General features: G+C 58.8%; 187 protein-coding genes, 4 tRNA genes and 2 pseudogenes (1 of these 193 only partly in view). 120 read left to right on the top strand and 73 right to left on the bottom strand.

Annotated features, from left to right (window positions below; translation table 11 throughout):
* Positions 1 to 91: 91 nt before the first annotated feature.
* The 3 genes from ACW5W7_RS06060 to dinG all read right to left on the bottom strand — a co-directional run bounded on the left by ACW5W7_RS06060 (position 92) and on the right by dinG (position 3,956).
* Positions 92 to 988, bottom strand: a complete 897-nt coding sequence (locus ACW5W7_RS06060; RefSeq protein WP_456501107.1) for a histone deacetylase family protein — start codon at positions 986 to 988, stop codon at positions 92 to 94.
* A gap of 79 nt (positions 989 to 1,067) precedes the next feature.
* Positions 1,068 to 1,727: a YccT family protein gene (locus tag ACW5W7_RS06055; protein WP_349918435.1), complete on the bottom strand. Its 660-nt coding sequence runs from the start codon at positions 1,725 to 1,727 to the stop codon at positions 1,068 to 1,070.
* 156 nt (positions 1,728 to 1,883) lie between these two features.
* Positions 1,884 to 3,956 carry an ATP-dependent DNA helicase DinG gene (gene dinG, locus ACW5W7_RS06050; protein WP_456501106.1) on the bottom strand — a complete coding sequence of 691 codons (2,073 nt, stop codon included), beginning with the start codon at positions 3,954 to 3,956 and terminating at the stop codon, positions 1,884 to 1,886.
* A gap of 385 nt (positions 3,957 to 4,341) precedes the next feature.
* On the opposite strand from dinG, the gene ACW5W7_RS06045 reads away from it, so the two are divergent.
* The 3 genes from ACW5W7_RS06045 to ACW5W7_RS06035 all read left to right on the top strand — a co-directional run bounded on the left by ACW5W7_RS06045 (position 4,342) and on the right by ACW5W7_RS06035 (position 7,967).
* The gene (locus ACW5W7_RS06045) at positions 4,342 to 5,463 is read left to right on the top strand and encodes a porin (RefSeq protein ID WP_456501105.1); all 1,122 of its coding nucleotides are present in this window, start codon (positions 4,342 to 4,344) and stop codon (positions 5,461 to 5,463) included.
* Between the two features lie 200 nt (positions 5,464 to 5,663).
* Complete coding sequence (locus ACW5W7_RS06040; protein WP_456501104.1) at positions 5,664 to 6,638, top strand: hypothetical protein; 975 nt, start codon at positions 5,664 to 5,666, stop codon at positions 6,636 to 6,638.
* Between the two features lie 138 nt (positions 6,639 to 6,776).
* Positions 6,777 to 7,967, top strand: a complete 1,191-nt coding sequence (locus ACW5W7_RS06035; protein WP_456501103.1) for an amino acid aminotransferase — start codon at positions 6,777 to 6,779, stop codon at positions 7,965 to 7,967.
* A 91-nt stretch (positions 7,968 to 8,058) separates the two neighbouring features.
* Here the strand turns inward: ACW5W7_RS06035 and ACW5W7_RS06030 are convergent, their stop codons facing one another.
* From ACW5W7_RS06030 to ACW5W7_RS06020, 3 genes are all read right to left on the bottom strand, one after another.
* Entirely contained in the window at positions 8,059 to 9,585 is a 1,527-nt protein-coding gene (locus tag ACW5W7_RS06030) for a helicase HerA-like domain-containing protein (RefSeq protein ID WP_456501102.1), read from the bottom strand.
* Between the two features lie 133 nt (positions 9,586 to 9,718).
* Positions 9,719 to 10,225: a DUF2062 domain-containing protein gene (locus tag ACW5W7_RS06025; RefSeq protein ID WP_456501101.1), complete on the bottom strand. Its 507-nt coding sequence runs from the start codon at positions 10,223 to 10,225 to the stop codon at positions 9,719 to 9,721.
* Positions 10,219 to 10,737, bottom strand: a complete 519-nt coding sequence (locus tag ACW5W7_RS06020; protein WP_349918426.1) for a DUF2062 domain-containing protein — start codon at positions 10,735 to 10,737, stop codon at positions 10,219 to 10,221. Before ACW5W7_RS06020 ends, ACW5W7_RS06025 begins: the two co-directional genes overlap by 7 nt.
* A gap of 28 nt (positions 10,738 to 10,765) precedes the next feature.
* Here ACW5W7_RS06020 and ACW5W7_RS06015 point away from each other — a divergent pair, with 28 nt between their 5' ends.
* The 11 genes from ACW5W7_RS06015 to ACW5W7_RS05965 all read left to right on the top strand — a co-directional run bounded on the left by ACW5W7_RS06015 (position 10,766) and on the right by ACW5W7_RS05965 (position 21,188).
* On the top strand, positions 10,766 to 12,991 hold the full coding sequence (locus ACW5W7_RS06015) for a DNA internalization-related competence protein ComEC/Rec2 (protein ID WP_456501100.1): 2,226 nt from the start codon (positions 10,766 to 10,768) through the stop codon (positions 12,989 to 12,991).
* Between the two features lie 112 nt (positions 12,992 to 13,103).
* Positions 13,104 to 14,879 carry a lipid A ABC transporter ATP-binding protein/permease MsbA gene (msbA, locus tag ACW5W7_RS06010; protein WP_349918423.1) on the top strand — a complete coding sequence of 592 codons (1,776 nt, stop codon included), beginning with the start codon at positions 13,104 to 13,106 and terminating at the stop codon, positions 14,877 to 14,879.
* Positions 14,879 to 15,880, top strand: a complete 1,002-nt coding sequence (gene lpxK / locus ACW5W7_RS06005) for a tetraacyldisaccharide 4'-kinase (RefSeq protein WP_456501099.1) — start codon at positions 14,879 to 14,881, stop codon at positions 15,878 to 15,880. Before msbA ends, lpxK begins: the two co-directional genes overlap by 1 nt.
* Before the next feature lie 206 nt (positions 15,881 to 16,086).
* Positions 16,087 to 16,275 carry a Trm112 family protein gene (locus ACW5W7_RS06000; RefSeq protein ID WP_100861139.1) on the top strand — a complete coding sequence of 63 codons (189 nt, stop codon included), beginning with the start codon at positions 16,087 to 16,089 and terminating at the stop codon, positions 16,273 to 16,275.
* Positions 16,272 to 17,033: a 3-deoxy-manno-octulosonate cytidylyltransferase gene (kdsB, locus tag ACW5W7_RS05995; RefSeq protein ID WP_456501098.1), complete on the top strand. Its 762-nt coding sequence runs from the start codon at positions 16,272 to 16,274 to the stop codon at positions 17,031 to 17,033. The genes ACW5W7_RS06000 and kdsB overlap by 4 nt, the downstream gene beginning before the upstream one ends.
* 209 nt (positions 17,034 to 17,242) lie before the next feature.
* Positions 17,243 to 17,887: a UvrY/SirA/GacA family response regulator transcription factor gene (uvrY, locus tag ACW5W7_RS05990; protein WP_349918418.1), complete on the top strand. Its 645-nt coding sequence runs from the start codon at positions 17,243 to 17,245 to the stop codon at positions 17,885 to 17,887.
* A gap of 143 nt (positions 17,888 to 18,030) precedes the next feature.
* Positions 18,031 to 19,884 (top strand): excinuclease ABC subunit UvrC, encoded by a 1,854-nt coding sequence (uvrC, locus tag ACW5W7_RS05985; RefSeq protein ID WP_434662970.1) that lies wholly within the window; start codon positions 18,031 to 18,033, stop codon positions 19,882 to 19,884.
* A 256-nt stretch (positions 19,885 to 20,140) separates the two neighbouring features.
* Complete coding sequence (gene pgsA, locus ACW5W7_RS05980; RefSeq protein ID WP_100861136.1) at positions 20,141 to 20,695, top strand: CDP-diacylglycerol--glycerol-3-phosphate 3-phosphatidyltransferase; 555 nt, start codon at positions 20,141 to 20,143, stop codon at positions 20,693 to 20,695.
* Positions 20,696 to 20,875: 180 nt separating this feature from the next.
* A tRNA-Gly gene (locus ACW5W7_RS05975) sits at positions 20,876 to 20,951 on the top strand.
* Positions 20,952 to 20,986: 35 nt separating this feature from the next.
* Positions 20,987 to 21,060: transfer RNA gene (locus ACW5W7_RS05970), tRNA-Cys, on the top strand.
* 41 nt (positions 21,061 to 21,101) lie between these two features.
* Positions 21,102 to 21,188: transfer RNA gene (locus ACW5W7_RS05965), tRNA-Leu, on the top strand.
* 324 nt (positions 21,189 to 21,512) lie between these two features.
* Here the strand turns inward: ACW5W7_RS05965 and ACW5W7_RS05960 are convergent.
* The 4 genes from ACW5W7_RS05960 to ACW5W7_RS05945 all read right to left on the bottom strand — a co-directional run bounded on the left by ACW5W7_RS05960 (position 21,513) and on the right by ACW5W7_RS05945 (position 23,792).
* Positions 21,513 to 21,761, bottom strand: coding sequence for a GlsB/YeaQ/YmgE family stress response membrane protein (locus ACW5W7_RS05960; protein WP_349918414.1), 249 nt, complete (start codon positions 21,759 to 21,761; stop codon positions 21,513 to 21,515).
* 124 nt (positions 21,762 to 21,885) lie between these two features.
* Positions 21,886 to 22,611, bottom strand: coding sequence for a UDP-2,3-diacylglucosamine diphosphatase (gene lpxH, locus ACW5W7_RS05955; protein ID WP_456501097.1), 726 nt, complete (start codon positions 22,609 to 22,611; stop codon positions 21,886 to 21,888).
* Positions 22,612 to 22,624: 13 nt separating this feature from the next.
* Entirely contained in the window at positions 22,625 to 23,305 is a 681-nt protein-coding gene (locus tag ACW5W7_RS05950; protein WP_456501096.1) for a DUF4269 domain-containing protein, read from the bottom strand.
* Complete coding sequence (locus tag ACW5W7_RS05945; RefSeq protein WP_456501095.1) at positions 23,295 to 23,792, bottom strand: peptidylprolyl isomerase; 498 nt, start codon at positions 23,790 to 23,792, stop codon at positions 23,295 to 23,297. Before ACW5W7_RS05945 ends, ACW5W7_RS05950 begins: the two co-directional genes overlap by 11 nt.
* Before the next feature lie 224 nt (positions 23,793 to 24,016).
* Between ACW5W7_RS05945 and cysS the strand changes: the two genes are divergently transcribed.
* The gene (gene cysS / locus ACW5W7_RS05940; protein WP_456501094.1) at positions 24,017 to 25,393 is read left to right on the top strand and encodes a cysteine--tRNA ligase; all 1,377 of its coding nucleotides are present in this window, start codon (positions 24,017 to 24,019) and stop codon (positions 25,391 to 25,393) included.
* Between the two features lie 801 nt (positions 25,394 to 26,194).
* Here cysS and drt4 read toward each other — a convergent pair.
* A complete protein-coding gene (gene drt4 / locus ACW5W7_RS05935; RefSeq protein ID WP_456501093.1) occupies positions 26,195 to 27,823 on the bottom strand; it encodes an antiviral reverse transcriptase Drt4 in 1,629 nt (542 codons plus the stop codon).
* 463 nt (positions 27,824 to 28,286) lie between these two features.
* Positions 28,287 to 28,817 carry a hypothetical protein gene (locus tag ACW5W7_RS05930; protein WP_456501092.1) on the bottom strand — a complete coding sequence of 177 codons (531 nt, stop codon included), beginning with the start codon at positions 28,815 to 28,817 and terminating at the stop codon, positions 28,287 to 28,289.
* Between the two features lie 922 nt (positions 28,818 to 29,739).
* Between ACW5W7_RS05930 and ACW5W7_RS05925 the strand changes: the two genes are divergently transcribed.
* Both ACW5W7_RS05925 and ACW5W7_RS05920 read left to right on the top strand, forming a co-directional pair.
* Positions 29,740 to 30,753 carry a diguanylate cyclase gene (locus tag ACW5W7_RS05925; RefSeq protein ID WP_349918400.1) on the top strand — a complete coding sequence of 338 codons (1,014 nt, stop codon included), beginning with the start codon at positions 29,740 to 29,742 and terminating at the stop codon, positions 30,751 to 30,753.
* Positions 30,754 to 30,872: 119 nt separating this feature from the next.
* Positions 30,873 to 31,148: a hypothetical protein gene (locus ACW5W7_RS05920; RefSeq protein ID WP_456501091.1), complete on the top strand. Its 276-nt coding sequence runs from the start codon at positions 30,873 to 30,875 to the stop codon at positions 31,146 to 31,148.
* 675 nt (positions 31,149 to 31,823) lie between these two features.
* Here the strand turns inward: ACW5W7_RS05920 and ACW5W7_RS05915 are convergent.
* The 6 genes from ACW5W7_RS05915 to ACW5W7_RS05890 all read right to left on the bottom strand — a co-directional run bounded on the left by ACW5W7_RS05915 (position 31,824) and on the right by ACW5W7_RS05890 (position 36,777).
* The gene (locus ACW5W7_RS05915) at positions 31,824 to 32,582 is read right to left on the bottom strand and encodes a substrate-binding periplasmic protein (protein ID WP_349922484.1); all 759 of its coding nucleotides are present in this window, start codon (positions 32,580 to 32,582) and stop codon (positions 31,824 to 31,826) included.
* Positions 32,583 to 32,821: 239 nt separating this feature from the next.
* Positions 32,822 to 33,322 carry a GDYXXLXY domain-containing protein gene (locus ACW5W7_RS05910; RefSeq protein WP_349918395.1) on the bottom strand — a complete coding sequence of 167 codons (501 nt, stop codon included), beginning with the start codon at positions 33,320 to 33,322 and terminating at the stop codon, positions 32,822 to 32,824.
* Between the two features lie 52 nt (positions 33,323 to 33,374).
* Positions 33,375 to 34,394: a DUF4401 domain-containing protein gene (locus ACW5W7_RS05905; protein ID WP_456501090.1), complete on the bottom strand. Its 1,020-nt coding sequence runs from the start codon at positions 34,392 to 34,394 to the stop codon at positions 33,375 to 33,377.
* A gap of 72 nt (positions 34,395 to 34,466) precedes the next feature.
* Positions 34,467 to 35,405: a DUF2157 domain-containing protein gene (locus tag ACW5W7_RS05900; protein ID WP_456501089.1), complete on the bottom strand. Its 939-nt coding sequence runs from the start codon at positions 35,403 to 35,405 to the stop codon at positions 34,467 to 34,469.
* A 218-nt stretch (positions 35,406 to 35,623) separates the two neighbouring features.
* The gene (locus tag ACW5W7_RS05895; RefSeq protein ID WP_349918390.1) at positions 35,624 to 36,181 is read right to left on the bottom strand and encodes a TMEM165/GDT1 family protein; all 558 of its coding nucleotides are present in this window, start codon (positions 36,179 to 36,181) and stop codon (positions 35,624 to 35,626) included.
* 266 nt (positions 36,182 to 36,447) lie between these two features.
* Complete coding sequence (locus ACW5W7_RS05890; protein ID WP_456501088.1) at positions 36,448 to 36,777, bottom strand: stress response translation initiation inhibitor YciH; 330 nt, start codon at positions 36,775 to 36,777, stop codon at positions 36,448 to 36,450.
* A 118-nt stretch (positions 36,778 to 36,895) separates the two neighbouring features.
* Here ACW5W7_RS05890 and ACW5W7_RS05885 point away from each other — a divergent pair, with 118 nt between their 5' ends.
* The 3 genes from ACW5W7_RS05885 to ACW5W7_RS05875 are packed head-to-tail and all read left to right on the top strand — an operon-like array spanning position 36,896 to position 39,652.
* A complete protein-coding gene (locus tag ACW5W7_RS05885) occupies positions 36,896 to 37,123 on the top strand; it encodes a FeoA family protein (protein WP_349918387.1) in 228 nt (75 codons plus the stop codon).
* On the top strand, positions 37,120 to 39,390 hold the full coding sequence (feoB, locus tag ACW5W7_RS05880) for a Fe(2+) transporter permease subunit FeoB (RefSeq protein ID WP_456501087.1): 2,271 nt from the start codon (positions 37,120 to 37,122) through the stop codon (positions 39,388 to 39,390). Before ACW5W7_RS05885 ends, feoB begins: the two co-directional genes overlap by 4 nt.
* Positions 39,391 to 39,409: 19 nt before the next feature.
* The gene (locus ACW5W7_RS05875) at positions 39,410 to 39,652 is read left to right on the top strand and encodes a FeoC-like transcriptional regulator (RefSeq protein ID WP_456501086.1); all 243 of its coding nucleotides are present in this window, start codon (positions 39,410 to 39,412) and stop codon (positions 39,650 to 39,652) included.
* Between the two features lie 108 nt (positions 39,653 to 39,760).
* On the opposite strand, the gene tapW is transcribed toward ACW5W7_RS05875, so the two are convergent.
* Both tapW and ACW5W7_RS05865 read right to left on the bottom strand, forming a co-directional pair.
* Positions 39,761 to 40,900, bottom strand: a complete 1,140-nt coding sequence (gene tapW / locus ACW5W7_RS05870; protein WP_434662944.1) for a type IVa pilus ATPase TapW — start codon at positions 40,898 to 40,900, stop codon at positions 39,761 to 39,763.
* Between the two features lie 53 nt (positions 40,901 to 40,953).
* Positions 40,954 to 41,310 carry a DMT family protein gene (locus ACW5W7_RS05865; RefSeq protein ID WP_349918382.1) on the bottom strand — a complete coding sequence of 119 codons (357 nt, stop codon included), beginning with the start codon at positions 41,308 to 41,310 and terminating at the stop codon, positions 40,954 to 40,956.
* A 113-nt stretch (positions 41,311 to 41,423) separates the two neighbouring features.
* On the opposite strand from ACW5W7_RS05865, the gene ACW5W7_RS05860 reads away from it, so the two are divergent.
* The 3 genes from ACW5W7_RS05860 (at position 41,424) to ACW5W7_RS05850 (ending at position 44,034) form a co-directional block, all read left to right on the top strand.
* Positions 41,424 to 42,173: a substrate-binding periplasmic protein gene (locus ACW5W7_RS05860; RefSeq protein ID WP_456501085.1), complete on the top strand. Its 750-nt coding sequence runs from the start codon at positions 41,424 to 41,426 to the stop codon at positions 42,171 to 42,173.
* Positions 42,174 to 42,254: 81 nt separating this feature from the next.
* On the top strand, positions 42,255 to 43,262 hold the full coding sequence (gene btuC / locus ACW5W7_RS05855) for a vitamin B12 ABC transporter permease BtuC (RefSeq protein ID WP_456501084.1): 1,008 nt from the start codon (positions 42,255 to 42,257) through the stop codon (positions 43,260 to 43,262).
* Positions 43,249 to 44,034 carry an ATP-binding cassette domain-containing protein gene (locus ACW5W7_RS05850; protein WP_456501083.1) on the top strand — a complete coding sequence of 262 codons (786 nt, stop codon included), beginning with the start codon at positions 43,249 to 43,251 and terminating at the stop codon, positions 44,032 to 44,034. Before btuC ends, ACW5W7_RS05850 begins: the two co-directional genes overlap by 14 nt.
* A 150-nt stretch (positions 44,035 to 44,184) precedes the next feature.
* On the opposite strand, the gene ACW5W7_RS05845 is transcribed toward ACW5W7_RS05850, so the two are convergent.
* Positions 44,185 to 45,249 carry a 3-deoxy-7-phosphoheptulonate synthase gene (locus ACW5W7_RS05845; protein ID WP_456501082.1) on the bottom strand — a complete coding sequence of 355 codons (1,065 nt, stop codon included), beginning with the start codon at positions 45,247 to 45,249 and terminating at the stop codon, positions 44,185 to 44,187.
* A 164-nt stretch (positions 45,250 to 45,413) separates the two neighbouring features.
* Between ACW5W7_RS05845 and ACW5W7_RS05840 the strand changes: the two genes are divergently transcribed.
* Positions 45,414 to 45,794 carry a diacylglycerol kinase gene (locus ACW5W7_RS05840; RefSeq protein WP_349918373.1) on the top strand — a complete coding sequence of 127 codons (381 nt, stop codon included), beginning with the start codon at positions 45,414 to 45,416 and terminating at the stop codon, positions 45,792 to 45,794.
* A gap of 194 nt (positions 45,795 to 45,988) precedes the next feature.
* On the opposite strand, the gene serA is transcribed toward ACW5W7_RS05840, so the two are convergent.
* The 4 genes from serA to ACW5W7_RS05820 all read right to left on the bottom strand — a co-directional run bounded on the left by serA (position 45,989) and on the right by ACW5W7_RS05820 (position 50,461).
* Complete coding sequence (gene serA / locus ACW5W7_RS05835) at positions 45,989 to 47,221, bottom strand: phosphoglycerate dehydrogenase (RefSeq protein WP_349918371.1); 1,233 nt, start codon at positions 47,219 to 47,221, stop codon at positions 45,989 to 45,991.
* Positions 47,222 to 47,512: 291 nt separating this feature from the next.
* Entirely contained in the window at positions 47,513 to 48,166 is a 654-nt protein-coding gene (rpiA, locus tag ACW5W7_RS05830; protein ID WP_434662929.1) for a ribose-5-phosphate isomerase RpiA, read from the bottom strand.
* A 181-nt stretch (positions 48,167 to 48,347) separates the two neighbouring features.
* The gene (locus tag ACW5W7_RS05825; protein WP_456501081.1) at positions 48,348 to 48,971 is read right to left on the bottom strand and encodes a 5-formyltetrahydrofolate cyclo-ligase; all 624 of its coding nucleotides are present in this window, start codon (positions 48,969 to 48,971) and stop codon (positions 48,348 to 48,350) included.
* 143 nt (positions 48,972 to 49,114) lie between these two features.
* Positions 49,115 to 50,461: a Na+/H+ antiporter NhaC family protein gene (locus ACW5W7_RS05820; protein WP_349918365.1), complete on the bottom strand. Its 1,347-nt coding sequence runs from the start codon at positions 50,459 to 50,461 to the stop codon at positions 49,115 to 49,117.
* A 321-nt stretch (positions 50,462 to 50,782) separates the two neighbouring features.
* Between ACW5W7_RS05820 and dapB the strand changes: the two genes are divergently transcribed.
* A complete protein-coding gene (dapB, locus tag ACW5W7_RS05815) occupies positions 50,783 to 51,595 on the top strand; it encodes a 4-hydroxy-tetrahydrodipicolinate reductase (RefSeq protein ID WP_349918364.1) in 813 nt (270 codons plus the stop codon).
* A 158-nt stretch (positions 51,596 to 51,753) separates the two neighbouring features.
* Here dapB and ACW5W7_RS05810 read toward each other — a convergent pair whose 3' ends face one another.
* Positions 51,754 to 51,900, bottom strand: coding sequence for a hypothetical protein (locus ACW5W7_RS05810; protein ID WP_456501080.1), 147 nt, complete (start codon positions 51,898 to 51,900; stop codon positions 51,754 to 51,756).
* A gap of 343 nt (positions 51,901 to 52,243) precedes the next feature.
* On the opposite strand from ACW5W7_RS05810, the gene carA reads away from it, so the two are divergent.
* The 5 genes from carA to ACW5W7_RS05785 all read left to right on the top strand — a co-directional run bounded on the left by carA (position 52,244) and on the right by ACW5W7_RS05785 (position 61,194).
* Positions 52,244 to 53,380, top strand: a complete 1,137-nt coding sequence (gene carA, locus ACW5W7_RS05805) for a glutamine-hydrolyzing carbamoyl-phosphate synthase small subunit (RefSeq protein WP_456501079.1) — start codon at positions 52,244 to 52,246, stop codon at positions 53,378 to 53,380.
* 16 nt (positions 53,381 to 53,396) lie between these two features.
* Complete coding sequence (gene carB, locus ACW5W7_RS05800; protein WP_456501078.1) at positions 53,397 to 56,621, top strand: carbamoyl-phosphate synthase large subunit; 3,225 nt, start codon at positions 53,397 to 53,399, stop codon at positions 56,619 to 56,621.
* Between the two features lie 486 nt (positions 56,622 to 57,107).
* Entirely contained in the window at positions 57,108 to 58,766 is a 1,659-nt protein-coding gene (gene leuA / locus ACW5W7_RS05795) for a 2-isopropylmalate synthase (protein ID WP_456501077.1), read from the top strand.
* Positions 58,767 to 58,967: 201 nt separating this feature from the next.
* Positions 58,968 to 59,873 carry a GGDEF domain-containing protein gene (locus tag ACW5W7_RS05790; RefSeq protein WP_456501076.1) on the top strand — a complete coding sequence of 302 codons (906 nt, stop codon included), beginning with the start codon at positions 58,968 to 58,970 and terminating at the stop codon, positions 59,871 to 59,873.
* A gap of 154 nt (positions 59,874 to 60,027) precedes the next feature.
* The gene (locus tag ACW5W7_RS05785) at positions 60,028 to 61,194 is read left to right on the top strand and encodes a DUF1615 domain-containing protein (protein ID WP_456501075.1); all 1,167 of its coding nucleotides are present in this window, start codon (positions 60,028 to 60,030) and stop codon (positions 61,192 to 61,194) included.
* 220 nt (positions 61,195 to 61,414) lie between these two features.
* Here ACW5W7_RS05785 and ACW5W7_RS05780 read toward each other — a convergent pair whose 3' ends face one another.
* The gene (locus tag ACW5W7_RS05780) at positions 61,415 to 61,930 is read right to left on the bottom strand and encodes a hypothetical protein (protein ID WP_434662909.1); all 516 of its coding nucleotides are present in this window, start codon (positions 61,928 to 61,930) and stop codon (positions 61,415 to 61,417) included.
* A gap of 454 nt (positions 61,931 to 62,384) precedes the next feature.
* Positions 62,385 to 63,344 (bottom strand): hypothetical protein, encoded by a 960-nt coding sequence (locus tag ACW5W7_RS05775; RefSeq protein WP_349918354.1) that lies wholly within the window; start codon positions 63,342 to 63,344, stop codon positions 62,385 to 62,387.
* A 337-nt stretch (positions 63,345 to 63,681) separates the two neighbouring features.
* Here ACW5W7_RS05775 and ACW5W7_RS05770 point away from each other — a divergent pair, with 337 nt between their 5' ends.
* The 5 genes from ACW5W7_RS05770 (at position 63,682) to ACW5W7_RS05750 (ending at position 68,456) form a co-directional block, all read left to right on the top strand.
* A complete protein-coding gene (locus tag ACW5W7_RS05770; protein ID WP_456501074.1) occupies positions 63,682 to 64,332 on the top strand; it encodes a DedA family protein in 651 nt (216 codons plus the stop codon).
* Between the two features lie 263 nt (positions 64,333 to 64,595).
* Complete coding sequence (locus tag ACW5W7_RS05765; protein ID WP_456501073.1) at positions 64,596 to 65,891, top strand: DEAD/DEAH box helicase; 1,296 nt, start codon at positions 64,596 to 64,598, stop codon at positions 65,889 to 65,891.
* Between the two features lie 113 nt (positions 65,892 to 66,004).
* The gene (locus ACW5W7_RS05760; RefSeq protein WP_456501072.1) at positions 66,005 to 66,649 is read left to right on the top strand and encodes a DUF2913 family protein; all 645 of its coding nucleotides are present in this window, start codon (positions 66,005 to 66,007) and stop codon (positions 66,647 to 66,649) included.
* A 287-nt stretch (positions 66,650 to 66,936) separates the two neighbouring features.
* Positions 66,937 to 67,977: a M35 family metallo-endopeptidase gene (locus ACW5W7_RS05755; RefSeq protein ID WP_456501071.1), complete on the top strand. Its 1,041-nt coding sequence runs from the start codon at positions 66,937 to 66,939 to the stop codon at positions 67,975 to 67,977.
* Positions 67,978 to 68,018: 41 nt separating this feature from the next.
* A complete protein-coding gene (locus ACW5W7_RS05750) occupies positions 68,019 to 68,456 on the top strand; it encodes a protease (protein ID WP_456501070.1) in 438 nt (145 codons plus the stop codon).
* Here the strand turns inward: ACW5W7_RS05750 and ACW5W7_RS05745 are convergent.
* The gene (locus ACW5W7_RS05745; RefSeq protein WP_456501069.1) at positions 68,453 to 69,439 is read right to left on the bottom strand and encodes a questin oxidase family protein; all 987 of its coding nucleotides are present in this window, start codon (positions 69,437 to 69,439) and stop codon (positions 68,453 to 68,455) included. The genes ACW5W7_RS05750 and ACW5W7_RS05745 overlap by 4 nt on opposite strands.
* Positions 69,440 to 69,511: 72 nt before the next feature.
* On the opposite strand from ACW5W7_RS05745, the gene soxR reads away from it, so the two are divergent.
* The gene (gene soxR, locus ACW5W7_RS05740; protein WP_456501068.1) at positions 69,512 to 69,970 is read left to right on the top strand and encodes a redox-sensitive transcriptional activator SoxR; all 459 of its coding nucleotides are present in this window, start codon (positions 69,512 to 69,514) and stop codon (positions 69,968 to 69,970) included.
* A gap of 140 nt (positions 69,971 to 70,110) precedes the next feature.
* Here the strand turns inward: soxR and ACW5W7_RS05735 are convergent, their stop codons facing one another.
* Positions 70,111 to 71,526, bottom strand: a complete 1,416-nt coding sequence (locus tag ACW5W7_RS05735) for an FAD-dependent oxidoreductase (RefSeq protein ID WP_456501067.1) — start codon at positions 71,524 to 71,526, stop codon at positions 70,111 to 70,113.
* Between the two features lie 12 nt (positions 71,527 to 71,538).
* Positions 71,539 to 75,996, bottom strand: coding sequence for a glutamate synthase large subunit (gltB, locus tag ACW5W7_RS05730; RefSeq protein WP_456501066.1), 4,458 nt, complete (start codon positions 75,994 to 75,996; stop codon positions 71,539 to 71,541).
* Between the two features lie 612 nt (positions 75,997 to 76,608).
* Here gltB and ACW5W7_RS05725 point away from each other — a divergent pair.
* From ACW5W7_RS05725 to ACW5W7_RS05685, 9 genes are all read left to right on the top strand, one after another.
* Positions 76,609 to 77,553 (top strand): TIGR01212 family radical SAM protein, encoded by a 945-nt coding sequence (locus tag ACW5W7_RS05725; RefSeq protein ID WP_456501065.1) that lies wholly within the window; start codon positions 76,609 to 76,611, stop codon positions 77,551 to 77,553.
* 351 nt (positions 77,554 to 77,904) lie between these two features.
* Positions 77,905 to 80,049 (top strand): type I secretion system permease/ATPase, encoded by a 2,145-nt coding sequence (locus ACW5W7_RS05720; RefSeq protein WP_349918338.1) that lies wholly within the window; start codon positions 77,905 to 77,907, stop codon positions 80,047 to 80,049.
* Complete coding sequence (locus ACW5W7_RS05715) at positions 80,042 to 81,457, top strand: HlyD family type I secretion periplasmic adaptor subunit (protein ID WP_456501064.1); 1,416 nt, start codon at positions 80,042 to 80,044, stop codon at positions 81,455 to 81,457. The genes ACW5W7_RS05720 and ACW5W7_RS05715 overlap by 8 nt, the downstream gene beginning before the upstream one ends.
* 35 nt (positions 81,458 to 81,492) lie before the next feature.
* Complete coding sequence (locus ACW5W7_RS05710) at positions 81,493 to 82,824, top strand: TolC family outer membrane protein (RefSeq protein ID WP_349918334.1); 1,332 nt, start codon at positions 81,493 to 81,495, stop codon at positions 82,822 to 82,824.
* A gap of 167 nt (positions 82,825 to 82,991) precedes the next feature.
* On the top strand, positions 82,992 to 83,690 hold the full coding sequence (locus ACW5W7_RS05705) for a transglutaminase-like cysteine peptidase (protein WP_349918333.1): 699 nt from the start codon (positions 82,992 to 82,994) through the stop codon (positions 83,688 to 83,690).
* A gap of 3 nt (positions 83,691 to 83,693) precedes the next feature.
* Positions 83,694 to 85,619 (top strand): EAL domain-containing protein, encoded by a 1,926-nt coding sequence (locus ACW5W7_RS05700; protein WP_456501063.1) that lies wholly within the window; start codon positions 83,694 to 83,696, stop codon positions 85,617 to 85,619.
* 266 nt (positions 85,620 to 85,885) lie between these two features.
* Positions 85,886 to 97,567, top strand: a complete 11,682-nt coding sequence (locus tag ACW5W7_RS05695; protein ID WP_456501062.1) for a retention module-containing protein — start codon at positions 85,886 to 85,888, stop codon at positions 97,565 to 97,567.
* A gap of 87 nt (positions 97,568 to 97,654) precedes the next feature.
* Positions 97,655 to 98,209, top strand: coding sequence for a hypothetical protein (locus ACW5W7_RS05690; protein WP_456501061.1), 555 nt, complete (start codon positions 97,655 to 97,657; stop codon positions 98,207 to 98,209).
* Positions 98,210 to 98,265: 56 nt separating this feature from the next.
* The gene (locus ACW5W7_RS05685) at positions 98,266 to 98,967 is read left to right on the top strand and encodes an SIMPL domain-containing protein (protein ID WP_349918328.1); all 702 of its coding nucleotides are present in this window, start codon (positions 98,266 to 98,268) and stop codon (positions 98,965 to 98,967) included.
* Between the two features lie 158 nt (positions 98,968 to 99,125).
* Here ACW5W7_RS05685 and ACW5W7_RS05680 read toward each other — a convergent pair whose 3' ends face one another.
* Positions 99,126 to 100,025, bottom strand: coding sequence for a LysR family transcriptional regulator (locus ACW5W7_RS05680; RefSeq protein WP_456501060.1), 900 nt, complete (start codon positions 100,023 to 100,025; stop codon positions 99,126 to 99,128).
* Between the two features lie 130 nt (positions 100,026 to 100,155).
* On the opposite strand from ACW5W7_RS05680, the gene ACW5W7_RS05675 reads away from it, so the two are divergent.
* On the top strand, positions 100,156 to 100,830 hold the full coding sequence (locus tag ACW5W7_RS05675; RefSeq protein WP_456501059.1) for a carboxymuconolactone decarboxylase family protein: 675 nt from the start codon (positions 100,156 to 100,158) through the stop codon (positions 100,828 to 100,830).
* On the top strand, positions 100,827 to 101,237 hold the full coding sequence (locus ACW5W7_RS05670) for a cupin domain-containing protein (protein ID WP_456501058.1): 411 nt from the start codon (positions 100,827 to 100,829) through the stop codon (positions 101,235 to 101,237). The genes ACW5W7_RS05675 and ACW5W7_RS05670 overlap by 4 nt, the downstream gene beginning before the upstream one ends.
* Before the next feature lie 69 nt (positions 101,238 to 101,306).
* Here the strand turns inward: ACW5W7_RS05670 and ACW5W7_RS05665 are convergent, their stop codons facing one another.
* On the bottom strand, positions 101,307 to 102,683 hold the full coding sequence (locus ACW5W7_RS05665) for an amino acid permease (protein WP_456501057.1): 1,377 nt from the start codon (positions 102,681 to 102,683) through the stop codon (positions 101,307 to 101,309).
* A gap of 358 nt (positions 102,684 to 103,041) precedes the next feature.
* Between ACW5W7_RS05665 and ACW5W7_RS05660 the strand changes: the two genes are divergently transcribed.
* Complete coding sequence (locus ACW5W7_RS05660) at positions 103,042 to 103,335, top strand: hypothetical protein (protein ID WP_456501056.1); 294 nt, start codon at positions 103,042 to 103,044, stop codon at positions 103,333 to 103,335.
* 124 nt (positions 103,336 to 103,459) lie between these two features.
* Here the strand turns inward: ACW5W7_RS05660 and ppsR are convergent, their stop codons facing one another.
* On the bottom strand, positions 103,460 to 104,272 hold the full coding sequence (gene ppsR / locus ACW5W7_RS05655; RefSeq protein WP_349918321.1) for a posphoenolpyruvate synthetase regulatory kinase/phosphorylase PpsR: 813 nt from the start codon (positions 104,270 to 104,272) through the stop codon (positions 103,460 to 103,462).
* A gap of 307 nt (positions 104,273 to 104,579) precedes the next feature.
* Between ppsR and ppsA the strand changes: the two genes are divergently transcribed.
* Positions 104,580 to 106,952, top strand: coding sequence for a phosphoenolpyruvate synthase (gene ppsA, locus ACW5W7_RS05650; RefSeq protein ID WP_456501055.1), 2,373 nt, complete (start codon positions 104,580 to 104,582; stop codon positions 106,950 to 106,952).
* A gap of 243 nt (positions 106,953 to 107,195) precedes the next feature.
* Here the strand turns inward: ppsA and ACW5W7_RS05645 are convergent, their stop codons facing one another.
* On the bottom strand, positions 107,196 to 107,651 hold the full coding sequence (locus ACW5W7_RS05645) for a serine protease chaperone (protein WP_456501054.1): 456 nt from the start codon (positions 107,649 to 107,651) through the stop codon (positions 107,196 to 107,198).
* Positions 107,652 to 107,669: 18 nt separating this feature from the next.
* Positions 107,670 to 109,544 (bottom strand): serine protease Asp, encoded by a 1,875-nt coding sequence (gene asp / locus ACW5W7_RS05640; RefSeq protein ID WP_456501053.1) that lies wholly within the window; start codon positions 109,542 to 109,544, stop codon positions 107,670 to 107,672.
* 317 nt (positions 109,545 to 109,861) lie between these two features.
* Here asp and modF point away from each other — a divergent pair.
* Positions 109,862 to 111,292, top strand: a pseudogene (gene modF, locus ACW5W7_RS05635) (molybdate ABC transporter ATP-binding protein ModF); the annotation flags it as partial.
* Between the two features lie 21 nt (positions 111,293 to 111,313).
* Here the strand turns inward: modF and ACW5W7_RS05630 are convergent.
* A complete protein-coding gene (locus ACW5W7_RS05630; RefSeq protein ID WP_456501111.1) occupies positions 111,314 to 111,853 on the bottom strand; it encodes a hydrolase in 540 nt (179 codons plus the stop codon).
* Between the two features lie 555 nt (positions 111,854 to 112,408).
* On the opposite strand from ACW5W7_RS05630, the gene ACW5W7_RS05625 reads away from it, so the two are divergent.
* The 3 genes from ACW5W7_RS05625 (at position 112,409) to ACW5W7_RS05615 (ending at position 115,937) form a co-directional block, all read left to right on the top strand.
* Positions 112,409 to 114,454, top strand: a complete 2,046-nt coding sequence (locus ACW5W7_RS05625; RefSeq protein ID WP_456501052.1) for an EAL domain-containing protein — start codon at positions 112,409 to 112,411, stop codon at positions 114,452 to 114,454.
* A gap of 114 nt (positions 114,455 to 114,568) precedes the next feature.
* The gene (locus ACW5W7_RS05620) at positions 114,569 to 114,766 is read left to right on the top strand and encodes a hypothetical protein (protein WP_456501051.1); all 198 of its coding nucleotides are present in this window, start codon (positions 114,569 to 114,571) and stop codon (positions 114,764 to 114,766) included.
* 349 nt (positions 114,767 to 115,115) lie between these two features.
* Complete coding sequence (locus ACW5W7_RS05615) at positions 115,116 to 115,937, top strand: MetQ/NlpA family ABC transporter substrate-binding protein (RefSeq protein ID WP_456501050.1); 822 nt, start codon at positions 115,116 to 115,118, stop codon at positions 115,935 to 115,937.
* A gap of 76 nt (positions 115,938 to 116,013) precedes the next feature.
* Here the strand turns inward: ACW5W7_RS05615 and ACW5W7_RS05610 are convergent, their stop codons facing one another.
* On the bottom strand, positions 116,014 to 116,736 hold the full coding sequence (locus ACW5W7_RS05610; protein ID WP_456501110.1) for a phosphatase PAP2 family protein: 723 nt from the start codon (positions 116,734 to 116,736) through the stop codon (positions 116,014 to 116,016).
* 300 nt (positions 116,737 to 117,036) lie between these two features.
* Here ACW5W7_RS05610 and ACW5W7_RS05605 point away from each other — a divergent pair, with 300 nt between their 5' ends.
* The 7 genes from ACW5W7_RS05605 to dedD all read left to right on the top strand — a co-directional run bounded on the left by ACW5W7_RS05605 (position 117,037) and on the right by dedD (position 125,931).
* Positions 117,037 to 118,167 (top strand): 4-phosphoerythronate dehydrogenase, encoded by a 1,131-nt coding sequence (locus ACW5W7_RS05605; protein ID WP_456501049.1) that lies wholly within the window; start codon positions 117,037 to 117,039, stop codon positions 118,165 to 118,167.
* A gap of 145 nt (positions 118,168 to 118,312) precedes the next feature.
* The gene (locus ACW5W7_RS05600) at positions 118,313 to 119,329 is read left to right on the top strand and encodes an aspartate-semialdehyde dehydrogenase (RefSeq protein WP_438548558.1); all 1,017 of its coding nucleotides are present in this window, start codon (positions 118,313 to 118,315) and stop codon (positions 119,327 to 119,329) included.
* A 284-nt stretch (positions 119,330 to 119,613) separates the two neighbouring features.
* Positions 119,614 to 121,746, top strand: a complete 2,133-nt coding sequence (locus ACW5W7_RS05595) for a FimV/HubP family polar landmark protein (RefSeq protein ID WP_456501048.1) — start codon at positions 119,614 to 119,616, stop codon at positions 121,744 to 121,746.
* A gap of 207 nt (positions 121,747 to 121,953) precedes the next feature.
* Positions 121,954 to 122,763, top strand: coding sequence for a tRNA pseudouridine(38-40) synthase TruA (gene truA / locus ACW5W7_RS05590; RefSeq protein WP_349918300.1), 810 nt, complete (start codon positions 121,954 to 121,956; stop codon positions 122,761 to 122,763).
* A gap of 119 nt (positions 122,764 to 122,882) precedes the next feature.
* Positions 122,883 to 123,746, top strand: a complete 864-nt coding sequence (gene accD / locus ACW5W7_RS05585; protein WP_349918298.1) for an acetyl-CoA carboxylase, carboxyltransferase subunit beta — start codon at positions 122,883 to 122,885, stop codon at positions 123,744 to 123,746.
* Between the two features lie 13 nt (positions 123,747 to 123,759).
* Complete coding sequence (gene folC, locus ACW5W7_RS05580; protein WP_456501047.1) at positions 123,760 to 125,013, top strand: bifunctional tetrahydrofolate synthase/dihydrofolate synthase; 1,254 nt, start codon at positions 123,760 to 123,762, stop codon at positions 125,011 to 125,013.
* Between the two features lie 153 nt (positions 125,014 to 125,166).
* The gene (gene dedD / locus ACW5W7_RS05575) at positions 125,167 to 125,931 is read left to right on the top strand and encodes a cell division protein DedD (RefSeq protein WP_456501046.1); all 765 of its coding nucleotides are present in this window, start codon (positions 125,167 to 125,169) and stop codon (positions 125,929 to 125,931) included.
* Positions 125,932 to 125,982: 51 nt separating this feature from the next.
* Here the strand turns inward: dedD and ACW5W7_RS05570 are convergent, their stop codons facing one another.
* The 3 genes from ACW5W7_RS05570 to ACW5W7_RS05560 form a co-directional block, all read right to left on the bottom strand.
* Positions 125,983 to 126,327 (bottom strand): TusE/DsrC/DsvC family sulfur relay protein, encoded by a 345-nt coding sequence (locus tag ACW5W7_RS05570; protein ID WP_349918295.1) that lies wholly within the window; start codon positions 126,325 to 126,327, stop codon positions 125,983 to 125,985.
* 24 nt (positions 126,328 to 126,351) lie between these two features.
* Positions 126,352 to 128,517, bottom strand: coding sequence for a YccS family putative transporter (gene yccS, locus ACW5W7_RS05565; RefSeq protein ID WP_456501045.1), 2,166 nt, complete (start codon positions 128,515 to 128,517; stop codon positions 126,352 to 126,354).
* Between the two features lie 267 nt (positions 128,518 to 128,784).
* Complete coding sequence (locus ACW5W7_RS05560) at positions 128,785 to 129,441, bottom strand: Bax inhibitor-1/YccA family protein (protein WP_349918291.1); 657 nt, start codon at positions 129,439 to 129,441, stop codon at positions 128,785 to 128,787.
* Between the two features lie 184 nt (positions 129,442 to 129,625).
* Between ACW5W7_RS05560 and ACW5W7_RS05555 the strand changes: the two genes are divergently transcribed.
* Both ACW5W7_RS05555 and ACW5W7_RS05550 read left to right on the top strand, forming a co-directional pair.
* A tRNA-Ser gene (locus ACW5W7_RS05555) sits at positions 129,626 to 129,713 on the top strand.
* A 167-nt stretch (positions 129,714 to 129,880) separates the two neighbouring features.
* Positions 129,881 to 130,135, top strand: coding sequence for a DUF6719 family protein (locus ACW5W7_RS05550; RefSeq protein WP_349918290.1), 255 nt, complete (start codon positions 129,881 to 129,883; stop codon positions 130,133 to 130,135).
* A gap of 91 nt (positions 130,136 to 130,226) precedes the next feature.
* On the opposite strand, the gene prpF is transcribed toward ACW5W7_RS05550, so the two are convergent.
* The 4 genes from prpF to prpB form a co-directional block, all read right to left on the bottom strand.
* Positions 130,227 to 131,414, bottom strand: a complete 1,188-nt coding sequence (prpF, locus tag ACW5W7_RS05545; RefSeq protein WP_456501044.1) for a 2-methylaconitate cis-trans isomerase PrpF — start codon at positions 131,412 to 131,414, stop codon at positions 130,227 to 130,229.
* 130 nt (positions 131,415 to 131,544) lie between these two features.
* Positions 131,545 to 134,169: a Fe/S-dependent 2-methylisocitrate dehydratase AcnD gene (gene acnD, locus ACW5W7_RS05540; protein WP_456501043.1), complete on the bottom strand. Its 2,625-nt coding sequence runs from the start codon at positions 134,167 to 134,169 to the stop codon at positions 131,545 to 131,547.
* On the bottom strand, positions 134,166 to 135,326 hold the full coding sequence (gene prpC, locus ACW5W7_RS05535; protein WP_349918285.1) for a bifunctional 2-methylcitrate synthase/citrate synthase: 1,161 nt from the start codon (positions 135,324 to 135,326) through the stop codon (positions 134,166 to 134,168). Before prpC ends, acnD begins: the two co-directional genes overlap by 4 nt.
* 63 nt (positions 135,327 to 135,389) lie before the next feature.
* Positions 135,390 to 136,274 (bottom strand): methylisocitrate lyase, encoded by an 885-nt coding sequence (gene prpB, locus ACW5W7_RS05530; RefSeq protein WP_456501042.1) that lies wholly within the window; start codon positions 136,272 to 136,274, stop codon positions 135,390 to 135,392.
* A 365-nt stretch (positions 136,275 to 136,639) separates the two neighbouring features.
* Between prpB and ACW5W7_RS05525 the strand changes: the two genes are divergently transcribed.
* The 12 genes from ACW5W7_RS05525 to ACW5W7_RS05470 all read left to right on the top strand — a co-directional run bounded on the left by ACW5W7_RS05525 (position 136,640) and on the right by ACW5W7_RS05470 (position 152,282).
* A complete protein-coding gene (locus ACW5W7_RS05525; protein ID WP_456501041.1) occupies positions 136,640 to 137,620 on the top strand; it encodes a quinone oxidoreductase family protein in 981 nt (326 codons plus the stop codon).
* A 71-nt stretch (positions 137,621 to 137,691) separates the two neighbouring features.
* Positions 137,692 to 138,540, top strand: a complete 849-nt coding sequence (locus ACW5W7_RS05520; protein WP_349918280.1) for a TauD/TfdA dioxygenase family protein — start codon at positions 137,692 to 137,694, stop codon at positions 138,538 to 138,540.
* A gap of 83 nt (positions 138,541 to 138,623) precedes the next feature.
* Positions 138,624 to 139,676: a 3-keto-5-aminohexanoate cleavage protein gene (locus ACW5W7_RS05515; protein ID WP_456501040.1), complete on the top strand. Its 1,053-nt coding sequence runs from the start codon at positions 138,624 to 138,626 to the stop codon at positions 139,674 to 139,676.
* Positions 139,677 to 139,864: 188 nt separating this feature from the next.
* Positions 139,865 to 141,199 carry an MFS transporter gene (locus ACW5W7_RS05510; protein WP_456501039.1) on the top strand — a complete coding sequence of 445 codons (1,335 nt, stop codon included), beginning with the start codon at positions 139,865 to 139,867 and terminating at the stop codon, positions 141,197 to 141,199.
* Positions 141,196 to 142,200, top strand: coding sequence for a DsbA family protein (locus ACW5W7_RS05505; RefSeq protein WP_456501038.1), 1,005 nt, complete (start codon positions 141,196 to 141,198; stop codon positions 142,198 to 142,200). The genes ACW5W7_RS05510 and ACW5W7_RS05505 overlap by 4 nt, the downstream gene beginning before the upstream one ends.
* The gene (locus ACW5W7_RS05500; protein ID WP_456501037.1) at positions 142,188 to 143,207 is read left to right on the top strand and encodes a YeiH family protein; all 1,020 of its coding nucleotides are present in this window, start codon (positions 142,188 to 142,190) and stop codon (positions 143,205 to 143,207) included. The genes ACW5W7_RS05505 and ACW5W7_RS05500 overlap by 13 nt, the downstream gene beginning before the upstream one ends.
* Before the next feature lie 75 nt (positions 143,208 to 143,282).
* A complete protein-coding gene (locus tag ACW5W7_RS05495) occupies positions 143,283 to 143,984 on the top strand; it encodes a CoA transferase subunit A (RefSeq protein WP_456501036.1) in 702 nt (233 codons plus the stop codon).
* Between the two features lies 1 nt (position 143,985).
* Positions 143,986 to 144,615, top strand: coding sequence for a CoA transferase subunit B (locus ACW5W7_RS05490; protein ID WP_456501035.1), 630 nt, complete (start codon positions 143,986 to 143,988; stop codon positions 144,613 to 144,615).
* 549 nt (positions 144,616 to 145,164) lie between these two features.
* The gene (locus ACW5W7_RS05485; RefSeq protein WP_456501034.1) at positions 145,165 to 147,087 is read left to right on the top strand and encodes a DUF1302 domain-containing protein; all 1,923 of its coding nucleotides are present in this window, start codon (positions 145,165 to 145,167) and stop codon (positions 147,085 to 147,087) included.
* 28 nt (positions 147,088 to 147,115) lie between these two features.
* Positions 147,116 to 148,474 (top strand): DUF1329 domain-containing protein, encoded by a 1,359-nt coding sequence (locus ACW5W7_RS05480; protein ID WP_456501033.1) that lies wholly within the window; start codon positions 147,116 to 147,118, stop codon positions 148,472 to 148,474.
* 147 nt (positions 148,475 to 148,621) lie between these two features.
* Positions 148,622 to 149,698 carry a WD40/YVTN/BNR-like repeat-containing protein gene (locus tag ACW5W7_RS05475; RefSeq protein ID WP_456501032.1) on the top strand — a complete coding sequence of 359 codons (1,077 nt, stop codon included), beginning with the start codon at positions 148,622 to 148,624 and terminating at the stop codon, positions 149,696 to 149,698.
* A gap of 52 nt (positions 149,699 to 149,750) precedes the next feature.
* A complete protein-coding gene (locus tag ACW5W7_RS05470) occupies positions 149,751 to 152,282 on the top strand; it encodes an efflux RND transporter permease subunit (RefSeq protein WP_456501031.1) in 2,532 nt (843 codons plus the stop codon).
* 245 nt (positions 152,283 to 152,527) lie between these two features.
* On the opposite strand, the gene ACW5W7_RS05465 is transcribed toward ACW5W7_RS05470, so the two are convergent.
* Positions 152,528 to 153,580, bottom strand: coding sequence for an AraC family transcriptional regulator (locus tag ACW5W7_RS05465; protein ID WP_456501030.1), 1,053 nt, complete (start codon positions 153,578 to 153,580; stop codon positions 152,528 to 152,530).
* A gap of 276 nt (positions 153,581 to 153,856) precedes the next feature.
* Between ACW5W7_RS05465 and ACW5W7_RS05460 the strand changes: the two genes are divergently transcribed.
* The 3 genes from ACW5W7_RS05460 to ACW5W7_RS05450 all read left to right on the top strand — a co-directional run bounded on the left by ACW5W7_RS05460 (position 153,857) and on the right by ACW5W7_RS05450 (position 157,837).
* Positions 153,857 to 154,432: an RBBP9/YdeN family alpha/beta hydrolase gene (locus ACW5W7_RS05460; protein ID WP_456501029.1), complete on the top strand. Its 576-nt coding sequence runs from the start codon at positions 153,857 to 153,859 to the stop codon at positions 154,430 to 154,432.
* Positions 154,433 to 154,483: 51 nt separating this feature from the next.
* Positions 154,484 to 156,163: a fatty acid--CoA ligase gene (locus tag ACW5W7_RS05455; RefSeq protein ID WP_456501028.1), complete on the top strand. Its 1,680-nt coding sequence runs from the start codon at positions 154,484 to 154,486 to the stop codon at positions 156,161 to 156,163.
* Positions 156,164 to 156,283: 120 nt separating this feature from the next.
* A complete protein-coding gene (locus ACW5W7_RS05450; protein WP_456501027.1) occupies positions 156,284 to 157,837 on the top strand; it encodes a methyl-accepting chemotaxis protein in 1,554 nt (517 codons plus the stop codon).
* A 69-nt stretch (positions 157,838 to 157,906) separates the two neighbouring features.
* On the opposite strand, the gene ACW5W7_RS05445 is transcribed toward ACW5W7_RS05450, so the two are convergent.
* Positions 157,907 to 159,493 carry an ABC transporter substrate-binding protein gene (locus ACW5W7_RS05445; RefSeq protein WP_456501026.1) on the bottom strand — a complete coding sequence of 529 codons (1,587 nt, stop codon included), beginning with the start codon at positions 159,491 to 159,493 and terminating at the stop codon, positions 157,907 to 157,909.
* Between the two features lie 87 nt (positions 159,494 to 159,580).
* Here ACW5W7_RS05445 and ACW5W7_RS05440 point away from each other — a divergent pair, with 87 nt between their 5' ends.
* The 6 genes from ACW5W7_RS05440 to maiA all read left to right on the top strand — a co-directional run bounded on the left by ACW5W7_RS05440 (position 159,581) and on the right by maiA (position 165,209).
* Complete coding sequence (locus ACW5W7_RS05440; protein WP_456501025.1) at positions 159,581 to 160,240, top strand: TIGR01621 family pseudouridine synthase; 660 nt, start codon at positions 159,581 to 159,583, stop codon at positions 160,238 to 160,240.
* A complete protein-coding gene (locus tag ACW5W7_RS05435) occupies positions 160,237 to 160,917 on the top strand; it encodes a haloacid dehalogenase-like hydrolase (RefSeq protein WP_456501024.1) in 681 nt (226 codons plus the stop codon). Before ACW5W7_RS05440 ends, ACW5W7_RS05435 begins: the two co-directional genes overlap by 4 nt.
* Before the next feature lie 264 nt (positions 160,918 to 161,181).
* Positions 161,182 to 162,300, top strand: coding sequence for a 4-hydroxyphenylpyruvate dioxygenase (hppD, locus tag ACW5W7_RS05430; protein ID WP_456501023.1), 1,119 nt, complete (start codon positions 161,182 to 161,184; stop codon positions 162,298 to 162,300).
* 35 nt (positions 162,301 to 162,335) lie between these two features.
* The gene (locus ACW5W7_RS05425; RefSeq protein ID WP_456501022.1) at positions 162,336 to 163,490 is read left to right on the top strand and encodes a homogentisate 1,2-dioxygenase; all 1,155 of its coding nucleotides are present in this window, start codon (positions 162,336 to 162,338) and stop codon (positions 163,488 to 163,490) included.
* A 9-nt stretch (positions 163,491 to 163,499) separates the two neighbouring features.
* Positions 163,500 to 164,498, top strand: a complete 999-nt coding sequence (locus tag ACW5W7_RS05420; protein WP_456501021.1) for a fumarylacetoacetate hydrolase family protein — start codon at positions 163,500 to 163,502, stop codon at positions 164,496 to 164,498.
* A 72-nt stretch (positions 164,499 to 164,570) separates the two neighbouring features.
* Entirely contained in the window at positions 164,571 to 165,209 is a 639-nt protein-coding gene (maiA, locus tag ACW5W7_RS05415) for a maleylacetoacetate isomerase (RefSeq protein ID WP_434662832.1), read from the top strand.
* Between the two features lie 465 nt (positions 165,210 to 165,674).
* Here the strand turns inward: maiA and ACW5W7_RS05410 are convergent.
* The 14 genes and pseudogenes from ACW5W7_RS05410 to ACW5W7_RS05345 all read right to left on the bottom strand — a co-directional run.
* Positions 165,675 to 165,896, bottom strand: a pseudogene (locus tag ACW5W7_RS05410) (glutathione S-transferase N-terminal domain-containing protein); the annotation flags it as partial.
* A 128-nt stretch (positions 165,897 to 166,024) separates the two neighbouring features.
* Positions 166,025 to 166,540 carry a thioredoxin family protein gene (locus tag ACW5W7_RS05405; RefSeq protein ID WP_456501020.1) on the bottom strand — a complete coding sequence of 172 codons (516 nt, stop codon included), beginning with the start codon at positions 166,538 to 166,540 and terminating at the stop codon, positions 166,025 to 166,027.
* Between the two features lie 185 nt (positions 166,541 to 166,725).
* Positions 166,726 to 168,390 carry an asparagine synthase B gene (asnB, locus tag ACW5W7_RS05400; RefSeq protein WP_456501019.1) on the bottom strand — a complete coding sequence of 555 codons (1,665 nt, stop codon included), beginning with the start codon at positions 168,388 to 168,390 and terminating at the stop codon, positions 166,726 to 166,728.
* Between the two features lie 194 nt (positions 168,391 to 168,584).
* Positions 168,585 to 168,953 (bottom strand): cupin domain-containing protein, encoded by a 369-nt coding sequence (locus ACW5W7_RS05395; RefSeq protein ID WP_456501018.1) that lies wholly within the window; start codon positions 168,951 to 168,953, stop codon positions 168,585 to 168,587.
* Positions 168,954 to 169,094: 141 nt separating this feature from the next.
* Positions 169,095 to 169,844 carry an HAD-IIA family hydrolase gene (locus tag ACW5W7_RS05390; RefSeq protein ID WP_456501017.1) on the bottom strand — a complete coding sequence of 250 codons (750 nt, stop codon included), beginning with the start codon at positions 169,842 to 169,844 and terminating at the stop codon, positions 169,095 to 169,097.
* A 420-nt stretch (positions 169,845 to 170,264) separates the two neighbouring features.
* The gene (locus ACW5W7_RS05385; protein ID WP_456501016.1) at positions 170,265 to 172,349 is read right to left on the bottom strand and encodes a heavy metal translocating P-type ATPase; all 2,085 of its coding nucleotides are present in this window, start codon (positions 172,347 to 172,349) and stop codon (positions 170,265 to 170,267) included.
* Complete coding sequence (locus ACW5W7_RS05380; RefSeq protein WP_456501015.1) at positions 172,342 to 172,662, bottom strand: hypothetical protein; 321 nt, start codon at positions 172,660 to 172,662, stop codon at positions 172,342 to 172,344. The genes ACW5W7_RS05385 and ACW5W7_RS05380 overlap by 8 nt, the downstream gene beginning before the upstream one ends.
* 47 nt (positions 172,663 to 172,709) lie before the next feature.
* Positions 172,710 to 172,982 carry a hypothetical protein gene (locus ACW5W7_RS05375; RefSeq protein WP_456501014.1) on the bottom strand — a complete coding sequence of 91 codons (273 nt, stop codon included), beginning with the start codon at positions 172,980 to 172,982 and terminating at the stop codon, positions 172,710 to 172,712.
* Positions 172,979 to 173,221 carry a hypothetical protein gene (locus ACW5W7_RS05370; RefSeq protein ID WP_456501013.1) on the bottom strand — a complete coding sequence of 81 codons (243 nt, stop codon included), beginning with the start codon at positions 173,219 to 173,221 and terminating at the stop codon, positions 172,979 to 172,981. Before ACW5W7_RS05370 ends, ACW5W7_RS05375 begins: the two co-directional genes overlap by 4 nt.
* A 42-nt stretch (positions 173,222 to 173,263) precedes the next feature.
* Complete coding sequence (locus ACW5W7_RS05365) at positions 173,264 to 173,602, bottom strand: hypothetical protein (protein ID WP_456501012.1); 339 nt, start codon at positions 173,600 to 173,602, stop codon at positions 173,264 to 173,266.
* Positions 173,603 to 173,620: 18 nt separating this feature from the next.
* Positions 173,621 to 174,106: a hypothetical protein gene (locus ACW5W7_RS05360; RefSeq protein WP_456501011.1), complete on the bottom strand. Its 486-nt coding sequence runs from the start codon at positions 174,104 to 174,106 to the stop codon at positions 173,621 to 173,623.
* Between the two features lie 215 nt (positions 174,107 to 174,321).
* The gene (locus ACW5W7_RS05355; RefSeq protein ID WP_456501010.1) at positions 174,322 to 175,443 is read right to left on the bottom strand and encodes an alkene reductase; all 1,122 of its coding nucleotides are present in this window, start codon (positions 175,441 to 175,443) and stop codon (positions 174,322 to 174,324) included.
* A 186-nt stretch (positions 175,444 to 175,629) separates the two neighbouring features.
* Positions 175,630 to 177,171, bottom strand: coding sequence for a TerC family protein (locus ACW5W7_RS05350; protein WP_456501009.1), 1,542 nt, complete (start codon positions 177,169 to 177,171; stop codon positions 175,630 to 175,632).
* A 315-nt stretch (positions 177,172 to 177,486) separates the two neighbouring features.
* Entirely contained in the window at positions 177,487 to 178,413 is a 927-nt protein-coding gene (locus ACW5W7_RS05345) for a cation diffusion facilitator family transporter (protein WP_349918237.1), read from the bottom strand.
* A gap of 168 nt (positions 178,414 to 178,581) precedes the next feature.
* On the opposite strand from ACW5W7_RS05345, the gene ydiJ reads away from it, so the two are divergent.
* The 6 genes from ydiJ to ACW5W7_RS05315 all read left to right on the top strand — a co-directional run bounded on the left by ydiJ (position 178,582) and on the right by ACW5W7_RS05315 (position 187,241).
* Positions 178,582 to 181,644 (top strand): D-2-hydroxyglutarate dehydrogenase YdiJ, encoded by a 3,063-nt coding sequence (gene ydiJ / locus ACW5W7_RS05340; RefSeq protein ID WP_456501008.1) that lies wholly within the window; start codon positions 178,582 to 178,584, stop codon positions 181,642 to 181,644.
* On the top strand, positions 181,644 to 182,132 hold the full coding sequence (locus ACW5W7_RS05335) for a hypothetical protein (protein WP_456501007.1): 489 nt from the start codon (positions 181,644 to 181,646) through the stop codon (positions 182,130 to 182,132). Before ydiJ ends, ACW5W7_RS05335 begins: the two co-directional genes overlap by 1 nt.
* Before the next feature lie 154 nt (positions 182,133 to 182,286).
* A complete protein-coding gene (locus ACW5W7_RS05330) occupies positions 182,287 to 182,748 on the top strand; it encodes a hotdog fold thioesterase (protein WP_456501006.1) in 462 nt (153 codons plus the stop codon).
* 179 nt (positions 182,749 to 182,927) lie between these two features.
* On the top strand, positions 182,928 to 184,823 hold the full coding sequence (locus ACW5W7_RS05325; RefSeq protein WP_349918230.1) for a DEAD/DEAH box helicase: 1,896 nt from the start codon (positions 182,928 to 182,930) through the stop codon (positions 184,821 to 184,823).
* 195 nt (positions 184,824 to 185,018) lie between these two features.
* Positions 185,019 to 185,936 carry a LysR family transcriptional regulator gene (locus ACW5W7_RS05320; protein ID WP_349918229.1) on the top strand — a complete coding sequence of 306 codons (918 nt, stop codon included), beginning with the start codon at positions 185,019 to 185,021 and terminating at the stop codon, positions 185,934 to 185,936.
* A 102-nt stretch (positions 185,937 to 186,038) separates the two neighbouring features.
* Entirely contained in the window at positions 186,039 to 187,241 is a 1,203-nt protein-coding gene (locus ACW5W7_RS05315; protein ID WP_456501005.1) for an MFS transporter, read from the top strand.
* Between the two features lie 75 nt (positions 187,242 to 187,316).
* Here the strand turns inward: ACW5W7_RS05315 and ACW5W7_RS05310 are convergent, their stop codons facing one another.
* Together ACW5W7_RS05310 and rnt are read right to left on the bottom strand one after the other, a co-directional pair.
* A complete protein-coding gene (locus ACW5W7_RS05310) occupies positions 187,317 to 188,639 on the bottom strand; it encodes a Na+/H+ antiporter family protein (protein WP_456501004.1) in 1,323 nt (440 codons plus the stop codon).
* Positions 188,640 to 188,907: 268 nt separating this feature from the next.
* A complete protein-coding gene (gene rnt / locus ACW5W7_RS05305; RefSeq protein ID WP_456501003.1) occupies positions 188,908 to 189,564 on the bottom strand; it encodes a ribonuclease T in 657 nt (218 codons plus the stop codon).
* A gap of 201 nt (positions 189,565 to 189,765) precedes the next feature.
* On the opposite strand from rnt, the gene ACW5W7_RS05300 reads away from it, so the two are divergent.
* Positions 189,766 to 190,641: a flagellar protein MotY gene (locus ACW5W7_RS05300; RefSeq protein WP_456501002.1), complete on the top strand. Its 876-nt coding sequence runs from the start codon at positions 189,766 to 189,768 to the stop codon at positions 190,639 to 190,641.
* 206 nt (positions 190,642 to 190,847) lie between these two features.
* Here ACW5W7_RS05300 and suhB read toward each other — a convergent pair whose 3' ends face one another.
* Positions 190,848 to 191,651 carry an inositol-1-monophosphatase gene (gene suhB / locus ACW5W7_RS05295; RefSeq protein ID WP_349918224.1) on the bottom strand — a complete coding sequence of 268 codons (804 nt, stop codon included), beginning with the start codon at positions 191,649 to 191,651 and terminating at the stop codon, positions 190,848 to 190,850.
* A gap of 199 nt (positions 191,652 to 191,850) precedes the next feature.
* On the opposite strand from suhB, the gene ACW5W7_RS05290 reads away from it, so the two are divergent.
* Both ACW5W7_RS05290 and ACW5W7_RS05285 read left to right on the top strand, forming a co-directional pair.
* Positions 191,851 to 192,312, top strand: coding sequence for a hypothetical protein (locus tag ACW5W7_RS05290; RefSeq protein WP_456501001.1), 462 nt, complete (start codon positions 191,851 to 191,853; stop codon positions 192,310 to 192,312).
* A 186-nt stretch (positions 192,313 to 192,498) separates the two neighbouring features.
* A complete protein-coding gene (locus tag ACW5W7_RS05285) occupies positions 192,499 to 192,759 on the top strand; it encodes a hypothetical protein (RefSeq protein WP_349918221.1) in 261 nt (86 codons plus the stop codon).
* Between the two features lie 25 nt (positions 192,760 to 192,784).
* Here ACW5W7_RS05285 and ACW5W7_RS05280 read toward each other — a convergent pair whose 3' ends face one another.
* From ACW5W7_RS05280 to ACW5W7_RS05260, 5 genes are all read right to left on the bottom strand, one after another.
* Positions 192,785 to 193,096, bottom strand: a complete 312-nt coding sequence (locus ACW5W7_RS05280; protein WP_456501000.1) for a hypothetical protein — start codon at positions 193,094 to 193,096, stop codon at positions 192,785 to 192,787.
* Positions 193,097 to 193,101: 5 nt separating this feature from the next.
* Positions 193,102 to 193,377, bottom strand: coding sequence for a hypothetical protein (locus ACW5W7_RS05275; protein WP_349918218.1), 276 nt, complete (start codon positions 193,375 to 193,377; stop codon positions 193,102 to 193,104).
* Positions 193,378 to 193,925: 548 nt separating this feature from the next.
* The gene (locus ACW5W7_RS05270) at positions 193,926 to 196,604 is read right to left on the bottom strand and encodes a tail fiber domain-containing protein (RefSeq protein ID WP_456500999.1); all 2,679 of its coding nucleotides are present in this window, start codon (positions 196,602 to 196,604) and stop codon (positions 193,926 to 193,928) included.
* Between the two features lie 169 nt (positions 196,605 to 196,773).
* Positions 196,774 to 196,908, bottom strand: a complete 135-nt coding sequence (locus ACW5W7_RS05265) for a hypothetical protein (protein WP_349918214.1) — start codon at positions 196,906 to 196,908, stop codon at positions 196,774 to 196,776.
* 37 nt (positions 196,909 to 196,945) lie between these two features.
* Positions 196,946 to 197,455, bottom strand: a complete 510-nt coding sequence (locus ACW5W7_RS05260) for a glycoside hydrolase family protein (protein WP_456500998.1) — start codon at positions 197,453 to 197,455, stop codon at positions 196,946 to 196,948.
* A 49-nt stretch (positions 197,456 to 197,504) separates the two neighbouring features.
* Here ACW5W7_RS05260 and ACW5W7_RS05255 point away from each other — a divergent pair, with 49 nt between their 5' ends.
* Positions 197,505 to 197,906 carry a hypothetical protein gene (locus tag ACW5W7_RS05255; RefSeq protein WP_456500997.1) on the top strand — a complete coding sequence of 134 codons (402 nt, stop codon included), beginning with the start codon at positions 197,505 to 197,507 and terminating at the stop codon, positions 197,904 to 197,906.
* On the opposite strand, the gene ACW5W7_RS05250 is transcribed toward ACW5W7_RS05255, so the two are convergent.
* On the bottom strand, positions 197,903 to 198,238 hold the full coding sequence (locus tag ACW5W7_RS05250) for a hypothetical protein (protein ID WP_456500996.1): 336 nt from the start codon (positions 198,236 to 198,238) through the stop codon (positions 197,903 to 197,905). The two genes, ACW5W7_RS05255 and ACW5W7_RS05250, sit on opposite strands and share 4 nt — an antisense overlap.
* A gap of 159 nt (positions 198,239 to 198,397) precedes the next feature.
* Here ACW5W7_RS05250 and ACW5W7_RS05245 point away from each other — a divergent pair, with 159 nt between their 5' ends.
* From ACW5W7_RS05245 to ACW5W7_RS05165, 17 genes are all read left to right on the top strand, one after another.
* On the top strand, positions 198,398 to 199,702 hold the full coding sequence (locus ACW5W7_RS05245) for a HEPN/Toprim-associated domain-containing protein (protein ID WP_456500995.1): 1,305 nt from the start codon (positions 198,398 to 198,400) through the stop codon (positions 199,700 to 199,702).
* A gap of 15 nt (positions 199,703 to 199,717) precedes the next feature.
* Positions 199,718 to 200,548 carry a hypothetical protein gene (locus tag ACW5W7_RS05240; RefSeq protein ID WP_456500994.1) on the top strand — a complete coding sequence of 277 codons (831 nt, stop codon included), beginning with the start codon at positions 199,718 to 199,720 and terminating at the stop codon, positions 200,546 to 200,548.
* Between the two features lie 975 nt (positions 200,549 to 201,523).
* Positions 201,524 to 201,922, top strand: coding sequence for a P27 family phage terminase small subunit (locus ACW5W7_RS05235; RefSeq protein ID WP_456500993.1), 399 nt, complete (start codon positions 201,524 to 201,526; stop codon positions 201,920 to 201,922).
* A 32-nt stretch (positions 201,923 to 201,954) separates the two neighbouring features.
* Positions 201,955 to 203,703 (top strand): terminase large subunit, encoded by a 1,749-nt coding sequence (locus ACW5W7_RS05230; RefSeq protein WP_456500992.1) that lies wholly within the window; start codon positions 201,955 to 201,957, stop codon positions 203,701 to 203,703.
* A 40-nt stretch (positions 203,704 to 203,743) separates the two neighbouring features.
* Positions 203,744 to 204,898 (top strand): phage portal protein, encoded by a 1,155-nt coding sequence (locus tag ACW5W7_RS05225; RefSeq protein ID WP_456500991.1) that lies wholly within the window; start codon positions 203,744 to 203,746, stop codon positions 204,896 to 204,898.
* A 23-nt stretch (positions 204,899 to 204,921) separates the two neighbouring features.
* Positions 204,922 to 205,518 (top strand): HK97 family phage prohead protease, encoded by a 597-nt coding sequence (locus ACW5W7_RS05220; RefSeq protein WP_456500990.1) that lies wholly within the window; start codon positions 204,922 to 204,924, stop codon positions 205,516 to 205,518.
* 40 nt (positions 205,519 to 205,558) lie between these two features.
* Positions 205,559 to 206,797, top strand: a complete 1,239-nt coding sequence (locus ACW5W7_RS05215) for a phage major capsid protein (protein ID WP_456500989.1) — start codon at positions 205,559 to 205,561, stop codon at positions 206,795 to 206,797.
* Positions 206,798 to 207,010: 213 nt separating this feature from the next.
* Positions 207,011 to 207,547, top strand: coding sequence for a hypothetical protein (locus tag ACW5W7_RS05210; protein WP_456500988.1), 537 nt, complete (start codon positions 207,011 to 207,013; stop codon positions 207,545 to 207,547).
* The gene (locus ACW5W7_RS05205) at positions 207,547 to 207,879 is read left to right on the top strand and encodes a phage head completion protein (RefSeq protein WP_349918198.1); all 333 of its coding nucleotides are present in this window, start codon (positions 207,547 to 207,549) and stop codon (positions 207,877 to 207,879) included. Before ACW5W7_RS05210 ends, ACW5W7_RS05205 begins: the two co-directional genes overlap by 1 nt.
* A gap of 2 nt (positions 207,880 to 207,881) precedes the next feature.
* The gene (locus ACW5W7_RS05200; RefSeq protein ID WP_456500987.1) at positions 207,882 to 208,448 is read left to right on the top strand and encodes a hypothetical protein; all 567 of its coding nucleotides are present in this window, start codon (positions 207,882 to 207,884) and stop codon (positions 208,446 to 208,448) included.
* Positions 208,445 to 208,816, top strand: a complete 372-nt coding sequence (locus ACW5W7_RS05195; RefSeq protein WP_456500986.1) for a hypothetical protein — start codon at positions 208,445 to 208,447, stop codon at positions 208,814 to 208,816. The genes ACW5W7_RS05200 and ACW5W7_RS05195 overlap by 4 nt, the downstream gene beginning before the upstream one ends.
* A 42-nt stretch (positions 208,817 to 208,858) precedes the next feature.
* Positions 208,859 to 209,287, top strand: coding sequence for a hypothetical protein (locus tag ACW5W7_RS05190; protein ID WP_349918193.1), 429 nt, complete (start codon positions 208,859 to 208,861; stop codon positions 209,285 to 209,287).
* A 96-nt stretch (positions 209,288 to 209,383) separates the two neighbouring features.
* Positions 209,384 to 209,713, top strand: a complete 330-nt coding sequence (locus ACW5W7_RS05185; protein WP_349918192.1) for a hypothetical protein — start codon at positions 209,384 to 209,386, stop codon at positions 209,711 to 209,713.
* A gap of 17 nt (positions 209,714 to 209,730) precedes the next feature.
* On the top strand, positions 209,731 to 210,168 hold the full coding sequence (locus ACW5W7_RS05180) for a hypothetical protein (RefSeq protein WP_456500985.1): 438 nt from the start codon (positions 209,731 to 209,733) through the stop codon (positions 210,166 to 210,168).
* Complete coding sequence (locus ACW5W7_RS05175; RefSeq protein ID WP_456500984.1) at positions 210,168 to 212,726, top strand: hypothetical protein; 2,559 nt, start codon at positions 210,168 to 210,170, stop codon at positions 212,724 to 212,726. The genes ACW5W7_RS05180 and ACW5W7_RS05175 overlap by 1 nt, the downstream gene beginning before the upstream one ends.
* A 67-nt stretch (positions 212,727 to 212,793) precedes the next feature.
* Positions 212,794 to 213,597, top strand: coding sequence for a DUF2971 domain-containing protein (locus ACW5W7_RS05170; protein ID WP_456500983.1), 804 nt, complete (start codon positions 212,794 to 212,796; stop codon positions 213,595 to 213,597).
* A gap of 49 nt (positions 213,598 to 213,646) precedes the next feature.
* Positions 213,647 to 214,036, top strand: coding sequence for a hypothetical protein (locus tag ACW5W7_RS05165; RefSeq protein ID WP_456500982.1), 390 nt, complete (start codon positions 213,647 to 213,649; stop codon positions 214,034 to 214,036).
* Positions 214,037 to 214,132: 96 nt separating this feature from the next.
* Here the strand turns inward: ACW5W7_RS05165 and ACW5W7_RS05160 are convergent, their stop codons facing one another.
* The gene (locus ACW5W7_RS05160; RefSeq protein ID WP_456500981.1) at positions 214,133 to 214,396 is read right to left on the bottom strand and encodes a hypothetical protein; all 264 of its coding nucleotides are present in this window, start codon (positions 214,394 to 214,396) and stop codon (positions 214,133 to 214,135) included.
* A 12-nt stretch (positions 214,397 to 214,408) separates the two neighbouring features.
* Positions 214,409 to 214,900, bottom strand: a complete 492-nt coding sequence (locus ACW5W7_RS05155; protein WP_456500980.1) for a hypothetical protein — start codon at positions 214,898 to 214,900, stop codon at positions 214,409 to 214,411.
* A 718-nt stretch (positions 214,901 to 215,618) separates the two neighbouring features.
* On the opposite strand from ACW5W7_RS05155, the gene ACW5W7_RS05150 reads away from it, so the two are divergent.
* Together ACW5W7_RS05150 and ACW5W7_RS05145 are read left to right on the top strand one after the other, a co-directional pair.
* Complete coding sequence (locus ACW5W7_RS05150; RefSeq protein WP_456500979.1) at positions 215,619 to 215,762, top strand: hypothetical protein; 144 nt, start codon at positions 215,619 to 215,621, stop codon at positions 215,760 to 215,762.
* A 178-nt stretch (positions 215,763 to 215,940) separates the two neighbouring features.
* Positions 215,941 to 218,286, top strand: a complete 2,346-nt coding sequence (locus ACW5W7_RS05145; RefSeq protein WP_456500978.1) for a hypothetical protein — start codon at positions 215,941 to 215,943, stop codon at positions 218,284 to 218,286.
* A gap of 180 nt (positions 218,287 to 218,466) precedes the next feature.
* Here the strand turns inward: ACW5W7_RS05145 and ACW5W7_RS05140 are convergent, their stop codons facing one another.
* Entirely contained in the window at positions 218,467 to 218,853 is a 387-nt protein-coding gene (locus ACW5W7_RS05140) for a hypothetical protein (protein ID WP_456500977.1), read from the bottom strand.
* Positions 218,854 to 219,072: 219 nt separating this feature from the next.
* On the opposite strand from ACW5W7_RS05140, the gene ACW5W7_RS05135 reads away from it, so the two are divergent.
* The 8 genes from ACW5W7_RS05135 to ACW5W7_RS05100 all read left to right on the top strand — a co-directional run.
* The gene (locus ACW5W7_RS05135; RefSeq protein ID WP_456500976.1) at positions 219,073 to 219,543 is read left to right on the top strand and encodes an HNH endonuclease signature motif containing protein; all 471 of its coding nucleotides are present in this window, start codon (positions 219,073 to 219,075) and stop codon (positions 219,541 to 219,543) included.
* A 22-nt stretch (positions 219,544 to 219,565) separates the two neighbouring features.
* Positions 219,566 to 219,772 (top strand): hypothetical protein, encoded by a 207-nt coding sequence (locus ACW5W7_RS05130; protein ID WP_456500975.1) that lies wholly within the window; start codon positions 219,566 to 219,568, stop codon positions 219,770 to 219,772.
* Entirely contained in the window at positions 219,769 to 220,146 is a 378-nt protein-coding gene (locus ACW5W7_RS05125) for a hypothetical protein (RefSeq protein ID WP_456500974.1), read from the top strand. The genes ACW5W7_RS05130 and ACW5W7_RS05125 overlap by 4 nt, the downstream gene beginning before the upstream one ends.
* A 193-nt stretch (positions 220,147 to 220,339) precedes the next feature.
* On the top strand, positions 220,340 to 220,606 hold the full coding sequence (locus tag ACW5W7_RS05120) for a hypothetical protein (RefSeq protein WP_456500973.1): 267 nt from the start codon (positions 220,340 to 220,342) through the stop codon (positions 220,604 to 220,606).
* Positions 220,607 to 220,716: 110 nt separating this feature from the next.
* Positions 220,717 to 221,289: a hypothetical protein gene (locus ACW5W7_RS05115; RefSeq protein ID WP_456500972.1), complete on the top strand. Its 573-nt coding sequence runs from the start codon at positions 220,717 to 220,719 to the stop codon at positions 221,287 to 221,289.
* 2 nt (positions 221,290 to 221,291) lie between these two features.
* Entirely contained in the window at positions 221,292 to 221,831 is a 540-nt protein-coding gene (locus ACW5W7_RS05110; RefSeq protein WP_456500971.1) for a hypothetical protein, read from the top strand.
* Between the two features lie 2 nt (positions 221,832 to 221,833).
* Positions 221,834 to 222,262: a DUF6950 family protein gene (locus ACW5W7_RS05105; protein WP_456500970.1), complete on the top strand. Its 429-nt coding sequence runs from the start codon at positions 221,834 to 221,836 to the stop codon at positions 222,260 to 222,262.
* Between the two features lie 27 nt (positions 222,263 to 222,289).
* Positions 222,290 to 223,529, top strand: partial view of a phage tail tip fiber protein gene (locus ACW5W7_RS05100; protein ID WP_456500969.1) — the 5' end (the start) only. The gene runs 2,378 nt beyond the window's last position; only the first 1,240 of its 3,618 coding nucleotides appear in the window; it begins with the start codon at positions 222,290 to 222,292; its stop codon lies beyond the right edge, outside the window.

Below are 223,529 nucleotides of genomic sequence, written 5' to 3'. Positions count from 1 at the left end.
CCACGCGGGGGGTCTTGGTTCGCCGTATGTGTTGTTATTAAAAAACATAGCCGGCGCCCCGGGGGCCGCCTCTTCGTTTGGGGTGAGCGGGCTAGCCGAAGCGGCGCCGCGCCTCCTCAAACAGGGAGAGATGCAGGGGGATCAGGGCCTGCCAGTCACGCCGGTAGCCACCTCCCGGCACGGCGGCGATGGCCAGCCCATGTTGCCGCGCGCAGTCAAAGACCATGGCGTCCCGCTGGCGCACCCCTGCATCGCTCAGGGAGAGAAACCCCAGCTCGTCGGCATGGTGCACATCCACCCCGGCCTGATAGAGGATGAGATCCGGCTGATAGAGGCGCAGCGCCAGGGCGAGGGCCTGCTCCAGGGTGGTGAGATAGGCATCATCCCCCATGGCCTCTGGCAGCGGGAAATCCAGATGGGAAGCGGGCTTGTTGAAGGGGAAGTTGCGCTCCCCATGGAGGGAGAGGGTGATGATCTCCCGGCTTTCCGTGCACAGGGCCGCACTGCCATCCCCCTGATGGACATCGAGATCCACGATCAGCACCTGCTCGCAGCGCCCCTCGTCGAGACAGGTCTGGGCCGCGATCACCAGATCGTTGAACAGGCAAAAACCGCTACCATGGTCCCGGTGGGCATGGTGGTAGCCACCGGAGATCTGCAGGCCGCACCCTTCGGCCAGGGCATGGCGGCTGGCGGCAATGGTTGCCCCGACCGAGTGCAGGGTACGCTCGATGAGCAGGGGAGACCAGGGAAAGCCGAGCCGGCGGATGGCGTCCCGGCTCAGGGCCCCGGTGAGGGCGGCCTCCACATAGTGCTCGTCATGAACACGGGTGAGCTGCTCCCGGCTGGCGGGGGCCGTCAGTGCCAGGGGATAACCCCGGGCCGACAGGGTTTGGTGCAGCGCCTGGTACTTGGCGAGGGGAAAGCGGTGGCGTGCCGGCAGGTCGAGGGCGGAATAGCTGTCGTGATGGAAGATGCGAAGCGTCATGAAGCGGCCAGCCCAAGGTCTGAGAAGGGCGTGAAAAAGGGGAGCATGGCTCCCCTTTGGCATCGATATGGCGTGGCCATTACTGTTGCTGGATCACCCAGATCTGGAAGGCCTTGCGGGTCTCGGCATCGGCCTTGTTGTACCAGCTCTGCAGCTGGGTCAGGGCTTCCGGGTTGCTCATGGCCTTGCTCGGCGCCACTTCGACCGGCGCGCTGGCGGCAGCCATCACGGCGGCGGTGGAGACGGCAACGGTTTTGGGCTGATTGAATGCCTTGCCCATCTTGATGAGCTCTTGCTGGTAGTCACGGGTCAGCTGGAAGCCACCCACGGTCGGCATGATGAATTGCTCGGTCTTCAGAGCCTGGCCGGTGGCTTTGTCTTTCAGGACCACGTTCTGATCCTTGATGAAACGACGAGCTTCCTCTTCCTTGCGGGGTTTCTTGAAGTCGAGGAACAGCTGCTGGTTGTCGGCGGCGTTGAAGTTGATCACCAGGGGCTCGGCGGTCACCAGCTTGGTTTCGCTGCGGCTGGAGTAGTTGCCTTCGAAGGCGACGACGACCTGGTGCCGGCCAGGCTCGATGGAGAAGACGGTGGCTTTGTCGAGCAGTTGCGGGTTGACGGGTTCACCGTCGAGCAGCTGGATGACGTAGGGATTGTTTATTTCCAGTTGGCTAGCGGCCAGGGCGCTACCTGCCCACAACAGACCAGCCAGGGCCGGTACCAGAACAGTCAGTTTCATTTCATCTCCTTGAACAGTCAGGCGAGTGCCCACTGAAAAATAGGGGCTCATTTTTACAGGTTTGCCGCACAGCGGCAATAGGTGTTTAGGGCGTCTCTGACCGGGTTTGCAGCGTATTTTCTCGCAGGAGAAGGGGCGGGCAGTCGATCCTGTGGCCTACTCCACCCGCCGGGTGAAGGGCGGCAGGGCATCCAGCAGCCCCTTGCCGTAACGCTTGGTCAGCAGGCGCCGGTCGAGAATGGTGACCCGCCCCCTGTCGGCCTCCTTGCGAATGAGGCGACCGCAGGCCTGGATGAGTTTGCGGGACGCCTCCGGCACCGTCAGCTGCAGGAAGGGATTGCCGCCGCGCTGCTCAATCCACTCGGCGGTAGCCTCTTCCACCGGAGAGTTGGGCACCGCGAAGGGGAGCTTGGTGATCACCAGGTTGGTGAGGTAGTGGCCGGGCAGGTCCAGCCCCTCGGAGAAACTGCCGGTGCCAAACAAGATACTGGCCTGGCCGCCGTCGCACTTCTGTTTGTGCAGGGTCAAGAGGGCGCTGCGAGATGCCTCCCCCTGTACCAGCAGGGAGAGCCCCTTGGCCCGCACTCCCGCCGCCACTTCGTTCATCTGCCGGTAGGAGGAGAAGAGCACCAGGCTCGCCTCCTTGCCCGCCACCAGGCGGGGCAGGGTCTCTATCAGTTCCTGGGTGAAGGCCGGGGCGCTGGGCTCATGGACCATCTTGGGCAGATAGAGCTCCGCCTTGTGGTAGTCGAAGGGGGAACGCAATCGCAGATAGCGGGTGCCATCGTGCTCCTTGAGCCCCACCTGATGGCGGAAGTAACTGAAGGAGGAGAGGGCGGTGAGGGTGGCCGACACCAGCACGGCGCCAAGGCATTTTGACCAGAGCCACTCCTCCAGCAGATAGCCCACCTCGATGGGGGAGGCGTGCAGCCAGATATCGCCATCCTCCCCCTTGGCCATCCAGCGGGCCAGCGGCGTCTTGCCGGTGGGCACATGGCGACTCAGCATCTCCCACAGGGCGCAGAAGCTCTCGAGTCGTTGCAGGTGAAAACCGCTCTCCGCCAGCAGGGGCTCGGCCTCCTTGCGGCGGATCTCCCCATCCTTGAGGGCCTCGCCGATGGCCCCCTGCATCCTGTCCAGCGCCCGCAGCGCCTTCTTGCTCGCCTCTTTCAGATTCTCCGCCAGCATGGGCAGGGGATCCGGCAGCACCCCGTCGGCGAAGCGATGGTGCTGCTCCCCCCCAAACAGGTGATCGTTGCCGGCGAGCCACTGCTCCAGCGCCTTGAGATCCGGCTGCAGGGAGGCCAGCGCATCCTGCAACTTGAGCTGAGGGTCCAGCAGGCTCTCCTTGTTCAGCGCCCGGGCCAGCTTGCCGGCACTTTGCACCAGCTTCTCCAGCCAGCGGCGCGAACCCTTGACGCTGGCGGAAGCTGCCCCGTGATCCCGGGCGATGGTCGGCAGGTGATGGGCTTCGTCCAGCACATAGATGCACTCATCCGGCGGCGGCAGAATGATGCCGCCCCCCATGGTGAGATCCGAGAGCAGCAGGGCGTGGTTGACCACCAGTACGTCGGCGGCATCCATGTCGTTGCGGGCACGGTGGAAGGGGCAGTGCTGGTGATGGCTCAGGGCCTTGTTGCAGCTGTGGCGGTCGGCGGCAATCCGATCCCAGCAGAGATCCGGGATGGGTTTGGGCCAGTTGTCCCGATCGCCGTCCCATTTGCCCTCGGTATAGGCCTGCCACAGCGCCTGATAGCGCTCTTTGTCGGCATCGGAAGGCTTGTGTTTGCTCAAAGCCCCGAAATCGAGCTCGAAGTTGGCCATCTCGCCGCCGCTCGCCGCCTGCTCCAGCAAGTGTTCGCAGCAGTAACGCTGGCGTCCCTTGACCAGCATGAAGCGAAACGGCAACTCGCTGTGCTTGTGGTAGAAGGGCAAGTCCTTGTGGATGAGCTGCTCTTGCAGGGCGACGGTGGCGGTAGAGATCACCAGCTTCTTCTGGGTGAGGCGTGCCACCGGGATGGCGCCCTGGGCGTAGGAGAGGGATTTGCCGATACCGGTGCCCGCCTCGGCTACCAGGATCCGGCGGGCCCTGTCGTATTCACCGGTCAGGGTCTTGGCTATCTCGGCCACCAGAAAGTTCTGCTCTTTACGGGGCACAAAGCCGGGTAAACCATCGGCAATCTGTCGATAAGTATTGCGAATGGTGGCTTTGAGGCGGGTCGATAGCATAAATGAAGTCTGGCCGATGCGGGGGAGGTGCAGACAGGATACCCGCAACAAGGCGGTGGGGTCGAGGCAGGGAGTGACAGGGGAAGGGATCCCAAGCGCCGCATTTATAGTATGAGGACTCAAATCGGTGCAATAAACCACCAGGCCGGGTTATTAATGCAGCGATAATCGCTGTAAACGTTTTCCCTTTCAGGGGTTGTCAATGTGAGAGTCAGCTCACAAAATTTTTGCTTTGACTAAGCATTTCGCAAAAAGTTCCAAGTTTTTTCGTTGCGGATAGGAAAACCCGGTGATAGTCTCGGCGGCATAGTGATGCAAAGAACATCGCTAACACAGGGAATAACAAGGACTTAGTGTTTAATTACAGTAGGCATTGGAAACAACTATGAAAAAGACAATTCTGGCTATCGCAATCCCGGCTCTGTTCGCTTCTGCCGCTAACGCCGCAGTCGTTTATGACAAAGACGGTGTAACTTTTGATATCTACGGCCGTGTTCAGGCAAACTACTACGCTGACCATAATCAATCCGTTGGTGCAACTGACGGCTCTTGGGGCTTCAGTGATAGTGGTACCCCGGAGTTTACTCCTGGTACTCCTGCCCACTATTCTGATGTTGATGGTGAGATCGTTGGTTCTTCCCGTCTGGGCTGGTCCGGAAAAGTTGCGCTGAACAACACCTGGTCCGGTATCGCCAAGACCGAGTGGCAAGTTTCTGCTGAAAACTCCGACAACAAGTTCAACTCCCGTCACATCTATGTTGGCTTGGATGGTTCCCAGTACGGCCGAATCATCTTCGGCCAGACCGACACCGCGTTCTACGACGTGCTGGAGCCGACCGATATCTTCAACGAATGGGGTGACGTAGGTAACTTCTACGACGGCCGTCAAGAAGGTCAGGTTATCTACTCCAACAGCTTCGGCGGTTTCAGCGGCAAGCTCTCCTACCAGACCAACGATGACGTAGCCGTCAAGGTTACCGACATCGGCCAAGGCATCAAAGAAAATGCCGTATATGGCAAGAATGTGAAACGTAACTACGGCTACGCTGCCGCTGCTGGTTACGATTTCGACTTCGGTCTGGGCTTCGACGCCGGTTACGCTTACTCCGACCTGGAAAGCACCACCACTTCCGCTTCTGGCGACAAGAAAGAGTGGGCCCTGGGCGCACACTACGCCATCAACGGTTTCTACTTCGCCGGTGTCTACACCCAGGGTGACCTGAGCTATGACAACGCTGCAGGCGGCAACAAGGACAAGGGCCGTGGCTACGAGCTGGCTGCTTCCTACAACGTTGATGCCTGGACCTTCCTGGCCGGTTACAACTTCAAGGAAGGCAAGGTTGCCTCCAACTCCGCCAATGCTTCTTATGAAGATATGGTTGATGAGACCCTGCTGGGCGTGCAGTACAACTTCACTTCCAAGCTGAAAGCCTACACCGAGTACAAGATCCAGGGTATCGACAACCTGGATGACGAGTTCACTGTTGCTCTGCAATACAACTTCTAATTCAGTCTTGAGACTGAGTTAATGAGTAAACGGCCAAGCCTCGCTTGGCCGTTTTATTTTTTGGATCTCTTTCTGCGACCTCTCCCCACTCATTCCCGCGCAGCATCACGTTGCCACGCTTTTTCCCTTGGCTCTCTCTGGTAGGATCGCTAGATTATTCAACTCGTTGAAGGAAAGTTGACCGACAGGGAAGCACAGGCTTGATCGATTTCACCCACCCCGAGTGGCGGGCGCTGGCGCAGCAGTTGCTGGCCGATGCTGCCCCGGTGTTGCGTGCGCGCCAATGGCAGCCGCTCATCGGCATGCTCAGAGACAATCAGCTGTTGCTGGCCCTTGGCAATCATCGCTATGAGCTGACGCCGGCGGGCCGCCGCTATCTGACCCGTGAGCTGACCCTGGCCGAGATGGCCTGCGCCCCGCCCGAGCCGGAGGAGTGGCTGCATGGGCAGGGTTGGTTGCTGGGGGATCGGGTCAACGAGCGGGTACTGGCGGCGCTCTATCGCAAAGGGCAGGGCAGCTTCAGCCCCGTCGAGCAGATCAACTTCGAAGACAAGGGAATTGGGCTGTGCCGGGATCAATCCCTGCGGCTGCGGGCCGCGCATCCGTTCAGCCTGTTTTTCAGCGGGGGGCGCCTGCTGGATGCGGGGCCCTGGCTGGAGAGTCTCGGCGAGGTGGCGCTGCCCGTTCGCACCCTGGGGGGCCTTGGCAAGATCCTGTGGGGGGAGGGGCATATGCAGCGAGTGATCAGCACCGATTCTCTCGGCGCCTTCGCGGAGCTGGCATTGCCCGAGGATGCCCTGCTGGTCTGGCTGCCCCCCGATGAACCCGGTGCCCTGCGGTCCCTGATTGCCGCGCTGCCGCCTCAGGTGATCTGGAGTCACCTGGGGGCGCTGGAGCCCGCAGCCATCGATCGGGTACTGATGCTGGCCGAGCGGCTCGGGCGGCCGGCGAACTGGTGGCTGCCACGGGCCTTGGCCCCCATCAAGGAGGCCTATGCCGCGCCCCTGGTGGATTCCCGCCCCTGGGAACCGAGCCGGATCCCGCGGCCACTGGTGGCACTTTGTAGCGATTTGATCGAGTCAAACAGCGGTTTGTCCGCCGAAGTCTGCGTCCTGGCGCATGAGTGGCATGCCGTCGGTGACCAGGGCAGTGGAAGCGGTCAAAGATGCCTGTGAAAAAGCGGTTTTCCCATATTGAGCAGGGTGGTATAAAGAGCTGACAATGCGCTCGCCTGCGGGCGCTTTTGTTTGCCACTTTTTTGTTTCAAAAACGCGCCTGCCACCCAACACATTCAATGGAATACAGGGACTACCATGTTTGAAAAGGTTGTTGCCGCCCCAGCGGATCCTATTCTGGGCCTGACCGAAGCCTTCCGTGCCGATACTCGTAGCCACAAGATCAATCTGGGGGTCGGTATCTACAAGGATGAGTCCGGTGCCACCCCCATACTGCACTGCGTCAAGAAGGCCGAACAAAAGCTGCTCGGTGACGAGAAGACCAAGAATTATCTCGGCATCGAGGGCAACCCCGAGTACGCCCGCATCGTGCAACAACTGCTGTTCGGGCAGGACTCCGCCCTGATCGCCAGCGGCCGCGCCAAGACGGCGCAGGCACCGGGTGGCACAGGGGCGCTGCGCATCGCCGCCGAGTTTGTGGTGCGCAACGGGCTCGCCAAGACCATCTGGATCTCCGATCCCACCTGGGCCAACCATGTCAGCGTGTTCCAGGCCGCCGGTCTCTCCGTGAAATGGTACAAGTACTACGATGCCGCCACCAAGGGCCTCGACTTCGCCGCCATGCAGGCCTCGCTGGCCGAAGCGCAGGCCGGCGATCTGGTGTTGCTGCACGGCTGCTGCCACAACCCGACCGGTATCGACCCGACCACCGAGCAGTGGCAGGCCCTGGCCAAGCAGAGCGCCGCCGCCGGTTGGCTGCCGCTGTTTGACTTCGCCTATCAAGGGTTTGCCCGTGGCATCGAAGAGGATGCGCAAGGGCTGCGGATCTTCGCCGCGTGCCACGATGAGCTGCTGGTGGCGAGCTCCTTCTCCAAGAACTTCGGCCTCTACAACGAGCGGGTCGGCGCCTTCACCCTGGTGAGTGTGAGCAAGGCTGTGGCCGATGTGGCCTTCACCCAGGTGAAGACCGTCATCCGTGCCAACTACTCCAACCCGCCGTCACATGGCGCCGCCGTGGTGACGGCCATCGTCAGCGATCCGGCGCTCTATGCCGAGTGGGTGGAAGAGGTGACCGCCATGCGCGTGCGGATCCGCGAGATGCGCGAGCTGCTGGTGGAGAAGCTCGCCGAGCGCGGTGTCGCCCAGGACTTTGGCTTCATCCGCGAGCAGAACGGCATGTTCTCCTTCTCTGGTCTCTCGAAAGATCAGGTGGAGCGCCTCAAGAGCGAGTTTGCCATCTATATCGTCGGTTCTGGCCGGATCAGCGTGGCCGGGATCACCCGTGCCAACATCGATCCCCTGTGTGATGCCATCGCCAAGGTGCTGTAAGGCGACTCGTTCTAAACCAAACGCCTGCCCGCCAGGGCGCACGAAAAGCCCGCCAATTCGGCGGGCTTTTTTATGCCGGGTTATCGTGGGGCTAGCGCCGCCCCTTGCCTCCCAGCAGGGATCCCAGCACGCCGCGGATCAGCTGACGTCCCACCTCGTTGCCGAGGGTGCGGGCCACGCTCTTGGCGGCGGTCTGCACCACCCCGTCGTGCTGGCCGCCACGGGGGCCGGCGCGGCCAAACAGCATGCCATTCAGGGCATCGAGCAGCCCCCCCTGCTCAGGCTGGCTCTTCGGGGTCGGGGAAGGGCTTGATTTCTCATCCCCGGCCGTTTTTTCCTCATTCTCATTGCCCTTGAGTCGCTCGAAGGCGGACTCCCTGTCCTCGCTCTGCTCATAGCTGCCGTGCAGCAATGAGCCCTGGACAAGAGTCTGACGCTCGGCCGCCGTCAGTGGCCCGATGCGGCTGGCGGGGGGGGCGATGAAGGCGCGCTCCACCACGCTGGGGCGTCCCTTCTCATCGAGCAGGGAGACGAGCGCCTCACCGACACCGAGCTCGGTGATGACCCCGGCGGCATCGAAGGCGGGGTTGGCCCGCAGGGTGTTGGCGGCAATGCGCACCGCCTTCTGATCGCTCGGGGTGAAGGCGCGCAGGGCGTGCTGGACGCGGTTGCCGAGCTGCCCCAGCACCGAGTCCGGGATGTCGGCCGGGCTCTGGGTGACGAAATAGACGCCGACCCCTTTGGAACGGATGAGACGCACCACCAGCTCTATTTTCTCGAGCAATGCCTTGGGCGCGTCGTTGAACAGGAGGTGCGCCTCGTCGAAGAAGAACACTAGTGTAGGGCGTTCGGGATCCCCCACCTCGGGCAACTGTTCGAACAGCTCGGAGAGCAGCCAGAGCAGAAAACAAGCATAGAGCCGGCTGGACTGGGTCAGTCTGGCGGCGGCCAGCACATTGATGTGCCCCTTGCCGGCGCCGTCGGTTTGCAGCAGATCCTGTATATCCAGCATGGGCTCGCCGAAGAAGTGATCCCCCCCGGCGCTCTCCAGGGTGAGCAGGTTGCGCAGGATGGCCCCGACGGAGGCGGTAGAGACATTGCCATAACGGGTGGTGAGGAACTTGGCGTTCTCCCCGACAAACTGCACCATGGCCCGCAAGTCTTTCAGGTCGAGCAGCAGCAGCCCCTCGTCGTCCGCCACCTTGAACACCAGTTCCAGCACCCCGCTCTGGGTGTCGTTCAGCCCGAGCAGTCGGGCCAGCAGCAGGGGGCCCATGTCGGAGACGGTGGCCCGCACCGGGTGACCCTGCTCGGCAAAAAGATCCCAGAAGATGGCCGGGCTGGCGGCAAATTCAGGAGCAGGGATGCCGAGCTGCGCCAGGCGGGCATCGAACTTGGTGGAGGGGGCACCTGGGGCACCCAGTCCGGCGAGATCCCCTTTGACGTCCGCCAGGAATACCGGTACCCCGATGCGGGAGAAGCCTTCCGCCATCACCTGCAAGGTGACGGTTTTGCCGGTCCCGGTGGCGCCGGTGATGAGGCCGTGACGGTTGGCCAGTGCGGGCAGCAGGGTGATGGGCTGGCCATTGGCGTAGGCGAGGGTCAGTGGTTCGGCCATGGAGGGCTCCTTATCGCAGTCGACCAAAGAGGAAACAGGCTGATAGGAGTGTGGTGGCAGAGCCAGATGATGGCAAGGGACACCCTCGCGCTGGCCTCCCGTATGTCATTCATTCGCCTCGAAAGTTATGCGGTCAGGGGCGCCGGGGTTGACCCTTGCCGAGGCGAGCCAGTTGCAGCAGCAACAAGGTGAGCAGGGCCCCGGTGGCGGCCGTGATCAGCGCGAGCAGCAGGCTGCCGAGCAGGAAGGGGGGCACCAGGGTGGCCGCCTCGTGTTCCAGCCAGTGCAAAGACCAGATGAGGTGGAAGGGGTCGGGGGGCTGCCCCAACATCAGACAGCCGGTGCGATAGGCCCACAGGTACATGAAGGGCAGGGTCAGGGGGTTGTTGAACCAGACCGCCAGCAGGGCCAGCGGCAGGTTGAAACTGAAGACGAGGGCCAGGGCCACCGCGACCAGGGAGTGCATGGGCATGGGCACCCAGCTTGCGAAGATGCCGGAGGCGATGGCGCCGCAGAGGGCGCGGCGCCCACCCTGCCACAGGGCCGGAGCGAGCAGCCGCTCGCCGAACAGGGCAAACCATTTCTGTTGGCGCAGGGTTTCGGGATCCAGCTTCAGGCGGGCGATCCACTGCTTCAGCATGCCCGTGCCACCTTGCGTTTCTGCCATTGACGCACCGTGTTGATGCGCCAGAAGGTGCGGATCAGGGCATAGCCGAGCAGGGAGCTCAGCAGGGCGAGCACCAGGGAGCCCAGCAACAGGGGCGGAGCCAGGGTTTCGAATACCGAGACCAGCCAGGCCCAGGTGAACTCTATCTCGATATGTTGATGGGGCTGGCCCAGCAGCTGGCATCCCACCAGATAGGCACCGTAGAACAGCGGCGGCATGGTGAAGGGGTTGGAGAGCCAGACCAGGGCGACGGAGAGGGGCAGGTTGACCCGGCAGGCGATGGCGCCGCCGGCGGCCAGCAGCATCTGGCAGGGGAGCGGGATCCAGGCCATGAAGAGGCCCACCGCGAAGGCACCGGCGGCGGAGCGCCGGTTGAGGTGCCAGAGGTTGGCATCGAGCAGCAGCTTGCCAAACAGGCGTAAATGCTTGTGCTCCTTGAGCTTCTCCTGATCGGGCAGCCAGCGTTTGATGAGTCGTTTGGGCATGTTTGAAACCTTGCTAAATACTTGCTCAATGGATCTGCGTCTGTTGTCGTTTGCCCTGGGGGCAAGCTCCTCACTGCTCTGGCCCTGGCTCCCCTCGATGGCATGGGGGGCCGTGCTGCTGATGCTCGCTCTCTGGCTGGCCCATGGCCGTCATTGGCCCTGGCTGTTCCTGCTGCTCGGCATGCTCTGGATGCAGGTCAGTCTGCAATATCGGCTGGCCTGGCTTGGGAGTCTGGAGGAGCAGACTGCCCACATGATAACCGCAGAGGTGCAAAGTACGGAGTCCTCCGGAGGGAAAGAGGGGGATAAATTTGCTCGCCTGCTGCTGCGTCTCGGCACCCTGGATGAGAAAACCATCCGTCCTTCGCCCCTGATCCGCGTCAACGCCTACCAGGGGTTGCCCCCTCTGCCCGCCGGCAGTCAGATTACCCTGGTGAGCACGCTCAAGCCGGCCCATGGGCTCGCCAACGAGGCGGGCATGGACGGGCGACGACTGCTGCTGGGCAAGGGGATCACCGCCACCGGCAACCTGCGCCGGGTGGTGGCGCTGGCGGCTGTCGCCCCCGGCTGGCGTGAACGCTGGCTGGCCGAGGCTCGTCTCGCCTGGGCTGGACTGTCTCAGGCACCGTTGCTGGCGGCGCTGACCTTTGGCGAGCAGGGCGGGATCTCGGATGCCCAGTGGGATCTGTTTCGTGGCAGCGGCCTGACTCATATCATCGCCATCTCGGGCCAGCACATCGCCCTGGTGGCGGTGCTCGGTTGGTGGCTCGGGCGGCTGTTCGGCTTGCGCTCCGCCATTGTTGTGTCGCTGCTGTTTGCCGCTGTCTACAGCGCCCTGGCAGGATTTGCGGTGGCCACCGAGCGGGCCCTCATCATGGTGGCGGTCTGGAGCCTGCTGCGTTGGCGACGGCGAGACTGGCCGAGTCATCGCATCTGGTTGTGGGCCTTCGTCGTGCTCACGCTCTGGGATCCCTTCGCCCTCTACTCGGCGGGTTTCTGGCTCTCCTTCCTCGCGGTGGCGCTCCTGCTGCTGGCGAGCCATCTCATGGCCAGACCTGGCCTGATGCGTCTGCAAGTTCTGCTGCTAGTCGGTCTGCTGCCCTTGCAACTGCTGCTGTTCGAGGGGATGGCGCCCCTGGCGCTGCTGTTCAATCTGCTGGCTCTGCCGCTGTTTTGCCTCGGCATCATCCCGCTGGCACTCATCGGCGTGCTGGTGGTGCCCATTTCCACCACGCTCGCCCACGGTCTGTTCTGGCTCTCGGCATGCGGACTGGAGTGGGTGCTCTGGGGCGTGAACCTGCTGGCGAGCCATCTTCAGCTCTGGTGGCCGGTGCCGGGCTGGCTGATGCCGGCGAGTCTGCTGCTCATCCTGTTGTGGGCTGGCTGGCGTTTGCCTGGGGGGCGCTACCTGGCGCTGCCGGTGGGCACGGCCCTGCTGCTGGCAGCATGGCCTGCGCCCAGCCCCTGGCAACTGCGGGTGTTGGACGTGGGACAGGGGCTTGCCGTGCTCATCAGTCGGGGGGAGAGGGGCATCCTCTACGATACCGGCGATCGCTACCCCGGCGGCTACAACATGGCCGATGCCGCCATCCTGCCTGTGCTGAACCGGCTCGGCATCCGGGTGCTGGATGCCCTCATCATCAGCCACAAGGACAAGGATCACGCGGGCAATCGCCTCGCCGTGCTGCAGGCGTTGCCGGTGCGTCGGGAGATCTCCTCCTTTGCTTTCAGCCCAGACACCCAGCTGTGCCAGCGTGGTCAGCGCTGGCGCTGGCAGGGGCTCGAGTTTGCGGTGCTCTGGCCTGTGCGGCCGGGGGCGGGGCACAACAACGATGGCTGTGTGGTGCAGATAAGCGACGGCCCTCGCCGCATGCTGCTCAGTGCCGATATCGAGAAGGAAGCGGAGCGTCGCCTGCTGGTATTGGAAAACGCTGAGGGGCATGCAGGGAGGCTTGCCAGCACCTTGCTGATCAGCCCGCACCACGGCAGCCGCACCTCCTCGACACCGGGCTTCGTGGCGGCGGTCAGCCCGGCCTTCGTCGTTCATAGCGCGGGTTTCATGAATCAGTGGCAATTTCCCAGGCCCGAAGTGGTGGCCAGATACGCGGGGGCGCATCAATGGGTGACGGGGCAGGATGGTGCCATCCTGGTCGAAGCCGAGGGGGCGGGGCTCAAGATCCGGGCCGAGCGGGACGAGGGGCCATGGTATCGGCGAAACGGCGACTGGTGGCGGCCCAGACTCTGGGGTTGGTAGGGCATGCCTTCGCCATTTTCCATGTCGTCAGCGCGCGGCGTGATGGCGGTGCTTGGTGTAAGCCTGCGCTTTGGCTAGAATAGCCCGTCATTTCCTTCAATTACGGCTATTCATGCAACAAGAAACCTCACAAGAGAGCTGGCCCGTCTTCAAGCGCCTGCTCGGTTATGTCCGGGATCGCAAACTGGGACTGGTTGGCGGCATCATCGGCATGCTGGGCTATGCAGCCGTGGATACCACCTTCGTCTATTCCATCAAGCCGCTCATCGATCAGGGGCTCAACGGCAACGACAGCAGCGTGCTCAAGTGGATGCCCTTCTTCGTGCTGGGTATCGTCGCCTTGCGCGGCTGCGCCGCCTTCCTCTCCAACTACTGCATGGCCTGGGTCGGCAACCATGTGGTGATGCGGCTGCAACAGCAGGTGTTCAGCCACCTGATGGCCATGCCCATGAGTTTCTTCGACCGCCAGAATACCGGCAACCTGCTCTCCAAGGTGACCTATGACGCCGGCCAGGTCTCCTCCGCCGCGAGCTCGACCCTGGTCTCCCTGGTGCGGGAAGGGGCCACCGTCATCGGCCTGCTGGGCCTGATGTTCTACCACTCCTGGCAACTGTCGGTGATCTTCCTGGTGGTGGGCCCGGTAGTGGGCGTCCTCATCGGTCTCATCAGCCGTCGTTTTCGCAAGATCAGCCGCCAGATCCAGCAGGCGGTGGGGGATATCACCACCTCCACCGAGCAGATGCTCAAGGGTCACAAGGAGGTGCTGATGTTCGGTGGCCAGGAGGTGGAGGACAAGCGCTTCTTCTCCGTCAGCAACCGCATGCGCCAGCAGACCATGAAGATGGTGGCGGCGGATGCCATCGGCAGCCCCATCGTGCAGATGGTGGCCTCGGTGGCCCTGGCGGTCTTCCTCTATGTGGCGACCATCGACAGCGTCAAGGCGACCCTGACCGCGGGGACCTTCACCGTCATGGTCACCTCCATGATGATGCTGCTCAAGCCGCTGAAAAGCCTGACCGACGTGAACAACCAGTTCCAGCGCGGCATCACCGCCTGTCAGAGCCTGTTCGGCCTGCTCGACTCCACCCCGGAAGAAGACACCGGCACCCGCACCCTGGAGCGGGCCCGTGGTGAAATCGAGTTTCGCAATGTCACCTTCACCTACCCGACCAAGGAGACCCCGGCGCTGCACAATGTCAGCTTCAAGGTCGAGGCGGGCAAGTCCGTGGCCCTGGTGGGGCGTTCCGGCTCCGGCAAGAGCACCATCGCGAGCCTCCTGACCCGTTTCTACGACATCGAGCAGGGGGAGATCCTGCTGGACGGGGTCAACATCCGCGAATACAAGTTGAGCGAGCTGCGCAAGCAGTACGCCCTGGTCTCCCAGCACGTACACCTGTTCAACGACTCCGTGGCCAACAACATCGCCTACGCGGCGGAAGATCGCTACAGCCGGGAACAGATCCAGCACGCGGCCAGCATCGCCCACGCCGACGAGTTCGTGCGCAAGATGCCGGAAGGCTACGACACCGTCATCGGTGAGAACGGCGCCTCCCTGTCCGGCGGTCAACGCCAGCGCATCGCCATCGCCCGCGCCCTGCTGCGCGACGCCCCCGTGCTGCTGCTGGATGAAGCCACCTCGGCCCTGGATACCGAGTCCGAGCGTCACATCCAGGCGGCCATCGACGAGCTGTGCAAGGCGCGCACCTCCCTGGTCATCGCCCACCGCCTCTCCACCATCGAGAAGGCGGACGAGATCCTGGTGATCGACGAGGGTCACATCGTCGAACGCGGCAACCACAGCGAATTGATGAGCCAGCAGGGCACCTATGCCCAGCTGCGCGCCATCCAGTTCGGTGCCAGCCAGCCCGCCGCGAGCCAGCAGGCCTGATGCTGGAGCGGCTCTGGTACGAGAAGAGTGGCTGGCGCTGGGCGCTGGCCCCCTTCGCCCTCTTGTTCGCCCTCATCAGCGGCGTGCGCCGCTATGCCTATCGCCGCGGCTGGCTCAAAGCCTATCGCGCCAGTCTGCCGGTCATCGTCGTCGGCAATCTCTCGGTCGGTGGCAACGGCAAGACCCCGGTCGTGGTCTGGCTGGTGGAGCAGTTGCAGGCTCGCGGCTTCAAACCCGGGGTGGTGAGCCGCGGCTACGGCGGCAAGGCGCCCCATTATCCGTATCGACTGGATGAGAACAGCACCACGGCCGAAGCGGGGGATGAGCCCGTGCTCATCGCCAGGCGCTGTGGCTGCCCTGTGGTGGTGGCGCCCAAGCGCGCCGATGCGGTGCAGCGATTGGAGCCTGAGGTGGACATCATAATCACCGACGACGGCCTGCAGCACTACGCCCTGGCCCGGGATCTGGAACTGGTGGTGGTGGACGGCATGCGCCGCTTCGGCAATGGCTGCCTGCTGCCCATGGGGCCCCTGCGCGAGCCCATGACCCGCTTGCAGCGGGTGGATGCCATCATCTGCAATGGCGGCACCCCGGCGAGGGGGGAATACCCCATGCAACTGGTGGCGGATACGCCGCGCCGGGTGCGCGGCGACACGCCGGCCACCGAGCCTTTGCCGCGCGAAATCGATGCCCTGGCGGGAATAGGCCATCCTCCCCGTTTCTTCGCGACCCTCACCAGCCTTGGCTATGAACTCAAGCAGAGCGTCGGCTACGCGGATCACCAGGCGTTCGACCGCGCCGAGCTCTTGGCCCGCTTCGGCGAACGTCCCTTGCTGATGACGGAAAAGGACGCGGTCAAGTGCCGGGAGTTCGCGCCGGACCACTGGTGGTATCTGCCGGTGAGTGCCACGCTGCCGACCTCCTTGCTCGATGCCCTGCTGGCCTCCTTGGCCACGACCCGTGGGGATGTGGCAGCACCTCGTGCTAGTGTGAATAAATAAACATCGTATTTATGCTGCTGGTGCGAGATTTACCTTGGGTAATGACTGCCACAGCGGCCCAATCAGTTGAAAATATGGCGATGTCCGGCGTGAATACCAGGCCTGTGCCCGCAGGGGTACTCGTCATCGGCGCCGGACATGTCCACTGGATTGCCCGGCATTACTGACCGGGATCGCCTGTCCGAAATCGTCAAAGGAGTTTCGTTGTGGCACTGGATATCAAATTGCTCGACATCATCGCCTGCCCGGTTTGCAAGGGGAAGCTGCACTACAACAAGGCCGCCCATGAGCTGGTCTGCCGCTTCGACAAGCTGGCCTATCCGCTGGAGGAGGGGATACCTGTGTTGCTGGAGAACCGCGCCCGCGCCCTGGCACTCGAAGAGCTGAACCCATGAGCTTCGTCGTCGTCATTCCGGCCCGCTACGCCTCGACCCGGCTGCCGGGCAAGCCGCTGGCGGACATCCATGGCAAGCCCATGGTGCAGCACGTGGTGGAAAAGGCCCTGCAGTCCGGTGCGGATCGGGTGATCGTCGCCACCGACGACGTGCGGGTACAAAGCGCACTGGCTGCGGTCGCCAGCGAGACGGGGGCCGAGGTGTGCATGACCTCCCCGGATCACCAGTCCGGCACCGAGCGTCTGGCGGAGGTGTGCCGTCACTATGGTTTTGCCGCCGATACCATCATCGTCAACGTGCAGGGGGATGAGCCCCTCATTCCCCCCGTCATCATCCGCCAGGTGGCGGACAACCTGGCCAGTGCCAGCGCCCCCATGGCGACCCTCTCCGTGCCCATCCAGGATGCCGAAGAGGCGTTCAATCCCAATGCGGTGAAGGTGGTGACCGACAGCCAAGGCTATGCCCTCTACTTCAGTCGCGCCTCCATTCCGTGGGATCGGGATCGCTTTGCCCAGAGCCACGCAGAGATCGGGGCGCATTATCAGCGCCATATCGGCATCTACGCCTATCGCGCCGGTTTCATCCAGCGTTACGTGGACTGGGCGCCGAGCGCCCTCGAGCAGATCGAGGCGCTGGAGCAACTGCGGGTACTCTGGTACGGGGAGAAGATCCACGTGGCCCAGGCGCTGGAGGCCCCCCCCGTGGGCGTGGATACCCAGCGGGATCTGGACAAGGTGCGTGCCCTGCTGGCCCCCTGAGAAAGATCACGGCAATCAGACCCGAAACGGCGCCTCAAGGCGCCGTTTTTGGTTGAAACTTTACATAATTAGTTGATTTAAAACGGCATTAATGGAGAGTTTCAAACTTTTACCGGCCATGGTTTGCCAAATCACCGAGTTTGGTTATGATGCAAGACGCCGTGTTAACCCTAACTGGCATATAACGACATAAGAAACGGGGTGTATGGGTGATTAATGTATTCCTGGTCGATGATCATGAGTTGGTGCGTACAGGGATAAGACGCATTTTGGAAGATGTCCGCGGGATCAAGGTGGTGGGCGAGGCACAGAGCGGCGAGACGGCCGTGGCCTTCTGCCGGCAACATCACCCCGACGTGATCCTGATGGACATGAACATGCCGGGGATCGGCGGTCTGGAAGCGACCCGCAAGATCCTGCGGATCCGGCCCGATGTGCGCATCATAGTGCTGACCATTCATTCAGAAAACCCGTTCCCGACCAAGGTGATGCAGGCGGGTGCCGCCGGTTATCTGACCAAGGGGGCTGCGCCTGACGAGATGATCCACGCCATCCGGCTGGTGCATTCCGGCCAGCGTTACATCTCCCCGGAGATTGCCCAGCAGATGGCCCTGAGCCAGTTCGCCTCGGCGGACGAGAACCCCTTCAAGTCCCTCTCCGAGCGCGAGCTGCAGATCATGATGATGATCACCAAGGGGCAGAAGGTGACCGACATCTCCGAGCAGCTCAACCTGAGCCCGAAGACGGTCAACAGCTACCGCTACCGGTTGTTCAGCAAGCTCGACATCAACGGGGATGTGGAGCTGACCCATCTGGCCATTCGCTACGGCATGCTGGATGCCGATACCCTCTGATCGGGTTGAGTGTGTTGAAAAAGGCGGCCCGGGCCGCCTTTTTGCTTGATGGCCCTGGCTGCTTCTGTCGCCGCTCGGTTTTGCTTTCCGGTGGCGGGGCGCAGTATGATCCCCCGAGAATCTTGTCCTGAATCGAGTCGCCGATGATCCCTTCTCCTGAACCCCATTTCGACAGCAAGGCCTTCCTGAGTGCGGTCACCAACCAGAGCGGTGTCTACCGCATGTATGATGCTGGCGGCACCGTCATCTACGTGGGCAAGGCCAAGGATCTCAAGAAGCGGCTCGCCTCCTACTTTCGCACCCATGTCGACAGCATCAAGACCCGCACCCTGGTGCGCCAGATAGCCGACATCCAGGTGACGGTGACCCACACCGAGACCGAGGCGCTGATCCTCGAGCACAACCTCATCAAGCAGTACCAGCCGCGCTACAACGTGTTGCTGCGGGACGACAAGTCCTACCCCTGGATCATCATCACCAGCCATCGTCATCCTCGCATCGGCGTCCACCGTGGCGCCCGCAAGGTGAAAGGGGACTACTTCGGCCCGTATCCGTCCGGTGGCGCCGTGCGCGAGAGCCTGCACCTGATGCAGAAGATCTTCCCGGTGCGCCAGTGCGAGGACGCCGTCTATGCCAACCGCACCCGTCCCTGCCTGCTCTATCAGCTCAAGCGTTGCGCCGGCCCCTGTGTGGCGGGTTTGGTGAGCGAGGCGGAGTACGCCCAGCAGGTGGAGCTGGCCAAGCTGTTCCTCGCGGGCAAGAACCAGCAGGTGATAGGGGAGCTGGTGGGCAAGATGGAGTCCGCCAGCGGCGATCTGCGCTTCGAGGAAGCGGCCCGCTACCGGGATCAGATCCAGGCTTTGCGCCGGGTCACCGAGCAGCAATCGGTGAGCGGCAACGTGCTGGACGAGCTGGATGTGGTGGGGGTGGCCTTCGAACAGGGTACCGCCTGCATCCATGTGCTCTTCATCCGTCAGGGCAAGGTGCTGGGTTCGCGCAGCTACTTCCCCAAGGTGCCGGCGGATACGCCGCTCGACGAGGTGGTGCAATCCTTCCTGCTGCAGTTCTACCTGTCGGGGCAGGGGGGCAGGCAGATCCCGAGCGAAGTACTGCTGGACGTGGCGCTGGAGGATGAAAGCGTCATTGCCGAGACCCTGAGCCAGACCGCCGGCTACAAGGTGCGGGTGCAGAGCCGCACTCGCTCCGAGCGGGCCCGTTTCATCAAGCTGGCCGCCATCAACGCCGAGACGGCGCTGCGCTCGCGCCTCGCCCACAAGAGTACCATCACGGCCCGCTTCACCCAGCTGGAGGAGCTGCTGGAACTGGAGGCTCCCATCGCCCGCATGGAGTGTTTCGATATCTCCCACACCATGGGGGAGCGCACCGTGGCGTCTTGTGTGGTGTTCAACCGGGAGGGGCCGCTCAGCTCCGAATACCGCCGTTTCAATATCGACGGCATCACCGGCGGGGATGACTACGCCGCCATGGAGCAGGCGCTGGAGCGGCGCTTTGGCAAGCAGCAGGAGCCGGACAAGGTGCCGGATGTGCTGTTTATCGACGGCGGCCTCGGCCAGTTGCGCCGGGCCGAAGAGATCCTGGCGCGACAGCTCGAGTTCCTCGGCGGCAAACACCCGCTGCTGGTGGGGATCGCCAAGGGGGTGACCCGCAAGGCGGGGCTGGAGACCCTCATCATGGGGGATAGCCACGAAGAGCTGCACTTGCCGGCGGATATGCCCGCCTTGCACCTCATCCAGCACATTCGCGACGAATCCCACCGATTTGCCATCACCGGCCACCGGGCACGGCGCGCCAAGGCCCGCACCACCAGTACCCTGGAGGATATTCCCGGGGTCGGGCCCAAACGCCGGCAGGCCCTGCTCAAATACCTGGGGGGCCTGCAGGAGGTGAAGAAGGCGGGGGTGGACGAGCTCGCCAAGGTGCCCGGCATCAGCCAGGAACTGGCCCAGTCCATCCACGATGCCCTGCACTCGCTGTGATAGAAACAGGGTCATATCGGCGTGGGGATCATCCTGGGCGATCAGGGTATTGCACAGGGGCGCCGGGCCCGGTGGGATCTGGCAAAGCCCCGTTTCGGCATACAAGAGCCGTGACGTCGGGGGGCTGCCAATGCCATAATAACCGGCATCCTGAGGTTATTGACGGATCCATAGACCAAGACGGGCACCGCCCGGTTGCATCGGCAATCGGCTTGGGGCTACCCTGTAGCGGCATACAAGAAGTGGCTGAAAAATAATGACAAATATTCCTAACCTGCTGACGTTTTTTCGGATTTTGCTCATCCCCGTCTTCGTCATCCTGTTCTACCTTCCCTATCAGTGGGCCTATGTGGCGGCGGCCATCGTCTTCATCCTGGCGGCGGCGACCGACTGGTTTGATGGCTATCTCGCCCGCAAGCTGAACCAGTCCACCGCGTTTGGTGCCTTCCTCGATCCCGTTGCCGACAAGATCATGGTGGCGGCGGCCCTGGTGGTCATCGTCGAGCACTACAACACCATCTGGGTGACCATCCCGGCCATGACCATGATAGGCCGCGAGATCATCATCTCCGCCCTGCGGGAATGGATGGCCGAGCTTGGCAAGCGCTCCTCGGTGGCGGTCAGCTGGATTGGCAAGTGGAAGACCATGATCCAGATGGTGTCGCTCACCGGCCTCATCTGGCAGTACGACATCTGGATGGTATGGCTCGCCTACGTGCTGCTCTATGTGGCGACCGTGCTCACCTTCTGGTCCATGTTCCAGTACATGAAGGCCGCGTGGGGCGATCTGAGCTATCACTCCCGCTTCTAGTTTTTCTCCTCACAAACCCTCGTTTCCCGGCCCTTGGTGCCAGGAAACGGTCATGAGGGGCAAAAGTGCGGGAAAGGGCAAAAAATGCCCGAACGATCAGCGTATTAAATGTTTTTGGTTGACTGGGCGAGGAACATCGCTAGAATGCGTCCTCGTAGTCAGGCAATCAGCCAGACCGATGCGGGAATAGCTCAGTTGGTAGAGCACGACCTTGCCAAGGTCGGGGTCGCGAGTTCGAGTCTCGTTTCCCGCTCCAAATTCAGACAATCGAGAGTTCACTCTCCTTTGCATGGCGCGTTAGCAAAGCGGTTATGCAGCGGATTGCAAATCCGTTTAGTCCGGTTCGACTCCGGAACGTGCCTCCATATTGACAAGCCCGCCGCGCGGACTTGATACCGATTACGGTGCCCGAGTGGTGAAATCGGTAGACACAAGGGATTTAAAATCCCTCGCCGTTCGCGGCGTGCCGGTTCGATTCCGGCCTCGGGCACCATTAAGATCAAAGACTTACTAAGGCCGCTAGCAATAGCGGCCTTTTTGTTTTTGGTTAAATGGCGCCAAAGTGGCGACAGCGTTTTTTGCTGGGACTACCCCGTACTCGTGCTGGGTAGTGATTCACCCATCTTGCAAGTTTGCCGGCTCCATTACTTGCGTCGGTTCTGTCCCATCGTCTGGAATGGATACGGTCTGTTCCTACCAGTCATCCCCTTGCCTGATGTACGTCACTTCTTGGATCGCGCCCATAAAAAATCCGAAACACTGGGTTTCGGATCTTTGCCCGTGAGGGCGCGCACTATGCCAAGGGAAAGCGGGTCTGTCAGCTGCGTACCTTGTTGTAGATAAACAGCACGATCAGGGCACCGACGGTGGCGATGATGATGCTCGGCAGGTTGAAGCCGGTAACGTCACCCATGCCGAGCAGGGTACTGACATAGCCCCCCACCATGGCACCGATCACGCCCAGGATCACCGTCATGAAGAAACCACCACCATCCTTGCCCGGCATGATCCATTTGGCCAGAATGCCGACGATCAGTCCCAATACAATCCAGGTAATAAATCCCATCACTCTATCCTCGCTATGTGAGAGACCTAGAGTATACGCAGTGGATTGGAATGTATCCCGCTAGGGACTCGGGTTGGTCAGAAATGGTCATATGAGAACCATCCACCCGGCGGGTTTGCATCGTTTACGCCAGTGAACGGGTCTCGAGTCGCTGCCCGGCGGGGGAGCACACCAGAATGGACCCCTGTTCGAACCAGTCTCCCAGCACGATACGCCGCGCCCGTTTGCCATCCAGCTTGAACTCGTGGATGGCGGGCCTGTGGGTGTGGCCGTGGATCATCAGGGCGCAGTCATGGGCGCGCAACATGGCGTCCACCGCCGCCGGGGTGACGTCCATGATGGTCTGCTGCTTGCCGGCATTCTCCATCTGGCTCTGACCTCTCAGTCTGTAGGCGATGGACTGGCGGCGAGGGAGGGGCAGGCGCAGAAACAGCCAGCGCAGCCACTTCTGCTGGGTGATGCGACGAAACTTCTGGTAATCCACATCCAGGGTGCAGAGCAGATCCCCGTGGCTCAGCAGTACCCGCTCCCCGTAGAGGTCGATGACGCAAGGGTCCCCGAGCAGCGTCATGCCGGCGCGTTTGGCAAACTGCCTGCCCAGCAGGAAGTCACGGTTACCGTGGATGAAGTACAGGGGTACCCCTTGCTGGCTCAGGGCGAAGAAGGCATCCGCCACCTGGCGATGGAGTGGATTGGGGTCGTCATCTCCCACCCAGAATTCGAACAGATCCCCGAGTACATAGAGAGCATCGGCGCCGGGAGCGTCCTGTTCGAGAAAGCGCACCAGGGCGGCCGTCATATCGGGGCGGGTATCGCTGAGGTGAATATCGCTGATAAAGAGGGTGTTCATGGGGTCCTGAGCGTCATGGTAAGGGAAGGTCGCCGGTGCGAGGCGAGCAGGATGCTGCTGACCAGACAATCCGGTCAAGATCCTCGCCCTCCAGGGCCAGCAAGGCCAGATAAGGGTCACCGGGGAGATCGAGCAACCGGCAGATGGCCGCTTCGCCCTTGAGATCCGCATGATGGCGAAGGGCGAGCACGGCGAGATAGAAGTCGTGACCGAAGCGCTCGAGCAGGGCCGCCATCAGGCTGAGGTGGCGCCAGCCGTGGCGCGTCTCGATGGGCGCTTGGGTGATATAGAGCTCGACGGGCCATGCCTGGCCATCCGGGCCGTCATGGGTCTGCTCGGCGAGCCACACCTGCTGACCCTTGTCGCTGACCTGCCAGCCGTGCCGGGCAAGGTGCTTCGCGAAGGCGGTGGGTGAGGCGTGCTGGCAGATAATATCGAGATCGCTGCCGGGCCGATCCAGCCCGATGGCGACCGTGCTGACCAGCGCGAGATCCTGGCACTGAGCTGCCAGCTCATCCCAGACTCCCGACATAAGCAGGGCGTGGGCCGAGCGCTGGCGCGGGTTGCCCTGGGCCAGGTAGTCGAGGCGGCGCCAGTTCGGGCCGCCGTCTGCACCGGATGCCAGCGCAGATGGAAAAACTGCGGCCGGGGCCGCAGTTGTGTCAGTGCCGAGATGGCAGCAATCAGTCAGCAAGGGTCACCTTGGTGATGACGACGTCTTCGGTCGGCACGTCCTGGTGCATGCGGCCGTAGTTGCCGGTTTTCACGCCCTTGATCTTGTTGACCACGTCCATGCCAGCGGTCACTTCACCGAATACGCAGTAGCCGAAGCCCTGGGTGGTCGGGGACTTGAAGTCCAGGAAGTCGTTGTTGTTCACGTTGATGAAGAACTGGGCGCTGGCAGAGTGCGGCTCGGAGGTGCGGGCCATGGCGATGGTGCCAATCTTGTTGGACAGGCCGTTGGCCGCCTCGTTCTTGATGGAGGCGCGGGTCTCTTTCTCTTCGAAGCCAGGGGCATAGCCGCCGCCCTGGATCATGAAGCCGTCGATGACGCGGTGGAAGATGGTGTTGTCGTAGTGACCGTCACGGCAGTATTGCAGGAAGTTGGCCACGGTTTCCGGGGCTTTCTCGGCGTTCAGGGTGAGGGTGATGTCGCCGTGGTTGGTGTGCAGAGTAACCATGAGGTTGTCCTTGTCTGTGAGGTGAGCCGCGCCGGGCTCACGGGTGTATGGCATAAAGTGGTGGCAATTCTAGCCCAACAAGGGCGCCCGGCATAGCGCTGGCGTGATACCAATGTGGCGTGCGAAGGGCAGCGGTGCAGGATCCGGCCCGTTTTGCGCCTCGTTTTCTCCCCCGGATGCGGTTAGAATGTCAGACCATTTTACTCACAGGCAGTGGTCTAAAGATGCTGAAGATCTACAACACACTCACTCGTCAAAAAGAAGAATTCAAACCTATCCACCCGGGCAAGGTGGGCATGTATGTGTGTGGGGTCACCATCTACGATCACTGTCATATCGGCCACGGTCGCACCTTCGTCGCCTTCGACGTGGTGGCCCGTTACCTGCGCTACAGCGGCTATGAGCTGAACTATGTGCGCAACGTCACAGACGTGGACGACAAGATCATCAAGCGTGCCGCCGAGACCCACGTCACCTGCGACGAGCTGACCGAGCGTCTGATCGGCGACATGCACCAGGATTTCGATGCCCTCGGCATGGTGCGCCCTGACGTCGAACCCCGTGCCACCCAGCACATTCACGAGATTATCGAACTGGTGCAATCCCTGCTGGCCAAAGAGCACGCCTACGTGGCGGACAACGGCGATGTGATGTTCATCGTCGAGTCCTTCGCCGATTACGGCAAGCTCTCCGGCCAGGATCTGGAACAGCTGCAGGCCGGCGCCCGGGTCGACGTGGTGGATGCCAAGCGCAATCCGCTGGACTTCGTGCTGTGGAAGATGTCCAAGCCTGGCGAGCCGACCTGGGACAGCCCCTGGGGCCCGGGTCGTCCCGGCTGGCACATCGAGTGCTCCGCCATGAACTCCAAGCACCTTGGCAACCACTTCGACATCCACGGCGGCGGCTCGGATCTGCAGTTCCCGCACCACGAGAACGAGATCGCCCAGTCCTGCTGCGCCCACGGTGGCGACTACGTCAACACCTGGATGCACAGCGGCATGGTGATGGTGGACAAAGAGAAGATGTCCAAGTCCCTCGGCAACTTCTTCACCATTCGCGACGTGCTGGCCCACTATGACGCCGAGACCGTGCGCTACTTCCTGATGTCCGGCCACTATCGCAGCCAGCTCAACTACTCGGAAGACAACCTGAAGCAGGCCCGCGCCGCCCTGGAGCGCATGTACACCGCCCTGCGCGATCTGCCTGTGGCCGTGGCTGCCGGTGGGGAGGAGCAGGTGGCCCGCTTCAAGGAGGCGATGGATGACGACTTCAACACCCCGGAAGCCTACTCCGCCCTGTTCGACCTGGTGCGCGAGATCAACCGCCAGAAAGCCGAAGACATGGCTGTCGCCGCTGGCCTCGGTGCCCGTCTGCGCGAGCTCGGCGCCGTGCTCGGCATTCTGCAGCAGGATCCGGATGCCTTCTTGAAGGGTGACGAGGCCGACGACGAAGTGGCCGAGATCGAGCGCCTGATTGTGGAGCGCAACCAGGCTCGCGCCGACAAGAACTGGGCCGCGGCGGATGCCGCTAGAGCCCGTCTCACCGAGATGGGCATAGTGCTGGAAGACAGCGCCGGCAAAACCAGTTGGCGCCGTGCCTAAGGCCGGTGGCTCTGCTCGCGCCAACCGGTTGACCCAATAAAAAACCGCAGCCCAAGGGCTGCGGTTTTTGTTTGTGCCTTTTCCCTCGACACCTTTTAAGCCTCTGCGCTCTGCTTAAGCCCCGGTGGTCTGCGCTCTGATCCCCTCTCCCCTTGTGGGAGAGGGCCAGGGTGAGGGGAGCTAACCTCATTCCTTGGTTCGGTTGCATGTCGTCCAACGCCTTAATGGCATGGCTTCGCCATCCAGGACGCGAGGGGCTGCCCTCGAAGAGGTTTCGCCGCCGCTGCGCGGCTTGGCGAGTGACTTTTGAAAGACCAAAAGTCACCAAAAGTCTTCTCCCCCGGCAAACCGCCCGCTTCGCGGGTTCCCTCGTCTCGTCCAACGGGTCGGACGGAGCGCCGCAGACGGCACATCCCTGTGCCGGCTGCGGCTGCGCCATCATCCCTGATGGCGCTCCTGACCCGTTGAACTCGACTCGGCGGTTTGCAGGGGGAACCAATACCGTGCCCGCCCGTGGCTTTAGTGTTCATGCTGACCGCCTTTTCCGCTGAAAGGGGAGAGCAGTGCAAGAGGGGAAATAGAAATACAAACCGCAGCTCAAGGCTGCGGTTTTTTTGTTTGAGTGAAAATACCATTCTCGATGGTGTTTTACTGCTGCAGCGCTGTTTGGCAAGTGACTTTTGGAGACCAAACAGAATTAGCCAACGGAAAATATTTTTTTGGTTTCCGTTCTAATCTTTAGTGCCTATCACACTGTAGGTACCGAATAGATAAATGTGAAATCTATGATTGAGGGGGGGATTAAAACTCAACAGGTGTGTTTGAAAAAATATCTTTAAGCTGCTCAGCTTGTATCGCTCTGAGAATTTCATCACATTTCTCTTCATGTTTAGTTTTAGAGTTTCTAGGTATGAAGTTTACGTTATGTTGTTTTAAAGTCTTAAAGACAGCATTTTCCTCTATTTCTTGGCACGGTGCATTAATTATTCCCTTGAAATACAATTGATATAGCAGTAGCCAATAGTTGTCTTTAGTATATAGATCTGATGATATTATTTTGTTTGTAAAATTAATAATTTTATCGTTGTATTCATTTTGCTCTAACAATAGAGATAATGCGGCACAATCTTGGCTTTTTATAATTTTATCTGCAGTTTCTTCATCGCATATTAAATTATGTTTCAACATTATGTGTAATGGCCAGCACATACCATCTGACCGTCTTGAAAGTGCATTAACATCGATTATCCTATTCAGTTGCTCTAGTATCTGTTCAGCAGGATAGTTTGTTAGATCAAGGATTCTATCAATTAAGGGAACTAAAACGGGGTAGTGCCAAGATAAATTTATAACAGAATCTAGTAAGTTGATTGCAGCATAATCATCAATGTGATTAAGAATGATGCTTATGGCATATTTCAACACGCTACCATCAGGCGTCGTTTTATTTAAACGAATCGCTTGATTTATGAATGTCAACGTTTCTGATGTTGTTAATTTATTTTCACCGTCGTGTTCATTGGCCAATCTGCTAGGGAGGAATGAAATTAATGTTAATATCCATTCATCTTCTGTTGGCGCTGGTAATGTCTCAATCCATGTTTTTTTTAAGTTTAGGGTGAGTTTGTAGATAGATAAGTAATTTTCTAGATCCAATATGAAGTCATTAGCATGTTCATTTGTATCACAATAGCATGTGTAGTCATCGATATACCTTATGAAGTGATATCCTTTTCGATTTAGCGCTTCATCTACAGATTGTAAAATAACCTCTACCAAGATACTTGATGTAGCAGGGCCAATTGGTATACCTTGAGTTTCATTTCTTTTGGTTCTTCTTTGATGAAAATCTAGATCTTCAGGCCAAGATTTTTTCTCGTTGTCTTTAAGTCGTCTTTTAGATTCTTCAACACCAACAATGGCCCATGGAATTGCATGTGTGTATATACTGTGAAAACAGTTGCTAATATCTGCATGTACTCTAAAACGCTTTGTAAACTCAGCACATAGGGCTCGTCTAATTTTTTCTGATGGATCGTCGTAATTCATGACGAGTAGGCGCTTTTCATTGTGATGAAAAGTTGGCTTTATTTGGCTGCAATGGTTTTTGGTTATTTTTCTTATTTCATCCCAATTCTCGTGAATACAGTTTGCAAGATGTGAGTAAGCTTTTGGATGAATAATTCCAAGTAATCTAGGAATGTTATTGAATCTTGTTGAGCGATACTCTGTAAGACTATACCCTAAAGTTTTTCTTACTTTTGCTGCTGGTAATTTAACGAGAGAAGTCAGGACTTCTGGAGTAAACTGTCTAGAGTCAAATGATGGAGGTAGTTCACTTAACCCTAATCGTTGATTGGGGAAATAATTGTATCTAGAAAGAGCCTCAATAAGTAATCTTTTTTCTTCTTGGCCACCTTCAATAAACATATTGAGTTTCCTGTATAAATAGGGGACGTAGGTTAGATTAGCGAAGCGTAATCGTGAGTTCGAGAAGTATTTGTGAACGTGGCTGATACTCACTGTCCGGAATTTAATATAACGCCCAATCCCCGATAGGAAGGTACAGTCGCTTGCTACTGTACTTGTTTTAAGTTTTTAGCCGATAAAATTATGTCAATTGTACTTGTTATCTAGGTGCGACAATTTGGTTTAGCCATACGGTGGGCGAGAGGCTGAATCAGAGATAACAGTTCTCCTGATCATTGTCCCGAATAGACAGTGGCTGTTAACTGCTTTCGGGGCTGAAGGTTCGGGCTGCCCCTGTTGTTCGCCGAGATGAGAGCACAAAGTCAGGACGAAGGCCATTGCTTTTTCAATGCTAGCAGCAACAAGCCTTAGCTATCATAAATAGCATTGAATTAATGATTATGAATACGTGCAGTCTGATAGACTATTTATTAAGTTTTCTGTTTTTCCTTTCAGCTAGTTCATTAAGTTCGTGTTCGATTAACTGAAACCAGGTTTTATCTACGCGCTCGAAAGTATTCTCTTCATGCAAATATTTTACCAGTCGGCCCTCTTCATTATAACAATAGACATTGGCATCAGCCCAAACTTTGAGAGCTGGAATTACATTGTGCCCCAACTCTTTGAATTGTTCTGCTGCTATATGTATATTCATCCATTCAGGAGCGTCTTCGCTATAAGCGTAAGAATAAACACCTCGTAAAAACTCCCAAAATGGTGCCACAGCCAATACTTCTGCATATGGCCACAACTCTTCTTTAACCTCTATAAAAAATCCACCTAGCGCTCCCATTGCATGAGAGATATAGTCATCTGGAAATTTAATTCCATATTTCTCTCCAAGTGTTATTACCTCATTTTTTGTCGGAGCCTGATCTCCTGCCGCAACAATGTAATAATCATCATCCCAGATCCCCAGTATCAGTTCTCTCGTTTTGTCTGTTACGTTAACCATTGTTTATTGTCATCCTGTTAATATTGTCTTTAGAGGCATGGTTAAATTAGTGAAGCGTAATTGGGCATTGTGGAAATAAGGTTATGCGTCGTTTGTTGTATTCAAATTTATTTTTCACCCACGTAATCATGTAGATTTCACTTGTTGCATAAGTGCGACCATTTGACCTTGGGGCTGATGGGGTAGGTTTTCCCCCTGTTGTTCGCCGAGGTGAGCCTGTTTGTCCAGGCTGCGAGGCTGGACGCCGAGCGAGCGGCGCTGGGCCAGGGATGGCCCATCGGCGCGTGCCGTGGGACAAACGGGTGAGCCGAGGGAACCCGACGCAGGAGGGCGAACAAGTGGGGGAGTAGACCTTTGGTGACTTTGGGTCTTTCCAAAGTCACTCGCCAAGCCGTGCAGTGGTGGCGAAACCCCGTCGAGGACGGCGTCCTCGCGTCCTGCATGGCGCATCTGCATGGTGCAGCCATGCTGACACCGTTGTCGCACCCGTGTAATCGGATAATGACGTTACCGACCCCTCACCCTGACCCTCTCCCGCAGGGGGAGAGGGGATTGCCCCTCGCCGAGGCACGGGATGCCGGGCTGGCATCCGTCAGGGACGCTGCCGCCTGACTGTGGCTGCCAGCGTGCGTCGTGAACCGTCGCCAATCGTATGCTCGCGTCAGGTTCAGACTCATCTTACGGAGCCATCTTGGTCTGATCTATGGCTTTGATGGGTTAAACGTCAGAAATGAATGAATATTTGCGCTGGCTCAACATTATGGCTGCATCCGGGTCGGGGGCCGAAGCAAAGCCCGGGCGGCGCGCCGTCAAAGTGTGAAAAGGGTGGAATTTTGCCGGGCTGAGGCCCGCTCTCGCTTGTCGGGTCATGCCCGGCTTGGGTAAGGTTATCCATGGATAACATGCAAGCTTGGAGATCGGCATGGACAAGATATTGCAGGCCCTGTCTGTACAGGTCACCCGGGCGCGGGATCTGGAGAGCCTGACCCGGCCGCTGCTGGAGATGCTGGAAGCGGTGACCGGACTGGAGTCGACCTACCTCACCGAGATAGACCTCGGGGAGGAGAGGCAGCACATCCGCTTCGCCCGCAACGTGGCGGAGTTGCAGATCCCGGAGGGGCTCTCGGTGGACTGGAGCGATACCCTGTGCCGGCGCGCCATGAACGAGGGGCGCCTCTATACGGGCAATGTGGCCGACTGCTGGGGGGATTCCGATGCCGCCCAAGAGCTCGGCATTCGCACCTATCTGAGCAGCCCGGTGCGCACGCCTTCGGGGTCGCTCTACGGCACACTTTGCGCCGCCAGTGCCAAACAGAAACCCTGCGTGCCGGGCTCCGAGCAGCTGATCGCCTTCTTCGCGATGCTCATCGCCGAGCACGTGGAGCGGGAGCAACTGCTGGTGCAGTTGCAGCAGGCGAATCTGGAGTTGTCGCGCCAGGCGCTGAGCGATCCCCTGACCGGGCAGCTCAACCGCCGCGCCCTCATGCTGGAGCTGCCGCTGCTGTTCTCCCTGTCGGCGCGGGCCGGCCACCCCGTGCTGGTCGCCTTCATCGATCTCGACGGCTTCAAGCAGATCAACGACACCCATGGCCACGAGGCGGGGGATCTGCTGCTCACCACGGTGGCGCAGCGGCTGGGCTCGGCCCTTCGCAGCGGCGATCTGCTGGCGCGGGTCGGCGGGGACGAGTTCGTGGTGGTGGGCATGGGTCCGCTGCCAGAGGAGGAGGCGCAGGAGCTGGCGGTGCTGCGCTTCCAGCGTCGTTTGTTCGAGCAGAGCGTGCTGCAGTTGCCGCTGCCCGCCCAGACGTTGCACTACCCCGGGGCCAGCGTGGGGGTGGTGGCGGTCAATCCCGCCGAGACCAGCATCGAGGAAGCCCTGCGTCTGGCAGATGCCAGCATGTATGCGGTCAAGCGGATGCGCCGCACGCAGGGCTGAGCCAGCGGGTGAACAGGCTGGACGGTGAAGGCCGATCGCCCCGACTTGATGCCGCGCATTGTTGCCCCGACGACGGCGATGCTAGGATGCAACTCTTCTCATCACAGGCAGCCTCGACCATGGCCAACCGGTTTATCAGCACAGTGCGCACCCTGGCGGCAAAGGCCGCCGATCTGATGGAGTTTCAGCAGCGGATCTGGGTGGTCAGCATACTGCACGACACCCACACCGACACCTTCGTCGTCAATGAGGGGAGCTTCGAGGAGCCCATGCAGTGGATGGTGCGCATGGGCTATGACGGGGCCATGCTGCGCCAGGTGGACGAGATGGTGCGCTCCCAGGCCATCGAGCTCCCGGTGGGAGCGGTGAGCCACCGGTTGATGCGGGTCAAATAGGATCACGCAGACAGGTTGTGGCAGATAGGGCTGTGGCAGATAGGGTCGTGACATGGCGCGACGCCCTGTCTGCAGGGGCATCTGCTGGCCGGGAAGACGCTGAAAGGCACCCTGCGGGCCCTGGTGGCGTGGGAGGCACGGCCTCTGGCTGGAAACAAGCCACTTTATAAAGTTTCTTGTACTGCCTTGATGTGAATTGTTAGGTGGTTTGCGCTTCGTTTTTTATTCTTGCCTCGTAGTTTAACTGCTCCGAATTGCCTAGGTAGCCATAAATAGCGGTCGTCATGCCGCGATGGGCATCCTGTTGTCGCCGTCGCCGTCGCCGTCGCCATCGCTACGCTCGACGCCGCCTGTATCCTCGCCTATCGACGAGATCCGTCAACAAGCCTGCCGCGCTCTGCCAGCCCCTTGTCGCTCAAAGAGCTGCGTCCATTCCCCATCACAGGGATCACCCGGGTCCTCCTCTTTTCACCCCCCCCATCCCGTGAGTGCAGCCAGAGGGGGGAAAGTCATTGCCGTGTTCATGGCCCGTGCCGGAGCCGGTGTGCTGGGCACCAGGCATGATGGCCCGGACAGTCGACTCTGGCGTGCCTCCGCCATCGCCGCAGGAAAAGGCGCTGGCGCATGGCGGCGCCAGCGGGGTTGAAAACTATCGGGGGGGCCCGCGAAGGCCGGTCAGGGGAGGGGGAAGTACTTGGCCTGCAGCAGCCGGAAGTCGCTGCTTGCCAGCACCTGGGTCAGGCCGTGCTGGAACTCCTTGACCAGGGCATCGTCCACCGGATGGCTGAAGGCGTAGCAGAACTGCTCGGAGCTCAACACCCAGCTCACGGTGAACAGGGCGGGATCCAGCTGCTGGGCCTTGATGAGATCCTGCAGGGTGGTCTTGTTGGTGGAGATCAGATCGACCCGGCCCGAGGTGAGCATGCGCAGGGCCTGGGAGAGGCGGTTGGCACTCATGATCTTCTGCTCATCGAAGCCGTTGTTGAGCAAAAGCTGCTCCCCGACGTCGGTGCGCACCGCCCCGATGTTGTAGTTCAGGGCATCTTCCAGCTTGCGGATCTTGAGGTTTCGCTTGGCGAGCCCCATCAGCACTATCTCGGCGTAGCCGATGGGACAGGCCCACTTGAAGAGCGGGTTGCGGGCCTCGGTGCGGGCGGTGGAGAAGAGCACGGCGTTGGGTTTTTGGGTCAGCAGGTAGTAACCCCTGGCCCAGGGCAGCATGGTGATGGGCTGGGGCGGGGTATTGGTCTTCTGCCACACCAGTTGCAGCAGCTCGACGGCGAGCCCGGTGGGGGCCCCCCTCTCATCGCTGAAGTTGTAGGGTCTGTATTCTTCGGTGAGATATTGCAATTGGCCGAGAGCCGGGCTGGCCCGGGCCTCGCCCGCCAGCCCCGGCAAGAGCGCCAGGGGGAGCAAGAGCGCCGCGGCGCCCATGACAACTGATGTGACTCTGCTCATCCAGACCCTCCTGATGCAGGTTATCCCCATCAAGTGTTGCCAAGTCCCGGGCTTTCGCCACCCGCCATGGAGGGGGAGGTCGGATTGCAGCCCCGGCACATGGTTATCGCGATGGCGGGGGAGGCGGGATTGCGGTCATGGCACTGGGCAGCCAAAGCTGGTCGGGCCAACCGCAGTACCGCCAGTCCATGGCGATACTGGTGGGCGCAAGGGGATTACCAGCGCGCCCGGCTGGGGCCGATGGGCTTGAAGGCCGCGTCTCGCAGCCCCACCAGCAGGGTGGAGCCGTCACCTTGCAACCTGAACTCCCCGTAGCGGGCCGCCTCGAACTGCTCCCCCGTTCCTTCCTCGAAGAAGTAGGCGTCAGGCCCGATGCGCCACTGGTTGCCTTGTCTGCGCACCTGCAACAGGCGCTCATCGGCCGCCAGTGCGTCCGGCTTGCCGTCTGCCACCCAGTGAGCCACCTGATGCTCGTCCAGGCGGACAACCAGGGTCTCGAGGGCGGCGAGCTTGTCCTGCCCCAACCCCGCGATCTCACGGGCCAGCGCATAGTTCAGGCGCATGTAATCCCCCTGCATCAGGGAGCGGGGATCGACCGGCGCCAGGGGCAGCAGCACCACGTCGCCGCTCGCCATGGCGTGTTCGAAGCGCCAGACAGTGGCATTGATACCCACCAGGATGGCGAGGCCAGTCAGCAGCAGTGCAAGACGCTTCATGTTGGGCCTCCTGTGGTCAAGATATGAGGTGGGGTGGATTGTGGCAGTGGTTTCATGAGGTTTTCCTTGCACCAAGCAGTTTCAACCACTGGCGAGCGCCGAGCAGCAGGGCCCCCGAGCCCAGCAGCAACCAGGATTTGGTCATCAGGCTGAGCCCCAGATCGTAGTAATAGAGGGAGCCAAAGCCCAGCAACAGCAGGCCCGCCAGGGTCATGAGGCTGAGGCTCCCGCCGTAGAAGCCGAGCACCAGCACCAGGGCACCGGCCCCCATGCCGGGGATGATGGCGCTAATGAGCACCAGCGGCAGGGCGCAGAGCAGGGGTAGTTTGAGGCGCACCATGACCCCGAGCAGCAGGGCGGCGCAGAGCAGGGGGTTGAGCCAGAGGGGAAGGCGGGAGCCGCCGAGCTCGTCAAGCACGCTGGCGCCCCCCTCCCAGAGCGGGTGATGCAGGCGGCCCAGTACCAGCAGGGAGAGGGCCAGCCCCAGGGTCAGGGACTCGTAGAGTTGATGGCGCCTGGGATCGCGCTCGGCCTGCAGCCAGCAGGCGGCGAGGGCGGCCATCACCAGCGGCAGGGCCAGCAGCTGCAGGCCGAGGCAGGCGAGACCGAGGGCCAGCAGGATGGCGGCGGCGAAGCTGTGGAACAGCCGCACCAGCCAGTGCTCGAACAGGGCGGCGATGGCCAGCGCCAGCAGGGTGAGCCCGAACCAGAGGGGGGCCGAGTCCAGATCCAGCCGATCCAGCAGGCCGTAGAGCAACCAGGCGTCCGCCGCCAGCGCCAGGGCCAGCACGAACTGATCCCGCAGATCGCTGGCCTGGGGGCCCCTCGATGCGCTGCGGTTGAGACCGAGGGCCGCTACCATCAGCACGGCGCCGGTGGCGAGGGCGTGGTTCGCCTCCTGGATCCAGGATTCCAGCGCCATGAAGAGGAAGAACAGCAGGAAGAGGGCGGCCAGCCAGCCCACCACGCCGAGCAGGAAGCGGCTCGACCAGTGGGGTTGCTCATCCCTCGGGGCGTCCCCCTCGACGAGCTGGGCGGCTTGCAGCCGCTGCCAGGGGGTCAGTTCGGACATGGGATTGCCTCCGTGATGAGGGCCGGTGACGTGCCCACCAGGGGCGCGCGCCGGGACTGCCAGCCAGTGAAATCAGCCATGACGCCTCCGTTGTTGTTGCAGCCAGCGGCTCGCGGCCACCGAGAGGCCGATGGCGATGAGGCTGAGCAGCAGGAAGCCGTTGATGTCGGGCTCCATCCACTTGCCGAGCGCCGCCAGGATGACGGCGATGAGGCTCAGGCACCCCATGGCGAGACCGGCGATGAAGCGACCATGCCAGCGCAGGTAGGCGGCGGCGAGCCAGCCGAGCCAGAGGGGCCAGACCCAGGGAGAGGCCGCGTCAAACAGCGCCAGCAGGGTCAGCAGGGTGATGCCAAGGCCGGCGGCCAGGCCCGCCAGCCAGGAGGGCATCAGCCCCCATCGGGCGGGCGCCGGGATGAGGGCACCCCAGAGGGCGAGGTTGAACAGGGAGAGGCTCCAGCCGAGGGCCTCCTCGTCGAAGGCGAAGAAAAAGTCAAACAGGCCGAGGCGCCAATAGAGCACCAGGGCCAGTTGGCCGAGCAGCCAGCAGAGGGTCCAGAGCAGGGGGCTGGTGCCGAGCGCCGCCAGGGGGGCGAGCAACAGGGCCCAGGTGGCGAACAGCTGCCAGGGATCGGCACCGCTCTGGTAGGTCTGGCCCACCAGGGCCAGCAGGGCCCCGATGTTGAGGGCGACGGCCAGCAGCAGGGCCTGGCGCGCGCCCCCCGTCATGGGTCGCTTCCACAGCAGCACCAGCATGGCGAGCAGGGGCAGTTCCAGCAGGGCGAGGCGGGAGAGGCGGCCCAGCTCCTGCCAGTTGAAGGCGACGAAGAACACCAGCCCGGCGCCGAGGCAGAGGCTGCCGAGCCAGAGCAGCAGCCGGTCGAACAACCACTGCCAGCGCTGGGCACTGGGGGGGAGATCCAGCAGCGCGAGGGCCGCCGGCAGTCGCTCGGGGGCCAGGCTGCCACGCCTGACCCAGTCGAGCAGGGTCTGTCTTGAGGTGAAGTGCATGGCAAGGCTCCCAAGTGCCTGTCTGTCCTTGTATTTGTCGCATTATGGCACGGCAACGTGATGGGGGGCAGACCTTGTCGGAGGGGTTGCGACAGGGGGGCGCGAGGTTCAGGGAATGCCTACAAAAAGCCCCGCGGTGTGCGGGGCTGATGAGGGTGGGGCCTCTGGTGCCATCGGTCAGTGCTCACGCTGACCCCGGCAGCCTATGGCGGCCCGTCTCAGACGAAGATGAGGGTGCTGATGCCCAGTCCCACGAAGAGGATGGCGCAGGCGATGCGGATCCCCTTGAGGGGCAGCTTGTCGGCACCGAGCTTGCCGAGCAGCACCACGGGCACGTTGGCCAGCATCATGCCGAGGGTGGTTCCGGCGATCACCTGGGTGAGGGAGTCGTACTTGGCGGCCAGCAGCACGGTGGCTATCTGGGTCTTGTCCCCAATCTCGGCGATGAAGAAGAGCACGAAGGTCGCCATGAAGGGACCGTATTTGTCCAGCGAGCTCTCTTCGTCGTCCATCTTGTCCGGCACCAGGATCCAGATCGCCATGGCGATGAAGGCGGCGGCCACCAGCCAGGTCATGAGATGGGGATCCAGCCAGCGGCTGATGAAGCCCCCAATCCAGGCGGCCCCCGCGTGGTTGAGCAGGGTCGCCACCAGCATGCCGGCGATGATGGGCCAGGGTTTTCGAAAACGACAGATAAGCAGCAACGCCAGGAGCTGGGTCTTGTCGCCGATTTCGGCGATGGCCACGCTCAGGGTTGAGGTCAACAAGGCTTCCATAAAAAAGTAACCGGGGGACGGAATTGTTATACCTGAGACAAGCCTGCGCCATCCGTCCCCGGTATTGGCACTGGCCCGTCAAAGGTCTTGTCAAATCCGGCGCTCCCCGGATCACCCTGACCATGGTGAGTTGGCACCAAGTGTGTTGATCAGGATCGCGGGTCGGACTGGGCAAAAGCCGACCGGCCGCGAGACTACTCCCCCTCGATGGGAGCGGGCATTCTAGGGAAAAAGGAGGAGGGAAACAAGGATGAAAAAGCCGGGGGCTAGCCGCCAACCAGCTTGACGCTGAAACCCGCCTTCTCCAGTTCGGCCTTGATGAGTTCCCGTTTGTCACCCTGGATCTCGATGATCCCCTCCTTCAGGCCCCCGCCGGTGCCGCATTTTTTCTTGAGCAGGGTGGCGATGCTCTTCTGCTGATCCTGCGGCACGCCGTGGATGGTGATGACGCCGGCGCCCTTGCGTCCCTTGGTCTCACGTCGAATGCGAACGAGCCCGTCGGTGGGGAAGGGGGAGGCGTTTTGGGGGGCGGTTTGCTCTTTGAGCATGCCGCCATCCGTGCTGTAAACCAGGTGGCTGTTGTTGTCTGGGGTCATGGCAGTTCTTGTGGATTAGCTGAACGGAGTTTGATTTTACGCAAATAAATCTTGGGGGCACAGCTTATAATTCCCGGACTAAAAGCGAATTATTCTTGTTTATCATCAGGAGTCCGTCATGGTACTCACGCAGTTGTCGCCGGGGCAGAGTGCTCGCATCAAGAACATGAATCAGTTGACGCGCCCGTTGCGACGCAAGTTGATGGTGATGGGCCTCTTGCCCCAGACCGAGGTCATTTTCCTGCGGGCGGCCCCGCTCGGGGATCCGCTTCAGATCCAGTGCCAGGGCATCTGTCTCTCCATGCAAAAGAGCCTGGCACGGCAAATCGAGGTGGAACCGGTATGAGTTACAACCTGGTCACCGTCGGCAATCCCAACAGCGGCAAGACGTCTTTATTCAACGCCCTGACCGGTGCCCGCCAGCAGGTGGGCAACTGGAGCGGGGTCACCGTCGACAAGAAGATGGGCGAGTTCTCCGCAGGGGATCACGACTATCAGCTGATGGACTTGCCCGGCATCTACGCCCTCGCCAATCAGGAGGCGAGCCTGGACGAGCAGATCGCCAGCCGCTTCGTCGAGGGTCAGCAGCCGGATCTGCTGCTCAACGTCATCGACGCCGCCAATCTGGAGCGCTCTCTCTACCTCACCCTGCAACTGCGTGAACTGGGCCTGCCCATGGTGGTGGTGCTCAACAAGATGGATCTGCTGCAAAAGCGCCGCGTCACCATAGACGAATCCCTGCTGAGCGAGGCCCTGGGTTGCCCCGTGGTGTCGCTCTCCGCCCACAACCGCCAGCAGGTGGCGGCCTTCAAGGCACAGATCCAGGGCTTCGTCGGCAAGGTTGCTCCGGCCCTGGTGCTCGACTACGGCCAGCCGCTGGAGGCGGACATCGCCGAGCTTGAGACCCTGCTCGCCCCCCATCACCTCAACGCCCGCGGCCGCGCCCTGCGCCTGCTGGAAGAGGACGATGCCATGCAGGAGACGGTGCAGGCCGGTCAACAGGCCGCCGTCAACAATCTGGTAAGCCGGGCCCATCGCGCCCAAGACATCGATCTGCAGCTGGCCGACCTGCGTTACGGCCACATCCATCACTGGTGCCAGCAGGCATGCAAGCAGCAGGGCAAGCTCACCATCGCCCAGAGCGAATGGCTGGACAAGGCGCTGCTCAACCGCTGGGTGGGCATCCCCTTCTTCCTGCTGGTGATGTATCTGATGTTCATGTTCGCCATCAACGTGGGCAGCGCCTTCATCGACTTCTTCGACATCATGGGGGCGGCCCTGTTCGTGGACGGGGTGCACCACCTGCTCGGCCTGGTCGGCGCTCCCGACTGGCTGGATGCGGTACTGGCGGACGGCGTCGGCGCCGGTCTGCAGACGGTGGCGACCTTCATCCCCGTGGTGGGCTGCCTGTTCCTCTTCCTCGCCGTGCTGGAGAGCTCGGGCTATCTGGCCCGCGCCGCCTTCGTGGTGGACGCCCTGATGCGCCGTCTCGGCCTGCCTGGCAAGGCCTTCGTGCCCATGCTGATGGGCTTTGGCTGCACGGTGCCGGCGGTGATGGCGACCCGCACCCTCAACTCCGAGCGTGAGCGGCTGATGACCTCGGCCATGGCGCCCTTCATGTCCTGCGGCGCCCGCTTGCCGGTCTATGCCCTGTTTGCGGTGGCCTTCTTCCCGGAATCGGGCCAGAACCTGGTGTTCGGTCTCTACCTCATCGGCATCCTGGCGGCGGTGCTCACCGGCCTCTTCCTGCGCAGCACCCTGCTGCCGGGCAAGAGCGATTCCATGGTGATGGAGATGCCGGACTACGAGTGGCCCCGTCCGGTGGATGTGTGCCTGCGTACCTGGCAAAAGCTCAAGGCCTTCATCTTCGGCGCGGGCAAGACCATCGTGCTGATGGTGGCGGTGCTGAGCGTGCTCAACTCCCTGGGTACCGACGGCAGCTTCGGCAACCAGGATCAGGAAAACTCGGTGCTGAGCAAACTGAGCCAGACGGTGACCCCTGTGCTGCACCCCATCGGCGTGCGGGAAGAGAACTGGCAGGCGACGGTGGGTATCCTCACCGGCATCTTCGCCAAGGAGGCCGTGGTGGCCACCCTCAACAGCCTCTATGCGGGCAAGGACGGCGGTGACGAGGAGAGTGAATACTCCCTGCTCGGCAGCCTGCAGGAGGCGCTCGCCACCATCCCCGCCAACCTCGCCGGCATCGATCCGACCGATCCCATGGGGATCAAGGTCGGGGATCTGGCGGATCAGCAGGCCGCGGCCGAGGAGCAGGAGGTGGACACCTCCACCTACGGCAACATGCAGACCCACTTCGACGGGGTGGCCGGCGCCTTCGCCTACCTGCTGTTCGTGTTGCTCTACATGCCGTGCGCCGCCGCCATGGGCGCCCTGGTGCGGGAGACCGGCCGTCAGTGGGCCCTGTTCACCGCTGCCTGGTGCAACTACCTGGCCTTCATGTGCGCCACCGTCTTCTATCAGCTGGCGACCTTTGCCGTTCATCCAGAGCAGAGCCTGCTGTGGCTGGCCTTCTACGGCCTCTCCCTGGCGCTGCTCTGGTGGCTGGGCCGCCGTCACGGCGACATCGCGGGCCGCAAGGTGATGGCCCTGTGAGGCGAGAGGAGGTCAACGAATGATCCTGCGAGAGTTGGGTGATTACCTGGCTGCCCAGCAGAAGGTGAGCCGGGCCGATCTGGCCCGTCACTTCCACACCTCGGAAGATGCGGTGGAGGCCATGCTCGGGGTCTGGATGCGCAAGGGCCGTGTCGCCAAGCGCGAGAGCCGGGTCTGCGGCGGCAGCTGCTGCGGCAAGCACCAGGAGGTGATGTTCGAGTGGTGTGAGCCGGGCCAGATAGGCCTGGTGCAAAAGAGCTGACGAGGCCAGTCTCGTCACCCTGTTTATCACTGCCTGAACACGAAAAAGGGAACCATGTCGGTTCCCTTTTTATATTCTGCAGATCTCTTCATCTGCCATCGGCACGGGCTACAAGAGATCCTGCTGCCCGTCCTTGGTGGGTTCCAGGCTCCAACTGCTGGCATCGGCGCTGCCGAGGATCTGCCCCTTCTCCCGCCACAGCTTGATCTTGAGTCGCAGGTTGTTGGCGGAGTCGGCGTTCTTCACCGCCTCCTCTTCATCGATGGCCCCTTCCACCACCAGATCGAACAGGGCGGTGTCGAAGGTGACCATGCCAAGGGCCCGGGATTTCTCCATGATCTCCTTGAGGCTGGCAAACTCGCCGCGCTTGATGAGATCCCGAATGGTATGGGTGCCGAGCATGATCTCCACCGCCGCCCGCCGTCCGCCATCCAGCGTCTTCACCAGCCGCTGGGAGACGAACGCCTGCAGGTTGTTGCCCAGATCGTTGAGCAACTGGGCCCTGCGCTCCTCGGGGAAGAAGTTGATGATGCGATCCAGCGCCTGGTTGGCGTTGTTGGCGTGCAGGGTGGAGATGGCCAGGTGCCCGGTCTCGGAGAAGGCGAGGGCATGTTCCATGGTCTCGCGGTCACGAATTTCCCCGATGAGGATGACATCCGGCGCCTGGCGCAGGGTGTTCTTCAGGGCGGCGTGGAAGCTGCGGGTGTCCACGCCCACCTCCCGCTGGTTGATGATGCTCTTGCGGTGGCGATGGACGAACTCCACCGGATCCTCGATGGTGATGATGTGGCCGCTGTGGTTGCGGTTGCGATGGTCGATGAGGGCCGCCAGCGAGGTCGACTTGCCCGAGCCCGTGCCACCGACGAACAGCACCAGGCCGCGCTTTTCCATGATGGTGTCGAGCAGCACGGGGGGGAGCTTGAGATCCTCGAAGCGGGGGATCTCGGTCTTGATGTTGCGCGCCACCAGCGAGACTTCGTTGCGCTGCTTGAAGATGTTGATGCGAAAGCGGCCGACCTGGGGCAGGGAGATGGCGAGGTTCATCTCCAGCTCCTTCTCGAACTGCTGCTTTTGCTCCGCATCCATGATGTCGTCGGCAATCTTCGCCACATCCCCGGGCCCGAGGGGGGTCTCGCTCAAGGGGCGCAGGGCGCCGTTGAACTTGGCACACGGGGGAGCGCCGGTGGAGAGATAGAGGTCGGAGCCATCCTGCTTGGCCAGCGTCTGTAACATGTCTCGCAATTCCATGGGGGCCTCTTGCTCAAAGGGATGCGGTGGGGACTGTGGTTGAGTGTACAGGCTCAGATGCCGGTGAGTTTCTCGCGAAACACAAAAAATACCGCGCCGAGGATGCAGAGGCCGGCCCAGAGGTAGTCCCATTTCAGGTCTTCTTTCAGATAGAAGATGGAGAAGGGAACGAACACGGTGAGGGTGATCACCTCCTGCAGGATCTTGAGCTGACCGACCGACAACACGGTGTGGCCGATGCGGTTGGCGGGCACCTGCAACAGATACTCAAACAGGGCGATGCCCCAGCTGACCAGCGCAGCGATGATCCAGGGCTTGTGGTTCATGCTCTTGAGATGGGCATACCAGGCGAAGGTCATGAAGACGTTGCTGCAGATGAGCAGGCCTATGCTGGTGATGATAGGGTTCATTAGGTTCTCCTTTGAAATCAAGCGCATTTTATCTCGACTCCATGGGTTTCCATAAGTGGGGCTTGAGGGTATTTTTAGCGCACAAGGATGAATACAACAGAAGGCTGAGATGGATGGGCAAGACAAGCTGGGGAGTGCTTGGTCTGCTGGTTGCCTGCATGGCGCCAGTGGCCATGGCGGCCAGCGGCGCGCCGACCCTGACGGTGGCGACGGATGTGTGGCCCCCTTTTCGCATGCTGGCGCAGGATGGGCACTTTTATGGGCTGGATATCGATATCCTGCGCCGGCTGCAGGCCCGCAGCGGTGTCAGCCTCACGCTCAAGCGGGTGCCCTGGGGGCGCGCCCTCAAGCAGATGCAGACCGGCCAGACGGACCTGATGATAGGGCTGGCCCACACCCCTGAGCGGGCGGCCTTCATCGATTACCTGCAACCGGCCTACTATCAGTGCCGCCCCGCCTTCTACGGCAAGACCGGGGCCGTGGCCGGCATCCGGCAGTACGAGGATCTGCGTGGGCGCGAGGTGGGCTATGTCCTCAATTCTGCCTACTTTGATCCCTTCGATGACGACCCCGAGATCGACAAGCACGGCGTACCGACCGAATCCCAGTTGCAACGCATGGTGGAACGCGGCCACCTGCCGCTGATGATAGGTACCGACTGCCAGGTGGATTACGCCCTGAGCAAGCGCAACGCCGGCGCCCTCCTCAAGGCGGACTATCAGCCGCCGTCCCCGGTGGTGCTTTACCTCGGGATCAGCAAGCGTTCACCCCATCATGATCTGGCCCCGGCCCTGGTGAAGGCCCTCAAGGAGATGGTGACCAGCGGCGAGATAGAGACCCTGGCCAAGCCTTACCACCCTTGACCTCGGGTGGTCAGGCGCTGGTATCATGCACCCTTGCTGGCGGCCCGCTTTGGGTCGCATCTCTCTCATCGGGGATCCCGCTTGTATCTCGCTCTCATCCATCGCCAGCAGCGCTGGCAGCGTTATTGGCTGCTTGCCCTGCTGCTGCTCACCTTGCTGCTGTTCGTGTTCTCCCTCGCCTGGGGGGAGTTTGTGCTGCTGCCCTGGCACCCCATGAGCGAGCTGGAGCAGCGCATCCTGCTGGACTTGCGCCTGCCGCGCGCCCTGCTTGCCCTGCTGGCGGGGGCGGCGCTCGCCTGTGGCGGCGCCGTGCTGCAGGTGATGCTGCACAACCCGGTGGCGGAGCCCGGCCTGCTCGGCGTCTCGAGCGGGGCAGGGCTTGCCGCCATGACAGCCATGGCGGTGGCCCGCTCCCTCGGGGTCTATCTGCCGGGTTGGGGCTTGTCCCTTGCCGCCTTCGGTGGCGCCCTGCTGGTGACCATGATGCTGATCCGGCTAGCCCGCCGCGCCCGCCTCGGCCACACCCGCTTGCTGTTGTTCGGGGTCGCCATCGGGATCCTCACCAATGCCGCCATAACCTGGCTGATGTATTTCGCCGATGACGCCTCCTTGCGGGAATTCATGTTCTGGATGATGGGCAGCCTCTCCTATGGCAGCCAGCAGCTCGGCTGGTGGTGGCTGGTGCTGCCGCTGACCCTCGGCTGGCTCTGCCTGCAGGGGCGGGCCTTGCAACAGTTGTTGCTGGGGGAGACCCAGGCTCGCCTGATGGGGCTGGACGTGGACAGGGTGCGGGTGCAACTGGTGCTGGCGGTCTGCCTGCTCACCGGCCTCGCGGTGGCCCTGTGCGGGGTCATCGGTTTCGTCGGCCTGGTGGTGCCCCATCTGCTGCGGCTGTGTGGCGGCAGCGATCAGCGCTTTCTGCTGCCAGCCTCGGCCCTCGGTGGCGGGGCCCTGCTGCTCGGGGCCGATCTCATCGCCCGCTCCGCCCTCGATGCCGGCGAGCTGCCCATCGGGGTCATCACCGCCTCGGTGGGGGCGCCGCTCTTTATCTACCTGCTGTTGAGGCAAGATGCCGATGTCGCCCGTTAACGCTTTTGCTGCGTCCTCACCCGTGCTGGCGGCCCGCGCCGTGGCCATTCCCGCGCGGCTGGCCCCGCTGGAGCTGGCGTGGCAGGGGGGGCAACTGGTGGCCCTGCTCGGCCCCAATGGCAGCGGCAAGTCGACCCTGCTCGGCGCCCTGGCCGGGCTCCTGCCTTCGCAGGGGAATGTGCTGCTCGAGGGACAGTCCATCTTGGACATGAGCTGGCCGGAGCTGGCCAGGCAGCGCGCCATGCTGCCACAGCGTCAACCCCAGCTGTTTCATATTCCGGTGTTTCAGGTGCTGAGCCTGGGGCTGGATGAGGCGACCGAGCCCGATGCCCGCAACCAGGCGGTGCTCGCCCTGTGCCGCGAACTCGAACTCGATGCCCTGCTGGCGCGGGATTTCAGCCGCCTCTCCGGCGGTGAGCAACAGCGAGTGCTGATCGCCCGTACCCTGCTGCAGATCTGGCCCGGGCTCAACCCGGCAGGCAGGGTGCTGTTGCTGGACGAGCCCCTGGCGGGACTGGATCTGCATCACCAGCTGGCCCTGTTGCGGCTGCTCCAGCGCCTCTCCCGGCAGGGGCTGCTGGTGGTGATCGCCATTCATGACATCAACCTGGCCATCGACTGGGCGGATCGGATCCTCTGCCTGCAGCAGGGGGCGCTGGTGGCCGAGGGGGGCGTCGATATTATCGATGAGGCACTGCTGGCACGGGTGTTCCAGATAAAGACGGATCGCATCGAGGCAGATGGCCGGGTCTGGTTCAGACCGAGCCTGTAAACACCTCGCCCCTTATCCCCTTTCTTTAAATAAGCGGGAAAAGGGCGCCGTTACGTCGGCCGAATGAGCGCTCCTGTTGATCACTCGCCACAAGACGAAAGGGCCAGACACCTGCGGTGTCTGGCCCTTTGCATGGCGTGTTTCGGCGAGTTAGCCCGCTTGCTTGTCCAGCCGTACCTGGGCGGCCTCGGCCAGCATGGCCAGCAGGGTCTCGGTATCGTTCCACGACAGGCAGGCATCGGTGATGCTCTGGCCGAAGGTGGCGGCGCAGCCGTTCTCCACGTCCTGACGCCCTTCCACCAGGAAGCTCTCGGCCATGATGCCGGCGATGCCGGTACGGCCGCGGCGCAGTTGATCGCAGATGTCCTGGGCCACCAGCAGTTGGCGGCGGTGATCCTTCATGCTGTTGCCGTGGCTGAAATCCACCACCAGCCGCTCGGGCAGGCCCACGTCGGCCAGCGCCTCGCACGCCTCATCGACACTGGCGGTGTCGTAGTTCGGCCGATGGCCGCCGCGCAGGATCACGTGACCGAAGGGGTTGCCGGCGGTGCGGTAGATGGTCATCTTGCCGTCCTTGTCCGGGGAGTAGAAGATGTGGCTGTGGCGGGCGGCGCGCACCGCATCGATGGCGATGCGGGTGTTGCCGTCGGTGCCGTTCTTGAAGCCGACCGGACAGGAGAGGGCGGAGGCCATCTCGCGGTGAACCTGAGATTCTGTGGTGCGCGCGCCGATGGCGCCCCAGGTGATGAGATCGCTGATGTACTGGCCGGTCACCATGTCGAGGAACTCGGTGGCGGTGGGCATGCCGAGGGCGTTGATGTCCACCAGCAGTTTGCGAGCGAGTTTCAGCCCCTCGTTGACGTCGAAGCTGCCATCCAGGCGCGGATCGTTGATGAGCCCCTTCCAGCCGACGATGGTGCGCGGCTTCTCGAAGTAGGTGCGCATGACGATGCACAGGCTCTGCTTGTATTGCTCGCGCAAGGCGTTGAGGCGCTGGGCATATTCGTGGGCGGCGACGGGATCGTGGATGGAGCAGGGGCCGACGATGACCAGCAGGCGCTGATCCTCACCGGCGAGAATGGCTTCCACCTCCCGGCGGGCGTCCAGCAGGTTCTGGGCGATCTGGTCGTTGATGGGGAAGGCGTGCGCCAGCTCGCTCGGAGTGATCAGGGACTCCAGGCGGCGGGTGCGCAATTCATCGGTGTGAATGGACATACGACTCAATTCTCGAATAGGTGGTGTGGACCGCCATGGGCAGGCCCTGATAAATGCAGTGCCGAAAAGGCAGAGGGATAAAATAAAGCAAAAACCCCCTGATGGAAACCATCGCGCCTCTGCTAGGATGTGAGCCCAAAAGCCATTTCAATGAGGTAGTTATCGTGGCAAAGCCAGGCGCGACCGGGTTAACCCGTATCATCAACGCAACCGGTTACAGCATGAAGGGGCTCAAATCAGCCTGGATCAACGAGGCCGCCTTCCGTCAGGAGCTGGTGCTGGTGCTGCTGTTGATGCCGCTGGCCTGCTGGCTCGGGGACTCCCTCAATCAGGTGCTGCTGCTCATCGTCATCAGCTGGCTGGTGGTGATCGTCGAGGTGCTCAACTCCGCCATCGAAGCGGTGGTGGACCGCGTCGGCTCCGAGCATCACGAGCTCTCCGGCCGCGCCAAGGATCTCGGCTCCGCCGCCGTTTTTATCGCGCTGGCCCTCAACGCCCTGGTCTGGGGCGCGCTGATTGGCCGCAACCTGCTCGGCTGGTGGTAGTTAAGGCCCGATTTTCTATTACGTTTTCACCTCTCACGCCAGGAATAGAGCAGGGTGAGGGGCGTCCCTTTTTCCCCTCATCCCCAACCCTTCTCCCGCGAGGGGAGAAGGGAGCTAACAGGGATTAGGCCCTGCGGCATAAAAAAAGCCCGTCATCAGACGGGCTTTTTTGCTTTGGGAAAGAGAGCAAGGCATCAGTGCAGGATCCGGGCACGGATGGTGCCGCCGATCTCCTTGAGCTTGGTCAGTGCCTTCTCGCTGTGCTCCGTCTCCACGTCGATCACCACATAGCCAATCTCGCTGCTGGTCTGCAGGTATTGACCGGCGATGTTGATCCCTTCGTCGGCGAAGATCTGGTTGATCTGGTTCATGACGCCGGGCTGGTTGCGGTGGATGTGCAGCAGGCGGCTGGAGCCCTTGTGGCCGGGCAGGGAGACCTCCGGGAAGTTGACGGCGGAGAGGGTGGATCCGTTGTCGGAGTATTTCACCAGCTTGTTCGCCACTTCCAGCCCGATGTTCTCCTGCGCCTCTTGGGTGGAGCCGCCGATGTGGGGGGTCAGGATGACGTTGTCCAGACCGCGCAGCGGCGTCAGGAACTCCTCGTCGTTGGACTTGGGCTCGACGGGGAAGACGTCGATGGCGGCGCCACTGAGGTGGCCGCTCTTGATGGCTTCCGCCAGGGCCTCGATGTCCACGACGGTCCCGCGGGAGGCGTTGATGAAGACGGCGCCCGGTTTCATCATGCGCAGCTGCTCGGCACCGATGAGATCCTTGGTGGAGGCGGTTTCCGGCACGTGCAGGCTGATGACGTCAGACATGTTGAGCAGTTCCACCAGGTTCGGCACCTGGATGGCGTTGCCGAGGGAGAGCTTGTTCTCGATGTCGTAGTAGTAGACCTTCATGCCGATCATCTCGGCGATGATGCCAAGCTGGGTGCCGATGTGGCCGTAGCCGATGATGCCGAGCTTCTTGCCACGGGCTTCGACGGAGCGGTTGGCGAGCTTCTCCCAGACGCCGCGATGGCACTTGGCATTCTTCTCGGGAATGCCGCGCAGCAGCAGCAGGATCTCCCCCAGCACCAGCTCGGCGACGGAGCGGGTATTGGAGAAGGGGGCGTTGAACACCGGAATGCCGCGGACATGGGCGGCGTCGAGGGCGACCTGGTTGGTACCGATGCAGAAGCAGCCGATGGCCACCAGCTTGTTGGCGGCGTCCAGCACCTTCTCGGTGAGCTGGGTGCGTGAGCGCAGGCCCACGAAATGCACGTCGCGAATGCGCTCGATCAGATCCTCTTCCGACAGCGAGGTCTTGAGGTACTCCACGTTGCTATAACCGGCAGCCCGGAAGGTCTCCACCGTGTTGGGATGGACTCCCTCCAGCAGCAACACCTTGATTTTATCCTTGTCCAGCGAATACTTGGCTGTCATGACGATCCCTCTGTTTTATATATGTGTGCGAAAAACGGTGCAGGTACGCGATGTGAAGAAAACCGTAAATTAGCAAAAACAGCGAGGAGAGGGAATATTTGTGACGAAAGTCAAATTCTTTGAAGTTTTCAACGATAGTTGTAGCTGAGACTATGTCGTTTGTCGAGCCAGAAACAGCAACGGCGCCCGAGGAGGCGCCGTTGCTGTTTCTGCGGCAGAGGGGCCTTGGACGGGCCGCTCACCGCTGGCAGGGCGGCTTGGTTGGTGACCACGCCGACCATGGCAGATGCCTTATTGGGTAACGACCCCATCGGGAGTGCCGATCAGCACGACGTCTGCACCACGGTGGGCGAACAGACCATTGGTGACCACGCCCACGATGGCGTTGAGCTGCACTTCCAGCCCCTTGGCATCGGTGATGGCCATGCCCTTGACGTCGAGGATGTGGTTGCCGTTGTCGGTCACCACCCCTTCACGCCACACCGGGTTGCCACCGAGCTTCTTGATCTCGCGGGCCACGTATTCGCGGGCCATGGGGATCACTTCCACCGGCAGCGGGAAGGTGCCGAGCACCGGGACCGTCTTGGTGTTGTCGATGATGCAGATGAACTTGTCGGCCACGGCGGCGACGATCTTCTCGCGGGTCAGAGCGGCGCCACCGCCCTTGATCATGTCGCGGCTGGCGTTGATCTCGTCGGCGCCATCCACGTAGACGGAGAGGGCATCGATCTCGTTGAGATCAAACACGGGGATACCGAAGCCCTTGAGGCGCTCGGTGGAGGCGACGGAGCTGGAGACCGCGCCCTTGATCTCATCCTTCATGGTCGCCAGTGCGTCGATGAAGTGATTGACGGTAGAGCCGGTGCCGACCCCGACGATGGTGCCGGGAACCACGTACTTGAGCGCAGCCCAACCGGCCGCCTTCTTCATTTCATCTTGAGTCATGATGGATCCTTATGGAAAAAGCGGCGGCATTATATCCAAGCAATCCCTCGAGAGCGACCGCAGGGCGCATGTTTTGGCCCAAAAAGCCCCAAGATGTAAATCGTTTGCCTGTTTATTGGTCATGAGGCCAGGTGGCAGTCAAACATGTCGTCATTCAATCCGTTGGCAGCGTACTTGACTGTCAGGCTGGATGGGATTGGGAGAAGTGCCATAGGCGGGCCGGGGTGAGGATCTGCGGCAGGGGCACGTCCCACTGCTCCTGCGGCACGCTGTCTACCTGCTGGCAGTCGTGGGCGAGGCCGAGCGGCAGGGGGCCAAGCCTGTGTTCATGCCAGCTGGCGAGGGTGCGATCGTAATACCCCCCTCCCATGCCGAGCCGGTTGCCTGTGGCATCGAAGGCCACCAAGGGGGTGCAGATGATGTCCAGCATGCTGTGGGGCACCACCTGCGACATGTCGAGCTCGGGCTCGGGGATGCCGAAGCGGTTGCGGATCATGGGGCTGGTGGCGGTGTAGCGCTGGAACAGTAGATGCCCCGGAGTGAAGGGGTGCAGTACCGGCAGGTAGACCTCTTTTTGTTGGGCCCAGAGCCAGTGAATGGCGGGCAGGGGATTGAGCTCCCCGTCGTTGGCCAGGTAGAGAGCGATACGCCTGGCTGCCAGGATCTCGGGGTGCTCCTTGAAGCGGACCACCAGTTGCTCTGCCGCCGCCTGCTGCTCGTCCTGACTCAGGTTCTTTCTGCGCTGGCGGATGAGCTGGCGCAGGGAGTGACGTGCATCGGGGTGTTCAGGCTGACGATCCGGCATGGGGGCTCCTTAAGGATGAAGAGGGTGGGCAGAAGGGCGGGATTACCATAACAAGGGCATGGAGGGATGAAAAGCGGCCCGACCCCGCGTCAGGATTGGTGAAGGGCGCAGACCAAAGGTCTGGCCCTTCACGCGGAGGGGGCTTAGGCGACCTGGCGGTTGCCGGCGGCGCTGCTCGTCTGATGCTTGATAAACACTGCAACGATGGCCGCCAGCGCCAGGGCCATCGGGTAGAAGCTCATGCTCACGACCGCGAGTGGCGACAGCGCGAAGATGGAGCCGAGCAGCAGGGCCTGGGCACCCCAGGGGATCAGCCCCTGCACCACGCAGGAGAAGATATCCAGCATGGAGGCGGCGCGGCGCGGGGTGACCCCGTGCTGCTCGGCCAGATCCCGTGCCACCTTGCTGGCGACGATGATGGCGACCGTGTTGTTGGCGGTGCACAGGTTGGTGAGACCTACCACCCCGGCGATGCCAAGCTCGGCCGCCTTCTCGTTCTGCTCCCCCTCATGGGCCCGGGTGAAGCGGGCGATGAGGGCGGCGATGCGGGCGCTGATCCAGGCAAGGCCCCCCTGGCGCTCCATCAGGGCGCCGAGGCCGCCGATGAGCATGGAGAGCAGGAAGATCTCCTGCATGCTGGTGAAGCCCTGATAGATGTCCTTGCTGAACTGGCCGATGGGGTAACCCCCTACCAGACCCACGCCGCCGGCGGCCAGGATGCCGATCCCCAGCACCACGAACACATTCACCCCGGCCAGTGCCAGCCCCAGGATCAGCAGATAGGGCATCACCTTGAGCAGGTCGGCGCTGGCGGCGGAGGCGGGGACATCCCCGGTGGAACCCAGCAGCAGATAGAGCAGGATCACCAGCACGGCGGCGGGGGCGGCAATCTTGACGTTCTCGCGGAACTTGTCCTTCATCTCGCAGCCCTGGCTGCGGGTCGCGGCTATGGTGGTGTCGGAGATGATGGAGAGGTTGTCCCCAAACATGGCGCCGGAGAGTATGGTGCCTGCCATCAGCACGGGGCTGATGCCGGTGGCATGGGCCACGCCGAGGGCCACCGGCGCCACGGCGCCTATGGTGCCCATGGAGGTGCCCATGGCAGTGGCAATAAAGGCAGAGATAAGGAAGAGGCCCGGCAGCAGACACCAGCCCGGGATGAGGGAGAGGCCGAGCGCGACCGTGGCATCGACTCCGCCGGTGGCCTTGGCCACGGTGGCGAAGGCGCCCGCCAGCAGATAGATGAGGCACATGGCCATGATGTTGCTGTCACCGACCCCCTTGAAGAAGGTCTCGAGGTTTTTGTTGAATCCCTCCCGGCCCAGCATCAGCGCCAGCATGACGGCGGGCAGGGCGGCGACGGGGGCGGGCAGCTGATAGAAGGCAAACTCGACCCCCTGCAGGGTCAGCCAGGTGCCGGTACCGATGAAGAGAGCAAGAAAGACCAGCAGGGGCAGCAAGGCCCTGGCACTGGGTTGGGTCTGGATCATGTGTTCCTCGAAACTTGAACAATGACCTCCTGTCGCGGCCTGCGTGAGTCCGAAGCATGTCGGGCACAGGGTGGGCATCCTGCCGCTATGGGGGGCCTACAGTAGTGGGAGCGGGAGGCGGGGTCAAGATAGACGTCCAGATGGATAATATTTTCTATCTTGTGATTTCGAATGGATGATTAATTCCACTTAAAATTCGGTGATTTGTTTTGTTTGTTGTTTTTATGTCGGGCGCTGACTGGCGTCCACGGCGAGCTTTTCAAAGCGGACGCAGGCTGGTAAAACGGTCATCTTTCCATAAAAACAGATGAGAGGGTGGAGATGGACAATCCGATCCGTGTGGCCGTGATGGGCTGTAATGGTCGTATGGGCAAGGTGCTGCTGGAGGCCATTACCAATGCCGAGGGCGTGGTGGTCGGAGCGGCGCTGGAGCGACCGGGCTCTGCCGTGATAGGTCTGGATGCCGGCGAGTTGAACGGCCTTGGCAAACTGGGAGTGCTGATCAGCGACAGCCTGGACAAGGTACGTGATGAGTTCGATCTCATCATCGACTTCACCCGTCCCGAGGTGACCCTGGCCAACCTGGCATTCGCCAAGGCCCACGGCAAACAGATGGTTATCGGCACCACCGGTTTTGATGAGGCGGGCAAGGCTGCCTTGCACCAGGCCGCCAGCCAGATAGGCATCGTCTTCGCCTCCAACTACTCGGTGGGGGTCAACCTGGTGTTCAAGCTGCTGGAGCAGGCCGCCAAGGTGATGGGGGATTACACCGACATCGAGATCATCGAGGGGCACCACAGACACAAGGTGGATGCGCCGTCAGGCACCGCGCTCTCCATGGGGGAGGTAGTGGCCAGGACGCTCGGACGTGACTTGAAAGAGTGCGCCGTCTACGGTCGCGAGGGGATCACCGGTGAGCGGGATCGCAACACCATCGGCTTTGCCACCATACGTGCCGGCGATCTGGTGGGGGAGCACACCGTCATGTTTGCCGACATCGGCGAGCGGGTGGAGATCAGCCACAAGGCGTCCAGCCGCTTGACCTTCGCCAATGGTGCCGTGCGGGCAGGCAAGTGGCTGAAAGATCAGGGCGCCGGTCTCTACGACATGCAGGATGTCCTCAATCTGAAATAAGGCTGTCCAGACTTGCCATCCGTCAGAAGAGAAACCCCGGTACGCCGGGGTTTTTTACATTAGTTGCCTAAACAAGGCTTAGTCATCATTTTTTGTCTGAACTGCCATAAAATCAACACCTCCCCGAATTCCCCCCGCTCTGCATTGCGAAAATGTCATCAAAGGGTAACGGGAATGAGCCTCAATGATCCCGCTTGCCCCATTTTCTTAACCGTCATCAAAGAGACTAAAAATTCAATCACATAAAAACGTTTTCCTTTGTTGGTTGAAAGTTTTTTATCAGAAAATGGCATTGATTGGCTCATGTTTGTTTTTTTGTAAAATCATAACCATATGTAATTAATGAAATAAATATCAATTTGTGTATGAGTGGTGGCTTTCTTCCTGCCTTTTGCGTCAGCTTTTTGATTTTCTTTTGGGGGAGGGGGTTGCAAAGCGGGTTAGTGCATAGATAATGGGTAATATTGCTTTTTTATTGAATTTAGATGCATTTCAGGTGAGAAAAGACGTTGAAATGCGATCGTTTTTAAGTAGAATGCGCCCAATTTGCCAGAAATCTGCCGGGTCAGAGCCCTGTTTCAAACAGCGTAAAGACCCGCAACACCCAGGTAAATTGCTGAATTTAAAGCTAAATAACTGGAGGTTGTCTTGAATCACACTGCATTGCTAGTGCTGGAAGATGGAACTGTGTTCAAAGGCGTGTCGATAGGCGCCGAGGGATGTTCCGTTGGTGAAGTGGTTTTCAATACGTCGATGACGGGCTATCAGGAAATCCTCACCGATCCCTCTTACTCCCGTCAGATAGTCACCCTCACTTACCCCCATATAGGCAACACCGGCACCAACAGCGAAGATGAAGAGTCCAGTCAAATCCACGCACAAGGATTGATCATCCGGGACCTTCCGATACTTGCCTCCAATTTCCGCAATCAGCAATCCCTCTCCGATTACCTCAAGTCTCAAAACATCGTTGGCATCGCCGACATCGACACCCGCAAACTGACCCGCATCCTGCGCGAGAAAGGCGCCCAGGCCGGTTGCATCCTGGCGGGCAAGCAGGTGGATGAGGCGTATGCACTCGAACAGGCCCGCGCCTTCCCCGGTTTGAAGGGGATGGATCTGGCAAAAGAAGTGACCGTCAGCGAGTCCTACAGCTGGACTGAAGGGAGCTGGGAACTTGGCAAGGGCCATGTCATCCCGGCTGCCGATGAGCTCAAGTACCACGTGGTGGCCTATGACTTTGGCGTCAAGCGCAACATCCTGCGCATGCTGGTGGATCGTGGCTGCCGTCTGACCGTGGTGCCGGCCAAGACCCCGGCCGCCGAGGTGCTGGCGCTCAACCCCGATGGCATCTTCCTCTCCAACGGCCCCGGTGACCCCGAGCCGTGCGACTACGCCATCGAGGCCATCAAGGCGTTTCTCAATACCAACACCCCGGTGTTCGGCATCTGCCTCGGTCACCAGTTGCTGGGGCTGGCCTCCGGCGCCAAGACCCTGAAGATGAAGTTCGGTCATCACGGTGCCAACCACCCGGTGAAGAGCCTCGATGACAACACCGTCATGATCACCGCCCAGAACCATGGTTTTGCGGTGGACGAGGAGAGCCTGCCGGATTGCCTGCGCGCGACCCACGTCTCCCTGTTCGACGGCTCCCTGCAAGGCATCCACCGCACCGACCGTCCAGCCTTCAGCTTCCAGGGTCACCCGGAGGCGAGCCCGGGCCCCCACGATTGTGCCGGTCTCTTTGACCACTTTATTGAATTGATCAAGCAGTATCGCGCTTAAGAGGAAAAGAGAAGCCATGCCAAAACGTAACGACCTACAGAGCATCCTGATCCTCGGCGCCGGCCCCATCGTCATCGGTCAGGCCTGCGAATTCGACTACTCCGGCGCCCAGGCCTGCAAGGCCCTGCGCGAGGAGGGGTACCGTGTCATCCTGGTGAACTCCAACCCGGCCACCATCATGACCGACCCGGAGATGGCCGATGCCACTTATATAGAGCCCATCACCTGGGAAGTGGTACGCGAGATCATCAAGAAAGAGCGCCCGGACGCCATCCTGCCCACCATGGGCGGCCAGACTGCGCTGAACTGCGCCCTGGCGCTGGAGAAGCACGGGGTGCTGGCGGAGTTCGGCGTCGAAATGATCGGTGCCACGGCGGACGCCATCGACAAGGCCGAGGATCGCTCCCGCTTTGACAAGGCCATGCGCAGCATCGGCCTCGAGTGCCCGCGCGCCGGCATCGCCCACAACATGGAAGAGGCCTGGGGTGTGCAGCAGATGGTGGGCTTCCCCTGCATCATCCGTCCCTCCTTCACCATGGGCGGCTCCGGTGGCGGTATCGCCTACAACACCGAAGAGTTCGTCGAGATTTGTGAACGCGGCCTGGATCTCTCCCCCACCAAGGAGCTGCTCATCGATGAGTCGCTGATTGGCTGGAAAGAGTATGAGATGGAGGTGGTGCGGGACCGCAACGACAACTGTATCATCGTCTGCGCCATCGAAAACTTCGACCCCATGGGCATCCACACCGGTGACTCCATCACGGTGGCGCCTGCCCAGACGCTGACCGACAAGGAATACCAGATCATGCGCAACGCCTCCATGGCGGTACTGCGCGAGATCGGTGTCGAGACCGGTGGCTCCAACGTCCAGTTCGGCATCAACCCGAAAGATGGCCGCATGGTCATCATCGAGATGAACCCGCGGGTCTCTCGCTCCTCCGCGCTCGCCTCCAAGGCGACCGGTTTCCCCATCGCCAAGATCGCCGCCAAGCTTGCCATCGGTTACACCCTGGACGAGCTGATGAACGACATCACCGGCGGTCGCACCCCGGCCTCCTTCGAACCGGCCATCGACTACGTGGTCACCAAGGTGCCGCGCTTCAACTTCGAGAAATTTGCCGGCGCCAACGACCGTCTCACCACCCAGATGAAGTCGGTGGGTGAAGTGATGGCCATCGGCCGCAACTTCCAGGAGTCCCTGCACAAGGCCCTGCGCAGCCTCGAAACCGGCAAGACCGGCTTCGACCCCATGGTGGACTTGAACGCCCCCGATTCCCTGACCCGTATCCGTCACGAGCTGCAAGACGCGGGTTGTGACCGGATCTGGTACATCGCCGATGCGTTCCGCGCCGGTCTCTCCATGGAAGGGGTGTTCAAGCTGACCAAGATTGACCCCTGGTTCCTGGTGCAGATTGAAGAGCTCATCAAGCTGGAAGAGCAGGTCAAAGAACGTGGCATGGCTGGCCTCGACGCCGACTTCCTGCGTACCTTGAAGCGCAAGGGCTTCGCCGACGCGCGTCTGGCCAAGATCCTCGGCGTGGCCGAGGGCGAGCTGCGCAAGCTGCGCGCCCGCCACAATATCTTCCCGGTCTACAAGCGGGTCGACACCTGCGCCGCCGAGTTCGCCACCAACACTGCCTACATGTACTCCAGCTATGACGAGGAGTGCGAGGCGGCCCCGAGCAATCGCGACAAGATCATGATCATCGGCGGCGGCCCGAACCGCATCGGTCAGGGTATCGAGTTCGACTACTGCTGTGTGCACGCGGCCCTGGCCCTGCGCGAAGACGGTTACGAGACCATCATGGTCAACTGCAACCCGGAGACCGTCTCCACCGATTACGACACCTCTGATCGCCTCTACTTCGAGCCGGTGACCCTGGAAGACGTGCTGGAAATCGTGCGGGTCGAAAACCCCAAGGGCGTCATCGTCCAGTACGGCGGCCAGACTCCGCTCAAACTGGCCCGCGCCCTGGAGGCAAACGGTGTGCCGGTCATCGGTACCAGCCCGGATGCCATCGACCGCGCCGAAGACCGCGAGCGCTTCCAGTCCGCCGTCGAGCGTCTGGCGCTCAAGCAGCCGGAAAACGGCACGGTTACTGCGCTGGAGCAGGCGGTGCAGGTTGCGGCCCGCATCACCTATCCCCTGGTGGTTCGCCCCTCCTACGTGCTGGGTGGCCGCGCCATGGAGATCGTCTATGACGAGCAGGACCTGCGCCGCTACTTCGCCGAGGCCGTGAGCGTTTCCAACGAATCGCCGGTACTGCTGGACAGATTCCTGGACGACGCCACCGAAGTGGACGTTGACGCCATCTGCGACGGCGTGGATGTGGTCATCGGTGGCATCATGGAGCACATCGAGCAGGCCGGTATCCACTCCGGTGACTCCGCCTGCTCCCTGCCGCCCTACACCCTGTCCAAGGCCATCCAGGACGAGATGCGCGAGCAGGTTCGCAAACTGGCGCTGGAACTCGGCGTGGTGGGTCTGATGAACGTGCAGTTTGCGGTCAAGGACAACGAGATCTACCTCATCGAGGTGAACCCCCGCGCCGCCCGGACCGTGCCCTTCGTCTCCAAGGCGACCGGCGCGCCGCTGGCCAAGATTGCCGCCCGGGTGATGGCCGGTCAGAGCCTGAAAGAACAGGGCTTCACCTCCGAAATCATTCCGCCCTATTACTCGGTGAAGGAAGTGGTACTGCCGTTCGCCAAGTTCCCGGGTGTGGATCCGCTGCTGGGGCCGGAGATGCGCTCCACCGGTGAGGTCATGGGGGTGGGCAGCAGCTTCGCCGAAGCCTACGCCAAGGCCCAGCTGGGTGCCGGTCACCAGGTGCCGAGCGAAGGGCGCGCCCTGCTCTCCGTGCGCCACGGCGACAAGGAGCGGGTGGTGAACCTGGCGGCCAAGTTGCTGGAGCTGGGCTATGAGCTGGACGCCACCCACGGCACCGCCGTGACCCTGGGGGAGGCGAGCATCAACCCGCGTCTGGTGAACAAGGTGCATGAAGGGCGCCCGCACATTCTGGATCGCATCAAGAATGGCGAGTACACCTACATCGTCAACACCGCCGAGGGGCGCCAGGCCATCGAGGATTCCAAGCAGCTGCGCCGCGGCGCCCTGCAGCACAAGGTGGCTTACACCACCACGCTGCACGCGGCCTTCGCCACCTGCATGGCCATCAGCGTCGATGCCACCGCCAATGTGAACTCGGTGCAGGAGCTGCACCACAAGGTGAACAACCGCTAAGGCACCCATGGCAAGGGCCGGGGACCTCGGCTCCTGTACTATTCAAAACCCCGCCAGCGATGGCGGGGTTTTTGTTTACCCAATCCTGTGTGAAGAGATCGGCGCTGGCTGAGGTGAAACAAGCTCATAAATCTTCATATTTAGAGGAGTTGTTGCGCTCATCCAGTCTCTAATCGCCATCTTCGCAATCTTTCACCGCGTCTGCTTCCCTATACTGGTTTCTCATCACCAAGGTCATCCGCGTCTGCAGGTGCCGCTGTCGCAAGACAACGCATAGGCAGTGCGAGAGGATCAGGGTCAGCGGCTTACCCAGCCACGCTGGCCGGCTCCTCCTTATCAGGCGGGGCCCATGGAAACCGGTGGTGGGGTCATCGTCCCACCCCCTGTCAGGGCCAGCGTTACCGCGCCAACCCGCTCCCCCTGCTTGCACTGCCCCTCAGCCGCTTCCCGTGACCCCTTTATGGCCCCAGCCAAGGAAAGACGAATATGAGCTTCGATCACCGTAAATACCGCCGCTCCCCCGTGATCAATCTGGCGGATCGCCAATGGCCCAACCGGGTGATGGAACGGGCGCCGCTCTGGTGCGCGGTGGACTTGCGTGATGGCAACCAGGCGCTGGTCGAGCCCATGACGGTGGCCCAGAAGCTGCAGATGTGGGCCCTGATGGTGCACATCGGCTTCAAGCATATCGAGGTGGGCTTCCCCGCCGCCTCCCAGCCGGATTTTGACTTCGTGCGCGAGCTTATCGAGCGGGATCTCATCCCCGAGGATGTGACCATCCAGGTGTTGGTGCAGGCCCGGGAAGATCTCATCGCCCGCACCTTCGAATCCCTCAAGGGGGCCAAGCGGGCCATTGTTCACGTCTACAACTCGGTCAATCCGACCCAGCGCAACTATGTGTTCAACTCGGGCCGGGAAGGGGTCAAGGCCATCGCCGTCCAGGGGGCGCGCTGGGTGCGCGACTATGCGGCGAAGAACCCAGGTACCGAGTGGAGTTTTCAATACTCCCCCGAGAGTTTCAGCAGCACCGAGGTGGAGTTCGCGGTGGAGGTGTGTGACGCCGTCATCGACGAGTGGCGCCCAGCCGCCCGCCCCATGATCCTCAACCTGCCGGCGACGGTGGAGGTGAGCACTCCCAACGTGTTTGCGGATCAGGTGGAGTGGTTCTGCCGCCACCTGAAGGCACGCCCCGAGGTGAGCATCTCCATCCATACCCACAACGATCGGGGCTGCGGGGTGGCCGCCGCCGAGCTGGCGGTACTGGCAGGGGCGGATCGCATCGAAGGCACCCTGCTTGGCAACGGCGAGCGCACCGGCAACATGGACATCGTCACCATGGCCATGAACCTCTACAGCCAGGGCATAGACCCGGAGCTGGACTTGTCTGACATGGACGCCATCGTCGCTACCGTCGGGGCCTGCACCCAGATTGCACTGCACCCGCGCCACCCCTATGCGGGGGAGCTGGTCTACACCGCGTTTTCCGGCAGCCATCAGGACGCCATCCGCAAGTCCCTGGCGGCGCCCAAACCCGACGCTTACTGGGACGTGGCCTATCTGCCCATCGATCCTGCCGATCTCGGCCGCAGCTACGAGGCGGTGATCCGCATCAACAGCCAGTCCGGCAAGGGCGGGGTGACCTATCTGCTGGAGCGGGATCTCGGTCTGCAACTGCCGCGCTGGCTGCAGATCGACTTCAGCCGCCGGGTCCAGGCGCAGGCCGAAGCGAGCAGCAGCGAAATCAGCCCTGAGCAGATCCGCGCCCTGTTCGAGCAGCACTATCTCGACCCCGTCCATGGCTATCGCATCGGTCGCTTCCAGCTGGGGCACGACAATCAGGAGAACCTGCGCCTCGAACTGCAGACGCCGGATGGCAGCGTGCAGCTGAGTGGCGAGGGGGAGGGGGCCATCACGGCACTGGTCAACGGCTGGGAGCGTCATACCGGGATGCACATCGACGTGCTCGATTACTCGGAGCATGCCCTCAGTGCCGGTACCGAGTCCCGCGCTGCCGCCTATGTGCTGCTCAGCATCGATGGCGTGCGCCACTGTGGTGTCGCCGTGGGGCGCGACGTGGTCAACGCCTCCCTGCAGGCGGTGATCAACGGTGCGGCGCAGCATCAGGCTCTGCGCCAGAGCGCCTGACCGTTCATTGCGGGCCAGTGCGGCCCGTATTTGTTCCTCGGCAATCCCCTGACCTTTGTGGTGAGGGGATTGTTTTTTATGGAAAATCTGGTTCACAATACGAGCATTGAACGGCCTGGACTGCACCATGGCGGCCTGTTGCCCGCCCGTGCTGGCAAACACCCGGCTGTCGCGGGCTAGCGATGCCTTGGAGCCAGAGAGATGCTAAAGACTCCCCTTAAATTATCCATACACCCAAGCCGCTTTTCGTCTCTCTCCCGTGGCCGCCGCATCGCTCTCATGCTGCTGCCCTGCCTGCTGCTGTTGACGGCGGGATGGGATGGACTCTCTTTTGCTCTGCTGCCCCAGCACCACCTCTATACCATCGGGGGCATGGCCGAGATCATCAATGTCTTGACCTTGCTATTCATGTTCTGGGTCGTGCAATGTGCCACCCTCTCCCGACGCTCCTATCTCTACCTCTCCAGCGGCCTCTATCTGTGGCTCGTCTCGGGCGCCATCGACGTGATGGACGAGGTCTACTTCCAGCCCTGGTGGCTCTCGCGGGTGGAGGATTGCCTGCGCTCTCTGGGGATGCTGGCGACGGCATGGGGAGTCTTGCTGATGGTCAAACAGATGTACGACACCCAGGTGCGGCTGGCTTCGCTCGCCATGTCCGACGAGCTGACCGGTCTGTCCAATCGCCGTTCTTTCAGTGCCGTGCTCGACTCCCAGATGGAGACGGGCACCCCGCTGCTGTTGCTGGATCTGGATCATTTCAAGCAGGTCAATGACCGCCATGGTCACGGCACGGGTGACAATGTGCTGCGGGAGTTCAGCGCCTTGCTGCGTCAGCACTGTCCGGCGGAAGGGATCGTCGCGCGGCTCGGGGGAGAGGAGTTTGCCATCTGGTTGCCGGGGCTCGCCATCGGCAAGGGAGGCGAGCTCGCCGAGCAGATCCGGGCCGCAACGGAGCGTCTGGTCATGACGGACGGGATCAGGGTGACGGTGAGCGTGGCGGTCGGCATTTGCCTCGAAGGGGAGAACGCGGAAGCCCTGGTCAAGCGGACCGATCTCGCCCTCTATCGGGCCAAGCATCTGGGTCGCAACCGGGTTGAACTGGCCTGAACAAGCGGCGTTCTGCGGTGCTCATCCCCACGGGGTCGCATGAATGCGCGCCTTCTGATCCTTTTCCCAATCCACTACAATGACCGCCTGTTTGCGTTCGGGGCCCCTCATCCGGGATGAGGGACCCGACCCCTTCTGCTCACCGGAAGCCTTCATGATACTTTCTCCCCGACCGCTGGGCTCGGCCCACCCGCTTGTTGCCTTGCCCCTCTTGTTGGCTGCCCTGCTGGCAGGCTGTGCCAGCGAACCTGGCGTCCCCGCGAAAGAGGCCGCCGCCATTGCCAAACAACCCAAGGCCATGCAGCCCCGTCAGCCTGCAGACATGAAAAACCGCATCGTGCGCTTCCTGCCGCGCCAGGTGCCGGACAAGCAGGGCTGGGCCAACGACGTGGTGACGGCCCTCTCGACCCAGAACATCACGGTGAGCGATCACAATGTCTGCAGCGTGCTGGCGGTGGCGGAGCAGGAGGCGACCTATCAGGCCGACCCCGTGGTCCCCGGTCTTGGCAAGATTGCCTGGAAGGAGATCAACCGACGGGCCGGCAAGCTGCTCATCCCGGAGTTCGTGGTGCGCTCGGCCCTCAGCATCAAGTCCCCCACGGGCAAGTCCTATGCCGAGCGCATCGACAAGTTGCGCACCGAGCGGGAGATGAGCGAGATCTTCGAGGACATGATAGGCACAGTGCCCATGGGCAAGACCCTGTTTGGCAACCTCAACCCTGTGCACACCGGCGGCCCCATGCAGGTCAGCATCGCGTTTGCCGAGGCCAATGCCCGTGGTTATCCCTATCCGGTCAAGGAGTCCATCCGTCACGAGGTGTTCAGCCGTCGTGGGGGCATCTGGTTTGGCACCAGGCATATCTTCGGTTATCCCGCCGACTACCCGGACACCCTCTATCGCTTCGCCGACTTCAATGCTGGCTGGTACGCGAGTCGCAATGCCGCCTTCCAGGCCGCCGTCAGCCGGGTGAGTGGCAAGACCCTGGCGCTGGATGGGGATCTCATCCGCTATGACTCCGACAAGCCTGGCAACACGGAGCTCGCGGTCTACAGCATCGCGAGCCGCCTCAGCATGAGCCAGAACGCCATTCGTCAGAGCCTGCGATTGGGGGACAGCGAGAAGTTTGCCAAGACGGATCTCTACAGCAGGGTTTTCACCCTGGCGGACAAGCAGGCCGGCACCCGTCTGCCGAGGGCCATATTGCCCGGGATCCAGCTAAAGAGCCCCAAGATCACCCGCAACCTCACCACCGCCTGGTTTGCCAAGCGGGTGGATGACAGGGAACAAGCCTGCGTGCGCAAGCTGGCGACTATCCAGTGATCATATGGAGTCATTCAGTCAGTGATATCGCAAGGGCGCCAGTGGTCGCCCTTGCCAGTTAAGGTCAGGCCCGGCTGGGATCATGGAAGGGGCAGAAGAGGTTCTGCAGGCGGGCAATGGGGGAGAGTCGCCTTCGGTAAAAAAAAGCCCCTGGGCGGGGCTTCGAAGTATGAAGTCTTACGTCATGTTTGACGGCGTGGTGCCAGGCTGGTGACTGAGCTCAGCCCTGGCTCAGGCCCTGAACATGCCCCTTGCTGTCGCTGACGCAGCGCCACAGTTTGGCATCATTGGGGGCTTTGATATCGACGCCGGTAGCGGCCTGGGAGAAGGAGACGTAATCGACGATCAGCTTGCTCTGGGCGACGCCGCTTTTCTTGGCGACGGCCTTGAGGCAGGCGGCTTCCGCTGGCTTACTTTCTGCTTTGCTACCGTTGTAAACCGCAGGCGTTGCGTTGGTGGCCTCGGCCTGGCAGATGCCATTGGGGCCGTGCGCGATGGCGTAACTGATGGCCAGTTCCCCCTCGGTGGTGATAGATAGGGTGGTTTTGCCGGATTTCGCCTCGTAGTAGCTGGGGCTGAATTTGGTCAGGGCGGCTTTTTTGCCGTTGATGGTGACGACGCCTGCATTGGCTGCCGCCTGGATATTGCCGGGGCAGCTGGCATTGAAATCTGGGACCTGAGCCTGGACAACGCCAGCCATGGCCAAAACGGACAAGGCGATGAGAGCATTTTTCATGAATTAACCTCAATAAAGCGACAAGGGACAACAGGGCTCGGTGCATTGACTCGGCAATCAATGTGTTGAGTTCAAGGGAGTGGCTCGATAAGCGTTGAATGTGCCCCGTTGAGGGCGAAATCTAGCAGAGCTGTGGCATAAAGAGAATAAAGGAAAGGAGAGGGGTAAATATATATTCCATACGGTTGTTTGTTGGTTTTTTAGTATTTATTGATTTTTAATCAATCGCTTTAATTGATATTCATTGCCGTTTGGTGAGATGGTTTCGTGAATGTGAACAACACTGTCGCACCGAGCTGAAATATAATCGGCGGCGATAAGAAATATTACCGTTTTATTCTGAGTGATGATTTAGATGAGTATATTTCAATACTTATATGTTACATGCATCAATGACGTGGCAAATAAACATCACTACATGTTGATTAATTAATGTGGCGTTTTTTGGGATACATCAGAAGCTCATCGCCAAGCCAACGGAGTAACCGTGGGTGTTGTTGCTGAACATATAGCGAGCCACCAGGCGGGTGCGAGTCACGAAGATATCGTATTTGCTGCTATCGAGTTCGAGCCCAAGCCCCAAGGAGTTGAGGCTGTTGAAGCCGAGCAGTCCCCGCTGCTCTCCCAGGTATTCGGTGCGAGCCCCTTCCAGCACGTAGCGCAGGGGGCGGTCAAGCAGGGTCCAGTCCCACATGGGGGCGCGGCGGCGCAGATAGAGTCCCAGGTTTTCCGCCTCGGCCTGCCCTTTGACGCTGGGACTGGTGCCGGAAAAACTCTGCAGATGCTGGTAGGAGTAGCGCAGCTCCACGTCGATGTCCTGCGGCTTGGAGAAGAGCTCATAGTCCAGCATCAGGGCCCCCCCGAGGCCATAGACGTTGAGTCGGCCACCATCGAGAAAGTCCAGGCTCTTGCCGGTCTTGTGCCGGATGAAGAGGGCGCCGAGGCGCAGATCGCTCGCCAAGGTACCCAGGGTAAAGTTGCCGATGGGGCGCAGCACCAGGTTGCCGCCCCATTTGTCCTTGTGCAGGGTGAAGTCCCACCCTATGCCACCGGTGGCGGTCAGGCTGTTCCACTTGGTGGGAATGGTGCGGGTCTCGTTACCATCGCTGAACACGAACTGGGGATCGTAGCGACTGTAGCCCAGGGTGCCTTCCAGATAGATGGGCACCTCCGCACTCATGGTGGCGCCGCCCCCGAACTGGGTGATGGTCAGCGCCGATTTTTCCCCCGTGCCGCCCCCTATGTCCAGGTTGCTGGCGGTGATGTCGGGCACCACTGTGTAGCTCATCAGGGAGACCACGGCATTGGCACGGCGCTGTACCAGGGATTCATCATCGGCATGGGCCGCGAGACTGAGCAGCCCCAGGCTGGTCAGAGAGAGGGCTTTGCTGTCAAAAAATGGGGTCAACGCCATACCTTGCTCCGTGGAGATCCTCATCCGATGAGGCGTCCTTACACTGTAATGGTTTTTGGTCGCCTTGGCAGCGGGCTGCAGTGCCAACTGACTATATTCTTTGCCAAATCTCACGCTGGATCAGCGGCATGCGTCCCCTTGTGTGCTGGCCCGGCATGTCTGTGCGGGGATGCCAAAAGCCCACATAAATCGCAGACATTAATTTATTGTTCAGTTCTGCGGGTGTATAACGGGCCTCCCACTGGGATAGATGGGGTTGCTATCAGGGAAGAATGGCCAGCTGGAGACCTTGGGTCTCCATGACGGATGTGCAGTGCGTAGATGGGAGTCACACCGGATGCAGGACATGCTGCTTGCCATATGGCATCAGGATTTTGAACAGCTTATACACATGCAAGCCATCGGCTTGCTCGTCACCTGTCTGGTGGTGATCCTCTTTCTCGAATCGGCCTTCGTCTTTCTGCCCCTGCCGGGTGACAGCCTGGTACTGCTGGCCGGTGGCCTGGTGGGGATGGGGGTGCTCGGCCCCGAGGTGACCTTCCTCTATATGCCCCTCGCCGCCGGGCTCGGCAGTCTGGTGGCCTATCTGCAGGGGCATGCCCTGCATGGCACCTCCTTCATGAGCCACGTGGAGCGGATGATCCCGGAGGGGAGCCTGCCAAGAGCCTCCCGCCTGCTGGACAGATACGGCTTCTGGGCCATGTTCGTCTCCCGCTTCATCCCCTTCGTCAGGGTGCTGACGCCCATGCTGATGGGGGTCTCCCGTCTGCATCTGCCCAAGGTGATGGTGGCCAGCTTTGCCAGCGCCTTCCTCTGGGCCCTGGTGTTGAGCCTCATCGGCAAGTTCGTGATGGCGACCCCGGTCCTGGCCAATCACCATGAGCTGCTGACCAAATGCCTGCTGGTGACGTCGCTGGCCCTCTTCGTCATCGCCGTCGCCGCCATCGGTTTTCGTCTGCTCAAGCGCCCGACCAACCGCATTCGCTGACCCGCCGATGCAAGCAGAGGGGGCCGGGCGCCCTCTTTGCATTGCTGGCGCCAGCTTCCCCGCACGCGGGAGGCATCTGGTAAAAATAGCGGCCATTTGAGGCGGCATTTGCTTCGCCTATCTGTTACACTTCGCGCCCGCGATTTCCGGCTCACACTCTGACTTGATGTCAGGCCCAGCCGTCCGTGGCCACTTGCCTCGCGATGCCGAGCCATCCATCCACTCAAGCCAATCACAGCCCAGCTGGAACACAGGAACCCAATATGAGATTTGAATCGTTCGATTTTGCCCCCGAGATTTTGCGCGCCATCTCAGATTGCGGTTATCAGGAGATGACCCCTGTGCAGAGCCAGGCGATCCCGACCATACGCCGTGGCCGCGACGTGCTGGCCAGCGCCCAGACCGGCACTGGCAAGACCGCCGCCTTCGCGCTGCCCATCCTGCAGCGCCTGCTGGACAACCCGGCGCCGGTGCAGCCCTCCAACACCCGGGTGCTGATCCTGACCCCGACCCGTGAACTGGCGGCTCAGGTGGCGAGCAACATCAATGACTTCGCCAAGTACCTGGATATCAGCGTGCTGACCATCTATGGCGGCGGCAAGCAGGACGTGCAGGCCAAGAAGCTCAAGGCGGGGGCACACATCATCGTTGCGACCCCGGGCCGCCTGCTCGAGCACCTCACCGCCTGCAACCTGAGCCTCTCCGGGGTGGAGTGTCTGGTGCTGGACGAAGCGGATCGCATCCTCGACATGGGGTTCAGCGCCGATGTGCAGCAGATCCTGCAAGCCACCAACAAGGCGCGCCAGAACCTGCTGTTCTCCGCCACCTTCTCCGATGCGGTGCGCAAGCTCGCCAACCTGATGCTGGACAGACCGCAGATCGTCAGCGTCAACAAGCAGAACTCCACCGCCGACACCGTCAGCCACACCGTCTATCCGGTGGAGCAGAAGCGCAAGCGCGAGCTGCTCTCCGAGCTCATCGGCAAGCAGAACTGGCCCCAGGTGCTGGTGTTCGCCAGTACCCGCGAAAGCTGCGATGAACTGGTGACCGAACTGAACCTGGATGGCATCAAGTCCGCCGTGGTGCACGGGGACAAGGCCCAGGGCAGCCGTCGCCGCGCCCTGCGCGAATTCACCGCAGGCAAGCTGCGGGTGCTGGTGGCCACCGAAGTGGCCGCTCGCGGTCTGGATATTCCGAATCTCGAGTACGTGGTCAACTACGATCTTCCTTTCCTCGCCGAGGATTATGTGCACCGTATCGGTCGTACCGGCCGTGCCGGCAAGAGCGGCATGGCCATCTCCTTCGTCAGTCGCGAGGAGGAGCGTACCCTGCTGGAGATCGAGGCGCTGATCGGCCAGAAGATCCGCCGTATCATGGTGCCGGGCTACGAGGTGAGCAGCCGTGACGATCTGATCAAGCAGTTGCAGGAGCGCCGTCGCTTCGGCAAGCGTCCCCAGCGGGAAGACAACGCCGCCGCCCAGGCCATGGCCGAGAGCAAGCTGCAGGGTCAGCGTCTCAAGCGCCTGGCCGCCGCCAAGAAGCCGCGCCAGCCGAAATAAGGCGCGCATATAGCCCCTTGCCTCGCGGGGGCCTGGTATTCAAAGGCGCCACTGGCGCCTTTGTGCTGTCGATGACTCAGCGGTTGGCCCGCACTCTGTTTGAAGGACTCGTGATGACCACTCCTACCTACAATCAGGCCCTGTTCGACATGGCCAGCCAGAGCCTGGCCGAACTGGCCCGCACCGGCGAGCAGAAAGCCGGTCAGCGCACCCCGGCCCAGGAGAGCCACTTTCTCTGCACCTGGATGGCGGATTCGCTCAAGGAGAAGCGCTTCTCCCGGCTGGTGATGGAAGATTTGAAGACCTGGATCCAGCAGGGGCGCACCCTGGGGGCGGGGGCCGATCTGAAAGGATTGCTGGAGCGCATCGTCTGCCAGTACGGCCGCGCCATGAGGGCTCCGACCGGTCTCGGCACCAGGCTCGCGGCTTTGCTGGCCGAGCTGGGGGAAGCGGGTTGGTTAGTGTTTACCGACGTGGAGGTGGACGCCAAGCTGCGCCTGCAGGGGCAGGGTCAATCCAGCCTGGTGATCTCACGTCGCGAATACGAGGAACACATCGAGGGCGGTGAGCTGATCAAGCCCCTGACCCTCTACGTGCGCGGGGATGAGGCGCGTCTCGCCGCCGCGGCGTTTGCCCAGGGCCTGCTGCTGAGCCAGGGCAACAAGAAGACCACCCTGGTCAAGCATCACAAGGCCTATCGACTGGTGCCTGACAACGCCCAGAGCGCGCTGGCGCTGCTGGCCCGGGTCAGTGACTGATCACTCGAGGTTTTTCCCTTGCATCGACCCCGGCCCGCGCCGGGGTTTTTTATGGGCGGCAAGTGGGCAAGGGGCTAACGAGTTGGGGCCATGACGCCCCCGCGAAGGCCCGTTTTTGTCGCAGCATGAGGGCGATGGCGAGGTTCACCCTTAGATGGGCGTCGTCCCCCATATGGAGGGATGGTGGCGCAAAATTTCTGCTCTAGGGTGAACAGGCCCCAAAGAGGGCCGAATGAAGTAAGGAAGCAAACCGCCTGATGGCGCAACTCAATGAATGAGGAAATCCGATGAAAGCAACTCCCATCGCCCTGCTGCTGGCCGGTATTCTGGCCTCGCCACTCTGCGCTGCCGCCCTCGATGCCCGCCTCTCCCTGGTGGAGGGCAACGCCGAGGACGTGCGAGTCAACCTGACGCTGACCAACACCGGCGACAAACCCGTCCGCCTGCTCAAATGGCAACTGCCGGGCAGCGACGATGCCCCCCTGTTCGTGGTGGAGCGTGACGGCCAGCGGGTTGGCTATGAGGGGGCCCTGATCAAGCGGGCTGCCCCGACCGACAAGGACTACCAACTGCTCAAGGCTGGCCAGAGCCTGACGCTGCAGGCGGAGATCTCCGGTCTCTACGACATGAGCGTCCAGGGCCAGTACCACATCCGTTATCAACTGCCGACCCTGGCACAGGGCAGTGGCGTCGCCAAGGCCAAGCAGGCCCAGGGGAGTGAATCGAATACCGTCAGCCTCTGGGTGGAAGGGGTGAGCGACGAGCGGCTGCAAGCCAGGGTCGCACCGTTGGCCGAGCCCCAGGCGGTGACCGCCTCGGTGAGCTTCACCGGACGCTGTACCAATACCCAGAAGAGCAACATTCTGACGGCTCTGGATGCGGCCAGCAGCATTACCAATAACTCAAACAGCTATCTGGCAGTGGATAAACCCAGCGGGCAGCGCTATCGCAGCTGGTTCGGTGCCTATGATGCCTCCCGCTGGAACCAGGCCGAGGCGAATTTTAGCAAGATCAAAGATGCCATCGACAACAAGCCGCTCACCTTCGACTGCGGCTGCCAGCAGAGCTACTTCGCCTACGTCTACCCGGATCAGCCCTACAAGGTCTATCTGTGCAAGAGCTTCTGGACGGCCCCGGTCAACGGGACCGACTCCCGTGCCGGCACCATCGTTCATGAGCTGAGTCACTTCACGGCGGTGGCGGGCACCGACGATCTGGGTTACGGTCAAGGCAACGCCCGCAACCTGGCGAGCACGGATCCGCAAAAGGCGCTCAACAACGCCGACAACCACGAGTATTTCGCCGAGAACACCCCGAGCGAAAATTGATGGATGATGGGGCCGCAAGGCCCCTTTTTGATGGAGGCACCATGATGACACTCTTGATCACCACCCTCGCCCTGGCGACCCCCCTGCAGTGCGAGCTGTCGGTCAAGGCCGAGAGCCCGGTGAACGAACCCCTGCCCCTGATGATGACCTTGACCAACCTGGGGGAGGGACCCATCGAGGTATTGAGCTGGTTCACCCCCTTCGAGGGCTGGTTTGCCGATGCCATCGACCTGCGCCTCGAGCAGAACCCCATTGCCTACAAGGGGCCGCTGGCCAAGCGCGGCGCCCCGGGTCCCGACGACTTCTTCATCCTGGGAGCCGGTCAGCGCAACAGGGCGGATGCGGATCTGACCCAGGTCTACGATCTGTCGCTCCCGGGCCAATACCATCTGAGCTATCGCCCCCAGTCGCTGACCCTGACCCAGGGATTTGCTCCCAGTTGCCCCGCCATCAGCTTCACCCGGGTGGCGGCGCCCTAACCGGCCACCCGCTCACCCTCAGCTGCCAGCAGTCCCACCGCGCGGGCGGCCACGGCCAGGTAACGGGACGGGTGGGCTGGATCCGCCTGCTCCCGCCAGCAGCAGTGCACCAGCTTGATCACGTGATCGTCCCGGCTCGCGATCGCCAGCGGCAACACCTGCTCCCATGTCAGCTCTGCAACGTCCGGCCAGCGTTGGATTCCCGGCGCCGGTGCCCCGACCGTGATATAGGCTGCGGCCACCGCCTGCCACATCAGAGTCTGCCAGCGGCCTTTTAGCTCATCGGGCAGATGGCGAGCGACGATGGAGGCGGCCCGGCTGCCGGTCACCAGGTGAAGCACGGTGAAATTGAGGGTCTGCCAATAGAGGGAGAGGGCTGCCTCGGCCAGTTGCGTCAGCATATCGCCATTGTCATCCAGCGTGCGCGGCAGTGAGCCCGGCCAACGCGGATCCGTGGCTACCTGACGCAAACGGGCGGTGATCCACTCGCCGGGCCAATGCGACCCCTCCCATTGCGCAGACAGGCTCCCCAGCAGAGTGGAGATATCTCGGCAAGCCACTCCCACACCCTCCGGCAATATCAACGGCTTGCAGCGCCAGGCGGCCAGCGCCGCGGCCTGCTCGCCAAGATGGCCGTTCTCCAGGGCGCAGGCGAGTCGAATAAGTGGATGAAAGGCGCCGCCGGCGGGGGAGAGACCTTCTTCCAGCAGGGTTTCGAAGGGGGGCAACCAGCCTTTCCCGGCCATTCGAATGGCTAGCCGCTGGCGTTGCTGCACGAAGTGCTGTTCCTCTTCCCCCAGTGCAGGCGAGCCAGCGGGCAGGGCATGGGTGCGCTGCCAGTGGTTGAAAAATTGCCCCAGCTGCAGCGGGGTCGCGCCCATCTCGTGCAGGGCGTGCAGCGCCATGGGGCAGTGATTGGTGGTACCACGGCCGTTGAGGGCGAAGGCCTGGTTGGCATCGAGCAAGGCATGGAGATTATCCATAATCGTTTGACTCCTTTTGTCGGGGGAGACAGGATTATGCAAGTTAAAGTTAACTTGAGATCAAGGGTGAGGATGGATCGCAAATGGCTGGCCATCGGCCAGATAGCCAAACGAGCAGGGGTCAACGCCAGCGCCCTGCGTTTCTACGAGGAAAAAGGCTTGCTTGGCAGCGTGCGCAGCGAGGGAGGGCGGCGGCTCTACCCTCAGGATGCCCTGCGCCGCATCGCCTTCATTCGGGTGGCGCAGAGCGTGGGGCTGAGCCTTGGGGAGATTGCCGAGGCCCTGGCCGGGCTGCCCGATGGGCGTACACCGGATCGCCACGATTGGAATGGGATCGCCGGCCAGTGGCAGGCGTTGCTCGATCGGCGTATCGAGACCCTGCAACTGATAAAACGCAAGCTCGGCGCCTGCATCGGTTGCGGCTGTCTGTCGCTGGAACATTGCGCCCTCTACAACCCGGAGGATAGGGCAGCCCACCAGGGCAGCGGCCCTCGCTATCTGCTGGGGGATCAAGCACCCGCCGAGGACTGACCATGCAAGAAGCGGATTGGCTAGGCCACGGTGCACTGGAAGCAGATTGTTGCGCTTTATCCTTCCTCTGAGGCGCATATAAAAAACAGCCCCGCAATGCGGGGCTGTTTGCTTGGAGCATTTCTCGTCTGGACGGCAGCTTACACGGCTAGGTAGTCCATGATCCCTTCGGCGGCCTTGCGTCCCTCGTAGATGGCGGTGACCACCAGATCCGAGCCGCGCACCGCGTCGCCACCGGCGAACACCTTGGGGTTGCTGGTCTGGAAGGGGTAATCCGCCTGCTCGGGAGCCTTGATGCGATCCCGGTTGTCGAGGGCGATGCCATATTCCGCCATCCAGGGTTGGGGGTTGGGCTGGAAGCCAAACGCCATCACCACCGCATCGGCGGCCAGCACCTGCTCGGAGCCTTCGATCACCACAGGGTTGCGACGACCGTTGGCATCGGGGGCGCCGAGGGCCGTGCTCACCACCTTGATGCCGCAGGTGCGGCCATGGGCGTCCAGTTCGACCCCGATGGGTTGCAGGTTGAACATGAACTCCACCCCTTCTTCCTGGGCGTTTTTCACCTCCCGCTTGGAGCCCGGCATGTTCTCGGCGTCACGGCGGTAGGCGCAGATGACCTTGTCGGCCCCCTGGCGGATGGCGGTGCGCACGCAGTCCATGGCGGTATCGCCGCCGCCGAGTACCACCACCTGCTTGCCGGCGAAGTCGATGTAATCGGCCTGAGCCTTCTCGAAGCCGAGCAGGCGGTTGGCGTTGGAGATGAGGTAGGGCAGGGCGTCATAGACACCCGGCGCAGTTTCGTTCTCGAACCCGCCCTTCATGTACTTGTAGGTGCCGACCCCGAGGAAGACCGCATCGAACTCGCCAAGCAGATCTGCGAAGGTGACATCCTTGCCCACTTCGGTCTCGAGACGAAACTCGACGCCCATGCCCTCGAAGATCTCGCGCCGGCGCTGCATCACCTCCTTTTCCAGCTTGAAGGAGGGGATGCCGAAGGTGAGCAGACCACCGATCTCGGGGTACTTGTCAAACACCACAGGGTTGACGCCGTTGCGGGCCAGTACGTCGGCACAGGCGAGGCCGGCGGGGCCGGCTCCGATGACGGCGACCCGCTTGTCGGTCTTCACCACCTTGGAGAGATCCGGGCGCCAGCCCATCTCGAACGCCTTGTCGGTGATGTACTTTTCGATGTTGCCGATGGTGACGGCACCGAAGCGATCGTTGAGGGTGCAGGCACCCTCGCACAGGCGGTCTTGTGGGCAGACACGGCCGCACACTTCCGGCAGGCTGTTGGTCTGGTGGGAGAGCTCCACCGCCTCCAGAATGCGCCCCTCGTTGGCCAGTTTCAGCCAGTTGGGGATGTAGTTGTGGACCGGGCACTTCCATTCGCAATAGGGGTTGCCGCAGTCGAGGCAGCGATCCGCCTGCATGCCGACCTGGGCCTGGTTGAAGGGCTCGTAGATCTCCACAAACTGGATCTTGCGGATCTTGAGCGGCTTCTTGGGCGGGTCGACCCGCTGGACATCGATAAACTGGAATACGTTCTGGCTCATAGGGTTCCCTCCTTATTGCGCCTGGATTCTGAGTTCTGCACTGGAACGGCTGGTGTGACCGAGCAGGGACTTGACGTCGCTGGACTTGGGTTTGATCAGCCTGAACTTGGGCACATAGGAGTCGAAGTTGGCCAGGATCTCCTCGGCGCGCGAGCTGCCTGTCTCGTTGAGGTGCGCCGTGATGATGCCGCGCAGGTGCTCCTGGTGGATGGCGAGGTCCGCCACGTCCAGCAGTTCCACCAGCTCGGGGTTGGTGCGTTTGGCAAAGTTGCCGCACTCGTCCAGCACATAGGCGAAACCGCCCGTCATGCCGGCCGCGAAGTTGACGCCGGTGGTGCCCAAAATGGTCACGATACCGCCGGTCATGTACTCACAACCGTTGTCACCGATGCCCTCGACTACCGCCAGGGCGCCTGAGTTGCGCACTGCGAAACGCTCCCCTGCGGTTCCCGCCGCATAGAGTTTGCCGCCGGTGGCCCCATAGAGACAGGTGTTGCCGATGATGGCGGCCTCGTGGGATTTGAACGCCACGCCGAGGTGGGGTTTGACCACCAGCTTGCCGCCGGTCATGCCCTTGCCCACGTAGTCGTTGGCATCCCCGGTGAGTATGAGTTCGAGGCCGCCCGCGTTCCAGACGCCGAAGCTCTGGCCGGCGGTGCCGTTGAAGTGCACCCGCACCGGATCCGCCGCCATGCCCTGATTGCCGTGACGCTTGACGATTTCCCCTGACAGGCGCGCCCCCACGGAGCGGTCGGTGTTGCGGATGTTGTAGCGGAACTCGCCGCCGCTCATGTTCTCCACCGCATCCAGCAGATCCTCAACCATCTGGAGGTTGAGCGGCCCCTTGTCGAAGGTGGGGTTGTGCTGCTGGCTGAACAGGCTGGAACCCGCCGGTGCCACCGGGCTTGCCAGCACGCCGGACAGATCCAGCTTGGACTGGCGGGCGGTGAGGCCGGGCAGGGCTTCGAGCAGGTCGGTGCGACCGATGAGGTCGGTGAGCTGGGCGACGCCAAGCTCTGCCATCAGCTCGCGGGTCTCCTCGGCGATGAACTTGAAGTAGTTCATCACCATCTCCGGCAGGCCGGTGAAGTGCTCCCGGCGCAGCTTCTCATCCTGGGTCGCGACGCCGGTGGCGCAGTTGTTCAGGTGACAGATCCGCAGGTATTTGCAACCGAGCGCCACCATGGGGCCGGTACCGAAACCGAAGCTCTCGGCGCCGAGGATGGCCGCCTTGATGATGTCCAGACCCGTCTTGAGGCCACCGTCCACCTGCAGGCGCACCTTGTGGCGCAGACCGTTGGCGACCAGCGCCTGCTGGGTCTCGGCCAGACCCAGCTCCCAGGGGGAGCCGGCGTATTTGACCGAGGTGAGCGGGCTCGCGCCGGTGCCGCCGTCGTAGCCGGAGACGGTGATGAAGTCCGCATAGGCCTTGGCCACGCCGCAGGCGATGGTGCCGACGCCGGGCTCGGACACCAGCTTGACCGACACCAGACAATCCGGGTTGATCTGCTTGATGTCGAAGATGAGCTGGGCCAGGTCTTCGATGGAGTAGATGTCGTGGTGCGGCGGCGGGGAGATGAGGGTCACGCCGGGCACGGAATAACGCAGCTTGGCGATCTGCGCCGTCACTTTGTCACCGGGCAGCTGGCCCCCTTCGCCGGGCTTGGCGCCCTGGGCGACTTTGATCTGCACCACGTCCGCGTTCATCAGGTAGTGGGGAGTGACGCCAAAGCGCCCCGACGCCACCTGCTTGATGCGGGAGTTCTTCTCGGTGCCGAAGCGCTTGGGATCTTCGCCGCCTTCACCGGAGTTGCTCTGACCGCCGAGGCGGTTCATGGCGATGGCGAGCGCCTCATGGGCCTCGGGGCCCAGGGCACCGATGGACATGGCGGCGGAGTCGAAGCGCGGGAACATCCTGGCCGCGGGTTCCACCTCTTCCAGAGCGATGGGCGTCGTGCCCTTTTTCAGGGACAAGAGGTCGCGCAGGGTCGCCACCGGGCGCTCGTTGACCAGACGGGCGTACTCCTTGTAGTCGGCGTAGTTGCCGGAGCGCACCGCCACTTGCAGGGTCTGCACCACGTCCGGGTTGTAGGTGTGGTACTCGCCACCGTGGACGAATTTGAGCAGGCCGCCCTGAGTGAGCGGCTTGCGGCCGAGCCAGGCCTGGCGGGCCAGATTGACCTGATCCTGCTGGATATCGGCAAAATCGGCGCCCTGGATGCGGCTCGATACGCCGCGGAAGCAGAGCTCCACCACGGCCTTGGAGAGGCCGATGGCTTCGAACAGCTGGGAGCAGCGGTAGCTTGCCACCGTGCTGATGCCCATCTTGGACATCACCTTGTAGAGGCCCTTGTTGATGCCGTTGCGGTAGTTGAGCATGGCCTGGCGCAGGCTCATCTTGAGCACGCCTTCCTCGACCTGTTTGGCCAGGGTCTCGTAAGCCAGATAAGGATAAATGGCGGTTGCACCGAAGCCCAGTAGCACGGCGAACTGGTGCGGGTCGCGCACGCTGGCGGTTTCCACCAAAATGTTCGCATCGCAGCGCAGATTGTTGTCCACCAGGGTGCGCTGTACCGCCCCCACCGCCATGGCGGCCGGGATGGGCAGGGTGTCCTGGCTGATGTCTCTGTCCGACAGCACGATGAGCACGGTGCCGGCGCGGGCCGCGTCGGCGGCTTCACGGCAGAGGCGCTCGAGGGCCGCCTGCAGCCCCTCTTCGGGCTGGTAGTTGAGTCTCAGTACCGCGTGACGATAGTGCTCCCCTTCCAGGGCCAGCAGCTGGTGGAAGTCGGAGTAGAGCAGGATCGGCGACTGGAACAGCACCCGGTGGGCGTGGCCGAAGGTCTCGTTGAACACGTTCTGCTCGCGGCCGATACAGGTGGCCAGCGACATGACGTGGTTTTCCCGCAGGGGATCGATGGGCGGGTTGGTCACCTGGGCGAACATCTGGCGGAAGTAGTCGTACAGTGTGCGCTGGCTGGAGGAGAGCACCGCCATGGGGGTGTCATCCCCCATGGAGCCCACCGCCTCCTGGCCATTCTCGCCGAGCACGCGGATCACCTGATCCAGCTCCTCGTAGGAGTAGCCGAACAGCTTCTGGTAGGTCTTGAGGCGATCGTCCGGGAACTCGCGGGCACCGGTGCTGGCGTCGTCCATCTGCTCGAACGGCACCAGGCGCTTGCAGTGCTTGTCCATCCACTGCTTGTAGGTGTGACGGCTCTTGAGATCGTCATCGATCTCGAAGCTGGTCCAGATCTTGCCGTTGCTGGTATCCACCACGAACAGCTCGCCCGGGCCGACCCGGCCCTTCTCCAGCACCTCGTCCGGGGTGTAGTCCCAGGTGCCCACTTCGGAGGCCAGGGTGATGAACTTGTCCTTGGTGATGACGTAGCGGGCCGGGCGCAGGCCGTTGCGGTCGAGGGCACAGGTGGCGTAGCGGCCATCGGTCATGACGATGCCGGCCGGGCCATCCCAGGGCTCCATGTGCATGGAGTTGAAGTCATAGAAGGCGCGAAGGTCGTCATCCATGTTCGGGTGCTTCTGCCACGCAGGCGGGATCAGCAGACGCATGGCGCGGAACAAGTCCATGCCGCCGGCGAGGAAGAGATCCAGCATGTTGTCGAGGCTCGAGGAGTCCGAGCCCGTGGTGTTGACGAAGGGGGCGGCTTCCTGCAAGTCCGGAATGAGCGGGGTGGCAAACTTGTAGCTGCGGGCCTTGGCCCACTGGCGGTTGCCGGCGATGGTGTTGATCTCGCCGTTGTGGGCCAGGTAGCGGAACGGCTGCGCCAACGGCCAGCGCGGGCTGGTATTGGTGGAGAAACGCTGGTGGAACACGCAGATGGCGGCCTGCATGCGGATGTCGGCGAGATCCAGATAGAAGCGCGGCAGGTCCACCGGCATGCACAGCCCTTTATAGACGGTGACCAGGTTGGAGAGGCTGACCACGTAGAAGTAGTCGTCGCTGATGCGCTTCTCGATGCGGCGGCGCACGATATAGAGGCGGCGCTCGAGATCCTTGTCGACCCAGCCCGGGGGGGCGTTGACAAAGACCTGTTCGATGCTGGGCAGTGAGGCCTTGGCGATGGGACCGAGTACATTGGTATCGATGGGCACCTTGCGCCAACCGACCAGACTCAGTGTCTCTTTCTCCAGCTCCTCGTCGATGATGTCGCGAGTGGCCTGGGCCAGGACGGGATCCGGGTTCAGGAACAGCATGCCGACCGCATAGTTGCGGCCAAGGTGCCATCCCTTCTCCTCGGCGACAGCGCGATAGAAGCTGTCCGGTTTTTGCAGCAGCAGGCCGCAGCCGTCGCCAGTCTTGCCATCGGCGGAGATACCGCCGCGGTGCTGCATGCGAGCCAAGGCTGACATCGCGAGACGGACAAGCTTGTGGCTGGCTTCCCCTTCCATGTGGGCCAACAGGCCGAAGCCACAGTTATCCCTCTCCAGCTTTGGATCATATAGTGACATTGCATTTCTCCCTTGCTCGGCCTTCCATCGCACTGTCATCGACAGACTGCATAAATTGCGATTGGCTCTTGTGGTTCCGTCCGCCTGAGGTGGCGAATCTCCAAACTAATGGGAATTTTCGGCAAGGTCAATTGGACATCCCTGCTGTTTGCAATGTTACATCGGCATAACAAAATGCGGGATTGGGGGGGGGATTCTGCTGAAACCTACATATGAATCTGACAATTCTTTAAATAGTAGATTTTTACTCTGCTAATGATGAGTTTGGTGGTTGACTGCATCGTGCCCGTTTCCTGTAGTAATCTTACCAATTCATCTCGTCGGGGGCGGGCGGGGATCACATTTCAGGATCCTGTGTCTTGCATTTACAGATTGCCGGGCTATATGGAAATTATTCATGATTAACAGTTGTTTATAGTCACTCCCGGTTTACCGCTGGCAACCTTGTCGGGAGAGAGAAGGTTTCCAAAAGTACCCTGAACAGCATGCTTGTGTATATTTATTCGTGAATTGATGAATATTTATATGCTTTCTGGCCAAAGAGAGGCTTGATCCAGCTCACTCCCTCCCAAGGACCGAGCCCTTACAATGTCGCCTCATCACGGAGGCGTCATGCAGTTACACGAACTCATCAATACATTCGGTCAGGATCTCAAGCAGCGTCATGGCCAGAAGATCCACAAACTCTCCATTCACGGTGCCTTTACCTGCCCGAATCGGGACGGCACCCTTGGTCGTGGCGGCTGCACCTTCTGTAACGTCTCCTCTTTTGCCGACGAGTCGGCCCAGCAGCTCTCAGTCGTGCAGCAACTGCTGGCGAGGCGGGATGAGGTGACCCGCGCCAAGCGCTATCTCGCCTATTTTCAGGCTTACACCAGTACCTACGCCGAGGTGGAGTACCTGCAGCGCATGTATGAAGAGGCGTTGTCGGTGAGCGACATGGTGGGGCTCTGTGTCGGCACCCGCCCGGACTGTGTGCCGGATGCGGTGCTGGATCTGTTGGCCGGCTATCAGGCGAGAGGCTACGAGGTGTGGCTGGAGTTGGGGCTGCAGAGCGCCAATGACAAGACGTTGCAGCGGATCAACCGGGGTCATGGCTATGGCGCCTATGAAGATGCGGTGCGCCGCGCCCATGCCAGAGGTATTAAGGTGTGTGCCCACCTCATCGTCGGTCTGCCGGGGGAGGAGGCCATGGACAGCCTGGGGACTCTGCACCGCATCGTCGAGACCGGGGTGGAGGGGATCAAACTGCATCCGCTGCACGTGGTGGAGGGAAGCACCCTTGGCAAGGCCTGGCAGGCAGGGCGTCTCGTGGTTCCGACCCTGGAGGAGTATGTTGCGGCAGCGGTGGCCATGATCCAGCACACTCCTCCCGAGGTGGTGTACCACCGCATCTCGGCATCGGCCCGCCGCCCGACCCTGCTGGCGCCAGCCTGGTGCGAGAATCGCTGGACGGCCATGGCCGATATCGCGGCGGAGCTGAGTCGCATGGGGCCCCAGGGGGCCAGCCTGGGTCGACCCTTCTCCCTGCCAGGCACTAATGAGCAGTCACTCTAATTTCATCAAAAAAACAGGGGCTTATTAGAAGAAATTCAGTCTTTGCGGTATAGTTTCATTCAAGTCGCCTTGTTATCATGGTCGGCTTGAAAAATACATTGTTATCAATAAGCTTGTAGTGTTTACGAATCGGACAGGACGCGTCGGTATTCGGGCCGCCGCCTCACGCCATCCGGGTACCATATCCGGGCCCAGATGAGGGAGTGAGGCGCGTCATGGAAAGTCTTGTCACCGTGCGCTAATCAGGTTGTCGATCCCGGGGTCTGTACATGATGTCTTTTGCCGATCCCCGCCGCCTCGGGTGGCGACACTCCCGCGACAACCGTTTGAAATCATATTTAACGGGATGCTATGCAAGCAGAAACTAGCCGTATTGATGAGCTACTGGAATGCCTGGTTTTCTTGACCCGCTTTTATGGCGTACCCAACAGCCAGGATGCCCTGACCAACGGCTTGCCGCTGGTATCCGGCCGTCTGAGTACCGCACTCTTCAGCCGCGCTGCCGAGCGGGGAGGGCTCTCCGCCCGTGAGGTGATCCAGCCGCTCGAAAACATCTCTTCTCTGCTGCTGCCCTGCGTGTTGCAGACTCGCAACGGCGGGGCTTGCATTCTGCTGGAATGGAGTGAAGACAGAAGCCAGGGCAAGGTCATCTTTCCCCAGGCCGGTGATGCCGCCCAGTGGGTCAGCGTTGCCCAGCTCGGTGACGAATACAATGGCCGATGCTTCTTCGTCAAGAAGCAGTTCAAGTTTGACGAGCGCTCCCCCAAGGTCCTGGAGACCCGGGATGGCCACTGGTTCTGGAGCACGCTGTTCGAGTCCCGTGGCATCTATCGGGACGTGCTGATCGCCTCCATCCTCATCAACCTGTTTGCGGTGGCCAGCCCCCTGTTCACCATGAACGTCTATGACAAGATTGTGCCTAACCTGGCCTTTGACTCCCTCTGGGTGCTGGCGGTCGGTGCCATGGTGGTGTTTACCTTCGACTTCGTCATGCGCCAGCTGCGCAGTTACTTCATCGATATCGCGGGCAAGAAATCGGACGTGCTGTTGTCGGCCAAGATCTTCGCCAAGGTGATGGGGATGAAGATGGAGTCCCGTCCCGCCTCGACGGGGGCCTTTGCCAAACACCTGCAGGAGTTCGAGTCGGTACGGGAGTTCTTCACCTCCGCCACCGTCTCCACCCTGATTGATCTGCCTTTTGCCATCTTCTTCCTGTTCATCATCTGGATCTTCGCCGGTGTGATGGTGGTGGTCCCCATCGTTGCCATCCTGATCCTGGTTGCCTACAGCTTCTATATTCAGGAGCCCCTCAAGCAGTCCATTGAGGAAGGCTCCCGTCTCGCCTCCCAGAAGAACGCGAACCTCATCGAGAGCATCTCGGGTCTGGAAACCGTCAAGATCTTCGGCGCTGAGAGCCTGTTCCAGCACCGCTGGGAGCAGGCGGTATCCCATATCTCCACTTGGGGTGTGCAGACCCGCCGCATCACCAACTCCATGTCATCGCTGGCGAGTTACATCCAGCAGGTGGTGACCGTGGGGCTGGTCATCGTCGGGGTCTATCAGATCTCGGAAGGGTTGGTGACCATGGGGGGCATGATCGCCGCCGTCATGTTGTCGAGTCGCGCCATCGCGCCCATGGTGCAACTCTCCGTGCTCTCCACGCGCTATAACCAGGCCAAGTCAGCCCTCGAGATCCTCGAGAAGATCATGATGACCCCGGGGGAGCAGGAGGAAGGCAAGCAGTACATCCACCATCCGGTGATCCAGGGCCGCATCGAGTTCGAGAATGTTTCCTTCAAATACCCGGGGATGGAGAGCAGCACCCTGCACAACATCTCCCTGCGCATCGAACCCGGCGAGAAGGTGGCCATCATCGGCCGGATTGGTGCGGGCAAGACCACGCTGGAGAAGCTGCTGATGGGCCTCTATCGTCCGACGGACGGCTCGGTCAGACTCGATGGTTTTGAACTCGATCAACTGCCGCCGGCGGCCATTCGCCGCAACATCGGCTGTGTGCCCCAGGATGTGACCCTGTTCTTTGGCTCGGTGCGGGACAACATCATGCTCGGCAATCCGCTGGTGGATGATGCGCGGGTGATGCGCGCCGCCAAGCGCGCCGGGGTGACCAATTTCACCAACCGGGATCCCAACGGGCTGGATAGACAGATAGGTGAAGGTGGACGCCAGCTCTCCGGTGGCCAGCGTCAGGCCATCTTGCTGGCGCGCTCCCTGCTCAATGATCCGCCCATCTTGGTGATGGACGAGCCGACCTCCAACATGGACAACCAGTCCGAGATGCTGGTGAAGCAGGAGCTGGCGCGGCTCGGACCCGAAACGACGCTGATCCTCATTACCCACAAGACCTCCATGCTGGATGTGGCTTCCCGGGTGATCGTCGTGGAGCAGGGCCAGATAGTGGCCGATGGCCCCAAAGAGGTGGTATTGCAACAATTGAAGGAAGGCAAGGTACGCGTGCAGGAGACGGCCCATGGCTAACAACTGGTTCAAGAAAACGGCCCCCGACACCGTCCTGCCTTCCCCGGAACAGCTGGAGTTTGTGGATGACGGGGCCGCCGCCGTCCTGCTGACCACGCCGACCCGTGCCAGGGTTCTGCTGTGGGCCTGCTTCCTGTTCTTCGTGAGTGCCATCATCTGGGCCGCCTGGGCGAAGCTCGATGAAGTCACCGTGGGCCAGGGCAAGGTGATCCCGTCTCGCCAGCTGCAGGTCATCCAGAACCTGGAGGGGGGGATCGTCAAGGAGATCTTCGTCAAGGAAGGGGACATCGTCGAAAAAGGGGAGCCTTTGCTGCGCATCGACGACACCCGCTTCAAGTCGGATTTTCGGGAGCGTGAGCAAGAGCTGGTGACCCTCAAGGGGGACATCGCCCGTTTGCGCGCAGAGATAAAGAGCGTGATCGTCAAGAATGAGCCGAATCTGGGCTGGCGCGAGCAAGTGGTCATCGACAAGCAGCCCATCGTCTTCCCGGATGGCTATGAGAATGTGTTCGCCGAATATGCGAACCGGGAGAAGTCGGTTCAAAACGATCGCCTCAACAACCTGCAGAACCAGCTCTATATCCTCGGTCAGCAGATAGAGCAGAAAGAACAGGAAACCATCGAGCTCAATGCCAAGATCCGCACCGTGAGCCGCAGCGTCGATCTGGCGCGCCAGGAGCTCAACATCAGCCGTCCGCTCGCGAAAGAGGGGATAGTGCCTCAGGTGGAGCTTATCAAACTGGAGCGGCAGGTGAACGAGATGCAAGGGGAGTTGGAAGCCAATCGCCTGCTGATCCCCAAGCTCAACTCTGTGCTGCGTGAAACCATCTCCAAGCGCAATGATATTGCCCTGAAATTCCGGGCCGACTCTCAAACTGAGCTCAACGAACGTCAGGGCAAGCTGGGTCAGCTCTCAGAGGGGCAGGTCGGGCTGCGTGACCGGGTCGATCGGACCAGCGTCATCGCCCCGCTCAAGGGCACCATCAAGAAACTCAAGATCAATACCCTGGGGGGCGTCGTGCAGCCCGGGATGGATCTGATGGAAATAGTACCGCTGGAAGACACCCTGCTGGTGGAGGCCAAGGTCTCGCCGAAGGACATCGCCTTCCTGCGTCCCGGGCTCGAGGCCGTGGTCAAGATAACGGCGTACGATTTCACTGTTTATGGAGGTTTACATGGCAAGGTTGAACAGATAAGCGCGGACTCCATCCAGGATGAGGAGGGCAACTCCTTCTATCTGGTGCGGGTCCGAACCGAGAAGAGTTATCTGGGCGATGAGCTTAACGCACTTCCCATCATCCCCGGTATGTTAGCCAGTGCAGATATCATAACTGGTAAAAAAAGTGTCTTAGACTACTTGCTAAAGCCGATCTTGCGGGCTAAGCAGTCGGCACTGAGAGAACGATAAGCCAACAATCTAAAAACAACATGACTGGAGATACCATGAAGAAGACGATTGTTGCCATGCTGGTCAGTGGCGCAGTGCTGTTCCCTGGCCTTGGCCAGGCTCAAACGCTGGAGCAGTCAGTGGCACAGTCACTGGCCACCCATCCTAAAATCAAGGAAGCTTTTGACCTCTATCAGGCACGACTGTATCAGCATGATGGAGCCAAAGGTGGCTATTATCCCACCATCGATCTGCGTGGCGGTGTCGGTTATGAAAAGACTGACAGCCCCTCGACCCGCGCTGCTGGCGCGAACTCGCAGACCATCGATGATTCCATGACTCGTAAAGAGGCCGGGATCAGTCTGCGCCAGATGCTGTTCGACGGCTTTGACGTCAGCAGCAACGTGGCCCGTACCGATGCCGCCGCCGAGGCCCAGCGCCTGGCCATGATCTCCGAAGCAGAGAATACCGCGCTGCGCGTGGCAGAGGTGTACCTCAACATGCTGCGTCAGCAGGAGATCCTGGAGCTATCCAAGCAGAACCTGGAGACTCACGAACAGATCCGCAGTGACATCCAGAAACGGACTGACTCCGGCCTGGGGTCGACCGCAGACCAGACCCAGATCGATGGTCGTGTGGCCCGAGCCTATTCCAACCAGGCGGCAGCCGAGAACAACTATCGGGATGCCGAGAGTGAGTTCATCCGTGTCGTGAACGAGGTACCCAAGGATCTGGTTCAGCCCGCGCCTAACAGCCAGCTGATCCCGGCGACCCTTGAAGATGCGCTCAAGACGGCGACCGAGCTGCATCCGACGCTGTTGTCATCCCTGCAGGATATCGAAGAGGCGAAATACCAGCACGAAGGGTCCAAGTCCGGCTTCTATCCGAATGTGGCATTCGAAGTGGATCAGAACTGGAACGAGGATATCGACGCGGTCAAGGGCCGTAACGACGACCTGACCGCCATGGTCCGGATGCGCTACAACCTGTTCCGTGGTGGCTCCGATCTGGCGGAAAGCAAAGCCACCTCGGCGCTCTATTCCCAGGCGAAAGACATTCACCTGAATGCCTTCCGTCAGGTGGAAGAGGGTACCCGTCTTGCCTGGAACGCCAAAGAGTCTCTGGCCAAGCAGAAGGTGTTCCTCAAGGAACACGTGGATGCGAGCTATGACACCGTTCAGGCGTACAAGAAGCAGTTTGGTCTGGGCCAACGGACCTTGCTGGACGTGCTGAACACGGAGAATGAACTGTTCGAAGCGCGTCGCAGCTACATCACGGCCGAGTATGACTCCTTGCTGGCGGACTACCGGATCCTCAACGCCACCGGGGGTCTGCTCAATGCCATGAACGTGCAGCAGCCAGCCGATTGGCAGGCCAACAACAACTGATGTCCATCCCGTTGACATGAGTTCAGACAAAGCAATGGCTGCAGCTCGCTGCAGTCATTCTTTTATGTTGTTGTCTCACGGGACGTTTTGATGCACTGCCGCAGGGGAAGAATGTGACGTTCGGCTACAAAGCAAGCAGCAACGGGATGACCACGTGGGGACGGCTTATGCGTCTGTCTCTGCGTGGTTCTCGTTCGATGCTCTGGTTGTGCCTGCTGTCGCTCCCCTTGCTGCTCAATGCCAGCCAGCCTCTCTCATCGGAAGATCTCAAACTGGTCAAGCGTGCGGAAGAGACCTATGGCGTGAGGGCAGGCAAGCGGGTGACCGGTTGGCGCACCCTGGCCATGCAGAATCGGGATGCGGGCCTGTCGGATCGGCAGAAACTGGAGAAGGTGAACCAGTTCTTCAATCAGATGCGCTTCATCGACGACATCAAGCTGTGGCACAAGAAAGATTATTGGGCGACCCCGTTGGAATTTTTGGGGGCTGCCGGCGGAGATTGTGAAGACTTCAGCATTTCCAAATATTTTACGCTGCTGGAGCTTGGCATCCCGGATGAAAAAATGCGAATGGTATATGTCAAGGCATTGGATTATAACCAGTTTCATATGGTGGTTGCGTATTATGAGACGCCCGCCTCCGTGCCATTGATTTTGGACAATCTGGTCGGCGCCATTCGACCGGCCAGTCAACGGGCGGATCTGCTGCCCATTTACAGCTTTAACGGTAGTCACTTGTGGTTGATGAAGGCGCGTGGACAAGGGGAATTGACCGGACAGTCGTCACGCTTGGGATTATGGAATGATTTACGCAATCGCATGACTTCGGGGCGATTGGCTCGGCCAGTGCTGAATTTGGATGATTAACCTATGACGCTCTACAGACAATTATTGGCAACCATGTTGCTTCTGTTCGGATTGCTGTTTGCCGCCACCTATTGGGTGCAGTTCAATTCGACCCGCAACTATCTGGCACAGCAACAGGAAACCACGGTGATCAACACCGCCACCTCCCTGGGGCTGGCGTTGACGCCTTATCTGGAGAATGGCGACAAGGTCAGCGCCGAGTCGGTCATCAAGGCCGTGTTCGATGGTGGTTATTATCAGCTGGTGCGTCTGGACTTGCTGGCCTCCAAGGATGTGATCGAGCTGGATAACACCAACAACATCCAGGGAGTGCCCCAGTGGTTCATCGGATTGGGATTGTTTCCTGAGGTATCCAACGAATCTATTTTGACCTCTGGCTGGTTGCAGCTTGGCAAACTGAAGGTCGTGGGCCATCCCGGGCAGGCCTACTACGAACTCTGGGAAGGGATGAGTAAGCTGGCCAGCTGGTTCCTGATCGGGTTCTTGATCACGACCATCTTGTTGATGCGGGCCCTGAATTATCTGCTCAAACCCCTCAAGCTCATCTGCGATCAGGCCGTCGAGATTGAATTGCACCACTTCGGGCATGCCATCCCGGAACCCAAGACGCGTGAATTGAAGCAGGTGGTACAAGCCATCAACATCCTGTCCAGCAAGCTGGCCGTGCAGTTCAAAGAACAGGCCGACGAAGCGGAAAATCTGCGTGCCCGCGTCTATGTGGATGCGGTCTCGGGTCTTGGCAACCGCTCCTACTTTGTGGGGCAGGTCAACGCCTGGATTGCCGAGGCAGGGCAGGGCGGCGTCATGCTGGTCGCCGTGGACATGCTGGATGATCTCTATCGGGAAGAGGGGTTCGCCGCCCGGGACAACATGGTGAAATCCATCGCCCAGGTGCTCAAAGAACTCCTCAATGGTTGGGATGGATCCGCGCTGGCTCGGATCTCGGCCACCGAATATGCCCTGCTTTGTCCGACCGATGATCTCTCCCGCCTCAAGGAGCTGGCCGAGACCATCAATAGCCGTATCGCGGATCTGGTCGTGAACCCCATGGGTGAGGGGCGTGCGCTCTCCGTCATCGGCATCGCCGGGCGCGATGGCAGCGACGATCTCTCCGCTCTGCTGACCAAGGCGGACAATGCCCTCGGCAAGGCGCGCAACGAACGCCGTGGTGCCGTGGTGATGGAAGGTGGCACAGAGCAGGGGCTGATGGGCCGTCTGGCCTGGCGCGACCTGGTACAAGATGCCATTGCCAGAAGCCTGTGGCGCTTCAAGGCGCAGCCTGCTTGTCGCTTTGACGATGGTGCCCGGCTGCATGCCGAGCTGTTCGCCTCCATTTCGCGAGACGGGACGGATTACTTTGCCGGCCAGTTCCTGCCGGCCATCGAGCAGTTCAAGATGGGACCCGAGTTCGATCAGGCCGTGCTGGAGGCCTGCGTTCCGTTGTTCCAGCAGCAGGCCGATCTGGTGCTCGCCGTCAACATCACCGCAGGTTCACTCTGTTCCGATGAATTCCTGAGCTGGTTGCGAGACTATCTGGGCCAGCATGGGGAGCTCAAAGAGAAGCTGCTGTTTGAAATTCCCGAGGCTGCCATCATGAAGCACAAGGATCAGGTGGCTGCCTTGGTCAGCGTGCTGCAGGAATATGGCTTCCAGTGGGGGGTCGATCATTATGGTCGCCACTTCCAGTCACTGGGCTATCTGGAAGAGCTCTCTCCGGCCTATGTCAAGGTGGATCACGGCTATACCAGCCAGATCATGGAGCCGGGGGCTGATACCTCCTTCCTGGCGGCGGTTTGCCGAGCGGCGCACAACGCCGGCGTCATCACCATCGCCACGCGGGTGGAGGATGAGCAGCAGGTCGAGATGCTGGCGAAGTTGCACATCGATGGTTATCAGGGCTTCGTCCATCCGGCGTTCCCGCTCTCCTGAGTAATATCAAAATCCAAATGGGCCCCATTGTGGGCCCTTTTTTATATCCATTTAGAATAAGCTTTCGGTTTTATGGGTTGGCATTGATGAATGGGGTAGATATCGATTTGTTAATGTATTGATTTGTTTGTGTAAAAACGCACCATTCGATTCGCTGCATCAGAGTGGGGTGAACAGTTTCAAATCAGTACATTTTTGCAACGGAAGCCGACGGGGGGGAAATCTAAGGTGTATGCATCAAGATTTGTCACCCTGGAGCAATGGATATGCGTACCCAAATCATCGACAAGACCGTCGTCGTCTCATCCGTAGAAGGCAATGTTCAGATCCTGCTGGCCGATGGCAGCAGTCGTCTCCTCCAGCCCGGAGAGATATTGCAGCCAGGGGCCAAACTCAACATCGCCGACGACGCCAAGCTGATGCTGGCTCCTTATAATGACGGCCCCAATGTTGCGCCAGAGGCCCCAGCCCCCACGGATGTTCCAGCACAGGGAGATCCTTCCTCATCGGCCGAGAACAAGGATGTCTCGCCGGAAATCGCCGCATTGCAAAAATCCATACTGGAAGGGGTTGACCCGACCAAGAACTTCGAAGCTGCGGCAGCGGGCGGCGCTCCGGCCGCCGGTGGTGGCGGCGGGATTGGCGGGGTAGCCGGTGCCAGCGGCAATGGCGGTTTTGTCGTCATCGACCGCATTGGCGATGCCACCATTGCTAGCGCGGGATTTGATACCAGCCATGACGCGGCTGCCGGGCAAAATCCGGTACAAGCAGATGATCTGCTGCCTGACAACCAACTCGACGATCTGGATGAGTTCGCCGTGACGCAGGAAGATCAGTCCGTCAGCGGTGACCTGCTTGCCAACAGCAGCAACCCGGATGGTCCCTTTGGGGTGTCGATCCTCACCTATAGCTGGGGCAACAACATCGGCGTGCCAGCCGGGGTGGCAACCACACTGGACGGGATAGGCACGCTGATCATCAATGCCGATGGGACCTATACCTTCACTCCGGCCCTCAACTATACGGGCCCGGTTCCCCCGGCCGATTACATCGTCACGGATGGGGCCGATACCAATCCTTCGACGCTCATCATCACCATCACTCCGGTGGATGAAGGGGTCTCTCTCGGCGGGTTGGCGGTGGAGGGGGGCGAGCTTCTCCTCAATGAAGCCGCCCTGGCCGATGGCAGTGCGCCGGATGCCACGGCTTTGACCAAGGGCGGTACCTTTACCTTCAATGCGGCCGACGGGATCCAGAGCCTGACCCTGGGTGGAGTGACGCTCATCAGCAATGGTCAGGTCATCACCAATTTCCCGCAGACCATCCCAAGCCCGCTGGGCAACCAGCTGCTGGTGACCGGTATCAGTTACAACCCGGTGACCGGTGCCGGTAGCGTCACCTACAGCTATACCCTGAGCGACAATGAGTCTCACACCCAGCCAGCCAATGACACGGCGCTGACCGAGAGCTTCGGGGTCGTGTTGACGGACAGCGACGGTGACAGTACCAGCGCCAGCCTGGATGTGGTGATCCTCGATGACGTGCCGAGTGTGTCTGTGGTGCCAGGTTCTGCCGAGCTGGGTGTGCTCAGCGTGGACGAGAGCCTGCCGCAACTGGGCGGTGCGGACAACGACGGCGTTGCCAGCGTGACGCTGGCGGCCTCCGTGGTGCAGGCCCAGTTTAGCCATGCCTTCGGGGCTGACGGGGCGGGCAGTATCGGCTACAGACTCTCTCTTGGTGGCAACAATGTGGCGAGTGGTCTCTATGCGGTCGATCCGCAAGCCGCCAATGGTCAGGGTACCCAAATCGTGCTCAACCAGGTCGGCAATGTCATCACTGGCAGCGCCAACGGGGTGAGTTATTTCACCCTGATCATCAACCCTGCCACTGGCGCCGTGACCCTGACCCTGTTGGACAATATCTGGCAAGGGGATACCAGCAGCAATGATGACAGCATCAGCCTGACCCTCGGCAGTGGCATCTTGACGCTGGTGCAGACGGTGACCGACTCCGATGGTGACAGTGCCAAGGCCAGCCTGGATCTGGGGGCGAGTGGCGTGTTCCGCTTTGAAGACGATGGCCCGACGTCTGGTCTGGCCCCCGAGTTCCAGCGCCCCGGATTCGTGACGGTCGATGAAAGTCTGCCTGCACTGGGTGGTGCCGGCAATGACGGTATCGCCAGTGCGACCCTGACGGGGGCGGCCGTGCAGTCCCAGTTCAGTCATGCCTTCGGCGCCGATGGGGCGGGCAATATCAGTTACAGCTTGATGCTCAATGGCGGCAACGTAGCCAGCGGCCTCTATGCCGTTGATCCCTCTGCAGCCAACGGTCAAGGGGCCCAGATCCTGCTCAACCAGGTGGGCAATGTCATCACCGGCAGTGCCAACGGGGTGAGCTATTTCACCCTCACCATCGATCCCGCCAGTGGTGCCGTGACTCTGAACTTGCTGGATAACGTCTGGCATGGCGATACCGGCAATCATGACGACAGTGTCAGCCTGACCCTGGAGAGTGGCATCCTGACCCTGGTGCAGACCGTGACCGATGCCGATGGCGACAGCGCCAAGGCCAGTCTGGATCTGGGGGCCAACGGTACCTTCCGTTTCGAAGATGATGGCCCGACCACAGGACCGGCCAGCGAGGCCCCGCGTCTGGGTTCTGTCACCGTGGATGAGAGCCTGCCTGCCTTGGGTGGTGCATACAATGATGGCGTGGCCAGTGCGACCCTGGCGGCGGCCGCCGTGCAGGGGCAGTTCAATGCGGCATTCGGCGCTGATGGAGCTGGCAGTATCGGCTACAGTCTGGCGCTCAGTGGCAGCAATGTGGCGAGCGGCCTCTATGCAGTCGATCCCTCTGCCGCCAACGGCCAGGGGACGCAGATCCTGCTGAACCAAGTAGGCAACGTCATCACCGGCAGCGCCAACGGGGTGAGCTACTTTACCCTGACGATCGATCCGGCCAGCGGCGCCGTGACCCTGAAGCTGTTGGACAATGTCTGGCACGGCAACACCAGCAACCCGGATGACAGCGTCAGTCTGACCCTGGAGAGCGGCGTGCTGACCCTGGTGCAGACAGTCACCGACGCCGATGGCGACAGCGCCAAGGCCAGCCTGGATCTGGGTGTGAATGGCACCTTCCAATTCGAGGATGACGGCCCGACCGTCTGCCTGGTTGACGAAGCCCCGAGCCTCGGGACTGTCAAGGTGGACGAGAGCCTGCCGGCCCTGGGCGGTGCATACAACGATGGCGTTGTGAGCGCGACTCTGGCAGCCGTGACGGTGCAAGCACAATTTAACCATGCCTTCGGTGCCGATGGCGCCGGTCGTATCGGCTACAGCCTGGCGCTCAGTGGTAGCAACGTGGCTAGCGGCCTCTATGCAGTCGATCCCTCTGTTACCAACGGTCAGGGGGCCCAGATCCTGCTGAACCAGTCTGGTAATGTCATCACCGGCAGTGCCAACGGGGTGAGCTATTTCACCCTCACCATCGATCCCGCCAGCGGCGCCGTGACTCTGACATTGTTGGACAACGTCTGGCACGGCAACACCAGCAATCCCGATGACAGTGTCAGCCTGACCCTGAACAGCGGCGTCTTGACCCTGGTGCAGACAGTTACCGATGCCGATGGTGACAGCGCCAAGGCAAGCGTGGATCTGGGTGTGAATGGCACCTTCCAATTCGAGGATGACGGTCCGACCGTCTGCCTGGCTGCCGAGGGGCCAAGCCTCGGGGTCGTGAAGGTCGATGAAAGCCTGCCGACTCTGGGCGGTGCATACAACGACGGCATTGTCAGTGCTACTCTGGCAGCCGCGACGGTGCAAGCTCAGTTCAGCCATGCCTTTGGTGCCGATGGTGCCGGTAGCATCGGCTATAGCCTGGCGCTCAGTGGCAGCAATGTGGCGAGTGGCCTCTATGCAGTCAACCCTTCTGCCGCCAACGGTCAGGGGGCTCAGATCCTGCTGAACCAGTCTGGCAATGTCATCACCGGCAGTGCCAACGGTGTGGACTATTTCACCCTGACCATCAATCCCGCCAGCGGTGCCGTAACCCTGACCTTGCTGGACAACGTCTGGCATGGTGATACCGGCAATCATGACGACAGCGTCAGCCTGACCCTCAAGAGTGGCATCCTGACCCTGGTGCAGACCGTGACTGATGCCGATGGTGACAGTGCAAAAGCAAGCGTGGATCTGGGGGCCGGTGGCGTGTTCCGCTTTGAGGATGACGGCCCGACCGTTTGCCTGACAGAGGGGGCCCCACGCCTGTCAGCTACAGTGGATGAAAGCTTGCCCGCCCTGGGCGGCGCGTATAGTGACGGGATCGCGAGTGCTACCCTGACCGCAGCCGCAGTGCAAGGCCAGTTCAGTCATGTGTTCGGTGCCGATGGTGCCGGCAGCGTCGGCTACAACCTGGTACTCAGTGGCAGCAACGTGGCGAGTGGCCTCTATGCAGTAAATCCCTCTGCCGCCAACGGTCAGGGGGTACAGATCCTGCTGAACCAGTCTGGCAACGTCATCACCGGCAGCGCCAACGGAGTGAACTACTTCACCCTGACCGTCGATCCTGTCACGGGGGCGGTGACCCTGACCTTGCTGGACAATGTCTGGCACGGCAACACCACCAGTTCGGATGACAGCGTCAGCCTGACGCTCAAGAGCGGTATCCTGACGCTGGAACAAACGGTAACCGATGCCGATGGCGACAGCGCCAAGGCCAGCCTGGATCTGGGGGCAGGCAAGGTGTTCAGTTTCGAGGACGATGGCCCGCAGCTGCGGGATCTGCAAGGTGGTGGCATCAGAGTACAGGTACAGGAAGATGCGCTGACGCTGGCTGGGGGGGCGCCCCACGAGGGCAATCATGAAAATGCCGGGCAGACCACCACGGCCAGCGATACTACGGGTTCCCTCAATACCCTGGTGAACTTCGGGGCAGACGGCCCCGGTGCATTCAGCCTCTCCACCAATGTCAGCTCCCTGACCGCGCAAGGACTGAGCAGCGGTGGTATGGCGCTGAGCTACAACGTGGTGGGCAATGTGCTGACGGCCTCGGCCGGGGGGACGGTTATCTTCACCCTGACGGTGGCCGCCGATGGCGATTACACCTTCACCCTGAAGGGACCACTGGATCATCCCGTCAAGGAAGGGTTGCCCAACGGCGACAATGAACTGCTGCCCGTGCCCATCGATTTCTCCGGGGTGCTGGTTGCGACCGACGGGGATGGCGACAAGGCGCCGAGCTTCCCTAAAGGCTCATTTGTTGTCGATGTGCAGGATGATATTCCGGTGGCCCAAGATGACTATGCCACCGTGCTTGCCGGGCAGTCCCAGAATATCAACATGGTGTTTGTACTCGATTTCAGCGGCAGCATAGATAACAACGAACTGAACGCCATGCTCGATGCGGTGCGTACCGCCGGGCAGACCCTGTTCAACACCTCGGGCGGTCAGGTCAAGATCCAGATAGTGGCGTTCTCCGGCGATTCCCATGCTTATGAGGCGGTCGATAACGTAGCGGCCTTCACAGCCTTGGTGAACTCCTTGAACCCGCAGGAGCCCGGTGGCGTACGTCCCTTTGACGGTAACACCGACTTTACCGATGCCATCGAAGAGACCATTGCCTCCTATACCCCGATCTCGGGGTGGAACAACCAAGTGGTCTTCATCAGCGATGGCAACCCCAACGAACAAACCGGCCCGGGTGACACCTCGCTTACCAGCTCGGTGGCGACCAGTTGGAACAATTTCGTCGACAACAACGGTATCACTGTCACCACCATAGGGATTGGCAATGGCATCATCGATGCCCGTCTACAAGATGTCGACGTGGACGCAGGCCCGAACAATACCCCGCTGCGGGTGAACAACTTCGGCGATCTGGTCGATACCCTGCTCAACCAGGTGATTGGCGGTCTGGTGCAAGGCAACGTACTCAATGGTTCCAACAATGTGGTTGGGGGCGGGGATGACGATGCCTATGGCGCCGATGGTCCGGGCTATATCCAGTCCATCAAGATTGGTGCGATCACCTACAGCTGGGATGGTGTACTCGATGGGGATCAGCAGTTGACCGCCGTGACCACCCCTGCGGGTGGCAAGCTGAGCTTCAACTTCTCCACCGGTGCATGGAGCTATCAGGCCCCCGCCAATGTGAATGGCGATCTGACCGAAGACTTCCAATACACCATCATCGACAAGGATGGCGATCCGGCCACGGCAACCCTGCACCTCTATGTCGAGGATGTGGGGTCGGTGGAAGGTTATGTGGATGAGGATGAGCTGCCCACTGGCATCACCGACAGCGATGGCGTCACCAGCAGTGTCAGCGGCAGCGTGGCAGCACTGATCGTCGGCCCGGATAACTCCGCAACCATCAGCCTCAATACCAACACCAGCGGCGTGACTGCGGCCAGCTCTGGTGGCGTAGTGTTGGTCTATACGGTTGTCGGCAACACCCTGACTGCCACCGCCAATGGGGCGACGGTGTTCACGCTCCAGGTTGGTTCAAATGGCAGCTATCAGTTCAACCTGGTCAAATCGCTGGATCATCCGCTGGGTAATGGCGATGACAGCGAACTGCTGACCCTGGATTTCACCAGTATCCTGAAGGCGACGGGTGGCAGTGGCACCCTGGCCGGCAGCTTCCTCATCCATGTGGAAGATGACGTGCCCAAAGCAAACAATGAACACGGCGGCAGCGTCACCGAAGATGTGGCGGGCAGCCTGGGCGGTAACGTGCTGAGCAACGATGCCTCCGGTGCGGATACCCCGGCCGCCTTCGTGGGCTGGAGTGCGACCGGTCACAACAACGGCTCGGCAGTAGCCTCCCTGAATACCTATGGCAGCTTCGTGCAAAACGGCGACGGCAGCTGGACCTATGCGCTGGACAACAGCCGCCCGGCGACCCAGGCGCTGGGGTCGGGGTTCAACCAGAGCTACGACGTCTGGTACACCATGAAGGATGCGGATGGGGACGAGAGCATTGCCAAGCTGACCATCACGGTGAAGGGGGCGGATGACAGCCAGACCGTGACCGTGCAGGCGGCGGGCGGTACGACCACCACCGTCTATGAAACCGCCCTGGTGGATGGCCGCACTGAGCTGTCCGACCCGGCAGTGAACAGCGATACCCGGGAAGCGGTGAGCGGTACCTTCCAGGTGTCCGCCACGGACGGGGTGGCCAGCGTGACCGTGCTGGGCCATACCTTCGTGCCCGGTGGCTCGTTGCCACAAGACATCAACACCGGTTATGGCCTGCTCGACATCACCAGCTTCGTGCTGGCGCCGGATGGCAAGAGTGCGACGGTGGGGTACACCTATACCTTGTCCGACAACGTGCTGACCCCGCCGGCGGGCATCGGCTATTTCGATGACATCGGCAATGACATCACGGTGACCGGGGTGAGTGGGGCGACATCCACCTCGGTGGACCTGCAGATCCGGATCATCGATGACACGCCGCTGGCAGCCAATGACGCGGGTGGCACGGTCACCGAGGATGGTGCCGGTAGCCTGAGCGGCAATGTGCTCACCAATGATGCAGTCGGTGCCGACACGCCAGCCGTGTTTGTCAGCTGGGGTGCCGATGCGGCCACCGTCGCGGCCCTGAATAGCTACGGTACCCTGGTTCGAAATCCGACTACCGGTGACTGGAGCTATGTGCTGGACAACAGCCGCCCGGCGACCCAGGCGTTGGGGGCGTCCTTCAATCAGACCTACACCCTGAACTACACCATGGCGGATGCAGATGGTGACCAAAGCAGCGCCACGCTGACCATCACGGTGAAGGGGGCGGATGACAGCCAGACCGTGACCGTGCAGGCGGCGGGCGGTACGACCACCGCCGTCTATGAAACCGCCCTGGTGGATGGCCGCACTGAGCTGTCCGACCCGGCAGTGAACAGCGATACCCGGGAAGCAGTGAGCGGTACCTTCCAGGTGTCCGCCACGGACGGGGTGGCCAGCGTGACCGTGCTGGGCCATACCTTCGTGCCCGGTGGCTCGTTGCCACAAGACATCAACACCGGTTATGGCCTGCTCGACATCACCAGCTTCGTGCTGGCGCCGGATGGCAAGAGTGCGACGGTGGGGTACACCTATACCTTGTCCGACAACGTGCTGACCCCGCCGGCGGGCATCGGCTATTTCGATGACATCGGCAATGACATCACGGTGACCGGGGTGAGTGGGGTGACATCCACCTCGGTGGACCTGCAGATCCGGATCATCGATGACACGCCGCTGGCAGCCAATGACGCGGGTGGCACGGTCACCGAGGATGGTGCCGGTAGCCTGAGCGGCAATGTGCTCACCAATGATGCCGTCGGTGCCGACACGCCAGCCGTGTTTGTCAGCTGGGGTGCCGATGCGGCCGCCGTCGCGGCCCTGAACAGCTACGGTACCCTGGTTCGAAATCCGACTACCGGTGACTGGAGCTATGTGCTGGACAACAGCCGCCCGGCGACCCAGGCGTTGGGGGCGTCCTTCAACCAGACCTACACCCTGAACTACACCATGGCGGATGCAGATGGTGACCAAAGCAGCACCAAGCTGACCATCACGGTGAAGGGGGCGGATGACAGCCAGACCGTGACCGTGCAGGCGGCGGGCGGTACGACCACCACCGTCTATGAAACCGCCCTGGTGGATGGCCGCACTGAGCTGTCCGACCCGGCAGTGAACAGCGATACCCGGGAAGCGGTGAGCGGTACCTTCCAGGTGTCCGCCACGGACGGAGTGGCCAGCGTGACCGTGCTGGGCCATACCTTCGTGCCCGGTGGCTCGTTGCCACAAGACATCAACACCGGTTATGGCCTGCTCGACATCACCAGCTTCGTGCTGGCGCCGGATGGCAAGAGTGCGACGGTGGGGTACACCTATACCTTGTCCGACAACGTGCTGACCCCGCCGGCGGGCATCGGCTATTTCGATGACATCGGCAATGACATCACGGTGACCGGGGTGAGTGGGGTGACATCCACCTCGGTGGACCTGCAGATCCGGATCATCGATGACACGCCGCTGGCGGTAGACGATAGCGACAGTGTCAAGGAGGGTTTTGGTAATGTGGCCGACGGCAACGTATTCACAGGGGGGGGGGGCTCGGACAGCAATATAACTGATGGCGTAGCTGACGCTATTGGTGCCGATACGGTAGCCGCTGGGATGGCCGTGACTGGCGCACGTACGGGACTGGAAGGGGCGGGTGGTGCACTTGCAACAGTTACCGCTGCGGGTGTTCTGATCAGTGGTACATACGGCAATCTGGTGATTAAGTCCGATGGAAGCTACACCTATACCCTGAAAACGGCTTCGATTCCGAGCAATATTACGAGTGAAACCTTCACCTACCAGATTACGGATGGTGATGGTGACAATGATTTAGCTCAGTTGAGCATTAATCTTGTTCAAGATACCCGTATCCCCGTGCTGACTATCGGTAATGCGACCGTCGATGAAGAGGGGCTGCCAGCACGCGTCGGTGAGCCTGCCGGCACTGCGGCCAGTGGAAACTCCGAGATCTTCAATGGAAGCTTCAGCATCAATACTCAGGGTGAGAACCTCACGGCGCTGACCATAGGAGGTCAGACTTACAATCTGGCCGGTGGCGGCAGCCAAACCTTGATTAATGACACGCAAGGGACTCTGGTCGTGACTGGGGTGAGCGGCCCTGTCTCGGGTGTGTTCACGGTGAATTACACCTATACCCTGAAAGACAACATCCTCACCCACAATGTGCAGGGCAATGCTGACACGGCCAATGGTCTGAGCTATGTGGTGTCCGCCACGGATGCCAGTGGCGATACAGGCACTGGTTCCCTGCAGGTAGTCATCAGCGATGATGCACCGATCGCCACTGGGACTATTAATGCTGGCCAGGCGACTCAGGTCCAGAACACGAACCTGATGCTGATCCTCGATATCTCCGGCAGTATGGGCGATCCATCGGGATATCAAGGCATGAGCAGAATGCAGGTCATGCAGAAGTCGGCACTGGAGCTGCTCGACAAATATGATGCCTACGGTAATGTGATGGTCAACATCATCACCTTCGCCACCATGGCCGCCAACCCGACAGGTACCTGGGTCACTGTCGATGCAGCCAAAGCCATCATTCTTGGGCTGTCACCGACAGACTCGACCAACTACGATGATGCGCTGAACGATGCCATCAATGCCTTCGCGGCAAACAACAAGATTGTCGGGGCACAAAACGTCTCCTACTTCATGTCGGATGGCTTGCCCAATGCAAACAACGTCAGCAACTCCGCGACTGTTCCCGATGGTTCGAACAGCTTCGGTGATGGGAATGGCATCAGTACAGCCAACGAGAAGGACTGGACCGATTTCCTGAAGGCGAACAACATCAACTCGTTTGCTCTCGGGATGGGATCAGGGGCTACCCAGTCGGCACTGGATCCCATTGCTTACAACGGTGTGACCGGTGCAAGCTCTGCCAACACCTCCGCCGTGGTGGTGACCGACTTCAGCCAGCTGGCGGCTACATTGCTCAGCACAGTGGTGGCTCCGCCACTGTCCGGGCAACTGATCGATGGTGTGACGGCGAGCACGGGGGCAGATGGCGGCTGGATCAATGCGATTACAGTTGGGGGTGTCACTTATACCTACAACCAGAAGACCGATGTTTCGGGTGTGACTGGCGGGACGTCGGCCGGTACCTTCGATACAAGCACCAACGAATGGTCAATCACGCTGGCCGGTGGCACCTTCAAAATTGACATGGATAACGGTCTGTATACCTATACGCCACCGTCATCCATTCCGGTGGGAGGGATCAACCAAGTCATCGGTTACAGTGTGATCGATAACGATGGAGACACTGCGTCCAGCACCTTGTCCCTCATCGTGAACCCCGCGATCGGTCCTACAGTGGTGCGCGACGACTTCATCGTCACCAATCAGGATCCATCGACCATCCCGGATTGGGCGCTGCTTGCCAACGATACGGGACCACTTGCCGCGACCCAGACGCTCACGGGGGTCTCAGGCGCGGTCGGTGGCACAATCACCGACAATGCGGGCTCGGTGACGTTCGATGATGGTACGGGTAATGCCACACCCAGCCTCTACGATGGGTCGTTCAACTACACCAACAGCACGACCTCGGATACAGCCAAGGTATTCGTGGATGTGCAGAGTGGCTCGACGCTCACCGGGGGTTACCTCGACGAGATCCTGATTGGCGGGAGTGGCAACGACACCATCAACGGCAATGCCGGCAACGACATCTTGCTCGGTGGTGCCGGCAACGACACCCTGAATGGAGGTGAGGGTAATGACATCCTGGTTGGTGGTGCGGGTAACGATACTCTGGATGGTGGCGCGGGCAACGACACTGCCAGCTACATCGATATCACGGGGGGCGTAGGCGTTACGGTCACTGTCAATGGCAACAATCAGGTTACTGGCGGGGCTGGGACCGACAGTCTGAGCAACATGGAAAACCTGGTGGGCTCCATGTTCAACGACAGCCTGACCGGGGATGGCAATGCCAACATCCTCAGTGGTCTGGCGGGTGACGACATCTTGATTGGTGGCGGAGGTGATGATCTGCTGATCGGTGGTACTGGCAGTGACACCCTGACCGGCGGCACTGGCAAGGATACCTTCAAGTGGATGGCGGGAGATGCTGGCGGTACAGACACCATCAAGGACTTCACCACTGGGGCTAATGGGGATGTACTGGACTTGAGTGAACTGCTGAGCGGGGAACACTCCAACGCAGCGAACCTGGATCAGTACCTGACCTTTGCATCTGGCCCGGGCAGCAACAAGTCGACTCTGACGATCGATCTGGATGGCTCGGGGAGTGGCAGCACGACCCATACCATCTTCTTTGATAACGTGGATTTCACTGTCAACTCGACCAGAACGGATCAGCAGATCATCCAGGACTTGCTGACCCAGGGCAATCTCAAGGTTGATCCATAATCAAACCGTGGGGGCCGGGCTTGCCCGGTCCCTGTTATTTGATGGCGAGGGCGGATAAGATAGCGGCAATATCGGGAGAGAGTCACCATGCAGTCATTCAATTGGGTCGACATCGATGGCATTCGCTATAGCTGGGATGGGCAGGACAACATCGTCTGCTCCGGCCGCTTTGGCTATCAGGCGTCGATGACGGGTGACAGGCTCAATGGCCTGGAGCTGGAGACGGAAGACGGTGAGGTGGCAGGGTCCCTCAACGTGGATTTTGCCGCGTCCAGCATCAGCTTCAGCCCGGTGGAGAGTGTTCCCATGCCTCACATGGTGGTGCTGGTTGGTCATGAGTGGGGGCAACAGGAGTATGCCCTCTCGAGCTTGAGTGACAATGCCTTGCACGGCTTGCTCGGCCAGGAGGATGAACTCGACTGGCATTCGCTGGCGGTAGTGACGGCTTCCGAACCCATGTCTCCACCGCAAGGTCACGTTCTGTCGTGGGACGCCTTCCACTTCGAAGAAGATGAACTGCTTGGTGCACCGGCATCTGTGGTCGCGGTGAGCCCGCATGGTTCCCTGAATGGCGAGATCAGCATCAATATCGACATGACCAATCAGGTGTTGGAGCAGCTCCCCCCCTTGCACGATATTTGAATCTCATTCGGCGATGGGCATAATGACCTCAATCCAATCGATTGAGGTTTTTTTCTATGTGGCGTCCCCTTCTTACCCTGTCTGCCCTGGTTGTCAGTGCCCCCCTGTTTGCCATTGAAGTGCCCCAGGCGCCGCATCTGGTAGTCAGCGGTTATGCCGAGCAGAAGGCCGAGCCCGACATGCTGACCCTCAATGTCGCCGTGACCGCGCTGGAGAAGCAGGGCATCAAGGCCAAGCAGCAGGTGGATACCAAGGTGGCCGCCTTCTTTGGCCAGCTGGAGAGCCTTGGCATCAAGCGCAGCGACGTGGAGGCCGGCAATCTGGTGATCTCCCCCGAGTATCAATACCCCCAGAACAAGCAGCCGGAGATGGTGGGTTATCGTGCCCAGCGCCAGCTCTCGGTCAAGCTCTATCAGCTCGACAAGCTGAGCCAGCTGATGGATACCGCGCTCAAGGCCGGTCTGGAATCCGTCTCCCAGATTGAATACGGTCTCAAGTCCCCGCAGATCATCAAGGAGCAGGCCCGCCTTGGCGCCGTGGCCGATGCCACCAGCAAGGCGGAATCCTTGGCAAAAGCCTTTGGCATGAAGCTGGGCAAGGTCTACAGCGTCGAGTATCGCAACAGCTCGCCGGTACCGGTGTACAGCCGGGCCATGAAGGCCGCCGCTGCGCCGTCCGCCGATATGGTGGAGAACAGCTACCAACAGCAGCAGATCAGCATCACGGACAACGTGGAAGCCGTCTTCCTGCTGGAGTGATGACCCAGCCTGAATGCCTGTTCTTCCTATACCAAGCCCGAGGCTCATCCCTCGGGCTTGTTGTTTCTGGCGGGCCATGTCAGCGGATAAACACTCAGGCGGGGAGGAGAGGGCCGAGGGCGCGATGCTATCTGATGCCGAGTCCGCAAATCTGGGGATCAGCCCCGCTTGTGCCAGCGCAGGGCATCGATGACGAGTTCAAACGCCACGGGAAGGTGTTTACGGCTGGGATAATAGAGGTAATAGCCCGGAAATAGCGGGCACCAGTCGGTCAGCAGCGAAACCAGCTCGCCGGATGCCACCTCCTTTGCGACCAGATCGCTTGGGACATAGGCAATGCCACAACCCTCCCGGGCCGCCTGGATCATCAAGAAGGTATTGTTGAACACCGTTTGTCCCGCCACTTGCACGCAAAGAGGGTGATTATCCTGCTCAAACTCCCACCCATAGAGAGAACCCCGGGTCGGCAGCCGCAGGTTGATGCAGTTATGTGCCATGAGGTCCCGGGGCTCGATGATGGGATCCTTGCCGAAGAGATAGGCAGGGGTTGCCACCACCGCCATCCGGATATCCGGTGTCATGCGCACGGCAATCATGTCCTTGTCGACCTGATCCCCCATCCGTACCCCCGCATCGAACTGCCTGGCCGCGATATCCGTCAGCTCGTAATCCATGCTGAACTCCACCCGGATATCCGGGTGCTCCCTCAACAGCGGCTGCAGACGGGGCAATAGCACGGTCGAGATGGCGTGATCGTTGGCGGTGATGCGTACCGAGCCGGCGGGTTTGTCACTGGCGGCGCGCAAGGTAGCCAGTTCGGATTCAATTTCGTCCAGCCGGGGGGCCAGCACGCTCATCAGACGGTGACCCGCGTCGGTCGGGGAGACGCTGCGTGTCGTGCGGGTCAGCAAGCGTACGCCGAGGCGATCCTCGAGGGAGAGCAAGGTATGGCTGAGGGCCGAGCGGGAGACACCAAGCAGGGTGGCCGCCCGGGTGAAGCTGCGCTCTCTCGCCACCGTCACGAAAGCCTGGAGATCGCCGAGTTTCTCTTTGGTCATGATTGGTGAGTTATCTGCACAGGTGTGTGTTGATTTGCCCATATTATCATCCAATCTGCCTTTCTCTACACTGCCGTTGTTGGGATGGCTGCAGCGCGCCGCCCAGCGTTGAACCCTGTCTGGAGGTGAGATGATGAGCAATCCCTTGAGTGAGCAACAACAGGCGATGATCCCCATCGCGGCATTCACCGCAAAGGGTGACATGGCTGCGCTCGACACGGCGCTACACCATGGGCTGGATGTGGGCATGACCATCAACGGCATCAAGGAAATCCTGGTGCAGCTCTATGCCTATGCCGGATTCCCCCGGAGTCTGAACGCGCTCTCGACTTTCATGGCTGTCCTGGCGCAGCGCCAGCAACAAGGCCTGACAGACGAGGTGGGCAGAGAAGCCACCCCTCATCCCGAAGCGTGGGACGCTCTGGTGGAAGGGACCCGCAACCAGACTCGACTGGTGGGTCAGCCCGTGACGGGGGCACTGTTCGCGTTTGCCCCGGCCATCGACGGCTTTCTCAAGTCCCATCTCTTCGGGGATATCTTCCAGCGAGATGTGCTCGACTGGCAGACCCGGGAGCTGGCAACCATAGGGGCGCTCGCCGCCATGACAGGGGTCAACAGCCAGCTGAAGAGCCATCTTGCGATGAGTCTGAACACTGGGTGGACCGTGGCACAGCTGCGGGGATACGTGAGTACCCTGAAGGCAAGCTGCGGGGATGAGATGGGTCGCAATGCCGAGGCGGTGCTCAATGAGCTGCTGGCGAGTCAGCAGACGGGAGACGCAGAGTCTGGCGAGGAAAAACGATGAACACTGAATTTGACGGGAACGGGCTCTTCCCCAAAGGGGCCAGGAACGAGGCCTATGCCCAGTATTTCACCGGCACCAGTTATCTGGCGATGCTCTCCACCCAGGGCGTCACCATCGGCAACGTGGTGTTTGAGCCGGGCTGTCGCAACCACTGGCATGTTCACCACCAAGGCGGGCAGATCCTGATCGTGACCGGTGGGCGAGGGTGGTACCAGGAGTGGGGCCAGGCTCCCCGTGCGCTGGCGGCGGGGGATGTGGTCCATATCGCGGCGGGTGCCAAGCACTGGCACGGGGCCAGTGCCGACAGCTGGTTTGCACACCTGGCCATCGAAGTGCCGGCCGAAGGGGCGAGCAACGAGTGGCTGGAGCCTGTCTCCGATGCGGCGTACCAAGAGCTGTCCCGATGAGGTGGCGGGGCGCCACCGATGAAAAAAATGCCGGTCATCGACCGGCATTTTTCATGGGGAGGGGGGAGCTCAACCGAGGTTGGCGGCCACTCTGCGCTGGCTCTTCTGCTTGAGCAGGTAGCCGATACCGAGTAGCAGCACCCAGGCCGGGATCAGTTCGACCGAGATGCGGGTGCCGTCGTTCATGTACATGATCACCAGAATGGCGGCCATGAAGGCGAGGCAGAGATAGTTGCCAAACGGGCTCCACAGTGCCTTGAACTTGGGAGTGACCCCCTCGGCGGCCTTGACCTTGCGGAACTTCAGGTGCGCCAAGCTTATCATGGCCCAGTTGATGACCAGCGCCGAGACCACCAGGGACATCAGCAGGCCAAAGGCCTTGCCCGGGATCAGGTAGTTGATCAGCACGCACAGCAGGGTGGCGGCGGCGGAGATGGTGATGGCGGTCAGCGGCACCCCGCGCTTGTTGGTCTTGAGCAGCGTCTTGGGGGCGTTGCCTTGCTTGGCGAGGCCAAACAGCATGCGGCTGTTGCAGTAGACACAGCTGTTGTAGACGGACAGCGCGGCGGTCAGCACCACCAGGTTCAGCACGTTGGCCACCAGGTTGCTGTCCAGGGCGTGGAAGATCATCACGAACGGACTGCCACCTTCGACCACCTTGCCCCAGGGGTAGAGGGAGAGCAGCACGGTCAGGGCACCGATATAGAAGATGAGGATGCGGTAGATCACCTGGTTGGTGGCCTTGGGGATGCTCTTCTCGGGGTTGTCCGCTTCCGCCGCCGTGATACCGACCAGTTCAAGGCCGCCGAAGGAGAACATGATGAAGGCCATGGCCATCACCAGACCACCGACGCCGTGCGGGAAGAAACCGCCCTGGGCCCAGAGGTTGCTGACGGTGGCTTCGGGGCCACCGGCGCCGGAGAACAGCAGGTAGCCGCCGAACCCTATCATGCCGAGGATGGCCACGACCTTGATGATGGCGAACCAGAACTCCATCTCGCCGAACGCCTTGACGTTGGAGAGGTTGATGGCGTTGATCAGCACGAAGAAGAAGGCCGCCGACATCCAGGTCGGGATCTCGGGCCACCAGTACTGCACATAGATACCGACCGCGGTCAGCTCGGCCATGCTCACCAGCACATAGAGCACCCAGTAGTTCCAGCCGGAGGCGAACCCGGCGAAGTCACCCCAATACTTGTAGGCGAAGTGGCTGAAGGAGCCGGCGACCGGCTCTTCCACCACCATCTCGCCGAGCTGGCGCATGATGAGGAAGGCGATGAAGCCACCGATGGCGTAGCCCAGCAACACGGCGGGGCCCGCCATCTTGATGGTGTCGGCAATGCCGAGAAACAGGCCGGTACCGATGGCACCGCCCAATGCGATGAGCTGGATATGGCGGTTTTTCAGGCCGCGCTTGAGCTCTTCACCGTCTTGCTGAAGATTCATTCTTCCTTCCTTAGGTCGCTGAGGTCACGCGGTTTTCATCGTGCCAGACGGCCCGCATCCTGTGGGCCGGATCAGCACGTCGTGCCGAAAACATGACAAAAACCGTATTAATTTCGTTACGTATTGCCGCCTTCGGTTTTTTGTAGCGGCTATCAACCCGAGCAGAATAATGATAAACACCCGTTCATGCACCTGTTTTCCTTGGTTTCGGCTGCCAATTCCGGCTTTACGCAGGGTTTTTATGATCTGGAATGGGGTTTTTGAAGTGATTGATGGTTTGGTGAGCAGTTGGGCGTGGCGGTATTGACGGATTTTGATGTTTGTGAGCAATTGTCTCTTTTCTATAAAAGGGACTCATATGATAGAGAAAGTTGTCGGCGGGCTCGTCATGGCCGCACTCTGGTTCGGGATCTGGCTCTCCCCCATGTTGCTGACCATGGCGGCGGCCTGCCTCATGGTATGGGGCTGGCAGGGGGCGGACTATCTGGTGGCCAACATCGCCATGGTACTGACGCTGGCCGCCGGGGCCGGGTTGCTCCCCGCCTGCTGGTTGAGTGAGCGGGTACGCAAGGGGACGGGGTTGCTGACCCTCCACGGCTGGTTGATGAACAACAAGGAGCTCAACAAGCCGGGTGCGGATCCCCTGCCATAAGGGATTTTTTGACGCGGCACAGTGCTGACCCGCGCTGTGGACACTGTGTCTCTCTCATTTTTCTGTTCATTTATATTGCCACCAACATGGTGGTTGGCATTTTATTCCGCAATTGATTGATGCGTCAGCACAGTTGGCGGCGTAATCCGGTTGCCTCCAGGATCTTGGCGCTGATCTCCTCCACCGAGTGAGAACTGGTATCGAGGAAGCGGATCGCCTCCTGGCGGAACAGCCGCTCCACGCTCGCCAGCTCCTGCTCGCACTGCTCAAGGGATGAATAGCGGCTGTTGGCCCGGCGCTGGTTGCGGATCTCGTGCAGCCGCTGGGGCGCGATGGTGAGGCCGAACAGCTTGTGGCGATTGGCCTTGAGGGGGGTGGGCAGATCGAGTGAGCCCATGTCCTGTTCGATGAAGGGGTAGTTGGCGGCGCGGATGCCAAACTGCAGCGCCAGATAGAGGCTGGTCGGCGTCTTGCCGCAGCGCGACACCCCGATGAGGATGATGTCTGCCTCGTCATACTCCCGGGTGGTGATGCCATCGTCGTTGGTGAGGGCGAAGTTTACCGCCTCGATGCGATCGTCATACAGCTTGCGGTTTTCCATGCCATGGGTGCGGTGCAGCCTGGGCTCGGCCTTGATCCCGAGCTCCTGCTCCAACGGACTCACGAAGGTGTTGAGAAAGTCGTGGCTGCTGGCCTGGGCCTTGAGCACTTCGTCGCGCACCTGCTGATCGACGATGGTGTGAAACAGGATGGGACGCACCCCGGTCTGGCGAAACTGCTCGTCGATGCGCATCCGCACCTGGCGGGCCTTCTCCTGGGTCTCCACGAAGGGAATGGTGACCTGCTCGAACGCCAGGGGAAACTGGCTCAGCACGGCATGACCGAACACTTCGGCGGTGATGGCGGTGCCGTCGGATACATAGAATACGGTGTGCACTGGGAACTCCTGTGAAGTGCGAGGGCAGGGGAGGATGATTTAAGTATCTCTCGAAACCATACCCGTTTTGTCAACCGGTCTGCCGTTGCCAAGTTGTGAACTCGCTTGCAAACCTGAGTCGTTACCTTTTTGTGTCGCCATTGTAGAATGTCTGTGTCAAACGACCATCCCCAAATCTTGCGTGGGGATTTTTTTGACAATAAGTAGAAAACGTTTTCATGGTCGTTGGCAACACACACATACAAAAACACATGATTTGGCACAGCAGGTGCTTGGCACCCTGGCCCACCAACCTGGAGACATGCAAATGCAACAGTACGTACTCTGGTACGAACAGCTCGGAATGCAGGATGTAGAGCGCGTTGGCGGCAAGAATGCGTCCCTTGGCGAGATGATCAGCAACCTCGCCGGTGCCGGCGTGTCCGTGCCCGGCGGGTTTGCGACCACCGCCTTTGCGTTTAACGAGTTTCTGGAGTTAAGCGGTCTCAACGGCAAGATCCACGACTTGCTCGACAGCCTGGACGTGGACGACATCGCCGCCCTCAACAAGGCCGGTCAACAGATCCGTGACTGGGTCGTGGAAGCGCCGTTCCAGCCCGCGCTGGAACAGGCCGTGCGTGCAGCCTACGACAAGCTGAGCGCGGGTCTCGAGGCTTCCTTTGCGGTGCGCTCTTCCGCCACCGCCGAGGACATGCCGGATGCCTCCTTCGCCGGCCAGCAGGAGACCTTCCTCAACGTGCGCGGCATCGACGCCGTCATGGTTGCCATCAAGCATGTGTTTGCCTCCCTGTTCAACGATCGCGCCATCTCCTACCGGGTGCATCAGGGGTACGATCACAAGGGGGTGGCGCTCTCGGCCGGGGTACAGCGCATGGTGCGCTCGGATCTCGCCGCCTCCGGCGTCATGTTCACCCTGGATACCGAATCCGGCTTCAATGACGTGGTCTTCATCACCGGTGCCCAGGGACTGGGCGAAATGGTGGTGCAGGGGGCAGTGAACCCGGATGAATTCTACGTCCACAAACCGACCCTCAAGGCCGGCCGCCCTGCGGTGGTGCGCAAGACGCTCGGTTCCAAGCTCATCAAGATGACCTACTCGGATGATGCCGGTCACGGCCGCCAGGTGAAGATCGTCGACACCCTGGATGCCGAGCGCAACCGCTTCTGCATCACCGATGAAGAGGTGATGGCGCTGGCCAAGCAGGCCCTCATCATCGAGCGACACTATGGCCGCCCGATGGACATCGAGTGGGCCAAAGACGGTCAGGACGGTCAGCTCTACATCGTCCAGGCCCGTCCAGAGACGGTGCGCAGCCGCCAGGAGGCGAACACGCTTGAGCGTTTTGCCCTCAAACAATCCGGCAAGGTGCTGATCGAAGGGCGCGCCATCGGCCACAAGATTGGCTCGGGCCCGGCGCGGGTCATCTCCTCCATCAGCCAGATGGATGAAGTACAGCCCGGTGATGTGCTGGTCACCGACATGACGGATCCGGACTGGGAACCCATCATGAAGCGGGCCTCCGCCATCGTCACCAACCGTGGTGGCCGCACCTGTCACGCCGCCATCATCGCCCGTGAACTGGGGATCCCGGCCGTGGTGGGTTGCGGCAACGCCACCGACCACATCGAGGATGGTCGCCTCATCACCGTCTCTTGCGCCGAAGGGGACACCGGCTTCATCTATGACGGCGAGCTCGACTTCGACGTGGCGGTGACCGAGGTGGGCAACATGCCGCGCCTGCCCATCAAGGTGATGATGAACGTCGGCAACCCGGACCGCGCCTTTGACTTCGCGCAGTTGCCCAACGCCGGTGTGGGTCTGGCTCGCCTCGAGTTCATCATCAACCGCATGATAGGGGTCCACCCCAAGGCGCTGCTGGAGTTTGACAAGCAGACTCCTGAGCTCAAGGCCACCATCAGCAAGATGATCGCGGGCTACGACAGCCCCCGGGAGTTCTACGTCGCCAAGCTGACCGAAGGCATCGCCACCCTGGCGGCCGCCTTCTGGCCGGAGCGGGTCATCGTGCGGATGTCGGACTTCAAGTCCAACGAGTACGCCAACCTGGTGGGGGGTCGAGGTTACGAGCCTCACGAGGAGAACCCGATGATCGGTTTCCGTGGCGCCTCCCGCTACATCGCCGACAGCTTCCGCCCCTGCTTCGCCCTGGAGTGCGAGGCGATGAAGCGGGTACGGGATGTGATGGGCCTGACCAACGTCGAGGTGATGATCCCCTTCGTGCGCACAGTCGGTGAAGCGGAGCAGGTGGTGGAGATCCTGGCGGAGAACGGTCTGCGCCGTGGCGAGCGGGGCCTCAAGGTCATCATGATGTGTGAACTGCCCTCCAATGCGCTGTTGGCGGACAAGTTCCTCGAGCACTTCGACGGCTTCTCCATCGGCTCAAACGACATGACCCAGTTGACCCTGGGTCTGGACCGGGATTCCGGCCTCATCGCCCACCTGTTCGATGAGCGCAACGAGGCGGTCAAGGCACTGTTGTCCATGGCCATCCAGGCTGCCCGCAAGGCCGGCAAGTATGTGGGGATCTGCGGCCAGGGCCCGTCCGATCACCCGGACTTCGCCGCCTGGCTGGTCGAACAGGGCATCGACTCTGTATCCCTCAACCCGGATACGGTCGTCGACACCTGGCTCTATCTGGCCGAGCAACACAAGGCCGGCTAAGCGCGCTCACGACGCTTCGAGAATGACAAGGCGCCCAATGGGCGCCTTTTTTATTGCGCTCTGAACGGTGAGTGGCTGCCCCAATACCCCGGAGCAGGGGTTCAAGGCTTGCGTTCCTTGTCTCTCTGTTTGCAGGACTGGTTGATAGGGGGATGGCATGGAGTGAAAAGAAGAGGAGAAAGGAAAAACAAGGGGGCCATGGGCCCCCTTGTTGTTTTGGCGTATTCCGGTGCGAGAACGCGCTTATTTAGGTTGCTGCTCGGGGCCACCCAGTTCGATCTGCACCTCGACACCCTCCTGCTTGAGCTGGCTGGCGATGGCGTTAAGATCGGCGCCCGGCTTGGCCGTCAGCAGGGCGATGCCGCCACTGCTCTGCTTGAAGTGCAGGCCGTGGCGGCTTGCCAGGGATTTGGCTTGCGTATCGTCAGCCGCCACCAGCAGGGTGCCGCTCACCACCAGCTCGGGGCTGGCCACCCCGTGCAAGAGGATGTCGCCACTGCGCAGTCCCGGTTGGGATGCCTTGCCATCCAGGCTGCGGGCAACCCGTTTCTTGCTGCCGTTGTCCGGGGTGAAGTAGGTCTGACCATTGACTTCAATGGCGCGGTATTGCTTGCCATCTATGGTGACGGACTCGTCCGCCAGAGCTGGCAGGGCGGTCAGCAAGCCTGCCAGGGTGAGGCCAAAGAGGATCTGTTTCATGCTATGACTCCTGTGCTGTTAGGTACGGGTCGGCTCGTGGCCGAGCACCCGCAAAGACCAGTCGATGAGCTGGCCCGGTTGACTGTTGTTGCGTTCGGTCAAGGTGCTGCGCGCCCTGGTGTCAGGATTGAACAGCGAGACCTGGCGCGTGCCATCGGCCACGTCGGTGACTTCCAGTCGCCATTCCCCTGCCGCAGTCTCCCCGTAGAATTTGTGGGAGAGCAGGCGCATGTCGCGCATCCCGGCGGTGCGTATCGTGCCTGTTTGCTGACGTTCGAGGGACTGGCCAACCAGGCTGTTGTAGGGGTTCAGCAGCACGCTGCGGGTCCCGGACGGGGAGACGAGCTCGATCAGCAGGTCGGGCAGACGCTGGTGATCCAGGCTGACTTTCACCTGTACCGCCTCCACGGTGAGGGCTTGAGCCAGCTGGATGTTCGAGGTGGTCGGTGCGTTGCCCACATCCGGGATGGCGCCTGCGGCGCCACGCACCGTCACTTTCTGCCAGGGTGACTGGATCAGCGCCGGCAGAGGGTCATGGGTGGCGGCACTGACCAGTGCCTTGTTCACATCGATGAGGCCGAAGCCATAGGTCGGGCTGAACCAGAGACCGGCGGCGTTGCGCTCCCAGCCTTCCAGTCCGGTGACCTGGCGTAGCTGGCCGTTGGCAGTGGTGTAGTTGACGCGCACCGGTGCCTGGGCGGCTTCGATGCGGGTGGCATTTCTGGCCAGCAGATCCCGCAGATCCCGCACCGACAGATCCGGGTAAGCGGACATCAGCAACGCCATGGCGCCCGCCGTGTTGGGGGTGGCCGAGGAGGTACCGTTCATGGTGCCGTTGTAGTCGCAGCCGACATCCAGCGCCGGGTTATTGTGCAAGCGGTTGGCGCTGGGATCGTCTACCCGGTTGTAGCCCATGTCACAGCCAGGCAGATCCGTGGTCACCATGGCGGGGGCGTCGGTGCCGTATTCCCCGCCGGGGGCGCTCAGGAAGACGTTGCTGCCGACGCTGGAGTAGGAGGATCGCACGCCATCGGCGTTGCTGGCACTCACGACCAGGTTCCAGAAATTGCTGTTGGAGGGATCCAGGTTGCTGTTTTCAAACGGCAGGGCGGGGTTGTTGCCGTTGCGATTGAACACATAGTCGCCGGAGGCAATCCGGTTGAAGCCGTTACCCGCCGCCTTGATGTAGGCAGCGCCTTCGGCTTTCTGGGTCATCTGCTCCATCAGGGTGTCGAGCTGACGACGATTGAGGTCATCGCTGCCACGAGGGGTGACGAGGCTCATGCCGTAGCTCTGGTTGAAGACCCGGTTGTCACGGCTGGCCTGGCTGTCACCCAGGGCATAGAGCCAGTCCCGCTGCAACTGCCGGCTGTTGTCATCCAGCAGGTTGAAGCCCTGTAGTTGGGCCGCCGGTGCCACGCCCCGGCTGCCGATGGCGTTGTCCACCGCAGCGACGATGCCGGCCACCGAGGTGCCGTGGGCACTGTCCGGATCCGTGGGAGTGGGGTCATTGCTGCCGGTCACCACGTTCTTGGAGCCGGGACGAATGTTGTCCGCCAGATCCGGGTGAGCGATGGCCAGGCCATCGTCCACCACGGCCACGTTGATCCCCTGGCCCAGCACGGCGGTGCGATGGGCCCACCAGAGGTTGAGGTCATTGCCCGCCACGCCACCACGGGCGCTGAAGGAATCCTGACCGCTGTTGAGCAGGTACCATTGCTGATCCTGCAAGGGATTGATGCCGGGCAGGCAGCGCTCTGCGCTGCTGCGACCGGTGTCGAGTCCGGTTTCGTTGCCGCCAAGGGGCAGGCAGTGCTCGCTGGCTTGTACCGAGGCTATCGGCAGGGCCGAGAGCAGCCCTGTGATTGCCAATGCTAACGTTGTTTTTCTCATTGATAAACTCCATCTTAAGGGCGCACCGTCCGAGGTGCGCTGGCATCTATACATGAGAATGACCGATTCAAAAGACTCTCAATGCAGAGTTGTGAATGGCTTCATATAAATCTCATTTGGCCCCATATGGGGGTATAAATGGGATGGAGATCATGTTTTATTGCGAGCTATTCGCATTAGACGCTAATGATCATTTTGTTTATAAATTCCTCTGTTTTTAATACTCGGTAGAGAGAGGTCGTCGAGGTGTGTTCCACGGCTGTGAGCGGCTGCGATTCCTGTTAAGGTAACGGCAGACGGATCAACAGGATGGACTCATGACCCTATTGCAGTGGCACTCGGCCAGGCTGGCCCTTCGCAATGACCAAACCCTCTTCATTCCCGACCTGACCCTCTCCCCCGGCGAGTGCTGGGCCTTCGTGGGCAGCAATGGCAGCGGCAAGACGGCGCTGGCCTCTGCCTTGTGCGGAGAGCTCGGCGTGCGCGCCGGCCAGACATCCGGCACGCTGGCGGCAGTGCGGCTGTCGTTCGAGTCGCAGCAACAACTGGGGGAGCGAGACTTCCAGCGGCGCAACACCGACATGTTGGGGGAGGATGAGGAGGCAGGCTACAGCGTCGCCAGCCTGATGATGGAGGAGGGGGAGGACGAGCACGCGGCGCGGGCCCTGCTGGCACGCTTTGGCATAGCCGCGCTCTGGGAGAGGCCCTACCGATACCTCTCAAGCGGCGAGGGGCGCAAGTTGTTGCTGGCTCGAGCCCTCTTGTCCGGGCCCGAGCTGCTGGTACTGGACGAGCCGTTCGACTGGCTGGATCAGGGGTCGCGCCAGGAGCTGATGAGGCTGCTGGCAGAGCTGGTCTCACAGGGGCAACGACTGGTGGTGATCGTCAACCGCTTCGATGAAATCCCCCCGTTTGCGAGCCACCTTGGTCTGCTCGGGGATCGCAATCTGCTGCTGTCGGGCACGCGAGAGGCGGTGCTGGCGAGCCCGGAAGTGGCCCAGCTGGCGCGAGCCGAGGCGATCCACCCCGATCTGCCCCCGCCGCCCACGGCCCCGGAACCACTCCCCCCAGGCCCCCGGGTGCAGATGCGCCAGCTGCGGATCGCCTATGGGGAGCAGGTGGTGATCGACGGGCTCGACTGGACCATAGAGGCGGGGCAGCACTGGCAACTGGTCGGGCCCAATGGCGCCGGCAAATCGACCCTGCTCTCCCTCATCACCGGGGATCATCCCCAGGGCTACAGCAATGATCTCCAACTGTTTGGCAGGCGGCGGGGCAGCGGTGAGAGCATCTGGGAGATCAAGCGCCACATCGGGATGGTGAGCCCGGCTCTGCATCTGGATTATCGCGTCAGCGGCTCAGTGCAGACGGTGATATTGTCGGGTTTTTACGACTCCATCGGCCTCTATGCCCGGCCCGGAGATCGCCAGCTGGCACTGGCCGACCAGTGGTTGACGCTGCTCGGGCTGGCGCAGCAGGGAGCGCAGCCATTTCACAGTCTCTCCTTTGGCCAGCAGCGGCTGGTGCTCATCGCCCGCGCCCTGGTCAAGCATCCGCCCCTGCTCATCCTGGACGAACCGCTGCAGGGATTGGATCCCCTCAATCGCCACCTGGTCAGGGCCATGGTGGGACGCCTGCTCGGCGAGGGGACTCAGCTGCTGTTCGTCTCCCATCACGCCGAGGATGCGCCTCCCGGCCTCACTCACCGGCTGAGCTTCGTCCCCGATGGCGAAGGGGGCTATGACTATCTGCAGGAGCGGTTGGGGAGGCTATCTGACGAGGGCCAGGATCTCGCGAAACGCCGGATCGCGGCAATCCCCCAGCAGCTCGTAGAGGCACATCTCCACCGAGGTGAGGGCCACGCCCCGCGCCGCCAGCTGGCCGATGGCGAGCGCCCGGTTGGCGGGGGCACGGGATGAGACCGCATCGGTCACCAAGGATACCCGTGCGCCACTGCCGAGCAGCCCCAGCACGCTCTGATAGACGCAGATATGGGCCTCGATGCCGCACACCAGCCAGTGGTGGACGCCGGTTTCGGTGAGCACCGCCGCCACCTGGGGCTCCCCCAGAGCGCCGAAGCTGAACTTGGGGAGCACGGGGCTGCCGGTTTGCAGGGGTTGCAGCTCGGGCACGGTGGCGCCAAGCTTGTCTGGGTTCTGTTCCAGCCATACTACCGGCAGTCCCAGCGCCTTTGCCCCTTTCACCAGTCGGGCCGTGTTGGCGATGAGCCGATCGCTCTCATCCACCAGCCGCGCCAGTTTGCCCTGAATATCGACCACCAGCAGGCCATACCCATCACGTTCTTTCATCATTTATCCTCCCGGAATGAACATTGCGAAACATTGCCATATGAACCTTTAGAAGCATACAGTTTGATACAAAACTGGCGAAGACGTGGGCGGAGCTGGATGCTAGGATGCCATGGGTTTATTTATCATCACTCCTTTTTAATTATTTATCTGTGCCTGTTTCTGATGGGTATGCTATCAATGACTGCTGCGATTACCCATTATCAAAAAAATATTGCAATGATGTAATTAGTTTGGATTTTCAATGATATTTATTTCACACTTTTAAAATCTCACCCGAAATCAAACGGGTGAATTAAATTTAAATAATCATTACTCATTATTATCAGCGTGGGCGTTTATGGCCTGCGTTTATGACAACTGTGTCCAGATTTCAGGTCAGGCAAGCCAGCCAGACATGGCTTGATGGCGTCCTGTCTACTGCGTGCCAGCGTATGTAGAACAGTGTTTTGCCCCGCCATGTGGAACATGAATTGTTTGACCGACATCAATATTTAAATAACCCGCCCAGACGAGAAAGTCGGGCGTATCAGCCACATAAATAGAAAGCCTCTTATGAAGACAACATTTTCATTACTGGATCTGCTGGCAGCCTGGAGAGAGAGGCTTTTTGCAAATCGATACCTGAATGCCATTATTGCCGCCGCCATAGCGGTAGTGCCATTGCAAATCATTCGCGGTCTCACGGTGGCAGCCTCTCTCATTTATCCAAATGCTGCGCTGGATAATATTCAAAAGGGGCTGGTTGTTGTTATTCCCGCGTTGATCAATGCCTTTATCTGTCTGCATTGGGCGGCGAAGAATCGGCTCTCATTTACTCATTCGCTCACAATCGGCGTCGGTACGCTATTGATCATGAGCTGTCTGATAAACAACACCGATGACCCTCTCAGGCATTTCACCATCCCCGTCACAGTGTTGTCAGCCCTGGCGAGCTGCCGTTTGTATGAGCTGATCAGTCGCGAGCTCAACAGCAGAACGAGCTGGGTCGAAAGCAGCTATCGCTTCCTCATCTCGATCTCCATCTATTTCACTATCGTCCTGATGGTGGGTGGGCTGGCAGGGGTTGCGGGGCGAAGCTTCTTTGCCTGGTTCGATGCGCTTCAACTGGCCGACATGGATCTCAGCCTCTCACCGACTTATGGCCATGGGCTCGTCCACCTGTTGAACTACACCCTGCCCTGGTTTTTCGGCCTGCACGGCAGCATCGTGTTTATCGGTGCCGAGCACTCGCTGAGCGTCATGACCCATGCCAATCTCGCGGCCTGGGCTGCGGGCAAGGCCGAGTTGAATATCCTCAGCCTCCAGTTTTTCGATGTCTGGTGCAACGTGGGCGGTACCGGCAACACCTTGAGCCTGGCGATTGCCGTGATGCTCAAGGGGGATCACCGCAGCCGCACGCTGCTGCCAGTCAGCCTGCCGCTGGCCATGCTCAATATCAATGAGCCCCTGATCTTCGGTCTGCCCATCGTGCTCAACCCGCTGATGCTCATACCCTTCATCCTGACTCCCGTGACGACTTATAGCCTGGCTTATCTCGCCACCAGTCTGGGCTGGATCCCCCATCTGTCGTCGACCGTTGGCTGGTCTGTGCCGGTAGTGCTGAACAGCTGGATTGCGAGCGGTCACTCCTATGCCGCCGTGCTGTTTCAACTGATGATGGTCGCACTCGGAGGGATCATCTACTACCCCTTCCTGACGGCTGGTCAGCACAAGGTCTCCACGCTCGGTTCGGTGGATAACAACAGCATCATTGCTCCGCTTGAAAACTTCTGCCCCGTCTCCAGGGACATGATGCCCAATTACAAGAACCTCGAGGAGGAGCAGGCCTGGCGAGATGCAAACAGCAGTATCGACAGGCTCAATGCAAGCGGTACCTTCGTCCTCTTCTTCCAGCCCCAGGTCTGCGTTCACAGCGGCAAGATCAAGGGGGCAGAAGCCTTGCTGCGTTTTCGCACCAATGGCGGAAACATACAGCCGCCGACCTTCCTCAAACACTATGAGCGCCTGGGTCTGATGAGCGAGGTCGACTTTTGGGTGATGCAGAGTACAGTCAATTACATTCACGACTCGCTGAGCGAGGCGAAGTCCCTGACCATTTCGGTCAATGTCTCTCCGCAAACGCTGGTCGACAAGCGGTTGTTCCTGGTGATTGACCGTATCCTGAACCGTCCCTTGCCCAAGGGGTGCAAGCTGGAGTTCGAGATCACCGAATCCCAAAAGGTGACGGATCATGAGAAGGTGACCCGGGTTCTGCATGAGCTGTCAAAACGCGGCATCAGGCTGGCGCTGGATGATTTCGGCTCCGGCTACTCGACCCTCAATTACCTGACCCGATATCCCCTCGACAAGATCAAACTTGATCGCTCACTGGTGCTGGGACTGGTGCGTCCCGAAGGGTTCAAGTTTTTGCGCCAGGTGGTCAAGCTCTGCGAGCTCAATCGCAGAGCCTTGTTGATTGAAGGGGTGGAAACCGAGGCGGAATTAAAACAAGTGGAAGCCGCTGGTATTTCTCTGTGTCAGGAATTCTTCTTCCACCGCCCCATGTCCGGAACGGATTTTTGTCAGCTGATTGTGCCGTCGCCCAGGGTCGTCGCATGAGGATGACGTATTACGTTATTGAAAGTGCTTTATATGTGGGTTAATGGCTGATTTTATTTTTTTAATTTCGCCATTTGTGGTTTTTTCAATTCATTGTTTCAGGTGAAAGTGGTTATGAAGAAAATAATGCTGTTGTTGTCGGTGACTGTCCTGATGGCCGGTTGTTCCAGCCCTGCCCAGCGCATGGCAGATTGCCAGGCCCAGGGGATCAGCAAGGACGCCTGTTATATGGCGGAGCAAAATCGCCAGGCCGCCATCACGAACGCTGCCGAGAAGCAGGCGATGGAGAACGCCAGCAAGGCGGTCAAATAACCGCGCAAGACAAGCCGTCATGCCGTTTCCAGGCCCCGCACTCCATGAGTGCGGGGCTTTTCATTTACAGGTAGGCCACGATGGACAGTTTCGCTGCCGATAGGGAGGGCAAACAGCACCACAGTGTCTCTTGCCATCTATTTTCCTGACCCATGCCCAAGAGAAGGGATAGGCTTCTCCATCATTCGGGCAAGCTCATCCGGTTTTGTTGCTTGGCGAAGGAGAAAAGCTCTGCTATGGTGATTTCACTTAGCCATTTGGATGGCTAGATGGTTGTGGTGGTTTGCCTTCAGCGGCGATTTACCCAGCCTGGCCACCGTTTCGATGATTATTTTGACAGGGAGTCCCCATGCAGCGTCGTTCCTTCTTCACCCTTTCCGCCCTTGCGCTGCTCGCCAGCACTCTGCCGTTGTCCGCCTTTGCCATCGATGAGGCGAAGAAGGAGATCGTCATCGGCACCACGGTCGGGGACTTTGCCGACATGGTGACCGATTCCATCAAGCCGCAGCTCGAAGCCAAGGGCTACAAGGTGAAACTGGTGGAGTTCACCGACTACGTGACCCCCAACATCGCCTTGGCAGACGGTTCCCTCGATGTGAACTGCTTCCAGCACAAGCCCTATCTGGAGAGCTTCGCCAAGGACAGGGGCCTGTCGCTTAGCCCCATCACCCAGGTACCGACCGGTCCCATGGGGCTCTATTCCGGCAAGAAGGGCAAGCTCGCCGAGGTGGGCGAGGGTAGCACGGTGGCCATCCCGAATGACCCTACCAACCAGGCGCGGGCCCTGCTGATGCTGCAGGATCTCGGTTGGCTGACCTTGAAAGAAGGCATCAATCCCCTCAAGGCGAGCGAGTTCGACGTGGTGAAGAACCCCCACGAGATCAAGCTGGTACTGCTGGAGGCGGCGCAGCTGCCCCGCTCCCGGGAAGACGTGGATTTCTCCGTCATCAACGGCAACTTCGCCGCCTCCAGCGGCATTCCGTTCAGCGAGGGGCTCTTCCTCGAGCGCAGCTACGACTTCATCAACTGGGTGGTGGTGAAGAGCGCCGATGCGGGCAAGCCGTTTACCAAGGACGTGATCGACGCCTACAACTCCCCGGCGTTCAAGACCTATGCGGAGCAGCGCTTCAAGGGTTACAAATACCCGGAAGGCTGGCAGAGCAAGGGCTGATAGCCCGCACTGTGGATAAGAAAACGGGCACCCTGGGGTGCCCGTTTTCATTGGTGCGCGGCGTTCAGTTCGCTTGTCAGTAGCGATGCAGCCACCAGCGGGCCCCCAGCAGGGCGGTGAGGCTGCCGAGCAGGGCGCTGGCCAGCACATCCAGCGGCCAGTGCATGCCGATCAGGGTGCGCGACAGGCCGATGGCCACCGCCCAGAGGGGCAGCAACCAGACGCCGGCCGGAGCCCGCGCCAGCCAGATCAGGCCGAAGAACTGGGCGAGGCTGATGGCGGCGATGCTGTGGCCTGAGGGGAAGGCGTAGTTCACCCCCCCCTGCCAGTGGTTGCCGAGCCAGGCGGGCAGCGCCAGCAACTGGCTGGCGGCGTGGACCTGTTCGGTGCGAAGGGCGCTGCTGCCCTCGTAGAACTGGTGGATGTCGGGGATGAGGTGCTGACCCGCCAGCCAGAGCAGATAAGGGCGTGGCTCCTCGGTGAGCTGTTTGATGAGGCTCTTGATGAGCCAGTCTCCTGCCAGCACGGCGAACAGGGCGGCGCACAGGGCCAAGAGGGCGGGCAGGCTTAGCGTCAGCTTGTGTCGGGTCAGCAGCACCAGCCCCAGTATGCTGATGGCGAGGCCAGGGACGTCCACCATGCGGGAGAGGGCATAGGGCCACCAGAGCCAGGCGGACTGCAGGGCATCGCTCAGGAAGGGATGCCAGGGCAGGCAGGCCAGCAGCGTCAGTGGCAGGATCAGGGCGGCGCTGAATATCAATACCTGATTGCGCGGTAGCGAAGAGGAGGATGTCGGCATCATCGGGCTCATATGGGGGGCGGCTTGGCAGCCACCGGAAAAGAGGCGTCATTGTGCCAGCCAGACCCCCGAGGTCAAGGCGTCAGGGCCGGTCAACAACATGCGGTTACAATTGCGTGGCGCAGGTTGCGTTCCCGAAAGTGAATGCGGGCCTGGAGTCTGGGGATGAGCCAGGCGGTGGACGGAGAAGGGGCCACGGTGGCGGGCGAGCCTGAATAAGCCTCTGAAACTCGGGGCGCTTTGCGCTAGAATGGCGCCCCTGTGGCCGGTCGTGGGCCATCGTGCTCATAAGAGAAACTGATGAAAATCGTTGTTGATGAAAATATGCCCCATGCAAGGGAGCTGTTTGCGGAGTTTGGCGAGGTGATCCCCCTGCCCGGACGACAGATCTCGGCGGCGGATCTGCAGGATGCGGACGTGCTGCTGGTGCGCTCTGTGACCCGGGTGGATGCCGCCTTGCTCGCCAATTGCCCCAGACTCGGCTTCGTCGGCACCGCCACCATAGGTCGGGATCACGTGGACAGCGCCCTGCTGGCCGCCAGGGGCATTCCCTTCTTCAGCGCCCCCGGCTGCAACAAGTACTCGGTGGGGGACTATGTGATCTCCGCCCTGCTGGTGCTGACGGAGCGCCATGAGCTGAATTTGAGCGGGATGAGCCTCGCCGTCATCGGCGCCGGCAACACCGGCGAGTGCGTGGCGGGCAAGGCCGAGGTGCTCGGCATGCGAGTGCTGCGCTGCGATCCTCCCCGTGCTCGCGCAGCCAGTGCGGACGAGGCGGCCCATTTCGTCGACTACCAGACGGCCCTGGGGGCCGACATCGTCAGCTTCCACGTGCCCATCACCCACAGTGGCCCGGACGCTACCTTCCACCTGCTGGGGGAGAAGGAGATCGCGACCCTGCCTGCGGGCAAGTTCCTCATCAACGCCGCCCGTGGCGAGGTGTGGGACAACCAGGCCCTGCTCGCCCGCCAGCAAAGCGACAAGCCGCTGCGGCTGGTGATGGACGTGTGGGAAGGGGAGCCCCATCCGCTCGCCGCCCTGGTGCCCCATACCGAGATCGCGACCCCGCATATCGCGGGTTACAGCCTGGAGGGCAAGGCCCGCGGCACCTGGATGCTCTATCAGGCGCTCTGCCAGCAACTGGGGCGCGTGCCACGCCAGGATCTGCAAGCCTTGCTGCCCGCCCCCGAGGTGCGTGAACTGACGCCCGGTGTGGCGACGGATCAGGCCTTGATCAAGCAGCTGGTTCACCTCATCTATGACGTGCGCCGGGACGATGCCCGTTTTCGCAATCGCCTCCACCAGGCCGGCAGCTTCGATGAGCAGCGCAAGCAATACCCGGAGCGGCGGGAGTTCTCGTCCCTGCGCCTCAAGGGGCCCTTCGCCGGCGAGGCCCTGGCCCGCCTCGGTTTCGTCATCCAGCCCGACTAGTTCGGGCGTCATGAATACATGCGGGCGGGCCTCTTTGCGGGGCCCGCCCTCGCTGGGTTCGGCGCCATGCCAAACTCGTTATCGGGCAGACCCGTCTGCCACAGGGTGATGCCAGCGCGTCACCGGACCATTTAGAGGAGAGAACATGAGTCAGCAATTCAACGTAGCGGTATTGGGCGCGAGCGGCGCCGTGGGTGAAGCCATGATCGAGATCCTGGAGGAGCGCGCCTTCCCGGTGGCGACCCTCTACCCGCTGGCCTCCAGCCGCAGCGCCGGCGATACCGTGCGCTTCGGTGGCAAGAACGTTGAGATCCTGGACGTGGAGGCGTTTGACTGGAGCCAGGTGCAGATAGCGCTCTTCTCCGCCGGTGCCGAGGTCTCCGCCAAGTGGGCACCGATCGCCGCCGAGCACGGCTGCATCGTCATCGACAACACCTCCTGCTTCCGTTACGACGAAGAGATCCCCCTGGTGATCCCCGAGGTGAACCCGGATGCCTTGGCAGATTTTCGCAACCGCAACATCATCGCCAACCCGAACTGCTCCACCATACAGATGCTGGTGGCCCTGAAGCCCCTGCAAGATGAGGTGGGGATCGCCCGCATCAACGTGGCGACCTACCAGTCCGTCTCCGGCTCCGGCAAGGAGGGGGTGAGCGAGCTGGCGGGCCAGACCGCCCACCTGCTCAACGGCCGCCCGGTGGAGCCCAGCCTCTACCCCCAGCAGATCGCCTTCAACCTGATCCCGCAGATCGACGCCTTCACCGACAACGGCTACACCCGGGAAGAGATGAAGATGGTGTGGGAGACCCAGAAGATCCTGGGGGATGCCAGCATCGCCGTGAACCCCACCTGCGTGCGGGTGCCCGTCTTCTATGGCCACGCCGAGGCGGTCCACGTCGAACTGCACCAGCCCCTGGACGCCGAGCAGGTCAAGGATCTGCTGCGCAACGCGCCGGGCGTGACCCTGTTCGATGATGACGCCGACTACCCGACCCCGGTGCGCGACGCCACCGGCAAGGATGAGGTGCTGGTGGGCCGGGTGCGCCAGGATATTTCTCATCCCAGCGGTATCAATATGTGGATCGTGGCCGATAACGTTCGTAAGGGGGCGGCGACCAACAGCGTGCAGATTGCCGAACTGCTGGTGCGCGACTACCTCTGAGCCCCTGAATGACCTGGGGTGGGGAAGGCGTCTCACCCCGCGGGCCTGTCGGCATCTGGGCCCCGACCGGGGCTGACGGTGCCGACGAGAAATTTGATAATGTGGCGTGAGATCAGTGGATTAAGCTTTTTTCTAGCCGGATGCCAGTGCACTGGCACGAGTTGAGCGCTAAATGTGTCGGATCGCTGGCCTGAGGCCCGCGCCTGATTTATATTGAGCCGATTGTTTTGGGGTAACTATCCAGATTTTTCAATGTGATAGGGCCGTCATACGAAGGAACGAACATGGGACACTCCCGCATAACGCTGGCAACGCTACTGGCATTGGGTCTTCTGGGCACGGTTCAGGCCGACGAAGGGGGACGCGAGCCTTTCTTCGTCGAGCTCAAGGGCCCGGATGGTACGCCGCCCCCCGCGGTGCAACCACAGCCCCAGGCCCAGCCGGTCGCCCCCGTCACCTTGCCCAAGGTGCAGCCCATCGTCCGTCAGGTGCCGGGCACCCAGGCCGGCAGCTATGGCCCTGTCCGTTCCACCGATACCCTCTGGAGCCTGGCGAGCAAGCACAGACCCTCCAACCGGGTGACCGTCTACCAGACCATGGTGGCGATCTACGACAAGAATCCCCGCAGTTTCGCCGATGGCAACATCAACCACATCCTGGTGGGTTCCCGCATCCTGCTGCCCACGGCGGCCGAGGCAAACCGCATCACGGATGCCGAGGCCCGTCGCCGCTTCAACAGCGACAACGCCAGCTGGAAGGGGCTGAGCCCCAAATACCTGGCCAGCAAGCAGGCCGAGGCCGCCAGGCCTCAGACCAAGGTCGTCGCCGCGCCCGCCAAGGCACCGGTGGCCAAGGCCGCCCCCATTCCGGCGGCGCCCAAGGTGACGTCGCCGCAACCGGCGAGCGAGGTGACGGCGATTGCCAAGGCCGCCGAGCCCGTTGTTACGCCGGTGAGTGCGGCCGCCGCCACGGCGCCGGCCCCGCTGCCCGCCGATGTGGCGGCACCGGTCGGCAAGCCCTCCACCGAGATGGCGCTGGCGCTGGAAGATGCCAACGCCCAGCTCGGTCAGGTCACCGAGATGAACCACAGGCTCAAGCTGCGCCTGCAGTCCCTGACCGAAGAGGTGGAGACCCTCAAGGCCCAGCTGCAGGATCAGACCGCACTGCAAAAAGAGGTGGCCGAGCTCAAGGCCAAGCCGGTGCCCCCCGTGGTGGTCCCAGAACCCAAGCAGAACTGGGTGATGGAGCTGCTCGCTTCACCGCTGAACCTCGCCATGATCATCCTGCTGCCCGTGCTGCTGGTGCTGGCGCTGGTGACGCTCTGGCTGCGGGCCCGTGCCCGGCGCGAGCTGGAAGAGCAGGAGAAGAGCCTCTCCGAATCCACCTCCATGGTGATGGGGGACGAGAGCAGTGAGTTCGATCAGCTGATGACGGTGGGTATCGCCGATGACGAACCCATGCGCCCCATGCCGGATCTGAACGGTCCGGAGGCCGAGCGGGCGCTGGATGAAGGCCAGGGCAAGAATGATGTCATCTTCAGCGATGACGGTGAGCTGGCCCTCTCCGCTTTCGACGTTGAACCTGCGGTCACCACGGCGAATCGTGACCCGGATCTGGTACCCGAACTGGATCTGGCCCACGAGGGTGACTTCGACATGGAGTCCGAGCCGGATCTCGATCTCTCCCGGGAGTTCGATGCTCCCAAGCGGGCGGCCGATGAGGTCATGAGCGAAGAGGAGCTGCAAGCGGCGCTCTTTGCCGATCTGGATGCGGACCTCGACGCCGATGCGGCCACTGTGTCTGACGGGGCCCAGCGCAGCCGGGACGACGATCTGGCCAATTTCGACCTGAGCGATTTCGAGTCGGCCTTCGACGAGCCTGTCGATGACAAGGCGGCACCCAAGGATGCCGCAGCCTATGGCAAGAGCGACGTGGACGACATGCTGGCGGAGCTCGGTCTCGAGCCCGAGCCGAAGCCGGCCGCGAAGCCAATGCCGCAGGACGCCTGGGATCCCAACGAATTGGCCCTCGCCGATTTCGAGGATGCCTTCACCGAGGTGGAGCCCCACGCGGAGCAGCCACATGAGGTTAAGCCCCGCGAACAGGCTCAGGCGAACGACTTTGTGGAGATAGACAAGTTATTGGCGGAGGCCAATGCCAGCAACGCCGAGCAGGAGCCGTATCAGGGCTTCTCCCTGGATGTGGGGCTGGATGGTTTCCCCGAGGTATTGCCGGAGTCCACCGGTTTTGACGTGGATGCGGACGATGGCGGTGTGGGGGCCAAGCTGGATCTGGCCCGCGCCTACCTCGAGATCGACGACAAGGAGAGCGCCCGCGAGCTGCTGCAAGAGGCGGCGGCCCAGGGCAGCGAGCACCAGCGCAACGAGGCTGAAAAGCTGCTCAAACGGCTGGGATAAGCCCGACCATCGATTGCAAGGCAGCCTGCGGGCTGCCTTTTCGTTTCAGTAGCGGCCTGCTCGTCTGTCAAGGATGGGGCCGCCAAGGGGAGAGCGCCCGGCCGTGGGCACCCGCCCGCTTGAGGCCACAGGTTTGGGACTTTTGCCCCGAGCGGGTATAATCCGCCCCGTTTCTTTCATCCTTTCCCCACAAGACAAGTTTCATCCATGCGAATTGCCCTAGGTATTGAATATGACGGCAGCCGGTATTTCGGCTGGCAGCGTCAGCGAGAAGTGATCAGCGTCCAGGAAGAGCTTGAAAAAGCCATCAGCCGCATCGCCAACCATCCGGTCTCCATCCAGTGCGCCGGGCGGACCGACGCCGGGGTCCACGGCACCGGTCAGGTGATCCACTTCGATACCGAGTCCAATCGTGCCGAGTCCGCCTGGACGCTGGGCCTGAATTCCAATCTGCCGCCGGATATCGGGGTGCGCTGGGTCAAGGAGGTGGATGAAAACTTCCATGCCCGCTTCAGCGCCACCGCCCGCCGCTATCGCTACATCATCTACAACCACAACTACCGCCCGGCGATCCTGGGTAGCGGCGTCAGCCACTATCACGAGACCATCGATGCGGCGCTGATGCATCAGGCGGGCCAGAGCCTGCTCGGGGAGCATGACTTCAGTACCTTCCGGGCCATCGCCTGCCAGTCCAACACCCCCTGGCGCAACGTGACCCACCTGTGCGTCAGCCGCTCCGGCCCCTATATCGTGCTCGACATCAAGGCCAACGCCTTCCTGCACCACATGGTGCGCAACATCACCGGCTCCCTGTTGCTGGTGGGGCAGGGGCAGAAACCGGTGGAGTGGATTGCCGAGGTGCTGGCCCAGAAGGATCGCAACCTGGCCGGCCCCACCGCCAAGGCGGGGGGCCTCTATCTGGTGGACGTGGATTACCCGGCCGAGTTCGGCCTGCCGCAGTTGCCGCTCGGTCCGCTCTGGCTGCCGGACTCGGCACCGGGTACGACCAGTTTTTAGTAACTGGGCCCGAAAATTTGTGGTTTAATGACCCGTTATTTATTGCCATCGAGCCCTTAAGTCATTGAACAACCAAGGCCCGATGTGTTTTGTCAGGCACAAAAGCATTAAGGAATTCCATGAGCTGGCTTGAGAAGATCCTTCCCAAGAGCAAGATCACTACACCGCGTCGTCACAACATCCCGGAAGGGGTGTGGACCAAGTGCACGTCTTGCGAACAGGTACTCTACCGGGCAGAACTGGAGCGCAATCTCGAAGTGTGCCCCAAGTGCGATCATCATATGCGGATCAGTGCCCGCGCCCGTCTCGAGAGCTTCCTCGACGTAGAAGGCCGCAGCGAGGTTGCTGCCGAGCTGGAGCCGCAGGACATCTTGAAATTCAAGGATTCCAAGCGCTACAAGGATCGTTTGTCTGCCGCCCAGAAAGAGACGGGAGAAAAAGATGCGCTGGTGGTGATGAAAGGAACCCTCAAGGGGGTACCGGTCGTTGCCTGTTCGTTCGAGTTCTCCTTCATCGGTGGCTCCATGTCCTCCGTGGTCGGTGCCCGCTTCGTGCGCGCCGTCGAGGAGAGCATCAAGGAAGGTCGTGGCCTGGTCTGCTTCTCCACCTCCGGTGGGGCGCGCATGCAGGAGGCATTGTTCTCCCTGATGCAGATGGCCAAGACCAGTGCGGCGCTGGACCGACTCACCAAGGCCGGTCTGCCCTTCATCTCCGTGCTGACCGACCCCACCATGGGTGGCGTCTCCGCCAGTCTCGCCATGCTGGGTGACATCAACGTGGGCGAGCCCAAGGCGTTGATCGGCTTCGCTGGCCCGCGCGTCATCGAGCAGACCGTGCGCGAGAAGCTGCCGGAAGGCTTCCAGCGCTCCGAGTTCCTGCTGGAGAAGGGCGCCATCGATCTCATCATCGACCGGCGCGAGATGCGCGATCGCCTGGCTGGCCTGCTGGCCAAGCTGATGAACACTCACGTCATCGAAGAGTGAATCGAGCCGTAAGATGAGTTCACAGATGCAATCTTCCCAAAGCCGGTCGCTCAGCGACTGGCTTTCTTATTTGGAGCAGATCCACCCGGTCAATATCGACATGGGGCTGGATAGGGTCGGTGTCGTCGCGCGCCGCATGGGGCTCACCGAACTGCCGTTCAAGGTCGTGACGGTGGCGGGTACCAACGGCAAGGGTTCCTCCTGCGCCATGGCTGCCAGCATACTGATGGCGGCCGGTTACAAGGTCGGCGTCTACTCCTCGCCGCACCTGCTGCGTTTCACCGAGCGGGTGCGACTCGATGGTGCCGAGCTGCCCGACGAGGAGCACTGCGCGGCGTTTGCCGCCGTGGAGGCCGCCCGCGCCGAGATAGCGCTCACCTTCTTCGAGTTTGCGACCCTGGCCGGGCTCTGGCTGTTCCGCCGTGCCGCACCGGACGTGCTCCTGCTGGAAGTGGGGCTGGGCGGTCGGCTCGATGCCACCAATGTGGTGGAATCCGATGTGGCCATGATCACCTCCATCGCGCTGGATCACTGCGACTGGCTCGGGGATACCCGGGAGGCGGTGGCGGTGGAGAAGGCCGGCGTCTATCGCAAGGACAAGCCCGCCATCAGCGGCGAGCCCAACCCGCCCGCCACCATCGCCAGCGAAGCGCACCGTCTGGGGGCCTGTCTGCGCCAGGTCGGGGTGGATTTTCATGGGGATGAGCAGGGCGATCACTGGGATTACCATGGCCTGCACCACTGGCTCGGTTTGCCCAAGCCCGCCCTGCCGCTGATGAACGCGGTGACCGTGCTGGCGGCGCTCGAATCCCTCGGCTTGCCGTTGCCGGAGGCTGCCATTCGCCAGGGGCTGGCGGATGCGCGCCTCGCGGGGCGCATGCAGCGCCTGCAACAGGATCCCCTGGTCATCGTCGATGTGGCCCACAATCCCCATTCGGCGGCCTATCTTGCCAGCCAGCTGCGCCAGATCCCCTGCTCGGGGAAACGACGCGCCGTGGTCGGCATGCTCAAGGACAAAGACATGGCGGGCTCCCTGGCCGAGCTGACGGGGCTCATCGACGAGTGGTATCTCACGAGCCTCCATGGCCCCCGCGCCGCCTCCTCGGCCCAGTTGGCGGCCGCCCTGCATGAGCAGGGACCGGCCGCACAATTTGCGTCAGTGACCGAGGCTTATGGGGCCGCGCTGGCCGCATCGAGTCCTGATGATATGGTCATTGTGTTCGGCTCGTTTTACACTGTCGCCGAGGTGTTGGCGACGAAGGCCTGATGGGCTGGTCGCGAGCCTGGACTTTTGGCATCAGATGCCTAACAAGATCGCATGGGTAGCAGTTCATCTGGTCTCGATGCCACTGGGTGGTCAGTTATCACTGAGATTTTCAGAAATAGCAGTGCATTCTAAGTAACATGGGTGGGAATTAACTTGGCTTCTAAGTTTCAAAACAGATTGGTGGGGACCGTCATCCTGGTCGCCCTGGTGGTCATCTTTCTGCCGGATCTGATGGATGGCAACAAGCTGGAACAAAAGGACGAGGCCTTTGCCAATATCCCCCTGCGCCCCGAGCTGGAGCCCGCCAAGCCCGAGTTGCAGGTCTCGGCCGCCAGCACCCTGCCGGCGGAACATGCGGCGAGCCAGCAGCAGGCCGCTGCGGCCCAGCAGTGGCAGGTTGAGGAGATTGGCAATACCGTGACGCTGGCCGACAACGGCCAGCAGCCCGCAGCCCAGCCGGTACAGCAACCGGCCACGGCGCCGGTCGCCCAGCCCAAACCCGTGGTAGTGGCCCAGAAACCGGTGGAGCAACCCAAGCCCAAACCGGTTTCTCCCAAGCCGGTGGAGGTGAAAAAGCCCGAGCCGAGCAAACCGCAGGTTGGCCAGATCAAGACCATGGACGATCTCATCGCGAGCAAGATGACGACCGCCACGCCGGCACCGGCCGCCGCCCCGGCACAGGGCAGCTGGATCCTGCAGCTCGGCGCCTTCAAGAACGCAGACAGTGTCAATGCCCTGGTGAGCAAGCTGCGGGCCGCCGGCTACTCGGCCCAGACCTCGCCGAGAACGCCGGTACAGGGCCAGATCACCCGGGTCTTCATCGGGCCGGATGTCTCCAAGGCGAAGCTGCAGGGCATGCAGAGCAAGATAAGCCAGATGACGGGACTCGGTGGCTCTGTGGTGGCCTACAACCCCTGAGGCTGACCCCTTCGCCTGCAATAAAAAACCGCGCCTTGGCGCGGTTTTTTATTAGATGCATTTCACCGGTTTGGGCAGGCCGGCTATCTTGGTCGCCTGCTTGGCGGGCCCCTCCGGGAACAGCTTGTAGAGATAGCGGCTGTTGCCCTTTTCGGGGCCGTACTGCTTCTCCATCGCCTTGACCAGAGCGCGGATGGCGGGGGAGGTGTTGAACTCCAGATAAAACGCCCGCACGAAACGCACCACCTCCCAGTGAGGCTCCTCTAGCACTATGCCTTCCCGTTCGGCCAGCACCAGGGCCAGCGCCTCGCTCCATTGTTCGCTATGGCGCAGATAGCCCTTGGCATCGGTCTCGATGGTTTGGCCGTTGAATTCCAGCGGATGAGGCTCAGACATAAGGGGCTCCTCGCAAAGGGGTGATCAGGATTGGGCGGGCATGGTAGCGCCTTGCCTCTGTGTGAGCAACCGGCTCTGGTTGGCCAAATCCAGCAGCTCGTCCGCCAGCTCGCTGATGAGGCTGAGCTGCTGGGTCAGCATCAGCTGCTCCTCGCTGCTGTCCGGGGAGAGTTCCGGGCACTGCCCCTCGAGCCTCGACGGGATCTCGCCGCCCAGATGGCCGGCGGCCTGCTCCAGGGTGTGGCTGATGTGGCGGCCGATCTCGTCGAGCCCGTCCAAGGCCTCCAGCTTGTCGCGATGGGCACCGAGGGCCGAGATGTAGGAGAGCAGGGCATGGTTGCGCCAGGTAAGGGTGAAGCAGAGATCGAGGAAGCGGCGGCGCTTGCTCGGCTCCACCAGCATGCTCTGCCAGGCCATGGCCAGCTCGCTGTCGGCGAGGTGAGCGCATTTGCGGGCAACCCGGTAGTCGAGGGATTCGTCCCGCTGACGGTGCAGGCTGGTAAGTACCGCCGACAGGTAGCGGGCATTGGCGGACAGGGAGTTGGCGATGAGGCTTGGCAGCCGCTTGTATTGCCAGTCCGGCCAGAGCCAGGCCACCAGGGCGTAGGAGAGCAAACAGCCGAGCAGGGTGTCGAGCAGGCGTGGCCCCAGGATGACGAAGCCGATGCCGTCCAGCAGGTTGAACGCCATCAGCACATAGAGGGTGATGAAGCAGACCGCGGCGCTGTAGTTGCTGCGCACCTGGGTGAAGAACAGGAAGGCGGCCAGCCCCATGATGCCGAGTTGCAGGTGCAGTTCGGGGAAGAGCCAGAGCACGGGTACCCCGATGAGGATGCCGGCGAAGGTGCCGAGCATGCGCTGCACCAGCCGGCGGCGGGTGGCGCTGTAACTCGGCTGGCAGACAAACAAGACGGTCAGCAGGATCCAGTAGCCCTTGTCGAGCTGGAAGGCCTGCAGGATGCCATAGCCTACCACCAGGCCGAGCGACAGGCGCAAGGCGTGGCGAAACACCATGGAATTCGGGGTCAGGTGCTGCCTGAGCATGGCCAGCAGCGGCAGGGGCGCCGGGTTGGCGAGGACGGGCAGATCCGCGGGGGGCAGGGCCGGGTTTTGCAGATCCTCGGCATTGGTCAGCAGTTGGTTGATGCTGGCGAGGTTGCGGCGCAAAAACTTCATCGGCGTCAGCAAGGTCTTGGGATAGTGCTGCTTGAGATGGGTGAACTCCAGCTGATCGCCGAGGGCCTCGAGGGTCCAGTGGATGCGCTTGTGGTGGACATAGGGCTTGTGCACCAGGATGGCGTAGCCGAGCTGCTGGCACGCCTCGGAGAGTTGCAGAAACACCTCCTGAAAGCCGTCCAGCACTATGCCTTGCTTGAGCTCGGCTTCGAGTCGGCTGTAGGGGTAGTGGCTGGAGGTGGCGCGCTCCTGAATTTCCAGCGCCAGCAGATAGAGGCGCAGCAGGCTGGCGAGCTCGGGGGCGACCTGATGACGGTGGCCGGAGCGGGCGTTCAGCCGCGCATTGAGGGCCGTCTTGGTCAGGTTCAGGGCATTGACCAGGTTGATGTTGAGCTGGGCCAGGTTGTGGCGAATGGCCTGGGCGCCGTGTTCGTCCGCCGGGAAGAAGCGGGATTTCTCCAGCAGATAGCGGGCGAGGGCGAAGTAGCTCTGGGCAAGCTGTTCGTGCAGGGTCTTGTAGGGCAGCAGCCAGAGCCAGAGCAGCGACACCAGCCCGTACCAGAGGGCGCCGGCACCGAGCGCCAGGGGTTGATAGAAGAGATCCGGCGCCTTGGCGGCCCCCAGCATGGTGTAGATGGCAATCAGCAGCGAGCCGAAGCTGATGGTGGCATAGCGCTGGCCAAGCGCCCCCACCATCACGAAGATAAAGGTCGAGCCGGCCAGCCCGATGGCAAACAGCCAGGGGGTGGGGAAGAGATATTGCACGCACAGGGAGGCGAACAGGAAGCAGACCAACGTCATGGCGAGGTTTTTCACCCGGCCCCAGAGGCTGTCGTCGGTTTCGGCGATGGCACCGGCCACCACCCCGAGGGAGAGCAACACGGTGAGCTGGATGTCCCCCTGTACCAGGGCGAAGGCGAGCAGCCCCAGGATGGCCAGCAGCACCTTGAGGGCGAAGTAGATATGGCTGTCAGACAGCAGGCGGCGCAACAGGCCAGCGAGATCAATGGGCATGGGGAAGGTCGTCCTTGAGCGCCGTGTTATCGACAGGGTGAGCAAGCAATGAGTGGTGCGCCAGACTGGCAAAATCCATGGACATGGGACAGGTGCAACCCTTGAGCGAATCGAAAGCGAGAGAATAGCCGCTCGGCCACAAAAGAGCCCTGATCCAAATCAGGGCCGGGTTCTTCATGCGGCTCGGTCTCTTTGCCTTCACCCTAACAGGGGAGGCAGACAATAAAAACCCCGCCGAAGCGGGGTTTTCTGTATCAGGGGACCTGATTAGTTGCGGTTGCCGCCGAGCAGGCTCAGCAGGCTCAGGAAGATGTTGTAGATGGACACGTACAGAGTCACGGTCGCGGAGATGTAGTTGGTCTCGCCGCCACGCACGATCTGCTGGGTCGTCAGCAGGATGGCGCCGGAGGAGAACAGCATGAACATGGCGGACAGGGCCAGGCTCAGGGCACTCATCTGCAGGAAGATGTTGGCGATCATCGCCACCAGCAGCACCCAGAAACCGACGAACAGCATGCCGCCGATGAAGGAGAGATCCCGCTTGGTGGTCAGGGCATAGGCCGACAGACCGAAGAAGGTCAGCGCGGTGCCACCGAGGGCGGTCATCACGATCTCGCCGCCACCGTTGTTCATGTACATGTTGATGATGGGGCCCAGGCTATAGCCCATCAGCCCGGTCAGGGCGAAGGTGAACACCAGCCCCATGCCGTTGTCGCGGTTCTTCTGGGTCAGGAACATCAGACCATAGACACCGACGAGGAAGATGGCCCAGTGCAGGGGCGGCATGTTCATCACGGTGGCAATCCCGGCCACCACGGCAGAGAAGCCAAGAGTGAGGGATAGCAGCATATAGGTATTGCGCAGCACCTTGTTGGTATCGCGCACGGCACCCTGGGTGCCAGTGTAGATAGAACGGGTATCCATCTTGATGTCCTCTTGATTTCCGGGTTGAGGCGGAGAATTCCGCTTCGTTAACGCATTGTATGCACTGAATGTGTGGATGACGAGCCCTGATTTCAAGTGGCCCGCCAGCCTCGTTCTCCCCACTATCCCAGAGTAAATATGTATTGCATATGAACAAGCGCCTGACGTAGTATGCACGCCGTTCGGAGGGGTGGCAGAGCGGCTGAATGCACCGGTCTTGAAAACCGGCGATGGGCGACCATCCGTGGGTTCAAATCCCACCTCCTCCGCCATCTAGATAGCCCAAGCGATCATGTCGTTTGGGCTTTTTTGTGTCTGATCTCGTCACAGCGGCGCCGGGAGGCACTTTCGAGGGGGCGGCGGCGCTGGCTACACTGGCTGGGTCAATGTGGGGCAGGGGATGGCTCTGCCCGCATCGGAACCATGAGTGGGAGTGCCTATGGCGGTGACATGGAAGCGTGGAGGGTTGCTGGCGATGGGATGTGCGGCCGCCTTGATGGCGGGATGTGCGACCCTGGTGCCCGAGCCCGTCGAGTATCTGCCGCAGGATCCCCCGCCCGGTGGCCTCGCGTACGGGAAGAAGGTCTATGTGGACGATGGCCAGTGTCCGGCCAGTCAGGTGAAGCAGCTGATCGGCGGCGATGCCAAGCGGAATATTCCGCGCCAGGTGGAGTGTGTGCCCAGACCACAATGAGAATGGGTTTGTGGTAGCGAAAAATGCTGAAAAAAAGAGCCAAGGCAGCTGCCTTGGCTCTTTTTTTATGGGTCAAAGGAGGATGGCCGAGTTAGAAGGCGTCTCCCGGTACCCGTACCCAGCCCTCCATCAGGATGCGGGCTGAGCGGGACATCACCGCCTTGGTGACGGTCCACTCCCCGTTCACCTGACGCGCCTGTGCCCCCACCCGCAGGGTGCCGGAGGGGTGGCCGAAGCGCACCGCTTCCCGCTCGCCGCCCCCTGCGGCCAGGTTGACCAGGGTGCCCGGGATGGCCGCCGCCGTACCGATGGCCACCGCGCAGGTGCCCATCATGGCGTGGTGCAGCTTGCCCATGGAGAGGGCCCGCACCAGCAGATCGATGTCGCCACCTTTAACCTCCTTGCCGCTGGCGGTGCTGTAGTCCTTCGCCGGCGCGACGAAGGCGATCTTCGGCGTGTGTTGGCGGGTCGCTGCTTCTTCAGGAGTCTTGATGAGCCCCATGCGCAGGGCGCCGGCGATGCGGATCGCCTCGAAGCGGGCGAGGACCTCCGGATCCGTGTTGATCGCTTCCCGCAGCTCTGCACCTGTGTAGCCAATTTCCTCGGCGTTGACGAAGACGGTGGGGATGCCGGCAGTAATCATGGTCGCCTGCAGGGTGCCTATGCCTGGTACTTCCAGCTTGTCTATCAGATTGCCGGTGGGGAAGAGGGCGCCGCCCTCCTCGCCATCATCCGAGGGGTCGATAAACTCCAGCACGATTTCGGCGGACGGGAAGGTGACCCCGTCCAGTTCGAAGTCGCCGGTCTCCTGCACTTGACCGTTCGTCACCGGCACGTGGGCGATGATGGTCTTGCCTATGTTGGCCTGCCAGACTCGCACCATGCAGGTGCCGTTGTCCGGGATACGGGCCGGGTCCACCAGGCCCGCGTGGATGGCGAAGGCGCCGGCGCCGGTGGAGAGGTTGCCGCAGTTGCCGCTCCAGTCCACGAACGCCTTGTCGATGGCGATCTGGCCGTAGAGATAGTCCACGTCGTGATCGGGCTGGTTGCTCTTGGAGAGGATTACGCACTTGGAGGTGGAAGAGGTGGCGCCCCCCATACCGTCGATATGGGCGCTGTAGGGGTCGGGGCTGCCGATGACGCGCAGGAAGAGCGCATCCCGGGCCGGTCCCGGCACCTGGCATGGCTCGGGCAAGTCCTGCAGGCGGAAGAAGACCCCCTTGCTGGTGCCGCCGCGCAGATAGGTGGCCGGGATTTTGATTTGTGGTTGGTGGGCCATAGAAATCGTCCAAAAAAGGGTGATAGAAGCTTCTCTGCTGGGGAGAAGGTGCCCGAAGGAGAGTCGGGTGAGGGAGACGTATGTTCCCTCACCCAACCCTCTCCCAAAGGGAGACAGGCCTGGCTGGATATTAGCTGGCGGCCTTGTGGGCCGTCGACTCCAGGAAGTCCTGAGCGAAGCGCTGCAGCACGCCGCCCGCCTCGTAGACCGAGACCTCTTCGGCGGTGTCGAGGCGACAGGTCATGGGCACCTCGACTACCTCGCCACTGCGACGGCGGATCACCAGGGTGAGATCGGCGCGCGGTTTGCGCATCCCCACCACGTCATAGGTCTCGGTGCCGTCCAGCCCAAGGGTCAAACGGGTGGTGCCCGGTTTGAACTCCAGGGGCAGTACCCCCATGCCGATGAGGTTGGTGCGGTGAATGCGCTCGAAGCCTTCCGCCGCGATCACCTCCACCCCCGCCAGCCGTACCCCCTTGGCCGCCCAGTCCCGGGACGAGCCCTGTCCGTAGTCGGCGCCGGCGACGATGATGAGCGGCTGCTTGCGCTCCATGTAGGTCTCTATTGCCTCCCACATCCGCATCACCCGGCCTTCCGGCTCGACCCGGGCCAGGGAGCCCTTCTTCACGGCGCCGTTGACCACCGCCATCTCGTTCACCAACTGGGGGTTGGCGAAGGTTGCGCGCTGGGCGGTCAGGTGATCGCCGCGGTGGGTGGCGTAGGAGTTGAAGTCCTCCTCCGGCAGGCCCATCTTGTGCAGGTATTCCCCCGCCGCGCTGCTGCGCAGTATGGCGTTGGAAGGCGAGAGGTGGTCGGTGGTGATGTTGTCCGGCAGCACCGCCAGCGGCCGCATGCCGCGCAGGGGGCGCTCACCCGCCAATGCCCCTTCCCAGTAGGGGGGGCGACGGATATAGGTGCTCTGGGGACGCCAGTCATAGAGCGGTGCCACCTTGGGACTCTGGTCTTCCTCGATGGTGAACATGGGGATATAGACCTGGCGGAACTGGGACGGTTTGACCGCCCCGCGTACCACGGCGTCGATCTCTTCATCCGACGGCCAGATGTCTTTGAGGCGGATTTCCTTGCCGTTCACCACTCCCAACACATCCTTCTCGATATCGAAGCGGATGGTACCGGCGATGGCGTAGGCCACCACCAGGGGAGGGGAGGCGAGAAACGCCTGCCTGGCATAGGGGTGGATGCGGCCATCGAAGTTGCGGTTGCCGGACAGCACAGCGGTGGCATAGAGATCCCGCTCGACGATTTCCTGCTGGATGGCGGGATCGAGCGCGCCGGACATGCCGTTGCAGGTGGTGCAGGCAAATGCCACCACGCCGAAGCCGAGTTGCTCCAGCTCCTCGTCCAGCCCCGCTTCTTTCAGATACAAGGCGACTGTCTTGGAGCCGGGCGCCAGGGACGATTTGACCCAGGGTTTGCGCACCAGCCCGAGCCGGTTGGCGTTGCGGGCCAGCAGGCCTGCGGCAATCACGTTGCGCGGGTTGCTGGTGTTGGTGCAACTGGTGATGGCCGCGATGATGACGGCGCCATCGGGCAGCAGACCGTCGGCCTCCTGGGTGCGGGCCTTGTCCAGATCCACCGCGATGCCACGCTCCGCCAGGGCGGAGACCGGCAGGCGGCGATGGGGGTTGGAGGGGCCGGCCAGGGTGCGCACCACGCTCGACAAATCGAAGTGCAGCACGCGCTCGTACTGGGCGCTCGCGAGGGCATCGGCCCAGAGGCCAGCTTCCTTGGCATAGGTCTCCACCAGTTTCACCTGGCTGTCGTCGCGACCGGTCAGGCGCAGGTAGTCGAGGGTCTGCTGGTCGATGAAGAACATGGCCGCGGTGGCGCCGTATTCCGGCGCCATGTTGGAGATGGTGGCTCGATCGCCGAGGGTCAGGGCGGCGGCGCCTTCCCCACGGAACTCCAGGTAGGCGCCAACCACCTTCTGCTGGCGCAGGAACTCGGTCAAGGAGAGCACCACATCGGTGGCCGTGATGCCGGGTTGCGGCTTGCCACTGAGTTCTACGCCGACTATCTCCGGCAGCCGCATCCAGGAGGCGCGCCCCAGCATGACGTTCTCGGCTTCCAGTCCGCCCACGCCCACGGCGATGACGCCGAGGGCGTCAACGTGGGGAGTGTGGCTGTCGGTGCCGACGCAGGTGTCCGGGTAGGCGAGGCCGCGATCGGCGTGAATGACCGGGGACATCTTTTCCAGGTTGATCTGGTGCATGATGCCGTTGCCGGGCGGGATCACCTCGATGTTCTTGAACGCCTGCTTGGTCCAGTTGATGAAGTGGAAGCGATCCTCGTTGCGGCGATCCTCGATGGCGCGGTTCTTGGCAAACGCATCGGGGTCAAAGCCGCCACACTCCACGGCGAGCGAATGATCGACGATGAGCTGCACCGGCACCACCGGGTTGACCTTGGCAGGATCGCCCCCCTGATCGGCGATGGCGTCGCGCAGCCCTGCCAAATCCACCAGGGCGGTCTGGCCCAGGATGTCGTGGCAGACCACCCGAGCCGGGAACCAGGGGAAGTCGCGATCACGCTTGTTCAGGGCGATCTGGGTCAGGCACTCGGTGAGGATGGCCGGATCGCACTTGCGCACCAGGTTCTCCGCATGGACGCGCGCCGTGTAGGAGAGCCTGTCCCAGGCGCCGGGCGCGATGGCCTCGACCGCCGCGCGGGTGTCGAAGTAGTCAAGCGCCGTGCCGGGCAGGGGCTTGCGATATTGGCTGTTGAGCTGGCTCATGGGCGCTCCTTGAGCGGCACGAAGCGCAGATCTTCCGGGCCGACGTAGTTGGCGCTCGGGCGGATGATCTTGCCGTCGATGCGCTGCTCGATGACATGGGCGGACCAGCCGGAGGTGCGGGCGATGACGAACAGCGGAGTGAACATGGCGGTGGGCACCCCCATCATGTGATAGCTGACGGCGCTGAACCAGTCGAGGTTCGGGAACATCTTCTTGGCGTCCCACATCACTTCTTCGAGGCGCGCGGCGATGTCGAACATCTTGGTGTTGTGCTGTTCCTGGCTGAGATCGCTCGCCACCTGCTTGATCACGTGGTTGCGCGGGTCGGAGACGGTGTAGACGGGGTGGCCGAAGCCGATGACCACTTCTTTTCTCTCGACCCGGGCGCGAATGTCGGCCTCGGCGTCATCCGGGTTCTCGTAACGCTTCTGGATCTCGAACGCCACCTCGTTGGCGCCGCCGTGCTTGGGCCCACGCAGGGCGCCGATGGCCCCCGTGATGCAGGAGTACATGTCGGAGCCGGTGCCGGCGATGACCCGGCCGGTGAAGGTGGAGGCGTTGAACTCATGCTCGGCATAGAGGATGAGGGAGGTGTGCATGGCGCGCACCCAGGAGGCTCGGGGCTTTTCGCCATGCAACAGGTGCAGGAAGTGGCCGCCGATGGAGTCATCATCGGTTTCGACGAAGATGCGTTTGCCGTTGTGGCTGAAGTGATACCAGTAGAGCAGCACGGACCCCAGGCAGGCCATCAGCTTGTCGGCGATGTCGCGGGCGCCCGGGTGGTTGTGATCGTCCTTCTCCGGGGAGAGGCAGCCGAGCACGGAGACGGCGGTGCGCATCACATCCATGGGATGGGCGCTCGGTGGCAGTTGCTCCAGGGCGGTCTTGACCCCGGTGGGCAGGCCGCGCAGGGCCTTGAGCTTGGCCTTGTAGGCGGCGAGCTCAGCCACATTGGGAAGATGCCCGTGCACCAGCAGGTGGGCAATTTCCTCGAACTCGCAGCTGGTGGCCACGTCCAGGATGTCGTAGCCACGGTAGTGCAGATCGTTGCCGGAGAGGCCGACGGTACACAGGGCCGTGTTGCCGGCGGCGGTGCCGGAGAGGGCGACGGATTTCTTGGGCTTGAAGCCGGTGGTCGTTTCGGGAATGGCGCTCATCACATGTTTCCTCATTCAGTCCGTTGAAGCGCCAGCCGCCAGCATGAGGCGGCTGGTCGCGGCTTATTCCTTGGTGAACAGTCTGTCCAGAGTCTGCTCGTAGTGGTGATAACCGAGGAAGTCGTAGAGGGACTCCCGGGTCTGCATGGTGTCGACCACGGCGCGCTGGTGACCATCGCGGCGCAGCTGCTGATAGACATTGAGGGCGGCCTGATTGGCGGCGCGGGCGGCGCTCAAGGGGTAGAGCACCATGTCGACGCCATGGGCGGCCAGGGCCTCCTTGTCAAACAGCTCGGTTTTGCCAAATTCGGTCATGTTGGCGAGGATGGGCACTCCGGCGGCCTGCTTGAAGCGATCGTACTGGTCCAGCTCGGTGACCGCCTCGGCGAAGATCATGTCGGCACCCGCCTCCACGTAGGCGGCGGCGCGCTCCAGCGCCGAGCCCAGCCCTTCCACCGCGAGGGCATCGGTGCGGGCCATGATGACGAAACTCTCGTCCTGGCGGGCGTCCACCGCGGCCTTGATCCTGTCCACCATCTCGGCGATGGAGACCACCGCCTTGTTTGGCCTGTGACCGCAGCGCTTCTGGGCAACCTGATCTTCCATGTGGACGGCGGCCACGCCACCGCGCTCGAAGGCACGGACGGTGCGGGCGATGTTGAAGGCGCCGCCCCAGCCCGTGTCTATGTCCACCAGCAGGGGAACCTGGGTGGCGGCCGTGATGCGCTCTGCATCGATCAGCACGTCATTCATGGAGGTCATGCCCAGATCCGGCAGGCCGAAGGAGGCGTTGGCCACCCCGGCACCGGACAGATAGAGGGCCTTGAAACCGCTGCGCTCGGCCATCAGCGCCATGTAGGCATTGATGGTACCGACGATCTGCAGGGGTTTCTCATTGGCCAGGGCAGTGCGAAAACGGGTTCCGGCCGAGGGGGATAGCTTGGACATTGTGACTCCTTTCATGGGCTTCTTGTCTGCTGCGGATAGCACTATCTGACACCACGTTTACGTTAACGTCAATGCGCCTTAGGTCGAAGGTTGAGCCCCTGGGGCGCCGCCTTCGGCGGCATTGCAATAACGTCTTTTGAGTCAACCAGATAGGCTCTTTGCTTCCAGGCAAGACCTGGTCATGGCGCCGTCGCCATGGGGGTTCAGGGGGATTCTGTCCTCTTCACTACCGGGCTTCAACGGATTCGAAAGGACTGTCATGAGATGAAAAGTGGCTGTCGCCCGATGCAAAGCGGACGTTTACGTAACCCCCTAGATTCAATCCGGACGAAGATTTTCACTCACGAATGGATTGGAGAGCAGCCATGGCCAACGCCATACGCTTTTATGAAACAGGGGGCCCCGAGGTCCTGCGTTATGAAGAGGTTGGTGTCGGGGAACCCGGGCCTGGCCAGGTACGTCTGCGCCACGCCGCAGTCGGTCTCAACTATGCCGACACCTATTTTCGTAACGGCACCTACCCGATCCCGCTGCCCAATGGCCTGGGAGTCGAGGCGGCCGGTGTGGTCGACGCGGTGGGCGAGGGCGTCACCAACGTCGCCGTCGGCGATCGCGTCACCTATACCGGCTTTATCAATACCCTGGGCGCTTACTCGACCGAACGGCTGATCCCGGCCGCGCCGCTTATCAAGCTGCCGGACAGCATCTCCTGCGAGACCGCCGCCGCCATGACCATGCGCGGCCTGACGTCCGCCTACCTGATGCGCCGCATTCACGATTTCAAACCCGGTGACCGCATCTTGCTGCACGCGGCGGCCGGTGGTGTGGGTCTCATCGTCGCCCAGTGGGCCAAGCTGCTGGGGCTGACGGTGATCGGTACAGTGTCGAGCGAGGCCAAGGGGGAACTGGCCCGGGCCCATGGCTGCGACTACATCATCGACTACAGCCGTGAGGACGTGGCCCAGCGGGTGCGCACCCTGACCGAAGGGGCGGGGGTTGATGTGGTGTTCGACAGCGTCGGCAAGAGCACCTTCATGGGTTCGCTTGATTCGCTGAAACGCCGCGGCCTCATGGTTTGCGTCGGCACCGCCTCCGGCCCCATCGACGGTTTCAACCCCCAGTTGCTGGCCATGAAGGGTTCCCTCTACCTGACCCGGCCGGCGCTTGCCGACTACATCGCCGATCCCGCCGAGAAGGAAGCCCTGGCGGGGGAGCTGTTCGATCACGTGGCCAGCGGCCGGATCAAGATAGAGATCAACCAGAAGTACGCGCTGCAGGACGCGGCGCAGGCGCACCGGGATCTGGAGTCTCGCAAGACCACAGGCTCCTCCATCTTCGTTATCTAGGGTGCGAGTTTCCCGTCCCATAGGGCGGGGAACTTGTCCGGTCGCCTGACTTGTCATCTAGGGAGAGAGACATGCGTGTAGAACAACTGACCTGCCATATCGGCGCCGAGCTCTCTGGCGTCACGCTGGCGGATGCCGTCCACGACGGGGATCTGTTTGCACAGATCCGCGCCCAGCTGCTCAGGCACAAGGTGCTGTTCCTGCGCAATCAGGAGCTCAGCCGGGCCGATCACGTGGCCTTCGCCCGCCGCTTTGGCGAGCTGGAGGATCACCCGGTGGCGGGCAGCGATCCGGACCACCCCGGTCTGGTGCGCATCTACAAGTCGCCGGAGGTGCCAAACGATCGCTACGAGAACGCCTGGCACACGGACGCCACCTGGCGCGAGCAACCCCCCATGGGCTGCGTACTGCGCTGCGTGGAATGTCCGCCGGTGGGGGGCGACACCCTCTGGGCCAATATGGCGGCGGCCTACGATGCGCTGCCTGAGGAGATCAAACAGAAGATCGCGGGGCTACGTGCCCGTCACAGCATAGAGGCGAGTTTTGGCGCCGCCATGCCCATCGAGAAGCGGCTCGCCCTGAAGGCCCAATTCCCGGATGCCGAGCACCCCGTGGTGCGTACCCATCCTGAAACGGACGAGAAGATCCTGTTCGTCAACGCCTTCGCCACCCACTTCACCAACTACCACACCCCGGCCCATGTGCGGGTCGGCCAGGACTACAGCATGGGGGGCAGCGATCTGCTGCGCTACCTCATCAGCCAGGCCTATATCCCCGAGTTCCAGGTGCGCTGGCGCTGGCAGCCGGGAAGCATAGCCATCTGGGACAACCGCAGCACCCAGCACTATGCCGCCATGGATTATGCCCCCTGTCATCGCAAGATGGAGCGGGCCGGGATCATGGGCGACAAGCCCTTCTAGGTACGTGGAAAAGTGCCAAACCATTACGCTGCCCAGGATGAGTGGAACGCCCGGGCAGAGCTTCACCTCAAGGAGAGAAACAGATGCAATTTTTTGACGATTCCCTGCACCCGGAAAACATGGAAAAGGTAGTCATCACGGTCGCGCCCTATGGCCCCGAGTGGGCGCCTGAGGACTTCCCGGAAGACATCCCCGTGACCATGGAGGAGCAGATCCAGAAGGCGGTGGAGTGCTACGAGGCGGGCGCGACCGTGCTGCATCTGCACGTGCGTGAGCTCGATGGCACCGGCTCCAAGCGACTGTCCAAGTTCAACGAGCTGATCGCCGGGGTGCGCAAGGCGGTGCCGGACATGATCATCCAGGTCGGCGGCTCCATCTCTTTTGCGCCGGAAGGGGAGGGGGAGGCGGCCAAGTGGCTCTCCGACGACACCCGCCACATGCTGGCTGAGCTGACCCCGAAACCGGATCAGGTCACGGTCGCCATCAACACCACCCAGATGAACATCATGGAGCTGCTCTACCCGGAATACCTGGCAGGCACCTCCCTGGCCCATCCGGCCTATCAGGCTGCTTACAGCGAGATGACGGTCCCGGCCGGCCCGGCCTGGGTGGCGGAGCACTTGAAGCGCCTGATGGCCAACGGCATCCAGCCCCACTTCCAGCTGACCGGCATGCACGCCATGGAGACCCTGGAGCGGCTGGTGCGCAAGGGCGTCTACATGGGGCCGCTGAACCTGACCTGGATTGGCATCGGCGGTGGCTTCGATGGCCCCAACCCGTTCAACTTCTTCAACTTCGTCCACCGTGCGCCGGATGGCTGCACCCTGACCGCCGAGTCCCTGCTCAAAAACGTGCTGCCGTTCAACATGATGGCCATGTCCATGGGGCTGCACCCGCGTTGCGGCATTGAGGACACCATCATTGGCCAGCACGGCCAGCGCATGAGCTCGGTGGAGCAGATCCGCCAGTGCGTGCGGGTGGCCCACGAGCTCGGCCGCGAGGTGGCCAACGGCAAGGAGGCGCGCGCCATCTATCGCATCGGGGTGCAGTACGACAGCGTCGAGGAGACCTTGCGTGCCAACGGCATGGCGCCGAACCGCTCCCAGGGCCAGAAAGGGGTGCCCCAGCGCTCCTGAGCCAGTTGGGTCGCGGTGTGAAAAATAAGCGCCGCGCCCCGTCAACTCTGTTTGCCAAAGGGCCGCAGCCCTTGCAATATGCAGCACCTGGCAAGTTGAGTGATGTGTCAGTAGCGGGTTTCCGGCGGCTCCGGCCGTCGGTACCTCGACCGGGTTCCAACCCAATCTGTTGTAGCGCGAGGGATTGTATGGCTACGTATCATATCGATGAGGGCGCCCCGGCCGGCGAGGTTGCCGTGCCCCGTCGCTACGCCTGGATAGTGTTTGCACTGACCTTCGGCCTGCTCATCTCCGACTACATGTCGCGCCAGGTGCTCAACGCCGTCTTCCCCATGCTCAAGGGGGAGTGGGTGCTCTCGGATACCCAGCTTGGCCTGCTGAGCGGCATAGTCGCGCTCATGGTCGGGCTGCTCACCTTTCCGCTCTCCTTGCTGGCAGACCGTTTCGGCCGGGTGAAGAGCCTGGCCCTGATGGCCGCACTCTGGAGTCTGGCGACCCTGGGCTGCGCCCTGGCCCAGAACTACGAGCAGATGTTCATCGCCCGCTTCCTGGTGGGGGTGGGGGAGGCCGCCTACGGCAGCGTCGGCATCGCCGTGGTGGTCTCCGTCTTCCCGCGGGAGATGCGGGCCACCCTCTCCGGCGCCTTCATCTCCGGCGGCCTGTTTGGCTCAGTGCTCGGCATGGCCAGCGGGGGTTTGCTGGCCCACTGGCTCGGCTGGCGCTGGGCCTTCGCCGGCATGGCCCTGTTCGGCCTGCTGCTGGCGGCGCTCTACCCTCTGGTGGTGAAAGAGTCGCGGATCTCGACTCCTTGCCGCGGCGGCAAGGGGGCGGCCGGGGGGCGCAATCCCTTGCGCAGCCTCTATTCCAGCCGCTCGGTGATCTCGGCCTATGTGGGCAGCGGCTTGCAGCTGTTCGTCGGTGGCACCGTCATCGTCTGGATGCCGAGCTACCTCAATCGCTACTACGGCATGGAGACGGACAGGGCAGGGGCGGCGGCGGCCATCATAGTGCTGTGCAGCGGCGCCGGCATGATCCTCTGCGGCATGCTGAGCGACCGGCTCTGCAAGGCGCGGCCGGATCGCAAAATCAGCCTCGCCATCGGTTACTGCATCGGCAGCTGCGCCCTCTTGTCCCTGGCGTTCGCCCTGCCGTTCGGCTTGCCCCAGCTGGTGCTGATCTGCCTTGGCATGTTCATCGCCACCGGCACTTCGGGCCCCGCCGGCGCCATGGTGGCGAACCTCACCCACGCCAGCGTGCACGGTACCGCCTTTGCGACCTTGACGCTCGCCAACAACTTGCTCGGCCTCGCGCCTGGCCCCTTCATTACCGGCAAGGTGTCCGATCACATCGGTCTGGACAATGCCTTCCGGCTGGTGCCCCTCATCAGCATCGCGGCGGCCATGGTCTTTCTCTACGCCAGGCGCCACTACCACAAGGACGTGGCAAGGCTGGAAGGGGAGTCCTCCCCGTCCATCGTCTCCGATCCCGCCATCAACGAAAGCCACACGGAGGTCAGGGCATGAGCCGTTCCCTGCAAACCCTGAGAGTCGATGTCTATTTCGATTTCATCTGTCCCTGGTGCCTGATCGGCAAGCGTCAGCTGGATGAGGCTCTGGCCCGGCTGCGGGCCGAGCGACCCGAGTTGCGGGTGGAGCTGCGCTGGCACGGGGTGCAACTGCTGCCCTATCTGCCACTGCAGGGGGAGGATTTCCACGCGTTTTACCTGCGACGCCTCGGTAGCGAGCCCGCGGTGCGGCTGCGCCAGGCCCAGGTACAGCAGGCTGCGGCGACCGTGGGTGTAGGCCTGGACTTTGACAAGATCCCCCGCATGTCAAACACCGCCGATGTCCATCGTCTGTGGCAACGGGCCTGCCAACTGGGCACCCCGCAGCAGCAGGAAACACTGCTCGAATCGTTGTTCGCCAGTCACTTCCTGCAAGGGGGGGATCTGGGGGATGGGAATCTGCTGCTGGATTTGGCCGAGCAGGCCGGTTTCGCGCTGGAGGCCCTGGTCAGCTGCCTGCACGGGGATGGCAGCCCCTTCTCAGGGGTAGCCGAGGGGCCCGCCAGTCAGGGGGTCCCCAGCTTCGTGATGGGAGGGGGGCTGACCCTCTCCGGCGCCCAGCCGGTGGAGAAACTGCTCGCCAGCCTGCGCCTGGCGGTGGCGGCCGAGGAGTGCCGGGGGAAGGAAAAAGCACGTCTCGAAGTGCCCGCCGACCGGGTGCCTGCTCCCGGTCAGCGCGCTCTCATCGAAGGGGAGGGCAAGAGCCTGGTGCTGTTCAACATCGACGGCGAGTTTCATGCCATCGATGACAGCTGCCCCCATCAGGGCGCCTCCCTGTGCGGCGGCAAGCTGGAGGGGGAGACAGTCCAGTGCCGCGCCCATGGCCTGCGCTTCAACCTGCGCACCGGTTACCTGCAGGGTTCGACCCAGCTCAGGGTCGGTCGTTACCCGGTGGAGCGGGAAGAGGATCGCCTCTTCATCGTCCTGACACCCGAGGAGCGCCTCTCATGCACGCCCTAGCCCTGACGGATCGCTTCGCCCGGGTGCGCGAGCTGGCCCCCGGCATGACCATCAGCCTGGTGGTGGCCGCGGCCGCCACCTTCCTGGCCGAGCACTACGGTGCCCCCGTGCTGCTGTTTGCCCTGTTGCTCGGCATGGCGCTGAACTTCCTCAGCGGCGAGGGGAGCTGCAAGGCAGGCATCGAGTTCACGGCGCGCAGCGTCTTGCGCATCGGCGTCGCCCTGCTCGGCATGCGCATCACCCTGGGACAGATAGCCGAGCTCGGCTGGATGCCGGTGATCCTGGTAGTGACGCTAGTGGTGGTCACCATCAGTCTCTCCGTCGTCGCCGCCAGGCTGATGGGCTTCCAGCGCCTGTTCGGCATGCTGACCGGCGGCGCCACGGCGATCTGCGGTGCCTCCGCCGCCCTGGCCCTGGCCGCCTCCCTGCCCCATCACCCGCAAAAAGAGCGGGCCACCCTGTTCACCGTCATCGGGGTCTCTGTACTCTCGACGCTGGCGATGATCACCTATCCCATGATCGCCCGCTTCTTCGAGCTGACCCCGGTGGAGTCGGGGGTCTTCCTCGGCGCCACCATCCACGACGTGGCCCAGGTGGTGGGGGCGGGCTACAGCATGTCCACCGAGACCGGGGACGTGGCCACCGTGGTCAAGCTGATGCGGGTCGCCATGCTGCTGCCGGTGATCCTGGTGGCCGCCATGATCACCCGGATGCAGGGGGCGGATCCCGCCTCCGGCAAACGGCCACCCCTGCTGCCCCTGTTTGCGGTGGGTTTCCTGGTGCTGGCCTGCTTCAACAGCACGGGCTGGGTACCCGCCATGGTCCAGAGCGGGGTCAATGATCTGTCGCGCTGGTGTCTGGTGATCGCCATCGCCGCCATCGGCATGAAGACCCAACTCAGGGAGCTGGCGGCGGTGGGCATCAAACCCATCCTGCTGATGGTGGGGGAGACGGTGTTTCTCGCCGCCCTGGTGCTGCTGTTGATGCACTGGGGGATCAAGCCTTAGGACGGTGACGAGTGCGCGATGACACCCCTGAGGCATCGACGCTGAATGGCCAACGGATTAGCCAGAGAGGAATCTATGAACAAGTTATATCCCAGCGCCCGGGCCGCCCTCGGCGATCTGGTGCAGGACGACATCACCATCGCATCGGGGGGCTTTGGCCTGTGCGGCATCCCGGAGCAGCTCATAGGAGCACTGCAGGAGAGCGGCAAGCGCGGCTTCACCATCATCAGCAACAACTGCGGGGTGGATGAGTTCGGCTTGGGGCCCCTGCTCCACAGCCGCCAGATCAAGAAGATGATCTCCTCCTACGTGGGGGGCAACAAGGAGTTCGAACGCCAGTATCTCGCCGGGGAGCTGGAGCTGGAGTTCACCCCCCAGGGGACGCTGGCCGAGAAGCTCAGAGCGGGCGGCGCCGGCATCCCGGCCTTCTTCACCCGCACCGGCTACGGGACCCTGATTGCCGAGGGCAAGGAGACCCGTCAGTTCGATGGGGACTGGTATGTGATGGAGCGCTCGCTCACCGCGGATCTCGCCATCATCAAGGGCGCCAGGGCCGACAAGGCGGGCAACCTGATGTTCAACAAGACGGCCCGCAACTTCAACCCGCTCTGCGCCAAGGCGGGGCGGATCTGCGTCGCCGAGGTGGAGGAGATAGTCGAGGTGGGCGATCTGGCCCCGGACGACATCCACCTGCCCGGCATCTATGTGCAGCGGCTGGTGCTCAATCCCAACCCTGAGAAACGCATCGAAGTGCGCACCGTCATGGAGAAAAATTGAGATGGCATGGACCCGTGAAGAGATGGCGCAGCGCGCCGCAGAGGAGTTGCAGGACGGCTTCTACGTGAATCTGGGCATCGGCTTGCCAACCCTGGTGGCCAACTATATTCCCGAGGGCATGGAGGTGTGGCTGCAAAGCGAGAACGGCCTGCTCGGCATCGGCCCCTTCCCGAGCGAAGAGGAACTGGATCCTGATCTCATCAACGCCGGCAAGCAGACCATCACCACCTTGCCCGGCAGCAGCTTCTTCGACAGCGCCGAGAGTTTCGCCATGATCCGCGGCGGTCACATCAATCTGGCGCTGCTCGGCGCCATGCAGGTGTCCGAGCGCGGGGATCTCGCGAACTGGATGATCCCGGGCAAGCTGGTCAAGGGGATGGGGGGGGCCATGGATCTGGTGGCCGGGGTCAAGCGGGTGGTGGTGCTGATGGAGCACTGCGCCAGGAACGGGGAGCACAAGATCCTTTCGTGGTGCAATCTGCCCCTGACCGGAGTCGGGGTGGTGGCTCGCATCATCAGCGATCTCGCCGTGCTGGATGTGACCCCAAATGGCCTCAAACTGGTGGAGCTGGCCCCCGGCATCGACTTCGAGCAGTTGCAGGCCGCTACCGGCTGCCGCATCTGCCGCTAAATCGCGTGTAGGCTGACTCGTCGGCCATTTTCACGGCGAAGTGAAGGCGCCTGGGCCTGCTTCGCCGCTTTTATTTATTCCGCCCAGCCATCTTGCCTGGTTCGGCTCCTTGTCGGGTCTTGGCCCCAGAGGCGCTGACAATCCGCGCCACGCCTTTGCGCTGGTGATGGGTCACTCACCTGAGATCCCCGTTATTGTCTTTCACCAAGCCGGTTTATCCCCCAGCAGGAGGCCATCCGGCACCCCTTTCTTCCCCGTTTTTCGGCGCCGCCCACGCCTGTCATCAAATGAAAAGTGACTGACGTTCAATGGCAAGCAGGGGGGCCGGGCTGGCCGTAGAGTCGGTAGCAACAACACAGAGCGCACCCGGGGGAATCACCCGCAAGGGGAGGAGGCAAACAGAGCGCCCCCTCATCCCCAAGGGAAGCGCCGACACTGGCACAACCGCCAGGCAAGCAGCCGAGCAACACCATCAAGCCAACGGAAACGGCGATTAAACAGAGCAAGACCAACAACAAATAACAAAAGATGACACTCGGAGAGACTGTAATGGATTACAAGCACACGAGTCATGGTGCTGGCGCACTGCGCGTCAGCCTGCTGGCGACGGCCATCGCGGCCGTCCTCATGCCAGGCGTTCAGGCGGTGGAGATCGACACGGGCAGCGAAGAGTGGTCCGTGCGCTTCGACAACACCGGCAAATTCAACTACGGCATGCGCACCGAGAGTGCGGATTCCCGCATGCTCGCCACCCCGAACAACAACGACGGGGATTACAACTTCAAGGACGCCGGCGACACCGTCACCACCCGCTTCGATCTGCTGACCGAGCTCGACGTGGTGAACAAGGGCAACACCGGTTTTCGCATCAGCGCCGCCAGCTGGTATGACTACGCCTATAGCGGTGTGGGCGCCGATGAGAACCCCTTCATCAATGGCAACGACGAGCGTTCCGGCATCGCCGGCTGGGCGGGCAGACCCGCGGCGCCCGCCATGTTCGGCAGCGCGCACCTGAGCGACTACGCCGACCGCTACTACCACGGTCCCTCCGGCGAGATCCTCGATGCCTTCGTGTTTCACAACATGGAGCTAGGCGACGAGTCCCTGCTCGGGGTCAAGATAGGTCAGCACAACATCTTCTGGGGGGAGACACTGCTGAACCCTGTGCACTCGGTCAGCTATGGCCAGTCCGGTCTGGATCTCGCCAAGCTGGCGGCATCCCCCGGCACGGAGGCGAAAGAGCTGTTTGTGCCCCGCAACCAGATCTCCGCCTCCTTCACGCTCAATCCCGAGTGGACCTTCGCCGCCCAGTATTTTCTGGACTGGAACGCAGCCCGATTGCCGGAAGCCGGCACCTATTACGGCGGCTCCGATCTGGTGGGCTTCGGTGCCCAGTCCTTCCTGCTGGGTCACACCGGCGGACCGGGTCTGGCCGGACCGAACGGCACCCTGAGCAACATCCGCCGCGGCGAAGACATAGAGCCCGGCAAGCACGGTGACTGGGGCATCATGACCAAATGGTCCCCCGAGGCGCTGGACGCTACCCTGGGAGCCTACTATCGCCGCACCGCCGACATCCTGCCCCAGGCGGTGCTGGATGCCAGGGGTCTGAACACCGGCGGGCAGGGGCTCAGAGGCATACCGATCCTGCGCAACTCAGTGGATACGGCGAGCTACAGCTTCGCTTACGGTGAAAACATCGACATTGTTGGCCTTAGCCTGTCAAAAGATGTTGCGGGAGTGAGTGTGGGCAGTGATTTGAACTATCGCCACAACATGCCACTCTCCAGCATCCCGGCGCTGCTGAGCGCCGCCGGTGCGGACAGCCTGGCCAGCGGTTTCGGTGCCTTGCCACCGCGCAATGCCAACACGGGGACCCTGGTGGATGGCAGCGATGGCTACAGCGCCACCGGTGACACCCTGCACTGGACCATCAACGGCCTGATGACCATCGCCGACACCCCATTGTTCGACTCCGCCGTGCTGCTCTCGGAGCTCTACTACAGCAACCTCCTGCACCTCGATGAGCACAACAAGGCGCTCTACAAGGGGGAAGACAGCTATCAGGGGCTCGACAAGTCGACCCGGGACAACTGGGGCCTGGCCCTCAACTTCACCCCGACCTGGTATCAGGTCTTCCCCGGTGTCGACATGAGCATGCCGCTCTCCATCAACCTCGGCCTGAGCGGGATCTCCCCCGTGCAGGGGGGCGGGGCGGAAGACACCGGCAACTACGCAGTCGGCCTCGGTGCCACCATTTACAACCAGTACTTCGTCGACCTGAAGTACGTGGACTCCTTCGGCAAATCCGCCGAGTGCAACGACGGCGCCACCGACGGCTCCATCCCCAACGCCCTGGATGCCACCCAGCGCAACACCTGTTACGCCGGTGGTTACGCCTCCTTCTCGGGAGGCGGTGCCACCACGGAAGACAGGGGCGCCGTCTACCTGACCCTCAAGACCACTTATTGAGTCACGCGAGTGCATCGGAGAACGTGATATGAACCAGAACAAGACTATGTTGGCCGCCTCTTTGACCCTGGCCCTCGCGGGCCAGGCCCTGGCTGCCGTCTCGACCAGCGAAGCCCAGCAGCTTGGCAGCAATCTGACCCAGATAGGCGCCGAGGCAGGGGCCAATGCCGATGGCAGCATCCCCGCCTACAGCGGCGGCCTGACCACGCCCCCTGCCGGGTTCAAGGCCGGTGACAGCATGCGCCCGGACCCTTACGCCGGCGACAAACCCCTGCTGGTGATCAACGGCAAGAACGAGGGGCAGTACAAGGGGCTGTTGACCGCCACCACGGCGGAGCTGCTCAAGCGCTTCCCGGATTTTCGCGTCGATGTCTACCCGACCCACCGCAGCGTGGCGCTGCCCCAGGCTGTGCTGGACAACACCAGGCAAAACGCCCTGAATGCCAAGACCCTGGAAGGGGGAATGGCGGTGGACAAGGTGCTGCCGGGTATCCCCTTCCCCATCCCCAAGACGGGGGCAGAGGCCATGTGGAACTTCCTGCTGCGCTACCAGGGGGTGAACATCGCCACCAAATATGACTCCTGGAACGTGGACTCCGCCGGGGTGGCGGCCCTTTCCACCACGGGGCAGGCGTTCATCAACTACGCCATCTACGAGGACATGAGCAAGCCCATCTCGGCCAAGGATACCTACTACCAGATGAAGCTCTACTACACGGGGCCGGCGCGCCGCGCCGGTGAGGCCATCATGTTGCGCGATGCCGCCAACCCCCTTGAGCAGCCGCGCAAGGCCTGGCAATACCTGCCGGGGCAGCGCCGGGTCAAGCTGGCGCCGAATCTGGCTTACGATACCCCGAACCCGGGCACCTCGGGGGCCGGCACCTATGACGACGTCTTCGTCTTCAACGGGGCCCTGGACCGCTTCGATTGGAAGCTGGTAGGCAAGCAGGAGATGATCGTTCCCTACAACACCTACAAGCTCACCTATCAGCCCGACGCCAAGGCCCTGACCACCCCGAACTTCCTCTCGCCGGATCAGGTGCGCTGGGAGAAACACCGGGTCTGGGTGGTGGAGGGAAGCCTCAAGGCGGGCGAGCGCCACATCTACGCCAAGCGCCGCTTCTATCTGGATGAAGACAGCTGGGTGGCCCTGGCCTCGGATCAGTACGATGCCCGTGGTCAGCTCTATCGCGGCTCCTTCGCGTTCCTGAGCCAGAGCTATGACAAGCAGACCCCGGACGCCACCCCCTTCATGATCTATGACCTGGTGGCGGGCACCTACAACATCAACGGCGTGGTAGGGCCGTATGGCGGTATCCATTACGGCGCTTCGCTGTCCAAGGCGAAGTGGTCGCCGGAGTCTCTGGCTGGCGCCGGGATCCGCTAAGCAGTCACGGGGGGGCCGGGGGGGGGTGGGGGGCCCGGGGGGCCCAAGCGCTGCCCGGGCCCCGGGGCGCTTCTGGGCCCCCGGGGCCTCCCCGGTGTTGGCGCCTGGGCTCATGTGCCCGGACGCAGCTCAAGACAAGGACGTGGTATGGGTTCATTCAAGACGTTGGCACCACTGATGTGCTGCGCCCTGCTGATGCAGAGCGCCGGCGTGCAAGCGGGGCAGGCGGCCGACTATGTGGACGTACTGGACTTGCCGGCGAAAGCCAGCCCCCTGGCCGAGCACAGCCCCCTGCTGAGTCTGGCCAGGGCCGGCAACCGGTTGGTGGCGGTGGGGCAACGCGGTCACATCCTCTACTCCGACGACGAGGGGGAACGCTGGCAGCAGGCTAGCGTGCCGGTGAGCGTAGATCTGACCGCCGTCGTCTTTCCCACCCAACTGCAAGGTTGGGCCGTGGGGGGGGATGGGGTGGTGCTGCACAGCCAGGACGGCGGCGCCAGCTGGCAAAAACAGCTGGATGGCCGCCAGATAGGCGAGCTGGTGCTCAATCATTACTTGGTACTCGCCAAGGCAGAACCCCGGAGCGAGCTCTGGCCCCAGCTGGTGGAGGAGGGGCAACGGCTGGTGGAGGAGGGGGCCGACAAGCCATTGCTCGGCGTCTGGTTCCAGAACGAGCGGGTGGGCTACGTGGTCGGGGTGTTCAACCTGATCCTGCGCACCGACGATGGCGGTGAGCACTGGACGCCGATGCAGGATCGCACCGACAACCCGCAGGGGTTGCACCTCAATGCCATCGCCCGGGCGGGCAGCGGCCTCTATCTCGCCGGTGAGCAGGGTTTGCTGCGCAAGTGGGATGAGGGGCAGCAGCGTTTCCTGGCCCTGTCATCCCCCTACGCGGGCAGCTTCTTTGGTCTCATCGGCCAGGACAACCAGGTGATCGTCTACGGCCTGCGCGGCCACGTCTATCGCAGCACGGATGAGGGGACGAGCTGGACCCGGCTCGCGAGCCCCTTGCTCATCAGCATCAGCGCGGCGGTGCAAGACGGAGGTGGTCAGGTGCGCCTGTTCACCCAGGCCGGGCATCTGCTGCGGGTCGACGGCAATCAGCCGCTGCAGCTGGTTCCCCAGAGCGATCCTTCACCCGTGGCGGGGGCCGCCCTGACGCAAGATGGCGCCCTGGCGCTGGTGGGCAGTCGTGGCGTGCGTACCCTGGCTATCAAATGATGGACGGCTGCCCAAAGGGGGCCGGATAACAATAACGAGAGAGTACCCAGATATGAGCCATGTGAAGCAAGATGCGATGCCGGTGATCCGCGATCTGGCGGATTTCGATCGGCGCTCCGGCAATCTGCTGGAGCGGCTGGTGTTCAATCACAGACCCCTGTTCATGCTGCTGATGACGCTGGCGACCCTGGTGCTGGGCTATATGGCGACGACGAGGCTGGAGCTTCGGCCCAGCTTCGAGAAGATGATCCCCAAGAGCCAGCCCTACATCAAAAACTTCCTGGAAAACCGCCAGTCCCTGCGCGGCCTCGGCAACTCGGTGCGGGTGGTGGTGGAGAACACCCAAGGAGACATCTTCGATCCCGATTATCTTGGCGTGCTCAAGCGGGTCAACGACGAGCTGTTCCTCACCGAAGGGGTCGACCGGGCCTGGATGAAGTCCCTCTGGAGTCCGGCGGTGCGCTGGACCGAGGTGACAGAGGAGGGCTTCCAGGGAGGCCCCGTGATGCCGGACGCCTATCAGGGCAAGCCTGCGGACATAGAGCAGTTGCGCCAGAACATCAACCGGGCCGGTATCGTCGGCAGCCTGGTGGCGAGTGATTTCAAGTCCAGCATGCTTATCGTGCCCCTGCTGGACAAGGCATCGGCCACAGGCCAGCCCCTCAACTATCAAGAGTTCTCCCAGCGCATCGAGCAGTTGCGCGACCAGATTGAGTTCGATGGCAAGCCTCATCAGGCGGGAGAGGAGGGGACGGGCAAGTACAAGATCCGGGTCATCGGTTTTGCCAAGCTGGTGGGGGATCTCATCGATGGCCTCATCCAGGTGATCATGTTCTTCGCCCTGGCGGTGGCGACCTCGCTCGCCATCATCTTCCTCTACACCCGCTGCGTGCGCAGCACGTTACTCGTGGTTGGATGCTCCCTGATCGCCGTGGTGTGGCAGCTCGGCCTCGTCGCCTGGCTCGGCTACGCCATCGATCCCTATTCCGTGCTGGTGCCCTTCCTCATCTTCGCCATCGGGGTCTCCCACGCGGCCCAGAAGATGAACGGCATCATGCAGGACATCGCCCGTGGCACCCATCGCCAGGTTGCCGCCCGTTACACCTTCCGCCGCCTGTTCCTGGCCGGGGTCACGGCGCTGCTCGCCGATGCGGTGGGTTTCGCCGTGCTGATGCTCATCGACATCCCCGTCATCCAGGATCTCGCCATCACCGCCAGCATCGGGGTGGCGGTGCTCATCTTCACCTCCCTCTTGCTGATGCCGGTGGCCCTCTCCTATGTGGGAGTGGGACACAAGGCGGCCGAGCGGGCCCTGCGGATGGAGAACAACGCCGCCGCCCACAAGGGCTTCGGCAGGCTCTGGGATCTGCTGGACCGCTGCACCGAGCGCAACTGGGCCACCGTCGTGGTGGTGCTGGGACTGGCCATGGGGATAGGCGGCTATCTGGTGAGCCTGAACCTGAAAGTCGGCGATCTGGACAGCGGGGCCCCCGAGCTGCGCGCCGATTCGCGCTACAACAAGGACAATGGCTATATCACAGGCCACTACGCGCTCTCGAGCGACCTGTTCGCTGTCATGGTCAAGACGGCGCCGGAGGGGTGCCTCGACTACAAGACCCTGATCCTGGCGGATCGCCTGGGCTGGGAGCTGCAGCAGCATCCCGGGGTGCAGGCCACCACCTCGCTGGTCAACGCGGTACGCCAGATCACCGCCGGCACCTATGAGGGCAACCCCAAGCTCGCCAGCATACAGCGCAACCAGAACGTGCTGAACTATGCCGCCCAGCAGGCCTCGGTCAACAGCCCAGAGCTGTTCAACACCGACTGCTCCCTGATGCCGGTGATAGCTTACCTGAAAGATCACAAGGCCGAGACCCTGAGCGGCGTGGTGGCCATCGCCGACCAGTTTGCCCGCGACAACAGCACGGCGGATCGCCAGTTCCTGCTCGCCGCGGGCAGTGCCGGCATCGAGGCCGCCACCAATGAGGTGGTGCACGCCGCGAGCCGTACCATGCTGCTCTATGTCTATCTGGCGGTGACTGTCTTCTGCCTAATCACCTTCCGCAGCTGGCGGGCAACCGTGGTGGCCCTGGTACCCCTGATGCTCACCTCGGTACTGTGCGAGGCGCTGATGGTGGCCATGGGGATAGGCGTCAAGGTGGCGACCCTGCCGGTGATTGCGCTCGGGGTCGGCATCGGCGTGGACTATGCGCTCTACCTGCTGAGCGTGCAGTTGCACTACCAGCGCCAGGGCCTCTCCCTGGTGGAGTCTTACCGCAACGCCGTGGCCTTCACCGGCCGAGTGGTGGGGCTGGTGGGGATCACGCTCGCCGCCGGCGTGGTGGGCTGGGCCTGGTCGCCGATCAAGTTCCAGGCGGACATGGGGATCCTGCTTACCTTCATGTTCCTGTGGAACATGCTGGGGGCCCTGATCGGGGTGCCGGCGCTCTCCTACTTCCTGCTGCGTGGCACTGGTCCTGCCCTGGCAGAGGTTGGGGAGCTGGCCTCGCCCCGTGCGAGCGCCGATGCCAGCGCGCCCCAGGGGAGGATGGCGGTGGAGCCGTTGCCAGCCGATGCCCGCTGACGGGCGGCAAGCTGAGTACCAAGAGGGAGGCTGATGCCTCCCTCTTTTTTCGGGTGCAGCCCAAGGGGCCAGGCCGGATGGAAATCAGGTCGGGTGGAAAAGGGGATGCACGCGGGTTCGCGATACGGCCTTCATCGTCTCCCCTTCGTGTGGGGTCGATGACGAGTGGCGAGCCTTGAAAAGCGAAAGGCAGAGAGGGAGGCTTGATGCCTCCCTCTCTGCGTCTGGCAAAGGAGAATGGTGGCCTAGCCGTAAGCCAGGCTGGTATGGGCGCTTTGGGACAGCTTGGGCACTATCTTGTTGCGCGATCGCCAGGTGGCGGGGGGCATGCCGAACTGGGCATTGAACCAGCGGGTGAAGGAGCTTGGCATGGAGTACCCCAGCATGTCGGCGATGTGGCCGAGGGAATATCCCGAGTTTTGCAGGTAGCGCATTACCAGATCGCGGCGCACGTCGTTGATGAGCTCGCTGAAGGTAGCGCCGCTCTCTTCCAGATGGCGCTGCAGGGTGCGCACGTTCATGCCGAGGGTGCGGGCGATTTGCTCTATGGTGGCACGCCCCATGGGCAGCAGCAGGTAGATGGCCTTGCGCACGTCGGTCAGCAGGGATTGCTGGGTTTCCACCATGAGGGTATCGAGGTACTGGCGCGCGTGGCGGGCCATGGCCTGGTTCGCCAGGGGGTTGGGGATATCCAGATCCGTAGACTGGCAGACGATGCCGTTGAACTCGCTGCCAAACTCCAGCTTGCAGCCGAACAGGCGTTTGTGGATGGAGAGATCCGCCGGCGCCGCGTGAGTGAAGTTGACGCTGATGGGGTGCCAGTTCGCCCCAACCCCGACCTGGGAGGCGCAGAAGCGGAACATGACGCCGACCGCGAGCTCGGTGGCCTGGCGCGAGGGCATGGGGGCATCCGTGATGATCTCTTCGCGAATGATGACCGTCTTGCCCGCCTCCTCGATGAAGATGGCCAGGGCGTTATTGAACAGGTGGATGTATTGCACCATCACCTGCAAGGCTTCGCGCAGGTTGGGCTGGTAGCTGAGCAAGAGGCTCACCTCGCCAAAGTCCGACAGTTGGCGATGCTCCGCCATGCGCAGTCCCAGGCTCTGACAACCGCCGGTGCGTGCCGACAGCTCAAGCAGATTGACCACAGTCGCGACCGGGATGCGTTGATTGGGGACATCCAGTATGGAGGCGCTGAGGCCGGCTTGTGACAACAGGTTGGGGGTGTTGAGGCCCAATTGGCGGGCGACGTCGAGATAATTGGTGAGGGTAGCGGCTCTGGCTAGAAGGGTCATGATGCAGTTCCCATGGCGACGGCTCATCTGCTGGTTGTTAACTGTTTTTTATCATTTCATTTACATTGAGGGAAGCCCTATTAACTGTATTGTTAGTCATCAATAGTCGTAGGTTTCAGCTGTCCCCCCTGATATCTGTCATTTCTGCTGCCAACCTGTCCCTGTCGTAAAAAGACAAGTCCATGGCATCCAAGGTAAAGCAGCCTGCAACCGGGAGACTTAGTGTGGCTCTCATGACTGCCCGGCCATCGCCGGGCGCCGGTATAAGGGACAGAGATGAAGCAATGGCAACCCAAGGCGACCGTGCTGATCGTGCCGGGCCTGCGGGATCACGTGGAGGATCACTGGCAGACGCGGCTCGCCGCCAGCCTGGACAAGGTGGCCACCGTGCCGCTCCTGACAAAGGATCGACTCAGCTGCCAGGCCAGGGTCGAGGCCATAGCGCAGGCGCTGGCCGCCATAGAGGGTCCCGTGATCCTGGTGGCTCACAGCGCAGGTGTGCTGATGGTGGCACACTGGGCAGCGAAATATGCTGATAAAGCCCATGCCATCGTGGGTGCCCTGCTGGTGACGCCACCGGATCTGGATGCCAGCTGGCCCGCTCAATACCCCAGCCCCAAGGCCATGGAGGCCGGTGGCTGGCAGCCGCTGCCACGGGCTCGGTTGCCGTTCCCGAGTCTGATGGTCATGAGCCAGAATGATCCGCTGGCGAGTGTGGCGGCTGTTCGCGCCCTCGCCGGGGAGTGGGGGAGCGAGCTTGTGGATGCCGGGGCCGTTGGGCATATCAATCCGGCCAGCGGTTTCGGCCCCTGGCCCCTGGCCAGGACGTTGCTGGCGCGTCTTGACGCCTGATCATCCATATCGACAAGGGAACCGCGTTTCCCCGTCCACCCGGACGTGAACATGCATCTACAAGGAGTGAAGATGGTGAAGACCCGGATCATAAGCCCTGCGCAGGGAGCCCATGCCTATCCGCTGCTGATCAAGAGCCTGCTGCTGTCGGGCGTGCGTTATTACCCCGAGCAGGAGATCGTCTACGCAGACCGTCTGCGTTATGACTATCGCACGTTGAATCAGCGGATCCATCGCCTTGCCAACCTGCTGACGGCGGCGGGCGTGGGGCCCGGCGACACGGTGGCCCTGCTGGACTGGGACAGTCATCGCTCCCTCGAGTGCTTCTTTGCGGTGCCCATGATTGGCGCCGTGCTGCACACGGTCAACGTGCGCCTCTCGCCCGCGCAGATCGCCTACACCATGGGCCATGCCGAAGATCACCTGGTGTTGGTGCACGACGACTTCCTGCCCATGCTGGCCGATATCCAGCATTCACTGCCCACGGTACGGGGTTACATCCGGCTGACCGATGGGGAACAGGTCCAAAGCAGTCTGCCGCTGCTCGGGGAGTACGAGGCCCTGCTGGCCGAAGCGGACAGCCGGTTTGATTTCCCGGATTTTGATGAGCACTCGGTGGCGACTCTCTTCTATACCACGGGCACCACGGGGGATCCCAAGGGGGTCTACTTCAGTCACCGCCAACTGGTACTGCATACCCTGAACGAGCTGACCTTGGCGGCCCATGCGGGCCAGTCTCTCCTCTGCTCGGACGACGTCTACATGCCCATTACCCCCATGTTTCACGTGCACGCCTGGGGCTTCCCCTATGCGGCCACCATGCTGGGGGTGAAGCAGGTCTACCCGGGTCGCTATGAGCCGAACAAGCTGGTACGCCTCTACCGGGACGAAGGGGTGACCTTCTCCCACTGCGTGCCCACCATCTTGCAGATGATCCTCGACTGCGAGGAGGCGAAGCACACCTCGCTGCAGGGGTGGAAAATGTTGCTGGGGGGCAGCGCTCTGCCCCTCGGGCTCGCCACCCAGGCCCATCGGCAGGGGATCCGGATCCAGGCTGGTTACGGCATGTCGGAGACCTGTCCGCTGCTCTGTGTGGTGCATCTGACGCAGGAAGAGCTGGCCCTGCCCATGGAGGAACAGATCGGATTGCGGACCCGTACCGGCACCCCCATTCCCCTGGTGGATCTGCGCATCGTCGATGAGCAGGGCCAGGAGGTGGTACACGACGGGGTGACCATGGGCGAGATAGTGGTGCGTGCCCCCTGGTTGACCCAGGGCTATTTGAATGAACCAGCCAAGGGGGCTGAGCTGTGGGAAGGGGGCTGGCTGCACACCGGAGACATGGCCTCCATTACCCCGGGCGGAACGGTGGAGATCAAGGACCGCATCAAGGATGTGATAAAGACAGGGGGGGAGTGGATAAGCTCGCTGGCGCTGGAGAATCTCATCAGCGCCCACCCCGACGTGCATGCGGTGGCCGTGGTGGGAGTGCCTGATGAGCAGTGGGGAGAGCGTCCCCTGGCATTGGTGGTGAGCAAGGAGGGCCGCTTCCTGGAGCCTGAAGCCATCAAAGTTCACCTGCAAGGGTTTGTTGAACGGGGGCGGATCAACAAGTGGGCCATCCCGCAGCAGGTCTGCATCGTCCATGAGATCCCCAAGACCAGCGTCGGCAAGGTGAACAAAAAACTCATCCGCGAGCAGTTGCACTGTCATGATTTGAGCTCAAAATGAGTACCACATCATAAAATTGCCACAGAGCACCTCAGGCCTCGCCAATGTTTGAGGTGCCCCATTGTCTGACTCAAAGGGGCTTGACTACGCTCATTGAGTCATTACATAAGAGGCGTGCCCATGGCTAAGCAACAGGTTCATCTTGTCGACGAAGAAGTGGATTTTCCCGCCAATGAACAACTGGTTTCCACCACGGATCTGCAGGGGGTGATCACCTATGCCAATGATCATTTCTGCCGGGTGGCGGGATACAGTCGGGGAGAGATGATCGGCCAGCACCACAACATGGTGCGGCATCCGGATATGCCCAAGGCAGCCTTTGCCGATCTCTGGGGGAAGTTGAAGCAGGGCAAGCCCTGGCGGGGCATGGTGAAGAACCGCTGCAAGGATGGCCGTTACTACTGGGTGGATGCCTATGTCACCCCCATCTTCGAGCAGGGACGGATCAACGGCTATCAGTCGGTGCGCAACCGGGCCGACCCTGAGCTCAAGCGCATTGCGGCGCGCACTTATGCAGGGTTGAAGGCGGTGGAAGGAGGGGGACGCAAGGCGGGCCTCTCCCTGGGGGCGACCCATCACGGCGTGGCCATCGTCGGCCTCTTGCTGATGCTGGCGGCCGGGGCCTACCGGATGGGGAGCTATGGGCCGCTGTTCATGCTGTTGCCACTGCTGTGGTTCGGGCTCCTCTATCGCCACGAGATGTTCACCACTCCCCGCTACCTCAAGCAGTTGACCGAGGAGTATGACAGCCTGACCCGACTCATCTACTCGGGCAAGGATCCCAGTGCCATCGCCGATTTTCACATCAAGCTGTTGCAGGCGAGGATCCGGACCGTGCTCGGCCGGGTGGACGATGCCACCCTGTCGTTGCAGGATCTGGCGACACACCTCAAGACGGCCTCCAGCGAGGCGAGTGCCGACATCGCCGAGCAGGACATCCAGACCCAGCAGGTGGCCACCGCCATCACCGAAATGGCGGCCACCGCTCACGAGATAGCCCGCAACATTCAGGAGACGGACAACCAGATTGCCCAGGCCAAGGTGCATTGCCAGCACACGGACAAGCAGCTGGAGGATACCCAGCAGCGGGTCACCGAACTGGCCACCCAGGCCGAGCATGCCTTCACGGCGGCGGTGGCCCTGGCGGAGGAGTCCGATCGCATCGGCGTGCTGATGAGCGAAATTCAGGGCATCGCGGATCAGACCAATCTGCTGGCCCTGAACGCCGCCATCGAGGCGGCGCGAGCGGGCGAGCAGGGGCGGGGCTTTGCAGTGGTGGCCGATGAGGTGCGTACCCTCTCTACCCGTACCCACAAGGCGACCGAGCAGATCCAGGGCAGCATCGGCCAGATCCAGCGCACCCTCAACGGCTGGAAGGGGATGATGCAGCAGAACCTGGCGCAGACCCAGTCCTGCGTGACTTTGACCCGTCAGGGCTCCCAGAGCCTGCATCAGGTGCTGGCGGAGATTGAGCAGGTGGTGGATCTGTCGACCCAGATCTCGGCGGCGGCGGAGCAGCAGCAGGCGGTGGTCGAAGACATCAGCCAGAACGTCAACCTCATCTCCCAGCACTCCCACACCAACAGCAACAAGATGCAGGACATGGACGCCTCGAGCGATATCCTGCTCACCAAGGCGCGTCAGCTCAAGTCGCTGGGGCAAACCTTCGGTTGAATCCGCGATTGCCAATAGAGAGCGAGGCCACCCCGGGGTGGCCTCGCTGCATTGACGGGATCAGGGCGCTCAACCCAGGACGCCCAGCCGCCGCATCGTCCCCTTGTCGTCATACATGGCCTGATCGGCGTTGATCAGCCACTGCTCCGCGCTCCAGTCACACTCGTAGGCGCTGACGCCGACGCTGATGCCGACCGAGAGGGATTGACCATAGACCTCGAAGGGAGTGAGGATCACCCGCCGTATTCCCTCGGCCACCGCTTCGGCCTGGGTCGGGTCATGGTCCGGCAGCAGGAGGACGAACTCATCGCCCGCCAGCCTGGCGAAGAAAGGGGTGTGCATCAGGTGGCGGGAGATCCGCTCCGTCAGCTGGCAGAGCAGGGCATCCCCGTAGCTGTGGCCATAGCTGTCATTGACCTGCTTGAAGTTGTCGAGATCGCAAAACAGCAGGCAGCCCGGGGCTGGGTGGCGGATCTGCCGCTCCAGCTGCTCCATCAGACAGAGGCGATTGGGCAGGCCGGTCAGGGGATCGCGCCGGGCGAGCTGCAGTATCTCCTGCTCCCGCTGCTTGCGCAGGGCCACCTCCCGGTTGAGACGCTTGTTGCTGACGAAGAGGTAGATGGCCAGCAGCATGATGATGACGCCGACCCCCAGGCTCAGCAAGAACCAGGGGCGCCAGAAAGCCCACTGCTGGGAAGGAACCTGATAGAGGAAGCCATTCAGGGGCAGAGGTTGCTTGATGAGGCCTATCTCCGCGAGCTGATTCATGATGTGGGTGAAGCGATCCGGGTTCATATACCCGATCTCCACATAGAGCGGCTGTATCATCTCCTTGCTCATCTGCAGCTCGAATTCCATGTGGGCCTGACTGCGGTGAACGCCGTATTCATGACGCAGCAGGGCGATGGCCTCCTGCGGGTGGGAGAGGGCATAGCGCCACCCCTTGAGGCTGGCGGCTCTGAAGCGCTCCACCCGGTCCGGATTGGCCCGCTCCTGGGCCTGGGTGGTGAAGAGGATATCGCTGTAAAAGTCGATGCCGTAGTTGCGCGGGTTGATGACAGAGACCGGGATGCCGCGCTCCTCCAGATAGAAGGGCTCGTTGCTGATATAGGCGTTGAAGATATCTATCTTGCCGGTGATGAGGTCGTCGATGTTCACCGAGGTGGGAACGGGGATGAGTTCGCGCTCGTGCAGCCCCTGGTAGTAAAGGGTGGCCATCAGCTCGGCATCCTGATGACCGGGAAACATCATGATCCGTTTGCCCCGCATGTCGGCAACGGTGAGAATGCCGCTGTCACGGCGGGCCAGGAATACGGAAGGGGAGTGTTGGTAGACGCAGGCGAGGGCCAGCAGGGGCTCCCCCTTGGCGTAACCGGTGAAGACTTCGGTGTTGCCCACCCCGAAGTCGGCACGCCCGGTCAACACCTCCTCCATCGGGCTGATACCCTTGCCGCCCGGTCTTATCTCTACATCCAGGCCGGCGTCGGCGTAGTAGCCCTTGGCCTTGGCCATGTGATAACCCACAAACTGGGGTTGGTGGAGCCAGCGCAGTTGCAGCACCACCCGATCGGGAGGTTTGTCGGCCTGATCGCTGGCCCGTAAAGGAGCTGCGTGGCCAGCCAGGAGCAGTAGCAGCCAAAGCAAGTGTCTCGTCATCCGTGCGATTCTTGTGCTGAAGGTCTATGGGGTGTGGCCTGTGGGCCGTTTTTTTCTTATTGATGGATTGATTCTAAAGGGTTCTGAATGTACCGCATACTCTCGCAGCAGAAAGATTTTATTGTCGTGAATAAAGGGCCGGGCCTTGGCATGCATGATGAAGCCGGGGAGGCGGGTCTGACCCATCAGGGGCTGGTCAGCCGGGTGCGTGCCGACACCGGGTTGGAACTCTATCCGGTGCATCGGCTCGACAAGATGACCTCGGGGCTCTTGTTGCTGGCCCGGACCCCGGAAGCGAATCGGGCGCTGAGCATGGCCTTCGCCGAGCGGCGGGTGAGCAAGCAATATCTGGCGCTGTCAGACAGAAAACCGAAGAAGAAACAGGGCTGGGTCAAGGGGGACATGCAAAAAGGGCGCGGGGGCAGCTGGATGCTGGCCCGCAGTCAGGACAATCCCGCCATCAGCTGGTTCGATTCTGCATCGGTGCGGGAGGGGCTGCGGCTCTATCGCATCAAGCCCCAGACCGGCAAGACCCACCAGATCCGGGTCGCTCTGAAGAGCATCGGCGCCCCTATTCTCGGGGACGAGCGCTACGGCGGTACCGCCGCGGATCGCGGTTATCTGCACGCCTGGCGTCTTTCCTTCTCTCTGGGGGAAGAGGCATATGATTTCGTCTGCCAACCGGATGAAGGGCAGTGGTTTATGCTGTCAGAGCTGCACGATACCCTCGCTGGACTGGCGCCATGAGCCACGCGTCCGGGGTGGAGGCTGAGTGGCCGCAAACGGGGTGGATCCTGGCGGATTTTGACGACACCCTGGCACCCGATGACAGCCACGCGGGTCTGCTGCGCTACATCCTCTATCGCCGCCGCTGGCCCCTGTTGCTGCTGCCGGTCATCGGTCTTGGCGGTCTCATCTACCTGTTGCCCGGTCGAGTGTTGTCAAACCCGCGGCGTATGGGGATCGCCCTCATCTGGTGGGCCATCACCCTCGGGCTCTCGCCCCTTGGCTGGCGCACTCTGGTGCGTGACTATTGCCGTACCCGGCCCGGCCTCTACAAAGAGGCGAAGGCCCTGCTGATGGCACAGGGGGATCGCTGCTGGGTGATCTCGGCGAGCCCTCAGGCCCTGGTGCGGGCGCAGCTCCATCGCCAGCTCCCCGGCCATTTACCTCACCGCATACTGGGTTCTCGCATGCGTTATCGCCGGGGTGGTCTGGTGCCCGGCTTTTACTGTCACGGCCAGCACAAGATCCTGCCCGAGATCCAGGCGCTCAAGCCCTCTCTCGCCTTGAGCGACAGCCTGCACGATCTGCCGCTGCTGGCGCTGGGGGAGCGGGCCTGGCTTATCAATCCGACCCCGACGCGATTGCACGCTGCACGGGCAAGGGTTCCTCGAATAGAGCCCAAATCCTGGTCCCTGTAAGGCAAAGCTGACAGCCCTGTGGGTTCCTGAGAGGGGATCCACAAGGTTGCGCGTGCAATGTCACAACTTGTTTACATCTTTGCCGGCGTCTGCCCGGAAAACTATCTGCAAACCGCCTCTTCTCTTCTGCCCGGCTCCTGCCTCTAATGAAACAAGGAATTAACAATTCGTGATTGAGGGACCTGGCGTCCTGATGCCAGCCGCCTCAATCGGGTTTCATTCATCATCGGCACACGGCCATGGGGCCGTCGCAAGGAGCGCAGCATGACCACCTCTTCCTCCCCCACCCAGACCATCAACCCCCTCGGCACCGACGGTTTCGAATTCGTGGAATACACGGCGCCGGATGCCAACGGCATCGCCGCCCTCAAGGCACTGTTTGTCTCGTTGGGCTTTGCTGAGGTGGCGCAGCACAAGCACAAGCAATGCTGGCTCTATCGCCAGGGGGACATCAACTTCGTGGTCAACGCCGAACCCCACTCCCAGGCGGAGCAGTTTGCCAGCCTGCACGGGCCGAGCGTTTGCGGCATGGCGTTTCGGGTGGGCGATGCGGGCCGCGCCCAGCAGTATGCCATCGCCAAGGGGGCCAAGCCGTTTGTGGGCAAGATAGGCCCCATGGAGCTCAATATCCCCGCCATCTACGGCATCGGCGAGAGCACCCTGTCGTTTGTGGACCGCTACGGCGAGCGGGGCTCCATCTATGATGTGGACTTTGTGTTCTACCCCGATTGGCAGGCGCGCATGGCGGAGGTGGACGCCGGCCTCTATGAGATCGATCACCTGACCCACAACGTGCAACGCGGCAACATGGACGTCTGGTCTAACTTCTACGAGCGGATCGGCAACTTCCGCGAAATTCGCTACTTCGACATCGAGGGCAAGCTGACCGGCCTGCATTCCCGCGCCATGACTGCCCCTTGCGGCAAGATCCGCATTCCCATCAATGAGTCCGCCGACGACAAGTCCCAGATCGAGGAGTACCTGCGCCAGTACAAGGGGGAGGGGATCCAGCACATTGCCATGGCCTCCAGCGACATCTACCACACCATCCGCACGCTCAGAGGGCGGGGAACCGGCTTCATGCCGACCCCGGATACTTATTACGAAGGGGTGAACAGCCGGGTCGTCGGCCATCAGGAGGATCTGGCGGCCTTGAGTGAGCTGCGCATCCTCATCGACGGTTCACCGACCAAGGACGGCATACTGCTGCAGATCTTCACCGACACTGTCATCGGCCCTGTGTTTTTCGAGATCATCCAGCGCAAGGGCAACGAGGGGTTTGGTGAGGGGAACTTCCAGGCACTGTTCGAATCCATCGAGCTGGATCAGATCCGCCGGGGGGTGCTCCACGGCGAGAAGGACGGGGAGTTGCACGATGCGTAATTGCCACCTTGTTCACATCCGGGCAGGAGGTTGCCATGCGTAACTGGATTAGCTTTCCCCACCGGGAGGGGACCCACTCCCGCCAGGCCCACGCCGATTTGCCGGAGCAGGCCATCTACGAGCGCGAGCTCGGACGCGCCGGCTTCTTCGGCCCGGCCACCCACATGCACCACAAGCATGCCCCCACCGACTGGGTGGGTTGGGAGGGGCCGCTGCGGCCACGGGCTTTCGACTTGAATGGCCTGACCGAGGAGATAAGCTCCCTCTCCCCCTGGGTGATGCCGGACATCTTGCACAACGCCCACTGCCGCTACCGGGTGTGGCGCCTGTCGGAATCCATGCCGTTTCTGGTGCGCAATGCCGATGGCGACGAGCTGCTGTTCATCCACGAGGGGAGCGGGGAGTTCTATTGTGATTACGGCCACCTGAGCGTGCGGGACGGGGACTATGTGGTAATACCCCGTGGCACAATGTGGCGCATCGAGCCGACTGAGCCGCTGTTTATTCTGATGATAGAGGCCACGGACGACAGTTATCAGCTGCCGGACAAGGGGCTGGTGGGCAATCATGCCATCTTCGATCCGGCGGCCCTGGAAGTGCCCGCCATCGACGAGGCCTTCCTCGCCCAGCAGGATGAGAACCCCTGGTCTTTGCAGATCAAGCGTCACAATCAGGTCTCGGTCGTCACCTGGCCGTTCAATCCGCTGGATGCCCAGGGCTGGCACGGGGACTTGTGCGTGGTGCGCCTCAACTGGCGCGACATTCGCCCGCTGATGAGCCATCGCTACCACCTGCCTCCCTCGGCCCATTCCACCTTCGTGGCGAGCCGTTTCGTGGTCTGCACCTTCGTGCCGCGCCCCATCGAGAGCGATCCCGGAGCCCTGCGGGTGCCTTTCTACCACAGCAACGACGACTTCGATGAGGTGCTCTTCTACCACGCCGGTGACTTCTTCAGCCGGGACAACATAGAGCGGGGCATGGTCACCTTCCATCCGGCCGGTTTCACCCATGGCCCCCATCCCAAGGCGTTCGCGGCAGGCCAGGCCTATGCCAAGAAATTTACCGACGAGGTGGCCGTGATGCTGGATACCCGCGATGCCCTGAACGTGGGCAGCCTGTGTGAGGGGGTAGAGAACCCCCGTTACGTCAACAGCTGGCTGCGCCCCGAACTCGCCCCGAGTGGCAAATAAGGATCTCTCATGAAACTGGCAACATTGAATAACGGCAAGCGTGACGGCGCCCTGGTGGTGGTGAGCCGGGATCTTTCCCGCGCCGTTCTGGTATCGGGCATAGCGCCGACCCTGCAGGGAGCGCTGGATGAATGGCCGCAGACCGCCCCCCGCCTTGCCGCCATCTATCAGGCGCTCAACGATGGGGCCCTGGCCGATGCCTTCCCCTTCGATGAGGCAGCCTGTCTCTCTCCGCTGCCCCGTGCCTACCAGTGGGCGGATGGCAGTGCCTATGTCAACCACGTGGAGCTGGTACGCAAGGCGCGCGGCGCCGAGATGCCGGAGAGCTTCTGGCACGATCCCCTGATGTATCAGGGGGGCTCCGACAGCTTCCTGGCTCCGCGCGGCCCCATCGTCATGGGGGCCGAGGAGTGGGGCATCGACTTTGAATCCGAGGTGGCCATCATCACCGACGATGTGCCCATGGGGGTAAGCCAGGAGGCGGCCGCGGCCCACGTCAAGCTGCTGATGCTGGTCAACGACGTGAGCCTTCGCAACCTCATCCCGGGGGAGCTTGCCAAGGGGTTTGGCTTCTTCCAGTCCAAGCCCTCCAGCACCTTCTCGCCGGTGGCCATCACCCCGGACGAGCTCGGCCAGGATTGGCACGATGGCAAGGTGCACCTGCCGCTTTTGACCCATCTGAACGGTGCCCTGTTCGGTGCTCCGAATGCGGGGGTGGACATGACCTTCAACTTCTTCGAGCTGATTGCCCACGCCGCCAAGACGAGGCCGCTCGGGGCCGGCTGCATCATCGGCTCCGGCACCGTCTCCAACTACGACAGAAGCGCGGGTTCCTCCTGCCTTGCCGAGCTGCGGATGCTGGAAATTATCGAGTCAGGTCAGGCCACTACACCCTTCCTGCGCTTTGGTGATACAGTGTCCATCGCGATGCAGGATCGCAACGGGATGAGTCTGTTTGGCACCATTTCACAGCGTGTCACGCAAGGGGATGCCAGCCAGACGAGCTAGGAGCCTTGGCCGATCACCGGGTCGGCAGGCGACAAGGCAGGTGCCAGGCACCTGCCATCACAGGGACAGAATATGCTGCAGTTGTTTGGATATTGGCGTTCATCGGCCAGCTTTCGCGTGCGTCTGGTGCTGCAACTGAAAGGCCTCAGTTATGAGCAGCACCCGGTCCATCTGGGCAAGGGGGAACAGAAAGAGAAGGCTTATCGCCGCGTCAATCCCCAGGGATTGGTGCCCTTTCTGGTCGATGGTGAGGTGCAGATAGGCCAGTCCGTCGCCATCATGGAGTACCTCGACGAGACCTATCCTGCCTACCCGCTGATGCCCTCCGCCGCCGAGGACAGGGCCAGGGTGCGCCAGATCGTCAACATGATCGCCTGCGACATCCACCCCCTGAACAACCTGAGGGTACTCAACTACCTGGAGCAGGAGCTGGGGCAGGGCAAGGCGCACCGTGACCAGTGGTATTGCCACTGGATTGACGAGACCTTCACCGCCCTCGAGCAACTGCTGATGACCACGGCCGGGGTCTACAGCGTCGGCAACGAGGTGACCCTGGCGGACTGCATGCTGGTGCCCCAGGTCTACAATGCCCGCCGCTTCAACATGACCCTGAGCGACTACCCCACCATAGAGCGCATCGTCGCCAACTGCGAACAGCTGCAGGCCTTCATCCAGGCGGCTCCCGCCAGTCAGCCTGACGCCCAGGTCTGAACGCAGAGTGGCAAGCCGGCCCGGCGTGCCCCTCGGCACGTTGGCAAATTTGTTTCTGACACCCAATGGCGTCCCGGTGGCACCATACAGCCGAAAGCCGGGGCGTGTGCCCAATCGCCGGTAGTACGCCTCGACGGCGGGCAGCGGGGGACGGTCAAGGGGCGTCTCCTGCCAGCGATTGACCGACAGCCCGATGGGAATGTCGGCCAGCGAGAAGTGACTCCCCACCACATAGGTGCCGGTCGACTGGAGATGCCTGTCCAGCAGTTGCATGTAGCGGGTCCAATCCGCGCAACCTGCCTTGAGCGCAGCGCTGTCCTGATGCAAAGGGGAGTGCCGGACCAGGGACATGAAGGGGTAACGCCAGGCACTGTTCAGATCCGATGCTTGCCAGTCGATCCACTGATCGACGATGGCCCTCTCGCGCGCATCCGTGGGGTAGAGAGTGCCATCGCCATAGCGGGATACCAGGTAGCGGATGATGGTGTTCGACTCCCACAGGGTGAAGTCCCCGTCCTGGATGACCGGCACCATGGCGTTGGGGTTGAGTGCGAGGAACTCGGGGGTATTGGTCGGTTTGAACCCCGCTCCCCACTCCTCCAGTTCAAACGGAAGGCCCAGCTCGGCGCAGGTCCAGAGCACCTTGCGCACATTGATGGAGGAGGCCTTGCCCAGGATCCGTAACATAGTGTTGTCCTCGTGCGTCCAGTGCGAAAAGGGGTGGCCGGCGGGTAGCGTACAGATCGCCACCGAGCCTCGAGAGGATGATGGTGCTGGCCCCGCCCGTTGCAAGGGGCGGGACCATGGGTGGCTGCTTAACTGCTTGCCGACGAGGGCTGGAAGAAGGCGATAAACTTGCCGAACTTCCCTTCATCGTAACTCTTGCCCTTCTCCAGCAGCCCGGTGTTGAAGGACTCCAGCAGCTTGCCGTCTGCATTCAGCACATAGAAGTGGGGCACCCCCAGATACTCGGGATAGGGCTTCAAGAAGGCTTCGTTCTTGTTCGCCTTGCTGACGTTCACCTTGACCACCACGAAGGTCTGGTTGAACTGGCTGGCAAGGGCCGGCTCCCTGTCCAGGAATTGGTTCATCTCCTGGCACCAGCTGCACCACTCGCCCCCCACCAGCAGCAACACTTTCTTGCCCTCTGCATTGGCTCTGGCGCTGGCGGCGGCAAGATCGTTCGCAGGATCTCGCTGCTCATCATAGCCCTGGCTGTAATCGGGCAGCCCTCTGGCCCAGAGATGCCCGGCCACCTGCGAGTCGGCAGCCTGAGCCGCGCCGTTGAACAGTACGGTGCCCAGCATCAGGGGCAATAACAGTCGTTTCATCGTCTCTTCCTTGTGTTGTTTGCTTCCAAGCCGCATCAATGTGACATGAACGGATCCGGTCGCCAAGGGTGATAACGGCATGAGATAGACGAAAAACGGCATTGTTAAGCCAAACCGGGACGAACATGAAAAAGCCCCTCGCTGGAGGGGCTTTATGATCGGGCAGTCGGGTACCGCGTGAGGGCTCAGTAGCTCTGCTGGTGGACGTCCATCACGGCGCGGCCGGACGGGTCTGCCATCTCCTTGAACTTGGCATCCCACTCCAATGCAGTCGGAGTGGAGCAGGCGACCGACTTGCCGTAGGGCACGGTACGGGCGGCCGCTTCCAGCGGGAAGTGCTCGTCGAAGATGGCGCGGTAGAAGTAGGCCTCCTTGGTGAGCGGGGTGTTGACCGGGAAGCGGAAGGCCGCCGCCTCGAACATCTGATCCGTCACTTCCTCTTCGACCATGGCCTTGAGGCTGTCAATCCAGGAGTAGCCCACGCCGTCGGAGAACTGCTCCTTCTGGCGCCAGGCCACCTCGTGGGGCAGCAGATCCTCGAAGGCTTCCCGCAGGATGTGCTTCTCGATCTTGCCCTTGCCGCACATCTTGTCGGCAGGCTGCAGGCGCATGGCCACGTCCATGAACTCCTTGTCGAGGAAGGGCACGCGGCCCTCCACGCCCCAGGCGGCCATGGACTTGTTGGCCCGCAGGCAGTCATACAGGTGCAGGGAGGCGAGCTTGCGCACGTTCTCCTCGTGGAACTCGCGGGCGTTGGGCGCCTTGTGGAAGTAGAGATAGCCCCCGAATAGCTCATCCGAGCCCTCGCCCGAGAGCACCATCTTGATGCCCATCGCCTTGATGTAGCGGGCCATCAGGTACATGGGCGTGGAGGCGCGGATGGTGGTGACGTCATAGGTCTCGAGGTGATAGATGACGTCGCGCAGGGCATCCAGCCCCTCCTGCACGGTGAAGTGGATCTGGTGGTGTATGGTGCCGAGGTGGTCGGCCACCTTGCGGGCGGCGGCGAGATCCGGCGAGCCTTCCAGGCCCACGGCGAATGAGTGCAGCTGGGGCCACCAGGCCTCGCTCTTGCCGTCATCCTCGATGCGGCGCGCCGCATAGAGCTTGGTGATGGCGGAGATGACGGAGGAGTCCAGGCCGCCGGAGAGCAGCACGCCGTAGGGCACGTCGCACATCAGCTGGCGCTTGACCGCCGCTTCCAGCGCGGCCTTCAGCTCTGCCTTGTTACTGACATTCTGCTCCACCGCCTGATATTCCATCCAGTCGCGCTTGTACCAAGTTTTAAGTTCGCCATCCTTGCTCCACAGGTAGTGTCCCGGCGGGAAGGTTTCGACGCTCTTGCACACGGGTACCAGGGCCTTCATCTCTGAGGCCACATAGAAGTTGCCGTGCTCGTCGCGGCCGGTGTATAGGGGGATGATCCCCATATGATCGCGACCGATGAGGTAGGCGTCCTGCTCGGCGTCATAGAGGATGAAGGCGAAGATGCCGTTGAGATCGTCCAGGAAGGCGGGGCCCTTCTCCTTGTAGAGGGCCAGCAGCACCTCGCAGTCGGAGTGGGTCTGGAACTGGAAGTCGACCTTGAGGCCCTTCTCCAGCTCTTTGTGGTTGTAGATCTCGCCGTTGACGGCCAGCACATGGGTACGCTCGGGGTTGTAGAGGGGCTGGGCGCCGTTGCCCGGATCGACGATGGCCAGGCGCTCGTGCACCAGGATGGCCTTGTCGGAGCTGTAGACGCCGGACCAGTCGGGCCCGCGGTGACGCAGTCGCTTGGACATCTCCAGCGCCGATTTGCGCAGGGTGGTCGCGTCGGACTTGATGTCCAGAATGCCGAAAATAGAACACATTGGCGGTAATCCTCATTGATTTTTATATGAGCCCCCCACGTTTGGGCTCGAAATTCCATTTACATTCCTCGCCAATCACAATGCCTAGCGGAAAACCCTTTTGCAAGCGGGAAAACCGCACAAAATCATGCCGCCAGCGTCAAGCTGGCGGCATGGAAAGGGGGTCGGGAGAAGGGAATGAATTGACGGGCGCGTCAAGTCGCCGCGGGTTCGAAGATCACATACAGCTTGCGGCAGGCGACGAGCGTCTCCCACTCGCCGACGAAACCCGCCGGGATGACGAACTGGCTGCCCGGGGTGAGGTGCAGCTTGGCCCCCTGGCCGTCGTGGATCAGCGCCTCTCCCTCCAGCAGCTGGCAATACTCGTGCTCGGTGTAGCGCACGGCCCAGCGGCCGGGTTCGCAAGACCAGAAGCCCACGTGGAACTGCTGACTCGGATCCGAGTAGTGGTTCCACAGGGTCTGGCTCGGGTTGCCGGACTTGATGCGATCCGCCGGTGGGGTGAGCGGGGTGGGGGAGACGAAGTGATCGTCCAGCAGGATCCAGTCGCTGAGGCTCTTCATGGGGCTTCCTTGCAATGAGGGGAGCGTCCTGCTCCCGTTTAGTTTGTTTAACGATGTTGCAATTAAGTTAAACGAAGAGGGCCCCCTTGCCAAGGGGGGAGAGATCCGGCGATGGGGACTCGGGGGCCGCAGGGGAAGGGCTTAGACGATATCGATGTCGACGACTGAGTCGAAGATGTGGTTCGGTCTGAACGGCATGCGGTCGATGTCCGCCACCTTGCTCACCCCGGAGAGCACCAGCACCGTCTCGAGCCCGGCCTGGAAGCCCGCCAGGATATCGGTGCGCAGGTTGTCGCCGATGATGATGGTGTCGTCGGAGTGAGCCTCCATCCGGTTCAGGGCCGCGCGGATGATCCAGGCGCTCGGCTTGCCCACGTAGAAGGGCTTCTTGCCGGTCATCCGCTCGATGGGGGCGCAGAGGGCACCACAGGCCGGGTGCATCATGGGACCATGGGTGTCCGGGTTGGTGGCGATGAAGCGGGCGCCCTGATCCACGAACTTGGCGCCGAGCTGCATCATGCTCCAGTTGTAGTTGCGGGTCTCCCCCACCACCACGAAGTCGGGGTCGATGTCGGTGATGGTGAAGCCGGCCTTGTAGAGCTCGTGGGTCAGGGCCCCTTCGCCGATCACATAGGCCTTCTTGCCATCCTGGCGCTTGAGAAAATCGGCGGTGCCCATGGCGGAGGTGTAGAAGCACTCCTCGGGCACCTCGATGCCGGCGGAGCGGAAGCGGTTTTGCAGATCTTTCTGGGTCTGGGCCGGGTAGTTGGTGAGGAACAACAGCTTGCTGCCCTGCTCCAGCAGGCGGTGAACGAAGCGATCAGCCCCCGGAATGAGATCGTTGTTGTGCAGGATGACGCCGTCGATATCGCAGATGACGTTTTTCTTCATAGGGACTCCTTGTAGGGGAGGTGGTTCTCCACCTCTCATGTCTTCAATCAGTTATGGTTTTTCTGGCGCCATTATAAGGCGCTTTGATGACAAGTCTCCCCCGGCGCGCCAGATGGGCGTCCTCAAGGAATAAAAGGCGGCATACCGGCAGTCGACCCCGCGTCTTGGGGCCTGAGGGATGAATTATCGTGCTGTTAAATGCAGAAATGCATGCTTAATGAATCGTAAAAGTGTCATTTTATAGTCAGTAATACTGCCTCGAGTCACATTGAGTGGCTTAGGAATGCTTGTCCGGCTTCTGATGGACGGTGAGGGTGCCGGGCGCAGGCGAGGCTGCGAGAGGGATGACGCGGGGAGGGGGGAGGAAAAAGCACGGGGCCCGTCGCAGCGGGCCCCGTGTGAGCGGGCAAGCACGTTGGCTCAGTGCCGCCCTCGCAGGGCATTGAGCAGGATGCCGATGGTGGTGCCGTTGTGCAGCACCGAGGCGACGATGGGGCTCAACAGTCCGACCGCCGCCGCCCCCAGGATGGCGGTGTTGGCGCCGATGGTGATGCGGTAGTTGTCGTGAATGAGCCCCATGGCGGCGCAGGCCAGCTCGCGGGCCTCGGCCACCCGGCCGATGTCGTCCTGCAGCAGGGCGATGTCGGCGGAGATGCGGGCGATGTCGGCCCCCTTCTGCATGGCGATCCCGACGTGGGCGCCCGCCAGCGCTGGCGCATCGTTGATGCCATCCCCGACGAAGGCGATGCGGGCCCCCTCTGCGGTGAGCTGCTCTATGATGCTGGCCTTCTCCTCGGGCAGCAGCTGGGCAAACACCTCGTCGATGCCGAGCCGATCGGCGAGATCCTGGGCCCTGTCGTGGTGATCCCCGGTCAGCATCAGGATCCGCTTCACCCCGGACTGGCGCAATCTCGCGAGGGTGGCGGCGCTCTGCTCGCGCACCGTGTCGCGCAAGGCCAGCACCCCGATGAGACTGCCGCCGTAGCCGATGTAGAGCAGGGTCTTGCCCTCGTGGTAGAGGCCGTGCAAGGTCTCTTGCCAGGGGCTGACATCGATCCCCTCATCTTCTTCCACGAAGTGGCGCGAGCCTACCACGATGCGTTTGCCGTCGATCTCGCTCGCCACCCCGTGGGCGACGATGAACTCCACCTCGGTGTGATCGAAGTGGCGCCCCTCGATGTTGCGGGACGCCTCCACCACGGCGATGGCCAGGGGGTGGAAGTAGTGCTCCTCCACCGAGGCGGCGAGCCAGATGAGATCGTCCGCCGTGTAGGCGGAATCGAAGGTGATGGAATCGGTCACCACCAGATCCCCGTTGGTCAGGGTGCCGGTCTTGTCGAAGATGAAGGTGTCGGCCTCGGCGAGGCGCTCGAGGGCCGTGGCCCCCTTGATGAGGATGCCCCCCTTGCCCGCGGCGTACATGGCCGACTTGAAGGCCACCGGGGTGGCGAGCTTGAGGGCGCAGGAGTAGTCCGCCTGCAGCACGGCGGCGGCGCGGCGCCAGTCTCCGCTGAGCAGGTAGGCCGAGCCCGCGAGCCCGAGCACCCTCGGCACCAGCTTGTCGGCCAGTCGGGAGGCCTGCAACTGCACCTCGCTCTTGGCGGTGAGGGACTGCTGCACATAGTCGGCGATGCGGGCGGCGGCGGTGCGCTGGCCCACGTGCTCGGCGTAGATGCGCAGTCGCCCATCCTCCAGCACGGTGCCGGACATCACGGTATCGCCCCGCGCCTTGGCCACGGAGCGGCTCTCACCGGTCATGGAGGCCTCGTTGACATAGGCCTCCCCGCCGAGCACGGTACCGTCTATCTGGATGACCATGCCGGTGGCGACGATCACCGTCTCGCCCACCTGCACCTCGCCCGCCGGCACCAGGATCTCCACCCCGTCCCGCTCGACCCAGATCTCGTCGCTGGCGGGCTTGAGCAATTCGCGCAGCATGTCATCGGATCGCCGGGAGATGGACTCTTCCAGATATTCCCCCAGCTCCAGCATGAAGGAGGTGGTGTTGGCCGCGAGATAATCGCCGCTGCCAAGGGAGATGGAGACCGCCATGCCTTCCAGCACGTGGGAGGTGAGACCGCGGGAGAAGAGCTCACCGGCGCCGTGGCGCAGCACCGGCAGCGCCATCAGCAGGGAGAGGGGCAATCGCAGCGGCACCGGCAGCAGGTTGACTCCGAGCAGGGCCGCCAGATTGGTGGCGAGCCGGGTGCGGCTGACGGTATCGGGGGGCGATGCCGGCGGGGTTAACCGTCCCGGGGGCGGGGCGAGGGAGAGGATCTGCTCCGCCAGGGATGGGATCTCGGTCACCTGCGCGTCAAAGGTGACGATAAGCGAGCTGGCCTTGGGGTTGAACCTGACCGCCTGCACCCCGGGCAGATCGGCGATGGCGTAGCTAAGCCCCGGCTGATCCAGCGGCGGCCGTCCGTGGCAGCCATAGCGCCAGCGCGCCCGTCCCCGGCACTGGTGAACCAGGCGCAGGGAGGAGAGAGCGCTCTCGCTACTCATCCTGCTCGCCGCCCTGAGCCTGCAGCTCGGCCTGCATGTCCGCCATCTGTTCCTTGAGTTCGGCCACGCCGCCGCTGATGTCGCTGTAGAGGCGCACGGCGGAGCGCACAATCTTCTCGCGCATCTCGTCGTTGCTGAGCACATAGGCGGCCGCCGCCCCGATGGCGGCCCCCAGCAGCAGTTGCTGGGTGCTGTTGCCCTGCAACTTGCCGAGCCAGCCCTGGGCTTGCCCCATGCCAGCCTGAGCGCCGTTGCCCTGTGCCATCTGTGCTTTCAACAGCTTCTTGTAGGCCTTCTTGCTCTTCTTACCCATGAGATGATTCCTTTGGCTTGTTCAATGGAGGGGAATGTTTGTATATGTCAGTCGCGGGGGGCCAGCAGCCGCTCTGCGCTGGCGATGCCGAGGATGCCGCCCGCCAGCAGCAGGCCGGCTCGCGAGAGGTTGCCTTGCTCGAGGGCGTTGGCGACCCCGAGGCCGGTGGTGGTGGCAATCCCCCCCTGCAGGGCATGGCGCAGCACCTTGCGCCGGGAGCGCTTGCCCGGTTTGGCGCCGCTTTGCAGTGCGCTGAGCAGCCCCCCTGCCACGGCACCCCGGGCGAAGTGATTGGCGAGCTCGCGATTGTCGGGGGTCATGCCTTGGGCTCCTCGGGCGTTTCTTGCTCGGCCACCCCCTCGGCATCCGGTGCGGGGGCCTGTGGCTCGCTCAACTGCTGGCGCAACCTGGCGGAGGAGTGCTCCAGGCTGGTGAGTCCGGCGATGGACACCTGGCGCAGGGAGTCTTTGGCCTTGTGAAGGGAAATGGAGGGGCGGGTGCGCTGCAATGTGCGCACGGCCAGGGCACCGGCGATGGCGCCGACGATCAACGGGATCATGATATGGCTCCTTGTGAATGGGATCGCCGCGGCTTGGCGGGATCAACCATGGGAAAAGGTCTGGACATGGTGCTCGATGCGATCCAGGGCCTGGTGGACCTGTTTACACTCTTTCCCCTCGACGAGGGACTCCCACAGGGGAGGGGTTATCTGGGCCGGGTCGTACTCCACCACGCAGGAGAGGGCGGCGGGGTTGACGCGCAGATCGCGAATGCCGGGCATGGTCTCAATCATCTGCTTGAGCTGTCCCATCTGGCCGAGCTGACTCATTTCGGCACTGCCGAGGGCCCCCAGCTTGAGTTTGAAACGAACCCGGCCGGGGATGTGGTGGGCGATGGTCAGGTGGCGGGTCAGGGCCCGCAGCTGTTCAAGGCGTGTCATGCCGTACCTTTGCTCTGCTTAATGGAAAACGTTGCGACGATGGATGGCCAGATGCACCGACAGGGCCGCGACGAACAGCCAGCCGGTGGTGGCGTGCAGGCGCTTGTGGCCGGCGTAGACCAGGGCAATGGAGAGCGGCAGGGCTACCATGGCGGTTATCTTGGCCCCCCGGTTGGCGCGTCTGCGCCAGGCCGCCTTGTGGGGACGCAGTGAGGTTCGTCGCCGTGGTGGTGCGACAGTCGGGGCCGGCGTCGACATCGGCTCAGCCTCGCCTTCAAGGCAGAGGGCCCGGATGCGGGACTCCATCTCGGACTGGGAACAGTGCGCCGTGGCGTATTGCACGATGAGGCTGAGGGCCGCCCGGTTGAGGCGGGCGCTCTGCACCCCGGGCCAGCTGGCCACTTCTGTCTGCCAGCGGGTCAATTGGGCAGGATCCGCGCTGCCCTGTCTGATGCGAAGTCGTCCCGCTACCGAGGCGACCAGCCGGGTCTGTGTGGTGCTCACAACCATGACTCCCTGAAGGGTGAGATGGGTGCACTATCTGCCTCTTGTCATGACAAGGTTTTGATCTTCATCAGACAAGTGATGATTGACACCCGGTTTTTGGGCGCGGGGAGGAGGGGGCGATACAGAGAGTGGCTGATACAAGAGGGGGGTTAACAAAATAAACAGCCCCCGCAGGGCGGGGGCCAATAAACAGAAGGGAGAGCCGCTATCGATCAGGCGGGTTGCGGGGCGCTTTCCCCCTGATAGACGGGGTAGTCGGTGAGGCCGTGCTCGGCGCCGCCAAACAGGGTGGCCGGATCATGGGGCGCCCAGGGGTAGCCGTGGCGCAGCCGGTTTGGCAGATCGGGGTTGGCCACGAAGGGGCGGCCAAAGCCAATCATGTCTGCCCAGCCCGCAGCGAGGGCGGCCCGCGCCCGCGCGCCATCGTATTTGCCGGCGTAAATGAGGGTGTTGGGGAAGGCATCCCGCAGCCCCTGCTTGAAGTTCTCCGGCATCAGGGGAGCATCGTCCCAGTCCGCTTCGGCAATGTGCAGATAGGTGACATCGAGCGTCCCCAGCAGGCGGGCGGCGGCCAGATAGGTCTGCTCCGGATTGGCATCCACGGTGCCATTCAGGGTGGTGAGGGGGGCCAGACGCACGCCGACCCGATCCGCCCCGATCTCGGCGCTCACCGCCTCGACCACCTCTTTCAAGAAGCGCAGCCGGTTCTCGAGGGAGCCGCCGTAGTTGTCGGTACGGGCATTGGACTCGGAATCCAGGAACTGGTTGATGAGATAGCCGTTGGCGGCGTGCAGCTCGATGCCGTCAAACCCCGCCTCCATGGCGTTGCGGGCGGCGCGGCGGAACTGGCTTACCACGGTGTCGATGTCGGCCTGGGTCATGGCGCGGGGCAGGGTGGTTTCCACAAACCCCGGGGCGTCGCTGCCGTTGTCCACGAAGACCTTGACCCCTTCGGCCTTGATGGCTGACGCCGAAATGGGCTGGGCGCCGCCGATGTTGTCCGGATGAGTGACCCGGCCCACGTGCCAGAGCTGGGAGAAGATGGTGCCACCCTTGGCATGGACGGCGTCCGTTACCAGCTTCCAGCCGGCGACCTGCTCGGCGCTATGGATGCCCGGGGTCCAGGCATAGCCTTTGCCGAGGGGATCGATCTGGGTGCCTTCGCTCACGATGAGACCGGCGTCGGCCCGCTGGCCGTAGTAGGTGGCCATCATGGCGTTGGCCACGTCCCCGGGCTGGCTGGCGCGGGAGCGGGTCATGGGGGGCATGACGATACGGTTGTTCAGGTGCAGTTGGCCGAGGCGCAGGGGGCAGAACAGGTTGTCGTGGCTCATCTTGAATTCCTCATCGGGTGATGGTGCTGACTCTATCCCCCGCCTGCATTGAGAAAAAGAGGGGTAATCACAGAAGAGAATTGCAACTTGTGCAGCAATGGCGATGGGAGGCCAAAAAAAAGAGGGCCGACTGGCCCCCTTGTTTGATTCATTGGCATCCATTCACGCCCATGGCGTGGGCTGGCGTCAGGGCTGCAGCGCCCTGATCCGCACTCGCTCGATGCGTCGCTCGTTCACCGCCAGCACCTCGAAGTGATGCCCGCCCAGCTGCAACTGCTGGCCCTGCTCCGGCAGGCTGCCGAAGTGGGAGAGCAGCATGCCCGCCAGGGTCACGTACTCATCGCTCTCGCTCACCAGTCCGTCACAATCCAGTGCCTGCTCCACCTGATGGATGTTGGTGCTGCCGTTGATAAGCCAGCCTTCCCCATCGCGGACCACGTCCGGGGTTTCGTCCTCATCCGGCAGCTCGCCGACGATGGCCTCCAGCAGATCGTGGGTGGTCACCAGCCCCTGGATGACGCCGAATTCGTCCGTCACCAGGATGAGACTGCCCCTGGCCTGGCGCAGCTCCGCCAGCAATCGGATCACGTTGATGGTCTGGGGCACGATGACGGGGTCGTTCTGCTTGGCGAGTGCGTGCAGGGACTGACCCTCGTTCAGGGCGAACAGCAGGTCACGTGCCTTGACCACCCCGATGAGGTCGTCCAGCCCGCCGTCACAGACCGGGAACAGGCTGTGAGGCTCCCGTTGCAGCAGGGCGCGGATCTCGTCCGGGCTGTCATTGACGTCGATCCAGGCCATCTCGGATCGCGGCGTCATGATGGTGCGGATGGATCGCTCGGCGAGAGACAGCACGCCGCTCACCATGTTGCGCTCCTCCTCGCCAAAGCCGGGAGGCAGGGGCTGTTCCTGCTCCTCGTCTTCATCCAGTTCCTGGGACGCACTGCGCTTGCTGCCTCCCATCATCTGGAAGATGGCGGCTGTGGTGCGTTCACGCAGGGGAAGCCGGGATGCGTGGCGACGGGCGCTGCGCTGGGCCAACTGGTTGAAGAACTCGATGAGCACCGAGAAGCCGATGGCGGCGTAGAGGTAGCCCTTGGGAATGTGGAAGCCGAAGCCTTCCGCCACCAGGCTGAAACCTATCATCAGCAGGAAGCTCAGACAGAGCACCACCACGGTCGGGTGGGCGTTGACGAAGCGGGTCAGCGGCTTGGAGGCGAGCACCATCACCACCATGGCGATGGTCACGGCGGCCATCATGACTCCCAGGTGATCCACCATGCCGACGGCGGTGATGATGGAGTCCAGAGAGAAGACGGCATCCAGCACCAGGATCTGGGCGATCACCACGCCAAAGCCCGCGTAGACGCCGACCTGGCCCTGAACCTCGGGTTTGGCCTCGAGGCGCTCGTGCAGTTCGGTGGTGGCCTTGAACAGCAGGAACAGGCCACCCCCCATCAGGATGAGATCCCGACCGGAGAAGGCGAAGTCGCCAAGGTGCAGCAAGGGGGTGGTGAGGGTGACCAGCCAGGACATGATGCTGAGCAGCCCAAGGCGCATCAGCAGCGCCAGGGAGAGGCCGATGATGCGGGCCTTGTCCCGTTGGGCGGGGGGAAGCTTCTTCACCAGGATGGCGATGAAGACCAGGTTGTCGATCCCGAGGACTATCTCCAGGATGATCAGGGTAAACAGACCCACCAGCAGGGCGGGATCCAGCAAGAATTCCATGTTGACCTCAATAAAAACGAACGGCGTGGGTATCAGACACGGCAAAGGACCGTGACAAGGCTAGGCACAGTGGTCGTTCAGAGGCGCGGATTGAGCAGGTAAAGACAAGACGTGATGGGTATATACGAAGGGCGACTTCGGGGGTTGTCCATGATGGGCAATAAAACCTCGGTTAAAAGTGAGCCCTGATGATAACGGTTGTCATTGATTTGGCAATAGCGGCGTTATGAAGATGTGATGACAGCAAATGGCCGGGGAGAGGGGCAAGGGAGGCGGCGACCGCCTCCCTGTTTGTCTGCTGGTATCGGCGGGCTGTTACAGCCAGCGTTTCTCGCGGGTGAAGCAGACCGACAACCAGGCGTCCCCCAGGGTGTCGCCGAGGCGGGACCAGAGCTCCTGGCGCAGGGCATCCTGACGCTCGATGGGCCACTCCTGGCCCGGTGCCACCAGGATGTTGAGTTCGAGATCGAAGCGGCGGCCGCTTTTCGCCAGATGGCTGTAGCACTCGACCCCGTGGCGCTGGCGCAGGGCCTCTATCTCGCTGGCCACCAGCCGGGAGACATCCCCCTTGGGGGCGATTTTCAGCACTTCCCGCAGGTTGCGGCCGAGTACCTTGATGGGGATCAGGGTGGCGCACAGGGCCAGCAGGGTGACCAGCACGGGGTCTATGTAGCGGTTGTACTGGCCATAGCCGATGGCATCGAGGCCGATGGCCACCAGAAAACCGATGAGCAGGGTGACGCTGAGCAGGGTATCGACCAGCCACTCCTTGGAGTCGACCCGCACCAGTTCGGAATTGATCCGTTCGGCCACCGCAGACTCGACCTTGTAGATGATGGCGCAGAAGAAGGTGCAGACGGCGGCATAGATGAGGGCGTGACCGAGGTCTATCTCCCGCCCGCCGCTCATCAGGGAACTGATGCCGCTGTGCAGGGCGCCAAGACAGAGCAGCAGTATGATGGTGCCGTTGATGACGTTGGTGATGGGCTCGAAATGGGCGTAGCCATATTGGAAGCGGGCATCGGAGGGACGGGTGACCAGGTAGGCGGTGATGAGTCCAAGGCCCGTCATGCCCATGCTGAACAGGGTGAAGATGCCATCGAGCATGATGGCGTTGGAACCGACGAACAGGCCGTAGCCGATCCCGAACAGGGCGAAGCCGATGCAGCCGAACAGCGACAGGGTCAGCGCCTGTTTTTCGGTGCGGATAAGCGTACTGATAACATGGCTGTAATGAGCCATAAATGTCCTCCTTTCAAATGGTGAAGATTGAGCGCGCAAGCGGTTTTCTAGCTGATATACTGCCCGCTCACATGTGAGCGGACCGGCCAAGGCAGCCCGAGAGAGGCGAGCCAGGCGGTCGTTGTCGCCGGCACTCCGGCATCAAGCAAAGGAAGGGAACAAGGATTCATGATCCCGAGACTCGATTACCAGGACAGTTTGTCATCCACAACTCTGCAGTTCCTCGATGTATTGGGACGCAGCGCATTTCGTGGTGATATCGAAAAGTCTTATGCAAGCCGGTTGGCGATGGCGACGGATAACAGCGTCTATCAGGTTATTCCAGAGGCGGTCCTCTATCCGCGCAGTGCGGATGATATTGCGGTGATGCTCAGGTTGGCCCAGGAGAGCACCTACGCCTGCTTGAGTTTCTTCCCTCGCGGCGGCGGCACCGGCACCAATGGCCAGTCTCTGGGCGGCGGCATTATCGTCGATCTCTCTCGCCATATGAACCAGATCATGGAAATTAATCTGGAAGCGGGCTGGGTGCGTGCCCAGGCCGGGGTGGTGAAGGATCAGCTCAACGCCTATCTCAAGCCTCACGGCTACTTCTTCTCGCCGGATCTCTCTACCTCCAACCGCGCCACCTTAGGGGGCATGGTCAATACCGATGCATCCGGTCAGGGGTCGCTGGTCTACGGCAAGACCTCGGATCACGTGCTGGGCCTCAAGGCGGTGCTGGAGAACGGCGACCTCATGAGCACGGAGCCGGTCAATGGCGAGCGCCTCGCGGACAAGCTGGCGCTAAAGAGCCGGGAAGGGGAGATCTACCGCACCCTCTATCGCATCGGCCGCGAGCGGCGCGCCGACATCGAGGCGACCTTCCCCAAACTCAACCGCTTCCTCACCGGTTACGATCTCAAGCATCTCTACACGCCCGATACCGACACCCTGGATGTGAGCCGGGTGTTGTGCGGCTCGGAAGGGTCGCTGGGCTTCATCACCGAGGCTCGCCTCAACATCACCCCCATTCCGCGCTACCGCACCCTGGTGAACGTCAAGTACGACAGCTTCCCGTCCGCGCTTCGCAATGCCCCCTTCATGGTGGAGGCGCACGCCTTGTCGGTGGAGACGGTGGACTCCCGGGTGCTGGGGCTGGCCCGGGCCGACATCATCTGGCACTCGGTCAAGGAGTTCATCCAGGAGGTGCCGGGCAAGGATCTGCAGGGGCTCAATATCGTCGAGTTTGCGGACACCGATGAAACCGAGCACCAGGCCAAGGTGGCGGAGCTGTGCCGCCGCATCGACGGATTGCTGGCGAACGGGGAGGCGGGAGTCATCGGTTATCAGGTGTGCAGTCACCTGCCGAGCATCGAGACCATCTACGCCATGCGCAAGAAGTCGGTGGGACTGCTCGGCAACGCCGAGGGGCGCAAGAAGCCGGTGGCCTTCACCGAAGACACCGCCGTGCCACCGGAATCCTTGGCCGACTTCATCATGGAGTTTCGTGCCCTGCTGGACGATCACGGCCTCGACTACGGCATGTTCGGCCACGTGGACGCAGGTGTCCTGCACGTGCGCCCGGCGCTGGATTTGTGCGACCCCGAGCAGGAGGTACTGCTGCGGCGCATCTCGGATCAGGTGGTGGCGCTCACCGCCAAATATGGCGGCCTGATGTGGGGGGAGCACGGCAAGGGGTTCAGATCCGAATACAGTCCCGCCTTCTTCGGCGAGCTGTGGGAGGAACTGCAGCGAGTGAAGGGGGCCTTCGATCCCCAGAACCGCATCAACCCGGGCAAGATCTGCGTGCCCTATGGCAGCGGTGCCGAGCTGGTGTCGGTGGACGGGCCCAAGCGCGGCAAGTTCGACCGCCAGATCCCCATCGCCGTGCGTGAGAGCTACACCCGGGCGCTCGATTGCAACGGCAACGGCCTCTGCTTCACCTTCGAGACCGACTCCCCCATGTGCCCCTCGGTCAAGATAAGCCGCGACCGTCGCCACTCGCCGAAGGGGCGGGCAGGCTTGATGCGCGAATGGCTGCGCCAGCTGGCAGAGCAGGGATTCGATCCCTTGAGCGAAGAGATTGAGCTGCAAAGCGGCGGTCTGCGCATCAAATCCATCGTCGACAAGGTGCGCAACACCGTGGCCCGCGCCCGCGGCCAGTATGACTTCTCCCACGAGGTGATGGAGGCGATGGAGGGGTGTCTGGCTTGCAAGGCCTGCACCAGCCAGTGTCCCATCAAGGTGGATGTGCCCACCTTCCGCGCCCGCTTCATGCAGCTCTATCACAGCCGCTACCTGCGCGGCCCCAAGGATTACTTCGTCGGCACCGTCGAAAGCTATGCGCCCCTGCTCGCCAAGGCCCCCAAGCTGGTCAACTTCTTCCTGGAGAAAGAGTGGGCCCAGAAGGCGACCGAGAAGAGCATCGGCATGGTGGACGTGCCCCTGCTCTCGGTGCCTACCCTGGCCGAGTCCCTTCGCGATCACCGTGCCCGCTATTTCGATCTGGCGGGACTCGAGGCCATGAGCCCCGAACAGCGTCAAAAAGTGGTTCTTATCGTACAAGACCCCTTCACCAGTTATTACGACGCGCCCGTGGTGCGAGATCTGGTGAAACTCGCGAGCAAACTTGGACTTCAGCCCTATTTGCTGCCGTTCAAACCCAACGGCAAGCCCCAGCACGTGAAGGGCTTCCTGCGTGCCTTCGCCCGTACCGCGGCCAGCAGTGCCCAGTTCCTCAACAAGGTGGCGGGACTCGGCATCCCCATGGTGGGAGTGGATCCCTCCCTGGTGCTCTGTTACCGGGACGAATATGTGAAGGCACTCGGCTCCGCCCGTGGAGACTTCCAGGTGATGCTGCCCCAGGAGTGGCTGCTCTCCTTGCCGGTAGAGAGCCTGCCCGCGGCCGAGGTCAAAGAGGAGGCTGCGGAGCCCTGGTATCTGTTTGCCCACTGCACCGAGAAAACCGCCAAGCCCTCGACTCACGGCGACTGGGGCACCCTGTTCAGCCGCTTCGGCGCCAGGTTGCAACCGGTCTCGGTCGGTTGCTGCGGCATGGCGGGCACCTATGGTCACGATGCCAAGCAGGTGGAGAACTCCAGGGGCATTTATGGCCTCAGCTGGGCGGAGCCGCTGGCGCGCCTGCCGAAGGAGCGCTGCCTCGCCACCGGTTATTCCTGCCGCAGCCAGGTCAAACGGATGGAAGGGGAGAAGCTCAAGCATCCGGTGCAGGCCTTGCTGGAACTGCTCTGATGCTGCGCCTCCCCAAGCGGTTTCGGGTGCCGCAGGCGTATCGGCGCCCGAACCTGTTGTTGTTGCCGGTGAACCCGACTCAGGCGGTGGTGGAGTTCGTCGCCATCCTGCGCGAGTGCGAACAGTTGCATCAGTTGTTTCGCCCGGACGATCTCTGGCCGTCGGCCAGCTTCAGCCTGAGCCAGCACGAGGCGGATCTGGAGTGGCAGCGTTCGGAGTTTCTGGCCAAGCGCTCCTTCGCCTATGGCCTCTGGAGCCCGGCGCGGGAACCCGAGTTTTGGGGGGGCGTTTATCTTTATCCCTCGGTGCTGCCGGAGGTGGAGGTGGAGCTCTTCTTTTGGAAGGTGACTGGGGCGCCGCTGACCGATGCCGAACTCGAGGCCGAGCTGCGCGACTGGCTGGGGAAGGTCTGGCAGTGGCGAGCACCTTGCCTGCCGGGACGGGAGATCCCCTGGGATGCGTGGCCGGGGGTCACCTACCCTTGGTGAACCCGGGCAGGATCCTGCTCAGTCCTGCCTGCCTCAAGATGCCCCGATAGCGGGGCATTTTGTTGTCCCGCTTTTGCGCTTTACGCGGCAGTTTTGATATCGTCAGTGGCAAGCCATTGATCATGTTCGTTAATTCATAAGGAGTCTGCTTGTCATGAGTCAAGAGAACGCCCCCATCTGGCGCAAGCCCATGAGCCTCGAGGGGCTCAACGCCAGCTCCCGCAATACCCTGATGGCCCACCTCGATATCCACTACACCGCCTTCGGTCCCGACTGGCTGGAGGCCACCATGCCGGTGGATCACCGCACTCATCAGCCGCTCGGCATGCTGCACGGGGGCGCCTCCGTGGTGCTGGCGGAGACGCTGGGATCCTTGGCGGCCAACATGGCGGTGGGGGCGGAGTACTACTGTGTCGGATTGGAGGTCAATGCCAATCATCTGCGGGCCAAGCGGGAAGGGGCGGTGACCGGGCGTTGCTCCCCCCTGCATCTGGGGGCCAGCACCCAGGTGTGGCAGATAGAGATCCGCGACGAGCGTGGTCGTTTATTGTGCACCAGCCGACTCACCATGGCGGTGCTCAGGCACAAGCAGGACAAGGGATCCGGCGAGAAGTGATCGGCAATAACGCACCATGAGCGAAAAATAAGCAAGCCATAGTCGCGAGATCCCTCTATAATTGCCAACGTCTTGAGAGGCTTATCACATTTTTCAAGACAGCAGAACAAAGTGGCGCTATAATCGCCGCCTTTTGCTATTCCGCGGTGTTAGCCGCCTGCCTTAATCTGGAAGAATCTATGTCTGATACCGAACAACTGCCCCTTTTTAGTGAGCTTGGACTGGCCGCGCCTGTATTGAAAGCGCTGCAGGACGTGGGCTATGAGCGCCCGTCTCCCATCCAGGCCGCAGCAATCCCCCACCTGATGGCGGGACACGATCTGCTGGGGCAGGCACAAACCGGTACAGGGAAGACCGCTGCTTTTGCCTTGCCTCTGTTGTCTCGTCTGGAAGCTGGTAACCGTAACACCCAGATCCTGGTGCTGGCGCCGACTCGTGAACTGGCTCTGCAGGTGGCTGAAGCGTGCCAACGCTACGCTCACCACATGCCCGATTTCCACGTGCTGCCCATCTACGGCGGCGCCTCCTACGAGACCCAGACCCGCGCCCTGCGCCGTGGTGCCCAGGTTGTCGTCGGTACGCCGGGCCGCGTGATGGATCTGATCCGTCGCAAGAACCTGGACCTCTCCGGTCTGAAAGCCCTGGTGCTGGATGAAGCGGACGAAATGCTGCGCATGGGCTTCATCGACGATGTGGACTGGATCATGGATCAGTGCCCGGCCGGCCGTCAGGTTGCCCTGTTCTCCGCCACCATGCCGGAGCAGATCCGCCGCGTGGCCCAGAAGCATCTGAAGCAGCCCAAAGAGATCAAGATCGCCTCCAAGACAGCCACTGCCACCACCATCCGTCAGCGTTACTGGCAGGTGACCGGTCTGCACAAGCTGGACGCCATGACCCGTCTGCTGGAAGTGGAGCCCTACGAGGCCCTGCTGGTCTTCGTGCGCACCAAGAACGCCGCCGAAGAGCTGGCCGGCAAGCTGGCCGCCCGCGGTCATGCCTGTGAAGCGCTGCACGGTGACATCCCGCAGAAGCTGCGTGAGCGTACCGTCGACAAGCTGCGTCAAGGCCAGCTGGACATCCTGATCGCCACCGACGTGGTCGCCCGTGGTCTGGACGTCGAGCGCATCACCCACGTGGTGAACTACGACATTCCGTACGATACCGAATCCTACGTTCACCGTATCGGCCGTACCGGTCGTGCCGGTCGCAAGGGTGAGGCCATCCTGTTCGTGGCGCCGCGCGAGCGTCGCATGCTGCGTGCCATCGAGCACGCCACTCGTCAGGCCATCGAGCCGATGAAGATGCCGAGCACCGAGGACATCAACCAGCACCGTCTGGCCAAGTTCAAGGAGCGCATCCGCGAGACCATGATGGGTGAGGAGCTCGAGATCTACCACAACCTGGTGAACGAGCTGATCCAGGAAGACTCCGCCGATCCGCTGGAACTGGCTGCCGCACTGGCCAAGCTGGTGCAGGGTGACCAACCGCTGCTGCTGGATGACTCCATCCCGGATCCCCTGTTCAGCAACAACAATGATCGCGGCAACTTCGAGCGTCGTGACTTCAACGACCGTGGTCCCCGTGATTTCGGTGACCGTGGCGATCGTCCGGCCCGTCGCATGCCGTCCCTGGAGCCGCGTCCGCTCAAGGACAACCCGGACGTGGAGATGGAGCGCTATCGCGTCGACGTGGGTGCCCATCACGGCGTCAAGCCGGGTCAGATCGTGGGTGCCATCGCCAACGAAGCGAACATCGAGAGCCGTTTCATCGGCAACATCGACATCGCCGATGACTTCTCCACCGTCGATCTGCCCAAGGGCATGAGCGCCGAGGTGCTGGAAGTGATCAAGAAGGCCCGTGTCTGCCAGCGTCCGCTGCAGATCGCCCGCTACACCGAGGTGCCGGCCGGTGGCAACACCAGCAGCCGTCCGCCCCGTGGCGACCGTCCCTTCAACAAGGAGCGCACCTTCAACAAGGATCGCCGCCCCCAGGGTGACCGTCCCTTCAACAAGGATCGCCGTGAAGGCGGCTTTGACAAAGGTCGCAAGTTCGGCGGCAAGCGCCGCGACAGCTAAACCCGGATCGCACTGATACAAGACCGCTCATCGAGCGGTCTTTTTTATGGCCGTCGATCAGGCGAAATACCCAGCTTCGCTGTGAGTGGCAGAGCGGCTTGGTGCTGGGCGGCAGGACATTGCGAGCTGGCTTGTGCGGGTGGCACGGTGCTAACGTGTGCCGACACCGTGCGATGGAGTGAGGAAGGGGGACAGATGGACAGACTGGGGGCGATGGAGGTGTTCGTGCTGGCGGTGGAGACGGGCTCCTTTTCGGCGGTCGCAAGGCGTCTGGGGCTCGGCCAGCCGGCCGTGTCCAAGCAGATCGCCCAGCTGGAGGCACGCCTTGGGAGCCCGCTGCTGCTGCGCTCGACCCGCGGCCTGACTCCGACCGAGGCGGGGGAGGCTTACTACCTGAATGCGAAACGCATCCTGGTTGAGGTGGAGGAGGCGGAAGCTCAGGTAGGGCAGTGCCGCACCGGCCTCACTGGGCGCCTGCGCATCTCTGCCCCCGTTACCTTCGCCCGGTTGCACCTCATTCCTCATCTGCCCGCTTTTATGGCGGCGCATCCTGAGCTGGAACTCGAGATCCTGCTGGACGATGACAACCTGGATCTCATCGCGGCGGGCATCGATGTGGCCCTGCGGCTCGGCCCCCAACCCGACTCCGCCCTGGTGGCCCGCCACCTCGCGCACTGTGCCCGGGTGGTGGTGGGAACACCCGCCTGTCTCGCCGCGGCGGGTCGGCCGCAGTCTCCCGGTGATCTGCAGGGGCAGGCGCTGGTGATCTACAGTCCGAGGCCCGGTCTTGGGCACTCCTGGTCATTCAGCCGGGGGGATGAGCGGGTCGACATAGCGGCCCGTGGCCGGATCATGGTCTCCGCCGCCGAGGGAATGCGCGCCGCGGTGCTGGCCGGGATTGGGCTTGGCATCAGCTCCGAGTGGATGTTTGCCCCCGAACTGGCCAGCGGGGAGGTGGTGAGACTCTTGCCGGAGTGGCAGTTGCCGAGGCTGGATCTCTGGGCCCTGTTGCCTGCGGGGCGAGGGCCCAGTGCCAAGGCGAGTGCCTGGCTGGCCTTCGTGAGCGGCCTGCCCGGGTTGCAAGCGGCGCGGACCCATTCCCCGGCGGAATAACCGTTATGGCGTGGGGACGGCTACTGCCGTCCCGGCTCCGGGGGTAGTCTCTTCATCCAGCCCGGCCTGTTGCCGGCGCCTTGCATCAATGAGGATGGCATCATGACATCACCGAGCGTCTCCCCAACGGCGGCCCAGCCTGCCAGGGCGCTGACCCCCACATTCATCTTCGCCATGGCGCTCTGCTGCGGTCTGGCGGTCGCCAACATCTATTACAACCAGCCCATGCTGGCGGTGATGGCACGGGATTTCCCCGGCCATTCAGCCATTCCTCTCATCGCCGTACTGACCCAACTCGGCTATGCCCTCGGCCTCTTGCTGCTGGTGCCCCTTGGCGATGTGCTGGTTCGGCGCTGGCTCATCGTCGGGCAGTTCGTCCTCATCGCCCTTGCCTCTTTGCTGGCGGCCCTGGCCCAGGGGACCACCATGTTGATGCTGGCCTCGGTACTGCTCGGCATCGGGGCAACGGCGGCCCAGCAGATTGTGCCCGTCGCGGCGACGCTGGCGGATCCCGCACGGCGCGGCGCCGTGGTGGGCACTGTGATGAGCGGCCTGCTCGGTGGCATCCTGCTCAGCCGCACCCTGGCGGGCGTTGTCACGGCCTATGCGGGCTGGCGCACCATGTTCTGGCTCGGTATTCCGCTGGCGCTGCTGGGGGCCCTGCTGATGGCACGCACCATCCCCCTTCAGTTGCCGCGCGTCACGCTCACCTATGGGGCCTTGCTGCGCTCTCTCGTCACCCTCTGGCGGGAGGAGCCGGCTCTGCGCCGTGCCGCGCTGACACAGGGGCTGTTGTTTGGCTCCTTCAGCGCCTTCTGGACCGTGCTGGCGCTCTATCTGGCGCACTCCTCCTATCGGCTCGGAGCACAGTGGGCCGGCCTGTTCGGGGTGATAGGGGGGGTCGGTGTCCTCGCGGCCCCCCTGGCCGGGCGGCTGGCGGATCGGCAGGGGGCCAGGCCCGTGGTGTTGAGCGGGGCCCTGATGGTGGTACTGGCCTGGATAGTGTTCGAAACCTGGCACAGCCTGATCGGATTGGCGGTGGGCGTCATCTTGCTGGATCTGGGGGTGCAGAGCGCGCTCATCGCCCATCAGCAGCTCATCTATGGATTGAGGGAGGCGGCGAGGGGGCGGGTCAATACCCTCTTCATGGGGGCCATGTTCCTTGGGGGGACGCTGGGTTCCAGCCTCGCCATGCTGGCCTGGCAGAAGGGAGAATGGTCCGGGGTGGGGATGGTCGGACTGCTGCTGGCCCTCATCGGCGGGCTGACGGGCCGGGGTCGCCAGCGGGTATCCGAAGTCGCCTGAGCATGGCCGGACATGAGAGAGGCGACCCTGGGGTCGCCTCTTGCATTGCATTCGTCTGTGTTGCCAATCGCGAGCTTAGAGCACCATGGCGGCAATCCAACCGAAGATGATGAGCGGGATGTTGTAGTGGATGAAGGTGGGCACCACGCTGTCCCAGATATGATCGTGCTGACCGTCTGCGTTGAGGCCGGAAGTGGGGCCGAGCGTCGAGTCCGAGGCGGGGGAGCCCGCATCCCCCAGGGCACCGGCGGCCCCCACCAGGGCGATGGTCGCCATGGGGGAGAAACCCAGATGGACGCACAGGGGCACATAGATGGTGGCGATGATGGGCACGGTGGAGAAGGAGGAACCTATCCCCATGGTGATGAGCAGCCCCACCAGCAGCATCAGGAAGGCCGCCATCCCCTTGTGGCCGGCCATCATGCCGGAGACTGCCTGCACCAGGCTATCCACCCCGTGGGTCTCCTTCATCACGGCGGCGAAGCCGGCGGCGGAGATCATGATGAAGCCGATGAGGGACATCATGCGCACCCCCTGGGTGAAGGCATCCTGACTCTCGCGGAACTTGATGACGCCGCCACAGGTGAAGATGACGAAGCCTGCCAGCGCACCCAACACGATGCTGTTGGTCATCAGCTGCAACCCCAGCGCCACGGCGATGGCCAGCAGGGCGACCCAGATGTGGTTGAGGTTGAGTTCCACGGTTTCCGGCTCGGCGGAGAGGATCTTCTCCAGATCATACTGGCGCGGCTTGCGGTAGGTGAAGAAGACCGCGATGAGCAGGCCGATGAACATGCCAAACACCGGGATCGCCATGGCCATGGGCAGCTGGCTGTGCTCCACAGGTACCCCGTTGTCGATCAGGTTCTTGGCCAGGATGTTGTTCAGGAAGATGCCACCAAAACCCACTGGCAGCAGCATGTAGGTCGCGGTCAGGCCGAAGGTGATGACGCAGGCCACCTGGCGACGGTCGATCTGCATCTGGGCCATGACGTGCAGCAGCGGCGGGATCAGAATGGGAATGAAGGCGATGTGCACCGGGATCAGGTTCTGGGAGGAGATGGAGACCCCGAGCACGGAGGCGAGCAGCAGGCTCTTGACCCAGAGGATGCGGGAGGAGCTGGCATCCTTGCCGAGTTGGCTGATCACCTTGCGGGCCAGCAGATCCGTGATGCCGGAGCGGGAGATGGCGACCGCAAAGGCGCCCAGCATGGCGTAGGAGAGGGCGATCTCGGCGCCGCCACCCAGGCCGCCGGTGAAGGTGCTGAGGGTCTGTTCGAGTGAGAGGCCGCCGATGAGGCCGCCGACGATGGCACCGATGGCGAGGGAGACCACCACATTGATCCGCAGCAGGCTGAGCACCAGCATCAGCGCTACCGCGATAACAACAGGATTCATTTGCTTTCCTTATGGTATGTGTTGCTGTCTGTCTTCTGAAAGGCCGTTAGTTTGCGAAAAATGTGACAAATGTCGAGAAAAAAATCAGCTAAAACCGCTTGTCGGCAGCATCTTGTGGCACAAAGTTGATCGAAACCGGGATTTGTCTCCACCTTGGCACAAGAGCCCTGCCTCGCGGGCTGCTGGCCCAACCAGCCGGGCCGGTACGGGACTGAAAACAATCAGGCTGCCATTGGGCAGCCTGATTGTCTGGATGCATATCCATTCATTACTCGGCGTCGTCCGCCGTGTCATCCACTTCGGCGGGGGGCCAGCCCCCCAGGCTCTTCCAGCGATTGACGATGTAGCAGAAGAGATCCGTGGTGCGCTCGGTGTCATAGAGGGCGGAGTGCGCCTCTTTGTTGTCAAAGGGGATCTTGGCGCTCTGGCATGCCTTGGCCAGCACCGTCTGACCCAGGGCCAGGCCCGAGAGGGCGGCGGTGTCGAAGGTGGCGAAGGGGTGGAATGGATTGCGCTTGAGGCCGGCCCGCTCGGCGGCGACGGTCACGAAGCCGTGATCGAAGGTGGCGTTGTGGGCCACGATGATAGCACGGCCGCAATCCTGCTCCTTCATGCCCTTGCGCACCCCCTTGAAGATCTCGGTCAGCGCCTCTTTCTCACTGACGGCACCCCGCAGCGGATTGAAGGGATCGATGCCGGTGAACTCCAGCGCGGCCTTCTCCAGATTGGCGCCCTCGAAGGGTTCGACGTGGAAATGGAAGATCTGATCGGGCACCAGCCAGCCTTGCTCATCCATCTTGAGGGTATGAGCGGCTATCTCCAGCAGGGCATCGGTACGGGCATTGAACCCGGCGGTTTCAACATCGATGACGACGGGGTAAAAGCCACGAAAGCGGCCCTTGAGGGTGTGAACGGCGTCGGTCATGGTATCTCGGTCGGCGTGAATGTAAGGGCGCATTATGGCAAAAAAGCCGGCCCTTGTCCCTCCCGAGCAAGGCGTTTCTCCCGGGGCAGCCCGATGAGCGCGGTCGCTTATTGAGCACTCTCTTTGTTCGCTGCGTTTAGTTGCTAAAGCTTGCCTGACCCCTGCCGATAGTTAATCCGAGATCGTATGGAGGACAAGCCGTTGAATGCTTGGGTGTTAGGGTTGGTCAGCATATCCGTGAGTATGCAGTTGCAGGCGGGGGTCACCGAATTTGGTGCCAGCCTGGATCAATCCGTCTGGCGCTTGACCTCCGACTCCCAGGTGGAGTGCCGCCTCGAGCATCCCATCCCCCGTTGGGGCACGGGGGCTTTCGTGAGCCGCGCCGGTCGCAAGATCAATCTGGATTTCGAGCTGAAGGGGCAGCGCCCCCAGGCCCGCACCCAGACGGTCTCCCTAGGGATCATGCCACCCAGCTGGCGCCCCGGCGTGGCGGGCAGGCAGATAAGTCAACTGCAGTTTTATCAGCAGTTTGACGGTCTGGTGGCCGGTCAGACCGCCTGGACCATGCTCGATGAGCTCGAAGGAGGCCGCATGCCAACCTTCCAGTATCGGGACTGGTATCGCCAGGACAGGCCGGTGCGGGTCTCTCTCTCCTCGGTCAATTTCCGGGTCAAGTATCAGGCCTTCATGGATTGCCTGACCGGCCTCTTGCCCTACAACTTCAACGACATCGCCTTCAGCGTGCTCTCTTATGACAAGAACAGCGATCAGCTATCGCCTGCATCCAGGCGTCGACTGGCGATGATCAGCGAGTATGTGAAGGCGGACAAGAGCATCGATGTGGTGGTGATCGACGCCTACAGCGACAGCTATGGCGGCCGCTGGCCGAACCAGAAGCTCTCCGAGAAACGGGCCGATGCCATCAAGCAGGTGTTCGTGGATCTGGGGATTGAGGCGGGCAAGATCTCGGTGGAAGGCCATGGCGAGAAGCAACACGTGGCTTCCAATGAGACGGAAGGGGGCCGGGCCAAGAACCGGCGGGTGGTGATCAACATGGGACGCAATGGCACCATCTGATTGGGCAGTGGTTTTCACTGCCTTTTTACGTCATGGATGTGGGTTGTGCTGTTCTATTCGGCGAAGCGTTAATTCATTCTGACATTCGGGGCCCAAGACTCGGATCTCGCTATTCGACAAGCGTCATTTTTTCCCACTTCCTGCCGCTGAGACATAAAAAATGCCAGTCGGCGGAACCGACTGGCATTTTTCACAATGATGCGGGCTTATTTGGCCAGAGATTCCGGCAGGTGCTCGCGGATCTTGCCGAGCATCTCTTTGAGGACGCGCGGGTTGGCGACGACCAGGTTGCCGGAGTTTTCGTAGTTGTGACCACCCACGAAGTCGGTGACGATGGCGCCCGCTTCCTTGGCCAGCAGCTCACCGGCTGCGGTTTCCCACGGCTTCAGACCGATTTCCCAGAAGCCGTCGATGCGACCGGCAGCCACATAGGCCAGATCCAGGGCCGGGGAGCCGGCACGACGGATGTCGGCACACTCGATGAACATGCTCTGGAACATCTTCAGGTAGGGCTCGATGTGGTGCTTCTGCTTGAACGGGAAGCCGGTCGCCAGCACGGTGCCGGCCATCTCGCGGGCCTTGCCCACACGGATGCGGTAGCCGTTCAGCTGGGCGCCGTTACCGCGGGTGGCGGTGAAGAGTTCGTCGCGAATGGGGTCGTAGACCACGGCTTGTTCGGTCTTGCCTTTCACGCGCAGGGCGATGGAAACGGCAAAGTGCGGAATGCCTTTGACCAGGTTGGTCGTGCCATCCAGTGGGTCGATGATCCATTGGTAATCCGGATTGGTACCGGCAATCTCACCAGACTCTTCAGACACGATGCTGTGTTCCGGGTAAGATTTTTTGATGGTATGAATGATGGCCGCTTCGGCGTCGCGGTCAACGTTGGTCACGAAGTCATTGCTGCCTTTTTGCATGGCCTCGATGTTTTCGGGCTGGGAGAAGGCTTTTACTACAACTTGACCGGCGTTGCGCGCAGCGCGCACGGCGATATTCAGCATCGGATGCATAGGTTCACCACTGGATGTTAAAGAACGGGGGATAAAAGGACGCGATATCTTACCAAGATATTCTGGAATGGCAACCATTGCCGACGGCAATCATCAGATTAATAACTGCCAGATCTGGCGGTTCCAATAAAGGCCCGTCATGAGCTAGTCTTATCGCGACAGCCGAACACAGGCTGTGGTGAGCATAGGGAAATGAACCATGAATCTGTCATTAGTCAGTCAAAAACCGTTAGCCGCAACAGCACAGGGAGTGCTGGCCGCATTGCGCGCCTCTAATGGATTTGATCATTACTTCAATGAAGTACGTGTGGCACAACCTGGTCAGTGGCAGCCGGGGGCCCAGGAAGTGGCCATCCTGCTGCTGGAGGAGGGGGACGCGGTCTGGCCCGCATTCAGCTGGCCGGGAGACAGCCATGCCGGCCTCGGACTGCCAGTCTTGCCGCTGCTGGTGCACAAGCGCAGTGAGGGGGCCCCCCTGACCGGACCGGATGTGCGGGATCCGCACCTCTACTTTGTCTCCAACGGCATCGTGCTGGATGAAGCCGATCTCGCGGATCCCGCCTGTAGTCGCGTCCTGCAGAGCAAGCTCGAATCCTACTTCCCGCTGCTTGCCCGCCTCACCCTGCTCCGTCAGCGCCAGCCCCAGGGGTTGTGCAACTGATCTCCCCCTCCTGGTGGACTGTTCAAACGGCGCAATATTTGTCATAAGGAACAGGGAAAGGTTTTAAGACAAAGCTAATGCACAAAACCCCTGTGAGTACTTAGCTCACAGGGGTTTTTTATGCCTGGTGTTGATGTGTGATTCCATATGAGTACAATTGAGAGGGTTCTACAGAAGGGATAAATCATGGTTTACGATAGAAATAGTCCAGAGCGTATTGAAAATGGTTTATATGAAATTGGTGGAGTGCTTTGGTATAGCATCTGGACATTTAAGAATAAGTTAGGAATTGTTCCAAACAACAACAGTGCAAATCTAAAAGATGCAATAGATATATCTAGTGCTTTTAATGATGACCATATAACAATCATTCCTGATATCGGTAACTTCGGACATGTTAAAGGTTTCAGGGAACAGAATCTGAAAGATTTTTACAGAGTGGAATGATTAGCCACTAAAAGAAAAGGCTCCATCAGGAGCCTTCTTTTTTATTCATATTTTCTAAAGTACTAGCAAGACGAACTAAGCTAAGGTTCAGTTCGTTCAGAGTCTGGTTCAACTTCTCTAACTGTCCATCGGTCTTATCTTGTGCTTTTTCTAGTACATCTATCCGAGAATCTACCTTTAGTTCATTCTTCTCTAATGTAATTAGTTTATCTTGGTAGATGTTTAGCCTAATCTCGTGTTGTCCAACTTGGGTATATGCAACATAGCAAGTACCGAAGATGCTTAACACTAAGATGACTGCCTTTAGGTCTAGAAACCCTTTCAACTTCTCAAGCATAGTAATTACCCAATAACCCGAATTCGACCATAAACTAGAACAACAGTATCATTGTTACTATCTAGTCCTGTGACTTTGAATTCATGATCACCTTTGGTAAATCCACTGGTGTTAGATATAAGTAGCTCTATGTGTTCATCAGTTGCTGTTACTGTCATTCTGTTTTTACCCGCCCAGAATGAACCATTGTTAGCAATAGTCAGAAAATCTTGTAGGTCTTCCCTTGGTATTCGCTTTCGAAAAGTACCACCACTCACGATGGTGTATGTTTCTTGTTTCATTTATAGTTCCTTTTTAATAATTGTTATTCGACTATATTTGTATTTAGACTATCGAGTTAATGTAAGAAGAAGCTCATATATAACTGCACCACCGTTAGTATTTGAAAACTGATAGAGTGCTTGTACTGATGTTCCTGCCGTATAGTTATATGCACCACGCATTGTGGTATCAGGTAGAAACCAAGTACTAGGGGAGCAATTGCTATAACCCACGGCACCAGAACTTGTGATAATCCGGCACCATGGGATCCCCGTGAAGATTTTCTTGTTGTAATATCTCTCTGTTGTTCCAATCTGACCGTTGTAGTGCTGCCACACGGAACCCGCTTCTGATACATGGATCCAAGAGTATGAGTTAGCTATTCGACAGGTGATCGATTGTGTTAGTCCATCAACCCGAGTGATTGCAGAGCGACCAGCTAGATCGCTCATCATACCCGTTGCGGGTAGTCCTGCTGCCGTTCGTATCGCTTGAGCATTTGTAGGAAGAGGCAACCCGTATTCGGCTGCCGCTTGGCTGAAATAAAAGGGAATGTTAGGTACTGCCATTACTCTGTACCTCCCTCTAGCTTCTTCACTCTCGCTGTAAGCTCCTTGATGGCTTCTATGAGCAATGTTGTGAGCTGGTTATGGGAGACGCTAAGATAACCATCAGAATCTTCTCTAACAGCTTCTGGAAGCACTTGTTGAACATCCTGTGCCATAACTCCCGCCTCACGTTGCTCGTTCTTGGTGTAGACATAACCTGTTAGTCTCAGAACTTTGTCTAAGGCATTCTCAAGAACTACAACATCAGACTTCAATCTACGATCAGAAACTACTTGGAAGTTATTTGCTCTAATATCCATATCAGCACGTATACCACCGGTTGTATAAAAACTGTCAGCAACAGCGGCAGCTATGTGAACCTTCTTACCACCATAGGAACGAATCCAGTCAGTATCACTCATCATCCAGCCACCGCCGTAAGTCTCACTATACCAACCAGTGGTCCCCGTAGTTCTTAGCCATCCACCAGTAGTTAAAACATCATTGGAAGTTAAACGACTAGATAAAGTTAGATTTGCTGAATCCTTGTCAAACTTCTTAGCAAGTTCAGTATCAACATAAGTAAGATCACTTTTTAATACTAAAGCTGCATTGATTTGAGAAGTTGATAGAGTACCAACATCAACGGGAGTTGGTTTGTTGGCTGATGTATAAACTTCTGCGGTGTTATGCATAAGTTTGCCAGAGCTATATATCCCTAAAGGTGCACTACTAATACCAAAACTGAGTGTTCCATTTGCAGTTGAGCGGCTTAGAATTGTTCCATCACCTGATGGATGACCTGCTGAATACAAACCAACATGTGTTGGACTATTGAACATGTAGATTTTCTGACCATCACGAACGACACCAACTTGACCCTCAAGATTAACACCACGGTCTACATAGAGGTTTCCTGTCACATTACCACCAGTTAATGATAGTGCTCCTACGTCTTCGGCAGATGGCTTGTAGTTATCATTGTAAACCTTTGCACTTCCATTGTAGAAACCAGAGCCCTTAGTAAAGTTAGCAAGAGTAATGGTTTTTGTATTTCCTGATTCTTGACCGTTAACCTTGTATATTGATGTCCCTGCTTGTATATCCCCGCCGCTGCATTCAATGTTAACACCAACAGGAACTTTTACAGTTATAGGGAATCCTCGAACCTCTACATAGAAAGCATACGTATTAACTGATTCAGATGGCCCATGGATAGAGTGGATTGCACGTTCTGCCATATCATATGCAGTGAATTGACCAGATGCGTATGAAGTATGATCACCCCATCCAGACGCACGAACAATTCCATCAAATGAACAGTTGTTCATTGGATAACTTCCACTGTTGCCAGTAGTTGAAATGTAAATCTCTGGATTGGTGTATGAGTACTGTCTAATCAGAACTGGGATATAACCAGTACTAGGAGAACCAGCCGGAAGATCTATTACTTGAACTTTTGAACCAGTACCGACTTTGATGATTTCAGAATCAACATAAGCCTTATTGGTAAGATGTGGTGGACTTTGAGGAACAGTGCTATTTGAAATTGAACCACTTGAGTTAAAAGTAGTCTCACCAGCCCCTACGGTAATACCATTTGGGCGAATGTTAATGCCCCCAGTATTATTGTCAGCCCCACCAATAATTGTTCTGTTGTCAAACCATAGACCTTGACCAGCATCAGTACTACGGCGAATCGCTGCACCTTCACCTGTTGAATTAATAACAGGAGTCGTAACCGATAAACTAACAGTTAATCCACCAGTAATGGTATCGCCTGTTTTGTTTACTTTCTTGTCTAACTCAGTATTGATCTGTGCAGTTGTCAGAGTTCCAACATCAGATGCACTTGGTTTGTAAGAGGTGGTATAGTTCTCAATCCAGTTAGCCCATGATCCGTTCACATTCACCCGTGTGAAGGTGCGGGAAGGATTGCTATGGCTGTAGTAGGTCTGGGTGATCCAATAGCCAGATCCTATACGTCCATCAGTACTGGAAACGAACATGTTTCCATAGCCGGGTTTATACCCATCAGTACCAATAGGGCCATTGGTTAGTACTGCCCCGCCTTGATAGTGCCCAGGTGCGGTGGCTGTGTTTAGATCTGATACTGCACCTCTGTTGTGCCAATAGGAGTTGTCGTTGAGGTTGACCCCGTTGAGTTCACCAAGAGTGGGCATGTTCCCTCGATGCAGAATGTCATAGCTGGCAGAACCCCATACAACCTTTGGATTCACACTCTGAGCCATGCTGAACCGCAAGAGGGAGAGGGGAGTACCAAACCATCCAGACAACATTAGAGATTGGTCAGTGGCAGTTCTATCTGTCTTACCTGATTGGAGATATCCAGTACTACCCGAGAACACCTGACGCATTCCATAACCAGCAGGATCTATTAGTTCTAAACTGGAGCCAGTAGTAATCTTGCCTGTACTGGTTAGAGGGCCTTCCATTGTTTGTGGGCCTAGCTTGAGTACAGCTTTCCCAACTTCTGCTTTGGCTTCTGCTGCTGCCGCCTTTGCCTCAACGGCTGCGGCTATTGCCTCGTTGTATGCAGTACTGCCGATGTTGGTATCTTCTACGACGATTACCTTTGTGGTCTTGCTCCCAATGCTTGCATATTCAGAGACAAGAACTTTAGTACTGTTCAATCCCTGTAAGTTTGAATATTCATTAACTACTATTTTGTAGCCCATAACTAAACCTCATTATTGTTATTCTATGTTTGAGGTATTTATCTGGATAAAAGAAAAGGGACGTACCGAAGTACATCCCTTGATTTTTATTTATTCTTGTTGTTTGTGAAGGCTCGTAGCACCTCAAGGATGATTGAAAGCCAATCCTTGGAGTTGAATGATACTTTCATCATGCAATGCCAAAGTAAGTTGCAGCACCAATTGCAGCGAAGAGAACAAAGACAATTGCACCTTTAGCAATGACATGCATCTTTGACCCTAGTACTTTATCAATCGCACCTTTTAGGAAAACACCTATACCCATGATGGATACCTCTTTAGTAGTTATTATTATGAAGTATTTATTTAGTTGGATAGTGTTGCGTTGAACCAGTTCTGAGAGTTTCCATTACTCGCCGTGCTCGATTGGGTGTCTGCTTGAACCAAGTACTATCTAAACCTTCTCTATATGCAGTTTGATAATCATGTTTAGTTAGAGCTGCCCACATCTTTCTGAACTTAGATACCCCTGCAATACCTAACTGAAAGCACATGTTCTGTATTGCACTTTGACGTACTGGATCTAACTGCTGGTAAACCGCATAGAACGAGCTAGATTCAATTCCTTTCTTAACTGCTGCTAAGTCCTTTTGGAATAGATAGGAGCACTCAGAGGGAGTTATACGGCCTCTGGTTGCGTATGTAGATAGTTCTTTATCTAGTAGTCTTATTGCTTCTTCTCTAAGTATTGTACTGTCTAGTTTGATTAGATGACCAATGCCAACAGTCCAATATCCCTTGGCGTCTTTGTAAATAGTTAAGCTACTACCTTCATCTATCTTTAGTTGTTCCTCAATGCTCAAGTTCTTCATTTTTGCCTCATTAAATATCTGTATGAAATATTTATGAGGAAGTAAGAACATGAACAATAAGAACAAGTGGGGGATCGATGAATCAGAAATCAGTAATTACTATGGTTTCATCTACAAGTTAACAAACATCAAGACAGGGGAATGGTACATAGGTTCAAAACAACTATGGTCACATAGGAAGGAAACAAATAAGTCAAGCCCAAAGTATGGGGAGAGAGTGAAGAGGGAGAGTGATTGGAAGACCTATCAAAGCAGTAGTACTGTTGTGTCTGGCTGGCCTTCTGAGGATGTTCTATGTGAGGTGCTGTACATCACATCAAGTAAGTACGCACATGCATACAGAGAGATTCAGGCACTCATTGAGAGCCATGCATTACGGTCTGAGAAGTCATTGAATGTGATGCTTGGCTCTAAGTCGATTGGTAGGTGTCCGAAGTCGTTTAAACTTTAATAATAGTCATCAAGAATGAATGCATCATCGTCAGTTGAGAGTTCGTTGATTGCATTAGAGTAATCAATCTCTTTAACTGTATGGACATCAAAAAACTCAATGATCTTTATGTCATTTGGCTTAGAAACCAAGACAATAATTTTATATCTTTTGTCCTCAGATTCACACACCATAAGTGCTGGTGTGTATGTTCTGTTTTCTTTGTCAATAACATAGCCATTGCGAAGTTCAAAATCTCGCCCACTAAATACCAAGTTACCTAACTGAGGGTGTGGTATTGAAACATAACCTTTCAGATCAATTTTAGAGAATATTGGAATTACATAATCCATTTTTCGTTTCCTTATTTTAATGAAGTTATAGTGATTCTATTATCCAGATCGTAACTTCAGTGAATGAGTCCCATTGTATCACACTCTCAGTATTGTTTGAACTTTGGCACGCGATCCGAAGTGCCTCAATCAGATGATGGGATCAGCCATGATAGGGAGGTGCCCCAGCTCGTTCAGGCTGCTATGATGGCGGCATTTGGGACTGGAGAGGGTGAAGGGATGAGCAGCTACGCGAACATAAAAATAAACGGTCATGAGTTGGTTTGGTGGCAAAATAGTTACTATGAATGGTACTTTTCTAAATCCGAAAGAGTTAGACAAATTATAGATAGACAAGATGGTGAACTTGATGAAAACACCTTTATAGGTTATCGAACTACTGTTGGCGTGATCCGGCGAAGATTAAAACTTGATGGTTATGACTTAGAGTTTGCTAAGCAGGACTTTGAACACACTAGAAATATCTGGATTGCAGATATGAAAGATAGCTTAGTGGTTCACAATGGCTTAGATAAGCCTCGCAGTGAAAATAAACATGACTTTTATAATGTTATCGAAGAGCAATTAGAGATCGTTCAAAGTACATCCTTTCAAGATTGGTATGACACTTTTCTAAAGGCTAAAGAATTAAAGAATGAGTATACAGATTACTCATACAGCTTTAGACGGGTGGAAATTGATGGGGAGCCACTACTATCATTAATGCTATCAACTTTATATGGTGTATCTGAAAACAACAATGGTTACTTGGGGCCATTGTTTCCATGTATGAATCTTGAAACTAATGCTGTTCTTCTACTAGAGATGAGCAAAGATGATGATATATGCGAGTTGGATATCACGGACTTAGTGTATTCAGGTTGGGTCGATGACTTTGAAGACATAGAGCAATTACAAGAAGGTAAAACCCACTTCTATAAAATTTTTGAGAACTCACTTATAGAACTGAACGATATCAAGCTTGATGAATCAACACCGGTTCTTCAACGAATGATCTTTTCTAGTGTAATAACTACAATGGAAGCATATCTTTCTGACACTCTAAAGAAGAATGTGCTAAACCGAGATGCAATCAAGAAGAAGTTCGTTAAAAACAGTGAGTCACTTAAGAGGTCAAGAAATATCTCTCTAAATGATATATACGAAGCGTTAGATACGTTAGATGAAAGAATAATTGATGAGATAGATTCTATTTCATATCATAATGTAGATGTAGTTACAGGGCTGTACAAGAATGTTTTACTTTGTTCATTCCCTGAAGATAAGATAGCTCAGTTAAGAACAAATGTTGAAATTCGTCATGACATAGTGCATCGAAATGGTCATAAAAAAGATGGTTCAATAATCCGCATTGTCAAAGAGGATGTAGAAAATATAATAACGTTAGTAAGTGATGTGGTAAGTCACATAGACAAACAGATATTAGATGGACTTTTAGACACTGGTATTGAACAAAACCAATAAACCTTAAGGCTTTATATGTGGATTAGTAAGATTAAAAAATATCTAAATTCTATAGATAGATCGTTTGCATTGAAGGTGACATTTGTTTTCTCTGTTTTCTGCATTTGTATGGTGTTCTTCTTTGCAGTCATAAATGGGGCAATGCAAATACTTGATTTAAATAGTATAGGTGAAGTAGTTAATACAATCTCAAGTTTGGCTACAGCACTAACACTAGGCTTTTTAGTTTATCAACACAATACAAACGCTTCTAAAGACTATCAATCAATAATGGTAAGTGAAGGAAAAATTGCGGTTGATAAGATGGTTGAACAAACAGAGATTATGAAGTCATGGGATTTCAAAGATATGGATTTGCTTAGTGGTACCCTATCAAGAATATCAAATCATGCACAAGATTTTGAAATATTCTTTGATGCAGTGAAAGATGGTGCTCTAAGAGAGATTTTGATTATTCGTTGGCAAGATATGTACTTCAATCATTACATTACTGCCGCGAGAACAATAAAGCTGCATTCTATAATCAATGAGGCCGTCAGTTCTAATGATACTAATAAAACACAGAAATTAATTTTAGTTAGACTTGTCATTGAGGGAGCTATAAATAAATTTAGGTCAAATGAATTTAATATATATGAGTCTAACAGATTAATTATTGATGATTTAGAAAATGAAGGTGTTATTGATATAACAGGTAGGATTGGTAAACAGACTGCCTTTAAGTTATATTTCTTAAGTAACAGAAAGCTAAATAAATACCTACAAGGAAGACATGAAGGAATGGATGTAAAGAAAGATTATGCAGATCTATGTGCAATAGTTGATGCATCTATTGAAAGGAAGTGAGTTGAACTTAGTACGTTAGTACTATCTTGAATATTAGTACTGATAGGGGGGTATATCGTCGGCTATCTTCGTCGAAATGATACCCAACTTGCTCCACTTTGTGCACCAATGCATTTTGTAAACTTTTTCCCGCCATTGACTGAATCACTAAATCCCCGCAGTAAACGCCCTCAGAAACCCCAGTACTAACCCCAGAACAAAAGGCACATCCAACTATCCCCAAACGTCCAAACGCACAGAGAGCGTTACAGAGAGTTTGGTGAGGAATTAGAGAACAACAAGAATAACTGCAATGAAGAAGAAGTGCCTACACAAGACTTGTACGAACATTATCCCGTACAAAGACAGATACTGTTCTGAACACACAACAAGAAACCGAACACAACAACCGCTAGAGAAGTACCCAGAAGAACACAAGTTCTACAACTCCAAAGCTTGGAGAGACTTGTCTAAGCGAACCCGCGAGAAGTATCCCATCTGTCAGAAGTGCAATCACAACCTTTCCGCAGTAGTGGATCACATCTATGAAATCCGATACCCCAACGGGATGAAGTACAACTTACATCCTCATAATGTCATGGCAGTGTGTCATGGCTGTCATAACGTAAAGACGAACGAGGTAGCGAAAACCATAAAATTAATTGGAGATAACATTGAACTTACTAGAAAAACTTTCCAGTACCTCAAGGGGTATTTGGTTACACGTCAACAATTGGATCTCATTGAGAAAATCCAAGATAAGCACGAACAAGAAGAAGAGATCAGAAGCCAAGGCAGCAAAGAAGATCCAGAAGTACAATAAATCTGTCTATTTCACTATGTCTGTATCAAAGGACTCCAATCACATAGTTGTACTTGATAATCAAGCTTATCGTCTTTTCATTACCGAAGAATCAATAGATTGCCTTGATGGTAAGGGCCATGCAGTACAAGACCAAAAATTACTGATTCGGATACTGCGAGAGGTTAAGACCTATGGCGTATTCTAACAGTAAAGCGGAAAAGGCATTGCTCAACAAAGTTTACAAAGCAGGTTCAACACAAATCCAGAGGATTGAAGATGCCCTAGTTGAACTGATTGAGTCTCAAAGAACAATAAACCACACAGACATGATCCTAGTTAAACAACTAGCGGCCCAACTCTATGTAAACCAAGAATGCCTTCAAGACATTATCACTAATGGTTCAACTATTGAAACCACAAGTAGGGGTGAGCAAGTCATTAAGGAAAATCCGAATAGTCGGAACTTTCAGACTAGTTCAACTCAAATTCAAAAACTATTTAAACAACTGGGGTTAGATCCAATCCCTGTTGAAAGTACAGAAGATGAAGACACATCTGTTGATGATGCCTTTAAACAAATCAGGAAATAAGCATGGAGTAGTGATTACAGGAAGTAATAGAAGTGAATGACCATAATAATAAAAAATATAGAGACTACCCAACTAAGTTAGAGGATATGAACTTTAAGACAGAGTTCTATCACCAAGGATGGGAGAGTGCATTTCAGTATGTCTATGATGTTCTAAACGGGAACAGGAATGCCAGTAAATCAGAGAAAGCATTCTGCCAGCGATTCATCGATGATCTTCAACGAGAAGATCTAAAACTAAACCTAACCATTTATAACTTTGTGGTGGTGGTTGCAAACAGTCTCAAACATACCAAAGGCCCAATTGGTGGTAAGCCAATCCTTCTAATGCCATGGCAGCACTTTGTCTTACTCAATCTGTTCTGTTGGTACTACAACGATAATGCTCATGAACAGTTACGAGGGTTGAGACGTTTTACAAAAGCTTTTGTGTTCCTTCCCCGAGGTAATGCCAAGACACAACTAGCGGCTATTGTTTCCATCTGTTCACTGTTACTGAATGAAAACAAGAACCCAGTAGTTACAACTTCTGCCAGTTCCAGAAAGCAAGCCACTATCTGTTTTGATGAGATCAAAGGGCAGATTAAAAGTAGTAATAAAGCTATAAAATCAAAATTCAGAATTAGAGCAAATGACATACTTCTAAAACGTGGTGGTTCAATCTTCCCAACTTCATCAGAAGCTGATTCCCTTGATGGTCACAGGATTACCACAGCGGTACTTGATGAAGTACATGCCCATAAGAATCGAGACGTTCACGATGCAATCGCATCCTCTCAGAGTAGTTCTAAAGACCCGATCCTATTCATGATCACAACTGCTGGGACTAACGTTAGAAGTTTCTGTAAAGAGATGTACGACTATAGCAAGGGTTTGCTATTCGATGAGTACCAGAATGATCAGTTCGTATCATTCATCTATGAGAGCGACGTTGAAGAATACGATTCAACTGATGGCTTTGAGCAAGCCAACCCCAGTCTAGGCCATGCTGTATCTCTGCAATCCCTTCGCTCCAAGGCTCAAGAGGCTGGTATGAGCGAGGCGGCCATGAGTGCCTTCGCAACTAAACATCTTAACCGCTGGTACAGCTACGCAGAGAACGGCCTTATCTCTCAGTCCCTCATTGATACCGCATTCCAAGGGCCATTCCCGAACGATGTAGAGCTTTCCACAATGAAGGCATACATGGGGTGTGACATAGGGGCCACAAGCGACTTAACCAGCCTTGTGAGCGTGTTCGTTGGCTCAGACAGCACACTCTATGCCAAGTCCAAGAACTTCATCCCCGAGGCCGCCTATGATGCCTTACCCAGCAATTACACCGGCCTCTACACCGAGGCCATTAACAGTGGTTCCCTGTTCCTGGCTGGTGAGCTAGTCACTGACCTGGAAGAGGTGGCCGACAACCTGAATCACATGAAGGACACCTTCAAACCCAAAGAGATTGGCATAGACGGGGCGGCGGGCGGTCTCCGATTCGCAGAACAGTTCAGGGCTAAGTACAGAAAAGAGCTATCAGCCGTCCCCCAAGGCTATGGGCTATCCAGTGCGGCAATCACCTTCATTCGTTTGATGGCAGAGGGGAAGATCAAGTTCAGTCCAAATGACACCCTAATGAAGTGGTGTATCGAGAATGCCCGTGTACGAGAAGGCCAGCATGGGGACATTGCAGTAATCAAAAGCAGTAATCACAACTTAAAAGTCGACGCATGTATTGCATTGCTCATCGCTTTATCCCTCGTTCCAGTAGTTGAGAAACAAGTACAAATCAGAACCCTGTAACACATAAATACAAAAACAATATAGTTACAAGGATAATTAAATGTTTAATAGACCAAGAAAAACAAAAGGGTTCTATCCTAGTTCTAGTGGTACTCCATTTCAGTTAGATATTCCAAACTGGATCCAAAACAATGAGATACTAAACGAGCCAACAGTTTTAGCTTGTTTGCGTTTGATTAGTGGTTCCATTACCTCAATGCCAATCACGGCAAAAACAAGAAATGGTGAGTACTTAGACCGATACAGTAAAGTACCAATTCCCCCAGAATTGAAGCTAGTACTAATTTCTCCAAACGATAATGAAACCATCATTCAGTTCTTGAGTAATGTAGTAGGGCAGTTAGTACTTTATAACGAGTGCTTCATTCAAGTTCGAAAAGGTGGCATTGGTACTACAGGGACAATCAAAAGTTTTGAATGCATAGAGCATGGACAAGTACAGCGAGTAAAGGATACATCTGGAAAGTGGAAATACTATGGTACTGATAACTCAAATCAGGTAGTGATAGATTCAGAGATCCACTATCTCACCACAACTAGGTTTGGATTTGAAACTCTAAGCAATCTAGAAAAAGCCAAAGCAGTGATTGAACTAGCGAACAACTCAATCAATCACGCCAAGGAATATTACAGTACTGCACCCCGCAATAGTGGATGGTTCACTTCTGAACAACAGTTAGATGATGAACAGTACAACCGACTCAAAGAACAGATAAATATTCAATCCCAACAAACAGGATATGGACTGATTGAGGGGGTTACATACTCCCAAAACTCCTATTCATTCAAAGATGCCATGTCAGCAGAGACACGCAAACAAACCACAATGGATATCTGTTCAATTATGGGTGTTCATCCTGCATTGCTTGGTTTGGATTGGGCCGCTGGTAATAGTCTAGATGAAATCCGTTCTGTGTTCCTAAGTACAACAGTGAATCCCATCGTTCTAGCCATTGAAGAGTTCTATAACAATCTTCTTCTAGATAAGGGTATTGAAGTTGATCTAGATGAATCTGGATTGCTCAATGCTAGTTACATCGAGAGAAGTAAATTAGGAATGGAACAATACAAGCTAGGTTTACTCTCCAAAAATGAAGCCCGTGTAGATCTTCCAGAACTAAAAGAGGGTGGTGATCAGTTCGTTGTTGATTCCAATAACCTAACTATGGGAACCCTAAATAACAATAATGAATAATAAAAAGAGGTTATACAAAACCCATGAAAGCAAAGTTAATGAGGGCGGTAAAGTCCTTTGAACTTCAAGATGAAGAACTAGGTAGTTTTACCTGTTATGGCTCAAAGTTTGATGTTGTAGATCTTGCAAATGAAGTTGTGGTTAAAGGGGCATTCACTGAATCACTAGAACGTCACCAAGAACTAGGAACAATGCCTATCTTCTTATGGAACCACGATGATGATGAAATCCTAGGAAAGTGGATTAGTGCAGAAGAAGACGAAGTAGGTTTAAAGCTAACTGGTCAATTCAATCTAAACACTGCCGAAGGTAAACGCAGGTATGAAGAACTAAAGCACGGTGATCTAAACGGATTCAGTATTGGTTACTGGATTAGTCTAGAAGATACCGAAACAATCGATGGTGTTACCTATCTCAAGAAAGTTCAGCTTAACGAAATCTCTCTCGTACCCTTCCCCTGTAATGAACTTGCCCAAGTTCTAGAAGTTAAATCAGTAAACACCGACGAAGAAGAAGTACAGGTTCAGGAAGAACCTAAGTACATCCCTCTTTTCAACCGTTCTGATGTTGAAGCTTTTGCAAAGCGTCTAAAACGTATTGCCAATAAAAACAATAAATAAAAATAACTAAAACATAATAATAATAAGGAAGTTTTTGATTATGTCTAAATCTCTAAAGGCTATGTTAGCCGCTAAGAAAAACGCTGTTAAAGCTGATGAAGTTGTTCAGGATGAAGTACTAAGTACCGTTGTTGATGCTGTTGAGGAAATGCAAACTTCCGTTTCTGAATCTGCCGCTATCGTTGAACGTGCTGCCGAAGTAATCGCAGAACTAGAATCCAAAGTACAAGCACAAGACGCAGAACTAAAAGCTCTAAAAGAAGCTTCTGTAGAAGATGAAGATGAAGTTCAAGCCGAAGCTAAATCTATCACTAAGATTATCCGTGAAGCCGTTGCAGGTAAGAAAAATGTTCCTCTTATTGTTGAAGGTAAAATTCAAGGTATCAAATCCTCAGATGGTAAAGTAGCTGGTGCTATCATCCCTGAATTCTCCAAACAGATTGTTGAACGCATTGTAGAAACCTCTACCCTAGTTAGTCTATTTGATGCAATGCCAGTGGGTAATACTGAATTCCAACTTCCTGTTAGTACCGGAAGCACTGGTGCCCAGCTAGGTACAGCTTACACTGTTGGTAATGGTGACATTGCTTGGAACAAAGGTTCTTTCTGTGTTGGTACTGCTAAACCTGTTCTATCCGATAACCAAATCAATGATGCCTTTTTCCCAGTAGTTCCATGGGTTCAGAAACAAATTTCTGATGACTTTGGTACTCTCTTTGCTCAACAAGTAATTGCAGGTAATGGTACTGGTGAAGAAATGGAAGGTTTCTTACACTTCTTCGATAAGACCAAAACCACTGATACCGCTCGTGGTACTAAGTTCTTTGGCGTTGTTGATCTAAGTGCAGAAGTTGATTATGACCGTTACGCATTAATGGATAAACTAAATGAAATGGTTCTAGACCTACCAACCAAATTCAAGGCTGGTGCTTCTTGGGTTATGAACCGTAAGAACTATCTAGCTATCGCTACTCTACGCGATGAAAACGGCCAGCCACTAATGCAACGTTCAGCCCAAGACGCTAACGTAATGGCTCTTCATGGTTATCCTGTAGGGCTAGACCTTCTACTTCCAGAAGATGCACCCGTATTATTCGGGGACTTCAAAGAGGCGTTTGCACTACTAACCCTAGCCAATTCTCTAACCCTAAAAGTGAACGAATGGCAAATTGATGGTCATACTTCTTTCCCCAGCCAATTCCGTGCGGGGGGTGTTGTTAAGTCCAACAAGGCTGTTATCGGTCTAGCTATGCCAACTTCTATCAAGAAAGCTGCTTGAGGTAGTACCGCTGTAGAGCCAGTACAGTTAAAAACTACTGCGAGAAAGCGAAGTACTAAATAACTAAAATAAAAAGAAGTTCAATCAATAGCAAAGTTCAATAAGAATTATAATAAAGAAACTTGAACACACTTTTTAGAGCACTACCTTTCGGGGTGGTGCTCTTTTTTTGTCTCTAATAAATACAGATAATAACAATAATAGGAATTGCATATGATCGAATACATAATTGAATTTAGAGATGACTCGTTAACCGATGTTCTTATATCAAATGAAATTTTAAGAGAGCACTTAATACTCATCGATGATGAATCAGAACTATTGGGACTCTATAAGGAAGCTGCAATAGCAAGTACAGAGAAGTTTATGAACCGTCCACTACTAAAATCAAAAATCATCCTCAGTACTGATACCCCAAACTTTAGAATCCCGTATGGTGGGTACTTAATTAACAGTGCAGTTGATGCCAATAACAATCCAGTACAATACAAACTTGATAGAGTTTCTAAGAAGGTACAAATCCAAGGTGCTCCAACCTTCCCAGTACAGTTTGAGATTCAATGTGATTTCAATGCCAGTGGGAACAATGATGTTCCTCAATCGATAGTACTTGGACTATGTATGTACGTAGCTACGATGTTCCAGAACAGAGAGTCCATAGTACTTGGTATCAGTGCAACAGAAATACCCCTCAACCATCAGGCTATCTTTAAGCAGTACCGCTTGCCCAATAATGCAGGGGGTATCTGATGAATACAGGAAACATGCGAAATAGTGTAAAGGTATATCATCTTGTTCAAACACAAAATGAAGTAGGGGAGTTTCAAAACACCAAAGAACTGTTTGTAGAAATGAAAGCAGAAGTGCAATTTGAAAAAGTACAGGATTCTGGTTCTAAGTTTGACAAAGCTTGGGCAAACAGATTGGTGATTAAAACTCGCTATAGTAAATCCCTGACCCCGTTGATCGATTCTTGTAGTGGGTTCGTGATGGAGTTTCAAAACAAGACATACAAAATAGTTAGTTATGAATCTTGGAATATGGTTCAAAAGTTCATTACCTTCTACGTAGAGAAGGATTAACTATGGCAAGAGATAGTAAACATATAAAAGGTTTAGACAATCTAAACAAACTTCTCGACTCCCTTACAGATCCAAAGTTCAGAGCCCGAGCCCTACGTAATGCCGCCAAACAAATCTTAGCCCCAGTGAAAGAAGCAGTACAAGCAGCAGCCCCCGCAATGCTAAAGGATGATGTAGTAATTAAAACTACTGTAAATACTAATAAGAAGATCAAGATCCCCAAGAGTGGTTACATCCCTGATAAGAAGTACAACGAACTTTATGCAGAAGTCACCTTTGATATGAAGAAGGGAAAGTACGGCACTGAAAGTGCATACGGTATGGCAATGATCCTGGAACTGGGTAGGCGTAACCCGCTCGCCCGTGCAGGTAAAGGGAAAGGCTTCAAGGTGTTTGGTAAGGTAACGGATGAAGCATTCCGGTACATAGGAACAACTAAGGGTTTGTACTTTGTTGAACGTATTCGACACCAACAAGAACAGGCTATGGAAGAGAACTTTAAGAAGTTCCTACTTCAAGAGATTGAGAGCGAGATAAGGAAGCAAGATAAGAGGAATAGTAAGAAGTGAGTATAGAATCAGAACTAATGGGGGTTCTTAAAAAATACAAGCAAGGTAATATCACAGTATATCCATTTGAAGTTCCAGATAGTGATAAAGCCAAAGAGGCCATTGCATTTGAACATCTAAGTTCAAGAGTTGATACCCGCTATTACAACAAAGATAAGGAAGTAAGGAATACTCTTTTTCATGTTGTGAGGGTTTGCTCTAGCTATCTAGAACTATGTGATGATAGTGCTTTCGAATCCCTCTTAAATAAATACATTGGGGGTTCAGTATTGAACATTAAGATCACAGATACATCAGATCATAAACTACAAAATTGTTTTGAACGGTTATACAAAGTTGAGATTACCCATGTAGTGAACTTCCAATAAATAAAATAACTATAACAATAAAAAAATAATAAGGAAATTTATATGTCTGCAATTCCAGATATTAACATTGGTCTTTATATCGATCTAGAGATTGATGGTGTTGTCGTGACTGACATTCAAACTATCACGGGCGGAACCATCACAGCAAACATCGTGGAAGTTCAACATTACAATGAGCCCGAGAAGCGGAAACTTGTTGCGGGTAAGAGTGTTGATCCCTATGAGATCGTTTGTTCTTACGTTCCTGCATCTGCTTCATACAAAGCTCTAGCTCTACTTGCAAAGAACAGCAAAAAAGTTGTGTGTGAGCTAACCCTTAAAGGTGGTGCTGATACCGCAAGTGGTAGTCAGGTTTTAACTTTCACTGGTATCGTTTCTAGTAAGAGTATTTCAACAGAGGCTGAAGCTGTTCGTACTGTTACATATACATTGGTTGTTGATGGTGGCATTACCGAGACTGATGGTGTTTAAGTAAGTCAATAATACGTTTAGGCAGTGGGTGAAAACCTGCTGCCTTTTTTATTTCCATTAAATACTGTATCTATAATAATAACAAGGATTATAAAAATGAATTTTTTGGATAAGTACGGATTGAAACCTTATAAACTAACCATTGAATTGGATGGTAAAGAACATAAATTCTATGCAAAACATATCTCATACAATCTTGCATCTGCCCTTAGTACACAGTATCTAGAGGGTATTCGTGAGCTTGCAATAATCAAGTATTGCCTATGTGAAGAAAATGGGAAAATGGTTTTTGATGAAATGACAGAGCTAGCTGAAGTGGGAGACAAGATTAGTTATGAACTTATCATCCTCATTGCAACAAAGATTGCCGAGATTAGTGGCCCACAGAAGCGAGTCGAAAACATAAAAAAAAAGCAAGAAGACTGATTAATGATCATGATGAAATGTTTCTCTTCGATCTCAGTATTACCCTATCAGTACCAATTCATGAAATCAAGCAATGGCCTATAGCTATCATAGACCAGTACAAGGCATACAATCATTTACGCCATTTCACTAAGAATACTGATCATGAACTAACTGGATTCATCATAGAACTTTTGAGAAATCAGAACATAACTAAAAAGAGTGATTACAAAACGGCAAAACAAATGATGCCTTTCTTAAGTGGTGAGCTTCCAGACTATCTAAATGATCCTAGAATTTTGAAAATGAGAAGGCAGTTATCAACACCTAATTTACCAAAGCATGTAATAGATAAGTTCTTTGTTGATCTTCTTGAACACATACAAGACGAAATCGGGAAAGAAGATAAGGATCAATACTACATTGAGGAACTAATTAAGATTTACCAAGAACATAATAATAAGGAAGATGAATAATGGCGGGTGTGAATATACCAATTACTGCAAATGCTCTTAAGGCCAGTGCAGAAATTGAGCGATTTAGGAAGCAAAGCAATTCTGCTTTCAACGACATAGGGCAGGGTGCCCAGAAGATGGGGCAGGGGGTGAGTGATGGATTTAGTGATCCCCAGAGTGCGATACAGGGCTTTATCTCACGCCTTGGCCCATTGGGCGGTGTTGCTGCTGGTGTGGGGATTGCCCTTGGTGGGATGACTGCCGCAGCACTGGCAGCGGGTAATGCCGTAATGGTGCCTCAGAAGCAGTTAGAGGCCATGGCTAAGACGTCCGGACTCAGTGTTGAGGCAATGAATCAACAGGCGATAGCGGCTCATTCAGTGGGCGTATCGATGGAGCAATTGGGCGATATCCTCAAGACAGCCAACGAAAATATCGGTAGCTGGGTTTCAGGTGCTGGCGGCCCGCTTCAAGACTACTTTGACGTTATCCACGGTAAGATAAACCGTACTGCTGATGATTTCAGGGGCTTGGGTTCCATGGCAGCACTCAAGATGGTACAGGCAGACCTAGATCAAGTCGGTTCCTCCACAGCACAACAGACGTTTGTCCTTGAATCCCTTGCATCAGAGGCCAGCAAGTTAGGGCCGCTTCTCAGAATGAATGAGCAAGAGATCAAGAACATGTTAGACGGTTACGCCGTTCAACGTGCCACTCTCTCCCAAGACACCATAAGCGACATTCAGAAAACAAAAAGTAATATCGACATGCTGCAAAACAACTTCAATGCAGCCCTAGCCAATAGCTTTAGTGGGTTGATATCGCTCAGTTCTGAAATGAGTAAACGAGTCTCTGATTTGTTCTATGAGGTATCAGAGGGTGCTAAATCTAAGAACGTCGTCAGTTCATATGTGAATGATGGTACTGGGGTAAATGCAAAAAATGCGGGCGACATTATCAGCAATGCTGATGCAATCCGTCAGGGCATAATCTCCAAAAGCGTTAAAGATAACGATCCGGCTTTCACAGCTCAGCTAGAGGGACTATGGGAAAACGGCTTTGATGACTATGGCAAGTGGTTACGTGCTCAAGGTCAGGCCGCAGCAGCAGATGCCCTAGCGAAGTTTGATGCAGACCTAGCCAAGGCACAGGATTTCAAGAACGCCGAGACTATCAGCTCTAAGAGTACAGGCACAGCAGGAGCAGCCAAGGCCCCTGACACCTCAACCGCGACCGCCTCTATTGTTTCCCTCAAGAGCCTACAGGAGCAGCGTACCAACCTCATGAAGGAGCAGGGACGTTTAGAGACGCAGTTACAGAACACCCAGGGCGAGGAATCACGCAAAGCCATGGAAGGCCAGATAAACAATCAGAAGGCCCTTCTAGAGACGAACGCCGAAAACATCAAGGCAGTGAATGTCAAGATTGCCGGATTCAATACAGAGGCTTACAGCAAGCGTCAGGCGGCATTGTCGAGCCTTGCAGCTACCGAGCAGCAGATAGCTCAGTACGGGTATGAACAGCAGCTAGAAAAGCTCAAGAGCTACTTACTGGAAGGCTCCCTTACTCAATCAGAGTTCAATGAGGCAAAGCTCATTGCTGAACAAGCACTATCAGACAAGTTAATCGATATCAAAAAGAAAGAACTTGATGAAAAGAGGAAGTTGGCCCAGCAGGAATACAATGATCGCGTTTCTCAGATGAATACCCTTAAGGACTTTGCCACAACACAAGAGGGTGTAGCTAACCAAGAGTTGCTAATCAAGAGGGCCGCCATTGAAGAGGCATTTAGATTAGATCAAGAGAAGAATGAGTACAGTATTCTTACTGAACAGGATAAGAATAATAAACTTGCAGAGATTGATCGAGAATATGAACTTCAACGGGTAGAGCGTAAAAATGAACATATGGCCTCAAGAGAAGAAGCCCAAGTTCTTTACTATGAGCAAGAAAAGGCATTACTTGAAGAACAGCGTGAAAATGGTTTGATTTCCCAAGATGAATACAATACTCAGATACTAGAGTCAGATAAGAGCCTAACATCAGCAAAACGTGATTTGGCTATGTCTCAGTTAGGAACTATTTCTGAATTGTTTAAGAGTTCAGCCCAATTAGCAACAGATGGCTCCAAAAAACAAAAAGCACTCTTTGCCCTTGAGAAAGCCTCAGTAATTGCATCCCTTGGTTTAAACATGTGGGATGCATGGGGTAAGGAAACAACCCCTGGATGGGAAGGTATGGCAAAGAAAGCCGCAATACTGGCCCAATATGGGGGAGCCATTATTAGTGCTGGGGCAGTTACGTTGGGACAGTTCCACTCAGGAAGTGATGAGGTTGATAGTACTGGATCGTACATTCTAAAAGCTGGGGAACGTGTTGTTCAGCCAGAGGCAAACAGAGATCTAACTAAGTACCTCGCAGACAAGAACAACTCCAATGCAGGTATCACCATTAACTCCGATCTAGTTGTTCAGGGTGATACAACTATCTCAGATGAAAAGTTCGATAGTATGTTGGCAAAGCATCGGGGATCACTATTGCAGTTCTACAATCTAGCCAAGCGTGAACAAGGGTATTGATGTTCTTTTTCTTATCAGCGTTTTGAGGTAGTATCCATTTAGGTCATAGCTAATTCATGGTGCTGATATGATGGACGTTGATAACGATAAAGAGTTCTTTAGGTATAAATATATTCCATTTAACGAGGGTAGCCTAAAAGTAATAACAGAAGGGACTATAAAGTTTACAATGGCTCTCGACTTTAATGATCCATATGATTGCTTGCCTATAGTACATGAGCGTCGTCAAGATACTGAATCCGAGATATTTAAAACAAAGTTCAATGAGCAATCTGTTGGGCTATCTCCAGCCCAGAAAATAAAGCTGAAAGAGCGAATGAAGGGGAAGTTCAGTGGAAGTGTCAGGAGTGGTGAGTACTATAATACTTTCTTAAAGAGAATAGGTGTTCTTAGTTTAAGTAGGCAGTATGACAATACACTGATGTGGTCGCATTATGCTGACTATCATAAAGGCTTTTTGGTCGGTTTCAGATACTCAATACCAGAAGACTTAGTAGAAAATGATGCAGACTTAGACTATAAAAATATAATACCTAGAAAGGTGATTTATTCTAGTGATAGACCAGTGTATGATGTAAACTCTCAGTTCAAAACGGAAGTGCTTCTAAATAAGAATGAAGTTTGGAAGTATGAGGAAGAGGAAAGAGCATTCTCATGGAAAGTTCAACCTGGAATTCATGACTATGATCGTGAAAAACGTCTTCACTGTGTTGTTGCGGGGGCAAAAATTAAACCTGAAAATTTAGTTTTGTTAAAGAATTCCGTTCGACAAGCATCAAAAGAAATTGGTAGAAAAATAATCTTGTTGCAAGCTAAGTTATCTGATAGCTCATATGATTTGGAATTTCATGAGTTACCATTGAAACCATAAGTTTTAATTGTGCTAAATAAAAAATAATAACAATAAAGGAATATGAGTAATGGCAATTCAACAAGGAAAGTACGATATAGATATCTACAGGGGCGACAGTAAAGTAATTGAGATGACGTTCTATGATGTTGACAATAGTACTGGGGTTGAAACTCTCAGTAACCTATCAACCGTCAATGTGGCCGCTCAGGTACGGTACTCAGTAGATAGCCCTGATGTGTGGCTTGATTTGCAGCCTGTGATCGTCGATGCAGCTAAAGGGCTCATACGTATCACCATCAGCAGCATCAAGAGTGGGGCAACTGTCCCAGCGGCTGATCCCCAAGCTCCGGTAACGGGTGTGTGGGATTTGCAGTTCAAGGACAAGACAAACGCCGAGATCGTGTATACGCCAATCTATGGAAACTTCAGTATTCGTAAGGACGTAACTCGTTCTTGAGTACTTGTGAGAGATAACTACTACAAGAGATAAAATAAAAGGCCCCATGGATAGGGGCCTTTTTACGTTTTGACTCTAGCGTGTATTGTTTAGTTTTTATGCTTTCTTGTGTGGGTAGTACTGCCAGTACAGATTATCATCATCAGAGCCAGGGCCAACTTTGACACAGAACTGAGCGAGTAGCTGGTTAGCTTCTCTTATAGATAGAACTTCAAGATGCTCACTGGCTTCGATGAACTCGATAGTAGTGATGTTGTAATGGCCTTTGTACCAGTACTCATGTGAATCGACAAGATCACTCTGGGGCCCAACTTCATTACCGAAAGTCTTAAAAATAGCTTTTGCAGTTTCGATATCCATCAAGCACCACTCTTAAGCAGCTTTTGCCTGCTCAATGAACTCTTTGAAGGTGTCCTTGAAGGAATCCAGATCCATAGCTTCAAGGGCCAGATCGGCACGTTTGATGCCCTTCGTGTCCTTGCAGTAGGTTACGAAGGTGGATACTTCTTCATCTGCAATTCGGCCACGCCCTGAGATAGAAGCTTCTGCAATATCACCCGCAGCGGTCACATAGCGAATATTGATCTTCTCGGCTGGGGTACTGCTATCAGCTTTCCTCTTGGGCTGCTTGAGCCCTTGCAGGTCGGCCAGATCGATGCCCTTGGCCCGCATGATGGCGATCAGCTCATCAATGTCGTTCTGTTTCTGCTTGGAATGGTGCTCGTCCCAAGCTTCTTTGAAGCGAGCGGCCATTGCCTCATAGTCATCGAGATGAATTTCTTGTGCTTCGAAGAAGTCGATGATGCTTTGGCGGGAAGAGAGTACTTCAAGTGCGTATTGTTGCTTTTCTGTAGTAGTTGCCATGGTACATTCCCTAAAGTTGTTTTGAGTGTTTCGAATCCGAGTATATGTATTGAAGTGTTCATTGACAATAGAAACTATCCCAACTTATCACTCTGATTAAAGTCTTCTTTTCACTGTTCAGTAGATTCAAAATCACTAGAGTGTTCTATATCACATTTTAATTTTCAATAGATCTTGACAATTTTTGTCGTAGGAATACATTTTAAAGCTGACATTATTAACAACAAGGAAGTGAAAAATCATGATGGTCTTCTTATGGTTGGTCTTCGCGGTACTAGTTGGGGTGCTAGCTAACTCTAGGGGAAGAGGCTGGTTTACATGGCTGGTTATTGCCGTGGTGATCAGTCCTCTGATTGCAGCGGTTGCATTGCTGGTCATGTCGAACCCCAAACAGGAAGAGTTTCAGCGTAAATTGCTGGAAGCAACTAGACGGAATAACAATCAGAACTTATAGAAATCTTACCCTTTTAAAGGCTCTCATTTGAGGGCCTTTTGTTTTAGTTATGATAAATAAAAATAAGAAATAAATGAAAAAATATAAATTCATGTTCTATAATATATGTATCCTCCAAAGATAGAGAGTGGATTTTCAGGTTCGTGACATTTCCTGTTTTCCTTCTTCACTCCCACCAAAACTTGTTTAGTTTTATACCCCTTGAAATGAGGGGTAGTTTTCACTTTTAAAAATGGGGGATTTGTTCACAAAAAGGAATGCAGTATGCAGAAAACCAAAAACATAAACACCCGCCTTAATGAAGCACAGTACAAACTGATTCAAGATGTAATCGATTCAGGTAATGCCAAGACACCAAGCCAAGCTTTGCAGTATCTACTTGATAAGATGCGAATGGGATTGAAGTAAATCTCAGGCACAAAAAAGGGCAGCTTAAGCTACCCAAGATTGTTGTACAAAGTACCATAAATCAAACTCAACAATTGTATTTATGGTTTTCATGTACACGTAAGTAAACATAAACAAGAGGTAATGAAAAAGGGTGCAGGACGCACACCGAGTTACAAGAAGTAAGGAAACTATAATAATGAAAGATAATAATAAAAAGAAAATGTGGGATCAGTTCGTAAATCTAATGACCAGTACTGAACATAGCCGCATAGATAGATTCAATCCATATGGTGAACTAACTGAGAAAGTGAAGTTTGAGCATGGTTCCATTTTAATGATAACCATCACTGATGTTACCTATGAGAAAATTGTGAGTGATTTAAGTCCGTATGAGTTCATCATCAGTAAAAGCAAGATTGTTGATGATCTTTATGTAGTGTATATGCCACTGGACGAGAACACAGACACCATTGTAAAACTCAAAGAACAATACAAATACATAGATGGTGGTTCATTAGATAAAACTGATTTCTACTTTATTAGTTCAGAACACCAGCCAGTACTAAACAACAATGCTGTGTTTCACAATAAGGGTAATATTCTAAGCAAAGAACATGATGTGAGTGGTATCTATGATGAGGTAATTGTTCTAAAACAGAATGAGTATATCTCAGACATTGCCCACAAGATTGATTTCAGTACTGGTAATACACTCATTGTTGCAGACGTAGGTACGGGTAAATCTGTTTACTTTAGTAATCAGAAAAACGTGAAGTTCATTGCACCTCTAACTGCAATCAAAGAAAGCATCATTGAGGGTAATGAGAGTGCTCTAAGTGGTGCTTCTAACGTCAGCACATGGAACGCCATAGATAGCTTAGGTGATATGAATGAGCAGGATAAGGCAGCGATTACGCTAGTCGTTGACGAGTGCCATGGCTTAGTTATGGATGGATACAAGCAGAATGTGATCAATCGTGTATACAGCCAGCTAGATGAGTTCAAAAGTGTTGTGTTCATGAGTGGTACTGTTGAGCCTTCTTACTTTAGCAATGTTGAGTTTGATCGTGTGTATCGCATCATAAAACCTAGTATTGCAAAGAAGACAGTTCACACTGCCTATACCAAGAATATCAAGGCATCAGTGGTTGAGCATCTTCGGGTATCGTCTGATAAGGCGATTGTCCTACTCGATAACAAGGCAGCTCTAAAGGCTATTGCAGGGCTGTTAGAACAGGCCAATAAGAAGTGCTTGATTATTACCTCAGACAACAAGACAGAGAAGCACATACAGGCGTTTTTCAAGTCCGGCATGATGGGTAGTTATGATGTGATCCTTGGTACATCATGCATCGTTGAGGGACTATCTATTGAAGATAATCTTAACTGTGTTGATATTGTAATTGCTGGTCATATCACACCAGAGCGTATGGAGCAGTTCACTAACAGATTCCGCAAGGTATCCAAAGAGAAGAATGTTTACTACTTCATTAAGCATACCGCACATGAGGAAGTCCCAGAGTTCAATGTTCAGGATGTAGTTGCAGATTGCATAATGCAAGCAGGATATCTAAACACAATCTATAACTCATTCACTTCAGAAGTGAAGAAGATTGACTTAGTGAAGAGATATCGTCGGGATGCCTCAACAGATAGTGTTTACTTCCATGGTGATGCATTTCATGTGAGTTATACAGGTGTAGACTTACTTGCAGCGGCAAACCGTGAGCAGTGGTATAGAAGCAGTTTTGTACTGTTCGAAACAAAACTAAAAGACTATGGTTTTGATGTGAAGATGCCGAAATCCATCGATGGTGACAAAGAACTTGAGGGGGCTATCAAAGCAGAAGTTGATGCAGTAAACAGGGAAGAAAGTGATAAGCGAACTGAAACACTGAATGATGTGATCAGTGACTTAAAAGAGGGTGTATACAATGAGTCTCATGAAAATGAACTGTATGCAATTACCATCGAGTCAATCAGTAAACTCTCTAAGAGGGGTTTAGATGATTCAAACATCGAGAGGTTAGTTGAACTATACAAAGAGGATGATGAGGTATTCCGCAAGGCACATACAGATGTAGAGAATCATACAGCAGTAGATTCATTCCCTAAGTTCATCGAAAGCAATTTAGTACTTGATAGTAATAACATGGCTACATCAGATGAGGTTAAGCGTGTTGCTGCACTAGTGGTGAGTAAGGTACTAAATGAGTATTTCAGTGGTGATGTGGCCGCTATGGTCAAGTCCAGATCCTGGAAGTCTGATGTTGAGCTTGGTGAAAACGGGGGAGTGGTGACCAAGAACACCCGTGAAACTTGGGTTCTTCGTCGCTACATAACTCTTGGGAAGTCTAAGCAGATCCGCATTAATGGTGTTCGAGTGAGGGCTGTGAAGATTGAATCATTCTCTCTCACTGGCCTTCTGTTCACAGATAAGGGCGGGACTGTTATCTCTAACTTGAAGCACATCAAGAAGGGGTGTGATGGTCAGGTACTCAAGGCTAAGGCTGTACTGGGACTTATTGAGTCACTCAAGTGATGTGTCTGTCTCGACACCCCTTAAAGATATTAATATAAAATATAGGGGTGTCGAGACAGCTAAGATGAGTTAGTTAGTAGTGATGAGTCAGTAATACTGTATAAGTCAGTAATACTACATAAGAAAAAACATGAACCCTGTCCCGCTGTCGGGATCCAATACGCGGATATAAGCAACAAATCATCTGTGCCGGAGTTCATCTTCATGATGCCGCCATGCAACCTGTGTTGGTGAGGATGGGTTAGTACTGTCTGACAAAGAGAAATCATCACTACTGTATTCATCTTCTTCAACTACATCGCTTTCATGCATCTTGAAATCTTTCTCAAGGTTTTCACTAGTACTAGACATAGGGGCACTATCAACAGTAATCCCATGTTCAAAATACTGTGCCTTCAAGGTGCTTGATAATTTCGAAAATGAACCTATGAGGAATAATACACCAACACCAAAAAATAATACTGAATAGAAACCTAACAGCATTACAGTGATAGATAGTAAGTAGTACTTTACTGCTTTGTCACTGGTGTAACCGTAGTGTTGATCAATCTCACTCTTACTCAACATCGTGAAGACTCCAAGACGATATTGGGCCGATGATATCAGAAATTGGCAGCAGTGATAAATCAAAAATAATTATCAAAAACAACCTCTATTTGAGCCCATTTAGAGAACCTAAGCACTAAATACATATGTAGAGAACAAAGATTGTTCTCTTTTCAAAAACCTCAATTAGGAAACCCTAGCTAAACAAGAACCAGCTACAACATACAAGGATGTATAACTATGAAAGCTACAATCGTTATCAATGGATTAGAAACTAACTATACCATCGACAAGAACACGCAGGAGGTTCAGAACATAACAACAGGCTTAGTCCTAAAGCAGAACTATACCAACAACGGGTATTTAAAAGTCACGCTATGCCTTCCAAACAAAGAACAATACACAATCACGGTTCACCGCTTGATGGCTCTTACCTTCATCCCTAAACCAGATGAAAGTAATAACTACATTGTGGATCATAAGAACGGGATTAAAACTGACAACAGTTATTCAAACCTTCAGTGGATAACACAATCCCAGAATTGTCAGAAAGCAAACAGACCATCTGCATACACCCGCTTAGATTGTGAATTGAAGGACAAGTTAAACGAGCTGTATCAATCCGGCAGTAAAGGTAAAGAACTATCAGAGCAGTACGGTATACCCCTCAGTACTATCTACACAATTTGTAATCGTAAGAAGTATAAGTAATTAACTATAAGGAAAACTTAAAATGTCAAAACTACTAATCATAATCGCAGCAGCACTGTTTATCAGTGCTTGCTCTCCAGAACCAAAGCAACCCTATGAGTGCTTTAACCTAGAGCAACCTGAAAGCGAATGGCGTTGTACATACCAAGGAACGCCGCTAACCCTAGAGGAACAGGCGAGTTTCAACCTCAACATCAAGAACGGTATGAAGGGGCGGGCAGCAGAATGAAGACACAAGAAATCCATGTTGCGTTCAACTGTCTAGATGGAACTACTCATCTAAGCCGCTCATTCACGATAGAAGGCATTCAGCGACCAGACCAACCCCATGAGGTGGCACTTACCCGCCTTCTCTTTGAGGGCGGTTATATGCTCCAGGTAGACGACGAGCTGACTGTGATCCAGAAGAACGACTTCAAGATCACATACCGCAATGTTGAACCTGACAACCTCGTGATCCATGGTGATTGTAAGAACCCAGAACCAGCAGGGTATGACGGGGATGTAATGACTTTACTATCAGAATACAAGGCTCCGATTACTGAGTTGGACTTAGTCAAGATGAAGCTTCTTCATCTGCGGATAGTACTTTCTTTGAAGTGAACAGTGCAGTGAAGTATCTAGGTTGTAGAGATACCAGATATCTCCTATTCTGTTAGAAAGTTATCAAATGTAATAAGTGTACTCTCTGTGGTTTTATTTAAACCTATTGTCATTTTAAATTTCATTATTTGTTGACTTCACCTCTGGTTAGAGTTAAAAACATCGACTCCCATTATGAAAAAAGGAGCTAAGTATGTTTTATAATGTTATCCCACCATATCCACTGACGGAATTAGATAAGGGTGAGTCAAAAATAAATGATTGGAAGGCTGATATGTATAAAAATGGGAACGTCATGCGTTTTAAACGTTCCAATGGTGATTCTGTTGAGGTTTTTGATTTTGATGAACATGCAGTAGTTTATGTTACTGATTCTGCTGGTAATAAAATCAAAGGTATATTCCACAAACAATCTCTAGATATAGACAACCTTTTTGATTTCGTTGATAGGTTGAAATGATTAGCTATTTATCAACTTTATATTTTGGAGTTTTAAGGTCAAGATAATGTTTATCTTGACCTGCATTAATAAATACCTTCATGCAATAATAATTATGAAGGTATTAACTTATGCAAACAATTTCAGTCCAAGACTGGGCTATATCAGATGTAGAACTAACCCAAGAAACACCAGTTTTTTATTCAGAAAGTATCAACCAAAAAGGTCATGCCCTTAGTACTGGGTTACATAGAATTCTATGCAATTTCACAGTAACTATATCCACACAAGAAGATAGTAAGAAATTAAATGCACTACTTCTAAATATTCGCGGTCAGCTATCACCATTCGAACTTGATCTAGGTTCAGTTGATGGATGGTTCAACCCACTAACAACCCCAAATGCAACGAATGTACTAAACACTTCTCAAGTATTGCAGGGCTCAACAACTATGACCCTGAACAATACTTCGATCCCAGAAGGTTCATACTTCCAGTTTCCAAACGATACGAAACTCTATGTTGTAACTGCTAAATCCGGCAGTAACTACAATTTCTTCCCTGCTGCTAGATTCGCAACTGTCGTAACATCAAAAATCAATTTCAGCAATCCTAGATTACGGTTACGCCTTGATAGTAACTCTTTCACTATGAAGATGGGCAGAGCCGAATCAATCACACTATCTGCCAAAGAGGTACTATAAGAATGAATATAGCAAGTACAGTATCAATCGATCTAAGAAGTCTTCCAGAGGTTAATCAGATCGTCAGATGGACTACCGCACCACTAGATCTAAAAGATAGTAATGGTGATTTATATCTAAGTTACGGCTCATTACTCGCAATAGACAAGGTGACTATAGATAACACAATCAAGGGAAAACCCCTGACACTCACGCTGACGGGCTTGGACACCTCAGTATTGAATCTAATACAAAGTATTAGTATCAACAGGGTGAGGGTAACGATCCAACGAGTATTCTTTGATGATTCCTCAAACAACATAATTTCCAAAGAAGTGTACTTCAAGGGATGGGGTACTGCACCAGAACAACAAGTTAACTACAGCAATAAAACCCCCTATGTAGCTCTGCAAATGGAGTGCTACAGCATCTTTGATTTAGATAAGAAACCTTCACTGATGAGAGCCAATCAACAAACTCACCAGTTCATTAACTCAACAACAGATGAGTTTTTCAAATATGCAAACATAGACCAAGACGATGATGTAATGTGGAAAAAATAGTAATGGATATAGAACTAAAAAAATGGAATTTATGTGACTGTCTAATCACAAAATATAGGGGCCAGGAACGCATCCCTAGCAAGCTGTGTTGCTTCACATTACTTATTGAATGGATGGATACCCCAGAGGCACAAAACGCATTACAGCTCATCTCAGGACGTTTCAAGACGGTTCGCGGAGCTAAGAGAGTTCTACCTGAACTACTTCAACACAAAGACCTAGAAATCTTCATGGCTGCAAATGGTGTTGAATCGATTGATCCGAGCTTCATCCAAGAAGGGGATCTGTTGGTAGTCAGTGGATACCATACATTGATCTATCACAGTGGGTATCTCTTTGGTGTTCTCGATTCTGGGACATTCGATTATGTGCAGTTCAGTACTGTTACCAGCAGCAACAAGGATCTAAAGGCATTCAGAAAGTTAAATTAATAAAAGAATAATAAGGAAGTTTTTTCAATGGGCTTAGAAATTTCAGCCATCGCGGCCATTGTTTCGGCTGCTATTAGTGCCGTATCACTCGCAATATCTTTAACAGCAAAACAACCAAGCATGGATCAGCAAGATTATGGCGTAGGTATAGATCGGAGAGGGCAAGATAACCCAATCTTGATCCCCTTCGGTGATTGTCTGCTTCCATGTGCTCAGGTTTACAACAACGTCAATAACTTCAATACAAACTACTTAGCACAGTTGTTCTGCATTGGGCTTGGTGAAGTCAAGAGTATCAATCAGATCTATATTAATGGTGTTCCGTACTTCAATAACACTCTCCCGCAAACGATTGGATGGCACACATACAGTACTAGTGCGAACTTCCCTAACGTCTCAGTGGGCCTAAAGAAGGGATTAGCAACTGAAACCGCAATGTTCAGTCAGATAATTCAAAACTCTGATGGTGAAGTATCAGCGAACTTTAGAGGTGATGGTATTGCCAGCTTATCACTACTTGCTGAGCGATGGGTTTCAACAGGTGGTGATAATGAGATCCGATTTATCAACACCAAGAACAAAGTAGAAGCATTAGTAAGTGGGATCGCAGTAATTGATCCCAGAACAGATCCAAACTGCCTAGGTCGTGATGATAAATCTAAACGAGTGTGGGGAAGTAGTTATACCAATCCAGCATGTTGTATTTTGAGTTATCTTTTAGACCCAGTTTGGGGCATGGGATTAGAGGTTGAAGATGTAGATATTACCTCTTTCATTCTATTAGCGAATTATGCAGATAACAAAAAACTTAAGTTTCAGGGGTTCGTAAACCAAGATAGTACGTTTGGTGAAATCCTAAAGGACTTTGCAGCAAGTTTTGATGGGGAAATCTACTTAGAAAGTGGACTTGTGAAAGTACGACCTATTGATGTTACTGCCTCGCTAGTACATCTTAATGAATCCAATATGCATTCTGAAATTCGTGTTCTTAACAAGGGTGGGGAAGACTATGCAAACACAATAATTGTTGAGTACCTGAATAAAGATTCTAACTATTCCCAAGACAAGTACGTAATTCCTAAGAATCAAAAGACTGATCCAGTAATCCAAACAGATGGATACATAAAAGAGAAGACTTTGAAGTTACCATTCTTAGTCGATGGTTCAGCAGGGGATTATGCAAAAGTAAAATGGTTCGCCAATAGAGCTTACAAACGAGCCCAACTACAGAAGAAGTCAATCAGTTTCAAAATCGACAATACAGTAA

The sequence above is a fragment of the Aeromonas intestinalis genome (genome assembly GCF_054052485.1).
This window is presented reverse-complemented; position numbering and strand designations above follow the sequence as displayed.

Excerpts from the sequence above, each read along its gene's own strand:
- ACW5W7_RS05595 (WP_456501048.1), top strand. The coding sequence starts at position 119,614 with ATGGGACACTCCCGCATAACGCTGGCAACGCTACTGGCATTGGGTCTT.
- ACW5W7_RS05485 (WP_456501034.1), top strand. The coding sequence starts at position 145,165 with ATGGATTACAAGCACACGAGTCATGGTGCTGGCGCACTGCGCGTCAGC.
- ACW5W7_RS05220 (WP_456500990.1), top strand. The coding sequence starts at position 204,922 with ATGAAAGCAAAGTTAATGAGGGCGGTAAAGTCCTTTGAACTTCAAGAT.
- leuA (WP_456501077.1), top strand. The coding sequence starts at position 57,108 with ATGAGCTTCGATCACCGTAAATACCGCCGCTCCCCCGTGATCAATCTG.
- ACW5W7_RS05265 (WP_349918214.1), bottom strand. The coding sequence starts at position 196,908 with ATGGGTATAGGTGTTTTCCTAAAAGGTGCGATTGATAAAGTACTAGGG.
- ACW5W7_RS05745 (WP_456501069.1), bottom strand. The coding sequence starts at position 69,439 with ATGGATAATCTCCATGCCTTGCTCGATGCCAACCAGGCCTTCGCCCTC.
- ACW5W7_RS05780 (WP_434662909.1), bottom strand. The coding sequence starts at position 61,930 with ATGAAAAATGCTCTCATCGCCTTGTCCGTTTTGGCCATGGCTGGCGTT.
- lpxK (WP_456501099.1), top strand. The coding sequence starts at position 14,879 with ATGCTGGAGCGGCTCTGGTACGAGAAGAGTGGCTGGCGCTGGGCGCTG.
- ACW5W7_RS05125 (WP_456500974.1), top strand. The coding sequence starts at position 219,769 with ATGAAGACACAAGAAATCCATGTTGCGTTCAACTGTCTAGATGGAACT.
- ACW5W7_RS05250 (WP_456500996.1), bottom strand. The coding sequence starts at position 198,238 with ATGGATTATGTAATTCCAATATTCTCTAAAATTGATCTGAAAGGTTAT.
- ACW5W7_RS05205 (WP_349918198.1), top strand. The coding sequence starts at position 207,547 with ATGAATACAGGAAACATGCGAAATAGTGTAAAGGTATATCATCTTGTT.
- ACW5W7_RS05690 (WP_456501061.1), top strand. The coding sequence starts at position 97,655 with ATGCAGTCATTCAATTGGGTCGACATCGATGGCATTCGCTATAGCTGG.
- cysS (WP_456501094.1), top strand. The coding sequence starts at position 24,017 with ATGCTGAAGATCTACAACACACTCACTCGTCAAAAAGAAGAATTCAAA.
- ACW5W7_RS05390 (WP_456501017.1), bottom strand. The coding sequence starts at position 169,844 with ATGAAGAAAAACGTCATCTGCGATATCGACGGCGTCATCCTGCACAAC.
- ACW5W7_RS05315 (WP_456501005.1), top strand. The coding sequence starts at position 186,039 with ATGACATCACCGAGCGTCTCCCCAACGGCGGCCCAGCCTGCCAGGGCG.
- carB (WP_456501078.1), top strand. The coding sequence starts at position 53,397 with ATGCCAAAACGTAACGACCTACAGAGCATCCTGATCCTCGGCGCCGGC.
- ACW5W7_RS05700 (WP_456501063.1), top strand. The coding sequence starts at position 83,694 with ATGACGCTCTACAGACAATTATTGGCAACCATGTTGCTTCTGTTCGGA.
- ACW5W7_RS05615 (WP_456501050.1), top strand. The coding sequence starts at position 115,116 with ATGCAGCGTCGTTCCTTCTTCACCCTTTCCGCCCTTGCGCTGCTCGCC.
- ACW5W7_RS05905 (WP_456501090.1), bottom strand. The coding sequence starts at position 34,394 with ATGTCCGAACTGACCCCCTGGCAGCGGCTGCAAGCCGCCCAGCTCGTC.
- ACW5W7_RS05810 (WP_456501080.1), bottom strand. The coding sequence starts at position 51,900 with ATGAGCCAATCAATGCCATTTTCTGATAAAAAACTTTCAACCAACAAA.
- ACW5W7_RS05120 (WP_456500973.1), top strand. The coding sequence starts at position 220,340 with ATGTTTTATAATGTTATCCCACCATATCCACTGACGGAATTAGATAAG.
- folC (WP_456501047.1), top strand. The coding sequence starts at position 123,760 with ATGAGTTCACAGATGCAATCTTCCCAAAGCCGGTCGCTCAGCGACTGG.
- ACW5W7_RS05695 (WP_456501062.1), top strand. The coding sequence starts at position 85,886 with ATGCGTACCCAAATCATCGACAAGACCGTCGTCGTCTCATCCGTAGAA.
- ACW5W7_RS05345 (WP_349918237.1), bottom strand. The coding sequence starts at position 178,413 with ATGGCTCATTACAGCCATGTTATCAGTACGCTTATCCGCACCGAAAAA.
- ACW5W7_RS05355 (WP_456501010.1), bottom strand. The coding sequence starts at position 175,443 with ATGAGCCACGACAACCTGTTCTGCCCCCTGCGCCTCGGCCAACTGCAC.
- ACW5W7_RS05175 (WP_456500984.1), top strand. The coding sequence starts at position 210,168 with ATGGCGGGTGTGAATATACCAATTACTGCAAATGCTCTTAAGGCCAGT.
- ACW5W7_RS05310 (WP_456501004.1), bottom strand. The coding sequence starts at position 188,639 with ATGAATCCTGTTGTTATCGCGGTAGCGCTGATGCTGGTGCTCAGCCTG.
- ACW5W7_RS05750 (WP_456501070.1), top strand. The coding sequence starts at position 68,019 with ATGATGACACTCTTGATCACCACCCTCGCCCTGGCGACCCCCCTGCAG.
- ACW5W7_RS05680 (WP_456501060.1), bottom strand. The coding sequence starts at position 100,025 with ATGACCAAAGAGAAACTCGGCGATCTCCAGGCTTTCGTGACGGTGGCG.
- ACW5W7_RS05105 (WP_456500970.1), top strand. The coding sequence starts at position 221,834 with ATGGATATAGAACTAAAAAAATGGAATTTATGTGACTGTCTAATCACA.
- ACW5W7_RS05480 (WP_456501033.1), top strand. The coding sequence starts at position 147,116 with ATGAACCAGAACAAGACTATGTTGGCCGCCTCTTTGACCCTGGCCCTC.
- ACW5W7_RS05425 (WP_456501022.1), top strand. The coding sequence starts at position 162,336 with ATGCGTAACTGGATTAGCTTTCCCCACCGGGAGGGGACCCACTCCCGC.
- ACW5W7_RS05525 (WP_456501041.1), top strand. The coding sequence starts at position 136,640 with ATGGCCAACGCCATACGCTTTTATGAAACAGGGGGCCCCGAGGTCCTG.
- ACW5W7_RS05625 (WP_456501052.1), top strand. The coding sequence starts at position 112,409 with ATGAAGACAACATTTTCATTACTGGATCTGCTGGCAGCCTGGAGAGAG.
- feoB (WP_456501087.1), top strand. The coding sequence starts at position 37,120 with ATGAGTTACAACCTGGTCACCGTCGGCAATCCCAACAGCGGCAAGACG.
- ACW5W7_RS05760 (WP_456501072.1), top strand. The coding sequence starts at position 66,005 with ATGACCACTCCTACCTACAATCAGGCCCTGTTCGACATGGCCAGCCAG.
- ACW5W7_RS05450 (WP_456501027.1), top strand. The coding sequence starts at position 156,284 with ATGGCTAAGCAACAGGTTCATCTTGTCGACGAAGAAGTGGATTTTCCC.
- ACW5W7_RS06030 (WP_456501102.1), bottom strand. The coding sequence starts at position 9,585 with ATGGCCGAACCACTGACCCTCGCCTACGCCAATGGCCAGCCCATCACC.
- ACW5W7_RS05610 (WP_456501110.1), bottom strand. The coding sequence starts at position 116,736 with ATGCCGACATCCTCCTCTTCGCTACCGCGCAATCAGGTATTGATATTC.
- ACW5W7_RS05875 (WP_456501086.1), top strand. The coding sequence starts at position 39,410 with ATGATCCTGCGAGAGTTGGGTGATTACCTGGCTGCCCAGCAGAAGGTG.
- ACW5W7_RS05260 (WP_456500998.1), bottom strand. The coding sequence starts at position 197,455 with ATGAAGAACTTGAGCATTGAGGAACAACTAAAGATAGATGAAGGTAGT.
- ACW5W7_RS05395 (WP_456501018.1), bottom strand. The coding sequence starts at position 168,953 with ATGAAGAGCCTCAGCGACTGGATCCTGCTGGACGATCACTTCGTCTCC.
- kdsB (WP_456501098.1), top strand. The coding sequence starts at position 16,272 with ATGAGCTTCGTCGTCGTCATTCCGGCCCGCTACGCCTCGACCCGGCTG.
- ACW5W7_RS05440 (WP_456501025.1), top strand. The coding sequence starts at position 159,581 with ATGTACCGCATACTCTCGCAGCAGAAAGATTTTATTGTCGTGAATAAA.
- ACW5W7_RS05620 (WP_456501051.1), top strand. The coding sequence starts at position 114,569 with ATGAAGAAAATAATGCTGTTGTTGTCGGTGACTGTCCTGATGGCCGGT.
- ACW5W7_RS05135 (WP_456500976.1), top strand. The coding sequence starts at position 219,073 with ATGAAAGCTACAATCGTTATCAATGGATTAGAAACTAACTATACCATC.
- ACW5W7_RS05385 (WP_456501016.1), bottom strand. The coding sequence starts at position 172,349 with ATGAGTAGCGAGAGCGCTCTCTCCTCCCTGCGCCTGGTTCACCAGTGC.
- ACW5W7_RS05370 (WP_456501013.1), bottom strand. The coding sequence starts at position 173,221 with ATGATCCCGTTGATCGTCGGCGCCATCGCCGGTGCCCTGGCCGTGCGC.
- ACW5W7_RS05720 (WP_349918338.1), top strand. The coding sequence starts at position 77,905 with ATGCAAGCAGAAACTAGCCGTATTGATGAGCTACTGGAATGCCTGGTT.
- rnt (WP_456501003.1), bottom strand. The coding sequence starts at position 189,564 with ATGACCGACGCCGTTCACACCCTCAAGGGCCGCTTTCGTGGCTTTTAC.
- ACW5W7_RS05505 (WP_456501038.1), top strand. The coding sequence starts at position 141,196 with ATGAGCCGTTCCCTGCAAACCCTGAGAGTCGATGTCTATTTCGATTTC.
- ACW5W7_RS05330 (WP_456501006.1), top strand. The coding sequence starts at position 182,287 with ATGAGTCAAGAGAACGCCCCCATCTGGCGCAAGCCCATGAGCCTCGAG.
- acnD (WP_456501043.1), bottom strand. The coding sequence starts at position 134,169 with ATGAGCCAGCTCAACAGCCAATATCGCAAGCCCCTGCCCGGCACGGCG.
- ACW5W7_RS05280 (WP_456501000.1), bottom strand. The coding sequence starts at position 193,096 with ATGCTTGAGAAGTTGAAAGGGTTTCTAGACCTAAAGGCAGTCATCTTA.
- uvrC (WP_434662970.1), top strand. The coding sequence starts at position 18,031 with ATGATCCCTTCTCCTGAACCCCATTTCGACAGCAAGGCCTTCCTGAGT.
- lpxH (WP_456501097.1), bottom strand. The coding sequence starts at position 22,611 with ATGAACACCCTCTTTATCAGCGATATTCACCTCAGCGATACCCGCCCC.
- ACW5W7_RS05145 (WP_456500978.1), top strand. The coding sequence starts at position 215,941 with ATGAAAGATAATAATAAAAAGAAAATGTGGGATCAGTTCGTAAATCTA.
- accD (WP_349918298.1), top strand. The coding sequence starts at position 122,883 with ATGAGCTGGCTTGAGAAGATCCTTCCCAAGAGCAAGATCACTACACCG.
- dapB (WP_349918364.1), top strand. The coding sequence starts at position 50,783 with ATGGACAATCCGATCCGTGTGGCCGTGATGGGCTGTAATGGTCGTATG.
- ACW5W7_RS05140 (WP_456500977.1), bottom strand. The coding sequence starts at position 218,853 with ATGTTGAGTAAGAGTGAGATTGATCAACACTACGGTTACACCAGTGAC.
- ACW5W7_RS05155 (WP_456500980.1), bottom strand. The coding sequence starts at position 214,900 with ATGGCAACTACTACAGAAAAGCAACAATACGCACTTGAAGTACTCTCT.
- ACW5W7_RS05445 (WP_456501026.1), bottom strand. The coding sequence starts at position 159,493 with ATGACGAGACACTTGCTTTGGCTGCTACTGCTCCTGGCTGGCCACGCA.
- ACW5W7_RS05150 (WP_456500979.1), top strand. The coding sequence starts at position 215,619 with ATGCAGAAAACCAAAAACATAAACACCCGCCTTAATGAAGCACAGTAC.
- ACW5W7_RS05510 (WP_456501039.1), top strand. The coding sequence starts at position 139,865 with ATGGCTACGTATCATATCGATGAGGGCGCCCCGGCCGGCGAGGTTGCC.
- ACW5W7_RS05320 (WP_349918229.1), top strand. The coding sequence starts at position 185,019 with ATGGACAGACTGGGGGCGATGGAGGTGTTCGTGCTGGCGGTGGAGACG.
- ACW5W7_RS05560 (WP_349918291.1), bottom strand. The coding sequence starts at position 129,441 with ATGGATACCCGTTCTATCTACACTGGCACCCAGGGTGCCGTGCGCGAT.
- ACW5W7_RS05550 (WP_349918290.1), top strand. The coding sequence starts at position 129,881 with ATGGCGGTGACATGGAAGCGTGGAGGGTTGCTGGCGATGGGATGTGCG.
- ACW5W7_RS05420 (WP_456501021.1), top strand. The coding sequence starts at position 163,500 with ATGAAACTGGCAACATTGAATAACGGCAAGCGTGACGGCGCCCTGGTG.
- ACW5W7_RS05215 (WP_456500989.1), top strand. The coding sequence starts at position 205,559 with ATGTCTAAATCTCTAAAGGCTATGTTAGCCGCTAAGAAAAACGCTGTT.
- ACW5W7_RS06025 (WP_456501101.1), bottom strand. The coding sequence starts at position 10,225 with ATGCTGAAGCAGTGGATCGCCCGCCTGAAGCTGGATCCCGAAACCCTG.
- ACW5W7_RS05570 (WP_349918295.1), bottom strand. The coding sequence starts at position 126,327 with ATGTCTGAGCCTCATCCGCTGGAATTCAACGGCCAAACCATCGAGACC.
- ACW5W7_RS05675 (WP_456501059.1), top strand. The coding sequence starts at position 100,156 with ATGATGAGCAATCCCTTGAGTGAGCAACAACAGGCGATGATCCCCATC.
- ACW5W7_RS05755 (WP_456501071.1), top strand. The coding sequence starts at position 66,937 with ATGAAAGCAACTCCCATCGCCCTGCTGCTGGCCGGTATTCTGGCCTCG.
- ACW5W7_RS05160 (WP_456500981.1), bottom strand. The coding sequence starts at position 214,396 with ATGGATATCGAAACTGCAAAAGCTATTTTTAAGACTTTCGGTAATGAA.
- ACW5W7_RS05630 (WP_456501111.1), bottom strand. The coding sequence starts at position 111,853 with ATGAAAGAACGTGATGGGTATGGCCTGCTGGTGGTCGATATTCAGGGC.
- ACW5W7_RS05820 (WP_349918365.1), bottom strand. The coding sequence starts at position 50,461 with ATGATCCAGACCCAACCCAGTGCCAGGGCCTTGCTGCCCCTGCTGGTC.
- pgsA (WP_100861136.1), top strand. The coding sequence starts at position 20,141 with ATGACAAATATTCCTAACCTGCTGACGTTTTTTCGGATTTTGCTCATC.
- ACW5W7_RS05895 (WP_349918390.1), bottom strand. The coding sequence starts at position 36,181 with ATGGAAGCCTTGTTGACCTCAACCCTGAGCGTGGCCATCGCCGAAATC.
- ACW5W7_RS05490 (WP_456501035.1), top strand. The coding sequence starts at position 143,986 with ATGGCATGGACCCGTGAAGAGATGGCGCAGCGCGCCGCAGAGGAGTTG.
- gltB (WP_456501066.1), bottom strand. The coding sequence starts at position 75,996 with ATGTCACTATATGATCCAAAGCTGGAGAGGGATAACTGTGGCTTCGGC.
- ACW5W7_RS05845 (WP_456501082.1), bottom strand. The coding sequence starts at position 45,249 with ATGTCCATTCACACCGATGAATTGCGCACCCGCCGCCTGGAGTCCCTG.
- ACW5W7_RS05660 (WP_456501056.1), top strand. The coding sequence starts at position 103,042 with ATGATAGAGAAAGTTGTCGGCGGGCTCGTCATGGCCGCACTCTGGTTC.
- dinG (WP_456501106.1), bottom strand. The coding sequence starts at position 3,956 with ATGCTATCGACCCGCCTCAAAGCCACCATTCGCAATACTTATCGACAG.
- soxR (WP_456501068.1), top strand. The coding sequence starts at position 69,512 with ATGGATCGCAAATGGCTGGCCATCGGCCAGATAGCCAAACGAGCAGGG.
- ACW5W7_RS06060 (WP_456501107.1), bottom strand. The coding sequence starts at position 988 with ATGACGCTTCGCATCTTCCATCACGACAGCTATTCCGCCCTCGACCTG.
- ACW5W7_RS05275 (WP_349918218.1), bottom strand. The coding sequence starts at position 193,377 with ATGAAACAAGAAACATACACCATCGTGAGTGGTGGTACTTTTCGAAAG.
- ACW5W7_RS05170 (WP_456500983.1), top strand. The coding sequence starts at position 212,794 with ATGATGGACGTTGATAACGATAAAGAGTTCTTTAGGTATAAATATATT.
- ACW5W7_RS05405 (WP_456501020.1), bottom strand. The coding sequence starts at position 166,540 with ATGAAACGACTGTTATTGCCCCTGATGCTGGGCACCGTACTGTTCAAC.
- ACW5W7_RS05240 (WP_456500994.1), top strand. The coding sequence starts at position 199,718 with ATGTGGATTAGTAAGATTAAAAAATATCTAAATTCTATAGATAGATCG.
- ACW5W7_RS05900 (WP_456501089.1), bottom strand. The coding sequence starts at position 35,405 with ATGCACTTCACCTCAAGACAGACCCTGCTCGACTGGGTCAGGCGTGGC.
- ppsA (WP_456501055.1), top strand. The coding sequence starts at position 104,580 with ATGCAACAGTACGTACTCTGGTACGAACAGCTCGGAATGCAGGATGTA.
- ACW5W7_RS05725 (WP_456501065.1), top strand. The coding sequence starts at position 76,609 with ATGCAGTTACACGAACTCATCAATACATTCGGTCAGGATCTCAAGCAG.
- ACW5W7_RS05335 (WP_456501007.1), top strand. The coding sequence starts at position 181,644 with ATGCTGCGCCTCCCCAAGCGGTTTCGGGTGCCGCAGGCGTATCGGCGC.
- ACW5W7_RS05285 (WP_349918221.1), top strand. The coding sequence starts at position 192,499 with ATGGTTTACGATAGAAATAGTCCAGAGCGTATTGAAAATGGTTTATAT.
- ACW5W7_RS05715 (WP_456501064.1), top strand. The coding sequence starts at position 80,042 with ATGGCTAACAACTGGTTCAAGAAAACGGCCCCCGACACCGTCCTGCCT.
- ACW5W7_RS05165 (WP_456500982.1), top strand. The coding sequence starts at position 213,647 with ATGGCAATTCAACAAGGAAAGTACGATATAGATATCTACAGGGGCGAC.
- ACW5W7_RS05605 (WP_456501049.1), top strand. The coding sequence starts at position 117,037 with ATGAAAATCGTTGTTGATGAAAATATGCCCCATGCAAGGGAGCTGTTT.
- prpC (WP_349918285.1), bottom strand. The coding sequence starts at position 135,326 with ATGAGCGCCATTCCCGAAACGACCACCGGCTTCAAGCCCAAGAAATCC.
- ACW5W7_RS05600 (WP_438548558.1), top strand. The coding sequence starts at position 118,313 with ATGAGTCAGCAATTCAACGTAGCGGTATTGGGCGCGAGCGGCGCCGTG.
- ACW5W7_RS06045 (WP_456501105.1), top strand. The coding sequence starts at position 4,342 with ATGAAAAAGACAATTCTGGCTATCGCAATCCCGGCTCTGTTCGCTTCT.
- ydiJ (WP_456501008.1), top strand. The coding sequence starts at position 178,582 with ATGATCCCGAGACTCGATTACCAGGACAGTTTGTCATCCACAACTCTG.
- ACW5W7_RS05930 (WP_456501092.1), bottom strand. The coding sequence starts at position 28,817 with ATGGTTAACGTAACAGACAAAACGAGAGAACTGATACTGGGGATCTGG.
- ACW5W7_RS05775 (WP_349918354.1), bottom strand. The coding sequence starts at position 63,344 with ATGGCGTTGACCCCATTTTTTGACAGCAAAGCCCTCTCTCTGACCAGC.
- prpB (WP_456501042.1), bottom strand. The coding sequence starts at position 136,274 with ATGTCCAAGCTATCCCCCTCGGCCGGAACCCGTTTTCGCACTGCCCTG.
- ACW5W7_RS05945 (WP_456501095.1), bottom strand. The coding sequence starts at position 23,792 with ATGGTTACTCTGCACACCAACCACGGCGACATCACCCTCACCCTGAAC.
- maiA (WP_434662832.1), top strand. The coding sequence starts at position 164,571 with ATGCTGCAGTTGTTTGGATATTGGCGTTCATCGGCCAGCTTTCGCGTG.
- ACW5W7_RS05670 (WP_456501058.1), top strand. The coding sequence starts at position 100,827 with ATGAACACTGAATTTGACGGGAACGGGCTCTTCCCCAAAGGGGCCAGG.
- ACW5W7_RS05920 (WP_456501091.1), top strand. The coding sequence starts at position 30,873 with ATGGCCAACCGGTTTATCAGCACAGTGCGCACCCTGGCGGCAAAGGCC.
- ACW5W7_RS05270 (WP_456500999.1), bottom strand. The coding sequence starts at position 196,604 with ATGGGCTACAAAATAGTAGTTAATGAATATTCAAACTTACAGGGATTG.
- ACW5W7_RS05960 (WP_349918414.1), bottom strand. The coding sequence starts at position 21,761 with ATGGGATTTATTACCTGGATTGTATTGGGACTGATCGTCGGCATTCTG.
- ACW5W7_RS05925 (WP_349918400.1), top strand. The coding sequence starts at position 29,740 with ATGGACAAGATATTGCAGGCCCTGTCTGTACAGGTCACCCGGGCGCGG.
- yccS (WP_456501045.1), bottom strand. The coding sequence starts at position 128,517 with ATGCCCATTGATCTCGCTGGCCTGTTGCGCCGCCTGCTGTCTGACAGC.
- ACW5W7_RS05495 (WP_456501036.1), top strand. The coding sequence starts at position 143,283 with ATGAACAAGTTATATCCCAGCGCCCGGGCCGCCCTCGGCGATCTGGTG.
- ACW5W7_RS05350 (WP_456501009.1), bottom strand. The coding sequence starts at position 177,171 with ATGGAATTCTTGCTGGATCCCGCCCTGCTGGTGGGTCTGTTTACCCTG.
- drt4 (WP_456501093.1), bottom strand. The coding sequence starts at position 27,823 with ATGTTTATTGAAGGTGGCCAAGAAGAAAAAAGATTACTTATTGAGGCT.
- ACW5W7_RS05865 (WP_349918382.1), bottom strand. The coding sequence starts at position 41,310 with ATGAACCCTATCATCACCAGCATAGGCCTGCTCATCTGCAGCAACGTC.
- ACW5W7_RS05850 (WP_456501083.1), top strand. The coding sequence starts at position 43,249 with ATGTCGCCCGTTAACGCTTTTGCTGCGTCCTCACCCGTGCTGGCGGCC.
- ACW5W7_RS05770 (WP_456501074.1), top strand. The coding sequence starts at position 63,682 with ATGCAGGACATGCTGCTTGCCATATGGCATCAGGATTTTGAACAGCTT.
- ACW5W7_RS06055 (WP_349918435.1), bottom strand. The coding sequence starts at position 1,727 with ATGAAACTGACTGTTCTGGTACCGGCCCTGGCTGGTCTGTTGTGGGCA.
- ACW5W7_RS05500 (WP_456501037.1), top strand. The coding sequence starts at position 142,188 with ATGCACGCCCTAGCCCTGACGGATCGCTTCGCCCGGGTGCGCGAGCTG.
- ACW5W7_RS05460 (WP_456501029.1), top strand. The coding sequence starts at position 153,857 with ATGAAGCAATGGCAACCCAAGGCGACCGTGCTGATCGTGCCGGGCCTG.
- ACW5W7_RS05710 (WP_349918334.1), top strand. The coding sequence starts at position 81,493 with ATGAAGAAGACGATTGTTGCCATGCTGGTCAGTGGCGCAGTGCTGTTC.
- ACW5W7_RS05380 (WP_456501015.1), bottom strand. The coding sequence starts at position 172,662 with ATGGGTAAGAAGAGCAAGAAGGCCTACAAGAAGCTGTTGAAAGCACAG.
- ACW5W7_RS05110 (WP_456500971.1), top strand. The coding sequence starts at position 221,292 with ATGAATATAGCAAGTACAGTATCAATCGATCTAAGAAGTCTTCCAGAG.
- ACW5W7_RS05915 (WP_349922484.1), bottom strand. The coding sequence starts at position 32,582 with ATGGGCGCCGCGGCGCTCTTGCTCCCCCTGGCGCTCTTGCCGGGGCTG.
- ACW5W7_RS05705 (WP_349918333.1), top strand. The coding sequence starts at position 82,992 with ATGCGTCTGTCTCTGCGTGGTTCTCGTTCGATGCTCTGGTTGTGCCTG.
- ACW5W7_RS05190 (WP_349918193.1), top strand. The coding sequence starts at position 208,859 with ATGTCTGCAATTCCAGATATTAACATTGGTCTTTATATCGATCTAGAG.
- ACW5W7_RS06035 (WP_456501103.1), top strand. The coding sequence starts at position 6,777 with ATGTTTGAAAAGGTTGTTGCCGCCCCAGCGGATCCTATTCTGGGCCTG.
- asp (WP_456501053.1), bottom strand. The coding sequence starts at position 109,544 with ATGAGAAAAACAACGTTAGCATTGGCAATCACAGGGCTGCTCTCGGCC.
- ACW5W7_RS05115 (WP_456500972.1), top strand. The coding sequence starts at position 220,717 with ATGCAAACAATTTCAGTCCAAGACTGGGCTATATCAGATGTAGAACTA.
- ACW5W7_RS05465 (WP_456501030.1), bottom strand. The coding sequence starts at position 153,580 with ATGACCCTTCTAGCCAGAGCCGCTACCCTCACCAATTATCTCGACGTC.
- msbA (WP_349918423.1), top strand. The coding sequence starts at position 13,104 with ATGCAACAAGAAACCTCACAAGAGAGCTGGCCCGTCTTCAAGCGCCTG.
- rpiA (WP_434662929.1), bottom strand. The coding sequence starts at position 48,166 with ATGACTCAAGATGAAATGAAGAAGGCGGCCGGTTGGGCTGCGCTCAAG.
- ACW5W7_RS05520 (WP_349918280.1), top strand. The coding sequence starts at position 137,692 with ATGCGTGTAGAACAACTGACCTGCCATATCGGCGCCGAGCTCTCTGGC.
- ACW5W7_RS06020 (WP_349918426.1), bottom strand. The coding sequence starts at position 10,737 with ATGCCCAAACGACTCATCAAACGCTGGCTGCCCGATCAGGAGAAGCTC.
- asnB (WP_456501019.1), bottom strand. The coding sequence starts at position 168,390 with ATGTGTTCTATTTTCGGCATTCTGGACATCAAGTCCGACGCGACCACC.
- ACW5W7_RS05645 (WP_456501054.1), bottom strand. The coding sequence starts at position 107,651 with ATGAAACAGATCCTCTTTGGCCTCACCCTGGCAGGCTTGCTGACCGCC.
- ACW5W7_RS05210 (WP_456500988.1), top strand. The coding sequence starts at position 207,011 with ATGATCGAATACATAATTGAATTTAGAGATGACTCGTTAACCGATGTT.
- ACW5W7_RS05290 (WP_456501001.1), top strand. The coding sequence starts at position 191,851 with ATGAATCTGTCATTAGTCAGTCAAAAACCGTTAGCCGCAACAGCACAG.
- truA (WP_349918300.1), top strand. The coding sequence starts at position 121,954 with ATGCGAATTGCCCTAGGTATTGAATATGACGGCAGCCGGTATTTCGGC.
- ACW5W7_RS05910 (WP_349918395.1), bottom strand. The coding sequence starts at position 33,322 with ATGAAGCGTCTTGCACTGCTGCTGACTGGCCTCGCCATCCTGGTGGGT.
- ACW5W7_RS05375 (WP_456501014.1), bottom strand. The coding sequence starts at position 172,982 with ATGACCCCCGACAATCGCGAGCTCGCCAATCACTTCGCCCGGGGTGCC.
- ACW5W7_RS05255 (WP_456500997.1), top strand. The coding sequence starts at position 197,505 with ATGAACAATAAGAACAAGTGGGGGATCGATGAATCAGAAATCAGTAAT.
- ACW5W7_RS05765 (WP_456501073.1), top strand. The coding sequence starts at position 64,596 with ATGAGATTTGAATCGTTCGATTTTGCCCCCGAGATTTTGCGCGCCATC.
- ACW5W7_RS05735 (WP_456501067.1), bottom strand. The coding sequence starts at position 71,526 with ATGAGCCAGAACGTATTCCAGTTTATCGATGTCCAGCGGGTCGACCCG.
- ACW5W7_RS05685 (WP_349918328.1), top strand. The coding sequence starts at position 98,266 with ATGTGGCGTCCCCTTCTTACCCTGTCTGCCCTGGTTGTCAGTGCCCCC.
- ACW5W7_RS05885 (WP_349918387.1), top strand. The coding sequence starts at position 36,896 with ATGGTACTCACGCAGTTGTCGCCGGGGCAGAGTGCTCGCATCAAGAAC.
- ACW5W7_RS05455 (WP_456501028.1), top strand. The coding sequence starts at position 154,484 with ATGCATCTACAAGGAGTGAAGATGGTGAAGACCCGGATCATAAGCCCT.
- ACW5W7_RS05180 (WP_456500985.1), top strand. The coding sequence starts at position 209,731 with ATGTTTCTCTTCGATCTCAGTATTACCCTATCAGTACCAATTCATGAA.
- tapW (WP_434662944.1), bottom strand. The coding sequence starts at position 40,900 with ATGGAATTGCGAGACATGTTACAGACGCTGGCCAAGCAGGATGGCTCC.
- ACW5W7_RS05475 (WP_456501032.1), top strand. The coding sequence starts at position 148,622 with ATGGGTTCATTCAAGACGTTGGCACCACTGATGTGCTGCGCCCTGCTG.
- ACW5W7_RS06015 (WP_456501100.1), top strand. The coding sequence starts at position 10,766 with ATGGATCTGCGTCTGTTGTCGTTTGCCCTGGGGGCAAGCTCCTCACTG.
- ACW5W7_RS05515 (WP_456501040.1), top strand. The coding sequence starts at position 138,624 with ATGCAATTTTTTGACGATTCCCTGCACCCGGAAAACATGGAAAAGGTA.
- ACW5W7_RS05825 (WP_456501081.1), bottom strand. The coding sequence starts at position 48,971 with ATGCCGGATCGTCAGCCTGAACACCCCGATGCACGTCACTCCCTGCGC.
- ACW5W7_RS05185 (WP_349918192.1), top strand. The coding sequence starts at position 209,384 with ATGAATTTTTTGGATAAGTACGGATTGAAACCTTATAAACTAACCATT.
- ACW5W7_RS05325 (WP_349918230.1), top strand. The coding sequence starts at position 182,928 with ATGTCTGATACCGAACAACTGCCCCTTTTTAGTGAGCTTGGACTGGCC.
- ACW5W7_RS05200 (WP_456500987.1), top strand. The coding sequence starts at position 207,882 with ATGGCAAGAGATAGTAAACATATAAAAGGTTTAGACAATCTAAACAAA.
- ACW5W7_RS05890 (WP_456501088.1), bottom strand. The coding sequence starts at position 36,777 with ATGACCCCAGACAACAACAGCCACCTGGTTTACAGCACGGATGGCGGC.
- ACW5W7_RS05470 (WP_456501031.1), top strand. The coding sequence starts at position 149,751 with ATGAGCCATGTGAAGCAAGATGCGATGCCGGTGATCCGCGATCTGGCG.
- ACW5W7_RS05435 (WP_456501024.1), top strand. The coding sequence starts at position 160,237 with ATGAGCCACGCGTCCGGGGTGGAGGCTGAGTGGCCGCAAACGGGGTGG.
- hppD (WP_456501023.1), top strand. The coding sequence starts at position 161,182 with ATGACCACCTCTTCCTCCCCCACCCAGACCATCAACCCCCTCGGCACC.
- ACW5W7_RS05785 (WP_456501075.1), top strand. The coding sequence starts at position 60,028 with ATGATACTTTCTCCCCGACCGCTGGGCTCGGCCCACCCGCTTGTTGCC.
- prpF (WP_456501044.1), bottom strand. The coding sequence starts at position 131,414 with ATGGCCCACCAACCACAAATCAAAATCCCGGCCACCTATCTGCGCGGC.
- ACW5W7_RS05665 (WP_456501057.1), bottom strand. The coding sequence starts at position 102,683 with ATGAATCTTCAGCAAGACGGTGAAGAGCTCAAGCGCGGCCTGAAAAAC.
- suhB (WP_349918224.1), bottom strand. The coding sequence starts at position 191,651 with ATGCATCCGATGCTGAATATCGCCGTGCGCGCTGCGCGCAACGCCGGT.
- ACW5W7_RS05790 (WP_456501076.1), top strand. The coding sequence starts at position 58,968 with ATGCTAAAGACTCCCCTTAAATTATCCATACACCCAAGCCGCTTTTCG.
- ACW5W7_RS05225 (WP_456500991.1), top strand. The coding sequence starts at position 203,744 with ATGTTTAATAGACCAAGAAAAACAAAAGGGTTCTATCCTAGTTCTAGT.
- ACW5W7_RS05235 (WP_456500993.1), top strand. The coding sequence starts at position 201,524 with ATGGCGTATTCTAACAGTAAAGCGGAAAAGGCATTGCTCAACAAAGTT.
- ACW5W7_RS05860 (WP_456501085.1), top strand. The coding sequence starts at position 41,424 with ATGGGCAAGACAAGCTGGGGAGTGCTTGGTCTGCTGGTTGCCTGCATG.
- serA (WP_349918371.1), bottom strand. The coding sequence starts at position 47,221 with ATGACAGCCAAGTATTCGCTGGACAAGGATAAAATCAAGGTGTTGCTG.
- ACW5W7_RS05130 (WP_456500975.1), top strand. The coding sequence starts at position 219,566 with ATGTCAAAACTACTAATCATAATCGCAGCAGCACTGTTTATCAGTGCT.
- ACW5W7_RS05365 (WP_456501012.1), bottom strand. The coding sequence starts at position 173,602 with ATGACACGCCTTGAACAGCTGCGGGCCCTGACCCGCCACCTGACCATC.